Here is a 226126-nt window from a genome sequence, read left to right as displayed (position 1 = left end):
GGGTGTGGGCGCGATTCTTACGGCGTCGGCCACCGCCTTCTATGCGATCAAATGGTTCGGCGTGGCGTACCTGGTTTATCTCGCGATCAAACAATGGCGCGCGCTGCCCAGCGACATGAGCGATGACGCGGCGATCCGGCAGATTGGCAAGCCGATGGCCCTGGTGTTCCGCGGTTTTCTGGTGAACATCAGTAACCCCAAGGCGTTGGTATTCATGCTGGCGGTGTTGCCGCAGTTCATCGATCCGCACGCGCCGCTGCTGATCCAGTACGTGATCATCGGGGTCACCATGGTCTGCGTGGACTTGATCGTCATGGCCGGCTACACCGGGCTGGCGTCCAAGGTGCTGCGCCTGTTGCGCACACCCAAGCAGCAGAAACGCATGAACCGTACCTTTGCCGGGCTGTTCATCGGCGCGGCGGCGTTCATGGCGACACTGCGCAAAGCCGCGGTTTAAACCACCAGGCACAGAAAAGGCGACCTATAAGGTCGCCTTTTTTCATTTAAGCCCTGGTGCGCAATTCACAACAAAGCTTGAGTGAAACTGATTGGGAGTGAACAATATGTTACTTCGTATTTCCAATTGAGATTCGTTCATGATTGCCCCGTCCCGTTTCCTGGCCTGGCTGATAGCGCCGGTGCTCGCCCTGTGCAGTTTCAATCTGCTGGCCGACACGGTGGAAGGCGCACCGCAAGCGTTGCATTTGCTCGATTACATTGGCGCGGACTACCCGCAAGCGGTGCAGGCAGGCAAGGCCGTCAACGAATCCGAATACCGCGAGCAGCTTGAGTTCGTCCAGGCGGTGCAAGGCTTGATTGCCGCCATGCCGGCCAAACCGGAAAAGGCCAGTCTGGAACAGGGCATCAGTAAACTGCGCGAGGCGATCACTGCACGCCAGGATGGCGCCGACGTCGCCCGTCAGGCCCGGCAACTGGGGGCGAAACTGGCGGTGGCCTATGAAGTCAGCCAGGCTCCGATCATTACCCCGGACCCCACTCGCGGCGCCTCCCTGTACGCCCAGCATTGCTCGGTGTGTCATGGCGATACCGGGGCTGGCGATGGTCCGGCAGGTGTCGGCCTGACTCCGCCGCCGGCCAACTTGCGCGATAACGCCCGCCTGGATCACCTGAGCCTCTACGCCATCTACAACACCGTGGGCCTGGGGGTCGAAGGCACCGATATGCCGGCTTTTGGCGATCAGCTCGATGATCGTCAGCGTTGGGACCTGGCCACTTACATCGCCAGCTTCAGTGCCGATCCGGCGCCCGCCAGCGGCGACAAGACCTATGACATTGCCGAGCTGGCCCGCCAGACCCCGGCCGAAGTGTTGGCCGCCGCCGGTCCACAGGCCGCCGCGACGTTCCGCGCCCAACGGGCGCAGCCGCCGCAGGCCAAGCGGGGTCCGGCGCAATTGCTTGACTACACTGCCGTCACCCTGGACAAGAGCGTGGCGGCCTACCGTGCCGGCGATCACGATCAGGCCTATGACTTGTCCGTGGCGGCGTATCTGGAAGGCTTCGAACTGGTCGAAAGCTCCTTGGACAACGTCGATGCCAACGTGCGCAAAGACACGGAAAAGTCGCTGATGGCTTACCGTCAGTCGTTGCAGGATGGCCTGCCGGTGGAGCAGGTGGAGCAGCGCCTGGAAGCGGCCAAGGCCAAGTTGAAGGCATCTGCCGGGTTGTTGGGCAGTGACGGCTTGAGCTGGTCCCTGAGCTTCATTTCCGGTTTGCTGATCCTGTTGCGCGAAGGTCTGGAAGCCATCCTGGTGCTGGCGGCGATTCTCGCCTTCCTGCGCAACACCGGCCAACAGTCGGCGGTACGCAGTGTGAACGTCGGTTGGGGCCTGGCGCTGTTGGCCGGCCTGGGTACCTGGGCGCTTGCGGCTTATGTGATTGATGTCAGCGGCTCGCAGCGTGAGCTGCTGGAAGGTGCGACGGCGCTTTTCGCCAGCGTCATGGTGCTGTGGCTCGGCGTATGGATGCACGACCGTCGTCATGCCGCGGCCTGGCAGGATTACATCAAGAGCAGCCTGGTGGGCGGTGGTGGACGTTTTGGATTCGCGATCCTGGCGTTCTTCTCGGTGTATCGCGAACTGTTCGAAGTGATCCTGTTCTACGAGACCCTGTGGTTGCAGGCCGGTCCCGCTGGCCATGACGCGGTGCTGGCCGGTGGTGCAACGGCCCTGGTGTTGTTGGTCGGCCTGGCCTGGGTGATCCTGCGCGGCTCGGCGAAACTGCCGCTGGCATTATTCTTCAGCATCAACGCCGGTCTGCTCTGTGCATTGTCGGTGGTGTTCGCCGGACATGGTGTGAAGGCGTTGCAGGAAGCCGGGATCTTCGGCACGCGACCGGTACCGTTCTTTGAGTTCGATTGGCTGGGGATTCATGCGGATGCGTATTCGCTGAGCGCTCAGGCTGTTGCCTTGATCGCGATCATCGTGCTGTACAGCCGTAGTCGCATGGCCGAGAAGCGGCGGGTGACGGCTTAACAGCCTTCGCTACGCTCATAATCGCGAGCAGGCTCGCTCCCACAAGGTTTAAGCTGATCCTGTGGGAGTGAGCCTGCTCGCGATGCTTTTCAATAGAGGAAAACATGATGCGCGTATGGATCGATGCCGACGCCTGCCCTCGAGCGGCCAAGGATCTGGTGGTCAAGTTCGCCCTCAAGCGCCGGTTTGAAGTAGTGCTGGTAGCGGGGCAGCCGCAGATCAAGCCGGGCCTGGCCCTGGTCAAGTTGATCGTGGTGCCCAGCGGACCGGATGCGGCGGATGATTACCTGGTGGAACACGCGGTGCCCGGAGAGCTGGTGATCTGCAGCGACGTGCCGCTGGCCGACCGTCTCGTGAAGAAAGGCGTTGCGGCGCTGGACCCGCGGGGCAAGGAGTTCGACCTGCAGAACATGGGTGATCGCCTGGCCGTGCGCAACCTGTTTACCGACTTGCGTGAACAGGGACAGATGAGCGGTGGGCCGGCACCGTTTGGCGAGCGGGAGAAGCAGGCGTTTGCCAATGCGCTGGACCGGATTTTGACGCGGTTATCGCGCCAGTCTTGAGCGCCGCGCGATCCCCTGTAATTGAATGGACTCGCCCTCGCTGTCGTTGGCTGTTTAGACTGCCACCGTGGCGCATTGACGCCTCGGCGTGGGCGAGTCCATTCAATTACGGATTGCGTTGTGGCTTAAGCTTGCCACTATCAGTTCTGATAGTAGCCAGCCTCGCCCGAATACCCCACAGTGAAACCCTGAACCAAGGATCTTCAGGGAGCCCGGCCCATGCGGTCCAACCGTGAAACTCTGCTCTGCCGCTATTTCTACGATCCGCTGGATCGGCTGACCGCTTGTACGCCTTCAAAGGAGGCAAGCACGCAGCGCTTCTACTTCAAGGATCGCCTCGCCACCGAGGTGCAAGGCGCGGTGCAGCGCTCGATCGTTCAGCATGAAGATCATCTACTGGCGCAACAAACACGCCAGAGCGGTAAAGCTGAAACCGCCATGCTCGCCACCGATCAGCAACGCTCGGTGTTGAACGTACTCGCGACAGTACGCCCTAATCCTCTTGCCTACACACCTTATGGTCATCGCCCTCTGGAAAACGGCTTGCTCAGCCTGCTCGGCTTCAACGGCGAACGTCCGGATCCGGTGACGGGGTGTTATTTGTTGGGCAATGGTTATCGGGCGTTTAATCCGGTATTGATGCGGTTTAACAGTCCGGACAGTTGGAGCCCGTTTGGGAAGGGTGGGTTGAATGCGTATGCATATTGTATGGGGGACCCGGTGAATCAGTCCGATACGACGGGACACTTTTCAGGCTGGGTAATTGTTCGAAATAATATCTCTCGCATAGCAAAAATGGGGACCGCCTCCAAGCTGCATAAACCATCTTGGGGGAGTGCCCTGCCAGGCACAGCGAAAAGAGTTAGCCCAACGCTCAAGCCACGGACTACTCTCAATGATATGCCCAACGAAATGCTTGCTGGGGTATTCGGCCATCTTGAAGGCAAAGATCTCGTTAATGTTTCCCTCACTTCAAAAAGAATGAAGGGAGTTGTAAGCGAGTTATCTGAAATCAATATGAAAAAATTTTTGAACGCTGCTCCACCAGATAGCCGATTGCCGAGAATCGACAGCGTCGGGTTTGGAGAAGTTCGCGGAATTGCCCCTTCAGCGACCGTAAATACGGGCGCAACGCTTGCACAAGTGCAGCGAGAATTTCCTTATCCAATGACTCGACTGGTTGGCCATAACAGCAGACGTTTGAATTACGGACCCCGGCCAGACCTGTTACCCCAAAACGCTCCTTTAAATGATGTTGCTGCACAAATTAGAGCCATCAACGGTGATATATTTGGACTGCCGTAGCCGAGCAATAAACAAGGGCGACTCCTGCCGCCCTTATTGAGCTTCCATCCCTTACGCCGCACTAAACAACTTCGCGGCAGCATCCACTGCACCTGGGTCTTCAGTCACGTACAGGCTAGAGATACCGATTTTGCCCGCCACACGCACCACGCCCATCAGCAAGTTGAGCACAATGGCCGGTGCTTCGTATTCCGCGTGGAACTGGCGCAGTGGCAGGAAAGCCTCGCCAACCTGACCGACGCCCTGACCGAGCAACCGGTGCCGGAGCACGTGTGGCAAGGTATTAATGCGCGGATAGAACCGCAAGTGCTGCACATACCCGAGAAACGTCCGTTCTGGAATTGGTTGCGGGTGACGGCGGCGATAGGTTCGCTGGTGGTCGCAGTGGCCTTGGGCGTGATCTACAACCGCGACAGTGCGCGTTACAGCGCCACGCTGCTCAACGCCGACGCACAGCCGGCACTGAAGGTCGAAGCGCACGAGGATTATTTGAAAGTCGAAGCACTGTCGCTGGCAGCGGTTGATCAGGGACGCAGTCTGGAGTTGTGGGCCATTCCGGCGGACGGCAAACCGATTGCGTTGGCGGTCAGTCTTGAACCCAAGGGGGGATCGCCAACCGGGCAACCGACAGGACCGGTGTTGTACCAAGGGGCGTTGGCAGCCCTGTAATCAATTTTAGCCAGGGAACAAAAACCACCCTTTGTAGGAGCTGGCTTGCCAGCGATAGCGATCGAATATTCAACACATGCGTTGAAGGATATGACGCCTTCGCTGGCAAGCCAGCTCCTACGGTAAATGGTGTCAGGCGTCGTTTTCGTGGGTCAGTTCGAGCACCCGGTCGACCAGTTTGTTGATGCCCGAAGCCGCTTCGCTGATCGATTGCGCCAACATGTAGGCCGGCGTCGTCACCAGTTTGCGCGCCTTGTCTTCGACGATATCGCTCACGGCGCAGTCCTTGTGGGTGGCGCCCATCTTGTTCAGGGCGGCTGCCGTCTCGGCGTCGTTGCCGATGGTGCAGGTCACGCCCGGCCCATAGATTTTCGCGGCCAGGGCGGGCGAGATGCAGATCAGGCCGACCGGTTTGCCGGCCTCGGCAAAGGCTTCGGTCAAGGCCAGGACGTCCGGTTGAACGGTGCAACCGGTGCCTTCGATGGCGAAGTTGGACAGATTCTTGGCCGAACCGAAACCGCCGGGAATGATCAGCGCATCGAAGTCTTCGGCATCTGCTTCGCGAATGTCCTTGATCTCGCCACGGGCAATGCGCGCCGACTCCACCAGCACATTGCGCGACTCGGGCATTTCTTCACCGGTCAGGTGATTGATTACATGCAGCTGCGCGATATTCGGTGCAAAACACTGCACCTGCGCGCCACGCTGGTCCAGGCGCAGCAGGGTCACTACGCTTTCGTAAATTTCGGCGCCGTCGTACACGCCACAGCCGGAAAGGATCACTGCAACTTTTTTGCTCATGGGCTTTTCTCCAGATTCATGGCGTTAAATGTCCACTAATTTGTCACTCGTTGCCATAGGGATAATTCGGGGCTACACATAGGATCTGTCCTCAAGATACCGATCAGGGCGCGTCATGGACTTCATTCTGTATGCGGTGCCGTTTTTCTTTGTGCTGATTGCTGTCGAGCTGTTGGCCGACCGTTGGCGCGGGGTCAGCAACTATCGGCTGGCGGACGCGATCAACAGCATCAGTACCGGCGTGCTGTCGACCACCACGGGCCTGCTGACCAAAGGTGTGGGGCTTGTGACTTACGCGTTTGCCCTCAAGCATCTGGCGCTGTTCGAGCTCTCGGTCGACAGCGTCTGGGTGTGGATCTTCGCCTTCGTCTTTTATGACTTCTGCTACTACTGGCTGCACCGCATGGGCCACGAGCGCAACATTCTCTGGGCCGCGCACTCGGTGCATCACCAGAGCGAGGACTACAACCTCTCCACCGCCCTGCGCCAGACCAGCACCGGGTTCCTGCTGAGCTGGATCTTCTACCTGCCCATGGCCGTCGTCGGCGTGCCATTGCTGGTGTTCGTCAGCGTCGCGGCGCTCAACCTGCTGTACCAGTTCTGGGTGCATACCCGGCATATTCCCAAGCTTGGCTGGTTCGAGTGGTTTTTCGTCACGCCATCCAATCATCGGGCTCACCATGCACAGAACGCTCTCTACATGGATCGCAACTACGGTGGGGTGTTCATTATTTGGGACCGTCTATTCGGCTCGTTTCAGGAAGAGGACGATAATGAGCCTGTGATTTTCGGCGTGACCACACCGCTGGCAAGCTGGAACCCGGTGTGGGCCAACGTGCAGTTCTACGCGCAGTTGTGGGCGGATGCGCGGCGTGCCGAAAGCACCTGGGACAAGCTGCGGATCTGGTTCATGCGCACCGGCTGGCGGCCGGCGGACGTCGCAGCCAGGTACCCGATGAACAAGCCGGACCTGAGCCAGTTCCGCAAATTCGAAGTGCCGCTGGACGGGCGTCAGCAGCTTTACGTCGCGTTGCAGTTCTGCGTCTACATTGCGCTGGGCAGCTATTTGATGAACCTGGAACCCGGTCTATCGACGGCGGCGCTGGTGTTGGGCTGGGGAGCGGTGGCGCTGGGCCTGTTCGTCCTGGGCGTGGCCCTGGAGAATCGCCCGTGGGCGCTGAAGCTGGAGTTGCTGCGGCTGGCATCCAATGTGCCGCTGATCTGGCTGGCACCGTTGGTGGGGCTGTGGCCGGCCAGCGCGGTGGGCTGGGTCGGCCTGCTCAGTTACAGTCTGATCAGCGGTATCGGCCTTTACTGCTGCCGAAACCGCCTTACTCGGCTGGCGTCTTAGGACCGCCGGTAGTGTGCTGACTGGCTTTCAGGGCTTGCTCGTCGGCATAGACCTGCCGGGCCAGGCGCGCATTCTTGAACCGCCGGCGCAGCCACAGGCCCAGGCCGAGGATGAGCAGGGCGCCGAGCACCCACAGCTCGTACTTCTTGATGCTGCCGAGCATCCCTTCCAGTACCGCGCCAAAGTGATAGGCCGCCGCCGCCAGTGCGGTGGCCCAGATCGCCGCGCCAATCCCGTTGAGCAGCAGATAGCGACCCGGTGGATAGCCCGACAGGCCGATCGCCACCGGCATCACGGTGCGCAGGCCGTAGACGAAGCGGAAACTCAGGACCCAGATGTCCGGGTGTCTGCGAATATGTTCCAGCGCCCGATCACCCATCATTTGCCAGCGCGGTTTGCGCGCCAGCAATTTGCGCCCGTGCTTGCGCCCCATGAAGTACCACAGCTGATCGCCGGCGTAGCTGCCAAAGAACGCCACGACCACCACCAGGTTGATGTCCATGTATCCACGGAACGCGAGGAAGCCCGCGAGCACCAGGATGGTTTCGCCTTCGAAGAATGTGCCAAGAAACAGGGCAAAGTAGCCGAAGTCATGCAGAAATTGTTGGAGCATTGTCTGGGTGCTGGCGAAATGAACGCGCAGCCTAACCCTTCGTACACATTCAGGAAAGTGTCCAAATGTGTCTCGACGTGAACATTTCCTACAAGGACAATGGAATGCGGCTACCTGTCACAGGGTGCACACAACTGTAATACGTTCGTCATAATGGCCGCTTATAACTGTCACGCTCGCACGCCTGCGGGCTCAGGAGTCTGCCGTGAGCTTCACCCCAGCCAACCGTTTGTTCCCCGCAACCCGCCTGCGCCGTAATCGTCGCGATGACTTCTCGCGTCGTCTGGTCCGTGAAAACGTGTTGACCGTCGATGACCTGATCCTGCCGGTATTTGTACTGGACGGTGAAAACCGTCGCGAAGCGGTGGCCTCGATGCCGGGCGTCGAGCGCCTGACCATCGATCTGTTGCTGGAAGAAGCGGCAAAATGGGTCGAGCTGGGGATTCCGGCGCTGGCGCTGTTCCCGGTGACCCCGGCAGAACTCAAGTCGCTGGATGCCGCCGAAGCCTGGAACCCGGACGGTATTGCCCAGCGCGCCACCCGTGCCCTGCGTGCGCAGTTCCCTGAACTGGGGGTGATCACCGATGTCGCGCTGGATCCGTTCACCACCCATGGCCAGGACGGTATTCTCGACGAAGAAGGCTATGTGCAGAACGACATCACCGTCGACGCCCTGGTCCGCCAAGCCCTGTCCCATGCCGAAGCCGGCGCCCAGGTCGTCGCGCCGTCGGACATGATGGACGGTCGCATCCAGGCGATCCGCGAGGCTCTCGAAGTGGCCGGTCACGTCAATGTGCGGATCATGGCCTATTCGGCGAAGTACGCCAGCGCCTATTACGGCCCGTTCCGCGACGCGGTTGGTTCGGCGCTGAATCTGGGCAAGGCCAACAAGGCCTCCTATCAGATGGACCCGGCCAACAGCAACGAAGCCCTGCACGAAGTGGCGGCTGACTTGTCAGAAGGCGCAGACATGGTCATGGTCAAGCCTGGCATGCCGTATCTGGACATCCTCTGCCGGGTCAAAGAAGAATTCAAAGTGCCGACTTTTGTTTATCAAGTCAGCGGCGAATACGCCATGCACATGGCCGCGATCCAGAATGGCTGGTTGAGCGAAGGGGTTATCCTCGAATCCCTGACCGCTTTTAAACGCGCAGGCGCTGATGGCATCCTCACGTATTTTGCCGTTCGTGCCGCTCAATTGTTACGAGAGCAAAAATAGCCCTCCCAGGAACATTCGATGAATACCGAAGTACTCACTGAAGTGGCCGTAAAAGACGCTCAACCTGTGGTGGAGCAAGTCGACGAGACCCCGCCGGAGCTTGAGCCCGCTCCACCCGCGGCGGTCGTCGAGCCTGTTGTGGCAGCGCCAGCGATTGCCATTCCCGGCCTGGATGACAGCAGCCTGTACATCCACCGTGAGCTGTCGCAACTGCAGTTCAACATCCGCGTGCTGGAGCAGGCGCTGGACGAATCCTATCCGTTGCTGGAGCGGCTGAAGTTCCTGCTGATCTTCTCCAGCAATCTGGACGAGTTCTTCGAGATTCGCGTTGCCGGCCTGAAGAAGCAGATCACCTTCGCCCGTGAACAGGCGGGCGCCGACGGCCTGCAACCGCACCAGGCCCTGGCCCGCATCAGCGAGCTGGTGCACGGTCACGTTGATCGCCAATACGCGATCCTCAACGACATTCTGCTGCCGGAACTGGAAAAGCATCAGGTCCGCTTCATCCGTCGCCGCAACTGGACGACCAAGCTCAAGACCTGGGTACGCCGCTATTTCCGCGACGAAATCGCCCCGATCATCACCCCGATCGGCCTCGACCCGACGCACCCGTTCCCGTTGCTGGTGAACAAGAGCCTGAACTTCATCGTCGAGCTCGAAGGCATCGACGCCTTCGGTCGCGACTCTGGCCTGGCGATCATCCCGGCCCCGCGCCTGCTGCCGCGCATCATCAAGGTGCCGGAAGAAGTCGGCGGCGCCGGTGACAACTATGTGTTCCTGTCGTCGATGATCCATGCCCACGCCGATGACCTCTTCCAGGGCATGAAGGTCAAGGGTTGCTACCAGTTCCGCCTGACCCGGAACGCCGACCTGGCGCTGGACTCCGAAGACGTCGAAGACCTGGCGCGGGCCCTGCGCGGCGAGTTGTTCTCCCGTCGTTACGGCGACGCGGTGCGACTGGAAGTCGCCGACACCTGCCCGAAACACCTGTCCGACTACTTGCTCAAGCAGTTCAACCTGAGCGAGACCGAGCTGTATCAAGTCAACGGCCCGGTGAACCTGACGCGTCTGTTCAGCATCACCGGCCTGGACAGCCAGCGCGAGCTGCAGTACTTGCCGTTCACCCCGCAGATCCCGAAACTGTTGCAAAACAGCGAGAACATTTTCAGCGTGGTCAGCAAGCAGGATATTCTGCTGCTGCACCCGTTCGAGTCGTTCACCCCGGTGGTCGACCTGCTGCGCCAAGCGGCAAAAGACCCGCACGTTCTGGCTGTACGCCAGACCCTGTACCGCTCCGGCGCCAACTCGGAAATCGTCGATGCGTTGGTGGACGCGGCGCGTAACGGCAAGGAGGTCACCGCGGTGATCGAATTGCGCGCGCGCTTCGATGAGGAATCCAACCTGCAACTGGCCAGCCGTCTGCAAGCGGCCGGTGCGGTGGTGATCTACGGCGTGGTCGGCTTCAAGACCCACGCCAAGATGATGCTGATCCTGCGTCGCGAAGCGGGCGAGATCGTGCGTTATGCCCACCTGGGCACGGGTAACTACCATGCCGGTAACGCCCGCCTGTACACCGACTACAGCCTGCTGACCTCCGACGACGCCCTGTGCGAAGACGTCGGCAAACTGTTCAGCCAGTTGATCGGCATGGGCAAGACGCTGCGCATGAAGAAGCTGCTGCACGCGCCGTTCACCCTGAAAAAGGGCATGCTCGACATGATTGCCCGGGAAACCCAGTTCGCCCTCGAGGGCAAACCGGCGCACATCATCGCCAAGTTCAACTCGCTGACCGATCCGAAGATCATCCGCGCGCTGTACAAGGCCAGCCAGTCGGGCGTGCGCATCGATCTGGTGGTGCGTGGCATGTGCTGCCTGCGGCCAGGTATCGCCGGGGTCTCGCACAACATCCATGTTCGCTCGATCATCGGGCGCTTCCTGGAGCACACCCGGGTCTTCTACTTCCTCAATGGCGGCGATGAACAGATGTTCCTGTCCAGTGCCGACTGGATGGAGCGCAACCTCGACAAGCGCGTCGAGACTTGCTTCCCGGTGGAAGGCAAGAAGCTGATCATGCGGGTCAAGAAAGAGCTGGAGCTGTATCTGACCGATAACACCCACAGCTGGAGCCTGCAGTCGGACGGCCGTTACATCCGCAATACGCCGACCGGCAACCAGAACCCGCGCAGCGCCCAGGCTACGTTGCTGGAGCGGTTGGGTAGCCCGATCCTGGCAGTGCGTTAACGCCGGAGGGCAATAAAAAATGGCGATCCCGAGGGATCGCCATTTTTGTTTCCACCCAAATTCTGTAGGAGCTGGCTTGTCGGGTCGCTGCGATGCGGCGACCCGACAAGCCGGCTCCTACAGGGACCGTTTTGCGGCGATAGGTTGTTTATCGCGCGGTTAGGACGATATCCACCCGCGTCAGCCATTGCGCTTCGATTTCGAAGTCGGCCTGGGTCAGCTGGTTTTCATCCAGCCAGTTCTCCGGGAACACCACTTCGAGGCTATTGCCATGGGCGTTCAGCTCCACCTGGGGCATTTGCTGGGTGCCACGAATGTGGTGGAACAGGATCGCAAAGCGCAGCAGCACGCACAGGCGAATCAGCTTGATGCCGTCATCGCCGAAATCGGCGAACTTGTCCTTGGGAATGTTACGACGATGACCGCGCACAAGCAGCGCGAGCATCAGTTGGTCCTCGCGGGAGAAGCCGGCCAGGTCCGAGTGTTCGATCAGGTAGGCGCCGTGCTTGTGGTACTGGTAGTGAGCGATGTCCAGGCCCACTTCATGCACCTTGGCCGCCCAACCGAGCAATTCTCGCCAGACGCCGTCTTCCAGGTCCCAGTCCTTGGCTACCTGATCGAAGGCATGCAAGGCCTTGCGTTCGACGCGCACTGCCTGCTCCAGGTCGACGTGATAACGCTCCATCAGCGAGGTCAGGGTGCGTTCACGCACGTCTTCGTGATGATGGCGACCCAGCAGGTCGTAGAGCACACCTTCGCGCAGTGCGCCTTCACAGTGGTCCATGCGCTGCAATTCAAGGGAGTCGAAAATAGCTTCGAGGATGGCCAGGCCAGCCGGGAATATCGCCCGTCGGTCCGGCTTGATGCCTTCGAAGTCGATCTTGTCGACGTCGCCCAGCTTGATCAGCTTGCGCTTGAGCCAGGCCAGGCCCTGGGCGTTGACCTCGCCGCTGCCGTGGCCGCCGGCCTTCAGCGCCAGGCCGATGGCGCGGATGGTGCCCGAGGAGCCGATGGCTTCATCCCAGGTCAGGCGGTGCAGGGCATGTTCGATGCTCATGATCTCCAGCCGCGCCGCAGTGTAGGCCTGGGCGTAGCGGGCCGGGGTGATCTTGCCGTCCTTGAAATAGCGCTGGGTGTAGCTGACGCAACCCATCTGCAGGCTTTCGCGCAGCAGTGGTTCGAAGCGCTGGCCGATGATGAATTCGGTACTGCCACCGCCGATGTCGGCCACCAGGCGTTTGCCCGGGGTGTCGGCGAGGGTGTGGGACACGCCCAGATAGATCAGTCGCGCTTCTTCACGGCCGGAGATGACTTCCACCGGGTGGCCGAGGATTTCTTCGGCGCGGTGGATGAATTCGTTGCGGTTGCGGGCTTCACGCAGGGCGTTGGTGCCGACGATCCGTACGGCACCGGTGGGCATGCCGTTGATCAGTTGGGCGAAGCGCTTGAGGCAATCGAGCCCGCGTTGCATGGATTCTTCGCTGAGCTTGCGCTCCTCATCGATACCGGCGGCCAGCTGAACCTTCTCCCCGAGACGCTCGAGAATACGGATTTCACCGTTCTGGGCCTTGGCCACGACCATGTGAAAGCTGTTGGAGCCCAGGTCGATAGCGGCGATCAGGGACAGATTCTTGGCTTGGGATTGCGGCATGGTCAGGGTCTCGGTCGATAACCTCGACATCGTGCCACGATCAAAGGCTGGCGCCAACGCGTAGGCGTTGCGGCGATGCAAATGGCCTCTTCGCGGGCAAGCCTGCTCCCACGGTTTTTTGCGTCGAACACACCACTGTGCTCCGGCAGAGAACCCTGTGGAAGCGGGCTTGCTCGCGATTGCGGCCTCACCGGCACTAAATTTCCATCAGACTGCCGCTTCCACCGTGCCAATGAAATTCGCCAGCTCCACAGTCTGCGGATTGGCAAACAACTCCTTCGGATCACCCACCTCATGCACCAGCCCCTGATGCATGAACACCAACTTGTCCCCAACCTCCCGGGCAAATCGCATCTCGTGGGTCACCATGATCAAGGTCATGCCTTCCTTGGCCAGCTGGCGAACCACGCTGAGCACTTCATTGACCAACTCCGGGTCCAGCGCCGAGGTGATTTCGTCGCACAGCAACACCTTGGGCGACATAGCCAACGCGCGGGCGATCGCCACTCGCTGTTGCTGTCCGCCGGACAACCGATCCGGGAAGGCGTCGAATTTCTCCCCGAGGCCCACGCGTTCCAGCATCTCCCGCGCCAGTTCGGCGGCCTTGGCTTTCGGGACTTTCTGCACCACCTGTGGCGCGAGCATCACGTTCTCGCCGACCGTCAGGTGTGGGAACAGGTTGAACTGCTGGAACACCATCCCGACTTTCTGCCGCAGGCTGCGCAGGTCGGCACGGGCGGCGTCAAGGTATTCGCCGTCGACTTCGATGACGCCGTCGTTGATCGATTCCAGGCCGTTGAGGGTGCGCAGCAAGGTCGACTTGCCCGACCCGCTGCGGCCGATGATCGCCACCACCTGGCCTTGCTCGACACTCAGGTCGATGCCTTTGAGCACGTGGTGGTCGCCATAGTATTTATGCAGGGCGGAAATTCTAAGCAGAGGCATGCAGTCTCCTTTCCAGGTAGCGCGCACTGAGGGACAAGGGGTAGCAGAGCAGGAAGTAGCCGAGGGCGACGAGGCCGTAGACCATGAAAGGCTCGAAGGTGGCATTGGCCAACATGCCGCCGGTCTTGGTCAGTTCAGTGAAGCCGATGATCGAGGTCACGGCGGTGCCCTTTACCACTTGCACCGAGAAACCCACGGTCGGCGCCACGGCGATGCGCAATGCTTGCGGCAGGATCACGTGGCGCAGTTGCTCCAGCGGGTTCAGCGCCAGGCTCGACGAGGCTTCCCACTGGCCGTGGGGAATCGACTCGACGCAACCCCGCCAGATCTCCGCCAGATAGGCGCTGGTGAACAACGTCAAGGCTATTGCTGCCGCGGCCCACGGCGAAATCTCCACCCCGGCCAGCGCGACGCCGAAGAACACCAGGAACAGCTGCATCAGCAGCGGCGTGCCCTGAAACAATTCGATGTAGGTACGGGCAAAGCTGCGCGGCAAGGGTTTGTTCGAAATGCGCATCACCATGACCAGCAAGCCGATCAGTCCACCGCCGACAAACGCCACCAGCGACAGCGCCAGCGTCCATTGCAGGCCGGTAAGCAGGTTGCGCACGATGTCCCAGAAAGTGAAATCGCTCATCGAGTGCTCCTTGCAATAAATCGCTGGCCGATCCAGTTCAGCAACTGGCGGATCAACAAGGCCATGCACAGGTAGAGCAGCGTGGTCAGGGCATAGGTTTCAAAGGCGCGGAAGTTGCGCGACTGGATAAAGTTGGCGGCGAAGCTCAGCTCTTCGGTGGCGATCTGCGAGCAGACTGCCGAGCCGAGCATGACGATGATGATCTGGCTGCTCAGGGCCGGCCAGACCTTGCCCAGCGCCGGTAGCAGCACCACGTGGCGGAACGCTTCGAAGCGCGTCATGGCCAGCGCTGCTGCGGCCTCCAGCTGGCCGCGCGGGATCGCCTGGATACCGGCACGGATGATCTCGGTCGAGTAGGCACCCAGATTGATCACCATCGCCAGCACGGCGGCCTGCCACTCGGAAATCTGCACGCCAAGCGACGGCAGGCCGAAGAAGATGAAGAACAACTGCACCAGGAACGGCGTATTGCGGATCAACTCGACGTAGACCGCGAAAATCCCGGCGAAAGGGCGGATGTTCCACGCCCGCACCAGCGCCCCAATGATGCCAAGGCCCACCCCCAGCACCGCGCCGATGGCCGTCAGCTCAAGGGTGAACAGCGCACCACGCAGCAGCAGGTCGGTGTTGTGGACCACCGGCAAGAAATCGAACTGATAAGCCATAGCGTGTCTCCTGCGCGCCGGATCAGAGGTCGGCCGGCAGCGGTTCTTTCAGCCAGGTCAGGGCGTTTTTTTCCAGCGCGCCGTCGGTTTTTGCGGTGACGAGGATCTGGTTGACCTTGTCCAGCAGCGCCGGCTCGTTCTTGTTCACGCCGACGTAGACTGGCGAGTCCTTGAGCTTCACTTTCAACGCTGGCACGCGCTTCGGGCTCTTCTCGCTGATGGCGACCATCACCACGTTGCCGCTGGCGATCAGGTCGACTTGCCCGGCCAGATACGCGGCGATGGTCGAGTTGTTGTCTTCGAAGCGCTTGATGGTCACGCCCTCGGGGGCGACCTTGGTCAGCTCGATGTCTTCGATAGCGCCACGGGTGACGCTGATGGTCTTGCCCTTGAGGTCGTCCAGGCTTTTGATGTCGGCGTCTGGAGGACCGAACACCGCGAGGTAGAAGGGTGCATAGGCGCGGGAGAAATCGATGACCTTTTCGCGCTCGGGGTTTTTACCGAGGCTGGAGATCACCAGGTCGACCTTGCCGGTGGTCAGGAACGGAATGCGGTTGGTGCTGTTGACCGGGGTCAGTTCGAGTTTGACCTTGAGCTGGTCGGCCAGCAGTTTGGCGGTGTCGATGTCCAGGCCGCGGGGTTTCATGTCCGGGCCGACCGAGCCGAAAGGCGGGAAGTCCTGCGGTACGGCGACCTTGAGGACGCCGCGCTGGACCACATCCTCCAGAGCATCGGCATGAGCGGGAGCCTGGCTCAGTACGAAACTGGCGAACAAGGCTGCGAGGAGGGCGCTGTAACGCTGGGTCATGGCAAGTCTCCGGATCTTCGGGAAGTGATTTCTGCGGATCGACAGAGCATGGGCCATGCCAACATGGCGTTTACGGGGCGCCAGGCCGCGGTTTTGCTGGCGTCGCACGGTCTTACTGGTCTGAACAGTCAGGTGGCGTTTCGCACCCTGATGGCGCAGCCAGGAAAGTGACCGAACCCCCATGGGGCACGACTTGCCGGGCGCCCCGAATAGCTTTACAACTGATCGCACATTGGCCTGGTTCTAGTGGAAAACCATGAATTCGATCTCCCGCGCCGTACCTGAAGTGGCGCTGCAAGCCATCCGCAAGCTGATCACCGAACGGGGTTTCGGGCCCGGGGATGCCTTGCCTTCGCAGCGGGACCTGGCGGTGCAATTGGGCGTCAGTCGGGCGTCGTTGCGCGAGGCGTTGTCATCGCTCAGTGCGCTGGGTGTCATCAGCATACAGCCGGGTAAAGGCGTGTTCGTGCAGTCGCCGGTGGAGCTGCCGCGAGGCGAGGCTGCGCCCGGTTGGCCGTTCGCGGCACAGGCTTCGCCTCTGGATATCTTCCAGCTGCGTTATGCGCTGGAGGGGTTTGCGGCGGGGCTGGCGGCCGTGACCTTGAGTACCGATGAACTCGATGCGCTGGAAGATAACGTCGCCGCCATGCGCAACAAACTGAAATCTGGCGACTTTGAAGCGGCGGCGCGGCTGGACTTTGAGTTTCATCGACGCATTCTGCTGGCCAGCGGCAATCAGGCGATGCTGAGCATCCTGACGGCCAGCGCCGACATCTTCCTGGAGAGCCAGAAGCTACCGTTCATCCGGGCCGAGCGAGCCATGGAAACCTGGCAGGAGCACCGCAAGATCCTTCGCGCGCTGGCGCGCCGGGCCTCGGGGGCTGCACAAAAGGCCATGCACGAACACGTGCGCAACGCGGCGATGCGCACCGGGATCGCGTTCGTCGCTCCCGCCACCGCCTGACCTGAGCTATACCCAAACTCATGCAACACCATAGCGAGACTCAATCATCTGCACCTTCCTGAACAGGGGAAGGGCGGCTATGATGGGCCACGTTTTTTTGCTTACAACCCTGGAGAATTCCATGAGCAGCGATCTTATCAAACACGTTAGCGACGCTAGCTTCGAGGCCGACGTACTCAAGGCTGAAGGCGCTGTACTGGTCGACTACTGGGCTGAGTGGTGCGGCCCTTGCAAAATGATCGCTCCTGTCCTGGACGAAATTGCCGAGACCTACAAAGGCAAGCTGACCGTTGCCAAGCTGAACATCGACGAAAACCAGGAAACCCCCGCCAAGCACGGCGTGCGCGGTATCCCGACACTGATGCTGTTCAAGAACGGCAACGTTGAAGCGACCAAGGTCGGCGCACTGTCGAAGTCGCAACTGGCGGCTTTCCTCGACGCCAACATCTAAACGTCGTAGCAGCGTGTCAGAGAAAAGCCCCGCAAATAGCGGGGCTTTTTTCGTAGTGGAGGGCTAGACGCTCCGAAACTCAGGTGTTACATTCGGCCCCGCGCTGGTTTCTCCAGTGCCCCCTGCTAGCCGTCGCCGACGCTCTCCTTTTCGAATAAGTACGCGATCCTGTCGCCTTCTCCGCGGCGCGGCCTCATTAAGCCAAAAGCTTAATTTCCCCCCTCCATAAATGATTACGTCATTCCTATATGAATCTGACTGAACTCAAGCAAAAGCCGATTACCGAACTGCTCGAATTGGCCGAACAGATGGGCATAGAAAATATGGCCCGTTCGCGCAAGCAGGACGTGATTTTCTCCCTGCTCAAAAAGCACGCGAAAAGCGGCGAGGAAATCTCCGGTGATGGCGTGCTGGAGATTCTCCAGGACGGCTTCGGCTTCCTCCGCTCTGCAGACGCCTCCTATCTCGCCGGCCCTGACGATATCTACGTCTCGCCGAGCCAGATCCGTCGCTTCAACTTGCGCACCGGTGACACCATCGTTGGCAAGATCCGCCCTCCGAAGGAAGGCGAGCGTTATTTCGCGCTGCTCAAGGTCGACACGATCAACTTCGACCGTCCGGAAAACGCGAAAAACAAGATTCTCTTCGAGAACCTGACCCCGCTGTTCCCGACAGTGCGCATGAAGATGGAAGCCGGTAACGGTTCCACCGAAGACTTGACCGGTCGAGTCATCGACCTGTGCGCCCCGATCGGTAAAGGCCAGCGTGGTCTGATCGTTGCACCGCCGAAAGCCGGTAAGACGATCATGCTGCAGAACATTGCCGCGAACATCGCTCGTAACAATCCTGAAGTTCATCTGATCGTGCTGCTGATCGACGAACGTCCGGAAGAAGTGACCGAAATGCAGCGCACCGTGCGCGGCGAAGTGGTTGCCTCGACGTTCGACGAGCCGCCAACCCGCCACGTGCAGGTTGCCGAGATGGTGATCGAGAAGGCCAAGCGCCTGGTCGAACACAAGAAGGACGTGGTAATCCTGCTCGACTCCATCACCCGTCTGGCCCGTGCCTACAACACCGTGATCCCGAGCTCCGGCAAGGTACTGACCGGTGGTGTCGATGCCCACGCCCTGGAGAAACCCAAGCGTTTCTTCGGCGCCGCACGGAACATCGAAGAAGGCGGCTCGCTGACCATCATCGCCACCGCGCTGGTTGAAACCGGCTCGAAGATGGACGAAGTGATCTACGAGGAATTCAAAGGCACCGGCAACATGGAACTGCCTCTGGACCGTCGCATTGCTGAAAAACGCGTGTTCCCGGCCATCAACATCAACCGTTCCGGTACTCGCCGCGAAGAGTTGCTGACCGCCGACGACGAGTTGCAGCGCATGTGGATCCTGCGCAAGCTGCTGCATCCGATGGATGAAGTCGCTGCCATCGAGTTCCTGGTCGACAAGCTGAAAACGACCAAGACCAACGATGAGTTCTTCCTGTCGATGAAGCGCAAGTAAGTCGAACAGGTCAAAAAGCCGGGGCAACCCGGCTTTTTGCTATCTGATTTTTGATGAACCGGCAGTTCATGGTTCTGAATAGAGGGGTTCGGCGCTAAACTGCCTGCCCCGAACGCCACGGCCAACACGAGGCTCACGCATGCAGTATCGCGACTTGCGCGACTTTATCAGCGGCCTGGAACAGCGCGGCGAACTCAAGCGCATCCAGGTTCCGGTGTCCCCAGTGCTCGAAATGACCGAGGTGTGCGATCGCACCTTGCGCGCCAAGGGCCCGGCCCTGCTCTTCGAAAAACCTACCGGTTTTGACATTCCCGTGCTCGGCAACCTGTTCGGTACCCCCGAGCGCGTCGCGTTGGGCATGGGCGCCGAAGCGGTCAGCGAGCTGCGTGAAATCGGCAAATTGCTGGCGTTCCTCAAGGAGCCCGAGCCGCCGAAGGGGCTGAAAGACGCCTGGTCCAAGCTGCCGATCTTCCGCAAGATCATCTCCATGGCGCCCAAGGTCGTCAAAGACGCGATCTGCCAGGAAGTGGTGATCGAAGGCGACGACGTCGACCTTTCGACCTTGCCCGTGCAGACCTGCTGGCCAGGCGATGTCGCCCCGCTGATCACCTGGGGCCTGACGGTCACCAAGGGGCCGAACAAGGACCGGCAGAACCTCGGTATCTACCGTCAGCAAGTGATCGGCCGCAACAAGGTCATCATGCGCTGGCTGAGTCACCGCGGCGGCGCGCTGGATTACCGTGAATGGTGCGAGAAACACCCTGGCCAGCCGTTCCCGGTGGCCGTGGCGCTGGGTGCTGACCCGGCGACCATCCTCGGTGCCGTGACCCCGGTGCCAGACAGTCTTTCCGAGTACGCCTTTGCCGGCTTGCTGCGCGGTAACCGGACCGAACTGGTCAAGTGCCGTGGCAACGACCTGCAAGTGCCGGCCACCGCCGAAATCATCCTCGAAGGGGTGATTCATCCGGGCGAGATGGCCGATGAAGGGCCGTACGGCGACCACACCGGTTACTACAACGAAGTCGACAGCTTCCCGGTGTTCACCGTCGAGCGCATCACCCACCGGATCAAGCCGATCTACCACAGCACCTACACCGGCCGTCCACCGGATGAGCCGGCAATCCTCGGTGTGGCACTGAACGAAGTGTTTGTGCCGATCCTGCAGAAGCAGTTCCCCGAAATCACCGACTTCTACCTGCCACCCGAAGGCTGTTCCTATCGGATGGCCGTGGTGACCATGAAGAAGTCGTACCCAGGCCATGCCAAGCGGGTAATGCTCGGCGTCTGGTCGTTTTTGCGACAGTTCATGTACACCAAGTTCGTTATCGTCACCGACGACGATATCAACGCGCGGGACTGGAACGACGTGATCTGGGCCATCACCACGCGCATGGACCCCAAGCGCGACACGGTGATGATCGAGAACACACCGATCGACTACCTGGACTTCGCCTCGCCGGTTTCCGGCCTGGGTTCGAAGATGGGGCTCGATGCCACGCATAAATGGCCGGGTGAAACCACGCGCGAGTGGGGCCGTGTAATCGTCAAGGACGACGCCGTGACCCAACGGATCGATGCCATCTGGAATCAGTTAGGAATAGATTGATGCGTGTAACCTTGCAGCCCTCTGGAGCAGTCCTGGATATCTTGCCCGGCGAGCGGATTCTCGATGGCGCACGTCGCCTGGGCTATGAATGCCCGCAAAGCTGCCGCAACGGTAACTGCCATGTATGCGCCGCGCTGCTGGTGGAAGGGCGCGTCGAGCAGGCAGGCCTCGTGCGTGACCATGGCGAGTTCTACACTTGCATAGCGGAGCCGCTGGAAGACTGCATCGTGCTGTGGGATGGCGTGCTCGCGCTCGGAGAGTTGCCGGTGCGCAGTCTGTCGTGTCAGGTCACCAGTTGCACCGAGGTCGGTGGCGATACCTGGCGGGTGCGGCTGCGGGCGCCTGCCGGCAAGTCGCCGCGTTATCACGCGGGCCAGTACCTGATGATCCATCGCGACAATGGCGAGAAGTCATCCTTCTCCCTGGCCTCGGCACCCTCTGGCGGGCGGGATCTGGAAATCCACGTGTTGGCGCGCGAAGCCAGTGCGCTGAACCTGATCGAGCAACTGCAACGCAACATGATGGTGCGTATCGACATGCCGTTTGGAGATACGCACCTGGCGGAGTTGCCGGACGGTCCGTTGGTGCTGATCGCCGCTGGCACGGGCATGGGCCAGGTCCATGGCCTGATCGAGCATTGCCGTGCGCTAGGCTTCAAGCATCCCGTGCACCTGTATTGGGGGGTGCGTCGCCCTGAAGACTTTTATGAAGTCGAACATTGGGATGAGTGGCTGAAACTGCCCAACCTGTTCCTGCATAAAGTCGTCAGCGACCAATGCGGCTGGCAGGGGCGTTGCGGCATGTTGCATGAAGCGGTCTGCGAAGACTTTCCCGATCTCAAGGCCTTGCATGTCTATGCCAGCGGCTCGCCGGCCATGGTCTACGGCACCCTGGATGCGTTGGTCGAGGCGGGGATGGACGCCCACCAGATGCGCGCCGACGTATTTGCGTACGCGCCGCGATCTTGATCCGCGATCTTGATCCATGATCTTGATGTTGCCCTACGGTTTTATCCTTATATCTCTCTATATAGCTTATCGGTATTTATAAAATCATATAAATACCGGTAGGTTATAATTTGTTCAGGTAATTAATTAACAACGGTGCCATGGCACTTGAATTGCTTTGAAAAACATATGTGCCTTATTGTTGCAGCGGTGCGTTCTATTAAGTAACTCTTTACTCGCGGGGAGCTGAACGCTATTCGCCATGAGCGCCATTGAATCGTCAATCTTGAATCTGGCTTACCCTCCGCGGCTCGATCTGGGGCCGCAACTCACTCACGAACAATTGCTCAGCTCGATGCAATCGACCATGGCGCGCCACAAGGGCGGCCCGGTATGGCTGTTCGCCTACGGGTCGCTGATCTGGCGGCCGGAGTGCACGGCGGTCGAACGGGTTCGCGGACGCGTACATGGCTACCATCGCGGTTTGTACCTGTGGTCCCACGAACATCGCGGCACGCCGGAAATGCCTGGCCTCGTCTTTGGCCTGGATCGCGGCGGCTCTTGCAGCGGGTTTGCCTACCGCTTGCCGGAAGAGCAACTGGACGCTTCGCTGTATGCACTGTGGAAAAGAGAAATGCCATTCCCGTCCTATCGTCCACACTGGCTCAATTGCCGACTCGAGGACGGCAATCAGGTTCAGGCATTGGGATTCGTCCTGGAGCGGCACCTGCCCAGCTACGCTGGCAACCTGCCGGATCACGTGCTGAGCCACGTGTTCGAAAACGCTTGCGGGCGTTACGGCACCACTCGCGACTATGTCGAGCAGACCGTACACGCCCTGCGTAGCCACGCCATGCCAGACCGGAATCTGGAGGCGCGGCTCAAGCGCTGCAAATCAAAGGATGATCAAGCGAGTGCTTCGCGGCCCTGACTGGCGACCTGCTTGTGCCACAGCGTCGGCGCAAGGAAAGCCATCGCCAGCAGGCAGGCACCGATCAGCAAGACGAAACCGCCGTCCCAGCCGAAATGGTCCACGGTATAGCCCATCGCTGCACTGGCCGCGACCGATCCGCCCAGGTAGCCGAACAGGCCGGTGAAGCCCGCAGCCGTGCCGGCGGCTTTTTTCGGTGCCAGTTCCAACGCCTGTAGACCGATCAGCATCACCGGCCCGTAGATCAGGAAGCCGATGGAGATCAGCGCAATCATGTCGACCGTCGGGTTACCGGCCGGGTTGAGCCAGTACACCAGCGTCGCCACGGTCACCAGCGCCATGAACACCATGCCGGTCAGGCCGCGGTTGCCACGGAAGATCTTGTCCGACATCCAGCCGCACAACAGCGTGCCCGGAATACCGGCCCACTCGTAGAAGAAGTACGCCCAAGACGTCTTGTCCACGGTGAAACCCTTGGCTTCCTTGAGGTAGGTCGGCGCCCAGTCCAGCACGCCGTAGCGCAGCAGGTAGACGAAGACGTTGGCCAGGGCGATGTACCAGAGCATTTTGTTGCGCAGCACGTATTTGACGAAGATTTCCTTGGCGCTGAATTCTTCTTCGTGGCTGGCGTCGTAGCCTTCCGGGTAATCGTTCTTGTACTTCTCGATCGGCGGCAGGCCGACCGATTGCGGGGTGTCGCGCATGGTGATGAAGGCAAACACGGCCACGGCCATGGCCACCGCCGCTGGCACATAAAACGCCGCGTGCCAGTCGTTGAACAGGCCCATGCCGATCAGGAACAGCGGGCCGATCAAACCGCCACCGACGTTGTGCGCCACGTTCCACAGGGACACCACGCCACCGCGTTCCTTCTGCGACCACCAGTGCACCATGGTCCGCCCGCTTGGCGGCCAGCCCATGCCCTGCGCCCAGCCATTGATGAACAGCAGGACGAACATGATAGTCACGCTGGATGTCGCCCAATGGGCAAAACCGAACGTGAACATCACCGCCGCCGAGACCACGAGGCCAAACGGAAGGAAGAAGCGCGGGTTGGAACGGTCGGACACGATGCCCATCAGGAACTTGGACAAGCCGTAGGCGATGGCAATCGCCGACAGCGCCACCCCCAGCTCCCCTCGGGTGTAGCCCTCTTCGATCAGATAAGGCATGGCCAGGGAGAAGTTTTTGCGCAGCAGGTAGTAACCGGCGTAACCGATGAAGATACCGGCGAAGATCTGCCAACGCAGGCGTCGGTAGGTGCTGTCTATTTTTTCTTCAGGCAAGGGAGCCTGATGCGTGGCAGGACGAAAGAAAGCAAACATTCAAGAGCTCCAAATTTCTTGTTTTGACTGCGGATACGAATATTACAGTTTCGTTACCGAAAATAGCACCGGTTCGCATCGGCAAAACAGCGAAAATGTTGGAATTCGAGTGTTCCTTTATGAACATGTCGCTCAGGTATAAATGAAGTGCGTTGTAGGAATTATTACAGCGTTCCTGTTTGATGCGGCGGGTGAAGGCAGGCCTTTGGGAAATGTCCTGCGCCTTTACCGGAAGCCGCGACCTTCAGCTTGAGGCCGTCGGTCTGTAGCCTTTTTGTTGCGGCCAGGACCTGGCATTTGCATCAAGAGGGAGGAGGTATGCGTTGGTTTGTGTTGCTGTTGATCCTGGTGGTATTGGGTGAAATCCGGGCTGGAGAGTTTTTTCTGATACCGGAGAACAATCCCAAGCCGATCTATCCACTGGCACTGCAGAGGGCCGGGGTGGTCGGTACTGTCCGGGTCGGGTTCACGGTCAAGGCCGATGGTTCAATCAGCAAGGTGAAGATTGTACAAAGCGATCACCCGGACCTGGCTGAAGCGACCCGGGTGGCGATAGCGCAGTGGCGGTTCAAGCCCTGGACCGTCGATGGCGATAAACCTGCCGAACAGGACATGGTTGCGCCGATGGTGTTTGGCTACGATTGGGATATGACGATCGATACCAACAAGTGGCTCAACGAACTGCGATGTCGCGATCTCAATAACGCGCTTGTCGATACACCCGAGCACAGATGGACGGATTCCGCGGCGTTCTACTACACCCGCGCTTATCTGACGAAAGCGTTTTCAAAAGACATGTTATCGAACGAGCGGCGCCTTGAACTGATAACCCAGTTGAATCGCAAGGTGCCAATCATAGTCAGTGAGTGCCGCAGTAACCCTGTTTCCAGGTACGTGCGGTATTTGCCGCAGGGTATTCGAAAGTTGCTTTAACAACGAGCGCGCGGTTATCTGGCCGCGCTCCTTTTGCGTCTCGTGATTTGTTTTAAACAGGTGCCTTGCGCTACATGCCCCGAAATATGGCATGGGGGGCAGGCAGGAAAGTTTGTCTACAGGAGTTTTCTTACAAATTTTCAGGAATAGTCCTACCTCGACCAAGGATTGTAAGTGTAAGTAACTTCTGAAAATCTCATGAGCTCTTGACGTGTTGTATGTCCTCGAAATAGGTTTGCTGCAGTAACGCTATGCAGTCCGCAAAGTAATGTTTTGCTCGGTCGTGCTCAATAGTTCCCGATACGGAAAGATAGTGGGTGGTTTGACTATGGGTGTTCAAGCGGCGCGCAAACTAGAGATTCTGATTTCTTGCGGGATACAGGCTTTCGAGTTGTTTCGGACAATACTGTTCAGGAGAGCGCATATGATCAGCGTAGACCTTACGTTCAAAGAAAAGGATAGGATTTATCTTCAAGATATTTTGCTAAAACTAAAAAATAATCCCTACAGTAATTACGAGTGCTTCGAAGAAGAAGTTGACGATGTCATAAATAGAGGTGAGGTTCCCGCCGAACTGGTCAGACTCTGCGAAGCCCGAAAAAATATCGATACGTTCGCCAATCCCTACATTTTTATCCATAATTGCCCTATAGACCCTCATTTACCATATTTGGATTTCAAGTCACCGGTTATCGACAAGCGAATAAAGAAACTTTCGTATGTTGCTGAAGGGTTTTTACTGATCTACGCAAAATTGATGTCGCAGGAGCCGATTGGCTACGTTAATGTCAATGACGGTGATGTGTTTCAGGATATCCATCCTATGGAAAGTCTTTGTGAAACTCAGTCACAAAAGGCTCTAAATGATATATATTTTCACAAGGATCTGGCTAATCATTACGTTAGGCCAGACTGGGTGAATATTATAGGATTGCGAGGGTGCGAGGAAAATGAGGTGTACACTTGCTTCGCTTCCAATCAAAAAATTCTTGCGGATTTACCTGAAAATATAAAAGCCTTGCTTAGGGAGTCCGAATTTAATACTCCCTTTGATGACCTGACTACAATCTCGGGGAATCTAAAAATGGGTAGTGCTCCAGATCATCCTGTTCTTGGTGGCGCTACCGATTACGATATTCGTTATTTTGAACGCCGTACAGTTGGTACTACTGAGCGGGCTCGTGGTGCGATTGAAGTTCTCAATAGAACTCTGCATAGCGTAAAAACTCCAATCCACGTCCTTCCGGGAGTTTTCATAGGGTCGGCCAACAATGAATGTATTCACAACAAAGAGGTGAGACTAATCAGTAATCCGCAAGAGTTAAGAAATCGTTGGTTAATGAAAACTGTCAATGTAAACAATTTGGATCAACATGCAAAGCATGTAATTCCAGGTAAAAAGCGTATCATTGCGGGATGAGCCAAAAAAAAGGATGTAAAAATGATTCCTCGCCACAAAAAACTATACGGCGCTCTAAGCCTGACTTTTGATGATATTGCTTATGAGGTTGAAGGAGGCTTATTCAACGACGTCCATCGAGTGATCAGGGCAGATGAATTGTTTTATATAAAATCATTTGCAGATGAAGCAAAAACTGCAGGATTCCCACCTCTGCCAACCACTTCTCTTCAGCGCTATCAAGTTGCTGTTAGTCTACATGAACATGCTCAAGAAATAGTGAGTGGTAACGTTTACGTCCCTCGATTGTTGGCTGCGGATGCCGAAAACAGAGCAATTGCAATGGAGGGTGCCAAGGGGAGTGATTTATATGAGTACCTGTTGAATAAAGAGAATTTTCATTTTGTGGTTGAACAGATTTCACAAGTTTTGACATGGCTAACATCATTGCATGCAACGAGTAAATCCAAGACGCTATCTGTAAGTGCCAACAGTGAAGCTTTTAAGTGTTACAAGGCGACCCTTCAGTACAGGAACCTATTTGAGTTCTTGCCCAATGGCAAGCTTACTGCTGCAAACTTGTTTCTAGATCAGCATTTGAAAAATCAAGAATCTGTATTGCACGGAGATTTGAATAGTCGGAACATTATAATTTGTGCCGACGGGCGTATAGCAATAATTGATTTTGAACAAGCTCAAGTCGGATGTGGGTCGCACGATGCTGCCTATCTAATCTCAGAAGTAGTCATTGCCAGTTTCGTTGTCAATGAATCGGTCGAGGCCCTAATCAACTTGCTTTGGCGCTGCTATGAAACTGACTTGTTCAATATTGAGAAATATACACGCTTCAGACGTCACCTTTGTTTTCAAGTATTGTATCGTTTGAAGGGACCGTCTCGTCACGTTTGGACAGGGCACTTGGATGGTGATATAAGAACCAAAATTGAAGCGTGGTGCGCCGATGAGTTCATACGCTACTTATGAAGCAGTCTATAGGTCTGGTGGTTCTGAGTTATGTCGTTTTTTATTTTCCATCTGGATTATTAAAAAGTTACCTTTCTCAATTTTTGGTTAACTCTGGATTCTCGTATAGTCTAGCTGGCTGGGTCGTCGCCAGCACCTTTGCAATAAAGATTATTGTTAACCCAATAATTATTTTTTATGCTGATCGCGCGCATTCAAAGCATGTTTTCAAAGTTTCATTTTCAATGCTGGCGGTAGTGTGCGTATTTGTAGTGTTATTTAGCCAATACAGAATTTTACTCGGTGTTGGTTTTTGCATTTTAATGATGTCGCGCAATTTTTTTCAAAGTTTATTAGAGAGTGCCGCGAGTACGATTCGAGGGGCTGAGGGTAGCTATGGCCGGGTCCGATTCGCAGGCTCGTTATCGGTCGCCGTGGGGACAGCCACGCTGGCTGGGTTAAGTGCTCTTGATTTGGCTCCCGACCTGATATTTATCTGGGTGTTAACATTCTCTACGCTGTCTTTTAGTGTTGTTATTATATTGATGTCAAAAGAAGAAGTTCATCAAGTAGAGTTTGCCGTATCATCATTAAAGCCGAGTATTCCAAAACGTAGCGCATTTTTTATGTTTGCAGCTACGGCGTTAATCATTGGTGCACAAGGCACCTACTATTCGATAGGCACGCCTTGGCTAGAAAGGATGGGGTTGACCAATTCGCAGATTTTGCTTGCCTGGACCATCGGGTTCATCGCGGAGGCCTTCGTTTTTCGCTACTCAAATGCCTTTGCGTCGAGACGCTACATAATTATCATACCAATTGTGGCAATGTGTTTTGTGATTAGAGCTTTGTTAGTTTGGTACAATCCCGGTGTGACTCAAGCTGTACTGTCATTTGTGCTGCAAGGCGTAACCTTTTCTATTCCACATGTCGCGTTCGTGATGTCGATCCGACGTTTTTTCGCTGAGCGCTATTCCGCGACGGCCATATCTTTATATTTAGCGGTGGCTCACGGCATCGGTATTGCTATTTTTTCTGCTGCATCAGGAATTGTGTTGGAGAAATACGCTGGGCTCGCCTGGTTATTGCCTGCGGTGTCTGGGGTGGTAGGATGTGCTGTTTGGATCGCTTTCTATCAGACATCAGGAGTCAACAGTTCCCAGCTGATATATAACCCGTCTCGCGAACTCAAACTACATTAAGATGCGCCGCACATCGCATATAATGGCGTATTTTGGTTATATCCACATTGTCCGACTGGCCAGAACAACTACAGAGTTGTTCTGGCCTTTTTGCCATTGGAAATCAGCGAACCTGCACCACCACCTTCCCGACAGCCTTGCGCTGGCCAAGATCATTGATGGCCTGCGCCGCATTGCTCAACGGATACACCTGCGACACCAGCGGCTTCAACTTGCCCTCGGCAAACCAGTCAAACAGCTGCTGGAAGTTGGCGGCGTTATCCTGCGGCTGGCGTTGGGCGAACGAGCCCCAGAACACGCCGAGCACCGCCGCACCTTTGAGCAGTGCCAGGTTCACCGGCAGTTCGGGGATGCGTCCGCTGGCAAAGCCGACCACCAGCAGGCGGCCGTTCCAGGCGATGGCGCGGATGGCCTGGTCGAACAGGTCGCCACCCACAGGGTCGTAGATCACGTCGGCACCCTGGCCGTCGGTCAGGCGTTTGATTTCGTCCTTGAGGCTGGTTTCGCTGTAGTTGATCAGTTCATCGGCACCCGCGGCCTTGGCCACGGCGAGTTTTTCCGCGCTGCTGGCCGCGGCGATCACCCGGGCGCCCATGGCCTTGCCGATCTCTACTGCCGCCAGGCCGACACCGCCGGAGGCGCCCAATACCAGCAGGGTTTCGCCGGGTTGCAGGTTGCCGCGTTGCTTGAGGGCGTGCATCGAGGTGCCATAGGTCATGCTGAAGGCGGCGGCGGTGTTGAAGTCCATGGAGGGCGGGATCGGCAACACGTTGTAACCGGGTACCGCGACCTGTTCGGCAAAACTGCCCCAGCCGGTCAGGGCCATGACCCGATCGCCAACCTTCAGGTGGCTGACTTTTTCGCCCACTTCGCTGACGACGCCAGCGGCTTCACCGCCCGGGGAAAAAGGGAAGGGCGGTTTGAACTGGTACTTGCCCTCGATGATCAGCGTGTCGGGGAAGTTCACCCCGGCGGCATGCACCTCCAGCAGGATTTCGTTCTTCTTCGCGACAGGACTGGCGACGTCTTCCAGTACCAGCGATTCGGCAGGACCGAAGGCTTTGCACAGCACGGCTTTCATCAGGGCTATTCCTTTTGGAGTGATGGCCGATAAGTGTAGGTGTGTGAGTCGACGGGTCAACGAGCATGCCCGACCCTGATAGTCAGCCATAAGCTTGTGTTGGCGTGGCGGGTGGTTATGCTGGGCCGCAAACCGGATAAGGAGCGAATTGTGAAAGCGTGGATCATGTTGTTGCTGGCCCTGTCCCTGCCTGTGGCGGCGGTGGCCGAGGAAGCCAAGGAAGAGGTGGCGCCAAAGGTCAATTATGTCACCTTGAGCCCGCCGTTCGTGGGCAACTACGGACTGGATGGCACGCCCAAGCTCAAGGTCTACAAGGCCGATGTGGCCTTGCGTGTGACCGGCGACGAGGCCGCCAAGGCGGTCAAGGCCAACGAGCCGCTGATTCGCAATCAACTGGTGGCGTTGTTTGCCCAGCAGTCCACCGAGACGATGAACAATGTCGAGGCCAAGGAAAAGCTGCGTCAGGAAGCGTTGAAGCAGACCCAGCAGATCATGAATGATGAAACGGGCAAGCCGGTGGTTGAGGATCTGTTGTTCAACAACCTGATCATCCAATAAGCTTTTTGCTGTCCTGGCGGGCCTCGTTGCGAGAGTGGCTCTTTACTCGTTCATCAGGACGCCAGGCTCTTGCGAAACCGCATCAGCGCAATGGTAAAGAACAGCAGGCCGATGCCGCTTAATGCCAGCAAGTCCGGCCAGACGACATCGATGCCGGCGTCGCGAAAAAGAATCGCGGCGCTGAGGCTGACGAAGTGCGTCGATGGCGAGCCCTGCATCACCCATTGCAGCCATTGCGGCATGCTGTCGAGGGGCGTGCTGCCGCCGGAAAGCAGCAGCATGGGGATGATCACCGGAATTGCCAATAAGCCGAACTGCGGTGTCGAGCGGGCCAGGGTCGCGAGGAATATTCCCAGCGCCGTGCTGGCGAACAGATAAACCGCCGTTACCAGCAGGAAAAAGCTCATGGAGCCCGCCAGTGGCACGCCCAGGGCGCCTTTGACGATGACTTCCAGCGATACCCAGGTGCAGAGCACCACCACCAGCATGTTGCTCCAGACTTTTGCCAGCATGATTTCCAGTGCCGTCAGTGGCAGCACCAGCAAATGATCCAGGGTGCCATGCTCGCGTTCACGCAGCAGTGCTGTGCCCGTCAGGATGATGGCCAGGATCGTGATGTTGTTGACGATCTGGATGACCGCCAGGAACCAGCCACCCTCCAGGTTGGCATTGAACAGCGCTCGTGTCGTCAGCAGCACGGGGGCCTGGCTCGCCGCATCGCCCTGGCCACTGTAGTTCAACAGTTCGCGCTGGAAAATCCGCCCGATATAGCCAGCACCCATGAACGCCTGGCTCATGGCGGTGGCATCAACGTTGACCTGCAGTGCTGGCTGGTGACCGCCCAACAGATCGGCCTGAAAATTGGCTGGAACATTGATCACGAAGGTGTACCGCCCACTGTCCAGCACCTCGTCCATTTGGTCATAAGGCAGCGGTACCGGCGGTTGAAATTCCGGCGGCCGCAGGACCTGGGCCAGTTGGCGTGACAGAGGGCTGTGATCTTCATCGACCATGGCCACACTGGCGTTGTGCACACCGATCACTGAGCCTGCGGCCGGCATGTAGATCGCTACCGTGAAGGCGTAGAACAGGAACAGCAGCAATACGTTGTCATGTTGCAGGCTCGAGAGCTCCTTGAGGCCAAGTCGCAGGATGTGCGCAAGCTTGTGCATCAGACCTCCTGCTTTTTCAGCATGGCCAGGCTCAAGCCGGTGAACCCGAGAAAGAATCCGAACAGTGCCAGGCATTGCGGCCACAACTGTCGGATATCCAGCGCCTTGGTAAAGGTGCCGACGGCGATATCGAGAAAATAGCCTGCCGGAAACATCATCCCCATGACCGCGGCCGCACCCTCTAGCGACGACCGCGGCACGATCAAGCCGGAAAACTGGATGGTCGGCAGGCTGGTGATGATCATGGTGCCGAGAATCGCGGCGATCTGGGTTCGGGTGAATGACGAAATCAACAGACCCATGCTGGTGGTTGCCAGCACGTAGAGCAATCCGCCGAAAGCCAGGGTCAGTGCACTGCCCTTGAAAGGGACGCCGAACAGCCAGCGGTTCATGGCGGTCAGCACGGCGAGATTGATCAGGCTGACGGCCAGATACGGGACTTGTTTACCTAACAGGAACTCCAGGCGGGTCAGCGGTGTGGCGTAGAAGTTGGTGATCGAGCCCAGTTCCTTCTCTCGCACGATGCCCAGCGCCGTCAGCATGGCCGGGATGAACGCCAGGATCAGTGCCATCACTCCGGGGCCGATGGCGTTGACGCTGACGACATCCTGGTTGTAGCGGAAACGTGTTTGCAGTTTGGCTGGCGCTTGCCGGGACGGCGCGGGACTGGACTGGTCCGCCAACTGCTCCAGGTTAGCCTGGTGTACCGCTTCCACATAATTGCGGCTGGTTTCGGCGCGAAACGGCATGCCACCCTCGAGCCAGGCCGCCACCGTGGGTTGGCGACCGGCGAACAGATCCCGGCCGAATCCGGGCGGGATCTGCAGCGCCAGTTTGATCTCCGAGCGCTGTAATCGTCGATGCAACTGCGCTGGATCGCCTATCGGGGGCTGCTCGTCGAAGTAACGGGAACCGCGAAAGGCCTCCAGGTAAGCCCGGCTTTGCGGGGTCTGATCCTGGTCGTAGACGGCGAAGGCGAGATTCTCGACGTCCAGGGAGATCCCGTAGCCGAAAATCACCATCATGAACATCGCCCCGAGCAGAGCGAAGGCCAGGCGTACTCTATCGCGCAGCAATTCCTTGCCTTCACGACCCGCCAACGCCCGCAGCCGCCCAATACTGAAGCGGCGCTCAATCATCGATGTGGTGGGCGCCCTCGTGGTGTCGATGGGCGCCGGTGGCGCTGCAGTTTCGACTGGGCTCTGGGCCTGTTCCAGGCAGGTGACGAATGCGGCCTCTAGCGTCTGGCTTTTGAACTGCTGTTGCAGTGCTGCCGGGGTGTCACAGGCCAGTACCTTGCCTGCGTGCATCAATGAGATGCGGTCGCAGCGCTGGGCTTCATTCATGAAGTGGGTGGACAGGAAGATCGTCACGCCTTGTTCGCGGGACAGTTCGAGCAGCAATCGCCAGAAATCGTCCCGCGCCGCCGGGTCGACGCCGGAGGTGGGTTCGTCGAGGATGAGCACTTCCGGGCGATGCAGGACCGCCACGGCCAGGGATAGCCGTTGACGCAGACCCAATGGCATTGCACCGGACGGCTGATGGGCGACGCTGGCAAGGCTGAAGCGCTGGATCAGTTCGTCGATGCGTTGAGTACTGTCGGCTTGGGCCAGATCGAACAGTCTGGCGTGCAATTCCAGGTTCTGCCGCACGCTGAGTTCGCCGTAGAGCGAGAAACTCTGAGACATGAATCCAACGCGCTTGCGGGTGCGCAGATCCTTGGCGTTCACAGGGTTGCCCAGCAGCGTGGCACTGCCCCCGCTGGCCGGGATCAGCCCTGTAAGCACCTTCATGGTGGTGGTTTTGCCACAGCCATTGGAGCCCAGGAACCCGAAGATCTCGCCGCGGCCGATGGCGAAGCTGACCTTGTCCACTGCCGTGAAATCGCCGAAGCGCAGGGTCAGGTCATGGGCCTGGATAGCGATGTCGGCAGTAGCGTTGGTTCGCGCAGGAATCACCAGCGGCTGGTTATCGTGGCCACTGTCGCCCTGAAAGTGGGTGAAGGCTTCATCGAGCTTGCCACTGGGGGTTACCGCCCGCAGGTCACGGCTCAAACCGGCGGCGATCAGCTTGCCGCCATCGAGCATCAGGCAGTGTTCGAACTGTTCGGCCTCTTCCATGTAGGCGGTAGCGACCAGTAGCGTCAATTGCGGGCGTTGGCGCCGAACGTCGTCGATCAACTCCCAGAAATGCCGTCGGGACAAGGGATCGACGCCAGTGGTCGGCTCATCGAGGATCAACAAGTCCGGCTCATGGATCAGTGCGCAACAAAGGCCGAGCTTCTGTTTCATGCCACCCGACAGCTTGCCGGCCGGGCGCTCGGCAAATCGCAGCAGGTCGGTGGCGAGCAGCAGGCTGTGCATGCGCTGATTGCTTTGTGCCCTGGACAGCCCGAACAGTGTGGCGAAGAAGTGAATGTTCTCGCGAATCGACAGATCAGGGTACAGGTTGCCACCCAGTCCTTGAGGCATGAACGCGATACGGGTGTAGAGGCTGTTGCGGTGGTGCCGATCCCGGATCGAGCCACCGAGCACTTCCAGTTGGCCTTGCTGTAGCGTCTTCACACCCGCGATCAGCCCCAGCAAGCTGGATTTACCGGCGGCATCCGGACCAATCAATCCACATCGGGTGCCGGTGGGTAGGCTGAGCGTGATGTCGGTCAGCGCATGACGTTCGCCATAGCGGTGCTGAAGGCGATTGGCATGCAGTGCCAGGCCGGTCATTGCAGGTTGGCCGGCCAGTCGATGGCAGCAGTACGCACGTAGCCATTACCGGGCATTCCCGGTTTGGCCTGGGGGATGGCGCTGGGGTGGGTCAAATGTAGCTTGACCCGAAACACCAGCTTCTGACGTTCGTCGCGGGTCTCGACTTCTTTGGGCGTGAACTGCGACTTGGCTGCCACGAAACTGATTTTTGCCGGCAGCGGTTGGTCGGGCAGGGCGTCCAGCAGGATTCGCGCTTCATCGCCGACCGCCAGGCGTCCGGCGACGGATGCTGCAAGATAGAGGTTCATGTATTGGTCGTTCGGGTCGATCAGCAACAACACTCGCCCTCCGGCGCCGATCACTTCTCCCGGTTCGGCCATGCGAAGCTGAATGATCCCGTCGATGGGGGCCCGCAAACTGCTGTCGTCGATTTCACTGTTCAACTGAGCCACTTGTGCCTGTGCCGCACCAATGGCTGCACCGACGGCGGACACCTGGGCGCGGGCCGCGGTCACAGCCGCGTTGGCTGTGTCGAAGCGAGACTGCTGCTGGTCGATGATCTGGCCGCTGGCGAAACCACGATTGAACAACGCCTGGGAGCGTTTGAGCTCTTGTTGGGCTAGCAGTTGCTCGCTCTGGCGCAGTTTCACATTGGCCTGGGCCGCGGAAAGATTTTCCCGGACGCGTATCACTTCGGCTTCCGCCTGGTTGCGCTGGGCCTCGAGGGTCCGGGTGTCCATGCGGGCCAATAGCTGGCCGCGGGTTACCTTGTCACCCTCGTCCACCAGCACTTCAGCCAATCGACCGGGTGTTTTGCTGGCGATCTGCACTTCAGTGGCTTCAAGTCGACCATTGCCGACATGCAACCCTTCGGGCAGTCGGTTAACGGTCGACCGCCAATAACCCAACCCTGCGGCGGCGACCAGCACGGCCCCCAATAAAAAAACGAAGAACAGCGAAGAGCGGCTGTGCGTTGACATGTCGGCATCCTGCTTCCATAGCGTTCCAGTCTGGCAGGAACGCATTTGAGCACCTTGATGATAGTCAACTGAGGGTCAAGTCGGACCTGTTGCCAAGGTAAGCCAGAATGCCCGGCGGTTATGCATCATTTAGCGTAGATCAAGCACTGCTGCCCACTGCTCGGCAGTCACCGGCATCACCGATAGTCTTGAGCCCTTCTGCACCAGTGGCATCTCGGCCAGCGCCGTTTGCTGTTTTAGATAATCCAGCTTCAACACCTTGGTAAACGTTTCAACATGCGCGACATCGATCGCGCTCCAGGGGTTTTTCTCGGCAGTGGCCTTCGGATCGTAGTAATGGCTCTCTGTTTCCAACGCCGTCGGGTCCGGGTAGGCGGCTTTGACAATCTTGCCAATCCCGGCAATTCCCGGCTCCGGGCAGCTCGAGTGATAGAAAAAGAACTCGTCCCCCACCGCCATGGCACGCAGGAAATTACGCGCCTGATAGTTGCGAACCCCGTCCCAGCGCGCTTTGCCAAGCTTCTCCAAGTCTTTGATCGAGAGTTCGTCGGGCTCGGATTTCATCAGCCAATAGGCCATGGTTCTGGCTCCTTGCGAAGTGGGTGGAAAGGTTGTCGGGCAATTTTATGACAAACCGACAGTCGGTTGACGTCAGCATTTGCGTGCCGGTTCTCGTTGTCGCAAAATGCCGGCCTTTCAAGCTTGACGCTGCTGCACGGCCTACAAACGGAAACCGCTGCTGTCATCGTGTTGATATGCCTTTGGGGGGCAATCGATGAAACGCAAACCGGATTTACTATGGATTTTGGTTATTTTGTTCGGCCTCGGCGTCGTGACCACTGGCTATGCCCAAAGCCTGTGGGGCAACAAGACCGATGCACCGGTTGAAATCTCGTCACTGCAACAACAGTCGACAGCCTTCAAACGCTGATCCGCGCTTTTCGACGCCGCTGATCCCGGTGGCGTCTAGCCTGAGTAATACCAGGCCTTGTCCGTCACCGTTCCCTGCAACGGCACATCCCAGCTCGCTTGAGCCAGTCGTTCGACCTTCTGACATTCATGGGCCAGCCCCAGCAACGTCGGCTTGCGCCAGTCATTGCGGCGCGCCAGGTAGGCCAGGCTTCGATCATAGAAACCGCCGCCCATGCCCAGGCGGCCGCCGACATCGTCAAATCCCACCAAAGGCAGCAGCACCAGATCCAGTGCCCAGACTTTGCGTTGCCGGGCAAGGTTGTGCCTGGGTTCCAGGATGCGGAAGCGATTGGGCTTGAGTTTTTCGCCGGGGCGGATTCGCTGGAACACCATCTTGGTGCGCGGCCAGGCACTGAGTACCGGTAGATAGGTAGCCTTGCCGCGACGTTGAGCCGCGCGCAGCAATAGGCGCGGGTCGATTTCACCGTCGGTGGGCAGATAAAGAGAGATGTGCCTGGCGCGGCGGAACAAAGGTTGCTGGGCCAATTGCTTGTACAGCCCACGAGCCGCCTGGCGTTGCTGACTGGGTGTCAGTGCGCGGCGGGCCTTGCGCAACATGCGTCGAAGTTGCGGGCGAGGGAGCAGCGCAGGTTCGGTCATGGATTCGGGCTTCGGCAATACGGTTACGTAAATCGTATCCGTAAAAACGCCGATGCCGGTATTTAAACCGGCATCGGACTGGAATCAGGCTCCCCGGATGTACCGCTGTCGACTTAGCCCTTGAACCCGAAAGTTCAAGGTGGAAGATGCAGTAGGCTTTCAGGCTTTCCGTCTAGCGGACATGCACACCAGCCCAACGTGCAACCTCCAGGGTATAGCAAATCGGCTCAGGGACATCGCCAACTGGCAAGCACCCCAGGGAGTGATCAGAGTATACCGCAAGCGGTGACGCGAATCAGCCTTTGGTGACATCCGGATCAGTGGCGAGCACCAGATCGACGCGATCGAGCAGGTCGCGCACCTGTTCGCGGGTCGAACCGCTGGCCTGGATGTCCGGTCGCTCTTCCTTGTGCAGCAGGTCGTGGGTGATGTTCAGCGCGGCCATCACGGCGATGCGATCGGCACCAATGACTTTGCCGCTGCTGCGGATTTCGCGCATCTTGCCGTCCAGGTAGCGCGCAGCGCTCACCAGGTTGCTGCGTTCTTCCTGGGGGCAGATGATCGAGTATTCTTTGTCGAGGATCTGCACTGTGACGCTATTGCTTGAACTCATGAGTCTTGCTCCAGGGCCTTGAGGCGCGAAATCATCGATTCGACCTTACGCCGGGCGATTTCGTTTTTTTCAATGAGGTGCGCGCGTTCCTCGCGCCAGGTCTTTTCCTGAGCTAGTAAGAGTCCGTTTTGGCTCTTAAGTTGCTCGACTCGGGTAATCAGCAGTTCGAGTCTGGCCATCAGCGCTTGCAGGTCGGTGTCTTCCATTGTCTTCACTGTCTGATGGGTTGGACTGCAGGACTGGAGGAGTGAGCTTTCTCGCGATGAGGTTGAGAACGCAGCGGGGTGTCAGGTACCCAGCGTTTCGTTGACGACCATCGCGACCAAGCTCGCTCCTACAGGGGTAGTCGATGTAGGATACAAGGCCTTCATTCTAGACATAGCGCCGTCTGGCGCCTAGCTACCCATGACCATTCAGAATTCCCCGTACCAAGCCTTCGCCACCCTGCTGACTTCCAGCGGTCATAACGTCTCGCCTGCCGAACTGCACGGCCTGTTGCTCGGCCGCAGCTGCGCCGGCGCCGGCTTCGAGGTCGAAGGCTGGCTGATCGACGCCGCCGAACTGCTTGAAACAGAGCCTCAGGACAACGTTCGTAACGCCTTGATCGGCCTGCAGGAAATGGTCAAGGGCGAGCTCACCGGCGACGACGTGACCGTGGTCCTGTTGCTGCCGACCGACGATGCCCCGCTCACCGACCGTGCCGCGGCACTGGGCCAATGGTGCCAGGGTTTCCTCAGCGGTTTCGGCTTGAACTGCCGCGACAGCAGCAGCCTGAGCCTGGAGGCCACCGAAGTGTTGCAGGACCTGGCGGCCATTTCCCAGGTACAAGACGCACTGGAAGAGTCCGACGACGGCGAAAGCGACTATATGGAAGTCATGGAGTACGTGCGTATTGCACCGCTGCTGCTGTTCTCCGAAACCAAGAAAGACGTGGCGGCTGCCGCCAAGCCGTCGCTGCACTAATCGTTTGCCAGGGAAAGCCATCTGCCCATGATTCATATCCCTAAATCGGAATACAGCCGTCGCCGCAAGGCCCTGATGGCGCAGATGGAACCCAACAGCATCGCCATCCTGCCCGCTGCCGCGGTGGCCATCCGTAACCGCGATGTCGAGCACGTCTACCGTCAGGACAGCGACTTCCAGTACCTCAGTGGTTTTCCCGAGCCTCAGGCTGTGCTGGTCCTGATTCCGGGGCGTCTGCATGGTGAATACATCCTGTTCTGCCGTGAACGCAACGCCGAACGCGAGTTGTGGGATGGCCTGCGGGCGGGGCAAGAGGGGGCGATTCGCGACTTCGGTGCCGACGACGCTTTCCCGATCACCGATATCGACGACATCCTGCCCGGTCTGATCGAAGGCCGCGACCGGGTGTATTCGGCCATGGGCAGCAACCCGGAATTCGACCGGCACCTGATGGACTGGATCAACGTGATCCGCTCCAAGGCCAACCTCGGCGCCCAGCCGCCGAACGAATATGTTGCCCTGGATCATCTGCTGCACGACATGCGCCTGTATAAATCGGCGGCGGAAGTGAAGGTGATGCGCGAAGCCGCGCGGATTTCCGCCCAGGCGCACGTGCGCGCGATGCAGGCCAGCCGTGTCGGGTTGCATGAGTTCAGCCTTGAAGCCGAGCTCGATTACGAGTTCCGCAAGGGTGGGGCGAAGATGCCGGCCTACGGCTCGATCGTCGCGGCAGGGCGCAACAGCTGCATCCTGCACTACCAGCAGAATGACGCGCTGCTCAAGGACGGCGATCTGGTGCTGATCGACGCCGGGTGCGAAATCGACTGCTACGCCAGCGACATCACTCGCACCTGGCCGGTCAACGGCAAGTATTCCGTGGAACAGAAAGCGATCTACGAGTTGGTGCTGGCTGCCCAGGAAGCGGCGTTTGCCGAGATTGCCCCGAACAAACACTGGAATCAGGCGCACGAAGCCACGGTCCGGGTGATTACCGCCGGTCTGGTCGAGCTTGGGATTTTGCAGGGCGAGGTCTCTGATCTGATCGCCAGCGAAGCCTACAAGGCGTTTTACATGCACCGCGCTGGCCATTGGCTGGGCATGGATGTGCACGACGTTGGCGAGTACAAGGTCGGCGGCGAATGGCGCGTGCTGGAAGTCGGCATGGCGCTGACCGTGGAACCGGGAATCTACATCGCTGCGGACAACCAGAACGTGGCGAAGAAGTGGCGCGGCATTGGCGTGCGCATCGAGGACGACGTCGTGGTCACTAAAACCGGCTGTGAAATCCTCACCAAAGGCGTGCCAAGAACGGTCGCCGAAATCGAGGCCCTGATGGCGCAAGCACGGACACAAGCGGCATGAGTCGAGTCAATCTGGCAATTATTGGCGGCGGCCTGGTCGGCGCCAGTCTGGCGTTGGCCTTGCAGGCCGGTGCCAAGGCCCGTGGCTGGAAGATCGTGTTGATCGAACCCTTTGCCCCCGGTGACGCCTATCAACCCAGTTACGACGCGCGTTCCACAGCGTTGTCCTTCGGTGCCCGGCAGATTTATCAGCGCTTGGGCGTCTGGCAGGAAATCTCCCGTCGCGCCGAGCCGATCAAGCAGATTCACGTCTCTGACCGTGGGCGTTTTTCCACGGCGAGACTGTCAGCGATGGAAGAGGGCGTTCCGGCGCTGGGTTATGTGGTGGAAAACGCCTGGCTCGGCCATTGTCTGTGGCAAGGCCTGGACAAGGACGTAATCAGTTGGCGTTGCCCCGCGGAAGTCACGCGCATGGAACCGCTCACCGACGGCTATCGCCTGACCCTGAATGACGAAACCACGCTCGATTGCGATCTCGCGGTGCTCGCCGATGGTGGTCGTTCCGGCCTGCGCGAGCAGCTGGGCATTGGCATCAGGAAACGCCCGTACAACCAGAGTGCGCTGATCGCCAACATCACCCCGAGTGAAGCCCATGACGGAATGGCGTTCGAACGTTTCACCGACGACGGCCCGATGGCGTTGCTGCCGTTGCCGGACAACCGCTGTGCGCTGGTCTGGACGCGCCAGGGCATGGATGCGCAACGCCTGGCCGCCCTTGATGAGCGCAGTTTCCTGAGCGAGTTGCAGGGCGTGTTCGGTTATCGCCTCGGTACCTTGAAGCAAGTCGGTGTCCGGCACCTGTATCCGCTGGCGCTGGTAGAGGCCGAAGAGCAGGTGCGCTCGCACCTGGTGGTGCTCGGCAATGCTGCCCACAGCCTGCATCCGATTGCCGGCCAGGGGTTCAATCTGTCCCTGCGTGATACCCAGGCGCTGGCCGATGCGTTGCTCGCCAGCGACCAGCTGCCGGGGGACTTCGCCACCTTGCAGGATTACCGCGAGCGCCAGCGCCTGGACCAGAACCTCACCGTGGGCTTCTCCGACCAGGTCACGCGCCTGTTCGGCAGCACGCAGCCCCTGGTGTCACTGGGTCGCAACCTGGGCCTGCTCGGTCTTGATCTGCTGCCGCCGGCCAAGCGCTGGTTCGCCCGGCAGGCCATGGGCCTGGGTACCCGTCCTGATGTTTAAGTGGCTGACCCGCAGGTTTGGCAAGGCCCGCTTGATGTGCTGGTTCATGAACCTCTACCCGCCGTACCTTGGCGCCGGAGTTCGCATTCGGCACATCAGCGATGACTTTCGTGACGTCCAGGTGTCCATGGGCCTGAGTTGGTACAACCGCAATTACGTCGGCACGCAGTTCGGTGGCAGCCTGTACTCGATGGTCGACCCGTTCTTCATGCTGATGCTGATGGAAAACCTCGGTCGCGAGTACATCGTCTGGGACAAGGCCGCCGACATCGATTTCATTGCGCCGGGCAAGGGGCCAGTGTTCGCCCGTTTCAACATCGACGACACCCTGCTCGATGAGATCCGGCGGCAGACGGCGGATGGCAAAAAGTACCTGCCGCAACTGCAGGTCGACATTCATGACGGCGCCGGCAACCTGGTGGCGCGCGTCGGAAAAACCCTTTACGTGCGGCTCAAGCCGCAAGCGAGACAGGCTTAAAGCATGGAAATGCGCGCAGATCTGCTGATTGTCGGGGCCGGAATGGTCGGCAGCGCCCTGGCGCTGGCGTTGCAGGGCAGTGGGCTGCAAGTCCTGCTGCTCGATGGCAGCCCAATGAGCGTCAAACCCTATGACCCGCAGGCGCCATTCGAGCCGCGGGTGAGTGCATTGTCCATTGCCAGCCAGCGAATTCTCGAACGCCTGGGAGTCTGGGACGGCATCGCCAGCCGGCGCAGCAGTCCCTACAGCGAGATGCACGTCTGGGATGGCAGCGGTACCGGGCAAATCCACTTTTCGGCGGCCAGCGTGCATGCTGAAACGCTGGGTCATATCGTCGAGAACCGCGTAGTCCAGGATGCCTTGCTCGACCGTTTGCACGACTGTGACCTGGGCATGCTGGCCAATGCGCGCCTGGAGCAAATGCGTCGCTCCGGCGACGACTGGCTGCTGACCCTGGCCGATGGCCGTACCTTGCGCGCGCCGCTGGTGATCGCGGCGGATGGCGCCAACTCGGCGGTGCGGCGCCTGGCCGGTGTCGCCACGCGGGAGTGGGATTACCTGCACCACGCCATCGTCACCAGTGTGCGCAGCTCCAAACCCCATCAAGCGACCGCCTGGCAGCGGTTTACCGACAATGGTCCGCTGGCGTTCCTGCCGCTCGAGCGTGATGGGCAGCAGGACTGGTGCTCGATCGTCTGGTCGACTACTCCGAGCGAAGCCGAGCGCCTGATGGCGCTGGATGACGAGAGCTTCTGTCGCCAACTGGAACGGGCCTTCGAAGGCCGGCTCGGCAGCGTACTCAGCGCCGACCCGCGTCTGTGCGTGCCGTTGCGTCAGCGCCATGCCAAGCGTTACGTGGCCGAGGGCCTGACCCTGATTGGCGACGCCGCGCACACCATTCACCCGCTGGCCGGGCAGGGTGTGAACCTCGGCTTCCTCGATGCTGCGGTGCTGGCCGAAGTGCTGCTGCAAGCAGCGACCCGGGGCGAGCGCCTGGCGGATGTGAAGGTGTTGAGCCGTTACGAACGTCGGCGCATGCCGCATAACCTGGCGCTGATGGCGGCGATGGAAGGCTTTGAACGGCTGTTCCAGGCGGATCCCTTGCCGGTGCGCTGGTTGCGTAATACCGGGTTGAAGATGGTCGACGCGATGCCCGAGGCCAAGGCGCTGTTCGTGCGTGAGGCGCTGGGTTTGATCGGGGATCTGCCGGCCCTCGCCAAGGCCTGACTTCTTCGTTTTGGCGGCTGGCCTCTTCGCGGGCAAGCCCACTCCTACATTGGAATGCATTTCAAATGTGGGAGCGGGCTTGCTCGCGAAGGCGTCGGCACATCCACCATTAATTTCTAGCCGTGCAACATCTGGTAACTCCTCCGCGAACTGTTCGATTGAGAAGGCAAATGTGAGTCCTTATCATTTGCCCTCACTTTTTCAATCGAGAGACCGCTCCCATGTTGGCACCGAAGCGTCTACTGACCGCACTGGCCCTGACTCTGATCGGCAGCACCGCCCAGGCCGCTGACGAGGTGGTGGTCTACTCCTCGCGCATCGACGAACTGATCAAGCCAGTCTTCGATGCCTACACCGCGAAAACCGGGGTGAAGGTAAAGTTCATCACCGACAAGGAAGCGCCGCTGATGCAGCGGATCAAGGCCGAGGGCGAGAACACGCCCGCCGACCTGCTGCTGACCGTCGATGCCGGTAACCTCTGGCAAGCCGAGCAGATGGGCATCCTCCAGCCCTTCACCTCGAAAACCATCGATGCCAATATTCCGCTGCAATACCGTGCGGCCTCCCATGCCTGGACCGGCTTGAGCCTGCGGGCGCGGACCATTGCCTATTCCACCGACCGGGTGAAACCGGGCGAACTGACCACCTACGAAGCGCTGGCCGACAAGAACTGGGAAGGTCGCCTGTGCCTGCGCACCGCGAAGAAGGTCTACAACCAGTCCCTGACCGCCACCATGATCGAAGTGCACGGCGCTGAGAAAACCGAGCAGATTCTCAAGGGCTGGGTCAACAACCTGTCCACCGACGTGTTCTCCGACGACGTGGCGGTGCTCGAGGCCATCAATGCAGGCCAGTGCGACGTCGGCATCGTCAACACCTACTACTACGGCCGCCTGCACAAGCAGAAGCCGGACCTGCCGGTAAAACTGTTCTGGCCAAACCAGGCGGATCGCGGCGTGCACGTCAACCTGTCGGGCATCGGCCTGATCAAGCACGCACCGCACCCGGACGCGGCCAAGGCCCTGGTGGAATGGATGACCACGCCTGAGGCGCAGAAGATCTTCGCCGACGTGAACCAGGAATTCCCGGCCAACCCGACCGTGCAGCCCTCCGCCGAGGTCGCTGCATGGGGCAAGTTCATCGCCGATACCCTGCCGGTGGAAGTCGCCGGCAAGCGCCAGGCCGAAGCGATTCGCATGATGGACCGGGCTGGCTGGAACTGACGCCATCGTTATACTGCGTCGCCGAAGGGTGACGCAGAGCGTCACAAGGTGTGTGCCCACGCAGAGCGTGGGCACAATCATTTAAACGAGAGCTTTTCCTTGGCCCACCCCGCTCAACGACGCTGGTATCCCCTGGTCTTCGCCATCGCTGCGCTGGTCCTGCTGCCACTCAGCGTATTGCTGCTGTCCTGGCAAACCATCGACCAGCAGATCTGGTCGCATCTCTGGGAAACCCAGATGCCGCGCCTGCTGGGCAATACCCTGACCCTGGTACTCGGTGTCGGCGTTGGTGTGACGGTCCTGGGGGTGAGCCTGGCCTGGCTCACCAGTCTCTGTGAATTCCCTGGTCGGCGTTGGCTGGACTGGGCACTGATGCTGCCCTTTGCAATCCCGGCCTACGTGCTGGCGTTTGTCTTTGTCGGCTTGCTGGATTTTGCCGGCCCCGTGCAGACCCTGTTGCGGGAGTGGTTCGGCAGCGGCCTGCGATTGCCGCGCGTGCGTTCCACGGGCGGGGTGATCCTGGTCCTGGTGCTGGTTTTCTACCCTTACGTTTATCTGCTCGCCCGCACCGCGTTCCTGGCCCAGGGCAAGGGCTTGATGGAAGCTGCGCGGGTGCTCGGTCAATCCCCCTGGCAAGCGTTCTGGCGCGTGGCCATGCCCATGGCGCGTCCCGCCATCGGCGCTGGCGTCGCCTTGGCGCTGATGGAAACCCTGGCGGATTTCGGCGCCGTATCGGTATTCAACTTCGACACCTTCACCACCGCCATCTACAAGACCTGGTACGGGTTTTTCAGCCTCTCCAGCGCCGCACAACTGGCCAGCCTGTTGCTGCTGGTGGTGATGCTCGTGCTGTACGGCGAGCGGCGTGCCCGCGGCGCCAATCGGGCCAGCAACGAACGGCCACGGGTCAAGGCGTTGTACCACCTGCGCGGGCTCAAGGCGCTGTTGGCGACGGGGTGGTGCGCTCTGGTGTTCGCCTGCGCCTTTGTCATTCCGATGCTGCAGCTGGTGGCGTGGTTCTGGCAGCGCGGGCGCCTGGATCTGGACGAGCGTTACACCGCCCTGATCCTCCACACGTTGTACCTGGGGACGATGGCGGCGTTGATTACCGTCAGTGTCGCCCTGGTATTGGCGTTTGCCGGGCGGCTGGCGCCCACCCGGGCGATCCGCGCCGGGGTCAGCCTGGCCAATCTTGGCTACGCTCTGCCCGGTTCAGTGTTGGCGGTGTCGATCATGCTGGCGTTCAGTTACCTGGATCGCGAGCTGGTGATCCCGCTCTCCGGCTGGCTCGGCGGTGCGGGCAAGCCGTTGCTGCTGGGCAGCCTGCTGGCGTTGCTGCTGGCCTATCTGGTGCGCTTCATCGCCGTGGCTTACGGGCCGCTGGAAAGCAGTCTGGCGCGAATACGGCCATCTTTGCCCGAAGCGGCACGTAGCCTGGGCGTCAGTGGGCCGCGACTGTTTTTCAAAGTGTATCTGCCGTTGTTGCTCCCCGGTTCGTTGAGCGCGGCCTTGCTGGTGTTCGTCGATGTGCTCAAGGAAATGCCCGCGACCCTGCTGATGCGGCCGTTTGGCTGGGATACGCTGGCGGTGCGGATCTTCGAAATGACCAGTGAAGGCGAGTGGGCGAGGGCGTCTTTGCCGGCCTTGACCCTGGTTTTGGTCGGGCTGTTACCGGTCATCGGATTGATCCGTCGTTCGGCGCACCGAAACAGCTAGGTGCCAGTCCTACACCTTGCGGCTACAATGCGCGGCATTCGGTGCGGTCCGTCTGACAGACAAGGTAGTGAAAACGGCTGGAGGCCTTTTGTTTCAAGGCTCCAGCAAGCCGTATCACTGGCCCGCACCTTCGCCACGCCCGGAAGGAGAAACCCATGGGACAGCGTACGCCTCTGTATGACCTTCATCTCGCCCTCGGCGCGAAGATGGTCGATTTTGGCGGTTGGGATATGCCTCTGCATTATGGATCCCAGGTCGAGGAGCATCATCAGGTGCGCCGCGACTGCGGTGTTTTTGATGTATCCCACATGACCGTGATCGATGTCGACGGCCCCCAGGCCAAGGCATGGCTTCAGCATTTGCTGACCAACGACGTCGAACGCCTGCACAAACCCGGTTCCGCGTTGTACAGCGCCATGCTCAATGAGCGCGGCGGTATCGTCGACGACATGATCGTCTATCGCCTCGACAGCGGTTACCGCCTGGTGGTCAACGCCTCCACCCGCGATCAGGACCTGGCGTGGATGCAGGCGCATCTCGACGGTTTTGAAGTGCAGCTCAACGAGCGCGCCGAACTGGCCATGCTGGCCATCCAGGGCCCCCATGCCCGGCACAAGATCGCCGAGCTGGTGAACCAGTCGCGCGGTACCCTGATCCAGCAGCTCAAGCCGTTCGAAGGCCGGCCCGACGGGGACTGGTTCATCGCCCGCACCGGCTACACCGGTGAAGACGGCCTGGAAATCATTCTGCCGGCCGACCAGGCGCCGGGATTTTTCAACGATCTGGTGGGCGCGGGCATTTCCCCCATTGGCCTGGGCGCGCGTGACACCCTGCGGGTGGAAGCGGGCATGAACCTGTACGGCCAGGACATCGACCTGGACGTCTCGCCGCTGGCCTCCAACATGGCCTGGAGCATTGCCTGGGAGCCGGCCGCTCGCCAGTTCATCGGCCGCAAGGCGCTGGAAGCCGAACGCAGTGGTGGCGTACAACACAAACTGGTCGGTCTGGTCCTTGAGGAGCGCGGGGTTTTGCGCGCTCATCAAGTGGTCCGCATCGCCGATGTTGGCGAAGGAGAGATCACCAGTGGTAGTTTCTCTCCTACGCTTAGCAAGTCGATTGCACTGGCGCGCGTGCCAATGGCCACGGCCGACCGCGCAGAAGTGGAAATCCGTGGCAAGTGGTACCCGGTCCGAGTGGTCAAGCCGACCTTCGTCCGCCATGGCAAAACCTTGATCTAACCTTTTCCGGCGGAAGTTGACCGCCGATCATTTTCCTGAGGACACAGAACATGAGCGATATCCCTGCCGACCTGCGATTTGCCGAGAGTCACGAATGGGCTCGCCTGGAAGCCGATGGCACCGTTACCGTAGGCATCAGCGATCACGCGCAGGAAGCGCTGGGTGATGTGGTGTTCGTTGAGCTGACCGAAGTGGGCAACGTGTTTGCCGCCGGTGATCAGTCTGGTGTGGTTGAATCGGTTAAAGCCGCTTCCGACATCTATTCCCCGATTGCCGGTGAAGTGATCGCGGTCAACGAAGCACTGAGCGCTGAACCTGAGTTGCTCAACTCCGACCCGTACGGCGCGTGGATCTTCAAGATCAAGCCAAGCAACGCGGCTGACCTGGAAAAGCTGCTCGATGCGGCTGGCTACAAGGCCGCCATCGGCGAATAAGCCTTCAGCGTTACGCCCCAAAGCCCCGACCTGTCGGGGCTTTTTTTTTGTACCTGACGCACCACCAAATGTGGGAGCGGGCTTGCTCGCGAAGACGGTGCGTCAGCCAACATTTTCACAACCTGACACACCGCCTTCGCGAGCAAGCCCGCTCCCACAATGGATTTCGCACATGGCATCGACTGCTATGCTGGTTTGACCGTGTTGCATCGACGCTGAGCGCCAGTCAAGAGAGAGCCCGTCATGTCCCAGTTGCCGTCCCTGAGCCAGTTACGCGACCCTAATGCCTTTCTTCGCCGCCACCTCGGGCCTGATGCCGCCGAGCAACAGGCGATGCTCGACAGCCTCGGCCTCGGCAGCCGGGTCGAGTTGATCGAGCAGACGGTACCGCCGGGAATCCGCCTGAACCGGCCACTCGACCTGCCGCCTGCTCTCGACGAAGAAGCCGCGCTGGCCAAGCTGCGCGGTTATGCCGAGCAGAACCAGGTCTGGACCAGCCTGATCGGCATGGGCTATCACGGGACGCTGACGCCGGCCGTCATACTGCGCAACGTCCTGGAAAATCCCGGCTGGTACACCGCGTATACACCCTACCAACCTGAAATCGCCCAGGGTCGCCTCGAAGCCCTGCTGAATTTCCAGCAGTTGACCATTGACCTCACCGGGCTGGAGCTGGCCAACGCCTCGCTGTTGGATGAAGCCACCGCGGCGGCGGAAGCCATGGCGCTGGCCAAGCGGGTCGCCAAGTCGAAAAGCAACCTGTTCTTTGTCGACGAGAACTGCCATCCACAGACTATCTCCGTGGTGCAAACCCGCGCCGAAGGTTTCGGCTTCGAGCTGATCGTCGACGCTGTGGATAACTTGAAGCAGCACCAAGTGTTCGGTGCGCTGCTGCAGTATCCCGACACCCACGGCGAGATTCGCGACCTGCGGCCGTTGATCGATCATCTGCATGCCCAGCAGGCGCTGGCGTGTGTCGCCACGGATCTGCTGAGCCTGCTGTTGCTGACCCCGCCGGGCGAGTTGGGGGCCGACGTGGTGTTCGGCTCCTCCCAGCGATTCGGCGTGCCCATGGGCTACGGCGGCCCCCACGCGGCGTTTTTTGCCAGCCGTGACGAGTACAAGCGGGCGATTCCCGGACGCATCATCGGCGTGTCGAAGGATGCCCGCAGTAACGTTGCCCTGCGCATGGCGCTGCAAACCCGCGAGCAGCATATCCGTCGTGAAAAGGCCAACTCGAACATCTGTACCGCGCAGGTGCTGCTGGCCAATATCGCCAGTTTCTACGCGGTTTACCACGGCCCGGAAGGGCTGAAACGAATTGCCCAGCGCGTGCACCGGCTGACCTGCATCCTTGCCGCTGGCCTTGAGCGCAAGGGCATTACCCGTCTCAACCAACACTTCTTCGACACGCTGACCCTGGAAGTCGGTGGCACCCAGACCGCGATCGTCGAAAGCGCCCAGGCCGCGCAGATCAACCTGCGCATTCTAGGGCGCGGGCAATTGGCTCTAAGCCTCGACGAAACCTGCGACGAAAGCACCGTGGCGAAGCTGTTCGATGTGTTCCTGGGGGCCGATCATGGGCTCAGCGTTGACGAACTGGACGCTGAAACCCTGGTTGGCGGCATTCCCGAAGCGCTCGGACGAACCTCGCCCTATCTGCGCCATCCGGTGTTCAATGCCCACCACAGCGAAACAGAGATGCTGCGCTACCTCAAGCAGCTGGAAAACAAGGATCTGGCGCTCAATCAATCGATGATCCCGCTGGGCTCTTGCACCATGAAGCTCAATGCCACCAGCGAGATGATCCCGATTACCTGGCCGCAATTCGCCAACCTGCATCCGTTTGCGCCCAAGGAGCAGGCGGTCGGTTACTCGTTGATGATCGAAGAACTGGAGCGCTGGCTCTGCGCGATCACCGGGTTCGATGCGATCTGCATGCAACCCAATTCCGGGGCACAGGGTGAGTACGCCGGGTTGCTGGCGATCCGTAAATACCACGAGAGCCGCCAACAGGGCGGGCGGGATATCTGCCTGATTCCTTCGTCGGCCCATGGCACCAACCCAGCCTCGGCGCAAATGGCCGGGATGCGCGTGGTGATTGTGGAGTGCGACGAGGCGGGTAACGTCGATCTCGATGACCTGAAGGTAAAAGCCGCCCAGGCCGGGGATAAACTCGCCTGCCTGATGGCGACTTATCCGTCGACCCACGGCGTGTACGAGGAAGGCATCAGCGAAATCTGTGAAGTTATCCACAGCCACGGCGGCCAGGTGTACATGGACGGCGCCAACCTCAATGCCCAGGTCGGCCTCGCGCGCCCGGCGGACATTGGTGCCGACGTGTCACACATGAACCTGCACAAAACCTTCTGCATACCCCATGGCGGCGGTGGGCCGGGCATGGGGCCGATTGGCGTGCGCGCGCACCTGGCACCGTTCGTGGCCAACCACCCGGTGGTGCCGATCGATGGGCCGCTGGCGCAGAACGGCGCAGTCAGTGCGGCGCCTTGGGGCAGCGCAAGTATCCTGCCGATCAGTTGGATGTACATCGCCATGATGGGGCCGCAACTGGCCGACGCCAGTGAAGTCGCGATCCTGGCGGCGAATTACCTGGCGCGGCACCTGTCCGGCGCGTTCCCCGTGCTCTACACCGGGCGCAACGAGCGCGTGGCCCACGAGTGCATTCTTGACCTGCGGCCACTCAAGTTGCTGACCGGCATCAGCGAAGAAGACGTTGCCAAGCGCCTGATGGACTATGGCTTCCATGCGCCGACCATGTCGTTCCCAGTGCCAGGGACGTTGATGGTCGAGCCCACTGAAAGTGAATCGAAAGCAGAGCTGGACCGCTTTATCGGCGCGATGCTGAGCATCCGCGCGGAGATTACCGAAGTACAGAACGGCAACTGGCCGGCCGAGGACAACCCGTTGAAACGTGCGCCGCATACGCTGGCGGACATCACTGGCGTGTGGGAAAGGCCCTACAGTATCGAGCAGGCGGTCACACCGGATGCTCATACCAAGGCGCACAAATATTGGCCGGTGGTTAACCGGGTGGACAATGTCTACGGTGACCGGAACCTGTTTTGTGCGTGTGTGCCGCTGGACGAGTACCGCTGAAAAAAAACACACGGATTTTGTGTTGGCAATAAAAAATGCCGCTCATTTGAGCGGCATTTTTCTGTGCGGCAACTGGCTTATTCCGAAGCCACGGCATTCTTCGCCAGGATCGCATTCGCCAGTTCCATGTCCGTAGCCTGCAGCCCCGGGTTGTCGGCGCGGACTTTCTGCATCGCCGCTTCCAGGTACGGGCCGCGGATGCCGCCGTCACTGGCGACAAAACTGCCGGCATCGTCCTGGGCAGCGACGATCAGTTTGTGATCCTTGAACGTCAGGTAGGTCGAACCGGTGGTTGCACCGGAAGAAATGACGTTACGCCAAAAGCTATCGGCCATCGCCGAACCAACAGGCAGGGACAACAAAGCGATGGTAGCGACAGCAAGTTTGAGACGCATGATGGGTGACTCCACTGGATGAACTGCGGCGTTGGATTGCCAATCACCCCGTTGAGTTCCATAGCCGCCTATTCCGCTGCTTCAACCAGTAGGATCGCGCCTTGCTGGCCGACGACCCGCACGCGACTGCCGGGGACCGCGTCGGGTCCCTGGGCCAACCACACCCCGTCGGCGACTTTGATTTTGCCGCGGCCGTCGACAATGGCTTCATGCACCACAAAGGTTTTCCCGATCAGATCCTGGCCGCGCAGATTCAGGTTTGGTTGATCGCTTTGACGCACGGCGTTGCGTTGGCGTTGCCACCAGTACAAGGCGGTGGCGATCGAGAAAAGGCCGAACAGCAGAAACTGTAACTGCCACGACATGTCCGGCACGACAAAGGTCAAGACGCCCACGGCTGCAGCCGCCATGCCGATCCATAGCAGGTAGCCGCCAGCGCCAAACACCTCGAGAATCAACAGCACCGTGCCCAGCGCCAGCCAGTCCCAGAACGATAGATGCTGCACAAATGCCCACATGACGTGCCTCAGGCTTTCTTGTTATCAAAGGTGGCTTTGACGATTTCGCCGATACCGCCGACGGCGCCGATCATCGAGCTGGCCTCCAGCGGCATCAGGATGACCTTGCTGTTATTGGCGGAGGACAGTTTGCCCAAGGCATCGATGTACTTCTGCGCAACGAAATAATTGATCGCCTGAACGTTGCCGCTTGCAATGGCCTCGGAGACCACTTTGGTCGCCTGGGCTTCCGCCTCGGCTTGCCGCTCGCGGGCTTCCGCTTCAAGGAACGCGGCCTGACGACTGCCTTCGGCCTCAAGGATTTGCGCCTGTTTCTTGCCTTCGGCGGTCAGGATCGCGGCGGCACGCAGGCCTTCGGCTTCAAGAATTTGTGCGCGCTTGATCCGCTCTGCTTTCATTTGACCGGACATCGCCGCCATCAGGTCGGCGGGTGGGCTGATGTCCTTGATTTCGATCCGGGTAATCTTGATGCCCCACGGCGCGGTTGCCTCATCGACGGTACGCAGGAGTTTTTCGTTGATGCCGTCGCGCTGGCTGAGCATCGCGTCGAGCTCCATGGAGCCGAGCACGGTGCGGATGTTGGTTTGCAGCAGATTGCGGATGGCGTGTTCGAGGTTGTTCACCTCGTACGCCGCCTGGGGAGTGTTGACCACCTGGAAGAAACACACTGCGTCGATTTGCACCGTGGCGTTGTCGGCAGTGATGACTTCCTGAGGCGGAATATCCAGCACGCTTTCCATCACATTCATCTTGCGACCGATACGGTCCATGATCGGAATGATGATGTTCAGCCCAGGCTTGAGCGTGTTGGTGTAGCGGCCGAAACGTTCGACGGTCCATTCAAAGCCCTGGGGCACGACTTTGAACCCCATGAACAGAATGGCGACTACCAGGCCGATAAAAAGTAAAAGCACACTGCCGATCTGCATAACGATTCCCTGTTGATGTCTAGGTCTTGTGTCGCAGGAGTGTAGCGAGGCTGCCGACGTATAAATACGGCTCATCGCCCTCCTGCATCATCAGGTGACACAAATCGGTTATTTCTGCTCGCTCTGCGGCGTCACCCGCAACACCTCCTCGATCGTGGTCAAACCTGCGGCCACTTTCTGTGCACCCGACAATCGCAAGCTGCGCATGCCTTCCTTGAAAGCCTGGCGTCGCACCGCGAGCAAGTCGGTGTCGGGATTGATCAGCGCCTTGAGGCCGTCGCTCAGTTGCATGATTTCGTACACCCCGGCGCGACCGTGATAGCCGGTGTCGCGGCATTCCAGACAGCCGATGGCACGCTGGGCGTTGCCAGGCAACGGTGCTTGCCAGGGCCGGGTCAGGGTTTGCCAATCTTCTTCGGCCAAGGCTTGCGGGGCCTTGCAGTGTGGGCACAAGGTGCGCACCAGGCGTTGGGCCATCACGCCAAGCACGGTGGCCTTGATCAGGTAATGCGGTACGCCGAGTTCCAGCAGGCGGCTGATGGCACTGGGCGCATCGTTGGTGTGCAGGGTCGACAGCACCAGGTGCCCGGTGAGGGCGGCCTGGATGGCCATCTCGGCGGTTTCCAGGTCGCGGATCTCGCCGATCATGATGATGTCCGGATCTTGCCGCATCAGCGCCCGGACTCCGGCGGCGAAGGTCAGGTCGATGTTGTGCTGGACCTGCATCTGGTTGAACGCTGGCTCGACCATCTCTATCGGGTCTTCGATGGTGCAGAGGTTGACCTCCGGTGTGGCCAGTTTTTTCAATGTGGTGTAGAGCGTGGTGGTCTTGCCCGAGCCGGTGGGGCCGGTGACCAGGATGATGCCATTGGGCTGGCGGGTCATGTCCTGCCAGCGCCGCAGGTCGTCGGCGGAAAAACCCAGCTGATCGAAATCCTTGAGCAGCACCTCCGGGTCAAAGATCCGCATGACCATTTTTTCGCCAAAGGCTGTGGGCAGGGTCGAGAGCCGCAACTCGACTTCGCCGCCCTCCGGCGTCTTGGTTTTCACCCGGCCGTCCTGGGGTTTGCGTTTCTCTGCGACGTTCATTCGCCCGAGGCTTTTCAGGCGACTGACGATGGCCATGGTCACCTGTGGCGGGAATTGATAGACGTTGTGCAGCACGCCGTCGATGCGAAAGCGCACCGTGCCCTGTTCGCGCCGGGGCTCGATGTGGATATCGCTGGCGCGCTGCTGGAAGGCGTACTGGAACAGCCAGTCAACAATATTGACGATGTGCGCGTCGTTGGCATCGGGTTCCTGATCGCTGGCGCCGAGGTTGAGCAACTGTTCGAAGTTGCCCAGGGTGTTGACCGGCTGTTCACCGTTGTTCGCGCCGGTGACCGATTTGGCCAAGCGAAAGAACTCGACGCTGAAACGCTGGATGTCCACCGGGTTGGCCACCACGCGCTTGATTGGCAGCTTCAGCACGTGGGTCAGGTCGGCTTCCCAGGCGGTGACGTAAGGCTGGGCGCTGGCGATCGTCACTGCGTCGCGATCGACCGACACCGCGAGGATCTTGTGGCGTTGGGCGAAGGCGTAGGACATCAGTGGGGTCACGGCCGCGACGTTGATTTTCAGCGGATCGATACGCAGGTAGGGCTGGCCGGCCTGCTGGGACAGCCACAGGGTCAGGCTTTCAAGGTCGAGGTGCTTGCCGGGCCGGCTGAGGTCGTCCAGGTGTTGGCCGGCGATAAACTCCAGCGGGTGCATCTGACCATTGGCGGCGTGACGGCGTCGGGCGTTGAGCGCCTGTTCGGCTGAGTCCTGGCTGACAAAACCCTGGGCGACCAGTTCACGCAGCACATCATTGAGATCCAGCCAGCGGTCCTGAAAGGCGATTTGTACGGACATGCGGGCTCCTTTGAACGACAGTGCGCAAAGGATAGTCGTGACCCTGCAAGCCGTTGGGCCACTACCCGACGAAGCCGTATCGGGTCTTGTCAGCCAGCGGCCTGAGCCGCTTCAACCCATGCCGAATCAGCGGCTTGCAGGTCGACGGAGCACATGCTGATCAAGTTTCGAAGTTTTTCCGCAATCACTTGGGCGCGATGCCAGCTCAATCCGTCGATGACGACATCGATCGCCAGCAAGTCTTGCTGGCGCTGCACGTTCACCTGTTCGGGTGTCAGAAACTGCAAGGCGAACAGGTTGAGCGCGCGGCACAGCAGATCCGGTTCTGCTTCGGCCAGCAGTTGGTAGTGAACGCGACAGTGGGCGTTGTCGGCATTCCAGGCATCAAAGCGGGTGGGTGAGGTCGTTACGGCTTCCAGGTACGGCATGCTCGGTCTCCAGTTCATTGGAGAAATTTTTACATTCGCCGGCGGGTATTTCTTATCTATGATTGGCCGTTTCGCGGCTTTGGCGAATCGTATAATTCACAGAATTATCAGTTGAGGGTTTTTTTATGCACAGCGAACTGGACGGCTACGACCGCAGGATTCTTGCCTTGCTGCAAGAGGATGCTTCGCTCTCCAGCGCGCAGATTGCCGAGCAGGTGGGGCTTTCGCAGTCGCCCTGCTGGCGGCGGATCCAGCGGATGAAGGAGGAGGGGATCATTCGTGGCCAGGTGACCTTGCTCGACCGCAAGAAAATCGGCCTGAACACGCAAATTTTCGCCCAGGTAAAGCTCAACGCCCATGGCCGTTCGAACTTCACCGAATTCACCGAGGCGATTCGCGGGTTTCCCGAGGTGCTGGAGTGTTACGTACTGATGGGGGCAGTGGACTTCATGCTGCGCATCGTGGCGGCGGACATCGAGGCGTATGAGCGGTTTTTCTTTGAGAAGCTGTCGCTGGTGCCGGGGATTCAGGAGGTGAACTCGGTCGTGGCGTTGTCGGAGATCAAGTCGACCACCAGTTTGCCGGTCTAGGATTTTGTCGTGGGTGTGCGGGCCCCATCGCCAGCAAGCCGGCTCCTACAGGATTTGAGTCGATCACAAATTCACTGTAGGAGCTGGCTTGCCAGCGATGGCGGTTTTACAGACGCAGCAGCATCTTCCAGGCACGATTCTGATAAACCGCGATCGCCTGTTGCTTGCGCGCATCCAGGGTTTCATCGGTGATCGGCTCGTTTGCCAGTTGCGCCAGCTTGTTCAGCTCGCCGTACAGCCGATCCATTTCCGGGATCTCCAGCACGTTGCGCGCGTGGTGCAGCCAGACCTGGATGCGTTCGATGCGCGGCAATTGCTCGGCCAGGTCTTCCGGCTGTTGCTGGTAACGCTGCAATTGCAGCGAAGTGGCTTCTTCGCCCAGCAGGCGTGGCAGCCAGCTGCCCAATTGCGCGGCACCTTGGCGATTGCCGCGGGTGTTGCGGTCGGCGGTCCAAGTGCGGGCGAGCAACCAGCGCGAGGTGTTCAGGGAGAACAGGCCCCAACGCGGGTCTTCGAGCTCTTCGAGGAATTGTTCCGGCGCGGCTTTGCGCACGTCTTCATCGTCCAGGCCGGCCTGGACCAGCGGGCGCCAGTCTTCCAGCAAGGCGTCGAGTGCAACACGCAGATCGTGGGTCGATTGACGCGGCGCAGCCTGGCCGAGGCTGCTGATCAGCGCACGCATTTCAGCCAGGTTCTCGACCCAGTCCAGCAACAGGCGCCAGTGACCATTGAAGCGATACTGCTCGGCCAGGCGCTGGCTGCTGCCCAGCAAGTGCCAGCATAGCGCGGCGAAGGCGTCGTCCAGTGGCGTTTCGGCGCTGATCTGCGGCGCCGGCAGGCTCAACGAATAACTGTGGGCGTCGTAGAGGCGATAGCCACGTTCGGCCTTGCTGATATCGCATGGCATCAGGGCCAGTTTCTCGGCCAGTTCGGCGGCCAGTTCCAACAGCGCGGCGGGTTCGCCTTCGCGCAATTCCAGTTCCAGTTCGCAGATTTCTTCTTTCTGCTTGCCGACCACAACATGGCCCAGGTCCAGTGCCGCCTCGATGACGACCTTGGTCTTGCCACGGCCCCAGGCGATTTCTGCGCGCTCGCGGACGAAGTCGGTGGTGAAGATGGCTTTTAGGGTTTTCTTGTCCAGTTCAGCCAGTTCTTCTGGCCAGCACTCACCGTCGAGTTTTTTCAGGTCGAGCTTGGCCTTGGGCAGGTTCCAGTCGTACTCGTTACGTACGGACAGGCCGGCGACACTTTGGCCACGGGTCTTGAGGGTCTGGATCACTTCTTCGCCATCCTTGCGCAGGCGCAGGGCGACTTTGGCCCGGGCCAGGTCACGCTCCGGCGTGTCGAAGTATTGATTCATCAACTCACGGCGTTCCCAGCCACTTTTGTTGCGTTTTTTCAATAACGGGTGCTCGCGCAGGGCGGCGAGGGTTTCGCGGCTGACGCGGAGTTTGATTTCGGTTTCTTTCTGCATGGCCGGAAAATCCAGGATCGGGAGCGCAGCCGGGGGAATGTGTGGCTGCCAAGGTCGTGCAGTGTACAGGACTCACCGCTCCTCCGCGCCGCGGCGGTTTATTCCTGGCGCCAGATGGTTCTATGATGGTCCTCAATTCGGAAGTTGGAGTCAGCGATGCCTTTGCCGTCCATGAAAGATCAGTTCGCTGCACTGATCGCTGCGCCGTCCGTCAGTTGCACTCAAGCGAACCTCGATCAATCCAACCGCCCGGTGATCGACCTGCTGGCCGCGTGGCTCGGCGACCTGGGTTTTGCCTGCGATATCCAGCAAGTCAGCCCCGGAAAATTCAACCTGCTGGCGAGTTTCGGCAGCGGCCCCGGCGGGCTGGTCCTGGCCGGTCACAGTGACACCGTGCCGTTCGATGGCGCGCTGTGGCAGACCGATCCATTGAAGCTGACTGAAGTCGACGGCCGCTGGGTCGGCCTGGGCAGTTGCGACATGAAGGGCTTTTTCGCCCTGGCCATCGAAGCCGTCAGGCCGCTGCTCGACCAACCGTTCAAGCAGCCACTGCTGATCCTTGCCACCTGCGATGAAGAAAGCTCGATGTCCGGTGCCCGGGCGCTGGCTCAGGCAGGAAGGCCGCTGGGGCGTGCGGCAGTGATCGGTGAGCCGACCGGGCTCAAGCCGATCCGCATGCACAAGGGCATCATGATGGAACGCATCGATATCCTCGGGCAGAGCGGCCACTCCTCAGACCCGCGCCTGGGCCACAGCGCGCTCGAAGCCATGCATGATGCCATTGGCGAACTGCGCGGCCTGCGATTGTTGTGGCAGCGCCAATTCCGTAACCCGCAGTTCAGCGTACCGATGCCGACCATGAACTTCGGTTGCATCCATGGTGGCGACAACCCCAATCGCATCTGCGGGCAGTGTTCACTCGAATTCGACCTGCGGCCGTTGCCGGGGATGGATCCCACGGTCCTGCGTGCCGAGATCCTGCAGAAGCTCAAGCCAATTGCCGAACGCCATCAGGTGAAGATCGACTACGCGCCGCTGTTCCCCGCCGTGCCGCCGTTCGAGCAGGCCGAAGATGCCGAACTGGTGCGCATCGCCGAAAAGCTTACCGGGCATGCTGCTGAAGCAGTGGCATTCGGCACCGAAGCGCCTTATCTTCAGCGCCTTGGCTGCGAAACACTGGTGCTCGGCCCGGGCGATATCGCTTGCGCCCACCAACCGGGGGAATTCCTCGAAATGTCACGTTTGCAGCCTACGGTGCATCTATTACGTCAGCTGATTGAACATTACTGCCTGACGACCGTCAGTTGAATGCAATCCATGTGGGAGCGGGCATGCTCGCGAAGGCAGCATGTCAGCTACATCAATTTTGACTGATACACCGCCTTCGCGAGCAAGCCCGCTCCCACAGGGTCTGTGCTTTGGCTGACAAGCCGTATAAATTGCCGGTGTTCCAACCCGTATTCATGAGGAGAGCGCGCGTGTCGCCAAGCCTGTTCCGACGATAACCATCAGCCCGCTGTGCGTTTTGCTGTTTCGCCCTTTTTTCGGCTGCTATTTATTACAGGCCCAGGTTCATGCCCGAATACGTCAATTGGCTTCGTCACGCTTCGCCCTACATCAACGCCCACCGCGACTGCACCTTTGTCGTCATGCTGCCCGGCGATGGCGTTGAACATCCGAACTTCGGCAACATCGTCCACGACCTGGTGCTGTTGCACAGCCTGGGCGTGCGCCTGGTGCTGGTGCACGGTTCCCGCCCGCAAATCGAAGCACGCCTCGAGGCTCGCGGCCTGACCCCGCATTACCACCACGGAATGCGCATCACCGATGCCGCGACGCTGGAGTGCGTGATCGATGCGGTCGGTCAACTGCGCATCGCCATCGAAGCGCGCCTGTCCATGGACATGGCCTCGTCGCCCATGCAGGGCTCGCGCCTGCGGGTGGCCAGCGGCAACCTGGTGACCGCACGGCCGATCGGCGTGCTTGAAGGCGTCGACTATCACCACACCGGCGAAGTGCGTCGGGTCGACCGCAAGGGCATCAATCGCCTGCTGGATGAGCGCTCCATCGTGCTGCTGTCGCCGCTGGGCTACTCGCCGACCGGTGAAATTTTCAACCTCGCTTGTGAAGATGTCGCCACGCGCGCGGCCATCGACCTGAGCGCGGACAAACTGCTGCTGTTTGGTGCCGACCTTGGCCTGATCGATGAAAACGGCCGGCTGGTACGCGAACTGCGTCCACAACAGGTGCCGGCGCATCTGCAGCGCCTGGGCAGCAACTATCAGGCCGAGCTGCTGGATGCCGCCGCTGAAGCCTGCCGAGGTGGCGTAGCCCGCAGTCATATCGTCAGCTACGCCGAAGACGGTGCGCTGCTGACCGAACTATTCACCCGGGACGGTGGCGGCACGCTGGTGGCCCAGGAGCAATTCGAGGTGGTGCGCGAAGCGGCCATCGAAGACGTCGGCGGCTTGCTGGACTTGATCAGCCCGCTGGAAGAGCAGGGCATTCTGGTACGCCGCTCCCGCGAAGTGCTCGAGCGTGAGATCGAGCAGTTCAGCGTGGTTGAACGTGAGGGCATGATCATCGCCTGTGCGGCGCTCTACCAGATCGCCGATTCCGATGCCGGGGAGCTGGCGTGCCTGGCGGTGAATCCGGAGTACCGTCATGGCGGTCGCGGTGATGAATTGCTCGAGCGCATTGAAACCCGTGCTCGGGCCCAGGGCTTGAAAACCTTGTTCGTCCTCACCACTCGTACGGCACACTGGTTCCGCGAGCGCGGCTTCGTGCCAAGTAGCGTTGATCGCCTGCCGTCGGCACGGGCGTCGCTGTACAACTATCAGCGCAATTCGAAGATCTTCGAAAAAGCCCTGTAACTCCGGCCTCAGGATGGATCGTTCCCACGCGGTGCGTGGGAATGATCATCACCGGGGTGTTGCGTTACTCCTGCACGAACTTAGCGCTCACATACGGCGAATAGTCCGGCAGCACCGTTTCTACCTTCCCTTGCTCCTTCAAGAACTTCGCCGTCTCGCCAATCGCCTTGGCCGTGACACCGTCCAGAAGGGCGGAGGTCTGTTGCGCCTGAGCATCCGGGAACGCGGACCCAGCCAGCAGTTCCGGTACATCCGCAGCGTTGGCACCGGTCAGTTTGGCGATTTTTTGCACCGCTACCGAATCGGCGGTCCAGCTGTCCTTATGCGCCGCATAGTCAGCAAATGAGTCCAAAGTGACCTTGGCGAATTTCGCCACGACCTCCGGATGTTTTTCGGCGTAATCCTTGCGTGCCACCCAGACTTCGAAGGTCGGCGCACCCCATTGGCCGACCTCCGCGGCATCGGTCAAGGTCCTGCCGGTCTTGCGAATTTCCCCCAGGGCTGGCGACCAGACGAACGCGCCGTCGATGTCTCCACGCTTCCACGCGGCGGCGATTTCCGCCGGTTGCAGGTTCACCACTTTGACTTTCGAGGCGTCCAGGCCCCAGTGCTTCAGCGCGCCCAACAGGCTGTAGTGGGATGTGGAAACGAACGGCGTGGCGATGGTCTTGCCGATCAGATCTTCCGGTTTCTCGATACCACTGCCATTGCGCACCACCAAGGCTTCGGCGGCGTTGATTTGCGCGGAAACGAGGAACGCGACAATTGGCAGATTGCGCGAGGCAGCGGCGGCCAGGGGGCTGGAGCCGAGGTTGCCGATCTGCACATCTCCCGAAGCAATGGCTGTAACAACCTCCGGGCCACTGTTGAAACGCCGCCAGTCGATTTTCTCGCCAATGGTTTTTTCGTAGAGGCCATCGGCCTGGGGCACTTTGCTGGGATCGATACCGGTCTGGTAACCCACTGTGAGATTCGCCGCATGGGCGGAAAAAGAAACCAGCAACGATACACAAACTGTAACAAATGGCCGGGATAGTGCGCGCTTGTTCGTCATGGCATGGGCCTTTTCGATTAGTTTTGTGGCGGAATTGCTACTAAAACTAATCGATCTAAAAAATGCCTAATAAATACCATTTAGGAATTAGCTTATGAGGCAGACGCTCTGTCCTGAGGGGGGTGAGCAGGGTGAGCTAAATTCCTAAACGGTATGAGAAAAGAATTTGTTCTTTCTTTTCAGGTTTGTGACGAACTCATGACCTGCATGGACCAAAAAAACGGGGATTAGACTATGGTCGTAGACACACAAAGTTACGATTGACTTGTGAGTCACGCTGCGGCGCTAATCGCGCATCTTAGGATCCGGAACATCCGATTTCGGGCCAGGAACACAAGAATTAGAAACGAGAGGAGCTAAAACAATGAACAAGTCCACCTTGGCCCTGGCCGTGGCGGTAGGGGTTTTGGCGCAGCAGGCAGGCGCCGCGGGTTTCATCGAAGACAGCAAGGCTTCGGTCAGTTCGCGAACCTATTACTTCGACGCCGATAACCGTGAAGGCGCCAAAACGCCTGCCAACCGGCAGCGCGAGGCTGCTGAAGGCCTCAAGTTCGATTTCCAGTCCGGCTATACCCCAGGCACTGTCGGTTTCGGCTTTGACGCCCAGGCACTGGTCGGTATCCACCTGGACGGGGGCAAGGGCCATCACCCAGACAACAACTCCTTCAGCCCTAGCGATTCCGATGGGTCGGCAACGGATGAGTGGAGCCGTCTGGCGGGCAACGTCAAGGCACGCATCTCGAAGACCGAGGCCCACCTCGGTGGCGCCCTGCAGCCAAACATGCCGATCCTGATCGCCAACGACAGTCGCGTGCTGCCACAGACCTTCGAAGGTGGCACCATCACCTCGAAGGAAATCGACAACGTGACCTTCAACGTGGGTCAAATGGAGCACGCGACCGGTCGCGCCTCTTCCAACAGCACCGGCCTGGCCGTGGCTGGCGGTACTCAGGAAAGCAACCAGTTCCGCTACGCCGGTGCTGACTGGAAGGTCACCAAAGACCTGTTGCTGCAGTACTACTACGCGAACCTGGAAGACTACTACAAGCAGAATTTCCTCGGCCTGGTGCACGTTTACCCGATCGCCTCCAACCAGTCGTTCAAGACTGATCTTCGTTATTTCGACAGCAGTTCCGATGGCAAGAACGGCGACCCTGGCTACCGCTTCAATAACAACAATGGCTACGCCAAGAATCCGGGAGAAGTGGATAACCAGACCTGGAGCGCCACCTTCACCTATTCCCTGGGTGGCAGCGCGTTCCTGCTTGGCCATCAGCGTATCAGCGATGACGGCGGCTTCGTATTCCTGAACCAGGGTAACGTCGTCGATGGTAACGGTCGTAACGAAGGCGCCGGCGGCGCCAGCTTCTACTCCTTCACCGATGCCACTGTGGGTAGCTTCATCCGTGCCGGTGAAAACACTTCGTACGGCCAGTACTCCTACGACTTCGCCTCGTTGGGTGTGCCCGGTTTAAAAGCTTCGGCAGCCTACTTGTACGGCCAGGACATCAAGGCCACCAACGGCGTGGGCAAAGACCTGAACGAGCGTGAAACCGACCTGCGCGTGGATTACGTGATTCAAACGGGTGCATTGAAAGGGTTTGGTACGACGTTGCGTCACGGCATGTACCGTGGCAACACCAGCACCCTCGACCAGGACCAGACCCGTCTGATCTTCAACTACACCTACGCCTTCAAGTAAGTCGTAGCGGAAGCCTCGTCACTGGACGAGGCTTTTTTTCGCGTCCATTTCTATATTCCATAAACGATGTTTCTGATGATTTTTTATTCTTTTTAGCTTTCTTCTCAAGCGCTTAAAGTAAGGCTATCCGACACGCACCGTAAGCCTCGGATCGAGCTTTCAAATCCCGCAACCCAAAAACTCCAAGAATTGGCCTGTCGCCGATACCTCGGGCCTGCGCTGTCGGGGCATATTCCTAAATGCGATTAAAATTAATTCTGCAATTCTTTTTAGGATTATGAACGGGTATTCTGCGCGGCCCAAAAAAACGACCGCTCAAGACGGTCTGGCGCGAATGGCGCTTGCGGATCCAGGGCATTCGACCCAGGACCAGGAACTAGAAAACGATAGGAGCGAAACAATGAACAAGTCCACCTTGGCCCTGGCTGTGGCTGTAGGGGTTTTGGCGCAGCAGGCAAGCGCCGCCGGTTTCATCGAAGACAGCAAGGCAACGTTGGGGCTGCGCAACTTCTACATCAACACCGACTACCGCGACGGTACCGGTCCGAACAAAAACGAAGAATGGGGCCAAGGCTTCGATCTGCGTTTCACCTCCGGTTATACCCAGGGTCCTGTCGGCTTCGGTATCGATGCGATCGGCCTGCTGGGCGTGAAGCTGGATTCGGGCGGCGGCACCAATGGCGCCACGTCGTCTTCTTACGGCGGCACGGTATTCCCGAGCAAGTCCAACGGCGAAGCGGTTGACGACTTCTCCAGCCTGGGCCTGACTGCCAAAGCCAAGATCTCCCAGACCGAGCTGAAATTGGGCACCCTGCAGCCAAAACTGCCAGTGATCGTGACCAACGATGGTCGTCTGTTGCCACAAACCTGGCAGGGTGGCCAACTCTCCTCGGGTGACATCAAGGACCTGACCCTGATCGGTGGTCAGATCGAGCAGGTCAAAGGTCGTAACTCGAGCAACAACGAGCAATTGTCGATCTCCGGCGCCAACAGCCGTGCCTCAACAGGTCGAGACAGCAACAAGTTCATCTACGCCGGGGGGGACTACAAACTCACCAAGGACCTGACGGCCCAGTACTACTACGGCAACCTCGAAGAGTTCTACAAGCAACACTTCCTGGGCCTGGTGCACAACTGGTCGATCGGTCCTGGTGTGTTGAAGTCGGACTTGCGCTACTTCAACAGCTCCGACGATGGTGCCAACGGTCACGACCCGCTCTACTACACCACGGGCAACTACAACGCGCCGAGCGGTAAAGGCAAGGTCGATAACAACCTGTACAGCGGCCTGTTCCTCTACACCGTTGCCGGTCATACCTTCGGTGGCGGTTACCAGGTCAGCAATGGCAGCAGCGATTTCCCGTGGCTGAACCAGGGCGACGGATCGTCGGCCTACATCATCACCGACTCGCAAATCCAGAAGTTCGCCCGTGCCGGCGAACGCACCTGGCAGGCGCGCTACTCCTATGACTTCGCCAAGCTCGGCGTGCCTGGCCTGACGGCGGGTGTGGTGTACCTGCATGGCGACGACATCGACACCGTTAACGCTGCCGGTCGTGAAGCGGCCAGCGGCGCTTCCGAGTGGGAACGCGACCTGACCGTGGGTTACGTCGTGCAGTCCGGTGCGTTGAAAAACCTCGGCGTGCAGTGGAAGAACGCCACCTGGCGCACCGATCTGCCGAACACGCGTTCCCAGGACGAGAACCGCCTGATCGTCAGCTACTCGATCCCGCTGTTGTAATAGCGCTCGGGTAACCCAGGCAAAAAAAGCCCCACCCGGCATCACGCCGGGCGGGGCTTTTGTGTTTTCGAGGCGGGCTCACCCCCGTAAACCCGCCTTGAAAGTCCCTCTTTTGCAGCAACTCAAGGCCTTCTCGAACCTTGTGGCCGATGTTCGTCGCGATGCGTTCACACGTCCAGTGAAGAGATGTTTAATATTTCCTTTAGTGCTAAATAAATCGATATTTATTCTTTTTAACAGATAAAAAATACAGGCACAGTTGAGCCCATCAAGCACTCACAAGGAACAGCACCATGGGCCTCAGACTCGGCGATATCGCCCCCGATTTCGAACAGAACTCCAGCGCTGGTGCTATCCAGTTCCACCAATGGCTGGGCGATAGCTGGGGTGTGCTGTTCTCCCACCCGGCCGACTTCACGCCGGTGTGCACCACCGAGCTGGGCTTCACCGCCAAGCTGAAAGATGAATTCGCCAAGCGTGGGGTCAAGGCCATCGCCCTGTCTGTCGACCCGGTGGAATCGCACCACCGGTGGATCGAAGACATTAACGAAACCCAGGATACCGTGGTCAATTTCCCGATTCTCGACGATGCCGACCGCAAGGTCTCGGACTTGTACGATCTGATCCATCCCAACGCCAACGACACCCTGACGGTGCGCTCGCTGTTTGTGATCGACCCGAACAAAAAGGTCCGGCTGACCATCACCTACCCGGCGAGCACGGGGCGCAACTTCAATGAAATCCTGCGGGTGATCGATTCGCTGCAACTCACCGACAACTACAAGGTGGCCACCCCGGCCAACTGGCAGGACGGTGATGAGGTGGTGATCGTGCCGTCGCTCAAGGATGAAGATGAAATCAGACAGCGTTTTCCCAAGGGCTATCGCGCGGTGAAACCGTACCTGCGCCTGACGCCGCAGCCGAACAAATGAGTCATTGAGCTTTGTGGTTTGGCACATGCCGCTTTCGCGAGCAAGCCCGCTCCCACAGTGACCGCGTACCCCTGTGGCAGCGGGTTTGCTCGCGAAGACGGCGGGTCAGGCAACGCAGCGTTCAGAGTGAAATGCTTCCATAAAGCAGGGGGATTTCAGGCCGTTTTAACGGCCTGCTTTTTTGCCGGGAAGAAACTGTTTCGTATATCTCTTAAACGAATAACCAAATGAATAAATATGATTTATGGATATATCAATCAGCTGTTAAGGTCACTCCATCAAAGCGAGATCGCAAGCCGCGAATCGCCAACACCGTTTGAGGAAGTCTCCCAATGCTGGTTGTCTCACTGGGCGGAAGTCCCAGCCAGCGCTCCCGTTCCGGGGTGCTGTTGGATCGCTCTCGACGTTGGTTACAAGAGCGGGGCGTGGAGGTTGTGAGTTATCAGGTACGGGACTTCCCGGCCGAAGACTTGCTGCACGCCCGCTTCGACAGCCCGAAGGTCGTCGATCTGCTGCAGCAGATTGAAAACGCCGACGGCCTGTTGATCGCCACGCCGGTGTACAAGGCTTCGTTCTCCGGGGCCCTGAAAACCGTGCTGGATCTGCTGCCCGAGCGTGCCCTGAGCCACAAGGTGGTGTTGCCCATGGCCACGGGTGGCAGCATTGCCCACATGCTGGCGGTGGATTACGCGCTCAAGCCGGTGCTGTCGGCGTTGAAGGCCCAGGAACTGCTGCAGGGGATTTTCGCCGTCGACAGCCAGATCGCCTACGGCGAAGGCAGCGCCCTGGCGCAGTTGGCGCCGGAACTGGAACAACGACTGACTGAGTCGCTGGAGTTGTTTTTCAGCGCCATGGCACGACGGCCCCGGCCGCTCGATCCGAACCTGTTGAATGATCGTTTGTTGAGTGCTCGCTGGAGCATTTAAGCCTCACTTAAGCCACAACCTGAAATTGAAGTACTGGCCTTACTCGCCCGCCAACGGGCAAGCAGGTGCAGCCTAAACCCAACTGCAAAAAGGAGAGCGCCATGCGCCCTGTCATTTTGCGTCGCGGTCTGGTCGCTCTGTTTGCTGCGGCTGTCACCTTCGGCGCCATTACTCAAGCTCAAGCCGAGACACTCCGTATCGGTTATCAGAAATACGGCACCCTGGTGCTGCTCAAAGCCAAAGGCACCCTGGAAAAACGCCTCGCCGCGCAAGGCGTCGACGTGCAATGGACTGAATTCCCCGGTGGCCCGCAATTGCTCGAAGGCCTGAACGTCGGCTCCATCGACTTCGGCGTCACCGGCGAAACCCCGCCAGTGTTCGCCCAGGCCGCAGGTGCCGATCTGCTCTATGTCGCCTACGAACCGCCAGCACCGCACAGTGAAGCGATCCTGGTGCCGAAGGACTCGCCGATCAAATCGGTGAAGGACCTCAAGGGCAAGAAAGTCGTCCTGAACAAAGGCTCCAATGTGCACTACCTGCTGGTGCGCGCCCTGGAAGACGCCGGCCTCAAGTACACCGATATCCAGACTGTTTTCCTGCCGCCGGCCGATGCCCGCGCTGCGTTCGAGCGTGGCAGCGTCGATGCCTGGGTCATCTGGGACCCGTACCAGGCGGCCGCCGAACAGCAGCTGCAAGCGCACACCCTGCGCGATGGCCAGGGCATCGTCGACAACCACCAGTTCTACCTCGCTACCAAGCCCTATGCGCAGAAAAACCCGGAGGTGATCAAGACCCTCGTGGAGGAAGTGCGCGCGGTCGGCGAATGGTCCAAAGCCAATCCTGAAGACGTGACCCAGCAGGTTTCGCCACTGCTCGGCCTGCCGGCCGACATCACCCTGAAGTCGGTGAAGCGCCAGGGCTATGGCGCGCTGTTCCTGACCCCGGACGTGGTCGCCGCCCAGCAGAAAATCGCCGACAGCTTCTATCAGCTCAAGCTGATTCCCAAGCCGCTCCGCATCAAGGACGTGATCTGGACGCCTCCGGCGGCCGTTGCGAAAGCCCAGTAAAAATCCGATTCCCCCAAGGAGACCACTCCATGAGCCTCAATATCTTCTGGTTCCTGCCTACCCACGGCGACGGCCATTACCTTGGCACCGCCGAAGGCGCTCGCGCCGTCGACCACGGTTACCTGCAACAGGTCGCGCAAGCGGCGGATCGCCTGGGTTTCGGCGGAGTGCTTATTCCCACCGGGCGCTCCTGCGAAGACTCGTGGTTGGTGGCGGCGTCGCTGATCCCGGTGACCCAGCGTTTGAAATTCCTCGTCGCCCTGCGCCCCGGGATCATTTCCCCGACGGTGGCGGCACGGCAGGCTGCGACCCTGGATCGCCTGTCCGGCGGCCGTGCGCTGTTCAACCTGGTGACCGGCGGTGATCCGGAAGAGTTGGCCGGTGACGGTCTGTTCCTCAGCCACGAAGAGCGCTACCAGGCCTCGGTGGAATTCACCCGCATCTGGCGTCGGGTGCTGGAAGGCGAAACCGTTGATTACGACGGGCAGCACATCAGCGTGAAGGGCGCCAAGTTGCTCTATCCGCCGATCCAGCAACCGCGTCCGCCGCTGTACTTCGGCGGCTCGTCGGAAGCGGCCCAGGACCTCGCGGCCGAGCAGGTCGAAATGGTCCTGACCTGGGGGGAGCCACCGGCTGCCGTTGCCGAGAAAATCGCCCAGGTGCGCGACAAGGCTGCCAAGCTGGGGCGCACCGTGCGCTTCGGGATTCGTCTGCATGTGATCGTGCGCGAAACCAACGCCGAGGCCTGGCAAGCGGCCGATCGCCTGATTTCGCACCTGGACGACGACACCATCGCTCGCGCCCAGGCTTCGCTGGCGCGCTTCGACTCCGTTGGCCAGCAACGCATGGCTGCGCTGCACGGCGGCAATCGCGACAACCTCGAAGTCAGCCCCAACCTGTGGGCCGGCGTTGGCCTGGTGCGCGGCGGTGCCGGTACGGCGCTGGTGGGTGACGGCCCAACCGTTGCGGCGCGCGTGAAGGAATACGCGGACTTGGGCATCGACACTTTTATCTTCTCCGGTTACCCACACCTGGAAGAGTCGTATCGCGTCGCCGAACTGCTGTTCCCGCACCTGGACATCGAACGTCCGGAGCTGCCGAAAAGCGCGGGTTACGTCAGCCCGTTTGGCGAGATGGTCGCCAACGACATTCTCCCGAAAGCCGCGTCCCAGAGCTGAGGCGCGCCATGAAGAAGATCATTCACAGCCTTGCTCCCTGGGCATTACCGGTCCTGCTGTTGGCGGTGTGGCAGCTGTCGGTGTCGGCGGGCTGGTTGTCGACGCGGATCCTGCCGGCGCCGATTGCCGTGATCGAAGCCGGTGTGGAACTGGTGCGCAGCGGCGAAATCTGGACGCACCTGGCAATCAGCGGCTGGCGCGCGGCGCTGGGTTTCGCCATTGGCGGCGGCATCGGCCTGACCCTGGGTTTTATCACCGGTCTGTCGAAATGGGGTGAGCGCCTGCTCGATAGCTCGGTGCAGATGATCCGCAACGTGCCACACCTGGCGCTGATCCCACTGGTGATCCTGTGGTTCGGCATCGACGAGTCGGCGAAGATTTTCCTGGTGGCCCTGGGCACCTTGTTCCCGATCTATCTCAACACCTATCACGGCATCCGCAACGTCGATCCGGCGTTGGTGGAGATGTCCCGCAGCTATGGGTTGTCCGGCTTCAGCCTGTTCCGCCAGGTGATCCTGCCGGGTGCGCTGCCTTCGATCCTGGTCGGTGTGCGGTTTGCCCTGGGTTTCATGTGGCTGACCCTGATCGTCGCGGAAACCATTTCCGCCAGCTCCGGCATCGGCTACCTGGCAATGAACGCTCGGGAGTTCCTGCAGACCGACGTGGTGGTGCTGGCGATTCTGCTGTACGCGGTGCTCGGCAAACTGGCCGACCTCGCCGCCCGTGGACTCGAGCGTGTGTGGCTGCGCTGGCATCCGGCTTATCAGGTCGTCAAGGGAGGTGCCGCATGACTGCGGAGCAACCTCCACGCCTGCTGCGCGGAATTCCGCTGGCGGTGCGCAAGCTGCAAAAAACCTTCGGCTCGCGGCAGGTGCTGCGTGAGATCGACCTGCACATTCCGGCGGGTCAGTTCGTCGCGGTGGTCGGTCGCAGTGGCTGTGGAAAAAGTACCTTGCTGCGTTTGCTGGCTGGTCTCGATCAACCTACCGGCGGTGAATTGCTGGCCGGTTCCGCGCCGCTGAGTGAGGCGCGGGAAGACACCCGCTTGATGTTCCAGGAAGCGCGTCTGCTGCCGTGGAAAAAGATCATCGACAACGTCGGCCTAGGTCTCAAGGGCAACTGGCGGCCAAAGGCGCTGGAAGCGCTGGAAGCGGTCGGCTTGGCGGATCGCGCCAACGAGTGGCCGGCGGCCCTGTCCGGTGGGCAGAAGCAACGAGTGGCGTTGGCTCGCGCATTGATCCACCAACCGCGCTTGCTGCTGCTCGACGAGCCATTGGGGGCCCTGGAAGCGCTCACTCGAATCGAGATGCAGCAACTGATCGAACGGCTCTGGCAACAGCACGGCTTCACCGTGCTGCTGGTGACCCACGACGTCAGTGAAGCGGTGGCGATTGCCGATCGGGTGATCCTGATCGAAGACGGCGAAGTGGGCCTCGACCTGCACGTGGAACTGCCGCGCCCTCGGGTTCGCGGCTCCCATCGGTTGGCGGCGCTGGAAACCGAAGTGCTCAACCGCGTGCTGTCACTGCCCGGCCAACCGCCGGAGCCGGAACCTGTTTCACCCTTGCCTACGCAGTTGCGTTGGGCTCAATAACTCAAGCCTCAATCAACGACAGGAATCAACATCATGACTATCAAGGCCATCAACGTACGCAACCAGTTCAAAGGCTCCATCAAGGAAATCGTCCTGGGCGATGTGCTGTCGGAAATCGACGTGCAGACCGCGTCCGGGATCGTCACGTCGGTGATCACCACGCGTTCGGTGAAAGAGCTGGAACTGGCGGTGGGCAGCGAAGTGATCGCGTTCGTGAAATCCACCGAGGTGTCGATCGCCAAGTTGTGAGGGCGTGGGCAGTCAGTGAGACCGCGGCGCGGCCTTCGCGAGCAGGCTCGCTCCCACAGGTTTTTGGGTTGGCCACACAATGTGTGTTCAGCACCAGCCCACTGTGGGAGCGAGCCTGCTCGCGATGGGGCCAGTGCGGCGTATAAAGATCAGGCAGGTACAGCGCGCTTGGGCAGGTAAGGCGGTAAATACAGCCCCAGGTACGCATCAAACACCCGCATTCCTTCTTCGGCCATGCGCGGCGTGATCTGCCCGTGCTGCTGCACCGAGCGTGCATACACCCGGTCCCCGAGCTCCATGGCCAGGGCAAACACATCGACATCACCCGGCAGCTTCGGCAGCTCGAAGTGGTGGTCGAAGAGTTTCTGCATCAGGTCGCCCAGTTCGATGTCGTGCTGGCGGTCGGCCTGGGTGACTTCGGTCAGGCCGTGCTGGGCGAGGATCAGTTGGCGGGCGGCGGCGTCTTCGCTGTAGATCTCCAGCATGCGTTGCTCCACCAGCCGCGACAGGTCACGCCAGCCACTCAAGGCGTGATGGTCGATGGGCGCTTGCAGGCAGGCGCGGAAGGCCGCATGGACGTCGGCCGTCAGCGCTTCGAGCAGGGACGGGACGCTGGCGAAGAAGTGGTAGACGGAGGAAGGCGGGATCTGCGCGCGTTCGGCGACGCTGTAGATCGACAGACTGGCCACGCCCTCGGCGGCCAGCAGCGTGCGGGCGGCATCGAGTATCGAATCGATCCGGGCCTGGCTGCGGGCGCGGGGTTTGCGAGCGGTGGCGGTGCGCGTCATTGGAGTCTCCTGCGGGGCAGGGGGCATTGTACGAGCAGGTATCTGTGTTGTCTGCCAGGACGCCTTCGCGAGCAAGCCCGCTCCCACACTTGAACTGTGTACGCAGGACAAATGTGGGAGCGGGCTTGCTCGCGAAGCAGGCGACTCGGTTCTACTGAAATTACCCATAAAAAACGCCGCAGGCTTTTAACAGCCGGCGGCGTTTTTTTACTGCAGCCGCTTAAACGGTATGCAGGTACCAGTTGTACTCAAGGTCGGAGATGGAGTGTTCAAACTCCTCCAGCTCGCTTTCCTTGCAGGCCACGAAGATATCGATGTATTTCGGATCGATGTACTTGGCCATGACTTCGCTGTCGTCCAGCTCGCGCAATGCATCGCGCAGGTTGTTCGGCAGGCTCTGCTCGTTCTGCTCGTAGCTGTTGCCTTCCACCGGCGCATTCGGCTCGATCTTGTTGACCAGGCCGTGGTGCACGCCTGCCAGGACCGAAGCCATCAGCAGGTAAGGGTTGGCATCGGCGCCGGCCACACGGTGTTCGATACGCACGGCATCGGCGGAGCCGGTAGGTACGCGAATTGCCACGGTGCGGTTGTCCAGGCCCCAGCACGGTGAGTTCGGCACATAGAACTGCGCACCGAATCGACGGTAGGAGTTGACGTTCGGGCAGAGGAAAGCCATCTGCGCCGGTAGGGTCTCGAGCACACCGCCGATCGCGTGACGCAGCGCGGCGTTCTGCTCGGGATCCTCACTGGCAAAAATATTCTTGCCGTCCTTGTCGAGAATCGAAATGTGTACGTGCAGCCCGTTGCCCGCCTGGCCCGGGTAAGGCTTGGCCATGAAGGTGGTGTCCATTTCATGGTCGTAGGCGATGTTCTTGATCAGGCGCTTGAGCAGTACCGCGTAGTCGCAGGCCTTGATCGGGTCGGCGACGTGGTGCAGGTTCACTTCGAACTGCGCCGGGGCACTTTCCTTGACGATGGCGTCGGCCGGGATGCCTTGCTCTTTCGCACCTTCCAGAATGTCCTGGAGGCAGTCGACGTATTCGTCGAGGTCGTCGATCAGGTAGACCTGTGTCGAGTGCGGACGTTTGCCGGAGATCGGCGAGCGCGGCGGTTGCGGACGACCGTTCACGTTCTCCTGGTCGATCAGGTAGAACTCCAGTTCGAACGCGGCGCAGATGGTCAGGCCCAGTTCATCGAACTTGGTCACGACTTGTCGCAGGACTTCGCGTGGGTCGGCGAAGAAAGGATCACCTTCGAGTTCGTGCATGGTCATCAACAGTTGCGCGGTGGGGCGCTTCTGCCATGGCTCGTTGCACAGGGTATCGGGGATTGGATAGCAGATTCGATCGGCGTCGCCGATGTCCAGGCCCAGGCCGGTGCTTTCCACCGTGGAGCCATTGATATCCAGAGCAAATAGAGAGGCCGGCAGGTTGATGCCTTTCTCGTAAACCTTGTGGAGGCTGGTGCGTTCGATGCGCTTGCCGCGCACCACACCATTCATATCCGCAATCAGAAGGTCAACGTACAGAACCTCAGGATGTTCCTTAAGGAACGCGTTCGCTTCGTTAAGCTGAACGGCACGCGGGGGTACCGACATGATGCAACACCTTTGTTGTTAAAAATATCAATCATTGATCTTTTCGGATTCCAGTCAACCCGAACGGCTTGCCGAAGTCAAGCGAGGCCTTTTTTGCCCTAAAAAAGCGCTCGCGTGGCTTTTTTGAGGCTCTTTGGGGCGTTTTTATAGCCCTTGGCCGTTTGACGCCCGCAGGCTTGAGCGGGCCGTGTTGTATTTTTTACGGGGGTGTTGTGTAAAAAAATGAACAAGGCTAAGCTCGAATCAAACCCATAACAGCAATAATACCGGGGTGTTTCATGTATCGCCTGCCGATCATCGGCGTCACCGCCTGCTCTTCGCAGATCGGTCTGCATGCTCATCACATCAGTGGCGACATCTGCGTCAGCGCCGTGGCCGCAGCGGCTTCGGGCCTGTCGGCGATCCTCCCGTCCCTGGCGAATCAGCCGTCTCTGTCCGATATTCTGGACGGCGTCGACGGCACACCCATTACGGTTACTCCATTCAATATAGAACCGATTCACAATAGCGGCTCGGCCATCGTGCAGGTCACCGCTCGCGATTCTGCACGCCTGTCATGCGCAGAAGTACACACAAGCACGATAGCCTGGCGCAAACTTGCATTTCAACGCGACGCCGATGCGTCAACTATCGCCTGACTCTGAAGAGCCAGGAAACTCAAAGCCTAGAGGCATTTATGAGTAACAACCTCGACCAGCTCACCGATTGGTTGAAAGACCACAAGATCACAGAAGTCGAATGCATGATCGCCGACTTGACCGGGATCACCCGGGGCAAGATCTCGCCGACCAACAAATTCATCGCCGAAAAGGGCATGCGCCTGCCTGAGAGCGTTCTGTTGCAGACCGTGACCGGCGATTACGTCGAAGACGACATCTATTACGAACTGCTCGACCCGGCCGACATCGACATGATCTGCCGCCCCGACCACAACGCGGTGTACCTGGTGCCTTGGGCCGTCGAACCGACCGCCCAGGTGATCCACGACACCTACGACAAGCAGGGCAACCCGATCGAGCTGTCACCGCGCAACGTGCTCAAGAAAGTCCTCAAGCTCTATGCCGACAGGGGCTGGCAGCCCATCGTGGCGCCGGAGATGGAGTTCTACCTGACCAAGCGCAGTGACGACCCGGATTATCCGCTGCAGCCACCGATCGGCCGTTCCGGTCGCCCGGAAATCGGTCGCCAGTCGTTCTCCATCGAGGCGGCGAATGAGTTCGACCCGCTGTTCGAGGACGTTTATGACTGGTGCGAATTGCAGGAACTGGACCTCGACACGCTGATCCACGAGGACGGCACGGCGCAGATGGAGATCAACTTCCGTCACGGCGATGCCTTGTCCCTGGCGGACCAGATCCTGGTGTTCAAGCGCACCATGCGCGAGGCTGCGCTCAAGCACAACGTGGCCGCGACCTTCATGGCCAAGCCGATGACCGGCGAGCCTGGCAGCGCCATGCACCTGCACCAGAGCATCATCGACATCGAGACCGGCAAGAACATCTTCTCCAATGAAGACGGGACCATGAGCCAGCTGTTCCTGAACCACATCGGTGGTTTGCAGAAGCTGATTCCCGAGCTATTGCCGCTGTTTGCCCCCAACGTCAACTCGTTCCGCCGCTTCCTGCCGGACACCTCGGCGCCGGTGAACGTGGAGTGGGGCGAAGAGAACCGCACCGTGGGCCTGCGGGTACCGGATGCAGGGCCACAGAACCGTCGCGTGGAAAACCGCCTGCCGGGTGCCGATGCCAACCCGTACCTGGCCATTGCCGCGAGCCTGCTGTGCGGCTACATCGGCATGGTCGAAGGCTTGAACCCGAGCGCACCGGTGGTGGGCCGTGGTTACGAGCGCCGCAACCTGCGCCTGCCACTGACCATCGAGGACGCGCTCGAGCGCATGGAAAACAGCGCCACCATCGAGCGCTACCTGGGCAAGACTTTCATCACTGGCTACGTCGCGGTCAAGCGGGCCGAGCATGAAAACTTCAAGCGCGTCATCAGTTCGTGGGAACGGGAATTCCTGCTTTTTGCCGTCTGATGCGCCGGGCGCCACCGTTGTCGGGTGGCGCTCTCACCTGGATTTTTTAGGAGATTGGTATGACCAGCAACAATCCGCAAACCCGTGAATGGCAAACCCTGAGCAATGATCACCACCTGGCTCCGTTCAGCGACTTCAAGCAGCTGAAAGAGAAAGGCCCGCGGATCATCACCAACGCCAAGGGTGTCTACCTGTGGGACAGCGAAGGCAACAAGATCCTCGACGGCATGGCCGGGCTGTGGTGCGTGGCCATCGGTTATGGCCGCGACGAACTGGCCGATGCCGCCAGCAAGCAGATGCGTGAGTTGCCGTATTACAACCTGTTCTTCCAGACCGCCCACCCGCCGGTACTGGAGTTGGCGAAGGCCATCGCCGATGTCGCGCCAGAAGGCATGAACCACGTGTTCTTCACCGGTTCCGGCTCTGAAGGCAACGACACCATGTTGCGCATGGTTCGTCACTATTGGGCGATCAAGGGCCAGCCGAACAAGAAGGTCATCATCAGCCGCAAGAACGGCTATCACGGTTCCACCGTGGCCGGCGCGAGCCTGGGCGGCATGACCTACATGCACGAACAGGGCGACCTGCCGATTCCGGGCATCGTCCACATCGCCCAGCCGTACTGGTTCGCCGAAGGCGGCGACATGACCCCTGAAGAGTTCGGGATCTGGGCGGCCAATCAGCTGGAAGAGAAGATCCTCGAAGTCGGCGTAGACAACGTGGGGGCCTTTATTGCCGAGCCAATCCAGGGCGCTGGCGGCGTGATCATTCCGCCAGACAGCTACTGGCCGCGCATCAAGGAAATCCTCGCCAAGTACGACATCCTGTTCGTGGCCGACGAAGTGATCTGCGGTTTCGGCCGCACCGGCGAATGGTTCGGCAGTGATTTCTACGACCTCAAGCCGGACATGATGACCATCGCCAAGGGCCTGACCTCCGGCTACATCCCCATGGGTGGCCTGATCGTGCGCGACGAAGTGGTGGACGTGCTCAACGAGGGCGGCGATTTCAACCACGGCTTCACCTATTCCGGGCACCCGGTGGCCGCTGCGGTGGCGCTGGAAAACATCCGCATCATGCGCGATGAAAAAATTATCGAGCGCGTGCACGCTGAAACGGCACCGTATTTGCAAAAACGTTTGCGCGAACTGAACGATCATCCCCTGGTTGGGGAAGTTCGTGGGGTCGGTCTGCTGGGGGCGATCGAACTGGTTCAGGACAAGGCCACTCGCAAGCGCTATGAAGGCAAGGGCGTCGGCATGATCTGCCGACAGTTCTGCTTCGATAACGGGCTGATCATGCGTGCCGTGGGCGACACCATGATCATCGCGCCACCGCTGGTGATCACACCGGCGGAAATCGATGAGTTGGTGACCAAGGCGCGCAAGTGCCTGGACCTGACCCTGAGTGCGTTGCAGGCCTAAGTGCTAGGCTCTGAGCGGCAGTCATGAAACTTTCGCTCAGGGCCGTTAGAAAGCTTGGCCTTTCCTTGAAAGACCGCCTCGGATCTTGCCAGACTAGCCGCAGTTCCAGTTGTCCGGGTTCGGCCGCTGAACAAAGTGGTTCAAAAAAGAAAAATTTGGAGCATTACGCATGAAGGCATTAGGAAAAAAGCTTGCTGGCAAGACACTTCTCGCTTTGTCCGTAGCGGGCATGATGGCGGGTGCGGTTCACGCGGACGACAAAGTACTGCACGTCTATAACTGGTCCGACTACATCGCTCCGGACACCATCGCCAACTTCGAGAAAGAGTCCGGGATCAAGGTCGTCTACGACGTATTCGACAGCAACGAAACCCTGGAAGCCAAATTGCTGGCAGGCAAGTCCGGCTACGACGTGGTCGTGCCGTCGAACAACTTCCTGGCCAAGCAGATCAAAGCAGGCGTTTATCAGGAACTGGACCAGTCCAAGCTGCCTAACTGGAAGAACCTGAACCAGGACCTGCTCAAGGCCGTGTCGATCAGCGACCCGGGCAACAAGCACGCTTTCCCGTACATGTGGGGCTCGATCGGCATCGGTTACAACCCGGAGAAGGTCAAGGCTGCGCTGGGCGTCGACACCATCGACTCCTGGGACGTACTGCTCAAGCCGGAAAATATCGCCAAGCTCAAGGGCTGCGGTGTGAGCTTCCTCGATTCGCCGACCGAAATGCTCCCGGTCGCGCTGCACTACCTGGGCCTGCCTACCGACACCCAGAAAAAAGAAGACATCAAGAAAGCCGAAGATCTGTTCCTCAAGATTCGTCCTTCGATCACCTATTTCCACTCCTCCAAGTACATCTCGGACCTGGCAAACGGCAACATCTGCGTAGCAGTCGGCTACTCGGGTGACGTGCAGCAGGCCAAGTCCCGTGCCGCCGAGGCCGGTGACAAGGTCAAAGTCAGCTACGCCATTCCGAAGGAAGGCGCTGGCAGCTTCTTCGACATGGTCGCCATCCCTAAAGATGCCGAAAACGTTGAAGGCGCCTACAAGTTCATGACCTTCCTGCAGAAGCCTGAAGTCATGGCCGGCATCACCAACGCCGTACGTTTCCCGAACGGTAACGCCGCTGCAACAGCTCTGGTAGAGAAAGACATCACCAGCGATCCAGGCATCTACCCGCCAGCTGACGTGCAGGCCAAGCTGTATGCCATCGCCGATCTGCCAGCGGCCACCCAGCGTGATATGACTCGCAGCTGGACCAAGATCAAATCCGGTAAATAAGCCGGTTTGATGCAACATCCTGTGGTCGCCACCTGGGCGGCGGCGACTGCAGGATTAATTAAATGACAGAAAGTTTTGCTGGAACGGTTTTTCGAGGGTAAGTTGCGCGCCGGTTTTGTTGCCAGGCAGCCAACGCTGCCATGTAACGCGGGCAACTTGAGCCCAACTCATTTTAGAGGACCTCCACTTGCCTATTTTTTCTCTGTTGCGCAATGCCATGTTGTTCGGCGCCGGACTGACACTCGCTGCCAGTGTCCAGGCTGCCGGTACCGTGCATATTTATAACTGGTCGGATTACATCGGCGAGACCACCCTGGCCGACTTCCAGAAAGAGACCGGGATCAAACCGGTTTATGACGTATTCGATTCCAACGAAACCCTGGAAGGCAAGTTGCTGGCCGGGCGCACCGGTTACGACGTGGTAGTGCCGTCCAACCATTTCCTTGGCAAGCAGATCAAGGCCGGGGCTTTCCAGAAGCTCGACAAGTCGAAGTTGCCGAACTATTCCAACCTCGACCCGGTGCTGCTCAAGCGCCTGGAGCAAAACGATCCGGGTAACCTGTACGCCGTGCCATACCTGTGGGGCACCAACGGCATTGGCTACAACCCCGAAAAGATCAAGGCTGCGCTGGGCGTCGACAAGATCGACTCCTGGGCCGCGGTCTTCGAGCCGGAGAACATCAAGAAGCTGCAAAGCTGCGGCGTGGCGTTCCTCGATTCCGCCGATGAAATGATGCCCACGGTCCTCAACTACCTGGGCCTGGACCCCAACAGCACCAACCCCGAAGACTACAAAAAGGCTGAGGCCAAGTTACTGGCCGTGCGGCCTTACGTGACTTACTTCCACTCCTCCAAATACATCGCGGACCTGGCCAACGGCGACATCTGTGTTGCAATCGGCTTCTCCGGCGACATGTTCCAGGCCCGCAACCGTGCGGCTGAAGCCAAGAAAGGCGTGGACATCGTCTATTCGATTCCCAAGGAAGGCGGCGCGCTGTGGTTCGACATGCTGGCGATTCCCAAGGACGCCGCCAACGTCAAGGAAGCCCACGCGTTCATCAACTATCTGTTGAAACCCGAGGTGATCGCGCAAGTCAGTGACTATGTCGGCTACGCCAACCCTAATCCGGCGTCGGACAAACTGATGGAACAGTCGATTCGCACCGACGAATCGGTTTATCCACCGCAATCGGTACTCGACAAGACCTACGTGTCCATCGAACTACCGCCAAACATTCAACGTTTGATGACCCGCAGCTGGACCAAGGTCAAGTCGGGTAAATAGCTTCAAGGCTCAAACTATCCAAGGTTGGCTCACCTTGAGCGAACTGCACTCTTTTTTTCTGGGAGTTTCGTAAATGGCAGTTGCCTCCGGCGCCTATAAGAAAGCCCTCGAGGGCGACCAGTCACCTAAACAGGTGCTGGTCAAAATCGACCGGGTCACGAAGAAGTTCGACGAGACGATTGCCGTGGACGACGTGTCCCTGGAAATCAAGAAAGGCGAGATTTTCGCCTTGCTCGGCGGTTCGGGATCGGGCAAATCCACCTTGCTGCGCATGCTGGCCGGCTTCGAACGACCGACCGAGGGGCGAATCTTCCTCGATGGCGTAGACATCACCGACATGCCGCCCTACGAGCGGCCGATCAACATGATGTTCCAGTCGTACGCCCTGTTCCCGCACATGACCGTGGCGCAGAACATCGCCTTTGGCCTCAAGCAGGACAAACTGCCGGCCGCCGAAATCGATGCCCGCGTGGCCGACATGCTCAAGCTGGTGCAGATGAGCCAGTACGCCAAGCGCAAACCGCATCAGTTGTCCGGCGGCCAGCGCCAGCGTGTGGCCCTGGCTCGTTCGCTGGCCAAGCGTCCGAAGCTGCTGCTGCTCGACGAACCGATGGGCGCGCTGGATAAAAAACTGCGTTCGCAAATGCAGCTGGAGCTGGTGGAGATCATCGAGCGCGTCGGTGTGACCTGCGTCATGGTGACCCACGACCAGGAAGAGGCCATGACCATGGCCGAGCGCATCGCGATCATGCACCTGGGTTGGATCGCCCAGATCGGTAGCCCGATCGACATCTACGAAACCCCGACCAGCCGCCTGGTCTGCGAGTTCATCGGCAACGTCAACATCTTCGACGGAGAAGTGATCGACGATGCCGAGGGCCACGCGATCATCACCTGCAAGGACCTTGACCGCAAGATCTATGTCGGCCACGGCATCAGCACTTCGGTGCAGGACAAGTCCGTGACCTACGCGATCCGTCCGGAGAAACTGCTCGTCACCCCGACCATGCCGACCTGCGAATACAACTGGTCCAGCGGCAAGGTCCATGACATCGCCTACCTGGGTGGTCACTCGGTGTTCTACGTCGAATTGCCGAGCGGCAAGATCGTCCAGTCGTTCGTCGCCAACGCCGAGCGCCGTGGCCAGCGGCCGACCTGGGGTGACCAGGTCTACGTGTATTGGGAAGACGATAGCGGCGTGGTACTTCGCTCATGAACATGCGCAAATTCAAACGCCGCCTCAATCGAATAATTCCCGGTGGCCGCCAGCTGGTCATCGGGGTTCCTTTCATCTGGCTGTTCCTGTTCTTCATGCTGCCGTTCTTCATCGTCCTGAAGATCAGCTTCGCCGAAGCCGACGTGGCCATTCCGCCGTACACCGAGATCTACAGCTACGCCGAACAGAAGCTGCAGCTGTTGCTGAACCTTGGCAACTACGCGATGCTCGGCGACGACGAGCTGTACATCGCCGCCTACCTCGGCTCGTTGAAGATGGCGCTGATCAGCACCATCCTCTGCCTGGTGATCGGCTACCCGATGGCCTACGCCATTGCCAGTGCCCGCAAAGAGATGCAAACGGTGCTGGTGCTGCTGATCATGATGCCGACCTGGACCGCGATCCTGATCCGCGTCTATGCGTGGATGGGCATCCTCAGCAACAACGGCCTGCTCAACGGTTTCCTGATGACCATGGGCTGGATCGACGAGCCGCTGCAGATCCTCAACACCAACCTCGCGGTCTACATCGGTGTCGTCTACTCCTATCTGCCGTTCATGATCCTGCCGCTGTACGCCAACCTGGTGAAGCACGACAACAGTCTGCTGGAAGCCGCGTCCGACTTGGGTTCGAGCACCTTCAACAGCTTCTGGAAGATCACCATTCCGCTGTCCAAGAACGGCATCATCGCCGGCTGCATGCTGGTGTTCATCCCGGTCGTGGGTGAGTTCGTGATCCCGGAACTGCTCGGCGGTCCGGAGACCCTGATGATCGGTAAAGTGCTCTGGCAAGAATTCTTCAACAACCGTGACTGGCCGGTGGCATCCGCCCTGGCGGTGGTGATGCTGGCGATCCTGATCGTGCCGATCATCCTGTTCAACCGTAGCCAGGCCAAAGAGATGGAGGGCAAGGAATGAAGCGCTTCCGTTTCTCGAGTTTCATGCTGGTCGCGGGATTGCTGTTCATCTACGCGCCGATGCTGATCCTGGTGATCTACTCGTTCAACGCCTCGAAACTGGTGACGGTGTGGGGCGGCTGGTCGATCAAGTGGTACGTCGGCCTGATGGACAACACCCAACTGATGGGTTCGGTGGTGCGCTCGCTGGAAATCGCCTGCTACACGGCGATTGCCGCGGTGGCGCTGGGTACGCTGGCGGCGTTCGTGCTGACCCGGATCACCCACTTCAAGGGTCGCACCCTGTTCGGTGGCCTGGTGACAGCGCCACTGGTAATGCCTGAGGTGATCACCGGTCTGTCGCTGTTGCTGCTGTTCGTGGCCATGGCGCAGATGATCGGCTGGCCACAAGAGCGTGGCGTCGTCACCATCTGGATCGCCCACACCACGTTCTGTGCGGCGTATGTGGCGGTGGTGGTGTCGGCGCGCTTGCGTGAACTGGACCTGTCCATCGAAGAAGCGGCCATGGACCTGGGTGCGCGGCCGTGGAAGGTGTTCTTCCTGATCACCATCCCGATGATCGCACCCTCCCTGGGCGCCGGCGGCATGATGTCGTTTGCCCTGTCGCTGGATGACCTGGTACTGGCGAGCTTCGTCTCGGGCCCGGGTTCCACCACCTTGCCGATGGAAGTGTTCTCGGCGGTGCGCCTGGGCGTGAAACCGGAAATCAACGCCGTGGCCAGTCTGATCCTGCTGGCGGTATCGCTGATGACCTTCCTGGTCTGGTTCTTCAGCCGTCGCGCCGAAGAAGCGCGCAAGCGTGCGATCCAGCAAGCCATCGAAGAAAGCGCAGCCGATTCGTGGAAGCAACCGGACGTGCGTCGCGCGCAGCCGGAAGCAGCGTAAGTCTCGACCGGTTGGCCGCAGAATCATGGTCAACCGGGATCTCATGTGGGAGCGGGCTTGCTCGCGAAAGCGGTGTGTCAGTCGACATCTCTATTGACTGACGCGACCCCTTCGCGAGCAAGCCCGCTCCCACAGGTTTTTTTGGCGTTCACGCCACCCAAGGCGATTTGCGGATGACCTCGACAAAGTTCATCGGCTTGAACCCCGGCTCCTGATCCATCAATACATCGGTCTTCACATTGCCGAACGTGGTCTGCGGACGATGGCGCAAGCCGTCGGCAAAGGCGCAGATGATGCACTCCTTGAACCCTTCGCCCCGTGGATGCGCATGCACCACCGCCTCACGCTGCACGGTGGAAAACGCCGCGTAGTCCATACCCAACACGTCCATTTCAACACCTGCGGTCACCAGCGCCACGGTCGGCCGCAGGTGTTGCGGCACGCCCGGCGTAGTGTGCAGCGCGATCGACAGCCAGACCTGCTCGATGTCGTCATCGCTCAACCCGTAAGGCTTGAGAAACGCCGCTGCCGCGTTGGCGCCGTCGACTTCGAAACGTTCGTTGTCGCTGCGATAACCTTCCATCAGGCCCAGGTCATGGAACATCGCGCCTACATACAGTAGCTCCGGGTTGTAGGCCAGTTGCTTGCGCTCGCCGCTCAGCGCGCCGAACAGAAACACCCGGCGCGAGTGGTGATAGAGCAGGTCGGATTCGATGTCGCGGATGTATTCGGTGGTTGCTTTGGCCAAGGCGCTGTCGGGGATCTTGATGCCGGCGATGGTGGTGCTCATGGGCTTTTCCTCAAGGTAAGCGCCGGGGCGGCGCTGAGGGTTAAAGTCTGTTCGCGGCCCGCAAACGGAACAATCGATCCATGGCTGCGATCCTTGCCAATGAGCATGCATATCGTGCCAACCTCGCTTGTTGGACGTCGTTTGGATAGGGTGGCGAGTGATCTCTTTCAATGTTGAAGGTGTATTTGAGCCATGCAGAAAACCGTCGCCATCGTGGTCTTCACCGGCGTCCAATCGCTGGATGTCACCGGCCCCATGGATGTGTTTTCCGAAGCCAACCGCTTCCTCGCCCCCGAGCATCACTACCGGCTCGAGGTCATTGGCGTGGAGCGCGGGGTGATGACGTGCTCCAATGGTTTGGCGCTGAACGCCCACCGGCATTTCAGCGAAGCGCTGGAGCCTTATGACTTGCTACTGGTGGCCGGTGGACCGCAATTGCCCTTCATGGCCTTCGGCGCTGCGTTTGATGCCTGGCTGCGCGATGCCAGCGCGCGGGCGCAGCGTTTTGGTTCGATCTGCAATGGCGCGTTCATGCTCGCCCGGGCAGGATTGCTGGAAGGGCGAACCGTGACCACCCATTGGGGCGATGCCACTGCATTGGCTGAGCTGTGTCCGGCAACCCAAGTGGAGGCCGATCGGCTTTACGTTCAGGACGGCGAGCTGTTCACCTCGGCGGGAGTAACGGCCGGGATCGATCTGTCGCTGTATCTGCTGGGGCGCGATCACGGGCCGGACGTGGCCTTGAGCGTGGCAAAACGACTGGTGGTGTTCACCCAGCGCTCGGGCGGGCAGTCACAGTTCAGCCCGTTTCTAACGCCTCACGCGGAACCCACCTCTGCCGTGGCAATGGTTCAGCATTACGTGTTGGCGAACTTGACCGGCGACCTGACCATCGCCGACCTGGCCAATGCCGCCAACATGAGTGCACGCAACTTTTCCCGCGTGTTTGCCAGGGAAGCGAAAATCACCCCGGCCGAGTTTGTCGAGCGGGCGCGGGTGGATGCGGCGCGGGTGCTGCTGGAAAGCACCCTGGCGCCCCTCAAGACCGTGGCCTATCAGTGCGGATTCCGCGATGCCCAGCACATGCGCAGCGTGTTCAACCGCAGGCTGGGGGTGACGCCGCAGCAGTTCAGGCAGCATTTTGCGGCGGTGGTTTGAGCTGTCATTGATGTTGCCTGTGAGGGCCTCTTCGCGAGCAAGCCCGCTCCCACATCTGAAATGCATTCCAATGTGGGAGCGGGCTTGCTCGCGAAGGCGTCAGCCCGGACAACAAAAATCTATTGAGCACTACGCGCCGGCAGAAGCTTCAAGGTACTGCGCGTATTGGCCGTCACCTCTTCATCATTGAGATGCGCCTGGAAATAAATCCCCTCGATATACGCCTCGGCCTGATCGTCAAAGTGCTTGTCGAACAGCACGCCGCTCTGGCCGACCGGGTTGACCGTCAGGCTGTGGGCGGGATCGGCGAAGTCGATCAGGCGCCGGGTCGATGGGCCATACGTGACCGGCCACGGTGCCGGGCCGATCCTGGAGGTCAGGTTGTTCGGCACTTCATGTGCGCCAGGGGCCGCGAAGGGGCCGACATTGAAGAGCCGGTCCAGCGGCTTTTGCTGCCCCAGCGGGTGGCCGTGGGTCAGGGTGTGCGCCTTGCCCCATTGCCATTGCGAGGCATCGGCACCCAACGTGGCCTTGAGGTGGGCGATGCTGGCCTGCCACGCAGCCTTGACGGTATCGGCGCGGGTTTCCTTGCCGGGGGTATTGCGGTTGTCCCACCAGGGCGAATCCGCCGTCGCCGCCAGGCGCGGCAGTGCGGCATCGATCACACGGGTCGAGAGCATCGTTTCGAAGAAGTCATTGTCCAGTTCATCGTGCATCGCCGCCTCGGCCAGGTTAAACAGCAACTGGTTGAACAGGGTGGCGCTGGTGGAGTCGAGCGGGTAGTCGCCCTTCCACTGGGACAACTGCTCCACCAGCTTGAGCTCTGCAGGATCGCTGACCACTTCGCGCAACGTCGGTAGCAGTGGCGCCAACAGACGCGTGCCATAGGCGGTAGTGGTGCCCAGTTGCAGCCCTTGGCTGCTTTCCAGGTCCCACTTGATGTTCTTGTCGCTGAGCTGTCGATCGAGTTGCTGGCCGCGATCGGCGAGGTTGTAGTAACCGGGGATCTCCATCCCCGTCGGCGACAATGGCTGGAAGTTGGCCGAGACGATATAGCCCCGCGCCGGATTCTCTTCCTGGGGGTTGGCGCTGAACGGGTAGAAACCGTCCTTGTCGGCGTCGCTGGTGCTGCCATCCAGAATGAACCACGGGCGCACCCCGGCAGGGCGCTTGGGCAGTTGCGCCGCGGCCCACCAGCCGATGTCGCCTTTGGCGTTGGCCCAGACGATGTTCAGGCCGGGCGCCTGGACCTTGGCGGCGGCGCTACGGGCCTTGGCCAGGGTGTCGGCCCGGTTGAGCTGGTAGAAGCCTTCGATAATCGGATTCTGGCTTTCGAGAAACCCCCACCACATGGCGATCGGCGTCTTGCCGCCGACGTTGCCCAGCGCATCATTGACGATCGGACCGTGGGGTGACTGGCGCAGCGTCAGTGTCACCGGCGCCTGGCCCTTGACCGCGATCTGCTGTTCGCTGCTGATCATGTCCACCCACTGGCCGCGGTACCAGACCTGGTTGGGATTATCCGGATTGAGCTTTGCGGCGATCAGGTCGAGGTCGTCGTTCTGGAACATGGTGATGCTCCAGCCGAAGTCACCGTTCATGCCCAGGGACGCGAACGGCATCAAGGCCTGGTAGTGGCCATAGAGCTCGAAACCCGGCGCCGAGAGCTGCGCTTCGTACCACACCGACGGCGCGGAAAAACGGATGTGCGGGTCACCGGCCAGCAGCGGCTTGCCGCTTTTGGTGCGGTTGCCGGCCACCACCCAGGCATTGCTGCCCTCGAACTGTGGCAGGCCATTGTCGGCCAGGGCCTGCTCGCTCAGGCGGGCGAGGGCGTTGAGGTCTTTCCAGTCGGCGCTGGCGAGGGGGGGCGGGGCATTATTGTTACGGTTTGCCAGCACGCCCTTGGGCTGCCAGTCGAGATCGAAGACGTTCAGGTAGTTGGCACCCAATTGATCGCGCACGTAGGTCAGCAACGGTTCGGTGCGAAACGCCATGGCAAAACTGTAGGCCATGTAACCGGCGATGCTGACGGTGTCCTGCGCCGTGAACGGGCGTTTGTTGATGCCCAGCACATCGAACTCTACCGGTTTGGCGTGGCTGTCCTGGTACTGGTTGATACCGTCCAGGTAGGCCTGCAGGGCGACGAAGGCAGGCGATTGCTTGTCCAGGTTCGCCACGTAGGATTCGGCACGTTCGCGAATGCGCAGGCTGCGCATCAGCTTGTCGGTGTCGAGCAGTTTCGGCCCGAGCACCTCGGCCAGTTCGCCACGGGCGAGGCGACGCAGCACCTCCATCTGGAACAACCGGTCCTGGGCGTGGACATAACCGAGGGCGCGGTACAGGTCGGTTTCGTTGTCGGCACGGATATGCGGGATGCCGCGCTCGTCATAACGCACGGTGACCGAACCTTGCAGGTGCTGCAGTTCCACCATGCCCTGGCGTGACGGCTGCTTGCTGTAGACATACCAGCCGGCTCCTGCGGCGAGCGCGACGATCAGCAAACCGAGCGCAGTCAGGCTACGTTTCATGGTGACTCCTTATTGTTATCGGTGACAGCAATTCCCTGGCGAGACTGTTTAACACGACAAGCCCGGTTTGGCCCATCGCCCGTAGGAGGGATTCTCGTCTGCTGTCTGCGTTACTTCGTAGGGGCGACAGGCCAAGGGCAGTAACACCCCACGGCCAGTGTGTGGGTGGCACTGACTTCACGGCCTTCGTTCAGCGCTTGCAGGATCGGCTCGATAAAGCTGTTGCTGGAATTGCAGGTCAGGCCTTCGCTGTAGGGCCCGAAGTACGCGAGTTTGCCGGCGCGATCCCAAATTGCCACGGCGGGGCTGGCGGGGATCTGTTCGGAGCCGGGCAGGACGTCGATGGGTTTCAACCTGTTCAGGTTGCCTGGCAACTGACCGTGGCTGCCCGGCTTTTGCACGGCAAAAAACTCCACGCCCTGGGGCTCATACAGCTCAACCAGTTCGCTGAGGTGTTGCTGGTTGCCGACGTTGCACGGGCAGGCCGGGTCCCAAAAGTGCACGAGACGGACGGCGCCAGGACCGGCCACGTTGTCGGGCAGGCGCAGCGGATCGCCGGAGAACATGGCCGTGTGCTCGCTGAATGCCCGCAGATAGCGCCCCTGAAACCAATCGTAGGCGGCCCACAGCACTGCGGCGCACACGAGGGCAAGCAGGCTGGCGAGCAGGGCTGCGCGATAGGGCGATCGCATGGGTTCACTCCTTGAGGATCGGCTAGCTTGCCATGCTTGCCGCGACAGATGAATATCGCAGGTCCATAAAGTCCGTTTCGTGCTCTGGAATGCCCATGTCAGTGACCTTCGACCCCGATCATCTGCGTGCCAGCCTGCGGCCGCTGGCGCAGGGGCTGCCCTTGTCAGCGGAGGCGCAGGCCTACCAGCAGTTTTATGGGCTGGATTTCTCGACGCGCAATGTACGCAGCCGCCTGGGATGTTTTCAGGTCGATGGTTATGAGGTGGTCAGCCAGGTCTGGTGGCCAGAGCAGGTAAAAGCGACGCTGTTTGTCTTTCACGGGTTTTACGACCACACCGGTCTCTACCGGCATGTGATCGGGTGGGCGCTGGAGCAAGGTTTTGCCGTGATTGCCTGCGACTTGCCGGGTCATGGGCTGTCGAGCGGCGAGCGGGCAAGCATCAAGGACTTCGCCGAGTATCAGGACACGCTGCAAGGGTTGTTTGCCGAAGCATTGTCCCTCGATCTGCCGCAGCCGTGGCACCTGTGCGGGCAAAGCACGGGGGGCGCGATCGTGGTCGATCATGTGCTCAATGCCGGGGCGAGCAGTCCGGCCCAGGGCCAGGTGATCCTGTTGGCGCCGCTGGTGCGGCCGCGGGCATGGGGTTGGTCGCAAATGAGTTATTACCTGCTCAGGCCTTTTGTCAAAGCCATTGCCCGGCGCTTCAGCGAAAACTCCGGCGACCCGGCCTTTCTGCCGTTTCTGCAAGCTGACCCCTTGCAGCCACTACGCCTGCCGACGGCTTGGGTGGGAGCATTGGCGCGCTGGATCAAGCGGGTAGAAGCGGCGCCGGCAAGCGCGCGCCGACCACTCATCGTGCAGGGGCAGGCAGACATGACCGTGGACTGGCAGCACAACCTTGAGGTCCTGCGGGGCAAGTTCGATCGGCCGCAGATATTGATGCTGCCCGAGGCGCGGCATCATCTGGCGAATGAGACGTTGGTGTTGCGCGGGGAGTATTTCGGGTTCTTGAGCAAGCGGATCAAGGGACGGAATCTCTAGCGACAGTTCCGGCCTCTTCGCGGGCAAACACGCTCCCACAAGGTTTGCGGTGATCACAAAGTTGCAGGTATATGCCGATCACTGTGGGAGCGGGCTTGCCCGCGAAGGCGTCCGTTCAGACGCCGAGGATTATTGGGTCAGGTTCGAAGTACTCTGCCCGACCGCCAACCCCGCCCGAATCGCCGCCAGCGCCGCCTGGTAGTAAGCCTTGCCTTCGGCTGACTCGGCAAAGGTGGCGAACTCTTCCAGTTCCTCATCCGACAGATCGCGATAGACGTACAGCAGCGTGTTGTTCAGGTCGCTGCCGATTTGCTCCATCAGGCGCTGGCGCTGCCCGTTCAACATGCCTTGGGCTTGTCCTGCACCGAGCAGCCCCGGAATCATCGAGCTGAGGCTGTCGGCCGCGACACCGGCAATCGCCAGGCTGACTTCGGCGCCGGCCTCGCGCGCCGGCAGGGCCTGGGCCAGGTGGCCGATGATCAGCAGGCGGCTGTCGCTGGCCTGCATCTTCGGCAAACCCTTGGCATTTTTCGCCAGTTGATCGCGGCGGGTGGCGAGCAATTCAGCGGCGACGATCTTCTTGCCCAGCGGCGATTGAAAGAACGTCAGCGCCGGTTTCGGGTCGGCGAGGTTCTTGCGCAACTGCGCTTCGGCACGTTGGTCCACGGCATTGGGCGCGAAACGTTGATTGCTGTTGTCGACCAGCGCCTGGAACACCGCGGGGGGCAGGCTGCTTTGGTAGCGCTGTTGGGCGGCAGAGAGGGCGTCGTTGAAATGCGCGCGTTGTTCCGGCCAGCCGGCGACCTTGTACAGTTGGTCGTGGCCGTCTGCCCAGGCGGGCATAACACAGAGCATCAGCAGGGAGAAAAGCAAACGGCGCATAGGGACTCCTGTCGGCAGGCGACTATTCTCCGTGTGGCATACCGTCTTGTCGAGAATTCGTATCAACCCGCTGCGTGGCTCTGTCGGATTTCCAGGCGCAGGAATACTATGCGCGCCATGCAAATACCTTCTGATCACCCGCTGCTGTTACGAATCGTCGATGACCTGGCCGCCAGCGGTTGGTCGCAGCAGAATATTTTCCTGTCTCAGGATCTGACCCGAGCACTGGCTGCCGAGTGCCGTAAACGTGCGGCCGAGGGTGAACTGGCCCCGGCCGCCGTGGGACGAGGGCCGACGTCGGAGATCCGCGAGGGGATTCGGGGCGATCATATCCAGTGGATCGAGCCCGGCCAGGCCGAGGTCTGCGACAGCTATCTTGGATTGATGGACAGCCTGCGCGAGGCGTTGAACCGTGGCCTGTTCCTGGGGCTGGAGGATTTCGAGAGCCATTTCGCGATGTACCCGCCCGGGGCTTTTTACCTCAAGCACGTCGACCGTTTTCGTGACGACGACCGGCGCATGGTGTCGGCTGTGGTTTACCTCAATGAGTCCTGGCTGCCTGAACATGGCGGTCAGTTGCGTATGTACCTGGACGAAGACGCGCAATACGATGTGGACCCCGTCGGTGGATGCCTGGTGGTGTTCCTGTCGGGGGAGGTCCCCCATGAAGTCCTGCCTGCGAACCGTGAGCGCCTGTCGTTGACCGGCTGGTTTCGGCGTCGCGGCAACGAGCCGTTCTAAACATGCAGAAAATACTGGTAAGCCGCTGCCTGCTGGGGCACCGCGTACGTTATGACGGTGGGGCCAGTGGGCCGTTCGATCTATTGCAGCAGTGGTTCGACGAAGGTCGGGTCGTGCCGTTGTGCCCGGAAGTCGCCGGTGGCCTGCCAACGCCGCGGGCAGCAGCGGAAATTCCGGGTGGGCAGGGTGGTGAAGTGCTGGACGGGCAGGCGTCGGTGATCACCACCGAGGGCGAGGATGTCAGCGCGCAGTTTCTGTCCGGGGCTTGTCAGGCGCTGGAGCTGGTGCAACGGCACGGCATTCGCGTAGCCGTGCTCAAGGCCAACAGCCCATCCTGCGGCAATCTGCTGACCTATGACGGGACCTTCAGTGGGGTGAAGGTCAGTGGCGAGGGTGTGACGGCGGCGCTGCTCAAGCGCCATGGCGTCCAGGTCTTCAGCGAGCTGGAACTGGCCGAAGCTGCTGAATCCTTGGCAGCACTCGACTAACTACCAACACAGGACCAATGTGGGAGCGGGCTTGCTCGCGAAGGCGTAGTGTCAGCCGACAATCATATGGCCTGACACACCGCTTTCGCGAGTAAGCCCGCTCCCACAGGGTTATTGCGCGAATTCAGGGCTTGGGTGTCGCCCCCGATTCCGCCCCAAACCATTTCTGCTCCAGCGCCTGCAGGCGGCCATCGTCCTTGATCCGCTGCAACGCGCTTTCCAGGCTGGCGTGAAACGCCGGGTTACCCTTCTGAAACGGAATCGCCAGGTTGACGACCGGGTTGGCTTTCGGCTTTTGTTCCGTCAGCGACTGCACCAGCAGGATTGATTGCGGCTCGTCTTTCTGCGCGATCAATTGCGCTTTGGTTTGCAGGTAAGTTTCGCTGAAGTCGAAACGTTCCTTTAGCGCCGGGGTCTGTGCAATGTGGTTGATGGCGACGTCGTACTTGCCGCTTTCCACGCCGGCTAGCAGATCACTGGCGTCCGTGACGACAAAGTCGGCACGCACTTCCAGTTCGTTGGCCAGCATTTGTCCCAATTCGACTTCGAAGCCGGTAAGGCTGTCGTCTTTCTTGAAGTTGAACGGCGGTGTATTAGCCTCAAGGGCAATGCGCAATTCACCGCGGTCGTTCACGTCATCAATCAGTTCGGCATGAGCCAATGGGCTCAAAAGGGGTAGCAGGCAGATCAGGCCAGGCAGAAAACGCATGGTCACTCCTTTGAAATCATTATCGCGACGCTCTGGATCAGGCTCGCTTTGCTATGGTTGTCGAGTGCCTTCGACAACGATTGACCATGAAGTTGTGATGGTCACGTGAATTTTACGGAAAAACTGGAGAAGAGAATGAAAACCTTTATGTCACGTGCTGCTTTCGCTGGCCTGCTGATGGGCGTTTCAGTGCTGGCCAGTGCTGCAACGCCAGCGCCCAAGGGCGCTGAAGTGTCCATCGTTTCTCCGGCAGACGGTGCAACGGTACCGCAGACTGTCGTGGTCAAGTTCGCCGTCAAGGATATTTCGCTGGCGCCAGCGGGTGATGTCACCAAGAACACCGGTCACCACCACCTGTTGATCGATGTCGATGAACTGCCGGCAGCCGGCCAGCCGATCCCCAACGATGCCAACCACCTGCACTTCGGCAAGGCGCAGACCCAGGCTGAAGTAACACTGACACCGGGCAAGCATACCTTGCAGCTGGAGCTGGGCGACAGCGGCCACATGCCCTTCGATCCGCCAATCGTATCGGAGAAGATTACCGTCAACGTGAAATAAAAAAAGGGAGCCCCTTGGCAGGGGCTCCCTTTTTCAATGCTGCCAGCTGTTCTTAGAACAGCACACGGCTACGGATGGTGCCGTTGACGTGTTGCAGTTTCTGTTGCGCCAGGTCCGAGTACTCGGCGTCTACGTCGATGACCACGTAGCCGACTTTCTCGTTGGTCTGCAGGAACTGACCGGAGATGTTGATGCCGTTTTCGGCGAAGACCTTGTTGATCTCGCTCATCACACCCGGGATGTTCTCGTGGATGTGCAGCAAGCGGTGCTTGCCAGGGTGAGCCGGCAGGGCCACTTCCGGGAAGTTCACCGACGATACCGAGGTACCGTTGTCGCTGTACTTGACCAGCTTCTCAGCCACTTCCAGGCCGATGTTGGCCTGCGCCTCGGCGGTGGAACCACCGATGTGCGGGGTCAGGATAACGTTGTCCAGGCCACGCAGCGGGCTTTCGAACTCTTCGTCGTTGGAGCGTGGCTCCACCGGGAACACGTCGATGGCCGCGCCGATCAGGTGCTTGTCCTTGATCGCGTCCGCCAGGGCGTCCAGTTCGACCACGGTGCCGCGTGCGGCGTTGATCAGGATGCCGCCCTTCTTGATGGCACGGATTTCCTTCTCGCCGATCATCCACTGGGTAGCAGCGGTTTCCGGTACGTGCAGGGTCACGATGTCGGACATGCCCAGCAGTTCGTGCAGGTTGCCGACCTGGGTGGCGTTACCCAGTGGCAGCTTGGTCACGGTGTCATAGAAGTACACCTGCATGCCCAGGCCTTCGGCCAGGACCGACAGTTGGGTGCCGATCGAGCCGTAGCCGACGATGCCCAGCTTCTTGCCGCGGATCTCGAAGGAGTTGGCCGCGCTCTTGATCCAGCCGCCACGGTGGCAGGAGGCGTTCTTCTCAGGGATACCGCGCAGCAACAGGATCGCTTCGGCCAGCACCAGCTCGGCAACGGAGCGGGTGTTGGAGTACGGCGCGTTGAACACGGCGATACCGCGCTCGCGGGCAGCGCTCAGGTCGACCTGGTTGGTGCCGATGCAGAAACAGCCGACAGCCACCAGCTTCTTCGCGTGATCGAAGATCTCTTCGGTCAGTTGAGTGCGCGAGCGAATGCCGATGAAGTGAGCATCAGCGATCTTTTCCTTGAGCTGGGCTTCCGGCAGAGAACCTGTGAGGTACTCGATGCTGGTGTAGCCCGCCGCCTTGAGGACGTCGACAGCCGATTGGTGGACGCCTTCGAGAAGAAGGAACTTGATCTTGCTCTTATCGAGAGAAGTCTTGCTCATCTGCGTAAACCTGTATCCCGGAGAAAAATGGCAGGAAAGGGAGCAGCCCGGAGCTGACCCGCACGGCAGGAAAGCCGTCACCGCAGAACAGCCCTTGGGCACTATGCTGCGGGGTCGGTATGCTAGCATATGCACCCCGCTAAACACTCATTCCTGCGACGTGAAGCGTTCTCAGGATGACCATGAATTGTTCGAGAGTTCTGTCGATGACCAATCCTGCCCTGATTGAAGAGCTGAAGACCCTGGTTGAGCCTGGCAAGGTGCTGACCGATGCCGACTCCCTGAATGCCTACGGTAAGGATTGGACCAAGCATTTCGCTCCGGCCCCGACCGCCATCGTGTTCCCCAAGACCACCGAACAGGTCCAGGCCATTGTCCTGTGGGCCAATAAACACAAGGTGGCGCTGGTGCCTTCCGGTGGTCGCACCGGCCTTTCCGCCGCTGCGGTAGCGGCCAATGGCGAAGTGGTCGTGTCCTTCGACTACATGAACCAGATCCTCGACGTGAACCTGACCGACCGAACTGCCGTTTGCCAGCCGGGCGTGGTCACCGAGCACCTGCAGAACGTGGCCGAAGAAAAGGGCCTGTACTACCCGGTGGACTTCGCTTCGGCAGGTTCGAGCCAGATTGGCGGCAATATCGGCACCAATGCCGGCGGAATCAAGGTCATTCGCTACGGCATGACCCGTAACTGGGTGGCCGGCATGAAAGTCGTCACGGGCAAGGGCGACGTGCTGGAGCTGAACCGCGACTTGATCAAGAACGCCACCGGCTACGACATGCGTCAGCTGTTCATCGGTGCTGAAGGTACCCTCGGCTTTGTGGTCGAAGCGACCATGCGCCTGGATCGCGCGCCGAAAAACCTGACGGCGATGGTCCTGGGTACCACCGATTTCGACTCGATCATGCCAGTGCTGCACGCCTTCCAAAGCAAGCTCGACCTGACCGCCTTCGAATTCTTCTCCGACAAGGCCCTGGCCAAGGTCATGGGCCGTGGCGACGTACCGGCGCCGTTCGAAACCGACTGCCCGTTCTACGCGCTGCTGGAATTCGAAGCCACCACCGAAGAAGTGGCCAACCACGCCCTGGAAACCTTCGAGCACTGCGTGGAGCAGGGCTGGGTGCTGGACGGCGTGATGAGCCAGAGCGAAACCCAGCTGCAGAACCTGTGGAAGTTGCGCGAATACATTTCCGAAACCATTTCCCACTGGACGCCGTACAAGAACGACATTTCGGTCACCGTGTCGAAAGTCCCGGCATTCCTCAAGGAAATCGACGCGATCGTCGGCGAACACTACCCTGACTTCGAAATCGTCTGGTTTGGCCACATCGGCGACGGCAACCTGCACTTGAACATCCTCAAGCCGGATAACCTGAGCAAGGACGATTTCTTCGCCAAGTGCGCCACCGTCAACAAGTGGGTGTTCGAAACCGTCGAGAAGTACAACGGTTCGATCTCCGCCGAACACGGTGTGGGCATGACCAAGCGGGATTATTTGACCTACAGCCGTTCGCCGGTTGAGATCGAGTACATGAAAGCCGTCAAGGCAGTGTTCGACCCGAACGGCATCATGAACCCGGGCAAGATTTTCGCTGTTTGAATTGAGTAAACAGGAGTCGGTAATGAGCTATCAGCACCAGTATGTGGACGGTACGCGTATTCACTTCCCGTTGGGGAAAGTGGTGTGCATCGGCCGTAACTACGCCGAACACGCCAAGGAACTGGACAATCCGGTGCCGACTGAGCCGCTGTTGTTCATCAAGCCGGGCAGTTGTGTGGTGCCGCTGGAAGGCGGTTTCAGCATTCCGACCGAGCGTGGCTCGGTGCATTACGAAGCGGAAATCGCGGTATTGATCGGCAAGCCTTTGTCGACCAAACCCAGCGTTGAAGAAGTGCTCGACGCCATCTCCGGTTTCGCCCCGGCCCTGGACCTGACCCTGCGCGACAAGCAGGCCGAGCTGAAATCCAAGGGCCTGCCCTGGGAAATCGCCAAGTCCTTCGACGGCGCGGCGGTGATTGCACCGTTCGTTTCCGGCGGCACCTTCGCCGACCTGACTGATATCGGTATTCGCCTGACCATCAATGGCGAAGTTCGCCAGGATGGCAACAGCAGTGCGATGCTCAACCCGATCGTGCCGATGATCCAGCACATGGCCGGCTGCTTCTCGCTGCAAGCCGGAGACGTGATCCTTACCGGCACGCCAGTGGGCGTCGGCCCGCTGAATGTCGGCGACGAGATCGTCCTGGAGTTGCCCGGCGCCAGCCGCTTCACCAGCAGCGTTCGCTAAGCCACACAAAACCCTTGTAGGAGCTGGCTTGCCAGCGAAGGGGCCCAGACATTCAACATCCTCGTTGACTGTTACGCCGCCTTCGCTGGCAAGCCAGCTCCTACAGGGGTTGCGGTTGTGCTATTACCCCAAGCCTGAATCTCTGGAACGCATGCCCTGATGGCTACTCAACCGCTTTCTTCGCTTAAACCTGCCCGCCGTTCGCGCTTTGCCCTGCGCTGGTATTCCTGGCTGTTGCTGTTGGTCGCCGTCGCCTATGGCCTGGCGTTTGCCATGCATTGGGATGACCGTGGCGTGCTTTGGGTGCAAGAGCGTTTTGAAAGCCCTGCCGAGCGCCAGGGCAGTGTCTGGCTGCCGGACTACCGTGCTGTGATCGACGCCAAGCCACTGCCGGGCATGGAAAAGGACGAAGCGTCGGACGTCACCTACGATGCCCAGACCAAGACCCTGTTTTCAGTGATGGGCAAAAACCCGTTCCTGGTCGAGTTGTCGCTGCAAGGCGATGTACTGCGCAAAATGCCGTTGGTGGGCTGGAGCAATCCTGAAGGGGTGACAGCGCTGGGCAACGGGATGCTGGCCATTGTTGATGAGCGTGACCACCAGGTGATCCTCGTCAAGGTTGATGCAAACACTCGCGAGCTGAACATCGCTGATTATCCGAAGTACGACCTCGGACCTTCGAAAGACCAGAACAAGGCCTTCGAGGCCGTCACCTGGGATGCGCGCAATCAGCAATTATTGCTCGGCGAAGAGCGTCCGCCCGCGCTGTTCACCTGGAAAGTCGACGGCAAGGTGCTCACCGGTGACAAGCAAAAGCTTGCCAGTGATGAGCTGGACATCCGCAACCTGTCCGCCCTGGCCATCGATCCACGGACCGGCCACACCCTGGTGTTGTCCGCTGACTCCCACCTGTTGCTGGAGCTGGACGAGAAAGGCGAGCAGGTCAGCTTCATGACCTTGCTGGGTGGCTTCAACGGCCTGAAAAAGACCATCCCGCGGGCCGAAGGCGTGACCATGGACGAGGCCGGTACGCTGTACATGGTGAGCGAGCCGAACCTGTTCTACCGCTTCGAAAAACAGAAATAACCCCGCGATTGTCCTTTGCGGCCAATGGCCATTAAGCTTCAGTTCATGCAGGCGTGATATCTCATCCGCCTGTTTTGAATTTGAGCCCGCCTGAATGCGTCGATTAGCCCGCCCCAAACCCCTGCTTGTGCTCCTGTCGGTGATTGCCCTGAGCGTATTGATTGCGTTCGGTCAGTATCTGCGCCTGTTCGAGCGCGCCTGGTTCAACCTGCACACGCTCTGGCAGCCGATGAACAGCCAGTCCATCGGCCTGGACCAGTATCGGGTGGTGTTGGAGGGGCAGGTCATCGAAGGGCTGGACGACGATGTTTCAGCCTTGACCTACGACCCGGTGCGTAAAAGCCTGTTCACCGTCACCAATCAAAACTCCGAATTGATCGAGCTGTCCCTCGACGGCAGGATCCTGCGCCGCATTGCGCTGGTCGGTTTTGGTGATCCGGAGGCTGTTGAATTCATCAGTGCCGACACCTATGTGATCACGGACGAGCGCCAGCAACGGCTGATCAAGATTCATCTGGAGGATGACACCACCTTCCTCGATTCGGCGGATGCGGAACAGATGACCCTCGGGGTGCACATGCGCGGCAACAAGGGTTTCGAGGGCCTGGCCTATGATTCGGTGGGCAAGCGGCTGTTCGTGGCCAAGGAGCGCGACCCGATGCTGATCTACGAAGTGCACGGCTTCCCGCATTTCAATCCGGAAAAATCCTACGCCGTACATGTGATCAACAACCCCAAGCGCGACGCCGGGATGTTCGTGCGGGACCTGTCGAGCCTGCAATACGACGAGCGCAGCGGGCACTTGCTGGCGTTGTCCGACGAGTCGCGGCTGATTCTGGAACTGGATGTGGATGGTCGACCGCTGAGCACCATGTCGTTGAACAAGGGGCGTCAGGGTTTGCAAAAGACTGTTCCGCAAGCGGAAGGGATCGCCATGGACGACGACGGTACGATGTACCTGGTGAGTGAGCCGAATCTGTTTTACGTGTTCAAAAAGCCAACACCACCCTAACCAACACCACGAACCTGTAGGAGCTGGCTTGCCAGCGATAGCGGCAGATCATTCAACATCAATGTTGGATTTGATGGCCTCTTCGCTGGCAAGCCAGCTCCTACAAGGGTATTGCGTATTATTGGGCGCGCAGGGTTTTTACGCCTTCACTGGTGCCCAGCAACAGCAGATCCGCCGGGCGCGCCGCAAACAAGCCGTTGGTGACCACGCCGACGATCGCATTGATCTGCGATTCCAGCTCAACCGGGTTGGTGATCTCCAGGTTGAACACGTCGAGGATGATGTTGCCGTTGTCGGTCAGCACGCCTTCACGGTAGACCGGGTCGCCGCCCAGTTTCACCAGCTGGCGGGCCACGTGGCTGCGGGCCATCGGGATCACCTCCACGGGCAGCGGGAATGCGCCGAGCACGGGCACCAGTTTGCTGGCGTCGGCGATGCAGATGAAGGTCTTGGCCACGGCCGCGACGATTTTCTCGCGGGTCAGGGCCGCTCCGCCGCCCTTGATCAGGTTCAAGTGCTCGTCGCTCTCGTCGGCGCCGTCGACGTAGAACTCCAGGTCGCTGACCGTATTGAGCTCGTACACCGGAATGCCGTGGCCCTTGAGGCGTGCCGCGGTGGCTTCAGAGCTGGCGACCGCGCCATCGAAGGCGCCCTTGTGCTGGGCCAGGGCATCGATGAAGCAGTTGGCGGTGGAGCCGGTGCCGACCCCGACGATGCTCTTGTCATCGAGTTTCGGGAGGATGAAGTCGACGGCGGCCTGGGCTACGGCCTGTTTGAGTTGATCCTGGGTCATGCGGGCTCCGGAAGCGGGCAAGGTAAGAACGCAAAGGCAGGCATTATAGCCCCATGGCGAGGCAAAACCTCTTGATTCGTGTGGTCGTGCGGCCAAAAGCCGGGTTAGACTCCTTGATCCTGCCCAACCCGCTCAGTGATGCTTTCCGATGCTTGAACAGTACGTCAAAAAGATCCTCACCTCGCGCGTTTATGACGTTGCCGTAGAAACCCCATTGCAGACTGCCCGTCAGCTCTCCGAGCGGCTGGGCAACGAGATTTTGCTCAAGCGTGAAGACTTGCAGCCGGTGTTCTCGTTCAAGATTCGCGGTGCCTACAACAAGCTGACCCAACTGAGCGACGAAGAACGCGCCCGCGGCGTGGTCACCGCTTCCGCCGGCAACCATGCCCAAGGCCTGGCCCTGGCCGCCAAGGTCCTGGGCGTAAAAGCCACCATCGTCATGCCCAAGACCACGCCCGAGATCAAGGTCGAAGGCGTGCGCTCGCGTGGTGGCAAAGTGGTGCTGCACGGCGATTCGTTTCCGGAGGCCTTGGCCTACTCGCTGAAACTGGTCGACGAAAAAGGCTACGTCTACATTCACCCCTACGACGATCCTCACACCATTGCCGGGCAGGGCACGGTGGCCATGGAGATTTTGCGTCAGCACCCGGCGCCTCTGGATGCGATCTTCGTGCCGGTGGGCGGTGGCGGCCTGATCGCCGGTATTGCGGCGTACGTGAAGTACCTGCGGCCAGACATCAAGATCATCGGCGTCGAGCCGGATGACTCCAATTGCCTGCAAGCTGCCATGGCGGCGGGTGAGCGCGTGGTGTTGCCGACCGTGGGCATCTTCGCCGATGGCGTCGCGGTGGCTCAGATCGGCCAATACACCTTTGAGATCTGCAAAGACTACGTCGACGAAGTCATCACCGTCAGCACCGATGAAATCTGTGCGGCGATCAAGGACATCTACGACGATACCCGTTCGATCACCGAACCTGCCGGCGCCCTGGGCGTGGCCGGGATCAAGAAGTATGTCGAGTCCCGCGGCGTTACCGGCCAGACCTTCGTGGCCATCGACTCCGGCGCCAACGTCAATTTCGACCGTCTGCGCCATGTCGCCGAGCGCGCCGAACTGGGCGAGGGTCGTGAAGCCATCATCGCCGTGACCATCCCCGAGAAGCCGGGGAGCTTCAAGGCGTTCTGCGAAGCCATTGGCAAGCGCCAGATCACCGAATTCAACTACCGCTACAACACCGGCAGCGAAGCGCACATCTTCGTCGGCGTGCAGACCCATCCGGACACCGACCCTCGCCGTGCGTTGATCGCCAGCCTGGGCGAGCAGGGCTTCCCGGTCGTCGACCTGACCGACAACGAACTGGCCAAGTTGCACATCCGTCACATGGTCGGCGGTCGTGCGGCGCATGTGGTCGATGAAGTGATCCTGCGCTTCGAATTTCCGGAGCGTCCGGGCGCGCTGTTCAACTTCCTCAACAAGCTCGGCGGGCGCTGGAACATCTCGATGTTTCACTATCGTAATCATGGCGCGGCCGATGGCCGTGTGGTCGCGGGCCTGCAGGTGCCTCACGAGGAACGTCACCTGGTGCCGGCTGCGCTGGAAGAAATCGGCTACCCGTATTGGGATGAAAGCGACAACCCGGCCTATCAGCTGTTTCTGGGCTGAGCGGCTACGCTGATGGGCAGGTCATAAGGAATACCGACGATGGAAACGTTAACGGCCCTGAAAGCGGCGCACATGGTGGCGACGGTGGTGTTGCTGCTGGGCGCGCTGAGCCTGGGGATCTGGGTCTGGCGCGCGCGGCGTAACGGCGACGCGACGGCGGGCAGCCGCACCCTGCAACGACCACGAGTGTTCATCTGGTTGTTGATGGGGCTGGCGCTGTTGAGCATGCCGTTTACCGGCTGGGGGATGGTCCACCTGGTGGGTTGGCCGCTGGGGCAGACGTGGTTGCTGGCGTCCAGTGTGCTGTACACCGTGGCGGCGTTGGCGTGGTTCTGGTTGTTGGTGCGGCTGAACAAGCTGCGCAAGACGCCGAGTGGCGTGGGCAGGTTTACCTTTGCCTTGGCGTTGTTCAGTTTTGTCTGTTTTGTGGCGATTGCCGGCTTGATGGGTGCCAAGCCTGTGTAAGGCTTGAGACCCAGTCGCCACCTTCGCGAGCAAGCCCGCTCCCACATTAGAATGTGGGAGCGGGCTTGCTCGCGAAAGCAATGTCAATCGCGCAACGAAATCACCGGCCAGCCACGTTTCTCGGCCTCAGCCCGCAAATTCGAATCCGGATCAACCGCCACCGGATTCGCCACCTGCTCCAGCAACGCCAGGTCATTCATCGAGTCGCTATAAAAGTAGCTGTCCTCGAGGTTGTGCCCGGTTTCTTCCAGCCAACGATTCAGCCTTGTCACCTTGCCTTCACGGAAGCACGGTACATCGGTACTGCGCCCGGTGTAGCGGCCATCCTGCATTTCGCATTCGGTGGCGATCAAGGTCTCGACGCCCAGGCGCGTGGCGATGGGGCCGGTCACGAAGCGGTTGGTGGCGGTAATGATCACCAGTTTGTCGCCGGCATCGCGGTGCTGGGCCAGCAACTCGATCGCCTTGGGCAGCACGATCGGTTCGATGCAGTCGCGCATGTAGTCGCTGTGCCATAGATCCAGGGTGGCCATTTCGGTACGGCCGAGCACTTCCAGGCAGAAATTCAGGTAGGCGGCGTTATCCAGCTTGCCAGCCAGGTAGTCCTGGTAAAACTCGTCGTTGCGTGTCTTGTAGGCGACGGCGTCGAGGAAGCCGCGCTCACACAGGTAATCGCCCCAGGCGTGGTCGCTGTCGCCGCCCAGAAGCGTGTTGTCCAAGTCGAATAAAGCCAGCCGCATTGCAGTTACTCGCTGAAAAGTCTGTAGAAAGGTGTCCAGAATACGGACTTTTCACAAGAGTGCACATAACGTAGACCGGTGCGTTGCTGCCTTCACAACCTTTGTGGAACAATGCGAGGACATGCGTTTGCGAGGTTGTTGCCGTGATCGACCCCGATGGTTTCCGTCCTAATGTCGGGATCATTCTCACGAATGATGCCGGCCAGGTGCTATGGGCTCGCCGAATCAATCAAGATGCCTGGCAGTTTCCTCAAGGTGGGATCAATCCCCAGGAGACGCCGGAAGACGCCTTGTACCGCGAGCTGAACGAAGAAGTGGGCCTGGAGCGCGAAGATGTTGAAATACTCGCCTGCACCCGGGGCTGGTTGCGCTATCGTTTGCCGCAACGCCTGGTCAGGACGCACAGCCAGCCGCTGTGCATCGGCCAGAAACAGAAATGGTTTCTCCTGCGCCTGATCTCCAACGAGCAGCGGGTGCGGATGGATTTGACCGGTAAACCGGAATTCGATGGCTGGCGCTGGGTCAGCTATTGGTATCCGTTGGGCCAGGTGGTGACATTCAAGCGCGAGGTGTATCGACGCGCCCTCAAAGAGCTTGCCCCGCGCCTTTTAGCGCGCGACTGACGACGGAGTTCGACCCCGAGCCATGCTCAATACGCTGCGCAAGATCGTCCAGGAAGTTAACTCCGCCAAGGATCTCAAGGCGGCGTTGGGGATTATTGTGTTGCGCGTCAAAGAGGCCATGGGCAGCCAGGTCTGCTCGGTCTACCTGCTTGACCCGGAGACCAACCGGTTCGTGCTGATGGCCACCGAGGGCTTGAACAAGCGCTCGATCGGCAAGGTCAGCATGGCACCCAATGAAGGTCTGGTCGGCCTGGTCGGCACGCGTGAAGAACCCCTGAACCTTGAAAACGCCGCGGATCACCCGCGGTACCGCTACTTCGCCGAAACCGGTGAAGAGCGCTACGCCTCGTTCCTCGGGGCGCCGATCATTCACCACCGTCGCGTCGTCGGCGTGTTGGTCATCCAGCAAAAGGAACGCCGCCAGTTCGACGAGGGTGAAGAAGCCTTCCTCGTGACCATGAGCGCGCAGCTCGCCGGGGTAATTGCCCACGCCGAGGCCACCGGCTCGATCCGTGGTTTGGGGCGGCAGGGCAAGGGTATCCAGGAAGCCAAGTTCGTCGGTGTGCCGGGCTCGCCTGGCGCGGCGGTGGGCACGGCGGTGGTCATGCTGCCACCGGCCGATCTGGACGTGGTGCCCGACAAGACCATTACCGACATCGACGCGGAACTCGGGCTGTTCAAGACCGCCATCGAAGGTGTGCGGGCCGACATGCGCACCTTGTCGGCCAAGCTCGCCACCCAATTGCGCCCGGAAGAACGGGCCCTGTTCGACGTCTACCTGATGATGCTCGACGACGCGGCGCTGGGCAACGAAGTGACCACCGTGATCAAGACCGGCCAGTGGGCCCAGGGCGCGTTGCGTCAAGTGGTCACCGATCACGTCAACCGTTTCGAACTGATGGACGATGCCTACCTGCGTGAGCGCGCCTCGGACGTCAAGGACCTGGGTCGGCGCCTGCTCGCCTACTTGCAGGAAGAGCGCCAGCAAACCCTGGTCTACCCCGACAATACCATCCTGGTCAGCGAGGAACTGACGCCGGCCATGCTCGGCGAGGTGCCGGAAAACAAGCTGGTGGGCCTGGTATCGGTACTCGGTTCGGGTAACTCCCATGTCGCGATTCTGGCCCGGGCCATGGGCATTCCGACGGTGATGGGCCTGGTCGACCTGCCGTATTCCAAGGTCGATGGCATTGGCATGATCGTCGACGGTCATCGCGGCGAGGTTTATACCAACCCCAGCGACGTGCTGCGCAAGCAGTTCGCCGAGATGGTGGAAGAAGAGAAACAACTGGCCCTGGGCCTTGATGCGCTGCGTGACCTGCCGTGTGTCACGGTCGATGGCCACCGCATGCCGCTGTGGGTCAACACCGGCCTGTTGGCGGATGTGGCGCGAGCACAGAAACGCGGCGCCGAAGGCGTCGGGCTGTATCGCACCGAAGTGCCGTTCATGATCAACCAGCGGTTCCCCAGCGAAAAGGAACAACTGGCGATCTACCGCGAGCAACTCGCCGCCTTCCACCCGCAACCGGTGACCATGCGCAGCCTGGACATCGGCGGTGACAAATCGCTGTCGTACTTCCCGATCAAGGAAGACAACCCGTTCCTCGGCTGGCGCGGCATTCGGGTCACCCTCGACCACCCGGAAATCTTCCTGGTGCAGACCCGTGCCATGCTCAAGGCCAGCGAAGGCTTGAACAACCTGCGGATCCTGCTGCCGATGATCTCCGGCACGCATGAGCTGGAAGAAGCCCTGCACCTGATTCACCGTGCCTGGGGTGAGGTTCGCGACGAAGGGTGCGACGTCCCCATGCCGCCGGTTGGCGTGATGATCGAAATTCCGGCCGCGGTTTATCAGACCAGGGAATTGGCACGGCAAGTGGACTTCCTTTCGGTCGGTTCCAACGACCTGACCCAGTACCTGCTGGCCGTGGATCGCAACAACCCGCGGGTAGCCGACCTCTATGACTACTTGCATCCGGCGGTGCTCCAGGCCCTGCAGAACGTGGTGCGTGATGCCCATGCCGAAGGCAAGCCGGTGAGTATCTGTGGCGAAATGGCCGGTGATCCGGCTGCGGCGGTGCTGCTGATGGCGATGGGCTTCGACAGCCTGTCGATGAACGCCACTAACCTGCCGAAGGTGAAGTGGATGCTGCGCCAGATCAACCTGAGCAAGGCCAGGGAATTGCTGGCCGAGTTGATGACCATCGACAACCCGCAGGTTATCCACAGCTCGCTGCAATTGGCGCTGAAGAACCTCGGGTTGGCGCGGATGATCAATCCGGCGGCGATCAAGGCCCTCTAAACCTGCGGCGCCCCCTTCGCGAGCAAGCCCGCTCCCACATTCCCCTGTGGGAGCGAGCCTGCTCGCGATTGGGACAGCGCAACTAAATGCTGATCTCTACTTCCCCAAGATGCCCGCCATACGGCCCGAAACTCCGTTCGACCAACCGCCGCGAGCCATCCGCCTGCACGATCAACGCCGTACTCGCCCGCGTTCCATAACTCTGGCTGGCAATGAACACACTCGACAGCAATGTCTCAGTCGCCAGCCCCACCCCGGTATCCGGCAACTCGGCAAACGGTGCGGTTTGCGGATCGTTCAACAACTTCAGCAGCGCCTGGGGTTGCGGATCATCCAGCACTTCACTCAACGCCGCCCTGGCCTTGAGCAGTTTCGGCCACGGCGTATCCAGCCCGGCATTCGACAAGCCGTAGACCCCCGGTTGCAGCATCACCGCTTCCGATTCCCGGGCATTGAAGTGCCACAACTCGTTGGCGTTGCCGATCAGCAGGTTAAACCCGCCATATTCCGGCGAGCGCGCGACAACCTCGACTAAATAGTCATCAATCGGCAGGTCTTCGGTAAGAAACCTCGCCACCAATTCACCGCGGGACCGGCGCCCCGGCGGTCGATGCGGATCGCGGATGTTGGTCAGCGCGGCAAAACGCCCGTTGGCGCCGACACCCAGCCAGGTGCCCCCCGCCTCCAGGTCACGCCCGGCGTGCACGTGCGGTGCTTTGGGCCATTGCGCCAGCGGCAGGCTGGGGCGGGCATAGAATTCGTCGCGGTTGGCCGCCACGATCAGCGGTTGGGCGTGGCCCGGTCGCCAAGCGAAAACAATCAGGCACATAAGGTGATCCTTGTGTGTTTTTTGCCCACTCTACGCAGTCATCGTGCGGGTATCCATCGCCATCCAGTGGAGCCCGAGGCCATGCATCCGTTACCATGCCGCTCCGGTTTTGGGGTTGGGTGGGGAAACAGCATGGAATTTCTGCTCTATCTGGCGCTCGGCGCCTGTGCCGGAGTGCTGGCCGGGCTGTTCGGCGTAGGGGGCGGAATCATCATCGTCCCGGTGCTGGTATTCAGCTTTAAAGCGCAGGGATTTGATCCGTCGATCCTCACGCACCTGGCCGTGGGCACCTCGCTGGCGACGATCATCTTTACCTCGGTCAACGCCATTCGTGAGCATCACCGCCGCGGGGCGGTGCGCTGGCCAATTTTTGCGTGGATGACCCTGGGCATCCTGATCGGTGCGGGTTTTGGTGCACTGACCGCCGAAGCGATCTCCGGGCCCAACCTCCAGAAGATCATCGGCGTGTTCGCCCTGGTCATCGCCGCGCAGCTGGCGTTGGACCTAAGGCCAAAGGCCAGCCGAACGGTGCCGGGGAAAGTCGGTCTGACCGTCGCCGGCGGCGTGATTGGCTGGGCTTCGGCGATTTTCGGCATTGGCGGCGGTTCGCTGACGGTGCCGTTCCTGACCTGGCGCAGTGTGCCGATGCAGCAGGCGGTGGCGACCTCATCGGCCTGCGGCCTGCCGATTGCATTGTCCAGTGCATTATTTTTCATGATTCTGGGCTGGCACGATCCGTTACTGCCAGCCCATAGTCTCGGTTTCATTTATCTGCCGGCGTTATTGGGCATAGCCCTGACCAGCATGGTCTTCGCCCGTTTCGGCGCGCGACTGGCGCACAATCTGTCGCCAAGGTTGCTGAAAAGACTGTTTGCGGCTTTGCTGTTCTGCGTCGGTCTGAACTTTCTAGTCTGAAGCATCTGCTCTGACGGGCAGCGCAATACTGGCTTAATCCTGAGGTGGCAGCGTCGCCCGGGAATTGATATGAACTCATGAGGAGTCGCAATGCTGCCTTACCCGCAGATCGACCCGGTGGCCCTGGCCATCGGTCCGCTGAAAATCCACTGGTACGGGTTGATGTACCTGATCGGCATCGGCGGCGCCTGGCTGCTGGCCTCGCGCCGGTTGAACCGCTTCGACCCGACCTGGAACAAGGAGAAGCTCTCCGACATGGTGTTCTGGATGTCGATGGGGGTGATTGTCGGTGGTCGCCTGGGCTACGTATTGTTCTACGATCTGAGTGCCTATATCGCCAACCCGCTGTTGATCTTTGAAGTGTGGAAGGGCGGCATGTCGTTCCACGGCGGCTTCATCGGCGTGATGCTGGCAGCCTTGTGGTTCGGCAAAAAGAACAACAAGTCGTTTTTCCAGCTGATGGATTTCGTCGCGCCGATGGTGCCGATCGGCCTCGGCGCCGGACGGATCGGCAACTTCATCAACGCCGAGTTGTGGGGTAAGGCCACCGATGTGCCGTGGGCGATGGTCTTCCCGACCGATCCGGCGCAACTGGCGCGTCACCCCTCGCAGCTGTATCAGTTTGCGCTTGAAGGCGTGGCGCTGTTCCTGATCCTCTGGCTGTTCTCGCGCAAGCCGCGCCCGACCATGGCGGTATCGGGGATGTTCGCGCTGTTCTACGGCATCTTCCGTTTCATCGTCGAATTTGTCCGCGTACCGGATGCGCAACTGGGCTATCTGGCCTGGAACTGGCTGACCATGGGTCAGGTGCTGTGCGTGCCGATGATCGTCGGCGGGTTGTTCCTGATCTGGCTGGCGTATCACCGCGCCCCGGCGACTCCAGCGGCAGCCGTATAAAATTCGAACCCCGTAGCGATGGCTGCGGGTTCAAGGACACAGGTAACTCATGAAGCAATATCTCGAACTGGTCGCCCACGTCATCAAGAACGGCACCAAACAGGCGAACCGCACGGGCGTGAACACCATCAGCTTTCCGGGCGCGATGCTGCGCTACGACCTGAAGGAAGGTTTCCCGGCGATCACCACGCGCAAGATGGCCTTCAAATCGGCCATCGGCGAGATGTGCGGGTTTTTGCGTGGTGTGAACAATGCCGCCCAATTCCGTGCGTTGGGCTGCAAGGTCTGGGACCAGAACGCCAACGAAAACGCCCAGTGGCTGGCCAATCCGTTCCGCCAGGGTGAAGACGACCTCGGTGAGATCTATGGCGTGCAATGGCGCAAATGGCCGGCGTACAAGCAGATCCCGCTCAGTAACCCGGCCGCCATCGAGCAAACCCTGAAGCAAGGCTACCGCCAGATCGCAGAAGGCGAAGAAAATGGCCAGGCCTACGTGGTGCTGTACAAGGCCATCGACCAGGTTCGCCAGTGCATCGACACCATCATCAAGGACCCGGGCAGCCGGCGTATCCTGTTCCACGGCTGGAACGTCGCCCAGCTCGATGAAATGGCGTTGCCGCCGTGTCACCTGCTGTACCAGTTTCACCCGAACGTCGAGACCAAGGAGATTTCCCTGACCCTCTACATCCGTTCGAACGACCTGGGCCTGGGCACGCCGTTCAACCTCACCGAAGGCGCCGCGCTGCTGAGCCTGATCGGCCGCCTGACCGGCTACACGCCGCGCTGGTTCACCTATTTCATCGGCGATGCCCACGTCTACGAAAACCACTTGGACATGCTCAACGAACAGCTCAAGCGCGAGCCGTTCCCGATGCCGAAACTGGTGATCAGCGACCGTGTGCCGGAGTTTGCCAAGACCGGTGTTTATCAGCCGGAGTGGCTGGAACTGGTGGAGCCGGGCGATTTCTCGCTGGAAGGTTACGAACATCACGCACCGATGACCGCGCCAATGGCCGTCTGAGTCTGGCACCGCTCCTACAGATTCACCGAAACCCTGTAGGAGCTGGCTTGCCAGCGAAGAGGCCCTCAATGCCCATGACTTCTCCCGACATGTGAATGCTCCACCTCCGTCGCCACCACCCCGCCACTGACCTCCAGCCGCTGCAAAATCCCGCACTGATCGACGTCCGGCCCTTCACCACAACGTTGGCGCAGGTCGAGCAGTTGCGTCTGCAGGGCCAGCAGCCCATCGATTCGCGCCTTGACGTGGTGGATGTGCTCGTCGATCAGCGCATTCACGCTTTCGCACTGATCCTGCGGACTGTCGCGAAACGCCAGCAGGCTGCGGATTTCTTCGAGGGTCATGTCGAGGGTGCGGCAGTTGCGGATGAAGGTCAGGCGTTCGGCATGGGCCTGGGTATAGACGCGGTAGTTGCCGTCGCTGCGGGCCGGTTCCGGCAGCAGGCTCTCGCGTTCGTAGTAACGGATGGTTTCCACGGCGCAATCGGTAAGTTTGGCCAGCTCTCCAATCTTCATGACGGCAATCTCCAAATGGGTGCTTGACCCTATAGTGGCTACAGGGTCTTTACTTGGCAACAGGCACCTTTATGGATGAACCCGATGAGCGATTCCCAGCACACGCATAAACCTGATGCCGCAGACGATTGCTGCAGCAGCAAACTCAAGCCTGTGATTAAGCATGTACATGGCAGCCATGGTGATTCCTGCTGTTCTTCGAAAGCCACGGCCCCCTCGCTGATCAAGCTGAGCGAAACGCCGACGGCCGGCGCGCGGTTGAGCAGTTTCCGCATCGAGGCCATGGATTGCCCGACCGAGCAGACGCTGATACAGAACAAGCTCGGCAAGCTGGCGGGTGTGCAGCAGCTGGAATTCAACCTGATCAACCGTGTACTTGGCGTCACCCATGACCTGCCGAGCACCGCGCCGATCATCGACGCGATCAAGTCCCTCGGCATGCAGGCCGAGCCGATAGAGAAGGGCGCTGAAGCGCCCGCGCCGGTTCCAGAGAAAAAACCCTGGTGGCCCCTGGCGCTGTCGGGTATTGGCGCGCTGGCCGCCGAAGTGATCCATTTCAGCAATGCTGCGCCGAACTGGGTGGTAGCGATCATTGCGCTGATCTCGATCCTCAGCGGCGGCCTCGGTACCTATAAAAAAGGCTGGATCGCCCTTAAAAACTTCAACCTCAACATCAACGCACTGATGAGCATCGCCGTGACCGGTGCGATCCTCATCGGCCAGTGGCCGGAAGCGGCGATGGTGATGTTCCTGTTCACCGTGGCCGAATTGATCGAGGCCAAATCCCTGGACCGGGCGCGCAACGCCATCAGCGGCCTGATGCAAATGACCCCGGAGCAGGCCACGGTGTTGCAGGCCGATGGCAGCTGGATTGCTCAAGATGTCAAAACCATCGAGCTCGGCGCGCGGGTGCGGGTGCGTCCTGGCGAACGTATCGGTCTGGACGGTGAAGTGGTGTCGGGCAGTTCGACCATCAATCAGGCGCCGATCACCGGTGAAAGCCTGCCGGTGGATAAAACGGTTGGCGACAAGGTGTTCGCCGGCACCATCAATCAGGCCGGCTCCCTGGAATATGTGGTGACCGCTGAAGCGAACCACTCGACGCTGGCGCGGATCATTCATGCCGTCGAACAGGCTCAAGGCGCGCGCGCACCGACCCAGCGATTCGTTGACCAGTTTTCGAGAATCTACACGCCGGCCGTGTTCATTTTCGCCCTCGCGGTGGCGGTGATTCCGCCGCTGTTCATGAGCGCGTTGTGGTTTGACTGGATTTATCGCGCATTGGTGTTGCTGGTGGTCGCATGCCCCTGTGCACTGGTGATTTCCACCCCGGTGACCATCGTCAGCGGCCTCGCCGCCGCCGCGCGCAAAGGCATCCTGGTCAAGGGTGGTGTGTATCTGGAAAGGGGCTACAAGCTCGACTACCTGGCGCTGGATAAAACCGGAACCCTCACCCATGGCAAACCGGTGCAGACCGATTATCTGTCGCTTGACCCGACAGCCAACGAGTCTGCGCCAGCGATTGCCGCAGCGCTGGCCGGTCGTTCGGATCACCCGGTGTCGCTGGCCATCGCCAATGTGGCTGTGAATGAACAATCCGCGTCGCTGATGGTGGATAACTTCGAGGCGTTGGCCGGGCGCGGAGTGCGCGGGGACATCAATGGCCGGACCTATCACCTGGGCAACCATCGGCTGGTGGAAGAGCTGAACCTGTGCTCGCCTGAGCTGGAAGAGCAGCTGTTCGCGCTGGAAAAACAGGGTAAATCCGTCGTGCTGCTGCTCGACCCATCCGGCCCATTGGCGCTGTTCGCCGTGGCCGACACGGTGAAGGAATCCAGCCGCGAAGCGATCCAGCAGCTACATGACTTGGGCATCAAGACCCTGATGCTCACAGGCGACAACGTCCACACCGCCCAGGCGATTGCCGCCCAGGTCGGCATCGACGAGGCCAAGGGCGATTTGTTGCCCAGCGACAAGTTGCAGGCGATCGAAGCGCTGTATGCCAAGGGGCATAACGTCGGCATGGTGGGGGACGGCATCAACGATGCGCCGGCCCTGGCCCGTTCCGAGATTGGTTTCGCCATGGCGGCCGCGGGTACCGACACGGCCATCGAAACCGCCGATGTCGCCCTGATGGACGACGATCTGCGCAAGATTCCGGCATTCATTCGTTTGTCGCGCCAGACATCGAGCATCCTCAAGCAGAACATCGCCCTGGCTTTGGTGATCAAGGCGATCTTTCTTGGGGTAACCTTCGCCGGGCTCGCTACCATGTGGATGGCAGTGTTCGCCGACATGGGCGTGAGCCTGTTGGTGGTGTTCAATGGACTGCGCCTGTTGCGCAAATAGAGGATGGGAGAAGGTTGTGCTGAGTGCCGAGCTGAAGGCGTTTTACATGGTTGCCCGCCTGGGCAGCATCACCCTGGCAGCGAAAAAGCTCGGCTTGAGCCAACCCACGGTGACCACGCAGATTCGCAACCTGGAAAGCCAGTACTCGGTTGAGTTGTTCTACCGGGGCGGTCGCCGTCTCAGCGTCAGCGATGAGGGGGCGCGGCTGTTGCCGATGGTCAAGACGCTGCTGCAGCAGGAAGCCGACATCGAGTTTTTCCTGCGCAACAGCGGGCAGGTCCAGGGCACGTTGCGCATTGCCGCCACGGCGCCGTATTACATCCTCGACCTGGTCAAGACCTTCCGCGAGCGCCTGCCGCAGGTGGAAGTGTCGGTGGAGATCGGCAACTCCCAGCAAGTGCTGGAAGCGCTCGAGGACTATCGGGTCGATGTCGCGGCGTCCTCGCAGTTGCTGGAGGATGCGCGGCTGATTCGGCGGGTGCTCGGCAGTGATCCGCTGGTGCTGGCGGTGCATCGCAATCATCCGCTGGCGGTTCACGATCACGTGTCGCTGGGTGCCTTGGCGGGACATACCTTGTTGATGCGCGAACCGGGTTCGACCACCCGTCGTTTGACCGAAGAGTTGCTTGCCAGCGCCGGTGTGTGTTTCGGGCCGCTGCTGGAGATCGGCAGCCGCGAATCGATCCGCGAGGCGGTGTTGCGCAACATCGGCATCAGCATCATCGCCCGCCAGGAAGTGCCCCACGATCCGCAATTACGGGTGCTGACGATCGAGAATGCACCGCAGATTCCGGAGTATTTGTATTGCCTCAAGGAACGCAAGAACGCGCGGCTGCCAGCGGCGTTTCTGGGGTTGGCGCAGGAAATGGCCCCTGTCTGAATCTCTGGTGTCCCTGCCGGCCTCTTCGCGAGCAGGCTCGCTCCCACAGGGGAGTGCGGTCAACTGTGGGAGCGAGCCTGCTCGCGAAGAGGTCAGTCCGGGCAACCAAAATCCTTGAATACCACTATCGGCGGTTTTTGCCTTACTGCCACATGACGGACGCATTACAACCCTAGGATGGCCCCATCTGCCAGATGAGGTCCGTCCATGAACAACTCGATCGCAACTGCCCTGAGCAACCCCGGTGCCCCAATGAAGGTGCGCGGCGTACAGAAACGCTTTGGCGCGTTTACCGCGCTGGACAACGTTTCCCTCGACGTGGCGGCCGGTGAACTGGTGTGCCTGTTGGGCCCTTCGGGCTGTGGCAAAACCACCTTGCTGCGTTGCATCGCCGGCCTGGAGAAGCAGGACAGCGGCGAGCTGTACCTGGGCGATCGCGACGTTTCCCACCTGGCGCCCCAGGCGCGGGACTACGGCATCCTGTTTCAGTCCTACGCGTTGTTCCCCAATCTCACCGTTGAAGCGAACATTGCCTACGGTCTGGCCGGCAGTGGTCGCGACCAGGTGCGTCAGCGCGTCGGTCAGATGCTGGAACTGGTCGGCTTGAGCGGTAGCGAGAAAAAGTACCCCGGCCAGTTGTCCGGCGGCCAGCAGCAACGCGTGGCGCTGGCTCGCGCCTTGGCTCCGGCACCTTCGCTATTGCTGCTGGACGAACCGATGTCGGCCCTCGATGCCCGTGTGCGCGAGCATTTGTGCACCGAACTGCGCCAGCTGCAACGCAACCTCGGCATCACTACCCTGATGGTCACCCACAATCAGGACGAGGCCATGCTGATGGCCGACCGCATTGCCGTGATGAACAACGGCCGGGTCGAGCAATACGCCACGCCGCAGGAAATCTACAACCGTCCGGCCACGCCGTTCGTGGCCGAGTTCGTCGGCCAGGGCAACTGGTTGCCGTTCCAGCGCAGCAGCGATAGCCACGCCCAGGTCGGCGGGATGAGCATGCGTCTGGCCGATGGTGGCGCCAAGACCGCGTCGGGCCGGTTGTTCTGCCGCCCTGAAGCGATCAACGTCAACCCACTGGTGCATGAGGAAAACCTGTTCCCGGCCAAGGTTCGTGAAATCACCTTCCTCGGTAACCGCTGCCGTATGAGTTTCGAGCTCGATCAATTGCCGGGCCATGCGCTCCTGGCGGAGCTGGCACCGGAAGCCATGCCGCGTCTTGGGGCCCAGCAGATCATGGTCGCCTTGCCTCCACGCAGCCTGCAGGTGTTTGCCTGATGAGCGCGAACATCGCGCTGCCGCTGCCGCACAAGCAAGTGCGACAGGTTTCCCGCGCCGAGATCGGTGACCGGCTGTTCGTGGTCGGCGGCAAAGTTCTTCTGCTGCTGTTGTTGAGCATCGCCGTCTTGATGCCGTTGCTGGCGATCTTCTGGCGTGGTTTCAGCGCTGAGGCCGGGCAGGGCGGTGGTTGGGTCGCTGCCAGGGAACTGGTGACCAGCGAAAATTTCCACTGGTTGCTTGGCAACAGTCTGAAGGTTTCCCTCAGCGTCGCAGCCATTGTCGTGCCACTGGCCTATCTGTTTGCCTACGCACTGCAACGCACCTTGATCCCCGGCAAAGGTATCTGGCGTGGCATTTCGCTGCTGCCCTTGATGGCGCCGTCGATGCTGCCCGGCATCGCGCTGGTTTACCTGTTTGGCAACCAGGGCATGCTGCGTAGCCTGTTCTCGGACAACATCTACGGTTTCTGGGGCATCGTTCTGGGTGAAGTCATCTACACCTTCCCGCATGCCTTGATGATCCTGCTGTCGGCCCTGTCCCTGGCGGATGCGCGTCTATTCGATGCCGCCTCCAGCATGGGCGCAAGTCCCGCCAAAGCTTTTCGCAGCATCACCTGGCCGGCGACCCGTCAGGCAGTGTTCGCTGCGTTCTGCCTGGTGTTCACCCTGACCATCACTGACTTCGGTGTACCCGTAGTGGTCGGTGGCGACTATCAAGTGTTGGCGCTGGAAGCCTACAAGGCGGTGGTCGGCCAACAACAGTTCGGACGAGGCGCATTGATCGGCATGGTGCTGTTGCTGCCGGCGCTGTTCAGCTTCGGAGTCGATGCCTGGTTGCGTCGGCGCCACGGCGATTCCATGAGCGGTCGTGCCCAGGTGTTCAAACCTGCACCCTCGACACTGCGCGACGGCTGCTACCTGGCGGTGGTCCTGCTGATCTGCAGCGCTTTGCTGCTGGTGTTCGGCATGGCGGTGTTCTCGTCGCTGGTGAAGTTCTGGCCGTACAACCTGTCGCTGTCGCTCAACCACTACCAGTTCAACGACACCGCGGGTGGCGGCTGGCTGGCCTATGGCAACAGCGTGAAGATGGCGTTGTGCACGTCGCTGATCGGCAGCGTGCTGATCTTCACCGGCGCGTACCTGATGGAAAAAACCAGGAGCCAGCGCGGGCTGAACCTGGCATTGCGCATGCTCAGTTTCGTGCCGATGGCGGTGCCGGGCCTGGTGCTGGGCCTGGGCTACGTCTTCTTCTTCAACCTCGCCGGCAACCCGCTGCACGTGCTCTACGGGACCATGGCCCTGCTGGTGGTCTGCACCATTGCTCACTATTTGACCACCGCGCAAATGACCGCCACCACCGCGCTGCGCCAACTCGATGCCGAGTTCGAAGCCGCCGCGCTGTCGCTCAAGGCGCCGCTGTATCGGCACTACCTGCGGGTCACCGTGCCGATCTGTCTGCCCGCGCTGCTGGACATCGTGCGCTACCTGTTCGTCTCGGCCATGACCACCGTCTCGGCGGCGATCTTCCTCTACAGCCCCGACACCATCCTCGCGGCGGTGGCGGTGCTGAACATGGACGACGCCGGCAACGTTGGCGGTGCGGCGGCGATGTCGACCCTGATTCTGTTCACCTCGGCGGGCGTGTCCCTGCTGCTGGCCTGGGCTTCAAGCGGTTTGCTGCGCCGCTCACAAGCCTGGCGGCAGACCGCGCCTGGTCACTGATTCATGCCCTCAACTCAACTACAGGAAAAGATCATGTTCAAGCCTATGGCCCTGGCCGCCGCTGTCCTCACCGCTTTCAGCCTGAACGCCTTTGCGGCGAAAACCGAGTTGACGGTGTACACCGCTCTTGAAGCCGAACAACTGAAGACCTACAAGCAAGCGTTCGAAAAGGCCAACCCGGACGTCGAAATCAAATGGGTGCGTGATTCCACCGGGATCATCACCGCCAAACTGCTGGCTGAAAAAGCCCGTCCGCAGGCGGACGCCGTGTGGGGCCTGGCCGCATCGAGCCTGGCGATCCTCGACCAGCAAGGCATGCTGCAAAGCTACGCGCCAAAAGACCTCGGCAAGATCGGCGGCAACTACCGCGACGCCGCCAACCCGCCAGCCTGGGTCGGCATGGACGTGTGGGCCGCGACCATTTGCTTCAACACCGTCGAAGCCCAAAAGCAGGGCCTGAGCAAGCCCGTCAGCTGGCAAGACCTGACCAAGCCTGAATACAAGGGCAAGATCGTCATGCCTAACCCGGCGTCGTCCGGCACCGGTTTCCTCGATGTCAGCGCCTGGTTGCAAACGTTCGGCGAGAAGCAGGGCTGGGCCTATATGGACGGTCTGCACCAGAACATCGGCCAGTACGTTCACTCCGGTTCCAAGCCTTGCAAACTGGCGGCGGCTGGGGAGTTCCCGATCGGCATTTCCTTTGAATACCCGGCTGTGCAGCTGAAACGCCAAGGCGCGCCGCTGGACATCATCCTGCCGAAGGAAGGCCTGGGCTGGGAGATCGAAGCGACTGCCGTGATCAAGGGCACTCCACATGAAGAAGCGGCGAAGAAACTGGCTGATTTCTCTGCCAGCGTCGAAGCGATGGATCTGTACAAGGAGAACTTCGCCGTACTCGCGCAGCCGGGCATTGCCAAGCCGCAAACTGAATTGCCAGCCGACTACGAGCAGCGCCTGATCAAGAACGACTTCGCCTGGGCTTCGAAAAACCGCGACGAGATCCTGGCCGAATGGCGCAAGCGTTATGACGGCAAGTCTGAGAAAGTGGCGGCCAAGTAAGCTCTTCATCGGCTGACAGGGCCTCTTCGCTGGCAAGCCAGCTCCTACAGGAGATCGTATACCCCTGTAGGAGCTGGCTGACTTCAGGACAATGCCGAGCAGGTGGTCGAACGCTGGCAAGGTGTCTATGGTTCACGGGGGCCGGACCGTTTTAGTTCCTGCGTCCGCAAAAGGGCTTGAGCGTCGGGCCGGCCATGGCCGAACGAAACATCGCCATCAGTTGGGAGAAATCTGATGCAATGCAACGAGCAAGTGATCGCCAAAGTGTTCGCTTTGTACGAGCAGTTCGGTAGCAGCGACTACATCGGCGAGCCGGTGTCGCAGATCGAGCACATGTCCCAGGCCGCGCAACTGGCGATGGCCGAAGGCTTTGATGATGAAGTCGTGTTGGCGGCGTTCTTTCACGACATCGGGCATATCTGCGGGGAAAGCGCCGAGAACATGGGCGGCTACGGCATCGTGAGTCATGAGCGGCTGGGCGCTGATTATCTGCGCCGTGCAGGTTTCAGCGAACGCATGGCGCGGTTGGTGGAGTATCACGTTCAAGCCAAACGTTATCTGACACGCAGAGAGCCGGGGTACTACGAGCGCCTGAGCGAAGCCAGTCGTCGGACCCTGGAATATCAGGGTGGCGTGATGTCCGAGGCCGAGGCCGATGCATTCGAGCAGGACCCTTTGTGCGCAGTCAGTCTACGCATGCGCCAGTGGGATGAGCTGGCCAAGGAGAAGCATGTGCCGGTGCTTGATCTTGCGGTGTTGAAACGCAAAGCCACGACGGTCTTGTCTGGCGTGGCGTGCTGAGTTGTCTTACAGACCAAAGGGAAACGGCGTATGGAGTGCCTTGGGATAACGGGGCAGTCTAGGTTTTTCCCCAAGGAAGCGCACGGATGCGTTATTTAAAAGTGATTGCACAGGATCGTCATGGAAATGGCCGGGCGGATCTGGTTTTACTCGAATTTTATCAAGCGCTTGGTCCGAGCATGGAAGGTGTCCTGGTCAACGAGGCGTTCGCCGTTGATTTCGACACCGACGGTCGAGTCGACTACAAGAAAGGCGACGTAAATCAGAACGGGAAGGAAAACTCGATAGACCAACGGTTGCTGGAAATTTTCGCAAATTCGTATCTCAAGATGAACTGGTTCAACGACGGAGAAAACGGTGATCGGTACATGAAGATTTTCGCCGAGGATCTTCACTCCGATGGCACGCCCAACGTCGTGAAGTTGCACCTGCATCACGCCAACCGAGGTCGAGAGCCTGAGCGCCTGGAGTCCTGGCACGGGGTCTTTGATGGCAACAACGACGGCGTGCTGGAGTGCGTCGTCAATGGCGATGCCAATCACGATGGCGTTATCGAGCAAGTCGACGGTGTAATCGTCCAATCGCTGGCCAATGTGTTTCTCATGTTCAGGTGGAAATAACAGGCCCTACAGATCGGCGACTTTCCCGGCCAACGCTTCGATTTCTTCCTGTCGTTCCGCCTGACTCAATTTTGGCTGCGGGTTTAGCGACGACCACTGCGGATGCGCGCGAGCCTTGTTCAATGCCTCGGGCAGTTTGCCTTCGCGCCAGGTTTTGTCCTGTGGCGTCGCCACCTGAATGCTGTCCATCGCCGCATGCCCACGGGCATTGAGCGCCTGCAGCAGTTGCCGCTGACGCAACGCCAAAAGCCGTAGCACGCTGTCATCGACCGTCAGTTCGCGCTGGCCCTTGATCTTGCCCAGCAAGCGGCTGCCATAACTGCGCGCGGTTTGCAGGGCGCCGCCGGCGATCGCCCCGGCCAGTGCGGCAGCACCCAGCGTCAGGCCGCCAACCAGCAAGTCGACGCCGGCCCCTGCGGCGGCACCGGCAGCGATACCGCCACCCACCCGCACCCCCAGTTGCTTGAGGGTTTCAGGGTTGAACAAGTCATCGCCCCAACGCCCATCGAGCAGCGGCAGATCACTGGCCGCGGCGTCCTGCGGGCGAAACGCGTAGAGCTTGAGCAGCGCTTCGACGCAACGCTGCTCGCGTTGGCGCACGGCTTTGCGCAGCTCATCGATCGCCTGCTGTTCCTGTTGCGCATCGCTGACCACGCTGCGCCGGCATGCGGCACAATCGATCAATAATTCGGCAATCAACCGCGCCGCACTGCGCTCACGGGCCAGGCGTTGGACCTGCTGGTCGGCGATCAGGCGTTCCAGTTGCGGGCGGGCATTTTCCAGCAGCAGCGCGAGGCTTTCATAGAGCCGGCGTTCGCCGTCCTCTGGCGGTGCGACGCTGTCGAAGCGCACCAGCGCATGCAAACCCAGGCGCGCCAGTGCCTCGCGCCACGCCGGCTCGCGGTGGTTGGTGCTGGTGACAAAATTCAACACCGGCAACAACGGTTTGCCGCAGCTGGCCAGCACTTCCAGCTCGTCGCGATATTTGGCAAGGACCGGTTCCCGCGCGTCGATCACATAGAGCCCGGCGTCCGACGCCAACAACTGGCGCAGGACCTTGGCCTCCTGTTCGAAGCGCTGTCGGGCTTCGCTGCCTTCGAGGAATCGCGCCAACCGGGCCGGACCGTCCAGTCGTTCGCCGGGACGCTCCAGGCGTTCGAGGTAGTCGAGCAGGGCGATGGCGTCTTCCAGGCCAGGGGTGTCGTAGAGATCCAGCAAGGGCTCACCGTCCACCGACAACCGCGCGCCTTCGACATGCCGCGTGGTACTGGGGCGGTGGGACACTTCGCCGAAACCGACGTCGCGGGTCAGGGTGCGCAGCAACGAGGTTTTGCCGACGTTGGTGTGGCCGACCACGGCGAGTTTCAGGGGCTGCTTGCTGGCGTCAGTCATGACCCGTCTCCAGCCAGTTCATCGGCGCGCAATCAGCGAACGGCAGCTCCAGTTGTTGCAGCGCCACATGCCAGTCGCCCAGGCGTTCGGCGTCCAGCGCTTCCCCGGGCGGCGCCTGCAACAACCACACCCGAGTGGCGCTGGCGCTGCGAGCCAGTTCGGCGATCAGCGCCAGGCTGCCGCGATCCGGCGAGCGCCGTGGATCGCACGCAATCGCCAGGCGCGCAGGAGGAAAGCGGCTCAGTTGCTCGAGGAGTTTGTTGCGCGATTCGCGGCTGTCGAGGATCCCGGCGTTGCTGACATTCTTCGCCAGTTGGGGCGGCCACGGGCGGTCGTCGTCCAGCTCGATGGCGACCAACAGTGCGCCATTGCTGTGTTGTTCGCTGACGCCACTCTCCACGCGATGCAGTTGTGCCGGCGCGGCATCGCTGACTCCCAGGCGTTCGCTGGTGGGCATCAGCCGTTCGCGCAGTGGGGCATAACCGGGCAAATTCAGATCGAGCTGCAAGGTTGTCCGGCCGGACTTCCAGCGCCACAGACAAAACAGCGCCAGTAACAGGCGCGGCATCACGCCATAGACCAGCAACACACCTACGAGCCACGCCGCCCAGGCCTGGCGGGCACTTTCGATGTTCAGTGCGGCATCGCCACTGGCGCGGATCATTACCTCGGTGGGCACGCTGAAACCGAGCAAGGCCGGAAGCGCGCCGAGGGCCTGGGTCACGGCAATAAAGGTATCGGCGCTGAGGATCGTGGTTTCCCAGACGAAGCCGTAGCGGCGGGTCGCCATCAACGTCAGCAGAATCACCAGGGCACTGAGCATCGCCAACAACCACAGGCCATTGACCAACACGCCGATGGCCCAGCGATTGAGTTTCTGGCGTTGCAACAACAGCAGCAGGGCCGGTGCCAGTTGCGCCGCCTTCGCGTCCCGGGCCAATTTTTCGCTGAGCCACAGCCACAGGCGCCCGAGGCTGGCGCCGTGTTCGCCGGCAAATACCAGGCCCAGGGCCCAGCTCAATAACAGGATCAGATTGAGCCCGAGCAGACTGCCCAGCGCCCAGAACACATTCACCGGGTGCAGGCCGTCGCCCATGGCGGCAAAGGCCAGGCCGGCGCCGCTGACCACGGCCAGCACCGCCAATACGATCAGCGCGAGTCGCGCGCCTTGCAGCCAGTGTTTGAGTGCATCGCCCAAGCCATCGCGCTCGGCCAGCCACAGGGCGCGGCGTTGAATGCGGGTCGGCAAATCGCCGCCGGCGCTGCGCGCCAATCGGTTGGCTTCCAGATCTTCCAGGGGACCTGCGTGTTCTTCGCGCAGTCGGATGGTTTCTGTCAGCCAGAGAGTATTCAGTTCAGTCACGCGGCATCCCGTCGCTTAATTGAACTGTGAGCATAACCGCTGTAGCGCTTATCGGGGAAAGCGAGGCTCTGGTATCCTCGCCGGCATGACTAAATCACTCCCCCTCAGCCTGATCGCAGCCCTCGGTGAAAACCGCGTGATCGGCGTCGACAACAGCATGCCCTGGCACCTGCCGGGGGACTTCAAATACTTCAAGGCCACCACCTTGGGCAAGCCGATCATCATGGGCCGCAAGACCTGGGATTCCCTCGGCCGTCCGTTGCCGGGCCGCTTGAACATTGTGGTCAGCCGTCAGGCGGATCTGGTGCTTGACGGCGCGGAAGTTTATCCGTCGCTGGAAGCCGCGGTGGTTCGCGCCGAGGAGTGGGCGAAGGAGCAGGGCGTCGATGAGCTGATGCTGATTGGCGGGGCGCAGTTGTATGCGCAGGGGCTGGCGCAGGCCGATCGCTTGTACCTGACCCGTGTGGCGTTGAGCCCGCAAGGGGATGCCTGGTTTCCGGAGTTTGATTTGACCCAGTGGAAGCTGGTGTCGAATGTGCCGAATCCGGCGGAAGGCGACAAACCGGCGTACAGTTTTGAGGTTTGGGAAAAAGCTTAAAAGCTTCGCGAGCAGGCTCGCTCCCACAATGGGTTTGCGGTGAATCACAAATGCTGTGAACACCACCGCTCACTGTGGGAGCGAGCCTGCTCGCGAATAGGCCCGCTCAGGCAATGAAAGACTTAAGCGTGCGCCAACGCCGAATGCTCATCCGCATCCAGCAGCGCTTTATCCGTCTGCTGCATTACCTGGCTGGTAATCGCCCCGGCCGTCATCGAACCACTGACGTTCAATGCCGTGCGCCCCATATCAATCAGCGGCTCGACCGAAATCAGCAACGCCACCAGTGACACCGGCAACCCCATCGCCGGCAACACGATCAACGCGGCAAAGGTCGCGCCCCCGCCAACGCCCGCCACACCCGCCGAACTCAGCGTGACAATCGCCACCAGCGTCGCGATCCACAACGGGTCCAGCGGGTTGATGCCCACGGTCGGCGCCACCATCACCGCCAGCATCGCTGGATACAGGCCGGCACAACCGTTCTGGCCAATGGTCGCGCCGAACGAAGCGGCGAAGCTGGCGATGGATTGCGGGATGCCCAGGCGGCTGGTCTGCGCTTCGATGCTCAGCGGTATGGTCGCGGCGCTCGAACGGCTGGTAAAGGCAAACGTCAGTACCGGCCAGATCTTGCGGAAGAAGCGCAGCGGGTTGATACCGGCGGCGGACACCAGCAGTCCATGCACGACAAACATCAGGCCCAGGCCGATGTAGGACACCACCACGAAACTGCCGAGCTTGATGATGTCCTGCAGGTTGGAGCCAGCGACCACCTTGGTCATCAGCGCCAGGACGCCGTACGGGGTCAGCTTCATCACCAGGCGTACCAGGCGCATCACCCAGGCTTGCAGGGTGTCGATGGCGTTGATCACTTTCTGACCTTTTTCCACGTCATCCTTCAGAAGTTGCAGCGCTGCAACCCCGAGGAACGCCGCAAAGACCACCACGCTGATGATCGACGTCGGCTTGGCCCGCGCCAGGTCGGCGATCGGGTTTTGCGGAATGAACGACAGCAGCAACTGCGGCACATTGAGGTCAGCGACCTTGCCGGCATAGTCGCTCTGGATGGTTTGCAGGCGCGCCATTTCCTGGGTGCCGGCCACCAGGCCCTCGGCTGTCAGGCCGAACAGGTTGGTCAGGCCGATGCCGATCAATGCCGCGATGGCGGTGGTGAACAGCAGCGTGCCAATGGTCAGGAAACTGATCTTGCCCAGCGACGAGGCGTTGTGCAGACGGGCCACGGCGCTGAGGATCGAGGCGAATACCAAGGGGATCACGATCATTTGCAGCAATTGCACATAACCGTTGCCCACCAGGTCGAACCAGCCAATCGAGGCTTTCAGCACCGGATTACCGGCACCGTAGACGGTGTGCAGCGCCACACCAAACGCCACGCCCAGCACCAGGGCGAGCAGGACTTTTTTCGCCAGGCTAAATGTAGTGTGGCGGGTTTGTGCGAGACCAAAAAGTAACGCGAGGAACACCAGCAGATTGAGAATCAGCGGCAGATTCATAAGAACTCCGAAAGTGACTTGTGCCAGCCACCTTCCGGGGCAGCTGCGAACCGGCAAGCCTAACAGCTTGATTTCCAATGAATTAATATCAAAAACGTCTGGCAGCTGTCGTTTTTGGAATAAGCGGGTGTCGCTCTCGGGGATGCAACTGACGCGATAGGCACGTTGGCGGTCGCTGACAGGCGAGGACTGTCACACTTATTTGTTAGCGTCGATGTCTTTCACTCAGGGAGAAACGCAGATGAAGTTCGCACCGAAATTTCTGGTCGCCGCACTTTGCCTGGGCCTCGCCGGCCAGGTACTCGCCACGGATCTGAAGCACTGGCCCGCCGATCAGGCCAAGGCGCTCGACGCGATGATCGCGGCCAACGCCAATAAGGGTAACTACGCGGTGTTCGACATGGACAACACCAGCTACCGCTACGACCTCGAAGAGTCGTTGCTGCCGTTCATGGAAAACAAGGGCCTGATCACCCGCGACAAACTCGACCCCTCCCTGAAACTGATGCCGTTCAAGGACACCGCCGACCACAAGGAAAGCCTGTTCAGCTACTACTACCGTCTCTGCGAGCTCGACGACATGGTGTGTTACCCATGGGTCGCGCAAGTGTTCTCCGGCTTCACGCTGCAGGAACTCAAGGGCTACGTCGACGAGATGATGGCGTCCGGCAAACCGGTGCCGGCCACTTACTACGAAGGCGACGTGGTCAAGAAACTCGACGTCAACCCGCCGAAAATCTTCACCGGCCAGCAAGAGCTGTACAACAAACTGATGGAGAACGGCATCGAGGTCTATGTCATGACCGCCGCCTCCGAAGAACTGGTGCGCATGGTCGCGGCCGATCCGAAGTACGGCTACAACGTCAAACCGCAGAACGTGATCGGTGTGTCGTTGCTGCTCAAGGACACCAAGACCGGTGAACTGACTACCGCGCGCAAGCAGATCACCGCTGGCAAATATGACGAGAAGGCCAACCTCGGCCTCGAACTGACTCCGTACCTGTGGACCCCGGCGACCTGGATGGCCGGCAAGCACGCAGCGATCCTGACCTACATCGACGAGTGGAAAAAACCGGTCCTGGTCGGCGGCGATACGCCCACCAGCGACGGCTACATGCTGTTCCACGGCGTCGACGTGGCCAAGGGCGGCATCCACCTGTGGGTCAACCGCAAGGACAAATACATGACCCAGATCCAGGGCATGATGGCCAAGAACGCCGCGGCCCAGGCCAAGGAAGGATTGCCGGTGACGGCGGATAAGAACTGGGTGGTCGTCACCCCGCAAGAAATTCAGTAAGACTGCGGCGCCTCCATCGCGAGCAAGCTCGCTCCCACAATAATCTCGGGTGAAACACAGATTGTGTGAACACCGAAGATCCACTGTGGGAGCGAGCTTGCTCGCGATGGGGCCAGTCGAGGCAATGAAAGCCTCTGCTTGATCAACTTCTTCCTACAGTCGCAACCTGCACGTTCTTGCGTAAGGGACTACGACTACTTCAGAATCCGCCGACTTGTGCGCCTGTTTGGCGGGTTCTATCTTCTGCGTATCGCTGGCCATCAGCGATCGGGTTTGGTAGCCCGGATTTTCCAGGCGCATGACTACACCTTCGGCAGGTTTTTTCGTCTCTGCTTCTATGGTGGTCATGCGTGGGGCGCTTTCGAGCGCGCCGGCTCCCTGGACCGGTCTACCAACCTGCGTATGGCTGCCACCTTTCGTTTGGTAGCGAAGGTGATAGCTCCTTACATCCAGGAGAATCATCAATGCTGAAAATTACCCCTGATCCACCGGACACCGACAACCTGTCCACCCAAATCAACACCATCCCGCGCAAACCCAGCCGAACCTTCATCATCGCCCCCGGCCTCGACACCGAAACCCTCCTGGCCCACGCCTGCGAATCCCTCGCCTCGGCCAATGTCATGGCCAGCGATTTCGCCGCACTGCTGGAAGGCTCTCAACGCAACACGATGCTGGGGATTGCCCAGGTCATCATGCTGGGCGAGCTGGCGGTGAACCAGGCGCTGGATAACCTCGACCCGCAGGATTAAGGCAGAGGGTCGTCCGAAGACGATGCTCACTGTAGGAGCGAGCTTGCTCGCGATAAACTCAAAGACTCCGTTGGGTGTCAGGTTTCCAGCGTTATCGTTGACGACCATCGCGAGCAAGCTTGCTCCTACAGGAGATCGGCGAACAAAAAAATACCCCGCACATGGCGGGGTATTTTTTTGTTCAACGCTTAAGCCTTACAGCCCATCAAGCATCGCCTTGTTACGCACAGCACCCTTGTCAGCACTGGTCGCCAGCAAAGCGTAGGCCTTCAACGCGGTGGTCACTTTACGTGGACGTACTTCCACCGGTTTCCAGCCTTTCTTGTCCTGCTCGACGCGGCGCGCTGCCAGTTCTTCGTCGCTGACCAACAGGTTGATCGAGCGGTTCGGAATGTCGATCAGCACTTTGTCGCCGTCCTGCACCAAACCAATCGCGCCGCCGGCAGCGGCCTCTGGCGAAGCGTGGCCGATGGACAGGCCCGAGGTGCCGCCGGAGAAGCGGCCGTCGGTGAGCAGGGCGCAGGCTTTGCCCAGGCCTTTGGATTTCAGGTACGAAGTCGGGTAGAGCATTTCCTGCATGCCCGGGCCGCCTTTCGGGCCTTCGTAGCGAATGATGACGATGTCGCCTTCCTTCACTTCATCGGCGAGGATGCCGCGTACGGCGCTGTCCTGGCTTTCGAAGATCTTCGCATTGCCTTCGAACACGTGGATCGACTCGTCGACGCCGGCGGTTTTCACCACGCAGCCGTCCAGGGCGATGTTTCCGTACAGTACGGCCAGGCCGCCTTCTTGCGAGTAAGCGTGCTCGACGCTGCGGATGCAGCCGTTTTCACGGTCGTCGTCCAGGGTGTCCCAACGGGTCGACTGGCTGAACGCGGTTTGCGTCGGGATGCCCGCAGGCCCGGCCTTGAAGAAGTGGTGCACGGCTTCGTCGGTGGTCTGGGTGATGTCCCACTTGGCAATGGCTTCTTCCATGCTGCGGCTGTGCACGGTCGGCAGCTGGGTGTGCAGCAATCCGCCACGGGCCAGCGAGCCGAGGATGCTGAAGATCCCGCCGGCACGGTGCACGTCTTCCATGTGGTATTTCTGGATGTTCGGCGCGACCTTGCACAGTTGCGGCACGTGACGGGACAGGCGGTCGATGTCGCGCAGGTCGAAATCGATCTCGGCTTCCTGGGCAGCGGCCAGCAAGTGCAGGATGGTGTTGGTGGAACCGCCCATGGCGATGTCCAGGGTCATGGCGTTTTCGAACGCCTGGAAGTTGGCAATGTTGCGTGGCAACACCGACTCGTCGTTCTCACCGTAGTAACGCTTGCACAGCTCGACGATGGTGCGCCCGGCCTGCAGGAACAGCTGCTCGCGGTCGCTGTGGGTGGCCAGAGTCGAACCGTTGCCCGGCAATGCCAGGCCCAGTGCCTCGACCAGGCAATTCATCGAGTTGGCGGTGAACATGCCGGAGCACGAACCGCAGGTCGGGCAGGCGCTACGCTCGTACTCAGCGACTTTCTCGTCAGAAGCGCTGGAGTCGGCGGCGATCACCATGGCGTCGACCAGGTCAAGACCGTGGCTGGCCAGTTTGGTCTTGCCGGCTTCCATAGGGCCGCCGGACACGAAGATCACCGGGATGTTCAGGCGCAAAGACGCCATCAGCATGCCAGGGGTGATCTTGTCGCAGTTGGAGATGCAGACGATGGCGTCGGCGCAGTGGGCATTGACCATGTACTCGACGGAGTCGGCGATGATCTCGCGGCTTGGCAGCGAATACAGCATGCCGTCGTGGCCCATGGCGATGCCGTCATCGACGGCGATGGTGTTGAATTCTTTTGCAACGCCGCCAGCGCGTTCGATCTCGCGGGCGACCAGTTGGCCCAGGTCTTTCAGGTGCACGTGGCCCGGTACGAACTGGGTGAAGGAGTTGGCAATGGCGATGATCGGCTTCTTGAAGTCGTCATCTTTCATCCCCGTTGCGCGCCACAGTGCGCGGGCGCCGGCCATGTTGCGGCCATGGGTGGATGTTTTCGAGCGGTAATCAGGCATGAAGCACTCCGGGCGGCTAATCAGGTATCAAAAGGGAAGTGAGCTTCTATTGACGTCTGGAACACTCAGAAATGGCCGTGTGTCCGGAAGTTGCCGATAACTTTGCGGGATCGCCGCGCGCTTCAGCTTGAGCTCATAAACCCGCCGGGGATGACTGGCGATGAATGTTCGCGATTCTACACGGCTGGCGGCTGGAGGGAATGCCTGCACGCGTGCAGGCAGCATCCACATGACGTGCGGACGGCCACTTGTAGGAGCGAGCCTGCTCGCGAAAAACCTGAGAGCGCCGCGGGGTGTCAGGCTTCCAGCGTTATCGTTGACGACCATCGCGAGCAATCGAGCGTCGACCGGCTGCTCCTACAGGGAGGCGTGTTTCATAGCCAGATGGCGTCCCATAGCGGGTAGTCGGCTATATGAGTTACAAGCCCGGCTCGCAAAGGGTTGGCGATGATGTATCGGGCTGCTGCTTTCAGATCTTCCTCTCGACGCAGGGCTCGGTCGAAATAGCCCTTCTGCCATACAGGGCTACAATGGCCTCGCTTCTGATTAATGAGTCGTGTGCAGCGGGATTTGGTGCTTTGCATCACTTTAGGTAAGTCACCGTTATGCAATTCAACTAGCCAGTGGAAGTGATCCGGCATGACTACCCAGGCGATAGACGTTACATAGCCGGCTTCCTGAGCCTTTCTAAATTCGTGCACCAACAAGCGGCCAGTGCACCAATCCTGGAAGACAGGCTGTCGTTCATGGGTGACGGCGCTCAGGTGATAGATGCGGCCGGATTGTGGGTGACGGCCTTTGCGTAATCGATGGGCTTTGGGCGTATCGGACATTCCATTGTCCTCTTCGATGATGTGAAGAGAAAACGGTAGGCGAGGGGTGAGCGGTTGTCGTTTCGACAGTGGATCAGGATGTGTCCTGCACCTCTAGGAGCGAGCCTGCTCGCGATGAGCTCGAGAACGCCGTGGGGCATCAGGTTCCCCGCGTTATCGTTGACGGCCATCGCGAACGAGCTGGCTCCTACAGGTGGTCCGGCGGTTGATCAATGCATTCAGGGTAAGAGCGGTGGTACTCAGCAGCAGGAAAGCCAGTGCCAATGTCGTTTGCAGATCGCTCCCGCTCAAGTTGATGAGGGCGCTGGCCAGGCCGCCGAAGATAAATACCAAGGTATTTCCGGCTGATGCGGAAGTGCCTGCGTTGGCAGGGAACACATCCATGGCTTTGGATGTGGCGATGGGACGGGCGATAGTCGTGCCAGCGGTGCAGATGATCATCGGGACCAAAACCGTCAGGGTCGAAAGCCCCAGCAAACCCGAGAGCAAAAGCATCACCAGCCCTGAAGCGAAAATCAGGCTCAGGCCGACGATAATTTGCGTATTCGCGGGTATCCGGCGGGCAAGTATCTGGGCGACAACGCCACCTATGATGTAAGCAGCACCATAAAGTAGAAGAGTCAGGGAGAACTCATAGGCCGACATGTGCAACTGATCCATAAAGATCAGCGGCGAGACGACAATGAAGGAAAAGTGGCAGGTGAAGGTGATTGCCGCGATCAACCAAAAGCCTATGAAGCCCGCATCAGCACACACCCGTCTGTATGAGTGAATGATGTTCTGGCGTGAGAATGCGACGGGACGTTCATTTTCCAGAAAGAAACACGCCTTCAGAAACACGGTGGCAGCCAATGCAATAAACAGGAAGAAGCTGCCGGGCCAGTCCAGAGCCTGTTGCAGCACGCTGCCCAATAATGGCGAGACGGAAATGAAAATCCCGCTGGCAGTGACCATTAGAATCCGCAGCTGATCCCGCTCCTGGCCCTCGAACAAGTCCTGGACTAGGGCCTGTGAGAGCACGAAGCAGCCGCAGCCGAGTGCCTGGACTACCCGGAACATCAAAAACCAGGTGTATTCGGTCGACAGGACGCATCCTGTTGCGCCAATGATTGAAACCGCCATTCCAGCAAGCAGCAAGCCCTTGCGCCCTATTGCATCCGAAAGAGGTCCGATCAGTAGTTGAGATATTGAGATACCGATAGCAAACACGCTGATAGAAAACGCAATGTCGGCCGGTGAGGTCTGGAAGTATTTTGCCAAGGCCGGGAACGATGGTAGCAGGACATCGAGAGGGAAGACTCCGAGCAACACCATCGTCATCAAAAGAACGACCGCTGCCCAGCGTTTTTTTGCGCTTGCGTCATATTTTTCATTATTCATCGAAAAGTCCTGCCGTGGAGAAAACTTGCAGATTGGCAGGCAGATCGAAGAGTCCTGCCTTTTTCAATGCTTGCAGGGTCGCACCTGCACCTGACCGAACGCGGAGAAGAAGTGCGTTATCACTTGTCACATCGGATAATATTTCCGCGACAGTCAATTCATCCAGGCAAACACCCCGTAGGCTTTCGCCAAGCCAGTACTCATCAACTTCAAAGAAAATAAACAGTATTTCCAAGAGCAACTTGGTGGCGATAGTACGTTGTTCGCAGCTCAGGTGTACCCATAGATAATGGAACGCCTCGCAAAAGTAGCGACTGTGTAGCGCCTCGTCGGCGAGATGGTCTCTGAGCATTTCCTGAACGCTGCACACTAAGGTGTGGCGGCATACATCCAGCAGTTCCTTGGCGATGATCGTCTCCGACACAAAGCCAACGAGAAACCACGTCAGTGCTTTGTGCTTGTCCGGTGTACGGTCGATCAGGGCGTTCAGTCGTGTTATTCGCTTGGGCATTACTGGCCGATCAGTCATTCCATAAAAGTCAGAAATTTGCTCGGCGAGATCATTGGAGAACAGCGCGTGATAACCCTCATCGGTATAGAGCTGCAGCGCGGCCGTTTTCATTCGTTTTGGAATGGAGATACCGAGTTCGTTGTGGACGATGGTTTCGACTGATCGGTTGACGATGCGGTGTTCAATCAGAGTGGTATAATCAAGGAAATACACCAAATGGTTTGCAGATAAACGATGAGTAAGAGCTATACCTGCTGCTTTGATCGCCGAGTGATTCAGGTAAGGGAGAAATGCCGGCGGAAACCAGCATCGGGTTTCTAGTTGTTTTTCTATGTCCGAAGGCAATAGATAGCAGTGCTCGCTGGTTCGTACCGAAGCTCGGGTGTTCCAGTCGCCTAGGGTGAAGCGCTGGGAACACAAGGGGGAGTCGGAGGACGGTTTTATAAAGGAGGTAGTCATTAATCTTGCCCCCCCCCCACCCAGCAATAATTTCAATTCCGCGCACATCACTTGCCCGTCGCTCTTGCCGCATCCAACAAAGAACAATGGTTGCTCTGGATTCTCTTCAAGTCCCAACAACGCGTCGACCTGATCGTCCGTCAATGCACCGGTCAACCAAGTTTTCAGTCCCAGAGAAGTTGCAACCAATTGGAAGGTCTGTGAAATGTGACCTGCTTCGACGTAGGCCATTCGGTAGGCTCGGGAGTGCTCATATTTCCACCATAGTTTGTCGAATCGACAGGTGATGAATAGTCCGACTGGCAAGTTATTTATGAAATGTTGCCCGCATAGTAGGTGCCCTAAACGCTGAGAAGGTAAGGACCTGACGAAACTCAGCGCGTGCTCTTTGGGGTGATAGGCGTAGAGGCCGGGTTTCAATCCGGCAACGTGTTGAACCTGAAGAAAGCCTTCACAAGCGTTTAGCCCGCCGCCGGATGGGCTACTTCGTCGAGCTTGGAGGCCTTCGGCAACAATTTCGTCAATGTCGTTCGTGCGTTCATGCAAATAGCCGAGTGACAGGTAAAGCAGCGTACTGACCGCCGCCAGGGAAATGGCTTCACCGGTGAAGATGCGGCAGGTTTTTCGGTCGATCAGGACGTTTGCGAGGGAGGCTACTGGCAGGGACGGCTTCGGAAGGGCAATCAGTTCGCGCGCCACGCATTCCGAGAATCTGTCTCGAGGGGTGGGGGTGTTGAGTACCGTTGTACAATGGTCGAGATATTGTCTTGACCATTGATGAATATCTTGGGGGACGTGATCGCAAGGGATGTTTTTAGTGCCAATATGAAATATTTTTGATAGTTCATCCCAGCCCCATTCAATGTGTTCGGGTGTGGAATTTGTAAGGATTCCCGCGCTAAGAAGCTGAGTGTCAATGGTATTTAAAGTGTCAAATTTTTTTGGGTTGTTAATTAACTCGGAAAGTCTGGTTGAGTACTCAAGATTTAGTTCAAACTGTTTGTGATTTTTGTAATCCCAAACTATCTGACAGGGTGCGCGGGGAATTATGAACAAATGAGGATTAATCTGCATTTTGGTGGTTCTCTGGAAAGGAACTCAAAGAACGCTGGGTAGCCGGCACTCCCCAGCGCCTCATTTACTTAACGGGCTTTTGAGGAAACCAAAAAAGCCAGGTTGGCGATGGTGGAAGCTTCCAGAGTAATTGATTTCATGTTGAAACTCCTTTTTATTTTTAAGTAAGTGTCACTTCGTAGTGACAACTTAATCATAGATATTAGTTTGATTTTTTCAATGAAATATTATGTAAGGATTTTCTGGTAATCATGTCGGAGTAGTCCTACAGTTAGGTGGCATTTCTAAATACTGTAAAAAATGCACAAGAATTTAGAGGTGCCCGTTTCACTAGGACTGATGGATTAGGAGAGTTGAGGGGAACTAAAAAAAGAAGGGAGCCGATGGGCTCCCTTTTTATGCGGGTCTAATCAACTGTTCGGCAGCAACCGGCAGGTAATGCTCTTGATGTAACGCGTCTCGGCAATCGCCGGATGCACCGGATGATCCGGCCCCTGGCCGCCACGTTCCAGCATCTGGATATTGCGGTCCAGGTGGCGGGCGCTGGTCAGCAGGATGTTCTGCAGGTCGTCTTCCGGCAGGTGCATCGAGCACGATGCACTGACCAGGATGCCGTCCTTGGTGAGCAGGCGCATGGCTTGCTCGTTCAGGCGGCGGTAGGCGCCTTCGCCGTTTTTCATGTCTTTCTTGCGTTTGATGAACGCTGGCGGGTCGGCCACGATCACGTCGAAGCGTTCTTCGCTGGCTTTCAGTTCTTTCAGGGCTTCGAAGACGTCGCCTTCGATGCAGGTCATTTTCTCGGCGAAACCGTTCAGCGCGGCGTTGCGCTCGACGCCGTCGAGGGCGAAGGCCGAGGCGTCGACGCAGAACACTTCACTGGCGCCGAACGCGGCCGCTTGCACGCCCCAGCCGCCGATGTAGCTGTACAGGTCGAGTACGCGCTTGCCCTTGGCGTAGGGCGCCAGGCGTGCGCGGTTCATGCGGTGGTCGTAGAACCAGCCGGTTTTCTGGCCCTGGATGACCGGCGCTTCGAATTTCACGCCGTTCTCTTCCAGCGCGACCCACTCCGGCACCAGGCCGAAGACGGTTTCGACATAGCGAGTAAGGCCTTCGGCGTCACGGGCGGCGGAGTCGTTCTTGAACAGGATTCCGCTTGGCTTGAGCACCTGGGTCAGTGCCGCGATCACGTCGTCTTTATGGGCTTCCATGGTCGCCGAGGCGATCTGCACCACCAGGATGTCGCCGAAACGGTCGACCACCAGGCCTGGCAGCAGGTCGGAATCGCCGTAGACCAGGCGATAGAACGGCTTGTCGAACAGGCGCTCGCGCAGCGACAGGGCCACGTTAAGGCGATGCACCAGCAGCGACTTGTCGAGCGGCAGCTTGATGTCACGCGACAGCAGGCGCGCGCAGATCAGGTTGTTCGGGCTCATGGCGACGATGCCCAGCGGCTTGCCGCCGGCGGCTTCGAGGATCGCCTGGTCGCCGGCCTTGAAGCCGTGCAATGGGGTGGCAGCCACATCGATTTCGTTGCTGTAGACCCACAGGTGACCGTTGCGCAGGCGACGGTCGGCGTTGGCTTTTAGGCGCAGGCTAGGCAGGGACATGACGTCGCTCCGGAAAAAAGAGCGGGAGTATAGCGTGTTGAGGGTCGTGGCGGGTTCGAAGGGCGATGAAACGCTGCTGGCCCTATCGTCGGAACGCCGCCGGAGCCGGCTCGCTCCCACTGGGGGAGCGCATTCCAGTGTGGGAGCGAGCCTGCTCGCGAAGGCGGTTTCGGGTACTACGCCGACAACAACTGAATCAACTCACGGTTGAACGCTGGAATGTCATCCGGCTGGCGGCTGCTGATCAGTGTTCCGTCGGTGACCACTTCCTTGTCGACCCAATGGGCGCCGGCATTCACCAGGTCGTCCTTTAGCGTCTTGTAGCTGGTCATGGTCTTGCCGTTGACCAATCCAGCCGAAACCAACAGCCAGCCGCCATGACAGATGACCGCAATTGGCTTGCCGGCCGAGGTGCCCATCTTGACCAGGTGTTGGGCATCCTGGTCGATGCGGATGGTGTCGGAGTTCTGCACACCGCCAGGCAGGACCACTGCATCGTATTCTTCGATACTGGCCGAGCGGAATGTCCGGTCAACCTTGAAGTCGTCCGCCGGTTTATCGTGGTTCCAGCCTTTGACCTGACCTTCCTTCGCTGAAAGTATGTCGACCTGGGCACCCGCCTGCTCCAGCGCTTCTTTCGGTCCGGTCAGCTCAACCTGCTCGAAACCATGGGTCACCAGTATCGCGACGCGCTTGCCATTCAGGGAATTGGACATGAAAAAGCTCCTGACTTGAGAGAGTGATTTGCCCGTGAGCGTTACAAACTCCGAAGCCAGGTCGTGAATGAAAGTTCCTGCGATGTGCTCGCTGGTATGTCGGATCCAATGTCATAAAGGTTAGAATCTGCGCCTGTCCCAGAGTGTGTACTTATGTCCCAAGAGCTGACGCCCGAACAAATCCAGCAATCCCTGCAAGGCATCAGTGTGCCGGCCCAGCCGCAGATCATGGTGGATCTGCAGATGGAGCAGTACATGCCCGACCCGGATCTGGACGTGATCGCGAAGCTCATTTCCCAGGACCCGGGGCTCTCTGGCTCCCTGCTGAAAATCGTCAACTCGCCGTATTACGGCCTGAGCAACAAGATCGCCTCGATCCAGCGCGCGGTGAACCTGCTGGGCAGCCGTTCGATCATCAACCTGATCAACGCGCAGTCGATCAAGGGCGAGATGAACGACGACACTATCGTCACCCTGAACCGGTTCTGGGACACCGCCCAGGACGTGGCGATGACCTGCCTGACCCTGGCCAAGCGCATTGGCGCCCAGGCCGGCGATGAAGCCTATGCCCTTGGGCTGTTCCACGACTGCGGCGTGCCGCTGATGTTGCAGCGGTTCCCCAACTACATGAGCGTGCTGGAACAGGCCTATGCCAACGCCGGTCCCGATTGCCGGGTGGTGGATACCGAGAACCAGACGTTCAACACCAACCACGCCGTGGTCGGCTACTACACGGCCAAGTCCTGGCGCCTGCCGGATCACGTATCTGCCGCGATCGCCAATCATCACAATGCCCTGGCGATATTCAGTGACGAGTCGTCGCGCAACAGCGCCCTGAAGAATCTTTTGGCGATCCTGAAAATGGCCGAGCATATTTGTGCGTCCTACCGGGTGTTGGGCAACCAGGCCGAAGACCACGAGTGGGACAGCATCGGGCATTTGGTGCTCGATTACGTCGGTCTCTCGGATTACGATTTCGAAACCCTCAAGCAGACGATTCGCGATCTCGGCACCCACCGCTGAGGGATGAATCTCTTCTCACCGAGCGCCTGATTCGAGAACCCCATGCCTGAACTGCCAGAAGTCGAAACCACCCGCCGCGGGATTGCGCCGCACCTGGAAGGCCAGCGCGTCAGCCGGGTGATCGTGCGTGATCGCCGTTTGCGCTGGCCGATCCCCGAAGACCTCGATGTGCGTTTGTCCGGCCAGCGCATCGTGCTGGTGGAACGGCGCGCCAAATACCTGTTGATCAATGCCGAGGTCGGCACCTTGATCAGCCATTTGGGCATGTCGGGGAATTTGCGCCTGGTGGAAGTCGGCCTGCCGGCGGCCAAGCATGAGCATGTGGATATCGAACTGGAGTCGGGCCTGGCCTTGCGCTACACCGACCCGCGGCGGTTCGGTGCGATGCTGTGGAGCCTCGATCCGCTCAATCATGAGTTGCTGATTCGCCTGGGGCCTGAGCCGTTGACCGACCTGTTCGACGGCGAGCGGCTGTTCCAGCAGTCGAGGGGGCGTTCGATGGCGGTCAAGCCGTTCATCATGGATAACGCGGTGGTGGTTGGGGTCGGCAATATCTATGCGACCGAAGCCTTGTTCGCCGCCGGTATCGACCCGCGTCGCGAAGCCGGGAGCATTTCCCGGGCGCGGTACCTGAAGCTGGCGATCGAGATCAAGCGCATCCTGGCGGCCGCCATCGAGCGCGGCGGTACCACCTTGCGCGACTTTATCGGCGGGGACGGGCAGCCGGGCTACTTCCAGCAGGAGCTGTTCGTGTATGGCCGTGGGGCCGAGCCCTGCAAGGTTTGTGGTACGCAACTGCGTGAAACAAAACTCGGGCAGCGCGCCAGCGTTTTTTGCCCGCGCTGTCAGCGCTGAAGACCCGACGGTCTATAGTCAAAGTTCCCATTGACTCGCGAAGGACCGCGCCATGAACCTGATTCGAACCTTTGTCGTCACCCTGCTGCTGAGCATCGGCACCCCTGCCGTCGCCAGCAGCGGCAGCGGTGATCCGTTGTATAGCATCCAGAATCCTCCTGCCTACGCGATGATCGGCGACCTGCTGATTGCCCGGCCTTTGTTGGTCGTGGCGACCGTAATCGGCACCGGGGCGTTCGTCGTTTCGTTGCCGTTCACTGCGTTCAGTGGTGGCGTAGGCGATGCAGGTCAGGCGCTGGTGGTCGACCCGGCAAAAGCGGCGTTCGCACGGTGCCTGGGGTGTATCGGGGAGGGGTTTGAGCGGCAGGAGTGATTCAAGAGCAAAAGATCGCAGCCTGCGGTAGCTCCAACAGCAGGTGGCGATCTTTATGGGACTTACGCCTTGCCGGTAATCTTGCGGTACTTCTCCATCAACTGCTCTTCAGTCTCTGGGTGCGCTTCGTCCAGGGGAATGCAATCCACCGGGCAAACCTGCTGGCACTGCGGTTCGTCGTAGTGGCCGACGCACTGGGTGCACAGGTTAGGGTCGATCACGTAGATTTCTTCGCCCTGGGAAATAGCGGCGTTGGGGCACTCGGGTTCGCAGACGTCGCAGTTGATGCAATCGTCGGTGATGATCAGGGACATGCTAGCTCCAGCCGGGGCGGCAGGCCCGGGCGCAATAAATCAATGCGCGTAATTGTGCCGCATTGGCGCCCGTATTGCACCCGGGCGCGACGTTCTGCAGGAGCCGGCTTGCTGGCGATCAAGACAGCGCGGTGCACCTGACACACCGCCATCACCAGCAAGCCGGCTCCTGCAGTCCGGGTATTATTTCTTGAAGCGTTGTGTCAGGGCGTCCGCCACCACCGGGTGCACGAACTTGGTGATATCACCGCCCAAGGCCGCAATTTCACGCACCAGCGTCGAGGAAATGAACGAGTAACGCTCAGACGGGGTTAGAAACAGGCTTTCCACATCCGGGGCCAGCTGGCGGTTCATGTTGGCCAGCTGGAATTCGTATTCGAAGTCCGACACTGCGCGCAAGCCACGCAGGAACACGTTGGCATTCTTCTCTTTGGCAAAGTGCGCCAACAGGGTCGAGAAACCGACGACTTCTACGTTCGGCAGATGTTTGGTGACCTCGCGGGCCAGCTCCACACGCTGTTCCAGGGGAAACAGCGGGTTTTTCTTCGGGCTGGCGGCGACAGCAATGATCACGTGATCGAACAGGCGCGAGGCGCGTTCGACCAGATCGCCGTGGCCCTTGGTAATAGGGTCGAAGGTACCTGGGTACAACACTCGGTTCATCGCGTCGTCCTGGCGGGAGTGCGTTAGGGACTCGGATGGTATCGCAGCCTAACCGGTCGGCCAAGTCGCCTGTTGGGTAAGAAAGCACTATAGACGACCAGGATAATCGTCTTTTTCATGGGTTTTTTAAACGATCGGCCAGTGAAGTCGCCAGTTGCGCCGTCAGCCCATAGACCGACAACTGCGGGTTTGCGCCAATGCTGGTGGGGAACAGCGAGCCGTCGTGAATCGACAGATTGGCCAATTGATGATGCCGGCCGAGGCTGTCGGTGACGGCATTTTTCGGGTCTTCGCCCATTGCACATCCGCCCATCACGTGGGCACTGCCCAGCCGCGTGCGATACAACTCCAGGCTCAAGCTGTCGATCAAGGTGCGTGCTTCGGCGAGGGTGTTCACATAACGCGCGTCGGCATGCATCGGCATCACGGCCCTGGCGCCGCCAGCGAACTGGATCTCGGCCATGCTGTGGAAGGCCCGGCGCAAACCGTCCCAGGCATAGGCAGACACCTGATAATCGAGCACGGGTGTGTCGTCGCCACGTAACTGGACGCTGCCGCCCTGGCTGTCGGGGTGAAAACCGTCGCGCAGCAGCGCGAGCATGGCATGGGTATGCGGCAAGTTGGCCATATGCTGCCCATTTTCCTGGCCGAAACCACCGAGCAGCGTCGACGCCAGCGCCGGGTGCAGCGGTGGAACCTCCAGTTTGTAGGCCATTTTGCCGGTGGTGCCGTCCTGCCATTGGAAATGGTCGGAATAGATCGATTGCGGCGCCCCGTAGAAGGGGTTGACCACCTCGTCGAACAACGCGGCGGACATGTTCACCGGATGCAGGAAGGTGCGCTTGCCCACGCGTTGGTGCGGGTCGGGCGCCCCGGAGCGCATCAGCAATGCCGGGCTGTTGATCCCGCCGCCCGCCAGCACGTAATGCCGCGCCTTGACCGTGATCTTGCGGCCGGTGGGCTCGACGCAACGCTCATCCATCGCCACGCATTGCAGGCCGGTGACCTTGTCGCCGCCGATCAATAGTTTCTCGGCGCGGGCCAGATAAAGCAGCTCGCCGCCGTTTTCCAGGGTGGCCGGAATGGTCGTCACCATCATCGATTGCTTGGCATTGGTCGGGCAGCCCATGCCGCAGTAGCCAAGGTTCCAGCAGCCGCGCACATTGCGCGGGATGACATGCCAGCTGTAACCGAGCTTTTCGCAGCCCTTGCGGATCACATCGTTGTTGGCATTGGGCGGCACCATCCATGGAGCGACGCCCAGGCGCTGCTCCATTTTTTCGAACCAGGGCGCCATCTCGGCAGGGGAGTGGCCTTTCACGTTGTGCTCCCTGGCCCAGTGTTCGAGCGTCGGCTCTGGCGTTCGAAAGCTCGACGTCCAGTTGATCAGCGTCGTGCCGCCCACCGCCCGACCCTGGAGGATGGTGATCGCGCCGTCCTTGCTCATGCGGCCGATGCCTTCCTGATAGAGGCTGGCGTAGGCCTGGTCTTCGAGCAACTTGAAGTCGCTGCTGGTCTTGAGCGGACCTTCCTCGATCAGCAGCACCTTGTAACCGGCCGCGCTGAGGATTTCGGCCGTGGTTCCGCCGCCGGCACCGCTGCCGATGATCGCCACATCCGCTTCGAGGGTCAGATCCTGGGTCAGTTGCGAGCCGTTGTGGGTTTTCCAGCCACGGGCCATGCCTTCGCGGAACGGGTCGGGTACGGGCATCTTGAGGTTCTCTTTTTATTATCGGAAGGCACGGTCAAATGTGGGAGCGAGCCTGCTTGCGAAGGGGGCGACGCGGTCTCAAACCGTCGGCGGCCCCGGATACCCGCAATGGGCCCACGATTCCTTGCGGCCATACCAGGCCATCATCACCAGTTGCACCAATGAGCTGTGGCCCATGCGCAGCAGGCTCAACGAGCTGTTTTCCCAGCGATCGAGGAAGTGCCGGATATCCTCGGCAGCGGCGTTTTCCCAGCTGCCCCAGATCCCGGTCAACGGTCCGCGGGTGACGGCCATGCCGAGCACGTCGAACAATTGTCGGGTGAGCTTGAGCATTTCCGGCGACAGGTGATCGAGGTTGTAATCCAGGCTTTTCAGGGTGCCCTCGACAGCGTCGGGCCTCTGCTGGGCAGTCACGGCGCCCTCAAGCAGCACCGGGACAAGGGCGCGCAGAAATGCCAGGTCGCCGCTGCGCAACGCGGTGAACCCACTGGCAGGCGCGCCCGATGAGCAACCGGTCAGACTGGCCCCTAACCCGGCAGTGGCAAGAAAGGCGCTTGCGCCGAGGCTGAATTTGAGCAGGCCGCGCCGTGACAGCGCGGGTGTATCGGACAGGCTGGGGTGCATTATTGTTATTACCCGAGGGTGATCATCGTTAGCGGATAAACAGCTTCTGGATCAGTTTCTGAATGGATTTGCCGTAGGGCGGGTAGATCAGCTTCGCCGCGTTGAATCGCTGCTTGATCAGCACCCCCTTGGCCTTGCTGAAAGTCAGGAAGCCTTCGTGGCCGTGGTAGTGGCCCATACCTGAAGCGCCGATGCCGCCGAACGGCATGTCATCCTGAGCAACGTGCAACAGGGTGTCGTTGAGGCAGACACCGCCGGAATGGGTCTCGTTGAGCACGCGCTTCTGTTCGCGCTTGTCGTAGCCGAAGTAGTACAGAGCCAGTGGGCGAGGGCGTTGGTTGATGTAGGCAAACGCCTGGTCCAGATGCTTGTACGGCACGATCGGCAGCAACGGGCCGAAGATTTCGTCCTGCATCACCGTCATGTCGTCGCTGACGTTGAGCAGCAGGCTATGGCCCATGCGGCGGCCCTGGCACTGATCGAACAGGGGAATCATCTGTGCACCCTTGCTGGTAGCGTCGCTGATGTAGCCGTTCAGTCGCGCCAGTTGTCGGTCATTGATGATCGCGGTGTAGTCCGGGTTGTCGGCGAGGGTCGGATAAAAACCGCGAACTGCCTGCCGATAGGCTTCCACAAAAGCGTCGACGCGCTCTTCGGGCACCAGCACGTAATCCGGGGCCACGCAGGTCTGGCCGGCATTAAGGGTCTTGCCGAAAGCGATGCGTTCGGCGGCATCCTTGAGCGGTACGTCCTTGGAAACAATGGCCGGGGACTTGCCGCCCAGTTCCAGCGTGACTGGCGTCAGGTTTTCCGCCGCGGCGCGCATCACGTGTTTGCCGATGCTGGTCGCGCCAGTGAACAGCAGGTGGTCGAAGGGCAGGCGCGAAAACGCCACGCCGATATCGGCTTCGCCCAGCACCACGCAGACCAGGTCTTCGGGGAAGATCCGTGCGAACAATGCCTTGAGCAACAAACCGGTGGCTGGGGTCGATTCACTGAGCTTGAGCATCACCCGGTTACCCGCCGACAACGCGCCGACCAAAGGCCCGATGGCCAGGTACAAAGGATAGTTCCACGGCACGATCACCCCGACCACGCCCAATGGTTGGTAGACCACTTTCGCCGAGGCCGGCTGGAAGGCAACACCGACCTTGCGTCGCGACGCGCGCATCCAGTTCTTGAGGTGGCGACTGGCGTAGTGAATGCCGTGCAGGCTGGGCATCAGTTCGGCGAGCAGGGTTTCATCGGCACTGCGGTGGCTGAAATCCTGGCTGATCGCATCGATCAGGGCCTGACGTTCGTTGTTCAGCAAATCCCGCAATGACTTGAGCCATTGCTGGCGCTGGGCTTCGGGTGGCATCGGGTTGGCGGCATAGGCCGCGCGCTGGACGTCGAACAGGGCCTGGAGCTCTTCCAAAGGCTGCTGAATGTTTTGCAGGTAGGAAATGTCAGCAGTCATGGTGGGCTCCGGATTTATTGTAATGCGGTCATTTTTAGAGTCTATACTCTAAAAAGTCAAATGCCATCCTCGGCATCGCTTTGTTTTATCCGCTGGCGGTAGGTCGTAAGATGCCTCTCAACGCACTCTGAATTTAAGCTCAAGCCATGGCCCCAAGGATCAAAACCAGCGAGCGCATCGTGCAGAACAGCCTGGAGCTGTTCAACCAGCAGGGCGAGCGCAGCATCAGCACCAACCACATCGCCGCCCATATGGAGATCTCTCCGGGCAACCTGTACTACCACTTCCCTAACAAGCAGGCGATCATCGCCGTGCTGTTCAGTGAGTATGAGAGCCTGGTGGACAGTTTCCTGCGTCCGCCACAGGGGCGCGAAGCCACGGTGGAGGACAAGCGTTTCTACCTCAAGGAGCTGTTGTCAGCCATGTGGCGCTACCGGTTCCTGCACCGGGATCTGGAGCACTTGCTCGACAGTGACCCGGAGCTGGCGGCTCGCTACCGGCGCTTTTCCCAGCGTTGCGTGATTCAGGGCGCTGCCATCTACGAAGGTTTTGTCGCTGCTGGCATCCTGAAGATGGATCGGGTGCAGATCGAGTCCCTGACGATCAATGCCTGGATCATCCTCACCTCCTGGGTACGTTTTTTGTGCACCACGCGGGAAAACTCCAGCCACCTCAGCGAGCAGGCCATCAAGCGCGGCGTCTACCAGGTGCTGGTGCTGGAGGCGGGTTTCGTCACGGATCAATCTCGTGATGCGGTCGCTGCGCTGTTTGAAGAGTTTTACGTGCCGCTGGCCCAGGCGCTGGAAGACGTATGAGATAAAGCCTGCCGCAGGATCGAAAATCGCCCATCACAGGAGCCCGTTATGCCCATTGCGCAACTGATCAGCCCACAAGCACTGGACCTGAAAAAGGATCAGCCGGGGTTGGTGATTCTTGATTGTCGTTTTGCCCTCGAAGACCCGGATTATGGCCAGCGCAGCTATGCACAAGGGCACATTGGCGGGTCGGCATTTGCCGATCTTGAGCGTGATCTGAGTGGAAAAGTGGTCAAGGGCGTAACCGGGCGTCATCCATTGCCGGAGCCGGCGGACCTGATCGAGCGCCTGCAAGCCTGGGGCATCAATGCCGACAGCGAAGTGGTTTTGTACGATGACGGTCCGGGTGCCTTTGCGGCGCGGGCCTGGTGGCTGCTGGCCTGGCTGGGCAAGCGTGACGGGGTGTTCATCCTCGATGGCGGGCTCAAGGCCTGGCACGCGGCAGGGCTGCCCCTGAGTCTTGATCCTCCGGCGATCGGCCGTGGCACATTTACTGGTACGCCTGATGTTTCGTTGTTGCTCAGCGCAGAGCAGTTGCAGAAACGTCTCGGACAACCATCGCTGACCCTGCTCGATGCACGTGCCTTAGCGCGATTCAAGGGCGAAGTCGAACCGATAGACCCGATTGCCGGGCATATCCCCGGTGCGCAATGTGCCGCCTTCACCGACAACCTGGGCAGCGACGGGCGGTTCCTGCCAGCCGATCAGCTCAAGCAGCGTTTTGCCGAGAAACTGGGCGATCGCTCACCTACCGAACTGGTGGCGTACTGCGGTTCCGGCGTGACGGCGTGCCATAACCTGTTCGCGTTGTGCCTGGCGGGTTATCCGTTGGGGGCGCTGTATGCGGGGTCGTGGAGCGAGTGGATCAATGATCCTGCGCGGGGCGTTGCCACCGGCGAATAAACCCCACAGGGGCAACTGGCTGTTTTTGAGATTTAAAACAATCGGGCATTGCGATACGCCCCGGGCCCGACCCCATACACCTGCTTGAATTGCCGACTCAGATGACTCTGGTCGGCAAACCCCAACTGCGTCGCGACCTCCAGCGGCAAACAACCCCCCTGCAACAACACCCGCGCCCGGGCGATGCGCTGTTGCATCAGCCAGGTGTGTGGCGGCATCCCGGTGGCGCGGCGGAACACCCGGGCGAAGTGAAAAGGCGACAGGTTCACCGCCGCTGCAAGTTCTTCCAGCGAGGGGGGCGCCGCCAATTGCGCGTGCAGCAGGTCCTTGGCCAATGTCACCGCTCGGTGTTCCTTGCCCGGTTTGCCGGCGGCAGGAACCGCCGCATGGCGCTGCAGCAGTGAGAGCATCAGTTCTCGCCAGGCAGTCTGTTGTTGCAATGCCGTGGCTGGACTTTCCAGCAAACGATGCAATTGGCAGAAGCCGCTCACCAGATCCGGGTCGCGATACAACGTGGCGCCGAACGCCGGCAAGTGGTGGGTGGGCAATTCGAGTTCGGCCAGCAGCGACAGCATCTGCCCGCTGTCGGGATAAAACGCCCGGTACAACCAGCCGTCCTCCGTGCCCTTGTGGCCGGTGTGCAGTTCATCGGGGTTGATCAGCACCAGTGTGCCGCTGCCTGCCAGGTGTTCGGCGCCGCGATAACGATAACGCTGGGCGCCGGCCATGATCATGCCGATCACGTAGCCGTCATGCACATGGGGGGCGAAACGCTGCTCGATGTAGCGCGCCGACAACAGCTCGATCCCGGCCAACGGCGCCGTTTGCCAGAAGTGGATGGACTCGCCCTGTGCAATGCCCATGGCCTACTCGCGCCCCATACTGGCCAGCCACTGCGGGATACGCCGTTCCAGGTAATAGCCCGGTTGGCGGAACGAGCCATCGACGAATCCGACATGCCCGCCCCGGGCCTGCAATTCGAATTGCGTACAGGCCGACAACTCGTCGGCATGCGGCAGGCTGTGGGGGAAGACGAAGGGGTCATCGGCGGCCTGAATGATCAGGGTTGGCGTACAGATCTCGCCGAGGAAATAGCGGCTAGAGGCGCGGCGATAATAGTCATGGGCATCGGTGAACCCGTTGAGCGGAGCCGTCACCCGGCCATCGAAATCCCAGAACGTGCGCATGTTTTCCAGGGAACCCAGCGCGGCGAGCGCCGCGAGACCGTCCTCGCGCCCGTCGTGCTGAAATTGCCGTTGCTTATTCTTGATGTACGCCAGCATCTCGCGCATGAAATGCGCCTGGTAGACCTTGGAGAAACCCTGTCCGATGCGGTCGGCGCACTGGTCCAGGCGAAACGGCACCGACACCGCCACCGCACCGAGCACGCCGCTGGCACTGCCGGTTTCACCCAGATGCTTGAGCAGCACATTGCCGCCCAGGGAATAACCGACGGCATACAACGGTGCGAGAGGGCGCTTTGCCCGCAGATGCCGGATGGTTTCGGCCAGGTCTTCGCTGGCGCCAGAGTGGTAGCTGCGCGGCAATAGATTGGGTTCGCCAGAGCAGCCGCGCCAGTTCAGCGCGACACTGGCCCAACCCTGGTCACCCAGCGCTTTTTGTATGCCGGCAACGTAAGGTGAATTCGACGAGCCGGTCAGCCCGTGCAACACCAAAACCAACGGCGCATCGGCGCTGTGCGGGCCATGCCAGTCGAGGTCGAGGAAGTCTCCATCCTCGAGCCACAGGCGTTCACGCTCACGTTCGAGGTGCGTGGTTTTACGCCACAGCGGTCCCCACAAGGTCTGCAAGTGCGGGTTGCCGAGGCCGAAGGCCGGTCTGAAGGCGGGCAGTTCAGTGATCGTGTGGCGCGGTTGCACATCGGTTCTCGGTAAAGGTCTTCGTGAAGCCGCACAATGACGCGGCCGGCCTGCGCCGCGACCGCGTCGTCATGGGAAATCTAACTTGCCACAATCTCGTCGGTTGCGCGACATATGGCATTGGCCTCGCTTTCAAGGGGCGCAGGCAACGGTTGCTGGTCGGTCTTGGGCCCCAGGATGACAGCGCTCCATCGTTCGGTGTCGAGGTGTCGGTTGAGTGCGTTCTTGACCGATTCGAGGTTCAATTCCAAAGCTGTCTGAGTGGAATAGTCGAGTTCCAATGGCAAGTCGTAGACACCGATGTCGCGCAGCTGACTCACGATCTGTGCATTGGTGGTGCTGTTCAATGGTGCGCTGCCGGCCAGTCGCGCTTTGGTGTCATCGAGCTCTTTCTGTGTGGGGCCATGGGTGAGGAAGTCGCGGTACATCTCCTTGATTTTTGCCAGTACTCCATCGGCAAGCTCCGGTCGAGTCTGCAGTTCGACTGCCAGGATTCCTTGCGCTTGACGGACAGAGAGCCCGGCTCGAACGTCATAGGTGAGTCCTCGACGTTCCCGAAGTTCATGCATCAGCCGGGTGGTGAAAATCTGGTTCGCCATCTGCAATGCCACAAAGTCCGGACTGTTGCGCAGGACGCCGGGCTGGGCGAGGCGCACGTAAGCCTGGGTCGACGGTCTTTGCAGTTGCAGAAAACCTGGAGAGGCGGGGTTGTCCGGGGATTTGATCGTGGCGACGGCTGGCCCCAGAGGCAATGCATTGGAAATCTGTACGCCAATGCGCTGGGCTTCGTCCTCCGTAAGGTCGCCGACCAGCGTTATCATCGCGTTGCCTGCCGCATACGCCTTGCGATGGAAATCCTGCACCTGATCGCGGGTGATGGCGGCAAGCCCGACCCTGGTTCCATAAACGGACTGTTCATAGCCATGTCCGGGGGACAGTAGTCTGTAAAGGGCTTGATCGGCCTGGTAGCCGTGGGACTGTTCCTCATTGTCGAGAAAGTGCAGGAGTTGGGATTTCGCCACGGGTAGCGACTGTTGCGGCAATGAAGGTTTGCCAAGCATCTGGGCAAACAGCTCCAGCGCTGGAGCTCGCCGGGCTTCATCGCTCAGGCTGCGCAACGAAAAGCGGGCTTGATCCTGAGTGATCCCCATGCCCAGTCTCGCTCCCAGTTGGTCGAAGCTCTCCAGAATGGCGTTGAGGTCCTTGCCGTCCACCCCTTCATTCAAGAGGCTGAAGGTTAGCGCTGCCAGTCCGGGTTGATGGCTTGTGTGGGCGCTGCCAGCGGCAAAGCTGACATGGACGTCGAACATGGGCAGGCCCGGGGTGCGAATGAACAGGATCTTGGTTCCGGAAAGGGTTTTGTATCCCTTGATGGGCAGTGACCGATGAGCTGACTCGACCTGGGGTTCATTCAGCGATTGCAGCGCGGCTGTTTGTGACGCAGCCATCGTGGCGGCGGATGCGGTAAAGGCTTGTCCACTCAACACCACGCCGGCCAGTGCCAGCCACGCTCCCTTCATGCCGGTTCTGAACTTATCCATTGTTTTTCTCCGGCAAGATCTGGGCGATGCTCATGCGTTCGCGTGTCAGGTAAGTCACGGCAACGTTTTGAATATCCAGGGGAGTAATTTTGTTCAGCTCATCCGTGTCCTGATCCGCCAACTGCCAGTCGAGGCCAATGCTTTCCAGCAGGCCCAGTGTGTTGGCCTGTCCTTCCAGATCGTCCTGCGCATAAACCGTGTTGGCGATCAGGATGGTTTTGGCCCGATCCAGTTCTGCCTTTTCCGGTGCCTTGTTTTTCAATTCATCAATCGCTCGCCACAGGCGCGCAAGTGCCTGGTCGGTGCTTGTGACCTTGTCGAGGTTGAGTTGAGCGGTGATGGTCAGCAACGAATCGCCGCGAGTGAAGGCGTTGTACTCTGACTGGACTTCGGAAAATATCTCGTCACCAAACTGCAGTTGCTGTTTGAGTCGTGCGCTGTTGGAGCCTGCCAACAGGATTTCGAGCAGGCGCAGCATATGAGCGGTCCGGCGCTCTTGCGCAGTGGCCAGGCTGGGGGTGTTGAAACTCATGATGAGTCGCGGAGCTGATATCGGGGCGTGCAGGATCAATGACCTTTCGCCGGGTGAGGGTAATTCGACGGGCGCGTGGGCAGTTGGCGTCGCGCGTCGATCCAGGTGACCGAAGTAGCGCTGCGCCAGCGCTTGAGCGCTGTCAGGCGTTACATTGCCAACGACCACCAGCGTCGCATTGTTCGGCGCATACCAGGCCTGATACCACTGCTGCAGTTGAAGGGTATTAATCCGTTGCAGGTCGTGCATCCAGCCTATGACCGGCGTGCGATAGGCACTGCTCAGGTAGGCGAGGCTTTCCAGCCGCTCGATGCTCAGTGCCGATACATGATCGTCGATACTATCGCGACGCTCCTGCGCAATGACCTTCAGCTCCGTGGAGAAGTCTTGCTCACGCAACTTGGCCGTACTCATCAGGTCGGCCATGATTTCGAACGCGACGCCCAGCCGGCCGGGGGCAAGTGTCTGGTGATAGACGGTGTAGTCCTTGCCGGTGAAGGCGTTTTCGCTGGCGCCGAGTTTCTCCAGTATTGCGGAAAACTCTCCGGCGCAGGCCTTGCTGCTGCCTTTGTAGACCATGTGCTCGAGGGCATGGGACAGGCCGGACTGACCCGGCGGTTCGTAGCTTGAGCCGACTTTCACCCAGAGTTGGGCGGTTACGGCTGCTGAACGATGATCTTCGCGCACGACAACCTTAAGCCCGTTGTCCAGGGTGAAGGCTTGCGTCGAAGGGGGTGATGTGGCGACAGCCAAGAGCGGCAGCCATCCGATAAAGAGCAACAGACATGTGCTGCGGGAGATGTTCATCCGTGTACATCCTCAGTGGTTTGCAGGTATTTGCGCAAACCACTGTGGATTATCTGGACGAGCGTCTGGCGGTAACTATGTAGGGCGTCCGCGAGGCGATTGCGGGATAGTCATCCAGCCAGCACCTCAGGCGCTGCGTTGCCACAACGAGTAGTAGACACGCCCGGACTTCTGCTCCCGGTGCAGGCGCCAGTTCTCCGGCAGGCCGAGGGTCGACGGCGCGCTTTCGCTTTCGGTGTACACCCAGGCGTCTTCGGCCAGCCACTGGCGCTCTTCGAGCAAGGAGCAAACGGCGGGCAGCAGGTTCTGGTTGAACGGCGGGTCGAGGAACACCAGGTCGTAGGCCACCGCTGGCTGGGTCTCCAGATAGCGCAGGGCGTCGGCGGTCTGGACCTGGCCGGTGGTGCAACGCAGCGTACCCAGATGCTCCTTGAGGCTGGACACCGCAAGGCTGCTGGCGTCCAGTGCCTGGCCCATGGCGGCGCCACGGGACAGGGCTTCGAGAAACAGCGCGCCGCTGCCGGTGAACGGATCGAGCACCTTGGCGCCCGGGACGTAGGGGGCGAGCCAGTTGAACAGGGTTTCCCGCACCCGGTCCGGCGTCGGGCGCAGGCCCGGAGCGTCAGGGAAGCTCAGCTTGCGACTGCGCCATTCGCCGCCAATGATGCGCAGCTGGTTCACGCCGTTATGCACGTTGTGGACAGGTTTTTTCGGACGAGTAGCCATTAATGCTCCGGAACCCCGAGCGGTTGCTCGGCAGGTTTATCAGTAGGGGCCGGCAACGGCTTTTGCGGCACGGTCGGGCCAGCGCTGACGATGACCAGTTTGTTTGTGCTCAGGTGTTTGTTCATGGCCGCCTTGACCTGCTCGACGGTCAGGTTCTGCGACTGTTGCATGAAGTCTTCCAGGTGACTGAGCGGCAAGTTGTAGAAACCGATCGCACCCAGTTGGCCGACGATATCGGCGTTGCTGGCGGTGGACAGCGGGAAGCTGCCGGCGAGTTCGCGCTTGGCGTCGTCGAGTTCTTTTTCGGTCGGGCCGGTCTTGAGGTAGTCGGCAAGCACATCCTGCACCAGTTTCAGGGTGCCTTCGCTCATTTCGGCGCGGGTCTGCAGGTTGATCATGAACGGACCGCGTGCCTGCATCGGGCTGAAACCCGAGTACACACCATATGCCAGGCCACGTTTCTCGCGCACTTCACTCATCAGTCGGGTACCGAAGCCGCCACCGCCGAGGATCTGGTTGCCCATGGACAGTGCCGCGTAATCCGGATCGTCACGGTCGATGCCCAGTTGCGCGAGCATCAGGTTGGTCTGCTTGGAAGGGAACTCGATGTGGCCGATGCTGGCCTTCGGTTCGGCGGGTTGCTCAATCTTCGGCAGGGCCGGGCCTTTGGGCAAGGCGGCGCTGACTTGCGCGGCAATGGCTTCGGCTTCGGCGCGGGACAGGTCGCCCACCAGTGCGATCACCACGTTGCCTGCTGCATAGGCTTTCTGTTGGAACGCACGCAGTTGCGCGAGGGTGACGGCCGGAACGGTTTGCGCCGTGCCATCGCTGGCGTGCGCGTAGGGGTGATCGCCGTACAAACGGTTCATCAACTCAAGGCTGGCGAGTTTGCCGGGGTTCTGTTTCTGGTATTCGAAGCCGGCGAGCATCTGGTTCTTGATGCGGGTGAACGAGTCGGCGGGGAAGGACGGTTTGCCGACGACTTCGGCGAACAGCTTCAATGCCGGTTCACGCTTGTCCGCGGCGCTGAGGCTGCGCAGGGAGGCAATCGCCATGTCCTTGAAGGCGCCGTTGCCGAAATCGGCTCCCAGCCCTTCAAAGCCCTGGGCGATAACGCTGACATCCTTGCCGGCCACGCCTTCGTTGAGCATGGCGTTGGTCAGCAGCGCCAGGCCTGGCGCGTCGCCGTCCTGGCTGCTGCCAGCGGCAAAGATCAGGCGCATGTCGAACATCGGCAGCTCACGGGCTTCGACGAACAGCACCTTGGCGCCTTCGGCGGTGTTCCAGGTCTGCACGTCGAGCTTGCGGTGGCTCGGCGCCTTGCCGTTGAGCTCGGTCAGTGATTGCAGCTTCTGGCTGGCCTTGGCCTTGTCCAGCGCTTCGCTGGCGTTGGTCTGGTCAGTCTTGGAAAAATAGAATGTGGCAGACCCGACCAGTGCGACGGCGATCAGGCCGAACAGGGCCAGGCGCGGTTTTTTACGCTCACTCATGAGTCGTCTCCTCCGGCAGTACATGGGCGACGCTGAGACGTTCGCGGGTGAAATACAGCTTGGCGGCGTTCTGGACATCTTGCGGTGTCACGCTTTCCAGGTCGGCGAGCTCGCTGTCCATCAGCTTCCACGACAGGCCGACGGTTTCCAGTTGGCCGATGGCCGTGGCCTGACTGGTGATCGAATCGCGCTCGTAGACCAGTCCGGCGATGACCTGTGCCCGTACGCGTTCCAGCTCTTCGCTGGTCGGCGCGGTGGTCTTCAGCTGTTCGAGCAGTTTCCACAAGCCGGCTTCGGCCTGGGCGATGGTCTTGTTTTTCTGGCTGTTGGGGGTTGCCGACAGGGTGAACAGGCTGTCGCCGCGGGTATAGGCGTCATAGCTCGACGAACCGCCGGACAGCAGTTCTTCGCCGCGCTCCAATTGCGTCGGGATACGTCCACTGTAACCGCCATCGAGCAGGGCCGAGATCAGTCGCAAGGCGTTGACCAGGCGTTTGTCCTCGGCGGTAGCGATGCTCGGCACGTTGAAGGCGAGCATCAGGCTGGGCAGTTGGGTCTTCACGTGCAGGGTGATCTGGCGTTCGCCGGGCTCGGCCAGCTCCAGCGGAACCTTCGCCGCCGGTACTTCACGTTTGGCGATCGGGCCGAAGTAGCGCTGGGCCAGGGTCTTGACCTCGTCCGGCGTCACGTCGCCGACCACCACCAGCGTGGCGTTGTTCGGCACATACCAGGACTGGTACCAGTGACGCAGCTCTTCGACTTTCATCCGGTCCAGGTCGGCCATCCAGCCAATGGTCGGCGTGTGATAGCCGCTGGCCGGGTAAGCCATGGCCTTGAATCGCTCGTAGGCCTTGGACATGGGTTTGTCGTCGGTGCGCAGGCGCCGTTCTTCCTTAATGACTTCGATTTCGCGGGCGAACTCGTCAGGCGGCAGGCGCAGGCTGGCCATGCGGTCGGCTTCCAGTTCGAAGGCCACGCCCAGGCGGTCGCGGGCCAAGACCTGGTAATAAGCAGTGAAGTCGTCGCTGGTGAAGGCGTTCTCTTCGGCACCGAGGTCGCGCAGGATCAACGACGCTTCGCCGGGGCCGACTTTCTCGCTGCCCTTGAACATCATGTGTTCCAAGGCATGGGACAGGCCGGTCTGGCCTGGCGTCTCATAGCTGGAGCCGACCTTGTACCAGACCTGGGAAACCACCACCGGCGCGCGATGGTCTTCGCGCACGACGACCTTCAAGCCGTTGTCGAGGGTGAATTCGTGAGTCGGTTGCGGGTCGGCCGCGAGGGCCGAAAGGGGCAGGCAAACTGTGCTGAGCAGCAGGCCTGCAGCGCGGCGGGCTAGAGCATTCATTCGTTTTTAAACCTTTGGGGCTGCCCGCGTGGTCTTAGCGTCAGCGGGCGAGAGGGTGCTAGGATACTGATCCGTTTTACTGGCGGCCACGCCTATCAGGCCTTTGCGTTTGATCAGGTTGTTTGGGTTTGCGGCAAAAGGCTGTGGTTTATCAACTAGACTCTGCTTTTTCGCCGATTTTTCCGCATCAGTCCTTAGTGAAATCGTTTTTGTAAGGTGCCGTTCGCACCTCGACAAAATGTTGCGCGTGAACAAGCTGGGTCAATCGCAGTCTGTTCTGCATCGAATATTCATTTGCCGGGGCGCCTGTTGGCGCGCCGCTACCGTGAGATAGCCGTCCTCCATGTTTGGTTCCAACGACGACAAGAAGACCCCAGCTGCGGCTGGCGAAAAGAAAAGCCTGTTCGGATGGCTGCGCAAAAAGCCGCAGGAACCCGTCGTCGAACAGCCACAACCACTTCCAGAGCCAACGCCCGCGCCGGTACTGAGTGCCGAACCTGCGCCGGTTGTGTTGCCCATCACCGAGCCGGTGCTGCAACCGGTTGCCGAGACTGCACCTGAAATCGTTGCCGAACAGCCGCTGACGCCGGTCGCCGAGCCTTGGTTGACCTTGCCGGTGGCGGAAGAGCCGGTGGCGTTGGTCGAAGATGAGCTGGCGCCACACGTGACGCCGCCGATTCCTGCGCCGGCTGCGTGGACGCCGGAGCCGGTACAGGCGCCAGTGATCGCGCCGGTGGTTGCGCCCGTTGTTGAGGCTGCGCCAATACCTGAAGCCGCTGCATTTGTTCCACCGGTTGCGCCGGTTGTCCAAGCGCCAGAGCCTGCACCTGCACCTGTTATTACGCCTGTCGCCGCCGCACCCGTCGAACTGCCAGTGGAAGTGCCCGTCGAGCCGGTACGCACCGAAGAAACCAAGGCCGGTTTCTTCGCCCGCCTCAAGCAAGGCCTGTCCAAGACCAGCGCCAGCATCGGCGAAGGCATGGCCAGCCTGTTCCTGGGCCGCAAGGCCATTGATGACGAGCTGCTCGATGACCTCGAAACCCGCCTGCTGACCGCCGACGTCGGTGTGGAGGCCACTTCGGTGATCATCCAGCGCCTGACCCAGAAGGTCGCGCGCAAGGAACTGGCCGATGCAGACGCCTTGTACAAATCCTTGCAGGCCGAGCTGGCAGCCATGCTCAAGCCCGTCGAACAGCCGCTGAAAATCACCTCGCAGAACAAACCGTTCGTGATCCTGGTGGTGGGTGTCAACGGTGCGGGTAAAACCACCACGATTGGCAAGCTGGCGAAAAAGCTGCAGCTGGAGGGCAAGAAAGTCATGCTCGCCGCCGGCGACACCTTCCGCGCCGCTGCGGTCGAGCAATTGCAGGTCTGGGGCGAGCGCAACAAAATTCCGGTTATCGCCCAGCACACGGGCGCCGATTCGGCTTCGGTGATCTTCGACGCCGTGCAGGCCGCCAAGGCCCGTGGCATCGATGTGCTGATTGCCGATACCGCGGGTCGCCTACATACCAAAGACAACCTGATGGAAGAACTGAAAAAGGTTCGCCGGGTGATCAGCAAGCTCGATGCCGAGGCACCGCACGAGGTGTTGCTGGTACTCGATGCCGGCACCGGCCAGAACGCCATCAACCAGGCCAAGCAATTCAACCAGACCGTCGAACTGACCGGCCTGGCGCTGACCAAGCTGGACGGTACCGCCAAGGGCGGGGTGATTTTTGCCCTGGCCAAGCAGTTTGGCCTGCCGATCCGCTATATCGGCGTCGGTGAAGGCATCGACGATTTGCGCACTTTTGAAGCTGAGCCCTTTGTCCAGGCGCTGTTTGCCGAGCGGGAGCGTTCATGATTCGTTTCGAGCAGGTCGGTAAACGCTACCCGAACGGTCACGTCGGCTTGCATGAGCTGAGCTTTCGAGTCCGTCGGGGCGAGTTTTTGTTTGTCACTGGCCATTCCGGTGCCGGCAAGAGCACCTTGTTGCGGCTGCTGCTGGCCATGGAACGTCCGACCAGCGGTAAGCTGCTGCTGGCCGGGCAAGACCTGAGCACCATCAGCAACGCACAGATTCCTTTCTTGCGGCGGCAGATCGGCGTGGTGTTCCAGAACCACCAATTGCTGTTCGATCGCACGGTGTTCAACAACGTCGCGCTGCCGTTGCAGATCCTCGGTTTGTCCAAGGCCGAAATCGCCAAGCGCGTGGACTCGGCACTGGAGCGCGTAGCACTGTCGGACAAGACCGATCTGTATCCCGGCGACCTGTCCACCGGTCAACAACAGCGCGTCGGCATTGCCCGCGCCATCGTGCACCGCCCGGCCCTGCTGCTGGCGGACGAACCGACCGGTAACCTCGACCCACGCCTGGCGGCGGAAATCATGGGTGTGTTCGAAGACATCAATCGCCTGGGCACCAGTGTGCTGATCGCCAGTCACGACCTGGCACTGATCGCGCGCATGCGCCACCGAATGCTCACGTTGCAACGCGGCCGATTGATCGGCGATGGGGAGGCCGGCGAATGAGTGCCACTCGCAGTCCAAAGGTTTCCGAGCGCGTAGCCCCCAAGGCCGCCGACCCGCAACCGCAGAAGAAAAAACACGACGACGATGACGGCCCGGACTTTGGCACGCTCTTGCGCGCCTGGATCGAAAGTCATCGTGCCAGCCTGCTGGACAGTTTGCGTCGCCTGGGCAAACAGCCCATCGGCAGCTTTTTCACCTGCATGGTGATGGCGGTTGCCCTGAGTTTGCCCATGGGCCTGTCACTTTTGCTAAGTAACGTCGAGCGGCTGGGCGGTTCCTGGCAGCGCGCGGCGCAAATTTCCCTGTACCTGCAACTCGAAGCCAGTCCGACTGAGGGCGAGGCACTGCGCGAACAGATCAAGGGTATGCCTGGGGTGGCCGATGCCGAGTACGTCGGCCGTGACCAAGCGCTGGAAGAGTTCCAACAGCAGTCGGGCCTGGGCGAAGCGCTCAAGGAACTGCCGGAGAACCCGTTGCCTGGCGTGGTCCTGGTGACGCCGACCGAGGTCGACAAGCCAGCCCTTGAAGCATTAAGACAAAAACTTTCCGAATTGCCCAGGGTACAACAGGCACAGCTTGATCTAGTCTGGGTCGAGCGTCTGGCAGCCATCCTCAAGCTGGGCGACCGATTTGTCTTCGGTCTCACCGTGCTCCTGGTTTCTGCATTACTTTTGGTGATAGGCAATACCATTCGTCTTCATATTGAAAACCGCCGCACAGAGATAGAAGTGATTAAACTCGTAGGCGGCACCGACAGCTATGTGCGCAGACCCTTTCTCTACATGGGGGCACTGTATGGTTTCGGTGCGGGGATTCTTTCCTGGGGCGTGTTGGCGTTCGGCCTGAACTGGCTGAACGATGCGGTAGTCGGCCTGGCCGGGTTGTATGGCAGTGATTTCGCACTGGCCGGCGTACCGGTTGCCGACGGTCTGTCTCTCTTGCTTGGCGCGGTGCTGTTGGGTTATATCGGTGCATGGATTGCAGTCGCACGTCATCTCAGGGAGCTGGCGCCGAAGTAGAATCTTTTTTGCGCGTGATTGACCTTGCAGTTTTTAGGGGAACTTGTCTTTCGGTTTCCGGTCAATTTTCGCAGTGCCAATGGCACGAGTATGTAAGTGGGAGGTTTTTTCGTATGACCAATTCTTTGCAGCCTGCATATGCTCTGGTCCCGGGTGCGAACCTGGAGGCCTATGTGCACACCGTCAACAGCATTCCATTGCTGACGCCGGAGCAGGAGCGTGAACTGGCCGAGAGTCTCTATTATGAGCAGGATCTTGAGGCGGCTCGGCAGATGGTGCTCGCCCACCTGCGTTTTGTCGTACATATCGCCCGTAGCTATTCCGGCTACGGCCTGGCCCAGGCTGACCTGATCCAGGAAGGCAACGTCGGCCTGATGAAGGCCGTGAAGCGCTTCAACCCGGAAATGGGCGTGCGCCTGGTGTCCTTTGCCGTGCACTGGATCAAGGCGGAAATCCACGAATTCATCCTGCGTAACTGGCGCATCGTGAAGGTCGCGACCACCAAGGCCCAGCGCAAGCTGTTCTTCAACCTGCGCAGCCAGAAAAAACGCCTGGCCTGGCTGAACAACGAGGAAGTCCACCGTGTGGCGGAAAGCCTCGGCGTCGAGCCGCGGGAAGTGCGCGAGATGGAAAGTCGCCTGACCGGTCACGACATGGCCTTCGATCCGGCGGCTGAAGCCGACGACGACAGCGCCTTCCAGTCACCGGCCAACTATCTGGAAGACCATCGGTACGACCCGGCCCGTCAACTGGAAGATGCCGACTGGAGCGACAACTCCAACCACAACCTGCACGAAGCGCTCGAAGTGCTGGACGACCGTAGCCGCGACATCCTCTACCAGCGCTGGCTGGCGGAAGAAAAGTCCACGCTGCACGACCTGGCGCAGAAGTACAACGTGTCGGCCGAGCGTATTCGTCAGCTCGAAAAGAGCGCGATGAACAAGCTCAAACTGTCGATCGCGGCGTAAGCTGCACCAAGGCAATAAAAAATGCCCCGATCACTGATCGGGGCATTTTTGTTTGGGCTCAACACAAAACCAATGTGGGAGCGGGCTTGCTCGCGAAAGCGCTGTGTCGTTCAGTATTGAAGTCGTCTGACACGACGCCTTCGCGAGCAAGCCCGCTCCCACAGGGGATTTTCGGTGTTATTGGGACCACGGCGCCCGGCGCGAATCGTTGAGGCCAACCAGATAGCTGTCCCCACCCAGTTGACTCATCTGCTGCCGAATCCAGCCAGCGCGCCGCGCCACGTAATTGGTCGGGTGGCTCGCGCTCCACACCCGCGGGTTCGGTAGTACAGCGGCCAGCAGGCTCGATTGCTGGCGGCTGAGATTTTTTGCGCTGGTCCCGAAGTGATGCCGTGCAGCCGCCTCCGCCCCAAACACCCCGTCATCCCACTCAACGCTGTTGAGGTACACCTCAAGAATCCGCTGCTTGGGCCAGAATACTTCTATCAACCCGGTAAACCAGGCTTCCAGGCCTTTGCGCAACCAGCTGCGGCCGGACCACAGGAACAGGTTCTTCGACACTTGTTGGCTCAGGGTGCTGGCACCGCGGATGGTGCCGCCGAGCTCGTTGTGGGCCAGTGCTTTCTGGATCGCACCGAAGTCAAAGCCCCAATGCTCGGGAAATTTCTGGTCTTCACCGGCAATCACCGCGACTTTCAGGTCGTCGGAAATTTCATCCCAGGGTTTCCAGGTGCGTTGCAGATCGATGGGCTCACCATCGAACCAGGATTCGACTTTGCGCTCGACCATCAGCGTTGTCCCGGGCGGCGGCACCACGCGGAATATCAGCACCAGCACGACGCTAGCGCTCATGAACCAGAGCACGGCCTTGGTGAAACGACGGAAATAGATACGCAGCATAGAGATGGCTTGGCCGAACCCGTTGAGCGGGCCATTATACAGACCCTGTTGATCGAGACTGACTGGAGTTCTTCATGCTGCGTGGCTTTTTGATGCTGGCCGCTTTTTTCGGCTTCACTGGAGTCGGTCTCGGGGCGTTCGCCGCCCACGGCCTGAAAAACCGCCTGAGTGCCGAATACCTGGCGATTTTCCATACCGGCGTCACCTATCAGCTGGTGCACACCCTGGCCTTGCTGGGCGTGGCGTTGCTGGCTACGCAGATTCCCGGTCGCTTGGTCGCTTGGGCCGGCGCTTGCTTTGCCATTGGCATTCTTCTGTTCTCTGGCAGCCTGTACGTGCTGACGCTGACGGGTGTCAGCAAGCTCGGCATCGTCACTCCGTTCGGTGGCCTGGCGTTCCTGGCGGGCTGGCTCTGCCTGGGCCTTGCCGCCTGGCGCTTGCCGCTGACCGCTTGACGCTTGTTGCTGACCTTTAGGTCACGATCGGGCTAGAATGCCAGCCCTTTAAAATGATGGCGGCATTCGGCATGCGCATTCAGTTGAACGGCGAATCCTTTGAACTGCCCGACGGTGAAACCGTTGCGGCCCTGCTGACCCGTCTGGACTTGACCGGGCGCCGGGTAGCGGTCGAACTCAACCTGGATATCGTCCCGCGCAGTCAGCACGCAGACACCACGTTGAACGACGGCGACAACGTCGAAGTGGTGCACGCCATCGGCGGCGGCTAGCCACGTGGCCCAAAGGCCGACAGAATTCTGCAAGACCCTCACCCCTACAGAGGATTCCCCATGAGCATCGTTCGTAGCGACAAGCCTTTCGTCCTGGCCGGTCGTACTTACCAGTCGCGTTTGCTGGTCGGTACCGGCAAGTACCGTGACATGGAAGAAACCCGCCTGGCCATCGAGGCCTCGGGTGCTGAAATCGTTACTTTCGCCGTGCGCCGTACCAACCTCGGCCAGAACGCGGGCGAACCGAACCTGCTGGACTTCCTCTCGCCGGATCGCTACACCTTCCTGCCCAACACTGCCGGTTGCTACGACGCTATCGAGGCCGTGCGCACCTGCCGCCTGGCCCGTGAGCTGCTCGATGGCCACAATCTGGTGAAGCTGGAAGTACTGGCCGACCAGAAAACCCTGTTCCCCAACGTGATCGAAACCCTCAAGGCCGCTGAATCGCTGGTCAAGGAAGGTTTCGACGTGATGGTCTACACCAGTGATGACCCGATCATTGCCCGTCAATTGGCGGAAATCGGCTGCATCGCAGTGATGCCGCTGGCCGGTCTGATCGGTTCGGGCCTGGGGATCTGCAACCCGTACAACCTGCAGATCATCCTCGAAGAAGCGAAAATCCCGGTGCTGGTGGATGCCGGTGTCGGTACCGCGTCCGACGCTACCATCGCCATGGAGCTGGGCTGTGATGCTGTGCTGATGAACTCGGCGATCGCCCACGCCCAGCAGCCGATCATGATGGCCGAAGCCATGAAACACGCGATCGTCGCAGGCCGCCTGGCCTACCTCGCCGGTCGCATGCCGAAAAAACTCTATGCCAGCGCCTCTTCGCCGCTGGATGGTCTGATCAAGTAAGAGCCATTGATGACTGAATCGAACGACACGCCAATCCAGACGGAAGAAGGCGACGAGCGCCAACACCGCCGCATCAAGAGTTTCGTGATGCGCGCCGGGCGCATGACCGAAGGCCAGCAACGGGGTCTGGAACAGGGTGCGCCGCTTTTCGTGCTGCCCCTGGCCGACGCCCCGGTGGATTTCGACCAGGTGTTCGGTCGCTCGGCCCCGCGTTCGCTGGAGATCGGCTTCGGCATGGGCCATTCGCTGCTGGAAATGGCTGCGGCATCGCCGGAGCAGGACTTCATCGGCGTCGAGGTTCACCGTCCGGGTGTGGGTGCGCTGCTCAATGGCGTGTTGACCCAGGGCCTGACCAACCTGCGGGTTTACGATTGCGATGCCATCGAGGTGCTCAACCGTTGCGTGGCCGATAACAGCCTCGATCGCCTGATGCTGTTTTTCCCGGACCCATGGCACAAGAGCCGTCACCACAAGCGTCGTATCGTCCAGGCGTCATTCGCCGAGCTGGTGCGCAGCAAGCTGAAAGTCGGCGGTATCCTGCACATGGCCACCGATTGGGAGCCGTACGCCGAGTACATGCTGGAAGTGATGAACGTGGCCCCGGGTTACCGCAACCTCGCTGAAGACGGTAAGTGCGTACCTCGCCCGGCCGAGCGCCCGATCACCAAGTTCGAACGCCGAGGCGAACGTCTTGGGCATGGCGTTTGGGACCTGAAGTTCGAGAAGCAGTCCTAAGCCAGTCGCAATACCCAATGTGGGAGCGGGCTTGCTCGCGAAGGCGTCGTGTCAGTCGACATTAATGTTGTCTGATACACCGCTTTCGCGAGCAAGCCCGCTCCCACAGTTGTTTTAGGGTGTGGCTGAAATCAGCGGCGGTCCGCGACTACCCCAATCAACACCAGCACCACCAACAACACCGGCGCCAGGCTGTAGTTGTTGAACTGGCTCAAACCCTTGACGATCCACGGCGTGGCATAGATCAGTGCCGCACCGCTGCCGATCATGCACAGCAGGGACATCAGCGGTACGCGCAAGGCGCCGGCGATGCTGCCCAGGCGTTGCTCGACCCAGCCTTTGAAATCCGCGCCGAACAACACCAGCAGGCAACCTACCAGGGCGAGGGCGATTTCCGAGAGGTTGCTGCGGCTCCAGCGAGACGCGGTGGCGAGCAGGTCGAGTACCAAATCCATTCGATTTCCTTATGTCAGAAATTTCTGCAGCAAGTCGTTGAGGAAGAGTTGTCCGCGCTCGGTAGCCGCCAGACGTGACGGTTCGACCTGCAGCAGGCCGCTTTGTTCGGCTTCGCGACGGCTTTCGGCGAGGCTTTCCAAGGTCATCCCGGTGCGTTCCGGGTACAGTTGCGCCTCAACCCCGGCCGTCAGGCGCAGGGCGTTCATCAGGAATTCGAACGGCATCTCGTCATTGGTCAGCGCTTTCTCGCCAGCCTGGAAACTTTTCGCCGGATTCAGGTAGTCCTTCGGCAGGCGGGTCTTCCAGGTACGCACGATGCGCCCGTCCGGATGGCTGAGCTTGCCGTGGGCACCGGCACCGATGCCGATGAAGTCGCCAAAACTCCAGTAATTGAGGTTATGCCGCGCCGGGCGCCCGGGCTGCGCGTAGGCCGAGACTTCGTACTGCGCGTAACCGTGTTCGGCCAGCAGCGCCTGCCCGGCTTCCTGGATATCCCACAGGGTGTCGTCCTCCGGCAGTGTCGGCGGCTGGTTCCAGAAGACGGTGTTCGGCTCCAGGGTCAGCTGATACCAGGACAGGTGGGTCGGTTTCAGGGCGATGGCCTGGCGCAAGTCGCTCAGGGCGTCGTCCAGGGATTGATCGGGCAAGCCGTGCATCAAGTCCAGGTTGAAGTTATCAAAACCGGCCTGACGGGCCATGCCGGCGGCGCGCACCGCTTCGTCACCGTTGTGAATACGCCCCAGGGCCTCGAGCTTTTCTTGTTGAAAGCTCTGGATGCCAATGGACAGGCGATTGATGCCCAGCGCGCGGTAGGCGACGAACTTCTCTTGTTCAAAGGTCCCCGGATTGGCTTCCAGGGTGATTTCGATGTCGCTGGCAAAGGCTATGCGCTGCTCCACCCCCTTGAGCAGGCGCCCCAGGGCCCGGGCGCTGAACAGGCTTGGCGTGCCGCCACCGAAGAAGATCGAACTCAGCTCACGGCCATAGACCGCGTGCAGGTCCTGGTCGAGGTCAGCCAGCAAGGCGTCGACATACTCCTCTTCCGGCAGCACGGGGCTGGCGGTGTGGGAGTTGAAGTCGCAATACGGGCATTTGCGTACGCACCACGGGATGTGGATGTACAGCGCCAGGGGCGGTAGCACAGGCAGGGCGGCCCTGGGCGAGTGGGCGGCGCCGCCGAAGATCAGCGGCGACGCGGAAGATTCACGGGTCATTTCAAGCCCAGACGCTGGCGCAGCAGATCCATTGCACGGGCGCGGTGGCTGATCTGGTTCTTGTCGGCCGGGCTCAACTCGGCGCTGGAGCAATCGCGCTCCGGCACCCAGAACAACGGATCGTAGCCAAAACCGTGTTCACCGCTGGCCTGGGTCAGGATGCGCCCGTGCCACAGGCCTTCGCAGAGGATCGGCAGCGGATCGTCGGCGTGCCGCACCAGTGCCAGCACGCAGACGAACTGCGCACCGCGCTCGGTTTCAGGCACGTCCTTCAATACGTCGAGCAGCTTGGCGTTGTTCGCCGCATCGCCCTTGCCATCGGCATAGCGCGCCGAGTAGATACCCGGCGCACCGCCGAGGAAATCCACCGCCAGCCCGGAGTCGTCGGCCAAGGCCGGCAGGCCGGAAATGCGCGCGGCATTGCGGGCCTTGAGGATGGCATTCTCGACGAACGACAGGCCGGTTTCTTCAGGCTCCACGCTGCTGAACTCGCCGATCGAGCGCAGTTGCACCGACTCGCCGAGCATGGCCTGGAGTTCCTTGAGTTTGCCGGCGTTGTGGCTGGCCAGTACGAGTTGCGTGAAGTTGATCATTCGCCGGGGAAGAGCTCTTGGTTGAAGTTGATGGTGTTGATTTTGTCGCCGGTCTGCACCTTGATATCGAAGGTGCGGGTTTCCTGCTGATCCACCGGGAACTGGGCGATGTAGTAGATCGCGCCTTGTTCGGTGATCTGGCGGAAGTTCAGGTTCACACTCTGGCTGGTCAGGTCTTTGACCGTACCGCTGACTTGGGCCATCTGCGGCTTGCCGTCCTTGAGCACGGAAATGTTGATCACGCCCTGGTTCTTGCTGCGGGTGAGTTCCGCGGCCTTGGCGATGTCCGGCGTCAGGAAGGTGGAGTTGAAGGTGTTGTAGTGCACCGTTACGTCGCCGAATTTTTCCTGGCGTTCGCCCTTGATCGCGTCGGCGGCCACGGCCGTGACGCTCAGGCAGGCGGTGAACAGAAGCAGCGCTAGACGACCCATGATCATTCTCCTCGAAATGTGCTGATTCAGACCGCGACCTTGTGGTCGGAAAGGCCCGGGCTGCTGACACGGTAAATACCGATCTCACCTAACAGATTAGGCCATAGCTTACTGGCCCACCCGTGCCGATGCTGTTGATCCACGGCAAGCCGATCAATGACCTTGGCTTCACGTTCGCGACACAAGGCTTCAAAGTCCGCGAAGGTGCAGAAGTGAATGTTCGGCGTGTTGTACCAGGTATAGGGCAGGAATTCGGAAACCGGCATCCGGCCCTTGCTCGCCAGGTACCAGCGGCAGCGCCAGTGGCCGAAATTGGGGAAGGTGATGATGCACTGGCGGCCGACCCGCAGCATTTCGTCGAGGATCTTGTCCGGGTAATGCACGGCTTGCAGCGCCTGGGTCATGACCACGATGTCGAAACTGTTGCTGGCAAAGTTGCCCAGGCCCTTGTCCAGGTCCTGCTCGATGACGTTGATGCCCTTGGCCACGCACTCGGCAATGTTGTCCGCGTCGTTTTCCAGGCCATAGCCGGTGACCTGCTTGTTGTCGCGCAGCCAGGTCAGCAGCTCGCCATCGCCGCAACCGAGGTCGAGGACGCGGCTACCGGCGGGGATCCATTCCTGGATGATTTCCAGATCAGCTCTCATGGCTATCTCACAACGTAATGCGGTTCATGTAATTGCCGAACGCCTGCAGGTAGCGCGGGATCGGAATCAGGAAGGCGTCGTGGCCCTGCGGCGCGTCGATTTCCAGGTAGCAGACGTCCTTGCGCGCGGCCATCAGCGCGTCCACCAGTTCCCGCGAGCGGGCAGGGGAGAAGCGCCAGTCGGTGGTGAACGACATCACGCAGAACTTGGCGGTGGCGCCGGCGAAGGTTTTCGCCAGGTCATCGTCGAAATTGGCCGCCGGGTCGAAGTAGTCCAGGGCCTTGGTCATCAGCAGGTAAGTGTTGGCATCGAAACGTCCGGAGAACTCTTCACCCTGATAACGCAGGTAACTTTCGACCTGGAATTCGACGCTGTGGAAGTCGTAGTTGAGCTTCTCGCTTTTCAGGCCGCGACCGAATTTCTCACCCATGGAATCGTCGGACAGGTAAGTGATATGCCCGACCATCCGCGCCAGCATCAGCCCGCGCTTGGGGATCACGCCGTGTTCCTGGAACGAACCGCCATGGAATTCGGGGTCGGTGAGGATCGCCTGGCGCGCCACTTCGTTGAAGGCGATGTTCTGCGCCGACAGCTTGGGCGCCGAGGCGATGGCCAGGCAATGGCGGATGCGCTCAGGGTACGTGATGCTCCATTGCATCGCCTGCATGCCACCGAGACTGCCGCCGATCACGGCTGCAAACTGGGCGATGCCGAGCCGATCGGCCAGGCGCGCCTGGCTGTGCACCCAGTCTTCCACGGTCAGTACTGGGAAGTCGGCGCCAAACGGCTTGCCGGTCTCCGGGTTGATGCTGCTCGGGCCGGTAGAGCCGTTGCAGCCGCCGAGGTTGTTCAGGCTGACCACGAAGAACTTGCTGGTGTCGATGGGCTTGCCGGGACCAATGCAGCTGTCCCACCAACCCGGTTTGCGGTCGTCGGGGCTGTGATAGCCGGCGGCATGGTGGTGACCGGACAAGGCGTGGCAGATCAGCACGGCGTTGCTCGCCGTGGCGTTCAGGGTGCCGTAGGTCTCGTAGATCAGGTCATAGGCTGGGAGCGAGCGGCCGCAGGCCAACGCCAGGGCTTCGCTGAAGTGCGCCACTTGCGGCGTCACCAGACCAACAGAATCGGGGGGAAAGGCAGCTGGCATCGACCCTGCTCTCGTTGAAATGAGGCGTAAGTCTAAAGACCGGTGGAGTTAGCGGCAAGCAAAGGCCGGGCCTGATTTCATTCAGTTGTACCGAGGCGCTTCATTCGCGAGCAAGCCCGCTCCCACAGGGGGAACGCATTCCAATGTGGGGGCGGGCTTGCTCGCGAAGAACGATGACGCGGTTTAGATCAGGCCAAACAATTCCTTCGGCATCAGCGCGAAGTACGCCAGGCGCGGAATCAGCCAGCTCTGCAGCAATTGCAGTGCGATGAAGGCGAAGATCGGCGAGATGTCGAGGCCACCCAGGTTCGGAATGATCCGGCGGAACGGCGCGAGTACAGGCTCCGTGATCTGCTGGACCAGTTCTGCACCCGGGTTGTGGCTGCCCGGAGCGACCCAGGACAGGATCACACTGATGATCATCGCCCAGAACAGGATCTTCAAAAACAGCGCGAAGATGCCGATCAGCGCCCAAGGCGCCAGGAGCAGCACGTCAACCGAGTAACCACTGAGCAGCAGGATGACCGCGAACAGGGCCATTTGCACGATCAGGGCCAGCACGAGCGAAGACATGTCCAGGCCGAACATGCTCGGGATAACCCGGCGCAGCGGCTTGAGCAGTGGTTGCGTGGCCTTGACGGCGAATTGGCAGAGCGGGTTGTAGAAGTTCGCCCGCACCAGTTGCAGGATGAAACGCAGCAACACGATCAAAAGATACAGGCTGCCCAGGGTCTGGATCACAAAAATGGCAGCGTCATTGAGTCCGAGCATTGTTGATTCCTTATTAAGTGCTGATTAGCGACCGAGTTGCTCAGCCATCTCGGCCGAGCGGTGCGCGGCGGCGCCCAGGGCTTTTTCCACCAGTGCTTCGAAGCCATTGGCCTGGAACGATTTGATCGCGGCTTCCGTGGTGCCTGCAGGCGAAGTGACGCGGCGACGCAACTCGGCGGCGTCGACGTCACTCGACACTGCCATGTGGGCGGCGCCCAGGGCGGTCTGCAAGGTCAGTTGGGCGGCGATGTCTGCCGGCAGGCCGAGTTTGACGCCAGCGGCGGTCATGGCTTCGATCAGCAGGAAAAAGTACGCAGGGCCTGAACCGGAAACGGCGGTGACCGCATCCAGTTGCTGCTCCTCGTCCAGCCACAGGGCAACGCCGACGGCTGACAGCAGTTCCTGGGCTTGCTGGCGCTGCTCGGCGCTCACTTGGGCAGTGGCGAACAAGCCGCTCACGCCCTGACGCAACAGCGCCGGGGTGTTGGGCATGCAGCGCACGATCGGCTGGGCACCGAGCCAGTTATTCATGCTGGCGCAGGTGATGCCGGCGGCAATCGACACCACCAGTTGCCCGGGTTTCAGGCTTGGGCGAATGGCTTCGCAGACAGTCTTCATCGCCTGGGGCTTGACTGCCAGCACGACCACATCGGCGCCGTCGATGGCCTGGGCGTTGTCGGCGAACACTTCGATGCCATGTTCGGCGCTCACGCGGGCGCGGGTTTCTTCGCCCGGATCGCTGGCGCGGATCTGCGCCGCTTCCAGGCCTTTGGCCCGCAGGCCGCCGATGAGGCTGGCGGCCATGTTGCCGGCACCGATAAAGGCAATACGTGTCTTGCTCATGTCAGGTCCTTATAAATGGAGGTCATGGTTGACCGTAATCTCTGGCGCCAAACAGGGCCGTACCGATACGGACCCAAGTGGCGCCTTGGGCGATGGCGGACTCAAGGTCATGGCTCATGCCCATGGAAAGTGTGTCGAGTGGCAGGTTCAGGCTGGCCTGCAGGTTTTGCACGGCAGCGAAAGCGGCATCCTGGGCGGCGCGATCTTCAGTCGGCTCGGGAATCGCCATCAGCCCGCGCAACTTCAGGCGCGGCAAGGCGCTGATGGCGTTGGCCAGGGCCGGCAAGTCTGCCGGCGTGCAGCCGGATTTGCTCGCTTCGCCACTGACGTTGACCTGGATGCAGATGTTCAGCGGAGGCAATTCGGCGGGCCGTTGTTCCGACAGGCGTTGTGCGATTTTCAGGCGATCCACCGAATGCACCCAGGCGAAGTGCTCGGCGATTGCACGAGTCTTGTTCGATTGAATGGGGCCGATGAAGTGCCAGATCAAGGGCAGGTCGCTCAGTTCAAGCTGCTTGCCCAGGGCTTCCTGCAGGTAGTTCTCGCCAAAGTCGCGCAGGCCCGCGGCATGGGCTTCACGCAGCGCCTGGGCGGGTTTGGTCTTGCTCACGGCCAACAACTGGACGCTGTTTTCATCGCGGTGGGCGGCGAGGGCGGCGGCACGGATGCGTGAACCAACCCGTTCAATGTTGTCTGCTATCGTGGACATTCAAGAGGCGCCAGCGGTCTGAGGTTGGCGGCATTCTACTGGAATTGAGGGGTGCTATGGATATCACTGAGTTGCTGGCGTTCAGCGCCAAACAAAGCGCATCCGACCTGCATTTGTCGGCAGGCCTGCCGCCGATGATCCGCGTCGATGGCGATGTGCGGCGCATCAACCTGCCGCCCCTGGAACACAAGGAGGTGCAGGCGCTGATCTACGACATCATGAACGACGCGCAACGGGTGGCGTTCGAAAAGCACCTGGAAACCGACTTTTCCTTTGAGGTGCCTGGCGTTGCGCGATTTCGGGTCAATGCCTTCAACCAGAGTCGCGGCGCCGGAGCGGTGTTTCGCACGATCCCCTCCAGGGTCCAGAGCATGGAAGAGCTGGGCATGGGCGAAGTGTTTCGCAAGATGACCGATGCACCCCGCGGCCTGGTGCTGGTGACCGGCCCGACGGGGTCCGGCAAGTCCACCACCCTCGCCGCGATGATCGATTACCTGAACAGCCACCGTCATCACCACATCCTCACTATCGAAGACCCTATCGAGTTCGTCCACGAGTCGCGCAAATGCCTGATCAATCAGCGTGAAGTTCATCGCGATACCCACAGTTTCGCCACAGCCTTGCGTTCGGCCCTGCGCGAAGACCCGGACGTGATCCTGGTGGGGGAGATGCGTGATCTGGAGACCATCCGCCTGGCGTTGACCGCCGCCGAGACCGGCCACCTGGTGTTCGGCACGTTGCACACGACCTCGGCGGCGAAAACCATCGACCGGATCATCGACGTGTTTCCCGGGGACGAGAAGTCGATGGTGCGTTCGATGCTGTCCGAATCGTTGCTGGCGGTGGTGTCCCAGACCCTGGTCAAGAAGATTGGTGGCGGGCGGGTGGCGGCCCACGAGATCCTGCTCGGGACGTCGGCGATCCGTAACCTGATCCGAGAAGACAAAGTGGCGCAGATGTACTCGATGATTCAGGCAGGCGGGTCGCTGGGTATGCAGACGCTGGACATGGGTTTGAAGGACCTGGTGACCAAGGGCTTGGTCAGTCGCGATCAGGCGCGGGAGAAAGCGCGCTCGCCGGATAATTTTTGAGGCGACGGTGTGGCGCTTTCAAAGACGCCTTCGCGAGCAAGCCCGCTCCCACAGGGGAATGCATTCCAATGTGGCAGCGGGCTTGCTCGCGAAGAGGCCATTACATCCGAAGTAGATTTCAGCAGCTGTAATCAGCGTTGCACAACCCGCATCGCATTCTGTTCTTTCGGCAGAACCCGCTTGGCCACTACGTAGTGTTTTTCCCAGTACGGTTTCTTCAAGGTGTCGATGCTCACCGACTTGCCACGGCGTGGTGCGTGGATAAAGCGGTCGTTGCCCAGGTAGATGGCAACATGATTGACTCGACGGCTCTTGATGTTGAAGAAAATCAAGTCGCCCGGTTTCAAATCGTCGCGATCGACTTTCTCGCCGTGACCGCTGGCCATGGCATTGGAGGTACGTGGCAGGTCAAACGTGGCGTCGTTAAACGCGTATTTCACCAGGCCGCTGCAGTCGAAGCCTTTGCTCGGGCTGCTGCCGCCCCAGCGGTACGGCGTACCGAGGACGTTGACGGCGCGGCTCAGCACGTTGCTGCTTTCCCGGGTCGCCATCGGCGGCACCAGGCTGCTTTTGCTGACCAGTTGCGGAGCTGTTTTGACCGATTTCTTGCTTTTACTCGAAGGAGCGGAAGCATGGGATTTTGGGGTGTAACCATTAACGTTCGGAAGACGTTGCTCACGATTGGTGGCGTGGGCGGCCAGAGGCAATAATAGGCAAATGGTTAGCCATGTCTTGAAAAATGGACGCATTAGGCAGGGCTCGTATGTGTTAGCGCGCAACTTTATAACAGCTTTTTTGTCTATTCCGGGGCCGTTGGTCGATAAACCTGGGGGGCAACGGAACCAAATAAGCGGTAAATGGACGCTATTGTCGGACAGAAGCCCGATGCTATAAGGGTTTGGCGCGAGAGAAGGTAACATTTGCCATACGTCGGCTGCTCGTAAAAAAGTCACAAAGATTTAAAGAATATTTATCTATCGTGTGAATCGAGGTCATCCATGAACACCTATCAAGCGCCCGTCCCGCACCAAGACACCCACAGCAAAGTGATCGGTTACCTGTTGTGGATTTTCGGCTTTCTCGGCTCTCATCGCTTTTATTACGGCAAGCCGGTGACCGGGACGATCTGGTTTTTCACCTTCGGTTTGCTGGGTATTGGCTGGCTGATCGACCTGTTCCTGATTCCGACCATGGACCGTGAAGCGGACCTGCGGTTTACCGCTGGGCCAATCGAATACAACGTGGCGTGGATCCTTCTGACGTTTCTCGGGGTATTCGGTGTGCACCGGATGTATCAGGGGAAGTGGATCAGCGGGTTGCTGTACCTGGTGACGGGCGGGTTGTTCTTTCTGGGGGTGTTGTATGACTTCTGGACACTGAATGATCAGGTTTCCGTGCGTAACGCCCAGAATCGCGGCGCTTTTTAGTCAGTCTTCGCGAGCAAACCCGCTCCCACAATGTGTGGGAGCGAGCCTGCTCGCGAATGCAGGCGACGCGGTTTTAAGCCTGGTGGCTGATCCGTCCGTCCACCAGGGTGTAGCGCACCACGCCCGGCAGGCTATGACCCAGGAACGGGCAATTCTCGCCCTTGGACAACCAGGTCTCGCCGGCCACGGTCGAGGCCGCAGGGTCGAACAGCACGATATCCGCCGCGCCACCCACCGCCAGCTTGCCCGCCGGCAGGCGCAGCGCCTCGGCAGGGCCGGTGCTGAGGCGCGCCAGCAGCGTCGGCAGGTCGAGCAAGCCGTCTTCTACCAGTGTCATCGCCAGCGGCAGCAGCAGTTCAACACTGCTGATGCCTGGCTCGGTGGCGCCGAACGGCGCCAGCTTGGCGTCGCGCTCGTGAGGCTGGTGGTGGCTGGAGATGGCCGAGACCACGCCTGACTTCACTGCTGCACGCAAACCATCACGGTCGGCACGGGTGCGCAGCGGTGGCTGGACGTGATAGAGGCTGCTGAAGTCGATCAGTGCTTCGTCGGTCAGTATCAACTGGTACAGCGCGACATCCGCCGTGACCTTCAGGCCGCGCTGCTGGGCCTGGGCGATCAGGGCTACACCCCGAGCGCTGGTGAGCTGGCTGAAGTGCGCACGCACGCCGGTTTGTTCAACCAGCAGCAGATCCCGGGCCAGGGCCACGGTTTCGGCGGTTTCCGGAATACCTGGCAGGCCGAGGAAGCTCGCGGTCGGGCCTTCATGGGCCAGTCCGCCTTCTGCCAAGTCGTGGTCCTGGGAGTTGAAGATCACCGTGAGGTCGAAGGTGGCCGCGTAATCCAGCGCCCGGCACAGGGTGCGGGTATTGCGGAAACTCTCCAGGCCGTTGCCGAAGGCCACGCAGCCGGCATCGCGCAAGGCAACCAGTTCGGCCAGTTGCTCGCCGTCCAGGCCTTTGCTCAGGGCGCCGATAGGGAAGACTTTGGTGTTGCCAGCCTCGCGGGCGCGGTCGAGGATCAGTTCGGCGACGGCCGAGGTGTCCAGTACCGGTTTGGTTTTGGGTGGGCAGCACAGGCTGGTGACGCCGCCGGCAGCGGCCGCGCGGGTTTCGCTGGCGATCGAGCCTTTGCGGCTGTAGCCCGGTTCGCGCAGGGCGACGTTGAGGTCGACCAGGCCGGGGGCGGCCACCAAGCCTTTGGCGTCGAGGGTGTCGACGGCGACAAAGCCGGCTGGCGCGGCGCCAATGGCGACGATCTTGCAGGCTTCAATATGGATATCGGTAACTTGATCCAGGCCGGTGGCCGGATCGATGACGCGGGCGCCGAGAATGCTGAGCTTCACTGGGCGTTCTCCTGTTCGAATTGGCGCTGCGCAGTCTGCCCGCTCATGGCCATGGACAGCACGGCCATACGAATCGCGATGCCGTAGGTCACTTGGTTGAGGATTACCGAGTGCGGGCCGTCGGCGACCGCCGACTCGATTTCCACACCACGGTTGATCGGCCCCGGGTGCATGACGATGGCATCGGGCTTGGCGCCGGCCAGGCGCGCGGTGGTCAGGCCGAACAGGCGGTAGAACTCGCCTTCGCTCGGCAGCAGGCCGCCGGTCATGCGCTCACGCTGCAGGCGCAGCATGATCACCACGTCTACGTCTTTCAGGCCTTCGGTCATGTCGGTGTAGACCTTCACGCCGTACTGCTCGATGCCGATCGGCAGCAGGGTCTTCGGCGCAATCACGCGGATGTCCGGGCAACCCAGGGTTTTCAGGGCCAGCATGTTCGAGCGCGCAACCCGCGAGTGCAGGATGTCGCCGACGATGGCCACCGACAGGTTTTCGAAGCCGCCCTTGTGCCGACGGATGGTGAGCATGTCGAGCATGCCCTGGGTCGGGTGGGCATGACGGCCGTCGCCACCGTTGATGATCGCCACTTGCGGGCAAACATGTTCGGCGATGAAGTGCGCGGCGCCTGAATCACCGTGGCGCACGACGAACATGTCGGCGGCCATGGCTTCCAGGTTGCGCAGTGTGTCGAGCAGGGTTTCCCCCTTGCTCGCCGACGATGTCGACACGTTCAGGGTGATCACGTCTGCCGACAGGCGCTGGGCCGCCAGTTCGAAGGTGGTGCGGGTACGGGTCGAGTTTTCGAAGAACACGTTGCACACGGTCTTGCCGCGCAGCAGCGGGACTTTCTTCACGGCTCGCGCGCCGACTTCGAGGAAAGAGTCGGCGGTGTCGAGGATTTCCGTCAGCAACTCGCGGCGCAAACCGTCGAGCGAAAGGAAATGGCGCAGCTGGCCCTGATCATTGAGCTGCAGCGGGCGCTTGGTATCTAAAGGCGTCATCGCGAGGGGGACTCTCAATAGGGCGAATTAAAGGGCGAGGTCTTGCAGTTCGAGCTGGAGTTCCGGGCCCGACAGCTTCACCCGCTCGTGGGCTGCCAGGGACAGGGTCGCGCCTACTACGTTCGGGCGGATCGGCAGTTCCCCGGCGTCCAGGTCCAGCAGGCACACCAGTGTCACGCTGGCCGGGCGACCGTAGTCGAAGAGTTCATTCAAGGCGGCGCGTATGGTGCGCCCGCTCATCAGCACGTCGTCGATCAGCACCAGGTGCTGGCCTTCGATCTCGAACGGCAGGGCCGACGGGCGTACTTGCGGGTGCAGGCCGTTCTGGCTGAAGTCGTCGCGGTAGAAGGAAACGTCGAGTGTGCCAAGCGGTTCAGCGCTGCCCAGTTCTTTGAGCAGGGCCTGGGCAACCCACACGCCACCGGTACGAATGCCGATGTAGCGCGGTTCGCTGATGCCACGGTGTTCCAGGTGTGCCTTGAGACGGATCGCCATCTGGCTGATCAGCTCGGCGGGATTGGGCAGGCTCATGGTTGCTCCTTCTTGGGCCCGAGCCGGGTCGTTGCCTGGGTGGCTCGGGTTGTAGCTAAAAGAGACGGGTGACGGCTCTTCAGGATTGGGATTGGAACAATGCGCTGTTCTCGTCGAGCCAGCCTTGCAGCAGCAGTGCGGCGGCTATGGCATCGACTGGATTGTCGCGGTAACTGCCTTTCTGCCCACCCCGGGCCAGGCGTTCGCCCTTGGCCTCGAAGGTGGTCAAGCGTTCATCGTGGGTGTAGAAGGGCAGGTTGAAGCGACCGTTCAGGCGCCGGGCGAATTTTTCCGCGCGGGCGCACATGTCGCTGGGCGTGCCGTCCATGTTCAGTGGCAGGCCGACCACCACGGCGTCGGGTTTCCACTCCTTGATCAGCGCTTCGACCTGATCCCAGTCGGGAATGCCGTTTTGTGCCTTCAAGGTGCACAGCTCGCGGGCCTGGCCGGTAATCACCTGGCCAACCGCAACGCCGATCTGTTTGGTGCCGTAGTCAAATCCCAGAATCAACCGCAGGGCCATCAGGCGTGCCCCGCCTGGCTAGTGAGCAGGCTGAGGTTGACGCCCAGGTGTTTGGCCGCCGCTTCCAGGCGCTGCTCGCTGCTGGTGTTGAACAGGATGTCGGCATTGTACGGGCAGGTCAGCCAGGCGTTTTGCGCCAGTTCGGCCTCCAGTTGCCCGGCTTCCCAACCGGCGTAACCCAGGGTGATGACGCTTTTCGCCGGGCCGACACCGTCGGCGATGGCGAAGAGCACGTCCTGGGATGTCGACAGGGACAGATCGCCTTCCAGATCAACGGTCGCTTGAAAACTCTGGCCCGAGGGGTGCAGGACAAAACCGCGATCGGTCTGCACCGGCCCGCCGATGAAGATCGGCACGTGTTGGCACAGCGCTGGCGGTTCGATATCCGGCCGCAACTGCTCGAGGATATCGGCCAGGTTCAGGTCCTGCGGACGGTTGACCACCAGCCCCATGGCACCATTGGCCGTGTGCTCGACGATGTAGGTCAAGGTGTGCGCAAAGTTCGGGTCGGCCATGTGAGGCATGGCGATCAGGAAGTGATGCTTGAGGTAGCTGGGGCTGACGTTTTTCATGAGCGCTAGTGTGGCGTTGGAGGGGCGAACTGACAAGCTGGGGATGCACAGGAAATGCCGCAAATCCCAAGAACGGCACAGATACATGTGGGAGCGGGCTTGCTCGCGAAAGTGGTGTGTCATCCAAGATTAATCTCGACTGGCACGACGCCTTCGCGAGCAAGCCCCTCCCACAGAGGGATTTTTGCTGGTCAGTTGCTGGAGAGGCGGTCGCCGCGGGCAAATTTCCAGGTGCGGATGATTTCCAGGCGATCGATGTCCGACAGGTCCCCGGTAAACGGTGCAAACGGCGCCGCCAGGCGCACGATGCGCTGGGCCGCCTGATCCAGCAGCGGTTGCCCGGACGACTCCAGCACCAGCACTTCATACAGCGAGCCGTCCCGATTGATCGAAACCATCAGGCGCAAATTGCCGTAGATTTGCTTGCGCCGGGCTTCGTCAGGGTAATTGAGGTTGCCGATGCGCTCGACTTTCTTGCGCCATTCGTCCTTGTACCAGGCGCCCTTGTCGCGCATGGTCGAGGCGGCGCTCAGGCGGTGGATGCGCGGGCGCTTGGCGTACAACTGTTGTTCGTTGGCCAGTTCGGCTTCGAGGCTGGCGATGTCGCTGGACAGTTGTTCACTGTCGAACGTCGGTGCGGCTACCGCAGGCTTGGTGACGGGCTTGGGTTCTTCGGTTTTCGCCGAGGCTTTCTTCGGTTTGGGCGCGACGGTGGTCACGGCAGCCTTGGGCGGGGCTTCCTGCTGTTCCGGCTTGGCCGCCGGCGGTGGCGTGACTTTCTGTACCTTGTTGTCCTGGAAAGGGGCTATCTCGGTGGTCTTGGGGATCGCCTTCTTGTCCAGGGTGCCGCTGCCTTGCTGATTTTCCTGGGCGAGGAAATCGGCCTTGTCCGGCTTTTTTTCGCTCTTGAAGGTGGCGAGGGTGATTTCCAGGGTTTTGCTGATCTGCTTGGGCTCGACCATCGTGAAACCGACGCCCAACAGCAATGCCAGGTGGATCAGTGCCGCCAGGAACAGGGTAAAACCGAGGCGATCGGCCGGGCGCACGCCGTAATGGGCGAGTTCGGGAGGCAGATCGGACGGAAGGGTCATGACAAGGAAACCAACATCGCGTTTTCACAGGCCGCGCATGATAACGCAATGTTGGTTTGGCTTTTCAACGGGCCTTGAGCTTCTGATCGATGGCATCCATCAGCATGCCGCCAATATCGGTGCCGAAGGCATTGTCGATTTCGCGGATGCAGGTCGGGCTGGTGACGTTGATTTCGGTCAGGTGCTCGCCGATCACATCGAGGCCGACGAACAACAGGCCTTTTTCACGCAGGGTCGGGCCGACTTGCGCCGCGATCCAGCGATCCTTCTCGGTCAATGGGCGAGCTTCACCGCGGCCACCGGCGGCGAGGTTGCCACGGGTTTCGCCAGCGGCGGGAATGCGCGCCAGGCAGTAGTCCACCGGTTCGCCGTCGATCATCAAAATGCGTTTGTCGCCATCGACGATGGCCGGCAGGTAGCCCTGGATCATGATTTGCTGCTGGCCGTGCAGGGTCAGGGTTTCGAGGATCACCGAGAGGTTCGGGTGGCCGGCGGTGTGACGGAAGATCGACGACCCGCCCATGCCGTCCAGCGGCTTGAGAATCACATCGCCATGATGGTCGGCGAATTCGCGCAGTACGTCCGGACGACGGCTGACGACGGTCGGTGGCGTGCACTGCGGGAACAGCGTGGCGAACAGCTTTTCGTTGCAGTCGCGCAGGCTCTGCGGCTTGTTGACCACCAGCACGCCCGCACTTTCGGCCTGTTCCAGCAGATAGGTGGAATAGACGAATTCCATGTCGAAGGGCGGATCCTTGCGCATCAGGATCACGTCCAGATCGCTCAGCAGGGCGTCCTGCTCGGCCTCCAGCTCGAACCATTTTTCCGGGTTGGCGAACACTTTCAGCGGACGCATCCGCGCCCGAGCCTGGCCTTCGGCCTGGTACAGGTCGCGCTGTTCCATGTAGAACAGTTCCCAACCGCGCTTTTGTGCGGCCAGCAGCATGGCCAGCGAGCTATCCTTTTTATAGGAGATGCTGGCGATAGGATCCATGACAATCCCGACACGAACGCTCATGGGTGTTTCCTCAAGATTTGGGGCTGATGTCGACCTGTAGGAGCCAGCTTGCTCCTACAGAAGATCAGGCCGAAGGACCATATAAAAGTGGCGTCAGAGTGGCGCTGAGTGTGTTCCCGGTCAAGGAAAAACCACTGCCAGGGCCGGCCGATAGATTGGATTAGGAGACTGTGCTAAAAAGGCTCCCATGTCGTGCCGGCCCTTGAACATCAAGGGTTTCGAGTCCTCGATGGCCCGCAAATGGACAAATAGATTCTTAAAGGCGACGGTAGAGCCACTATGGAACAGCAACCCAGCGCCTTGAAGGTCATGGTGATCGACGACTCGAAGACGATTCGTCGCACCGCCGAAACACTGCTCAAGAACGTGGGTTGTGAGGTCATCACGGCCATCGATGGCTTCGATGCCCTGGCCAAGATCGCCGATCACCACCCCGGCATCATCTTTGTCGACATCATGATGCCGCGCCTGGATGGCTATCAGACCTGCGCTTTAATCAAGAACAACAGTGCCTTCAAGTCCACGCCAGTGATTATGCTGTCGTCCAAGGACGGACTGTTCGACAAGGCCAAGGGGCGCATCGTCGGCTCTGACCAGTTCCTGACCAAACCTTTCAGCAAGGAAGAACTGCTGAACGCGATACAGGCCCATGTTCCGGGGTTTGCCGCTGTTTTGCCGCAGTAAGACACCTACAGAGACGCTCGGCCATTGGGCCCTGCGCCGACAAGAATGGGGAAGACCATGGCACGTATCCTGATCGTCGATGATTCGCTGACTGAAATGTACAAACTGACCGGCATGCTGGAAAAGCACGGTCATGAAGTATTGAAAGCCGAAAACGGCGCAGACGGCGTGGCCCTGGCCCGCCAGGAAAAACCCGACGCAGTGCTGATGGATATCGTCATGCCCGGACTCAACGGCTTCCAGGCGACCCGCCAGTTGACCAAGGATCCGGACACCGGGCATATCCCGGTGATCATCATCACCACCAAGGATCAGGAAACCGACAAGGTCTGGGGCACTCGCCAAGGAGCAAGGGACTACCTGACCAAGCCGGTCGACGAAGATACCTTGATCAAGACCCTCAATGGCGTGTTGGCCGGTTGATCGTACGGCCATGAACGAATCACTGACCGCCTTCGAACTGCTGCTGCAGATCGACCGGCGCTGTCGCTTGCTGGCGGCGGACTTGCCGTCCCAGCCGACCCGACAGGACAGCTGGAGCGGCATTGGTTTTCGCCTGGGCGAACAGGGGTACGTCGCACCCATGGGCGAAGTCGGTGAAGTGTTGCACGAGCCGCGTTTTACCCAGGTGCCGGGGGTCAAGCCCTGGGTCAAGGGCGTGGCCAATCTGCGTGGGCGCTTGTTGCCGATCATGGACCTGGCAGGCTTCTTCGGCCATGAAGTCTCGACGCCGCGCAAGCAGCGGCGGGTGTTGGTGGTGGAGCACGACGAGGTGTTTGCCGGGCTGTTGGTCGATGAAGTCTTCGGCTTGCAGCATTTTGCCCGGGACAGCCTGCAGCCGACAGATCACTCGAACGGGCCGATTTCGGCATTTATCGAAGGCCGGTTTCAACGTGGACAGACCTGGCAGGTGTTCAGCCTGTTTGCGCTGGCGCGGTCGCAAGGATTCATGAACGTAGCCGTTTAATTGGGGCGACACAGATCCCCTGTGGGAGCGGGCTTGCTCGCGAAAGCGCCAGTCCATTCAACATTGATATTGACTGATCCACCGCTTTCGCGAGCAAGCCCGCTCCCACAGGGGATTCTGGCAGGCCCAGAAGTGGGTTAACAGGCGAAGACCGATGATAAAAGCAAAAGCAGGCAAGCCAATGGAAGGGTCGCGGAGTCGGTCGCAGATCATCGTGCTGTTCATCGCACTGATTATCTTCATCATGCTGTTGTTCGCCAATTTCGCGTACCTCAATACCCAGGCCACTTACGACAAACAGTACATTGGCCACGCCGGTGAGCTGCGCGTGTTGTCCCAGCGCATTGCCAAGAATGCCACCGAAGCGGCCGCCGGCAAGGCCGCTGCGTTCAAGTTGCTGAGCGATGCGCGCAACGATTTTGCCCGGCGCTGGAGCTATCTGAAGAAAGGCGACCCCGCTACCGGCCTGCCACCGGCGCCGGCCAGCGTGCGCCCGGAAATGCGCGCCGTGCAACTGGACTGGGAACGCCTGCTGAAAAACACCGACGCCATCCTGTCCAGCGAACAGACGGTGTTGTCGCTGCACCAGGTCGCCGCGACCCTGGCCGAAACCGTGCCGCAATTGCAGGTCGAATACGAAAAAGTGGTGGAAACCCTGCTGCAACGCGGAGCGCCGGCTGCGCAGGTGGCGATGGCCCAGCGTCAATCACTGTTGGCCGAACGTATTCTAGGGGCGGTCAATACCGTGCTGTCCGGCGACGAGAACTCGCAACAGGCCGCCGATGCGTTCGGCCGCGATGCGGCGCGTTTCGGCCAGGTGCTCAACGGCATGCTCCAGGGCAATGCAGCCCTGCGGGTCAGCCAGGTCGAGGATCACGACGCGCGCGCGCGGCTGATGGAGATTTCCGAGTTGTTCGAGTTTGTTTCCGGCTCTGTGGACGAAATCCTCGAAACCTCACCGGAGCTGTTCAAGGTCCGTGAGTCGGCCACCAATATCTTCAGCCTGTCGCAAACCCTGCTCGACGAAGCGTCCCAGCTGGCCAGCGGCTTCGAGAACCTCGCCGGGGGACGTGACACCGACACCATCGGCGGCTATGTCCTGGGCCTGGCGGCGTTGATGTCGATCATCCTCATCGGCCTGGTAATGGTGCGCGAAACCAATCGCCAGCTGCGCGAAACCGCCGAGAAGAACGAACGTAACCAGAACGCGATCCTGCGCCTGCTCGACGAAATCGAAGACCTGGCCGACGGCGACCTGACTGTGACCGCCACGGTCACCGAAGACTTCACCGGGACCATTGCCGATTCGATCAACTATTCCGTGGACCAACTGCGCGATCTGGTGGCGACGATCAACCTGACCGCCGGCCAGGTCGCTGCCGCCGTGCAGGAAACCCAGGCCACTGCGATGCACCTGGCGCAGGCCTCGGAACACCAGGCCCAACAGATCTCCGAGGCCTCTACCGCGATCAACGACATGGCTGAGTCCATCGACCAGGTGTCGGCCAACGCCGCCGAATCCTCGGCGGTGGCCGAGCGTTCGGTGGAAATCGCCAACAAGGGCAACGAGGTGGTGCACAACACCATCCATGGCATGGACAACATCCGCGAGCAGATCCAGGACACCGCCAAGCGAATCAAGCGCCTTGGCGAGTCTTCCCAGGAAATCGGCGACATTGTCAGCTTGATCGATGACATTGCCGATCAGACCAATATCCTCGCCCTCAACGCGGCGATCCAGGCGTCCATGGCCGGTGATGCCGGGCGTGGTTTCGCGGTAGTCGCCGACGAGGTGCAGCGCCTGGCGGAACGCTCGTCGGCCGCGACGCGGCAGATCGAGACCCTGGTGCGGGCGATCCAGGCCGACACCAACGAAGCGGTCATTTCCATGGAGCAGACCACCACCGAAGTGGTGCGCGGCGCGCGTCTGGCGCAGGATGCCGGTGTGGCCCTGGAAGAAATCGAAGGGGTATCCAAGACCCTGGCGGCGCTGATCCAGAGCATTTCCAACGCTGCACAACAACAGACGTCGTCTGCCGGTCAGATTTCCCTGACGATGAACGTGATCCAGCAAATCACCACGCAGACCTCGTCCGGCTCTACCGCCACCGCCGAGAGCATCGGCAACCTGGCGAAAATGGCCAGCCAGTTGCGGCGTTCGGTGTCCGGATTCACCTTGCCGGCCACCCAGGCGCAGGTCGCGGACAAAGCTTGAACCGCCCCCGGGCATGGCTATCTTGATTGAAGTGGGGATTGGAGTGGTTATGGGTGATCGGCACGACTATGTGGCCCTCGAATGGGTCAAGGGCGAAATTGCCGAAACGCTGAAGCAGGCTCATCACGCGATCGAAACCAAGCTTGATGACCCGCAGGCGACGCACGCCCTGAGCGAATGCCTGGCGTGCATCCATCAGGTTCACGGCAGCCTGCAGATGGTCGAGTTCTACGGTGCGGCCTTGCTCGCCGAAGAAATGGAGCAACTGGTCAGCGCCTTGCAACATAATCGCGTCAATCATCGCGACGAAGCGTTGCACCTCATGCTGCAAGCGCTGGGACAATTGCCGATTTACCTTGATCGCGTGCAAGGCGCCCGCCGCGATTTACCTCTGGTGGTATTGCCACTGATCAACGACCTGCGCAGCGCCCGAGGCGAAAGCCTGTTGTCGGAAACCAGCCTCTTCAGTCCGCAGCTGCCCGGCCTGGCTCCACTGGACGAAGCGTCCCTGGCGAGTCTGGCGCCTGCGGAACTGCCGAATGTACTGCGCAAATTGCGGCAGATGTTGCAGATGGCCCTGGTCGGTTTGCTGCGTGAACAGGACGACGACACTCATCTCGGGTATCTGGCCAAGGTTTTTACGCGTTTGGAAAGTTTGTGCGATTCAGCGCCCCTGAGCCCGCTGTGGCAGGTCGCTTCGGCGCTGGTCGAAGGCATGCGTGCCGGCGCCATCGCCAACAGCCCGGCCTTGCGCAGCCTCTTCAAGGAGGCCGACAAGGAACTCAAGCGCTTACTCGAAGAGGGCATGCAGGGTATCAATCATCCGCCGCCACCCGAGTTGCTCAAGAGTTTGCTGTTCTATATTGCCAAGGCCGAACATCCCACCGGGCAGATGCTGACCATGAAAGATCGCTACGCACTGGATGATGCATTGCCTGACAGCGCGATGGTCGACGAAGAGCGCGCACGGCTGGCTGGTCCCGACCGGGACGCCATGCGCTCGGTATTGTCGGCATTGTGTGAAGAACTGGTGCGGGTCAAGGAGCGCCTGGACCTGTTCGTGCGCAGCGACCGGCAGCATGCCTCGGACCTCGACAGTCTGCTCGCGCCCCTGCGGCAAATCGCCGACACCCTGGCGGTGCTGGGCTTCGGCCAGCCTCGCAAGGTGATCATCGATCAACTGGCCGTGGTGCTGAGCCTGGCCCAAGGCCAGCGCGCACCCGATGACGCGATCCTCATGGACGTGGCCGGCGCCTTGCTTTACGTCGAAGCGACGCTGGCCGGCATGGTCGGCACCGTGGAGCCGGAAAGCCAGGAAGACAGCCGCCTGCCCACCACCGACCTGACGCAGATCCACCAGATCGTCATCAAGGAGGCGCGCATCTGCCTGCAGCAGGCCAAGGACATGATCGTTGACTACATCGATGCCGATTGGGACCGTCAGCACCTGCAGGCACTGCCGGCTTTGTTGACCCAGGTGCGCGGTGCGCTGGCGATGATTCCGCTGAGCCGTGCGGCGAGCCTGATCGAAACCTGTAATCAGTTCATCCGCGAGCACCTGCTGCTCGAGCCGGGCCAGCCTGGCTGGCAGGCGCTGGACAGTCTGGCCGACGCCATCACCAGCATCGAGTATTACCTGGAGCGCCTGAGCGACGACCCCGCAGCCCCCGGTGAACAACTGCTCGACGTGGCGCAACGCAGCCTGGCTGCGCTCGGGGTTTTCCCCAGTGAACAACAGGTGCCGGTGCTTGCCGATATCTTGAGCCCTGGCGAAGCACAATCCCTGCGCCAACAGCAGGAACAGGACGCGCCGGCAATCGTCCAGAGCCTGGCCGATGTGCTGGCCAACCCGGTCTCGGCCTTGAACCCGCCCGCGCTCGATACGCCGGGCAGCCTGTTGCCGCCGCCGTCAGGCGAAGCGCCGGTGGACGAGGAATTGCGCGAAGTGTTCCTCGAGGAAACCGAGGAAGTGCTGGAGATCCTTGGTGAGTATTTGCCACGCTGGACGGCGAACCCCGCCAACCGATCGGCCCTGAGTGAACTGCGCCGCGCCTTCCATACCCTCAAGGGCAGTGGCCGGATGGTGCGCGCCCTGGTGCTTGGCGAACTGGCCTGGGCCATGGAAAACCTGCTCAACCGCATCCTCGAACAGAGCGTGCAGCCTGGCGCCAGCGTGTACCAGCTGCTCGATGAGGTGCTCGATCTACTCCCGGAACTGATGGCCGAATACGCCGCCGATGCCCAGCGCCAACGTGACGATGTCGATCGGTTGGCGGCCCGTGCCCATGCCTTGGCCAAGGGCGAAGCCACGGCAGCGGACGAGGACACCCTGGACGTCGCGGCCCTCGACCCGCTGTTGCTGGAAATCTTCCGCAAGGAAGCCGAGACCCACCTGAATAGCCTCAACCGTTTTCTCGACCAGGCCGCCGAACACCTCCCGCTGGCGGCCAGCGATGAGTTGCAGCGCGCCTTGCACACGCTCAAGGGCAGTGCGTCGGTAGCCGGGGTCCTGCCGATTGCCGAGCTGGCGACGCCGCTGGACGAACTGGCCCGGGAATATAAAGCCCACCTTATCGCACTCGACCTGGACGAAGTTGAAGTGCTGCTGGAGGCCGAAGGTTTGTTTCGTCTTGGGTTGCGCCAGCTCAAGAGCGATCCGCTGGCTGAAATCCCCGGTTCCCGGGCCTTGATCGAGCGTGCCAGGACGCTGCTCGCCGAGCGCCTGAAAACCCTCTCGAACACGCCTAGCAGCGGCCTGCGGATCAAGCGTGACCCGCAGCTGATCAACAACTTCCTGGCCCAGGGCATGGACATCCTGCTGGACGCCGAAAGCCTGTTGCGACGTTGGCAGCAGCATCCGGGCGAGCGCCAGGAGCTCAGTGCATTGCTGGACGAATTGACCACCCTCGGCGAAGGTGCGCACCTGGCTGACCTGCAGCCGGTGGACGAGCTCTGTGAAGCCTTGCTCGACCTCTATGGTGCGGTGGAAGAGAGCAGCCTGGCGGTCAGCGAAGCGTTTTTCCATGAGGCGCAAGGCGCCCACGAAGCGCTGATCAACATGCTCGATGAGTTGGCGGCCGGCCAGGAAGTCAGCCCGCGCCCGGAAAAAGTTCGGGCCTTGCACGGCTTGCTCGATCAAAGCCTCGACCCATCCGCCATGGGCCTGATTCGCAGTGACGGCAGTCGCACCTTGAGCATCCGCGAGCTGGGCGACGCCACCGCAGAACTTGAGCGCGCGCTACCCCCTGTGGGAGCGAGCCTGCTCGCGATGGACCCACAGGCGCAGCGGTCATCCAATGACAACGCGTCATCGTTAACGTCCATCGCCAGCAAGCCGGCTCCTACAGGGGGCCGCGCTACCGGCCTGGACAACGACATCGTGTCGATTTTCCTCGAGGAGGCCGAGGATATCCTCGAAAGCGCCAACCATTCCCTGCAACGCTGGATTGGCGATCCGCAAAATGCCGCACCCTTGTCGTCGTTGCAGCGCGATCTGCACACCCTCAAGGGGGGCGCGCGGATGGCCGAGGTCGAACCGGTCGGTGATCTGGCCCACGAACTGGAAAGTCTTTATGAAGGGCTGGTGGACCGCCGTTACAGCCACAGCGCAGGGCTCGCGCAGTTGCTGCAACAGAGCCATGACCGTCTGGCGCAGTTGCTTGAACAGCTGAAAAATCATCAAGTCCTGGGCGACCCCGAGAACCTGATCGAAGCGATTCGTGCGTTCAGGCAAGGTCACGCGAGCAACGTCGAAGTGATCGAGGCGCCAGCCGGCAACGACTCGGCCCATCATGATGGCGAGTTGCTGGACATCTTTCTTGAAGAAGGCTTCGACATCATCGAAAGCTCCGGCGCGGCGCTGTTGCGCTGGCAGGCCGAGCCGTCGAACCGCCAGGAATTGGAAACCCTGTTGCGCGACCTGCACACCCTCAAGGGCGGTGCGCGCATGGTGGAAATCGCTCCGATCGGCGATTTGGCCCATGAGCTGGAGTTTCTCTACGAAGGTCTGTCCACCGGCGCGCTGCAACCCACCGCGGCGTTGTTCGAACTGCTGCAGCGCAGCCATGACCGCCTGGCACAGATGCTCGACGCGGCGCGTGCCGGTGAGCCATTGCCGCCGGCCGACCGGCTGATCAACGCCATCCAGAACTTCAGTCACCCGGTACTGGCTGAAACCCCGGCGCCGCTCACCGTGGCGGCAAAAGCCGAGCCGCCACAGCTGCAACCCGAAGCCGGGGCAGACATGGTCAAGGTCTCGGCGGAGCTGCTCGACGACCTGGTCAACCTGGCTGCTGAAACGTCGATCTTTCGCGGTCGCATCGAGCAGCAGGTGAGCGACGCGCAGGTGGCGCTCAACGAAATGGAAACCACCATCGAGCGCATGCGCGACCAGTTGCGCCGACTCGATACCGAAACCCAGGGCCGGATCCTCAGCCGTCAACAGGTCGACGCCGAGCGCCTGGGCTACGAAGAATTCGACCCGCTGGAAATGGATCGCCACTCGCAATTGCAGCAACTGTCGCGTGCCCTGTTTGAATCCGCCTCTGACTTGCTCGACCTCAAGGAAACCCTCGACCGGCGCAACCAGGACGCGGAAAACCTGTTGCAACAGCAGGGCCGCATCAACACCGAATTGCAGGAAGGCCTGATGCGCACGCGCATGGTGCCGTTCGAACGGATGCTGCCGCGCCTCAAGCGCATTGTCCGCCAGGTGGCCAGTGAGCTGGGCAAGGACGTCGAGTTCATCGTCGGTAACGCCGAGGGCGAAATGGATCGCAATGTGCTCGAGCGCATGGCCGCGCCGCTGGAGCATATGCTCCGCAACGCCGTCGACCATGGCCTTGAACCCGCAGATGTGCGAGTGGCGGCGGGCAAACCGGCGCAAGGGCGGATCACCCTGGACCTGTTGCGTGAAGGGGGTGACATCATTTTCGATATTCGCGACGACGGTGCCGGCGTGCCACTGGAGATGGTGCGACGCAAGGCGATCAAGCGCGGCCTGCTCGAGCCTGGCAGCGTCATCAGCGACCACGACGTGTTGCAATTCATCCTGCAGCCGGGGTTTTCCACAGCCGAGAAAATCACCCAGATCTCCGGGCGTGGTGTCGGCATGGACGTGGTGCACGAAGAAGTGCGGCAGCTGGGCGGTACCATGAGTATCGACTCGGTGCCGGGGCAGGGCGTGCATTTTCGCATTCGCCTGCCGTTCACCGTGTCGGTCAACCGGGCCCTGATGGTGCAATGCGCGGAGGACCAATACGCGATCCCGCTGAACACCATCGATGGCATCGTCCGCGTATTGCCCAACGAGCTTGAAGGGCATTTCCGTCTTGATCCGCCGACCTATGAATACGCCGGGCAGCGCTATGAATTGTGTTACCTGGGCGAGCTGCTGAAAACCAGCCCGCGTCCACGTCTGTCGGGCCAGAGCCTGCCGTTGCCGGTGCTGTTGGTGCAATGCAACGAGCGGCATATTGCAGTGCAGGTCGATGCCATGGCGGGCACGCGCGAGATCGTGGTGAAAAGTCTCGGCCCACAGTTTGCGGCGGTGCAAGGGGTGTCCGGGGCAACGATTCTGGGGGATGGCCGGGTGGTGCTGATTCTGGATCTGCTGGCGCCGGTTCGCGCCATGCAAGCCCGTACGCCGCAACATGCGGCGAGTCACGAAGTCGAGGTCGAGCCACAGCGGCCATTGCTGGTGATGGTGGTCGACGACTCGGTCACCGTGCGCAAGGTCACCAGCCGTTTGCTCGAGCGCCACGGCATGAACGTGCTGACCGCCAAGGACGGTGTCGACGCCATGCTGCTGCTTGAAGAACACAGCCCGGATCTGATGCTGCTGGACATCGAAATGCCGCGCATGGATGGCTTCGAAGTCGCGACCCAGGTGCGCAACGATGAGCGTCTGCGGCATCTGCCGATCATCATGATCACCTCACGCACCGGCCAGAAACACCGCGACCGGGCCATGGCCATCGGCGTCAACGACTACCTTGGCAAGCCTTACCAGGAATCGGTATTGCTCGAAAGCATCGCCCTGTGGAGCAAGCCCCATGCATGAGCGTCGCCACGACTCGCGCGACAGCCAGCTCACCGGCCTGCTGCTGCCCCTGGCCGACCGCAACCTGATCCTGCCCAACGTCGCAGTCGCCGAGCTGATCGATTACCAGTCCGCGGCCTTCAACCTGGACTCACCGCCCTGGTACCTGGGACGGGTAGCGTGGCGAGACCGGCAGATTCCTTTGCTCAGCTTCGAATCGGCGTGCGGGCAGAAAATCGTCATCGGTGAACGCGCGCGAATCGTCATTCTCAATGCGCTCGGCGGTCGCCCCGAGCTGAAATTCATCGCGCTGCTGGTGCAGGGAATTCCGCGCTCGTACAAGCTCGACAGTCAGTTGAGCTACGTGGATGTGCCGTTGTGCTCGTTGGAGAAAGCGGCGGTTCAGGTGGCGGATCAAGTGGCCAAGGTGCCGGATTTGCTGGCGCTGGAGGAGTTGTTGGTGAGCGCCGGGCTCGCCTGAAGTGCCCCTTCGCGAGCAAGCCCGCTCCCACATTTGGATCGAGTTGCGCACAAACTCTGTGTTCACCGCGGTCCAATGTGGGAGCGGGCTTGCTCGCGAAGGCGTCAACCCTGACGACGTGACTTTCCCGGTTCATTAACCTGAGCGTAACAATCCGCCACTCTGCTTGATTGATGCCCCCACCCAACGCTCCTACTGTGACCCCCACGACAGCGAACCCGTGGAGTGGTCATGACAACAACAATATCCCCCGACTCGCGATGGACGCGGCGGCGTAGCGAAAAGCAGCGGCGTCTTGCGCAGGTGCGAGACCTGGCTGACGGTGTGGTGTTGCCCACCGACAAGATCGTGGCGGCACTGGAGGCGTTGATCCTGCCTGGCGACCGCGTGGTGCTGGAGGGCAACAACCAGAAGCAGGCGGATTTTCTTTCACGTTCCCTGGCCAAGGCCGACCCCGCGAAGCTGCATGACCTGCACATGATCATGCCCAGCGTCGGGCGCTCCGAGCACCTGGACCTGTTTGAACGCGGCATCGCCCGCAAGCTCGACTTCTCCTTCGCCGGTACCCAGAGCCTGCGCATCAGCCAGTTGCTCGAAGACGGCCTGCTGGAGATCGGCGCGATCCACACCTACATCGAGCTCTATGCGCGACTGGTGGTCGACCTGATCCCCAACGTGGTGCTCAGCGCCGGTTTCATGGCCGACCGCGCCGGCAACATCTACACCGGGCCCAGCACCGAAGACACCCCGGCGCTGATCGAGCCGGCGGCCTTCAGCGACGGCATCGTCATCGTCCAGGTCAACCAGTTGGTGGACGACGTCAGCGACTTGCCGCGGGTCGACATTCCCGCTTCCTGGGTCGACTTCGTGGTGGTGGCGGACAAGCCGTTCTACATCGAGCCGCTGTTCACTCGTGACCCCCGGCACATCAAGCCGGTGCATGTGCTGATGGCGATGATGGCGATTCGCGGGATCTACGAAAAACACAACGTGCAGTCGCTCAACCATGGGATCGGCTTCAACACCGCGGCCATCGAGCTGATCCTGCCGACCTACGGTGAATCCCTCGGCCTCAAGGGCAAGATCTGCCGCAACTGGACGCTCAATCCCCACCCAACCCTGATCCCGGCGATTGAAAGTGGCTGGGTCGAAAGTGTGCATTGCTTCGGCACCGAACTGGGCATGGAAAACTACATCGCCGCCCGGCCGGACGTGTTCTTCACCGGGCGCGATGGCTCCCTGCGCTCCAACCGGATGTACAGCCAACTGGCCGGGCAATACGCGGTGGACCTGTTCATCGGCGCCACCCTGCAAGTCGACGGCGACGGCCATTCTTCCACCGTGACCCGCGGTCGCCTGGCCGGTTTCGGTGGCGCGCCGAACATGGGCCACGACCCGCGCGGTCGCCGCCACGGCACACCAGCCTGGCTCGACATGCGCCACGCCGATGCGGCCGAGCCGATGCTCGAACGCGGCAAGAAACTGGTGGTGCAAATGGTCGAGACCTTCCAGGAAGGCGGCAAACCGACCTTCGTCGAAACCCTCGACGCGGTGGAGGTGGCGAAGAAAAGCGGCATGCCGCTGGCGCCGATCATGATCTACGGCGACGACGTCACCCACCTGCTGACCGAAGAAGGCATCGCCTATCTGTACAAGGCCCGTTCGCTGGAAGAGCGCCGGGCCATGATCGCCGCCGTGGCCGGGGTGACCGCCATCGGCCTGCGCCACGACCCCAAGGACACCGCGCGCATGCGCCGCGAAGGCTTGATCGCCTTGCCCGAAGACCTTGGCATCCGCCGCACCGACGCCACCCGCGAATTGCTCGCCGCGAAGAGCGTGGCCGACCTGGTGGAGTGGTCCGGTGGCCTCTACAACCCGCCCGCCAAATTCAGGAGCTGGTAATGCACGCACTCAACCTGCAACCGAAAACCCTGAGCCTGGCCGAACGCCTGGCAGACCTGGCGGTGGACGCGTTGATCGACGAGGCGGACCTGTCGCCGAAGCCGGCGCTGGTCGACCGCCGCGGCAATGGTGCCCATACCGATCTGCACCTGGGGCTGATGCACGCCTCGGCGCTGGCCTTGTGGCCGGCGTTCAAGGAAATGGCGCAAATCGCTATCGAGATCGGCGAGGTCGGATTGCCGCTGCGCGAGGCCATTGGCCTGATCGGTCGTGAAGGCGAACAGGCGATGCTTGCCACCACCAACGGCGTGAATACCCATCGCGGGGCGATCTGGGCGCTGGGCCTGTTGGTCGCCGCGGTTGCGCTTGAGCCGCAATCCAGCGCCGCCGGCTCTGTCGCCTTGCGCGCCGCACGCCTGGCCTTGCTCGATGATCGTTACGCACCGAGTCCGCTGAGCCATGGCGCCCAGGTCGCTCAACGCTACGGCGCACGGGGTGCCCGTGAGGAAGCGCAGCTCGGTTTCCCGGCAGTGACCCAACGCGCGCTGCCGCAACTCAAGTGCAGCCGCGCGGCCGGCCATGGCGAACAGAACGCGCGGCTCGATGCGCTGCTGGCGATCATGACCAACCTGGCCGACACCTGCGTGCTGTATCGCGCCGGGGAAGTGGGCCTGCACACCATGCAACTGGGCGCCCAGGCCGTGCTCGACGCGGGCGGCAGTGCCAGCCTCGCCGGGCGTCGTCGGCTGCACGTGCTGGACCAACAATTAATCGCATTGAATGCCTCGCCCGGTGGCGCTGCCGACCTGCTCGCAGCCTGCCTGTTCATCGATCGTATCGAGTCTGGCGATGGCATTACTCAGGGGGCGTTTTGATGGAAACCTTATCCTTTGAATTCCCCGCCGGTCAGCCGCCACGCGGTCGCACGCTGGTGGGTTGTGTAGGCTCGGGCGATCTGGAAGTACTGATCGAACCGGGTCAGGCCGGCAAGCTGACCATCACCGTGCAGACCTCGGTCAACGGCAGCGAACAACGCTGGCAGCACCTGTTCGCGCGGATGTTCGACGGCCAGACCCCGCCGGCCATGGACATCGATATCCACGATTTCGGCGCCACCCCCGGCGTGGTCCGCCTGCGCCTGGAGCAGGGCTTCGAGGAGATCGGTCATGACTGACAGTACAGCACTTCTCCATAAGCACAGCTTCGTCGAACTGGGTGCGCGGCAACGGGCCAAAGCCTTGCTCGATGCCGGCACCTTCCGCGAATTGCTCGACCCGTTCCAGCGGGTCATGTCGCCGTGGCTGTCGCGCCAGGGTGTTGTGCCACAGGCCGATGACGGCGTGGTCATCGCCAAGGGCAGCCTCGAGGGTTTGCCGGTGGTGATCGCGGCCATCGAAGGGGCCTTCCAGGGCGGCAGCCTCGGTGAAGTCGGCGGGGCGAAAATTGCCGGGGCGCTGGAACTGGCTGCCGAGGACAACCGCAAGGGCATCCCCACCCGCGCCGTACTGCTGCTGGAAACCGGTGGCGTGCGTTTGCAGGAAGCCAACCTCGGGTTGGCGGCGATTGCCGATATTCATGCGGCGATTGTCGATCTGCGCCAGTACCAGCCGGTGGTTGGCGTGGTGGCGGGAAGCGTCGGTTGTTTCGGCGGCATGTCGATTGCCGCCGGGCTGTGCAGCTACCTGCTGGTGACCCGGGAAGCGCGTCTGGGCCTGAACGGCCCACAGGTGATCGAACAGGAGGCGGGGCTCGAGGAATATGACTCGCGGGATCGTCCTTTCATCTGGAGTCTCACCGGCGGCGAGCAACGGTTTGCCACGGGGCTGGTGGATCGCTACACCGGTGACGACGTCGCGCAGATTCGCCAGCAGGTCGGTGAACTGCTCAAGCAAGGGTTGCCCGCGCAGCCACGCAGTACTCAGGCCGAGCTGTTTCTGCAACGGCTGGCGCGCCTGGACGCCGAACCGCAAATCGAACCGGCGACGGTTCGCGATCTGTATCAAGGAGAGCGCCCATGAGTGCCTATTCCCTCAGAGGCTTGAACTGGTTCAATGCCTTGGCTGCCGCTGCCAAGCCGGTCGACGGTGTGCCGGCCTCGCTGAAAGTGGCGGATGGGTTTCTAGGTGAACAAGCCGTGCGGTTTATCGCCGTGGTGGCCGACCCTGGCAACCGTTTCGTCCGCGCTCGTCATGGCGAAGTCGGTCTGCTCGAAGGCTGGGGCCTGGCCAAGGCGGTGGACGAGGTGATCGCCGCCGATCACGGCAAGCCGCAAAAACGCGCCTTGATCGCCATCGTCGACGTGCCCAGCCAGGCCTATGGTCGCCGTGAAGAAGCCCTCGGCATTCATCAGGCGCTGGCCGCTGCGGCGGACAGCTATGCCCGCGCCCGTCTGGCCGGGCATGCCGTCATCGGTCTGCTGGTGGGCAAGGCCATGTCCGGGGCGTTTCTCGCCCATGGCTATCAGGCCAACCGGCTGATTGCCCTGCGTGATCCGGGTGTGATGGTGCACGCCATGGGCAAGGCCTCGGCGGCGCGGGTGACCTTGCGCAGTGTCGAAGAATTGGAAACCCTGGCCGCCAGCGTGCCGCCGATGGCCTATGACATCGACAGCTATGCCAGCCTCGGCCTGCTCTGGGAAACCCTGGCGGTGCAGCAGATCGAACAGCCTACCGCGGCGGATCTGGCGCGGGTGAGCGAATGCCTGGTCCAGGCGATCGACGATGTCGCGCACAAGGGCACGGATCTCAGCGGTCGACTCGGCGCGGCCAATCGCGCGGCCTCAAGCAAGGTTCGCCAATTGCTGAGGGAGCAGTGGTGAGCCGTTACCTGGCCCACGACCTGCTGTGGGGCATGACCCCGCAGCAGTTGCCCGTGGATGCGCCTGCCTGGGCGATTGAGTCGATCGAAGCCGGCCAGCCCGTGGTGGTGCGCCGCGCGCCTTCGACGGCGGAGCGGATTGCGGTCGGCGTGCGTGGCCGTTTGCGTGAGCAGCGTTATGGGACCTCGATGGCGATCGCAGCGATCACCCGTCGGGTCAGTCCGGAACAGCTGTGTCATGTCCATACTCACCGCGACCTGCCCGCGCTTGAGGCCTTGGCTCAATTGCGCCCCGTACTCGATGCCTGCGGTTGGGCCTGGGGTGTCAGCGGCAGCGCCGGGTTTGAATTGGCCAGCGGCTTTGCAGCGCTGCATGAGGCCAGCGATCTGGACCTGATTCTGCGCACGCCACAAGCGCTGACCCGTGATCAGGCTCGGGAGTTGCTGGCATTGCTCGATGCGGCGCCCTGTGGGGTGGACATGCAGTTGCAGACTTCGTCTGGCGCTGTCGCCTTGCGTGAATGGGCGAGCGCTTCCACTCGGGTCCTGCTCAAGAATGCCACGGCAGCCTGCCTGGTGATCGACCCATGGAACCCCCGGGAGCAGGCAGCGTGAGCAGCTTGCTGGTGTTCCCGGGTCAGGGTGCGCAGCGGCCGGGCATGCTTCAGGGTTTGCCTGGGGAAACCCTGAGTGAAGCCTGCGATGTGTTGGGTGAAGACGTACGACTGCTTGATTCTGCCGAGGCATTGCGATCGACGAGGGCGGTGCAACTCTGCCTGCTGATCGCCGGTGTGGCGGCCGCACGGCAGTTGTCATTGCCGGCGGATTACGTCGCCGGGCTGTCCATTGGTGCCTACCCGGCCGCGGTGGTCGCCGGTGCCCTGGAGTTCAGCGATGCGCTGCACCTGGTCAGCCTGCGCGGTGAGTTGATGCAGCAGGCGTATCCACAGGGCTACGGGATGACCGCGATCATCGGCCTGGAACTGGCGGTGGTGGAGAGTTTGCTGGCCCAGGTCCACCGCGTCGATACGCCGGTTTACCTGGCCAATATCAATGCCGAAAACCAGGTGGTGATTGCCGGCAGTGACGCCGGGATGAAGGCGCTGGCCGAACTGGCAAAAGCACGCGGGGCGGGGCTGGCCAAGCGTCTGGCGGTGAGTGTGCCGTCGCACTGCCCGCTGCTGGATGCGCCGGCGCAAACCCTGGCCGAAGCGTTCGCCAATGTGAAGCTGCAAACGCCGAAGATTGGCTACCTGAGCGGCAGTCGTGCGCGCCCGGTGATCAAGGTCGAGGCCTTGCGCGACGACCTGGCCTACAACATGTGCCGCGTGGTGGATTGGCGCGGCACGGTGCAAAGCGCCTACGAGCGTGGCGTACGCCTGCAGATCGAACTGCCGCCCGGTGCGGTGTTGACCGGGCTGGCGCGCCGGGTATTCGAACAGGGCACCGTGATCGCTTTCGACGGTGCCCGGCTCGATACCCTGCAGGCGCTGTTGCGTGAGGAGGGACGTCGCCACCCCTAGACACCCTGAGGCTTCGAACAACAAGAACAACATTCGACGATGCACTTTGAGGACGACAACAATGATTATTTACGGTGTGGCGCTGCTGGCGATCTGTACGCTGGCAGGGGTGATCATGGGCGACATGCTCGGTGTCTTGCTGGGCGTCAAATCCAACGTCGGCGGGGTCGGGATCGCGATGATCCTGTTGATCTGCGCGCGGTTGTGGATGCACAAACGCGGCGGCATGACCAAGGACTGCGAAATGGGCGTCGGGTTCTGGGGTGCCATGTACATTCCGGTGGTGGTGGCGATGGCAGCGCAACAAAATGTGGTCACGGCCTTGCACGGCGGGCCGGTGGCGGTGCTGGCGGCGATCGGCTCGGTGGTGGTCTGCGGCTGCACCATTGCCCTGATCAGCCGGACCCACAAGGGCGAGCCCTTGCCCGATGAGCCCACGGAAATGACCCCCGTCGGCACGCCAGTAGGAGGTCGCTGATATGTGGGATCTCATCGAGAAAGGCCTGGAACACAACGGCCTGGTCACGGCATTTGCCTTCGTCGGCGTGATCATGTGGGTATCTGTCATCCTCTCCAAGCGCCTGACGTTCGGGCGCATCCATGGCTCGGCGATTGCGATCGTCATCGGCCTGGTCCTGGCCTGGGTCGGCGGCACCATGACCGGCGGGCAAAAAGGCTTGGCGGACCTGACCCTGTTCTCCGGCATCGGCCTGATGGGCGGCGCCATGCTGCGCGATTTCGCCATTGTCGCCACGGCGTTCGAAGTGCAGGCCACCGAAGCGAAAAAGGCCGGGTTGATCGGCGTGATCGCGTTGCTGCTGGGTACGGTGCTGCCGTTCATTGTCGGCGCGTGCATGGCCTGGGTGTTTGGTTATCGCGATGCGGTGAGCATGACCACGATTGGCGCGGGGGCGGTGACTTACATCGTCGGGCCAGTGACCGGTGCGGCGATTGGCGCGACCTCGGACGTAATGGCGCTGTCGATTGCCACAGGGCTGATCAAGGCGATCCTGGTGATGGTCGGCACGCCGATGGCGGCACGCTGGATGGGCCTGGATAACCCGCGCTCGGCGATGGTGTTCGGCGGCCTGGCGGGTACGGTGAGCGGGGTGACGGCGGGGCTGGCGGCGACGGATCGGCGGTTGGTGCCTTATGGCGCGTTGACGGCGACTTTCCACACCGGGCTTGGGTGCTTGCTGGGGCCTTCGTTGTTGTTCTTCATTGTTCGCGGGATTGTTGGCTAGGATTTTGTCTCGCTTGCCATGACGCCTTCGCGAGCAGGCTCGCTCCCACAAGGGATTGCATTCCAATGTGGGAGCGAGCCTGCTCGCGAAGGGCGCGACGCGGTCTCAAGCCTGGCGATTGGCATACATCCGACACTCCGCCAGCAACGCCAGCAAATTCGGGTCACGCTCCTTGGCCTTCAGGAACACCACGCCAATGTGCTGTTGCAACCGATACTTCTCCTGCAACGCAATCAGCTTCACCCGGTTTTCGTAGACCGCCGCAATCCTGCCCGGCAGCAACGCATACCCGACGCCCGAGCTGACCATGCTCAGGAGGGTGAAGATGTCGTTGACCTGCATCGCTACCTTCGGCTCGAACCCCGCCTGCTCGAATACCCGCTTGCCGTCCTGATGCGTGGCGAAGCCCTGGGTCAGGGTAATAAAGGTTTCGTCGCGGACTTCGGCCAGGTCGACTTCGGTACGCTGGGCGAACCTGGAATCGGCGGGGGTGGCGAGGAAGATGTCGTCAGAGAACAGCGGGATCTGCTCGCAATCGGGGTCGTTGATACTGTCGTCCAGGGACACCAGGATCGCGTCGACTTCCATGTTCTTGAGCTTGTACAGCAAGTCGAAGTTCGAGCCCAGGATCAGGTCGATGTTAAGTTCGCTGCGGCGGATCTTCAGGCCCATGATCAGTTGCGGCACGGTCTTGACCGTCAGTGAATACAGCGAGCCCAATTTGAAACGCTCGGCGGAGAACCCGGCAGCTTCGCGGGTCAGGCGCACGGTTTCGACCACATCCTGAATCAACTTCTGCGCCCGTTCTTCGAGGACGTAGGCGCTTTCCAGTGGCGTCAGGTTGCGCCCCTCGTGCTTGAACAACGGGCAGCGCAGGGCGCTTTCCAGGGAGTGGATGGCCCGATGTACGCTAACGTTACTGGTCTGCAATTCGGCAGCGGCGCGGGCCAGGTTGCCGGTGCGCATGAAAGCCAGGAACACCTCGAGTTTTTTCAGGGTCAACTCTTCATCGATCAGCATGGGGTGGGCTCTTATTGGGATAACCCGATTGTGCACGCATGCGGGTTGGATCGCGCCATATTGTGCTTTATCGATTTTCGAGGTGGGGTAAACGATGTATCACGGGGAAAGATTGAACGCCTGGACGCATCTGGTCGGGGCCGTGGCGGCGTTTGTCGGCGGAGTGTGGTTGATCGTGGTTGCCAGCCTTGACGGCAGTCCTTGGAAGATCGTCAGCATGGCGATCTACGCCTTTACCTTGCTGGTGTTGTACAGCGCATCGACCGTGTACCACAGCGTGCGCGGACGCAAGAAAGCGATCATGCAGAAAGTCGATCACTTCTCGATCTACCTGTTGATCGCGGGCAGCTACACGCCGTTCTGCCTGGTGACCCTGCGCGGGCCCTGGGGTTGGACTTTGTTCGGGATTGTCTGGGGGCTGGCGCTGATCGGCATCCTGCAGGAAATCAAGCCGAGGTCGGAAGCGCGCATCCTGTCGATCGTGATCTACGCGGTGATGGGCTGGATTGTGCTGGTGGCGGTCAAGCCGTTGCTGGCGGCGCTAGGCACTGCCGGGTTTGCGTGGCTGGCGTCGGGGGGGATTTTTTATACGGTGGGCATCATCTTTTTTGCCCTGGACCATCGCCTGCGGCATGCCCATGGGGTCTGGCACCTGTTCGTAATCGCCGGGAGTTTGCTGCATTTTGTGGCGATTTTCTTTTACGTCTTGTAGGCGAAGCGACCTTCATCAGGGACAGGCGAGGCGATCCAATTGCTCCTGGGCTCGACGGCTGAACACCTGCAATAAGTCGTTCAAAGTGTGGGGCGGTGGTTCGGCGGCGCGGGTCACTGCGTACAGGGTAATGGGCAGTGGCGGCGCCAGAGGGCGAATGGTTGTGGTGTCGGGAGACGCGCCGAGGGCGGTGAACGGATCGATCACCGCCACGCCCGCGCCAGACTCCACCATCGCCCGTGCCAGGGAGTAGGTCTGCACGGCGATGCGCACCCGGGGTGGCGGTTCAACGGCTTCCAGGTAACTGTCGAGCCGTGCTGCCAGCGGATCGGCACTGGATAAACCAATCAGCGGCGCATTCGCCAGGGCCATCAGCGGCAATGGTTTTCCCGTCTCTTCCTGTGGCCAGTAATCCCTCGGCGCCAGCGCCACCAGCACGCCGCACGCCAGGGCCTGGGCCTTGAGCCCCGGGTGATCCGGGCGTTGCAGGGTCAGGGCGACATCCACTTCACGCATCAACAGGTTCTGCACCAGTTCGCGACTGTGGGCGCTGGACAATTCGCAGACGATGTCCGGGTAGTGCATGGTCCACTCGTGAATGGCCGGCGGCAGCAATGACAGAGCCAGTGCCGGGGTGGCGCCGATGCGCAGGCTGTGACCCGGCTCGCGACGCAGGCTCTGGGCCAGGCGTCGCACGCCTTGCAGGCTTTCGCTGACCTTGTCCACTTCGCGCTCCAGCTCCAGCGCTTCCGGCGTCGCCTGCAACTTGCCGCGCACCCTCAGGAACAACGGGAAGCCCAATTGTTGCTCGGCGTGCTGCAACACCTTGCTCACCGCCGGCTGCGAGACATGCAGCAACTGCGCGGCAGCACTGATCGAGCCGGTCTGGCGGATGGCCTGGAAAATCTCGATATGGCGAAGGCGCATGGCAAGTCCATAACCTTTGTTTATATGTTTAACATGTTTATGCATTGTTCAACGTCTGTCACCTGGTTCTAACCTCGACCACGTTTTCACAACGGTTTTAAGGACGGACATGGCTCAGCGTGTGTGCATCATCGGCGGCGGTGTGATTGGCCTGGCTACGGCCTATGCGCTGGTGCGCGACGGTTTCGAGGTAACGCTGGTCGAGGCACGGGACTCGTTGGGCAGCGAAACCAGCTTCGCCAACGGCGGCCAGTTGTCCTATCGCTATGTCGCGCCCCTGGCCGACGCCGGTGTGCCGTTGCAGGCCATCGGCTGGATGCTGCGCGGCGACTCACCGCTGAAACTGCGCCCGCGCTTTGACCCGGCCCAGTGGCGTTGGATGGCGTCGTTCCTCGGCGCCTGCCGTCGCTCGGTCAACCGCGCGAACGCCGCGCACTTGCTGCGCCTGGCGCTATTGAGCCAAGCCACCTTGAAGTCCTGGCGCGAGGACGATGGACTGGCGGGTTTCCAGTGGCGGCGCAATGGCAAACTGGTGACTTTTCGTCAGAACAGCAGTTTCGAACATGCGCGCCAAGGTCTGGCCGACCCGCAACAACAGCAAGTGTTGTCGCCGGCCGAATGTGCACAGCTGGAACCGGCGCTGATCGATGCGCCCTTTGTCGGCGCGATCTACACCCCGGAGGAAGAGGTCGGCGATTGCCACGCTTTCTGCCAGCAACTGGCCGCGCGGCTGCAAGCGTCCGGCCGTTGCGAATTTCTCCTCGGGCAAGCAGTGACCGGGATTCGCCATGGCAACGGCAGCGTCAAGGCCATCGAACTGGGCGACCAGGTGCTGCCGGTCGAGCAACTGGTGATCGCCGCCGGACACCGCAGTCCGCTGTTGGCGCTGCCCGGGCTGCAACTGCCGCTTTACCCGCTCAAGGGCTACAGCCTGACCGTGCCCATCGGCGTCGGTCACCGGGCGCCGGACGTGAGCATCACCGACTATGACCGCAAGATCGTCTATGCCCGCATCGGCGAGCAATTGCGCGTGGCGGCGATGGTCGACATCGTCGGCTTCGACCCTGCGCTGGACCCCAAGCGCCTGGCACTGATCAAGCGTCAGGCCCATGACACCTTCCCGGATGCCGGTGCATATGACCAAGCCGTCGAGTGGGCCGGCATGCGCCCGGCCACCCCCAGCGGCGTACCGTTGCTGGGGGCGACGGCGTATCGCAACCTGTGGCTCAACCTCGGCCATGGTGCGCTGGGTTTCACCCTGGCGTGCGGCAGCGGGCGCGTGCTCAGCGAACTGATCGGCGAGCGCCGACCTTCCATCGACCTGCAGGGTTTCAACCACCGGGCTGCCTGAAAAAACATCACCCACAACGGAGAATAACAATGCAAAAAATCACGTTGCTCGCTTGCACCCTCAGCTTGTTGCTAGGCAGTCAGGCGCAGGCCAATGAAACGCCGCTGACGGGCACCCTGGGCAAGATCGCCGGTGCCAACAGCATTACCCTGGGCTATCGCGATGCTTCGGTGCCCTTTTCCTACGTGGGTGATCACAGCGGCAAGCCAATGGGGTACTCGGTGGATCTGGCGGGCAAGATCGTCGAACGCATCCAGCAGCAACTGGGGCGGCCTGACCTGAAGGTGAAGTACAACCTGGTGACCTCGCAGACCCGCATTCCATTGGTGCAGAACGGCACCGTGGACCTGGAGTGCGGTTCCACCGGCGTCACGGCCGAACGGCAAAAACAGGTGGCGTTCTCCTATGGCTTCATCTACGTCAAAGGCCAGCTGCTCACCGCGAAGGACAGCGGGATCAAGCGCTTTGCCGACCTGCGCGGCAAGAATGTGGTGACCACGGCCGGCACCACCAACGAGCGCTTCCTGAAAAGCTACAACGTCGATCACAAGATCGGCATGTTCGTGATCAGCGGCAAAGACCACGGCGAAGCCTTCCAGATGCTGCAATCGGGTCGGGCGGCGGCGTTCTACATGGACGACGCGCTGCTCTACGGCGAGCGGGCCAAGGCCAATGATCCGCACAAGTGGGTGGTGGTCGGGGAGGAGCAATCGCGGGAGATCTACAGCTGCATGGTGCGCAAGGACGATCCGCAGTTCCTCGCCCTGGTCAACGGCGTGTTGGCGGACCTGTATAGCTCGGGCGAGATCAATGGCATTTACCAGCGCTGGTTCGAGCAGCCGATCCCGCCGAAGGGTTTGAACCTTGAGTTCCCGATGACCAGCGAACTCAAGGCGATCATTGCCAAGCCGGTAAGCGATCCGGTGCAGTAGCTTTAGAAATCACCCCAGAGTTGCTGGGCCACTGCCAATGCCACAACCGGCGCGGTTTCGGTGCGCAGCACTCGCGGGCCGAGGCGGGCGGCATGGAAGCCGTTGGCCTTGGCCTGATCGACTTCGGCGTCGGACAAACCGCCTTCCGGGCCGATCAGGAACGCCAGGGACGCAGGCTTGGCATGGCTGACCAATGGCTCGGCCACCGGATGCAGCACGAGTTTCAATTCGGCTTCAGTCTGCTTGAGCCAGTCAGCCAACAGCACCGGCGGATGAATCACCGGCACCCGTGAGCGCCCGCATTGCTCGCAGGCGCTGATTGCTACCTGGCGCCAGTGCAGCAGGCGTTTGTCGGCGCGTTCATCCTTCAAGCGGACTTCACAACGCTCGCTGAAAATCGGCGTGATTTGCGTGACGCCCAGTTCGGTGGCTTTCTGGATCGCCCAGTCCATGCGCTCGCCTCTGGACAAGCCTTGGCCGAGGTGGATCTGCAGCGGCGATTCGACCTGGCCGGCGAATTGTTCGTTTATCTGTACCACTACGCGTTTTTTGCCGACTTCCACCAGCGTGCCGCGAAATTCATGGCCGGAACCGTCGAACAGTTGCAACGCATCGCCCTCGGCCATGCGCAGCACGCGCCCGATGTAATGGGCCTGGGCCTCGGGCAGCTCGTGCTCGCCAGTGCTCAAGGGAGCGTCGATGAAGAAGCGGGACAGTCTCATGCGTGGTCTCTGTAATTCAAATGTAGGTCTTGCTGACGCCTTCGCGGGCAAGCCCGCTCCCACAGGGTAATGCGGTTAACTGTGGGAGCGGGCTTGCCCGCGAAGGCGTCAGCCCTTGCACCACAGAAACCAGGGTGAAACCAATCAGCCCGGATCGCGGAACCCCGGATGGAAATCCTTCGGCACCGCCACGCTGACGCTCTCGCGGGTGGCAATGTCGATCCCTTCGCTGGCGACTTCGGCGAGGAAATCGATCTGCTCCGGGGTGATCACGTACGGCGGCAGGAAATACACCACGCTGCCCAACGGGCGAAGCAAGGCGCCGCGCTCCAGCGCATGCTGGAACACCTTCAGGCCGCGGCGTTCCTGCCACGGATAAGCCTCTTTACTGGCTTTGTCCTTGACCATCTCGATAGCCAGCACCATGCCAGTCTGGCGCACTTCACTGACGTTCGGATGATCGGCCAGGTGAGCGGTGGACGAGGCCATGCGCTGGGCCAGGGCCTTGTTGTTCTCGATGACGTGGTCTTCTTCGAAGATATCCAGCGTCGCCAGGGCCGCCGCGCACGCCAGCGGGTTGCCGGTGTAGCTGTGGGAGTGGAGGAAGGCGCGCAGGGTCGGGTAATCGTCGTAGAAGGCGCTGTAGACGTCGTCGGTGGTCAGGCACGCCGCCAGCGGCAGGTAGCCGCCGGTCAAGGCCTTGGACAGGCACAGGAAATCCGGGCGGATGCCGGCCTGCTCGCAGGCGAACATCGTCCCGGTGCGGCCGAAGCCGACAGCGATTTCATCGTGGATCAGGTGCACGCCGTAACGATCACAGGCTTCGCGCAGCAGCTTGAGGTACACCGGGTGGTACATGCGCATGCCGCCGGCGCCCTGGATCAGCGGCTCGACGATCACCGCCGCGACGCTATCGTGGTTCTCGGCCAACGTCTGCTCCATGGCGGCGAACATGTTGCGCGAGTGCTCTTCCCAGCTCATGCCCTCAGGGCGCAGGTAGCAATCGGGGCTCGGCACCTTGATGGTGTCGAGCAGCAGCGCCTTGTAGGTTTCGGTGAACAGTGGCACGTCGCCCACCGACATCGCCGCCATGGTCTCGCCGTGGTAGCTGTTAGTCAGGGTGACGAAGCGCTTCTTGTCAGGCGCGCCGCGGTTGAGCCAGTAGTGAAAGCTCATTTTCAGCGCGACTTCGATGCAGGATGAGCCGTTATCGGCGTAGAAGCACCGGGTCAGGCCTTCCGGCGTCATCTTCACCAGGCGCTCGGACAGCTCGATCACCGGCTGATGGCTGAAGCCAGCGAGGATCACGTGCTCCAGCTGATCAACCTGGTCCTTGATGCGCTGGTTGATGCGCGGGTTGGCATGACCGAACACGTTCACCCACCAGGAGCTCACCGCGTCGAGGTAGCGCTTGCCTTCGAAATCTTCCAGCCACACGCCTTCACCGCGCTTGATCGGGATCAGCGGCAGTTGTTCGTGATCTTTCATCTGGGTGCAGGGATGCCACAACACCGCGAGATCGCGTTGCATCCACTGATTATTAAGGCCCATGTTCAGTCTCCTCGAGGCGTTCCGTGACATGCGCGGACTTACAATCGCGCAAGCCTATGCAATGCGTGCCTCGGGAACAACCCATTGTGTCGATTGAGCTACTTTGTATAGGGCGGTAGACGTTGCTGGCGGGCGTCTGACGGCTGACGTATCCTTCGCGGTTCTTGGGCCGCCTGGCTCGCAAAACCGCTATTTTTTCCTGAATTTCCGGAGTTCGCTGAATGTCTGTCGGTTGGCTGCGCGCCTGTGCGCTGGTGATGTTGGGGCTGTTCAGCGTGTCTGCGCTGGCAAAGGATAAAACCGCGATCGTGATCGGCGGCGGGGTTTCGGGCCTCACGGCTGCCTATGAGCTGCAGAAAAAAGGCTGGCAGGTCACGCTGCTGGAAGCCAAGCCGAGCCTGGGCGGTCGTTCCGGCATGGCCACCAGCGAGTGGATCGGCAACGACAAGACCCAGCCGGTACTGAACAAGTACGTATCGGAATTCAAGCTGAGCACTACGCCAGCCCCTGAATTCGTGCGCACACCGAGCTACCTGATCGACGGCGTGTATTACACCGCCGCCGACCTGGCCACCAAGGATCCAACCACGGCCGAAGCGCTCAAGCGTTACGAAAAGACCGTGGACGACCTGGCGCGCTCGATTGAAGACCCGCAAAACCCGTCGGCCAACAACACGCTGCACGCCCTGGACCAGATCAACGTGTCCAACTGGCTGGATCGCCTGAGTCTGCCGGCCACGGCCCGTCAGTTGGTGAACCAGCAGATCCGTACCCGTTACGACGAACCTTCGCGTATCTCACTGCTGTACTTCGCCCAGCAGAGCCGCGTTTACCGTGGCGTTTCCGACCGTGACCTGCGTGCTTCGCGCCTGGTCGGCGGCAGCCCGGTGCTGGCCCAAGCCTTCGTCAAGCAGCTGAAAACCATCAAGACCAGCTCCCCGGTCTCGTCCATCAGCCAGGACAAGGACGGCGTCACCGTCAAGGTCGGCAGCGTTGGCTATCAGGCTGACTACGTGGTACTGGCCGTGCCGCTGCGCGCGCTGAACAAGATCCAGATGACCCCGGCGCTGGACGCCCAGCACCTGGCGGCGATCAAGGGCACCAACTATGGCTGGCGCGACCAGATCATGCTGAAGTTCAAGACGCCGGTGTGGGAGCCTAAAGCGCGCATGTCCGGCGAGATTTTCAGCAACACTGGCCTGGGCATGTTGTGGATCGAGCCGGCCTTGAAGGGCGGCGCCAACGTGGTGATCAACCTTTCCGGCGATAACGCACGGGTGATGCAGGCGTTCGGCGACAAGCAGATGGTCGATCAGGTGCTGATCCGCCTCCACGCGTTTTATCCACAGGCGCGCGGTTCGTTCACCGGTTATGAAATCCGTCGCTACAGCACCGACCCTTCGATGGGCGGCGCCTACCTGGCCTTCGGCCCAGGTCAGATCAGCAAGTTCTGGCGCCTGTGGGAACGCCCGATCCAGCGCGTAGCCTTTGCCGGCGAGCACACCGACACCCTGTACCCGGGTACCCTGGAAGGCGCGTTGCGCACCGGCCAGCGGGCGGCCAGTCAGGTGGAAGACCTGGCGGCGGGCAAGTCGTTTGAACCGAAGGCCGCTCCAGTCGCCGCCGCAGCGGCAGCCGGCGCGGTAGCGGCGAAGAAGGGTAACTTCTTCACCAACCTGTTCGGCGGCTCGGACGACGAGAAGAAGCCAGAGCCGGTTAAAGCGCCAGAACCCGTAGCCCCGGCGCCTGCACCCGCCCCGGCACCGACCCCTGCACCTGCTCCGGTCGAACCACCGAAGCCTGCGGCACCGGTGAAAGCGGAGCCTGCGAAGAAGGCCCCGGCCAAAGCGCCCGTGAAGAAGACCGAGACTAAAAAAGCCCCGGCCAAGGCACCGGCGAAAAAGACTGAGCAAGCGAAGAAGCCAGCGGCGACCACGGTTACCAAGGCGCAGTAACGTTCAGGCGTAAAAAAAGCGCGGCCCGAGGGTCGCGCTTTTTTTTGCCATCAAACATGAGGCATCTCGGCGTTGACGGCCAGTCCTACACGCCTCAGCGATATATCAGAGACTTCCCACAAGCGAATCGGAAGGGAATGATGAGTAGCGCTTGACCTTGGACTCTATGCTCTTCAGAAACGGGAGAGCCTATGAAAGAACTGACAGTAATCATCGTATTGATAGCCCTTGCCGGTTGTGCAAATGCCGAGCTTTTTACTGAGGGATACAATCGGAGATACGGCCATGGACTGGCCTACAAATGCGATATGAATCCGTACGATCCTGACTGTCTACAGCCACCTCCCGTGTACCACAATTAGGCAAGGCAAAGACCACTGAGACCAGGGCTCGATAACGTTCAAGCGCAAAAAAGCGCGGCTCAAGGCTGCGTTTTTTTACGCCTGAAAAAAACCGAGGAGAGGAATCGAATAAAACTTTTGATACAGGTGTTCTCTGGTTTGTATTCACTTCTTTTCACAATTTCGACTTTAATCTTTCCTTAACCCGCGTGATTCAGGCTCTTGATCGTATTTCTCGATATTTCAAAGCGAAATTTTCCGCTTTAATTCGATAGGTAAATCGATAGTCTTGGGGCCAGCACTTACAGGGATCTAGGCAATGCAGCTACGAAACTCTACTTCCCGCTACGGCTGGGTCAGCATTTTCATGCACTGGGGTGTGGCGCTGGCGGTCTTCGGGCTGTTCGCGTTGGGGCTGTGGATGGTCGGGCTCGACTACTACAGCACCTGGCGCAAAGACGCGCCGGACCTGCACAAGAGCATTGGCTTGGTGTTGCTGGGCGTGATGGTGCTGCGGGTATTGTGGCGCTTCATCAGTCCGCCGCCACCGACCTTGACCAGCTACAGCCGCATGACGCGCCTGGGCGCCAAGTTTGGCCATGGCTTTCTGTATCTCAGTCTGTTTGCTGTGATGATTGCCGGTTACCTGATTTCCACCGCCGAAGGTGTCGGTATCCCGGTGTTTGGTTTGTTTGAAGTGCCTGCACTGGTGTCCGGGCTACCGGACCAGGCAGATACCGCTGGCGTGATTCACCTCTACCTGGCGTGGGTGCTGGTAATTTTTTCCGGCCTCCATGCGTTGGCAGCATTGAAGCACCACTTTATCGACCGTGATGTGACCCTCAAGCGCATGCTGGGTCGCAAAGCCTGAAGTTCAACCTCGACTCCAAAGGAAAACAAAGTATGTTGAAAAAGACTCTGGCCGCTCTGGCAATCGGTTCCGCCCTGTTGTCCGCCGGTAGCGTAATGGCCGCTGACTACGTGGTCGACAAAGAAGGCCAGCACGCCTTCGTTGACTTCAAGATCAGCCACTTGGGCTACAGCTTCATCACCGGTACCTTCAAGGACATCGACGGCAAGTTCAGCTTTGACGCTGCCAAGCCTGAAGACAGCAAGATCGAATTCAACGTGAACACCGCCAGCGTGTTCACCAACAATGCCGAGCGTGACAAGCACATCTCCAGCAAAGACTTCCTGAACGGCAGCAAAGCCACGTTCGTTTCCACCAGCGTCAAGCCTACCGGCAAGAACGCCGCTGGCAAGGACACTGCTGACGTGGCTGGCGACCTGACTATCCTCGGTGTGACCAAGCCAATCGTGGTCAAGGCCACTTTCCTGGGTGAAGGCAAGGATCCATGGGGCGGCTACCGTGCAGGCTTCGAGGGTACCTTCAGCCTCAAGCGTTCCGATTTCGGCAAGCAGAAGGACCTGGGTCCATCGTCCGATGCAGTTGAAATGTACGTGACCTTTGAAGGTGTCAAAGCGAAGTAATTTTCGCGCCTGACAAAAAAACGCCCGCTGCTCTCCCGAGTACGGGCGTTTTTTATTGCCCTACACAACCCCCCTGTAGGAGCTGGCTTGCCAGCGAAGGCGTCCCTGAGGTCTGCGCAGAATTCGAGGGCCCCTTCGCCGGCAAGCCGGCTCCTGCAGGTTTTGTGTTTGCGCATAAAAAATGCCCCGGATCGCGAGATCAGGGGCATTTTTCATGGCAGCGACAAATCAGCGATTGCGGGTCAGCAACGCCGGTTTTTCACCACGAGGACGGCTTGGCAGTTGATCCAGCTGCTCAGGTGTCGGGAAGCGATCGGCCTTCGACTCCTTGTGCATGATCTTCGGCGCTGGACCGCGAGGGTTCTGCACGGCCGGTTCCGAACGTGGTTGCTCGTCACGGGCCGGGCGGCGGTTGCGCGAGTCTTCGCGACGGGCCTGGCCATCACGTGGCGCGCCGCTGCGTGGACCGCTGCGCTTGGCTGGCGGGGTGCCGGTGCTGGCGCCATCGCTGTTGCGCGGACCGCTCTGGCGACCGCCCTGTGGCTTGCCGCCACGGGGAGCGCCGGAACCGGCAGCTGTGCCTTGTGCCGGGGCACCCGGACGACGGCCGCGGCCCTGGGCAGGTTTCTGCTGTGGCACGTAGTCGACGCGGTTACCGAAGTTATCGATATCGTCGTCGAGGAATTCGTCCGGCGCACGATCGGCCGCGGCGCGCGGCGGCTGGCTTGGCTGTCGCTGTTCGCGGGCCGGGGTGCCTTCGCGCGGCTTTTGCTGGCGGGCTGGACGCTCACCGCGCTCAGCCGCCGGCTTTTCCTTGCCCTTGTCCTTGCCTTTGTCCTTACGACCGCCACCACCGCCACCGCCGTTCGGACCATCGCCGCGTGGGCCACGTGGATTGCGCGGGTTGCGCATGTCCGGACGCTCGCGTGCTTCGGGTTTCTCGGCTTCCACGGCGCTGATATCGAAGCCCATCAGGTCGCCGTCGGCGATTTTCTGCTTGGTCATGCGTTCGATGCTTTTCAGCAGCTTCTCTTCGTCCGGAGCCACCAGCGAGATCGCCTCGCCCGAGCGACCGGCACGGCCCGTACGGCCGATGCGGTGCACGTAGTCTTCATCGACGTTCGGCAGTTCGAAGTTGACCACGTGTGGCAACTGGTCGATGTCCAGGCCGCGGGCGGCGATGTCGGTGGCGACCAGGATGCGCACGGTGCCGGCCTTGAAGTCGGCCAGGGCTTTGGTGCGCGCGTTCTGGCTCTTGTTGCCGTGGATAGCAACGGCGCTCAGGCCGTGTTTGTCCAGGTACTCGGCCAGGCGGTTGGCGCCGTGCTTGGTGCGGGTGAACACCAGGACCTGTTCCCAGGCGCCAGCGGTGATCAGGTGCGCCAGCAGCGAACGCTTGTGGTTGGCCGGCAGGCGGAATACGCGTTGCTCGATGCGCTCGACCGTGGTGTTCGGCGGCGTGACTTCGATGCGTTCCGGGTTGTGCAGCAATTTGCCGGCGAGGTCGGTGATGTCCTTGGAGAAGGTCGCCGAGAACAACAGGTTCTGGCGTTTGGCCGGCAGGCGGGCCAGGACCTTCTTCACGTCATGGACGAAGCCCATGTCGAGCATGCGGTCGGCTTCGTCCAGCACGAGGATTTCCACGTGGGACAGGTCGACGCTGCCTTGGCCGGCGAGGTCGAGCAGACGGCCAGGGCAGGCCACCAGCACGTCGACACCGCGGGACATGGCCTGGACCTGCGGGTTCATGCCGACGCCACCGAAGATGCAGGCGCTGACGAACTTCAGGTCACGGGCGTAGACCTTGAAGCTTTCGTGCACTTGCGCGGCGAGTTCGCGAGTAGGGGTCAGGACCAGTACGCGCGGTTGGCGCGGGCCGTGACGCTGGGATTTGTCCGGGTGACCGTTGGGGAACAACCGCTCCAGGATCGGAAGGGCGAAACCGCCGGTTTTACCAGTACCTGTCTGTGCCGCGACCATCAGGTCGCGACCTTGCAACACGGCGGGAATGGCCCGCTGTTGCACCGGAGTAGGCTCGGTATAGCCCGCTGCCTCGATGGCGCGGACTAAAGCCTCGGAGAGACCGAGGGAAGCAAAGGACATGAGTAATCCTGTTCTAAGTTAGGGCTTGGCCCAATGGGAGTCTTGCCTGGCGCGAATGGCGTTTATGGGGAACGCAATCCCGTCCGGTCCTGCTTCGGTCACGAAGGCTCGTCTGGAGCGCTCGCGCGGGCTGGAAAGCTGCGCTGTAGCGGGGTCGAGATGCCTTGAACGGTTCCGAGCGTCCGGGCGTGAGCCTGGCGGGAAGGCCGGAGTATAACAGAGCAATCACTGCGCGCCGCTTTCCTGCTGCTCAACGGTTTTTTCTGTGTTGGCCGTGGTTCGTGCGGGGTTGACGGTAATAGCCGGGGCGGCGCCGTAGCGCGCGCTGAGTTCGGCGTAGGCCGGTTCGCGCTTGAAACGTTTGAGTTCGGCGCCGAAGCGCTGCACCAGCAGGTCCATGCCGGCATTGCGGCGCACCGCCAGAAACTGGCTCTGCTGACTGATGACTGTGGGGTTTTCGGTGATCTTGTTGCGGATATTCAGTTCGTCGAGCAGGTGCTGGCCCACCCTGCGGTCGGTGATCAGCAGGTCGATTCGCCCGCGCACCAGTTTGCCGAAGTTTGCTTCATGGCTGGGTGCCGGTTCCCGGGTGAACAGGGTCGAGTCCCGAAAGTCCTGGCTGTACAGGTAGCCGGGAGAGATGCCGATGGTCAGGCCGCGCAGTTCGTCGAGGGTACGAAACGGGTGGGGCCGGGCGTTGGCGTAGAACATCACGAACTGGACTTCCGAGAGCGGTTCGCTGGGGTAGAGCAGGGTCGCATCACGTTCTTCGCTGTGGAAAATGTCCAGCGCGCCATCCGCCTGGCCGGTTTCGAGCATCGACAGGCAGCGTTTCCAAGGCAGGAACTGCCATTCCACTTCGATGCCCAGGCGCTTGAAGACGATGGCGGTGGTTTCGTAGTCCAGGCCCAGGGCTTTGCCGTTTTCCTCGTACACGTAAGGTGCCCAGGGTTCGGTGACAATGCGCAATTTCTCGCCCCGAGCGGCGAAGCTCAGGCAAGTGAATACAAGCAGGGTGATGAACTGCGTGATCAAAGGCATGGGCTTGAGATTACGACGAGAAACGCGAAAGAGCCAGAAACTGGTAGCAGATGCTCTAACTCCGTGGATTGCCGCACAATAAAAGTGCCTGAAAGCAAAAGATCGCCGCCTGCGACAGCTCCTACAGGGATTACACATTTCCCCTGTAGGAGCTGTCGCAGGCGGCGATCTTTTGATCTTGCCTTGATGCTTAACGCGGCAACTTCAGGTTGTTCCACACCGCCAGGCTCGCTTCAGCCTGGTTCAGCGTGTAGAAGTGCAGCCCTGGCGCACCGCCCTGGAGCAGGCGTTCGCACATCTCGGTGATGACTTGCTCGCCGAAACGCTGAATGCTCTGGGTATCGTCGCCGTAGGCTTCCAGTTGCTTGCGGATCCAGCGCGGGATCTCCGCACCGCAGGCATCGGAGAAGCGTGCCAGCTTGCTGTAGTTGGTGATCGGCATGATCCCCGGCACGATCGGAATGTTCACACCCTTGGCCCGCACGCGCTCGACGAAATAGAAGTAGCTGTCGGCGTTGAAGAAGTACTGGGTGATCGCACTGTCGGCGCCAGCGTTGGCTTTGCGTACGAAGTTGTTGATATCGTCTTCGAAGTTGCGGGCCTGCGGATGCATTTCCGGGTAGGCGGCGACTTCGATGTGGAAATGATCGCCGGTCTCTTCACGGATGAATTCAACCAGGTCGTTGGCGTGGCGCATTTCGCCGCTGGCCATGCCCATGCCCGAAGGCAGGTCACCGCGCAACGCGACGATGCGCTGGATGCCGGCGGCCTTGTACTGGCTCAGCAGGCCGCGCAGGTCGGCCTTGCTGTCGCCGACGCAGGATAAGTGCGGTGCGGCCGGGACTTTGACTTCACTCTCGAGCTGCAACACGGTGTTGAGGGTGCGATCACGGGTCGAACCACCGGCACCGTAGGTGCAGGAGAAGAAATCGGGGTTGTACGTGGCCAGCTGACGGGCAGTGGCGAGCAGCTTTTCATGCCCAGCGTCGGTCTTGGTAGGGAAGAACTCGAAGCTGTAGCGACGATCTTGGGACATGGTCATATCCTTGGAAACACGTAAGCCTGGAAGACGTGCACATCCCTATGTGGGAGCGGGCTTGCTCGCGAAAGCGGTGGGTCAGACAACATTTATGTCGAATGATGATCCGCCTTCGCGAGCAAGCCCGCTCCCACAAGGGAGAGCAGGCTGCAGATCCGATCAGTAGCGGTAAGCGTGCGGCTTGAACGGACCTTCGACGGTCACGCCGATGTAGTCGGCCTGGGTCTTGGTCAGCTGAGTCACGACGCCGCCGAAACCGCGGACCATTTCCAGGGCCACTTCTTCGTCGAGTTTCTTCGGCAGTACTTCAACGGTCAGGCGCTCGGCTTTCTGGGCTGGCGACAGGTCGGCGTACTTCTGGCCGAAGAGGAAGATCTGCGCCAGTACCTGGTTGGCGAACGAACCGTCCATGATGCGGCTTGGGTGGCCAGTGGCGTTGCCCAGGTTAACCAGGCGGCCTTCAGCCAGCAGGATCAGGTAGTCGTCGTTCTGCGGGTCGAAAGCGCCAGCGCCGGTGCGGTGGATCTTGTGAACCTGCGGCTTCACTTCTTCCCATGCCCAGTTCTTGCGCATGAAAGCAGTGTCGATTTCGTTGTCGAAGTGGCCGATGTTGCAGACAACAGCGCGTTTCTTCAGGGCCTTGAGCATGTTCGCGTCGCAAACATTGACGTTGCCGGTGGTGGTCACGATCAGGTCGATCTTGCCCAGCAGTGCTTTGTCGATGCTCTCTTCGGTACCGGTGTTGATACCGTCGATGAACGGCGAAACCAGTTCGAAACCGTCCATGCAGGCTTGCATGGCGCAGATCGGGTCGACTTCGGACACCTTGACGATCATGCCTTCCTGACGCAGGGACTGGGCCGAACCCTTGCCCACGTCACCGTAACCGATGACCAGCGCTTGCTTGCCGGACAGCAGGTGGTCGGTGCCGCGCTTGATCGCATCGTTCAGGCTGTGACGGCAGCCGTACTTGTTGTCGTTCTTGCTCTTGGTCACCGAGTCGTTGACGTTGATGGCCGGGATTTTCAGCTCGCCCTTGGCCAGCATGTCCAGCAGGCGGTGTACGCCGGTGGTGGTTTCTTCGGTCACGCCGTGAACGCGGTCCAGTACCTGTGGGTACTTCTTGTGCAGCAGTTCGGTCAGGTCACCGCCGTCGTCGAGGATCATGTTGGCGTCCCATGGCTGGCCATCCTTGAGGATGGTCTGCTCCAGGCACCACTCGTACTCTTGCTCGGTTTCACCTTTCCAGGCGAAAACCGGGATGCCGGCAGCGGCGATGGACGCAGCGGCCTGGTCTTGAGTCGAGAAAATGTTGCAGGACGACCAGCGTACTTCGGCACCCAGGGCAACCAGGGTTTCGATCAGCACGGCGGTCTGGATGGTCATGTGGATGCAGCCGAGGATCTTCGCGCCCTTGAGCGGTTGCTCTTCAGAGTACTTGCGACGCAGACCCATCAGGGCCGGCATTTCGGACTCGGCGATGATGGTTTCGCGACGGCCCCAGGCAGCCAGGGACATGTCGGCGACTTTGTAATCGGTAAAATCTGCAGGCGTGATAACAGCGCTCATGAAGAGCCTCCATTCGTAATGTATGCGAATGGGCGCCGTTGTGCGTTTAGTGTCTGGCCGGTGATGACCAAGCAACGCCCCATCCGAGCCTGACAGGTCTAGCCTGCTGCAGCGCCCCTCGGACAGGTGGCGGGAAAACGGTAGCAAGTGAAGATTACCGTTTTGAAACGGGGGCGATTATAGCGGGCTATGCTGATCTTCCAAAGGGTTTCTGTTGGTCAATGTCCGAACGGTAATCGAGACCATAGTCGATGCTCAATAGAGCTCTGGCCCGGGGTCTGCCAAGATAGCGCCCTCATTCGGCAAGACGCTCAGGAGTGAACATGAATTTCCACACCCGCAAATGGGTTAAACCCGAAGACCTCAACCCCAATGGCACGCTGTTCGGCGGCAGCCTGCTGCGTTGGCTCGACGAAGAAGCGGCGATCTACGCGATCGTCCAGCTGGGCAACCAGCGTGTGGTCACCAAGTACATTTCCGAAATCAATTTCGTCAGCGCTTCGCGCCAGGGTGACATCATCGAGCTGGGTATCACCGCCACCGAATTCGGTCGCACCTCGATCACCCTCAAGTGCGAGGTGCGTAACAAGATCACCCGCAAAAGCATCCTGACGGTGGAGAAGATCGTTTTCGTCAACCTGGGTGAAGACGGGCTGCCCGCGCCCCATGGCCGTACCGAGATCAAATACGTCAAAGACCAGTTCAAGGATGAAGGCGCTGTCGAATAATTTGAGGATGACGAACGGAATCTGAACCGCGCGGGTCGTAACTACATCGCACGCCAGCGGTTCAGGAGTTCCATGGACACTAAAAAAGACGGCAAGACCCCCGACCTCTCGGCAAAAGAGCAGCATGAGGTCGAAAAAAACCAGCCGCCACGCGCGGCGGTCCTGCACGAAATCATCCGCACCCAGGGCGATCAGGAACTGGAGCGCAGTGTTGCCGCGCTGTGGTGGTCGGCGCTGGCCGCAGGCTTGACCATGGGCCTGTCGCTGATGGGGATGGGCCTGCTCAACTCGCGCCTGCCGGACGGCGAGGGCTTCAAGGTGATCGCCAGTTTCGGCTACTGCGCCGGTTTTCTCGCGGTGATCCTCGCCCGCCAGCAACTGTTCACCGAAAACACCCTGACTGCCGTGCTGCCGATCATGAGCAAGCCCACGCTCGGTAACTTCGGCCGATTGCTGCGGCTGTGGTCGGTGGTGCTGGTGGGCAACCTCTGCGGCACCTTGCTGGTGGCCTACGTCATGCTGGAACTGCCGATTTTCGACGGCAAGACCGACGTGGCCTTCCTCGACATCGGCCGCAAGGTCATGGAAAACGACGTCAGCCAGATGTTCGCCAAGGGCATCATCTCGGGCTGGATGATCGCCACCATGGTCTGGATGATCCCGTCCATGGAGAGTGCCAAGATGTGGATTATCATCCTCATCACCTACCTCATGGCGCTGGGGGATTTCACGCACATCGTGGTCGGTTCGCTGGAGGTCGGTTATCTGGTGTTTGCCGGCGAACTGCCGTGGAAGGATTTCTGGCTGGTGTTCGCCGGGCCGACGCTGGTGGGCAATATCGTGGGGGGCAGCTTCATCTTCGCGTTGATCAGCCATGCGCAGATTCGCAGCGAGAGCGGGCCGCCCAAAAGCGCAGCGGATCAGGCTGAAGAGCCCGATCCACAGAAGATCAAAAAGTGATCAACCCGGCACATTCACTACGGTGCCAGCGCGGCGTTGCAGGTAGATGAAATACAGCGCGGCCAGCACGGTCAGGCCACTGACCGCTGCGCCGGTCCACGGCAGGTCCGCGAGGTCGGCACCGCTGGCGACCACCAGCCCGCCGATCCAGGCACCGGCCGCGTTACCGAGGTTAAAAGCACTCTGGTTGAGCGTCGAGCCAAGGTTGGGCGCTTCATGGGCCTGATCGATGATCAGCAGTTGCAGGATCGGGCACAGGGCGAAGGCGAAAATGCCCCACAACACCAGGGTGATTGCCGCTGGAATCACCGAATGGCTGGTCTGGCTGAACGCGGCCAGGACCACCACCACGGCCAGTGCCATGCCGACCAGCGAAGGCAGCAGGCGGCTGTCCGCCAGGCGCCCGCCGAGCATGCTGCCCGCCGTCAAGCCCACGCCGAACAGCAACAGCATGATGGTCACGCCATGGGGGCTGACGCCGGTGATGTCCTGCAGGATCGGCGCGATGTAGGTGAAGACGCTGAACAGGCTGGTCGAGGCCAGTACGCTCATGCCCAGTGCCAGCAACACGTTGGCCTTGCCCAGTACCTTGAACTCGCGGGCCAGGTCGGCGTTGTCCATCGCGATATGCTTCGGCAGCCAGACCCACTGCGCAATGGCCGCGATCACACCGATCACCGACACAGCCCAGAACGTCGAGCGCCAGCCGGCGTACTGCCCAAGCGCGGTGCCCAATGGCACCCCAAGCACGTTGGCCAGGGTCAGGCCGGTGAACATCATGGCAATCGCCTGGGCCCGTTTGTTCGGCGCCACCAGGCCGGCAGCAACCACCGAACCGATACCGAAGAACGCACCGTGACACAGCGCGGTGATCACTCGCGCGGCCATCAGCGTGGCGTAATTGGGGGCCAGTGCGCAGAGCATGTTGCCGAGGATGAACATCAGCGTCATGCCCAGCAGCGTCGCCTTTCGCGGCATGTTGGCGGTGCCGACCGCGAGGATCGGTGCACCGAACACCACACCCAGGGCATAACCGGTGATCAGCAGTCCGGCGTCGGGAATGCTCACCGCGAGGTCGCGGGCAACATCGGGCAGCAAGCCCATGATGACGAATTCTGTGGTGCCGATGCCGAACGCGGCAACAGCAAGGGCAAGCAAGGCGAGTGGCATGCGCAAGGTCTCTGTCGGTAGTCTTGACGCTCTGATCAGGCATACGCATGCCAAAGACCGATCTCGATGAGAGCGGGCGAGGGCATTTTTATTGGAATTAGTCTGTGCGCAACTGAGTGCGGCGTGGTCGGTTGCAGTATAAACAGCTGCTGACATATGGCGAATCAATTAAAAGGAGTAGGCCGTGCTTGCGACGGCGTTGGTGTTGGTGGCGGCGTTGCTGCATGCGGCGTGGAATACCCTGATCAAGTTCAGTGCCGAGCGTTTGCTGGTGGTGGCCTGCATGGACAGCGTGGCGTTGCTTTTCGTCGCGCTCATGCTGCCGTTTGTGGAGCTGCCACCACTGGAAATCTGGCCGTGGATTCTCGCTTCGGCAGCGTTCGAGTTGCTCTACCGCTATTTGCTGATCCAGGCTTATCGGGTCGGCGACCTCGGGCTGGTCTATCCACTGATGCGGGGTCTGTCGCCGCTGGTGGTGTTGGCGCTGACGCTGATTTTTGCCGGGGAAGTGCTGACCTATCAGCAGATATTCGGGATCCTGCTGATCCCGCTCGGCATGCTTTGCCTGCTCTGGCAGGGGGGCGGCGGTGCGCGCTTGCCGTGGTCGATGCTGCCGGTGGTGGCGCTGATCGGCCTGTGCATCGGTTGCTACACGTTCATCGACGGCCAGGCCTTGCGACGCTGGTCACACCCACTGGATTACTTGGTCTGGGTGACGTTGCTCAGTGCCTGGCCGTTTCCTTTGCTGGCCTGGGTTCGCAAGCGGCCGGCCTTCAAGTTGTTCTGGCGCGAGCAATGGCGGCTGGGCCTGGCGGTCGGATTCTGCGTGTTGTTCAGCTACGCTCTGGTGCTGTGGGCCATGCAGCTGGGCTCGATTGCTGAAGCGGCTGCCTTGCGCGAGATCAGCGTGATATTGGTGGTGCTGTTCGGCATGCGTTACCTGAAAGAACCTTTCGGCGGGCCACGGCTCTTAGCCTGTGGGCTGGTGCTGGTTGGCATGCTGGTGATGAAATTCTGATTGTTCTGAAACGTGAAGAAGGGAATGCTTTATGACGGTTGCTCTGTGGTGCATTTTGATCGCGATTATTCTGCCTTATGTCTGTACAGGCATCGCCAAGGCCAGTGGCGGGTTTCGTCTGAGTGACAATCATGATCCCCGTGACTTTCTCGAGTCGCTCAATGGTTTGGCCAGGCGCGCGCATGCGGCGCAACTGAACAGTTTTGAAGTGACCCCGGCGTTCGCGGCCGCCGTGATCGTGGCGCACCTGGCTGGCAATGCGGAGCTGGTGACGCTCAATGTGCTGTCGGTGTTGTTCATCACCAGTCGACTGCTCTACATCATTTTCTATCTGGCCGACCTGGCGATTTTGCGATCGCTGGCGTGGTTTGTGGGGATGGGGTTGATCGTCAGCTTTTTTGTCGTCTCTGCCTGAAAGAAGTTCGGCGTTTTTACTGGCCTCATCGCGAGCAGGCTCGCTCCCACACTGATCCCTGTAGGAGCGAGCCTGCTCGCGATAGCTATCGATCAGTCACAGCGAATATCAAGGCTTGGTGTTGGCCGTATCCGCCACCTGCGGCACCTGTGGCAGCGCCGCGCCTTTGGGCCATAGCATCCAGATCTGCCCTTGCTGCTTCATGTCCCCCGCCAGTTGCCCGGCCGCCTCGCCGGTGCCCCAGAACAGATCCGCACGAACCTCGCCGGCAATCGCGCCGCCGGTATCCTGTGCCGCCACCGGGCGTACCAGGGCGGTACCGTCGGGTTTGGTGGTGGACAGCCACAACAAACTGCCCAGCGGAATGACCTTGCGATCCACTGCCGCGCTGTAACCCGCCGTCAGCGGCACGTTCAGCGAGCCGCGCGGCCCTTCGTTGCTATCCGGGTTACGGGTAAAAAACACATAGCTCGGGTTGCTGCCGAGCAGTTCTGGAATGCGCGAAGGGTTGGCCTTGGCCCAGTTGCTGATGGCGCCCATGGTCACGTCTTCTTTTTTCAGCTCGCCTTGCTCCACCAGCCAACGTCCTATGGGTCGGTAGGGGTGACCATTCTGGTCGGCGTAGGCAATGCGCAATTGCCGGCCGCTGTCGAGCTGGATGCGACCCGAACCCTGGATCTGCAGGAATTGCAGGTTCATCGGGTCGGTCAACCAGGCCACCACGGGTGCCTTGACCCCGTTGCTCTCGATGGTTGCGGCATCGTCATACGGCTTGAGCACGCGGCCTTCAAGTCGACCGCGCAGGCGTTTGCCCTTGAGTTCCGGGTAGATGCTGTCCAGTGAGACGATGATCATGTCTTCCGGCACGCCATACACCGGGATGTTCGCCGCTGCGGTTTGGGTCAGGCTGCCAGGGTAGACCGGTTCGTAGTAGCCAGTGATCAGGCCGTTGGGATTGTCATTGGCGGCGCGCAGGCCGTAGACATCCAGGTTCTGCTTGAGGAAACCGCGAATGTCATTGGCGCTCTGCGGCACGTTGGCCGCCGCTGCGCAGGTGCCGCCCCAGACCGGGTCGGCCTTGAGCCGGGTGCAGGCGCTGCGCCAGGAGCCGAAACCGGCGACGAGGTCGCTGTCGGAGACTGCCGGCAACGCTTCCCAGGTGGCGCTGGAGTAGGTGGCCAGGGCGTGGGTCTTCGGTTGTTTGTCTTCGCCGCCGGTGCAGCCTGCGAGCACGGCCACGATCGGAAGCGTCCAGGCCAGGGGGTGACACCAGGCCTTGATACGGCTGTTCATGAAGTAATTCCTTTGCCGGTTGCCTGAGTGTCGTGCGCGCTCATGCAACCCGTATTGATAATAGGGGTATTGGTGTTTGCCGGTGACGCGAGGATACTGGCCGACGTTTTCCGCGACCTGAAGCCACCATGACTCTTAAAAGACTTTCTGTTGTATTGCTGGCCTGCCTGACGCTGTCCGCCTGTGGCGGCGTCGATCCCAACTCGCCCCTCGGTCAGCGCAAGGCCATCTTCAAACAGATGCTCAAGACCGGTGAAGACCTGGGCGGCATGCTGCGTGGCCGTATTGCATTCGATGGCCCCAAGTTCGCCGAGGGCGCGGTGAAACTCGATGCGCTGTCCCATGAGCCGTGGAAACATTTCCCGCAGGTGCGTGAAGAAGACCATACCAGCGCCAAGAGTGACGTCTGGGAGAAGCAGGCACGCTTTGAGCAGATGGCTCGCAACCTCGAGGCCGCCACCGGCGAGCTGGTGATCGCCAGCCAGGTTCAACCCTACAAGGCCAGTAACCTGGGGCCGGCGGTACAGAAGGTCGAAGATGCCTGCAGTGCGTGCCATAAGGAATTTCGCGATCATTGACCTTTAGGGGCCTTGAGGGCGCTAAAAGCTTCGCTGGCAAGCCAGCTCTTACCTGTCCAGCTCGTCCACGGCTTCCTGCAACTCCTTGCGGGACTCGGCGAGTTTGTCCTTGCGCTTGTTGATCTTCTCGGCGTCGCCTTGCTTCATGGCTTTGTCGAGGTCGGCCTGACGCTTGCTGACTTCGTGCTTGGCGTCGAGCACCTTGTTTTCCCGTTCTTTCTTCAGCGAGGCATCAGTGCAATTGGCGCTGACCTCGCTCAAGGCTTTCTCCAGTCCGGCCTGTTGGTCGGCATTGCCGTGGGATTTGGCCAGTTCGATCTGATTCATGATGCCTTGTTTCTTGGCTGCGCAACCGGTCAGGCCCGGGGCGTCTTCAACTGCCATCAATGGAGTGGCGATTACGCTGCAAAGGGTCAACAGGACCAGCGGTGGAAGAAATTTCATAAAAGCTCCAGGTGAAAAAGGCATCCGTATCGATGCAGCGATGGCATGTTTGAGCCCATCGGGACTATTGGGTTCCCGGGCGCGCGGCACCACCGGGGCTAAAATTGAAATCCATCCATGGCGGCCAGTCGCAGTGTTTCACTCAGGGCCAGGACCTGCGGGTCGCGAAAAAATGCGCTCAATTGCGCCGCGCGCCCTGGTCCGATGTCAGGTTGGGCTTGCCATTGTTCGATATCCCGTTGCGCCAGCTCCCGCCATGAATCGCCGAGATGCGCCTTACCGGTCGGCGGCATGCCCAGGGCTTTGAGCCAGCGGTCGAATGGGCGTTGCCGGGCACTGTCGAAACTACTGGCCAGCCGGGCAGCGCCGCGCTCGCCGAAACCGTCAATGTTAGCAAGCTCTTGGGCATCGAGGGTCAACCAATCCAACAGGCTGTTCAGGCGACCTGTTTCAAGAAGTTTTTCCCAGGTGCCGGGGCCTACATGGGGCAGGGCCAATCCGTGCTTGCCGCTGAGCCAGGTCAGGCGCGCGAGAAACTGGCTTTTGCATCCCGGGGTCGGCTGCCAACAGCTCAAGGGATGGAAGTCGGCCGCCAGCGGCACGTGCATTTCCGCGCGTTCGGTACTGCGCAGCACCACGCCATCGAGCCTGGGAATGGTCAGCCCGGCCAGGCTGATGGCCACCTGGTCGCCCGGACGAATATCCAGTGTTTGCCAACGGTGCAGGGAGCTCACGCTGACGCGCTTGATCTGCTGGTCATCAAGGGTCACCGGCGTCAACTCCAGCACGGGGGTGATCCTTCCCGTGCGGCCAATCTGGAAGTGAACCTTGCGCACCTCGGCCAGTGTCTGGGCGAACGGATACTTCCAGGCAACGATCCAATACGGTGCTTTTGCCTGCCAGCGCTCGGCAGGCGGGCGCTGCTCCTGGCGCAGGACAATTCCGTCGCTGGCAAATGGCAGGGGCGAGCGGTACCAGTGATCACGCCAACGTTCGACGTCGGCCAGCGAAGTGATGGCCTGGGTGTACTGCGCGGTACCGGTGAACCCAAGTTTTTCCAGTTCCGCGATACGGGCTGGCAAGCTCGTCGGTCCGTGCGGCCATTCCCAGGCAAACAGGCCGATTCCCTCGGCCTGCTCGATGCTCAACGTCTTGCGCGCCATCAAGCCGGCAACCGTGCCGCGGGCGTTGAGGCTGCCGGCGCTGGCTTGCACATGGTCAGTCAGGCGCCAGTAGAGTTCGCCCTGAACCACCAGGTCCTGTAGCTCCGACAGACGTTGGGGAATGGCGGCGATCTGGCGCGCCGAGGTGGTCCAGTCCTGGCCCTGCACGCCGTCGCCGCGACTGATCGCCTGCACCAGCAGACCTTTGCGGTACACGAGGGTCACGGCCACGCCGTCGACCTTGGGCTGCGCCCAGACATCCGTGCGATCACGCAGCCATGTGTCAACGGCGCGAGCGTCCCGCAGCTTTTCCAGTCCGGTATGCGGCACCGGGTGGGCCAGCGGGCCGGTCGCGCTGCGCAGTGGGTCGGCGGCGGCACCCAGGCTGAAACATTGCCGCCATTGGGTCAGGCGTGCCAAGGATTGATCGTAGAGTTCGTCGGCGATCAGTGAGCGGCCTTCACGGTGATAGCTGTCATCCCATTGGTCGATCTGCTTTTGCAGTGCGGCGATTTCCTGCGCGGCACGGGCGGACGGCCAGGTGGGGCATTCGCCAGCAGCAGTGCCCAGGCACAGGAAGGTGAGGAGTAAACCGGTCAGCAGGCGGGGCAGCATTGTGAGCTTCCTTGCTCAATGGAGGTGCCTGAAGGTTAGCCAGTGGTGGGCGGCTGGGTTGGTGGCTGTTTTTCGGCTTGTTTCCAGGCATGAAAAAACCCCGCACGGCGAACCGTGCGGGGTTTCGGGTACCACTGGGAAGACTTACAGACCGGCGGCGGTGCGCAGGTGCTCGGCGCGGTCGGTTTTTTCCCAGGTGAAGGTGGTGAAGGTGTCTTCGCCAACCGTCTTGGTGGCCGGGGTGCGACCGAAGTGGCCGTACGCAGCGGTTTCCTGGTACATCGGGTGCAGCAGGTCAAGCATGGTGGTGATCGCGTATGGACGCAGGTCGAACACTTCACGGACCAGTTTGACGATCTTGTCATCGCTGATCTTGCCGGTGCCGAACGTGTTCAGCGAGATCGAGGTCGGCTGGGCGACGCCAATGGCGTAGGACACCTGGATTTCGCAACGCTCGGCCAGGCCGGCAGCGACGATGTTCTTGGCCACGTAACGACCGGCGTAGGCGGCCGAACGGTCAACCTTGGATGGATCCTTGCCGGAGAACGCGCCGCCGCCGTGGCGGGCCATGCCGCCGTAGCTGTCGACGATGATCTTGCGGCCGGTCAGGCCGCAGTCACCTACCGGGCCACCGATGATGAACTGGCCGGTCGGGTTGATGTGGAACTGCGTGTCCTTGCTCAGCAGTTCGGCAGGCAGGACGTGCTTGACGATCAGCTCCATCACGGCTTCGCGCAGATCTTTGTACGACACGTCCGGGTTGTGCTGGGTCGACAGGACAACCGCGTCGATACCCACGACCTTGCCGCCTTCGTAACGGCAGGTGACCTGGGACTTGGCGTCCGGACGCAGCCACGGCAGCAGGCCCGACTTGCGGGCTTCGGCTTGCCTTTGTACAAGCTGGTGCGAGAACGTGATCGGCGCGGGCATCAGCACGTCGGTTTCGTTGCTGGCGTAGCCGAACATCAGGCCCTGGTCGCCGGCACCCTGATCTTCAGGCTTGGCGCGGTCGACACCCTGGTTGATGTCAGGGGACTGCTTGCCGATGATGTTCATCACACCGCAGGTCGCGCCGTCGAAGCCGACGTCGGAACTGGTGTAGCCGATGTCGGTGATGACGTCACGTACGATCTGCTCCAGGTCAACCCAGGCCGAGGTGGTGACTTCGCCAGCGATGATCGCTACGCCGGTTTTCACCAGAGTCTCGCACGCCACGCGGGCGAACTTGTCTTCAGCGATGATGGCGTCCAGCACCGCATCAGAAATCTGGTCGGCGATTTTGTCCGGATGCCCTTCAGACACGGACTCGGAGGTGAAAAGGGAGTATTCGCTCATCTCGATGTTTTCCTGAAATTACCGATGGTGAGTGTCGCCAGCCGACCGCTGAAAATGGCGGACCTGGATCTGGAAACCATTACGTAAGCCTACATAGAGGCTTTCTCCGGGGACGAGCCCCGCAGCGGTGGCCCAACGGGCCAGATCGTCCTGTTCAAACCCCAGCCAGAGATCACCGCAGGCCTCCTTGGCCCAACTCTGGTTGTGGCTGCATAACTCTGTTACCAACAGGCTGCCGCCTGGGTGCAACAAATTGGCCATGTGCTTGAGCGCATCGGCCGGCGCGGCAAAGTGATGCAGCACCATGTTCAGTACAACGCAATCGGCCTTCAGACTGACGCCGTTCAGGGCATCGGCCAGTTGCAGGTTAACGTTAGTCAGCGAATCGCGTTCGCACACCTGGCGCGCCAGTTCGAGCATGGCCTGGCTATTGTCCAGTGCCGTGACCTGGGTGAAGCGCCGCGCCAGTTCCGGCAGGAAGGCACCGTCGCCGGGGCCGACCTCGATTGCCGTGGCAGCGCTGCCAAAGCTCAGTTTGTCGAGCAGGGCCACCACGCTTTCGCGGTACTGCGCCAGGCCGGCGATCAAGTCCTGCTGTGCGCGAAATTTCTCGGCGACCCGTGAGAAAAAGTCCTGGCTGGCGGCCTCGCGTTGCTTGTGTACCTGAGTGATCCGCATCTGCACGTCGGCAGGCAGGGTCAGGTTGTCGACTTCTTCGAGCAGGGCCGCGTGCAGTTTGCCCCCCGGCAACTCGGTGTGGGGCAGGGCGCGACGGTAGAAAATCGCATTGCCTTCACGGCGGGTGGCGACCAGATCGGCCTGGGCCAGCACCTTGAGGTGATGACTCATGCCTGATTGGCCTATGCCGAAGATCTGCGCCAGTTCCAATACGCCGAACGAATCGTTGGTCAGTGCGCGCAAGACATTCAGACGCAAGGGATCGCCGCCGGCCTTGCACAAGGCTGCCAGCTCATCACAATCGTCCTGGCGAATGGAGGGCGCACGTAAATTCATAGGCCGGCAGTCTAGTCACGCGCCGGAAGCATCGCAAGATCAATATCAAAAAGTTTTGATATTGATCGATAGATGGCACTTCTCACGAACTGGTTAACTCTACAAACCAAGAGCGGAAAGGTTTCACCCGTCTATTCCGTCAACAAGCATGGGAAAAACGCCTCCAGATGACTTTCTGTCATTGCCCCGAGGCGTCCGTGTGAGGGAAAATGCTCGCCTTTTTTCCGTTTCATTTTTATCACTCTCGATTCAGAACCCGCAGGAGAACAGCGATGCCTAGCCGTCGTGAGCGTGCCAACGCCATTCGTGCCCTCAGCATGGATGCCGTGCAAAAAGCCAACAGCGGCCATCCCGGTGCCCCTATGGGTATGGCGGATATCGCCGAGGTGCTTTGGCGCGACTACCTCAAGCACAACCCGAGCAATCCATCGTTCGCCGACCGTGACCGCTTCGTGCTGTCCAATGGTCACGGCTCGATGCTGATCTACTCGTTGCTGCACCTGACCGGCTACGACCTGTCGATCGATGACCTGAAACAGTTCCGCCAACTGCACAGCCGTACCCCGGGTCACCCGGAATTCGGCTATACCCCAGGCGTCGAGACCACCACCGGTCCACTGGGCCAGGGCCTGGCCAATGCCGTGGGCTTCGCCCTGGCTGAAAAAGTCATGGCGGCGCAGTTCAACCGTCCCGGCCACAACATCGTCGACCACCACACCTACGTATTCCTGGGTGATGGCTGCATGATGGAAGGCATCTCCCACGAAGTCAGCTCCCTGGCCGGTACCCTGGGCCTGGGCAAACTGATCGCCTTCTACGATGACAACGGCATCTCCATCGACGGTGAAGTCGAAGGCTGGTTCACCGATGACACGCCAAAGCGCTTCGAATCCTACAACTGGCAAGTGATCCGCAACGTCGACGGTCATGACCCGGAAGAGATCAAGATCGCGATCGAGACCGCGCGCAAGAGCCCGCAGCCGACCCTGATCTGCTGCAAGACCACCATCGGCTTCGGTTCGCCGAACAAACAAGGCAAGGAAGACTGCCACGGCGCTCCGCTGGGAGACGCGGAAATCGCCCTGACCCGTGCGGCGCTGAAGTGGAATCACGGCCCGTTCGAAATCCCGGCCGACATCTACGCCGAGTGGGACGCCAAAGAAGCCGGTCGCGCGGTCGAAGCCGAATGGGACCAGCGTTTTGCCGCCTACTCCGCTGCCTTCCCGACCGAAGCCAACGAACTGATCCGTCGTCTTAGCGGTGAACTGCCGGCTGACTTCAGCGAAAAAGCCGCGGCCTACATCGCCGAAGTGGCCGCCAAGGGCGAAACCATTGCCAGCCGTAAAGCCAGCCAGAACGCCCTGAACGCGTTCGGCCCGCTGTTGCCTGAGTTCCTCGGCGGTTCGGCTGACCTGGCCGGTTCCAACCTGACCCTGTGGAAAGGTTGCAAAGGCGTCACCGCCGACGATGCCAGCGGCAACTACATGTACTACGGCGTGCGCGAGTTCGGCATGACCGCGATCATGAACGGCGTTGCCCTGCACGGCGGCCTGGTGCCTTACGGCGCGACCTTCCTGATGTTCATGGAATACGCGCGCAACGCGGTACGCATGTCGGCCCTGATGAAGCAGCGCGTGATCCACGTCTACACCCACGACTCCATCGGTCTGGGCGAAGACGGCCCGACTCACCAGCCAATCGAGCAACTGGCCAGCCTGCGCTGCACGCCGAACCTCGACACCTGGCGTCCGGCCGATGCCGTTGAATCGGCGGTGTGCTGGAAGTATGCGCTGGAGCGTAAAGACGGTCCTTCCGCACTGATCTTCTCGCGTCAGAACCTGCAGCACCAAACCCGTGATGCCGGGCAGATTGCCGACATCAGCCGCGGTGGCTACGTGCTCAAGGACTGTGCAGGCGAGCCTGAGCTGATCCTGATCGCCACCGGTTCCGAAGTGGGTCTGGCCGTCCAGGCCTTCGACAAACTGACCGAGCAGGGCCGCAAGGTGCGTGTGGTTTCCATGCCGTGCACCAGCGTGTTCGATGCTCAGGATGCCGGCTACAAGCAATCGGTCCTGCCGTTGCAGGTCAGCGCCCGTATCGCCATCGAGGCGTCCATCGCCGACTACTGGTACAAGTACGTGGGCCTGGAAGGTCGCGTAATCGGCATGACCACCTACGGCGAGTCGGCGCCTGCGCCTGCCTTGTTCGAAGAATTCGGTTTCACCCTGGAAAACATCCTGGGTCAGGCTGAAGAGCTGCTGGAAGACTAAGCAAAACGCGGCGGTTTCAACACCGCCGCCGTCCCCTGTAGGAGCTGGCTAGCCAGCGAAGGCGTCTTTTCAGTCGACAGCATCGTTGAATCTGAGGGCCCATTCGCTGGCAAGCCAGCTCCTACAGTGGGCGAATTGCACATAAGAATTTCGTCTGACTGCGTCTATCGAGAACCCCATGCCTCAACCGCGTCCCTACAAAGTTGCACTCAACGGCTACGGCCGGATTGGTCGTTGCGTCTTGCGTGCGTTGTTCGAGCGACGCGAAAAGGCCGGGTTTGAAATTGTCGCGATCAACGACCTGGCCGACATGGCCAGTATCGAATACCTGACACGCTTCGACTCCACCCACGGGCGTTTTCCCGGTGAAGTGAAGGTCGATGGCGATTGTCTGCATATTAATGGCGATTGCGTGAAGGTCCTGCGCAGTGCCACTCCCGAAGGCATCGATTGGGCGTCGTTGGGCGTCGATCTGGTGCTGGAATGCTCCGGCGCCTACCACACTCGCGAAGACGGCCAACGGTTCCTCGACGCCGGCGCGCCGCGGGTGCTGTTTTCCCAGCCGATGGCCAGCGAGGCGGATGTCGACGCCACCATCGTCTACGGCGTGAACCAGGGTTGCCTGACCGGCGAGGAGCTGCTGGTGTCCAACGCCTCCTGCACCACCAACTGCGGCGTGCCGCTGTTGCGACTGCTGGACCAGGCCATCGGTCTTGAGTACGTGTCGATCACCACCATCCATTCGGCCATGAACGACCAGCCGGTGATCGATGCCTACCATCACGAAGACCTGCGCCGCACCCGTTCGGCGTTTCAGTCGGTGATTCCGGTGTCCACTGGTCTGGCGCGTGGCATTGAACGCCTGCTGCCGGAACTTGCCGGGCGAATTCAGGCCAAAGCCGTACGTGTGCCGACGGTTAACGTGTCTTGCCTCGACATCACGATGCAGACCGTGAGCGATACCGACGCCGCCGAGGTCAACCGGATCCTGCGCGAGGCGGCTACCAGCGGCCCGCTCAAAGGTCTGTTGGCCTACACCGAGCTTCCCCATGCAAGCTGTGATTTCAACCACGACCCACATTCGGCGATCGTCGATGCCAGTCAGACTCGAGTTTCCGGCCCAAGGCTGGTGAACATCCTGGCCTGGTTCGATAACGAATGGGGTTTTGCCAACCGAATGCTGGATGTTGCGGAACACTATCTGCATACAGCCTCTACAAAACCTGCTCTCTAAGAACAGCTACTCAGGAAATGCGACCAATGACCGTGTTGAAGATGTCCGACCTCGATCTGCAAGGTAAGCGCGTACTGATTCGCGAAGACCTCAACGTCCCAGTCAAGGACGGTGTTGTCACTAGCGATGCGCGAATCCTGGCTTCGCTGCCGACCATCAAGCTGGCCCTGGAAAAAGGCGCGGCCGTGATGGTCTGCTCGCACCTTGGCCGTCCGACCGAAGGCGAGTTCTCGGCCGAGAACAGCCTCAAGCCTGTCGCCGACTACCTGAGCAAGGCTCTGGGTCGCGAAGTGCCGCTGGTGGCTGATTACCTGGGCGGTGTTGACGTGAAAGCCGGCGACATCGTGCTGTTCGAAAACGTTCGCTTCAACAAAGGCGAGAAGAAGAATGCCGACGACCTGGCCAAGCAATATGCGGCCCTGTGTGACGTGTTCGTGATGGACGCCTTCGGCACCGCGCACCGTGCCGAAGGATCGACCCATGGCGTGGCCAAGTTCGCCAAGGTTGCTGCTGCAGGCCCGCTGCTGGCTGCCGAACTGGACGCGCTGGGCAAGGCGCTCGGCGCCCCGGCCCAGCCGATGGCTGCCATCGTGGCCGGCTCCAAGGTCTCGACCAAGCTTGATGTGCTCAACAGCCTGAGCCAGATCTGCGACCAGTTGATCGTCGGCGGCGGTATCGCCAACACCTTCCTGGCGGCTGCAGGTCACCCGGTCGGCAAATCCCTGTACGAGCCGGACCTGCTGGACACCGCTCGTGCCATTGCCGCCAAAGTCAGCGTGCCGCTGCCAGTGGACGTGGTGGTCGCCAAGGAATTCGCGGAAAGCGCGACGGCCACTGTGAAGTTGATCGCCGATGTAGCCGCTGACGACATGATTCTGGACATTGGTCCACAGACCGCGGCTAACTTTGCCGACCTGCTGAAATCGTCGAAGACCATCCTGTGGAACGGCCCGGTCGGGGTGTTTGAGTTCGACCAGTTCGGTAACGGCACCAAAGTGCTGGCCCAGGCCATCGCGGACAGCGCGGCTTTCTCCATTGCTGGCGGCGGCGACACCCTGGCGGCCATCGATAAATATGGCGTTGCCGAGCAAATCTCCTACATTTCTACCGGCGGCGGCGCGTTCCTGGAGTTCGTCGAAGGCAAGGTGTTGCCAGCCGTTGAAGTCCTGGAAAGCCGGGCGAAGGCCTGAGGGTCGCCCGTTTGACCAGGCAAGGGAGTGTTCAAATGGTCAAGACCTTAGCGCTGTTGATCGTCGCGGGATTGCTGGCGGCTTGCGGGAGTAATCCCAAAGCCACGCCGGACCCCGCACCGTCGGCGCCAAAGAACGGTTGCTACCAGGCCGACTGGCAGGCGGAAACCAACCCGGTGCTCAACAAGCGTTCCGGACCTGATGGCCTGGACAAATACGAGACACAGGCCCCCACCAAGGAACATGGTTGTCCTTGACGGGTCTGACTCTTTACTCAGGGCTGGCGGCGTTTGCCGTCAGTCGAGGGACACGGATGAAAGGTTTTATCGCCATCACGGCGCTGGCAGTGCTGGGCGGGTGCGCCAACTGGAACCCGTTCCAGTCGTCCACCCCGGCGGATGACTGGACCACCTGGGTCTGCGACAGCCAGGCCAAAGTGGTCTGGCGCTACACCGACGACAGCCGCAACGAGGTCGACGTGCGCCTGGGCGGGGCCGATCAGGTCCATCGCCTGAAGCAGGAACCGGGCGCGTCGGGTTCGCTGTACAGCGACAACATGCTGGCGTTTCACATAAAAGGTGAGGAAGGCCTGGTCTACTGGGTCGCCACCAATGATTTGATTGGCCGTGGCTGTAAGGCGCTGTAACTGACATACCACGGACCTGATGTGGGAGCGGGCTTGCTCGCGAAAGCGGTGGTTCAGCTTGCATTGATGCTGGATGTTAAATCGCATTCGCGAGCAAGCCCGCTCCCACAGGGTTCTCTGTAGTTCTTGAGATTTTGCTCCACCGAATTCGCAGCCCGGACCAACCCCCGATCTGCAATAACTTGAATAGCCGCCGCCGCTACGGCAGGCTGGCACGATTAACGACCCAAACCGGGAGAGAAACACACAATGGCACTTATCAGCATGCGCCAGATGTTGGACCACGCAGCCGAGTTCGGCTACGGCGTTCCAGCCTTCAACGTCAACAACCTTGAGCAGATGCGCGCCATCATGGAAGCCGCTGACAAGACTGACTCCCCGGTGATCGTCCAGGCTTCGGCCGGTGCTCGCAAATACGCTGGCGCACCGTTCCTGCGTCACCTGATCCTGGCGGCAATCGAAGAATTCCCGCATATCCCGGTGTGCATGCACCAGGACCACGGCACCAGCCCTGACGTCTGCCAGCGTTCCATCCAGCTGGGCTTCAGCTCGGTAATGATGGACGGTTCCCTGGGCGAAGACGGCAAGACCCCGACCGACTACGACTACAACGTACGCGTCACCCAACAAACCGTGGCCATGGCTCACGCCTGCGGCGTATCGGTGGAAGGCGAATTGGGCTGCCTGGGTTCGCTGGAAACCGGCATGGCCGGTGAAGAAGACGGCATCGGCGCCGAAGGCGTCCTGGATCACAGCCAGATGCTGACCGACCCTGAAGAAGCCGCTGACTTCGTCAAGCGCACTCAAGTGGATGCCCTGGCCATCGCCATCGGCACCAGCCACGGCGCCTACAAGTTCACCAAGCCGCCTACCGGCGACGTGTTGGCGATCGACCGTATCAAAGAGATCCACAAGCGCATTCCGAACACTCATCTGGTCATGCACGGTTCGTCTTCGGTTCCGCAAGAGTGGCTGGCGATCATCAACCAGTACGGCGGCGACATTAAAGAAACCTACGGCGTACCGGTTGAAGAAATCGTCGAGGGCATCAAGCACGGCGTGCGCAAGGTCAACATCGACACCGACCTGCGTCTGGCATCCACCGGCGCCATGCGTCGCCTGATGGCCACCAACCCGAGCGAATTCGACCCACGTAAATTCTTCGGCGCCACCGTGACTGCCATGCGCGACGTGTGCATTGCCCGTTACGAAGCCTTCGGTACCGCAGGCAACGCTTCGAAGATCAAGCCGATCTCCCTGGAAGCGATGTTCCAGCGCTACCTCAAAGGTGAGTTGAACGCCAAGGTCAACTAAGCCTCAGGTGCTTGATAAAAAACCCGCCATTAGGCGGGTTTTTTTATTGAAGAGCGGTATTTCTGAAAAATTCTATATCGACTACGTAGAGCGCCTGAGTATGAGGATCGCTATAGACGCGTTTTCCCTTGAGTGACTCATAACGTCGATTAATGGCTTCGAGAATAAAGTAACCAGAGCGTGCGTTATGGTCACGGGTGTTTGACCCGGCAAAGTAGATGTCGGTTTGAACGCCGTTCGCATTTCTGAACCGATAGTCCCCGACCAATACGTAGTCAATAACGCCAATACGTAACGTACCTGTCATGGCGCCACTTCTGTCGATGCTGGAAGTGATATTCAATTCGTAAGAAGTTCCGGCTTTATCAGTGGCGCTATACGCGGCAGTGATATATCCCAGCATGTTGATCTCTTCCTTAGCACTCATGGAGTCTTATTCCTTTGCTTTGATCTGGCGTCAAGGGAGAGCTATGTGTTGGGTTGCCGATGAAGAGTAAATTCGGCGTGGCGAATATTCACCTGTCATAAATGACAGTTGTTTATTCGATATTGTTATGTGGGTAACAATGATGGGTAATAAGCATTTGTCGTTTTGAATTATATGAAAAACCCGCCTGGCGGCGGGTTTTTGTGGGGCAGGGACCCGGATAGGGATCACTATTTATCGTGATCAATATCCAGCTTGCTGAATGTCACTTGTCCGCCCTCACTGGTGTATCCGGTGTTGTCCTGAACGTACGCCCCTGCCTTGAAATACAGCGGTTTGTCGCGCCAGGTGGCACTGATGGTGGTATCCCACTGGTAACCCGCGGCGCTGACGCCCAGTGCGCCGCCGGGGCTCAAATGAATGAGGTAGTTGAACTCATTATTGAGCTTGATCCCGGTGGCGAGGGTGATGATCCGGCTTTCAGAGTCGTCGGGGTGCATGCGCACTTTGATGACGAGGTTGCCGGTCTCGGTTTTGGTTTTGTATTGGTATTCGAGTTTGACCATCGGCTTCTGGCTGTTATAGGCGTGGATCTGCCCGATCACGATCTTGCCCGAGCTTGGGACCTGGTTCACCGCCAGGGTGGCGTGGAGCAAGTTGTCGGCGTCCGGGTAGAACCAGTTTTTCAGCGTGCCGTTGCTGTAGGTTTCACGCAGCTCGGTGCGCGGATAAATCGCGTTTTCAGTGCGCGAGCCGGTCACTGGCGACCAGAAAAACAGAACGCCCGTGTCGGAATGGAAGTATTGATCCTTGAAACCGTCTACCAGTTTTGAGGTTTCAACAGTGTATGGCGGGCTGCCGACAGGAACACTGAGATTCCAGGTTGCGAGGTCAATCATAGTCAAAGCTTCCGCGAATGAATGCTGCACGAACGTGCCAATCGCTCTAGCACGTGCCTTTGGGGCGGTCTTTATAAGCGTAGTGAACTATTTTGTTAACGCCCGCCGGGCAGTTAATTGGCGCCAACATCCTGTCGAAGTGCCATCCTGCCCGATTTTAGCGGGCTGCGTGGCCGACCGTTAGTCGGCAAATGACGCTTCGGTCGAGTGATGGCGCACTGACACCTTCTGCTTTCACTGATCCCGGTCTAGAGTGAAGGCACAATATCTGTCCGGTTTTCACCCGAAGTCGACCTGACATCCAGACCTAGAGAAGCAGCATGGAATGCGCGCACCCAATGCCAGCTGAAGGCCATTCAACCCTGTTGATCGTCGATGATTACCCTGAAAACCTGGTCAGCATGCGTGCATTGCTGCAGCGCCAGGATTGGCAGGTCATCACCGCTGCCTCCGGTTTCGAGGCGCTCGGGTTGTTGCTTGAATACGATGTCGACCTGGTGCTGCTTGATGTGCAAATGCCGGGCATGGACGGTTTTGAAGTGGCGCGCTTGATGCGTGGCAGCCAGCGTACGCACCTGACACCGATCATTTTCCTGACCGCCAACGAACAGTCCCAGGATGCCGTGATCAAGGGGTATGCCAGTGGCGCGGTGGATTATCTGTTCAAACCCTTCGACCCACAGATCCTCAAGCCCAAGGTCCAGGCGCTGCTCGAGCACCAGCGCAATCGCCGGGCATTGCAGCGCCTGAGTCATGACCTGGAGGTCGCTCGCGCGTTCAATGCCTCGGTGCTGGAAAACGCCGCCGAGGGCATCCTGGTGGTCGGTGAGGACGGTCTGGTGCGCTTTGCCAACCCGGCAATGTCGCGACTGCTCAATGCCACGGTGCAGGAGCTGCAGGGCAAGGAGTTCCTGGATTTCCTGCAAAAACCGCACATTCCGGTCTGGGCCGATTCTGACCTGTTGAACGGGTACAAACGCGGCGAGACCTTGCGCCTGCACGACGCATTGCTGCGTACCGCCCCGGGGCAACAGGTGCCCGTGGCGCTGTCCTGCGCCCCACTGCCTATGGAACAACATGCGATGGTGGTGACGGTGCTGGACATGTCGGTGGTGCGCCACCTGCATCAGCAACTCGAATTCCAGGCGGTCACCGATCCGCTGACCGGGTTGCTGAACCGCCGTGGCTTTTACCAGACTGTGGAAAACCTCCTGTTGCGAGGCGAACGTTCGGACAGTGCCTGGGTCCTGTTGTACCTCGACCTGGATGGCTTCAAGCGGGTCAACGATTCACTCGGTCACGATGCCGGCGATCGCGTATTGCGTTGGGTGTCCGAACAGTTGAAGGCCTGCCTGCGTCCATTTGACATCCTGGCACGCATGGGGGGAGATGAATTCACGGCCTTACTGGACCTGGAGTTTCCCGAGCAGGCGGCGAAGATTGCGGAAAAACTCATCGAACGGGTGTCGGTCTGCCAGCAAATCGACGGTCTGGATATCGCCCTCGGCGCCAGCATCGGCATTGCCACGTTCCCCGA

212 protein-coding genes, 1 other RNA gene, 6 pseudogenes and 1 riboswitch (2 of these 220 only partly in view) are annotated in these 226126 nt (G+C 60.4%); of the genes and pseudogenes, 125 read left to right on the top strand and 94 right to left on the bottom strand.

Features of this window, described 5'->3' with window-relative positions; translation table 11 throughout:
- From rhtB to BKX96_RS33250, 4 genes are all read left to right on the top strand, one after another.
- A protein-coding gene (rhtB, locus tag BKX96_RS17075; protein ID WP_046818468.1) for a homoserine/homoserine lactone efflux protein crosses the window boundary here: on the top strand, window positions 1–457 show its 3' portion. Its footprint begins 176 nt before the window's first position; 457 of the gene's 633 nt are visible here — the last part of the coding sequence; its start codon lies beyond the left edge, outside the window; its stop codon occupies window positions 455–457.
- 139 nt (window positions 458–596) lie between these two features.
- Window positions 597–2492, top strand: coding sequence for an FTR1 family protein (locus BKX96_RS17070; RefSeq protein ID WP_077184856.1), 1896 nt, complete (start codon window positions 597–599; stop codon window positions 2490–2492).
- 107 nt (window positions 2493–2599) lie between these two features.
- Window positions 2600–3055 (top strand): YaiI/YqxD family protein, encoded by a 456-nt coding sequence (locus BKX96_RS17065; RefSeq protein ID WP_046818727.1) that lies wholly within the window; start codon window positions 2600–2602, stop codon window positions 3053–3055.
- Between the two features lie 219 nt (window positions 3056–3274).
- Window positions 3275–4360, top strand: a complete 1086-nt coding sequence (locus BKX96_RS33250) for an RHS repeat-associated core domain-containing protein (RefSeq protein WP_082240497.1) — start codon at window positions 3275–3277, stop codon at window positions 4358–4360.
- A 69-nt stretch (window positions 4361–4429) separates the two neighbouring features.
- Here BKX96_RS33250 and BKX96_RS32405 read toward each other — a convergent pair.
- A pseudogene (locus BKX96_RS32405) lies at window positions 4430–4555 on the bottom strand (formaldehyde dehydrogenase, glutathione-independent); the annotation flags it as partial.
- Between BKX96_RS32405 and BKX96_RS17055 the strand changes: the two are divergent.
- Window positions 4553–5029: pseudogene (locus tag BKX96_RS17055) on the top strand (anti-sigma factor); the annotation flags it as partial. The pseudogenes BKX96_RS32405 and BKX96_RS17055 sit on opposite strands and share 3 nt — an antisense overlap.
- 132 nt (window positions 5030–5161) lie before the next feature.
- On the opposite strand, the gene elbB reads toward BKX96_RS17055, so the two are convergent.
- Window positions 5162–5830, bottom strand: coding sequence for an isoprenoid biosynthesis glyoxalase ElbB (gene elbB / locus BKX96_RS17050; RefSeq protein ID WP_046818466.1), 669 nt, complete (start codon window positions 5828–5830; stop codon window positions 5162–5164).
- Between the two features lie 115 nt (window positions 5831–5945).
- On the opposite strand from elbB, the gene BKX96_RS17045 reads away from it, so the two are divergent.
- Window positions 5946–7181, top strand: a complete 1236-nt coding sequence (locus BKX96_RS17045; protein ID WP_077184853.1) for a sterol desaturase family protein — start codon at window positions 5946–5948, stop codon at window positions 7179–7181.
- On the opposite strand, the gene BKX96_RS17040 is transcribed toward BKX96_RS17045, so the two are convergent.
- Window positions 7162–7794 (bottom strand): DedA family protein, encoded by a 633-nt coding sequence (locus BKX96_RS17040; protein ID WP_046818464.1) that lies wholly within the window; start codon window positions 7792–7794, stop codon window positions 7162–7164. The two genes, BKX96_RS17045 and BKX96_RS17040, sit on opposite strands and share 20 nt — an antisense overlap.
- A 205-nt stretch (window positions 7795–7999) precedes the next feature.
- On the opposite strand from BKX96_RS17040, the gene hemB reads away from it, so the two are divergent.
- Entirely contained in the window at window positions 8000–9013 is a 1014-nt protein-coding gene (gene hemB, locus BKX96_RS17035; RefSeq protein WP_046818463.1) for a porphobilinogen synthase, read from the top strand.
- A gap of 18 nt (window positions 9014–9031) precedes the next feature.
- The gene (ppk1, locus tag BKX96_RS17030; RefSeq protein ID WP_046818462.1) at window positions 9032–11254 is read left to right on the top strand and encodes a polyphosphate kinase 1; all 2223 of its coding nucleotides are present in this window, start codon (window positions 9032–9034) and stop codon (window positions 11252–11254) included.
- A 148-nt stretch (window positions 11255–11402) separates the two neighbouring features.
- On the opposite strand, the gene ppx is transcribed toward ppk1, so the two are convergent.
- The 5 genes from ppx to BKX96_RS17005 all read right to left on the bottom strand — a co-directional run bounded on the left by ppx (window position 11403) and on the right by BKX96_RS17005 (window position 15960).
- A complete protein-coding gene (ppx, locus tag BKX96_RS17025; RefSeq protein WP_046818725.1) occupies window positions 11403–12905 on the bottom strand; it encodes an exopolyphosphatase in 1503 nt (500 codons plus the stop codon).
- Between the two features lie 207 nt (window positions 12906–13112).
- Complete coding sequence (locus BKX96_RS17020; RefSeq protein WP_077184850.1) at window positions 13113–13850, bottom strand: amino acid ABC transporter ATP-binding protein; 738 nt, start codon at window positions 13848–13850, stop codon at window positions 13113–13115.
- Window positions 13837–14487, bottom strand: coding sequence for an amino acid ABC transporter permease (locus tag BKX96_RS17015; protein ID WP_077184847.1), 651 nt, complete (start codon window positions 14485–14487; stop codon window positions 13837–13839). Before BKX96_RS17015 ends, BKX96_RS17020 begins: the two co-directional genes overlap by 14 nt.
- Window positions 14484–15152 (bottom strand): amino acid ABC transporter permease, encoded by a 669-nt coding sequence (locus tag BKX96_RS17010; protein WP_046818459.1) that lies wholly within the window; start codon window positions 15150–15152, stop codon window positions 14484–14486. Before BKX96_RS17010 ends, BKX96_RS17015 begins: the two co-directional genes overlap by 4 nt.
- Before the next feature lie 22 nt (window positions 15153–15174).
- Window positions 15175–15960 (bottom strand): transporter substrate-binding domain-containing protein, encoded by a 786-nt coding sequence (locus tag BKX96_RS17005; RefSeq protein ID WP_046818458.1) that lies wholly within the window; start codon window positions 15958–15960, stop codon window positions 15175–15177.
- 256 nt (window positions 15961–16216) lie between these two features.
- Here BKX96_RS17005 and BKX96_RS17000 point away from each other — a divergent pair, with 256 nt between their 5' ends.
- The 6 genes from BKX96_RS17000 (at window position 16217) to BKX96_RS16975 (ending at window position 22367) form a co-directional block, all read left to right on the top strand.
- Window positions 16217–16924: a FadR/GntR family transcriptional regulator gene (locus BKX96_RS17000; protein WP_077184844.1), complete on the top strand. Its 708-nt coding sequence runs from the start codon at window positions 16217–16219 to the stop codon at window positions 16922–16924.
- 121 nt (window positions 16925–17045) lie between these two features.
- On the top strand, window positions 17046–17375 hold the full coding sequence (gene trxA / locus BKX96_RS16995) for a thioredoxin TrxA (RefSeq protein WP_003206727.1): 330 nt from the start codon (window positions 17046–17048) through the stop codon (window positions 17373–17375).
- 248 nt (window positions 17376–17623) lie between these two features.
- A complete protein-coding gene (gene rho / locus BKX96_RS16990; protein ID WP_003206716.1) occupies window positions 17624–18883 on the top strand; it encodes a transcription termination factor Rho in 1260 nt (419 codons plus the stop codon).
- A gap of 139 nt (window positions 18884–19022) precedes the next feature.
- A complete protein-coding gene (ubiD, locus tag BKX96_RS16985; protein WP_020797260.1) occupies window positions 19023–20489 on the top strand; it encodes a 4-hydroxy-3-polyprenylbenzoate decarboxylase in 1467 nt (488 codons plus the stop codon).
- Window positions 20489–21457, top strand: coding sequence for a CDP-6-deoxy-delta-3,4-glucoseen reductase (locus BKX96_RS16980; protein ID WP_046818456.1), 969 nt, complete (start codon window positions 20489–20491; stop codon window positions 21455–21457). Before ubiD ends, BKX96_RS16980 begins: the two co-directional genes overlap by 1 nt.
- Window positions 21458–21698: 241 nt before the next feature.
- A complete protein-coding gene (locus BKX96_RS16975) occupies window positions 21699–22367 on the top strand; it encodes a gamma-glutamylcyclotransferase (protein WP_046818455.1) in 669 nt (222 codons plus the stop codon).
- Here BKX96_RS16975 and glpT read toward each other — a convergent pair.
- A complete protein-coding gene (gene glpT, locus BKX96_RS16970) occupies window positions 22343–23692 on the bottom strand; it encodes a glycerol-3-phosphate transporter (RefSeq protein ID WP_046818454.1) in 1350 nt (449 codons plus the stop codon). The genes BKX96_RS16975 and glpT overlap by 25 nt on opposite strands.
- A gap of 318 nt (window positions 23693–24010) precedes the next feature.
- On the opposite strand from glpT, the gene BKX96_RS16965 reads away from it, so the two are divergent.
- From BKX96_RS16965 to BKX96_RS16950, 4 genes are all read left to right on the top strand, one after another.
- Window positions 24011–24625 carry an energy transducer TonB gene (locus tag BKX96_RS16965; RefSeq protein ID WP_077184840.1) on the top strand — a complete coding sequence of 205 codons (615 nt, stop codon included), beginning with the start codon at window positions 24011–24013 and terminating at the stop codon, window positions 24623–24625.
- Window positions 24626–25049: 424 nt separating this feature from the next.
- A complete protein-coding gene (locus tag BKX96_RS16960) occupies window positions 25050–26045 on the top strand; it encodes a hypothetical protein (RefSeq protein ID WP_077184837.1) in 996 nt (331 codons plus the stop codon).
- 21 nt (window positions 26046–26066) lie between these two features.
- Window positions 26067–27008 (top strand): phosphotransferase, encoded by a 942-nt coding sequence (locus BKX96_RS16955; protein ID WP_077184833.1) that lies wholly within the window; start codon window positions 26067–26069, stop codon window positions 27006–27008.
- Entirely contained in the window at window positions 27005–28189 is a 1185-nt protein-coding gene (locus BKX96_RS16950; RefSeq protein ID WP_077184830.1) for an MFS transporter, read from the top strand. Before BKX96_RS16955 ends, BKX96_RS16950 begins: the two co-directional genes overlap by 4 nt.
- A 103-nt stretch (window positions 28190–28292) precedes the next feature.
- Here BKX96_RS16950 and BKX96_RS16945 read toward each other — a convergent pair whose 3' ends face one another.
- A complete protein-coding gene (locus tag BKX96_RS16945; protein WP_046818449.1) occupies window positions 28293–29270 on the bottom strand; it encodes an NADPH:quinone oxidoreductase family protein in 978 nt (325 codons plus the stop codon).
- A gap of 150 nt (window positions 29271–29420) precedes the next feature.
- On the opposite strand from BKX96_RS16945, the gene BKX96_RS16940 reads away from it, so the two are divergent.
- Entirely contained in the window at window positions 29421–29828 is a 408-nt protein-coding gene (locus BKX96_RS16940; protein WP_046818724.1) for a flagellar basal body-associated protein FliL, read from the top strand.
- A 53-nt stretch (window positions 29829–29881) separates the two neighbouring features.
- Here the strand turns inward: BKX96_RS16940 and BKX96_RS16935 are convergent, their stop codons facing one another.
- The 4 genes from BKX96_RS16935 to BKX96_RS16920 form a co-directional block, all read right to left on the bottom strand.
- The gene (locus tag BKX96_RS16935; RefSeq protein ID WP_046818448.1) at window positions 29882–31000 is read right to left on the bottom strand and encodes an ABC transporter permease; all 1119 of its coding nucleotides are present in this window, start codon (window positions 30998–31000) and stop codon (window positions 29882–29884) included.
- Window positions 31000–33723, bottom strand: a complete 2724-nt coding sequence (rbbA, locus tag BKX96_RS16930; RefSeq protein ID WP_077184828.1) for a ribosome-associated ATPase/putative transporter RbbA — start codon at window positions 33721–33723, stop codon at window positions 31000–31002. Before rbbA ends, BKX96_RS16935 begins: the two co-directional genes overlap by 1 nt.
- Window positions 33720–34685: an HlyD family secretion protein gene (locus BKX96_RS16925; RefSeq protein ID WP_077184825.1), complete on the bottom strand. Its 966-nt coding sequence runs from the start codon at window positions 34683–34685 to the stop codon at window positions 33720–33722. Before BKX96_RS16925 ends, rbbA begins: the two co-directional genes overlap by 4 nt.
- A gap of 129 nt (window positions 34686–34814) precedes the next feature.
- Entirely contained in the window at window positions 34815–35264 is a 450-nt protein-coding gene (locus tag BKX96_RS16920) for an EVE domain-containing protein (protein WP_077184822.1), read from the bottom strand.
- Between the two features lie 196 nt (window positions 35265–35460).
- Here BKX96_RS16920 and BKX96_RS32870 point away from each other — a divergent pair, with 196 nt between their 5' ends.
- Window positions 35461–35616: a hypothetical protein gene (locus tag BKX96_RS32870; protein WP_162837840.1), complete on the top strand. Its 156-nt coding sequence runs from the start codon at window positions 35461–35463 to the stop codon at window positions 35614–35616.
- A gap of 35 nt (window positions 35617–35651) precedes the next feature.
- On the opposite strand, the gene BKX96_RS16915 is transcribed toward BKX96_RS32870, so the two are convergent.
- The 4 genes from BKX96_RS16915 to BKX96_RS16900 form a co-directional block, all read right to left on the bottom strand.
- Complete coding sequence (locus BKX96_RS16915; RefSeq protein WP_046818444.1) at window positions 35652–36257, bottom strand: 5-formyltetrahydrofolate cyclo-ligase; 606 nt, start codon at window positions 36255–36257, stop codon at window positions 35652–35654.
- A gap of 86 nt (window positions 36258–36343) precedes the next feature.
- Window positions 36344–36522: non-coding RNA, 6S RNA (gene ssrS, locus BKX96_RS16910), on the bottom strand.
- Window positions 36523–36552: 30 nt separating this feature from the next.
- On the bottom strand, window positions 36553–36870 hold the full coding sequence (locus BKX96_RS16905) for a cell division protein ZapA (protein WP_008055229.1): 318 nt from the start codon (window positions 36868–36870) through the stop codon (window positions 36553–36555).
- Entirely contained in the window at window positions 36867–37076 is a 210-nt protein-coding gene (locus BKX96_RS16900) for a TIGR02449 family protein (RefSeq protein WP_007982902.1), read from the bottom strand. Before BKX96_RS16900 ends, BKX96_RS16905 begins: the two co-directional genes overlap by 4 nt.
- Before the next feature lie 199 nt (window positions 37077–37275).
- Here BKX96_RS16900 and BKX96_RS16895 point away from each other — a divergent pair, with 199 nt between their 5' ends.
- From BKX96_RS16895 to gcvP, 10 genes are all read left to right on the top strand, one after another.
- On the top strand, window positions 37276–37833 hold the full coding sequence (locus tag BKX96_RS16895) for a YecA/YgfB family protein (protein WP_046818443.1): 558 nt from the start codon (window positions 37276–37278) through the stop codon (window positions 37831–37833).
- Window positions 37834–37860: 27 nt separating this feature from the next.
- Window positions 37861–39195, top strand: a complete 1335-nt coding sequence (gene pepP / locus BKX96_RS16890) for a Xaa-Pro aminopeptidase (RefSeq protein WP_046818442.1) — start codon at window positions 37861–37863, stop codon at window positions 39193–39195.
- Window positions 39192–40379 carry a 2-octaprenyl-6-methoxyphenyl hydroxylase gene (gene ubiH / locus BKX96_RS16885; RefSeq protein WP_077184819.1) on the top strand — a complete coding sequence of 396 codons (1188 nt, stop codon included), beginning with the start codon at window positions 39192–39194 and terminating at the stop codon, window positions 40377–40379. The genes pepP and ubiH overlap by 4 nt, the downstream gene beginning before the upstream one ends.
- A complete protein-coding gene (locus BKX96_RS16880) occupies window positions 40372–40857 on the top strand; it encodes a DUF4442 domain-containing protein (protein ID WP_077184816.1) in 486 nt (161 codons plus the stop codon). The genes ubiH and BKX96_RS16880 overlap by 8 nt, the downstream gene beginning before the upstream one ends.
- A gap of 9 nt (window positions 40858–40866) precedes the next feature.
- Entirely contained in the window at window positions 40867–42084 is a 1218-nt protein-coding gene (locus tag BKX96_RS16875) for a 2-octaprenyl-3-methyl-6-methoxy-1,4-benzoquinol hydroxylase (RefSeq protein ID WP_179092160.1), read from the top strand.
- Between the two features lie 221 nt (window positions 42085–42305).
- Window positions 42306–43307 carry an extracellular solute-binding protein gene (locus BKX96_RS16870; protein WP_077184810.1) on the top strand — a complete coding sequence of 334 codons (1002 nt, stop codon included), beginning with the start codon at window positions 42306–42308 and terminating at the stop codon, window positions 43305–43307.
- A gap of 99 nt (window positions 43308–43406) precedes the next feature.
- Window positions 43407–45023 carry an ABC transporter permease gene (locus tag BKX96_RS16865; protein ID WP_046818437.1) on the top strand — a complete coding sequence of 539 codons (1617 nt, stop codon included), beginning with the start codon at window positions 43407–43409 and terminating at the stop codon, window positions 45021–45023.
- A 155-nt stretch (window positions 45024–45178) separates the two neighbouring features.
- On the top strand, window positions 45179–46261 hold the full coding sequence (gene gcvT, locus BKX96_RS16860) for a glycine cleavage system aminomethyltransferase GcvT (protein WP_046818436.1): 1083 nt from the start codon (window positions 45179–45181) through the stop codon (window positions 46259–46261).
- 50 nt (window positions 46262–46311) lie between these two features.
- Entirely contained in the window at window positions 46312–46695 is a 384-nt protein-coding gene (gene gcvH, locus BKX96_RS16855; protein ID WP_046818435.1) for a glycine cleavage system protein GcvH, read from the top strand.
- 243 nt (window positions 46696–46938) lie between these two features.
- On the top strand, window positions 46939–49812 hold the full coding sequence (gene gcvP / locus BKX96_RS16850) for an aminomethyl-transferring glycine dehydrogenase (RefSeq protein WP_077184808.1): 2874 nt from the start codon (window positions 46939–46941) through the stop codon (window positions 49810–49812).
- A gap of 77 nt (window positions 49813–49889) precedes the next feature.
- On the opposite strand, the gene BKX96_RS16845 is transcribed toward gcvP, so the two are convergent.
- The 5 genes from BKX96_RS16845 to BKX96_RS16825 form a co-directional block, all read right to left on the bottom strand.
- Window positions 49890–50210: a DUF2388 domain-containing protein gene (locus tag BKX96_RS16845; RefSeq protein ID WP_169857239.1), complete on the bottom strand. Its 321-nt coding sequence runs from the start codon at window positions 50208–50210 to the stop codon at window positions 49890–49892.
- A gap of 65 nt (window positions 50211–50275) precedes the next feature.
- On the bottom strand, window positions 50276–50725 hold the full coding sequence (locus BKX96_RS16840) for an NfeD family protein (protein ID WP_046818433.1): 450 nt from the start codon (window positions 50723–50725) through the stop codon (window positions 50276–50278).
- A gap of 8 nt (window positions 50726–50733) precedes the next feature.
- Window positions 50734–51654: an SPFH domain-containing protein gene (locus tag BKX96_RS16835; protein WP_046818432.1), complete on the bottom strand. Its 921-nt coding sequence runs from the start codon at window positions 51652–51654 to the stop codon at window positions 50734–50736.
- 108 nt (window positions 51655–51762) lie between these two features.
- Complete coding sequence (gene tfpB, locus BKX96_RS16830; RefSeq protein WP_077184806.1) at window positions 51763–53547, bottom strand: type IV pilus assembly ATPase TfpB; 1785 nt, start codon at window positions 53545–53547, stop codon at window positions 51763–51765.
- A gap of 89 nt (window positions 53548–53636) precedes the next feature.
- Entirely contained in the window at window positions 53637–53975 is a 339-nt protein-coding gene (locus tag BKX96_RS16825; RefSeq protein ID WP_046818430.1) for an ACT-like domain-containing protein, read from the bottom strand.
- 125 nt (window positions 53976–54100) lie between these two features.
- Here BKX96_RS16825 and BKX96_RS16820 point away from each other — a divergent pair, with 125 nt between their 5' ends.
- Window positions 54101–54565 (top strand): Lrp/AsnC family transcriptional regulator, encoded by a 465-nt coding sequence (locus tag BKX96_RS16820; protein WP_077184803.1) that lies wholly within the window; start codon window positions 54101–54103, stop codon window positions 54563–54565.
- Between the two features lie 106 nt (window positions 54566–54671).
- Here the strand turns inward: BKX96_RS16820 and BKX96_RS16815 are convergent, their stop codons facing one another.
- On the bottom strand, window positions 54672–56039 hold the full coding sequence (locus tag BKX96_RS16815; protein WP_046818428.1) for a CYTH domain-containing protein: 1368 nt from the start codon (window positions 56037–56039) through the stop codon (window positions 54672–54674).
- Between the two features lie 156 nt (window positions 56040–56195).
- Between BKX96_RS16815 and argE the strand changes: the two genes are divergently transcribed.
- The gene (gene argE / locus BKX96_RS16810; protein ID WP_046818427.1) at window positions 56196–57347 is read left to right on the top strand and encodes an acetylornithine deacetylase; all 1152 of its coding nucleotides are present in this window, start codon (window positions 56196–56198) and stop codon (window positions 57345–57347) included.
- A 266-nt stretch (window positions 57348–57613) separates the two neighbouring features.
- Window positions 57614–58912 carry an amino-acid N-acetyltransferase gene (gene argA, locus BKX96_RS16805; RefSeq protein ID WP_046818426.1) on the top strand — a complete coding sequence of 433 codons (1299 nt, stop codon included), beginning with the start codon at window positions 57614–57616 and terminating at the stop codon, window positions 58910–58912.
- Between the two features lie 64 nt (window positions 58913–58976).
- Here the strand turns inward: argA and tauA are convergent, their stop codons facing one another.
- Window positions 58977–59966: a taurine ABC transporter substrate-binding protein gene (gene tauA / locus BKX96_RS16800; RefSeq protein WP_077184800.1), complete on the bottom strand. Its 990-nt coding sequence runs from the start codon at window positions 59964–59966 to the stop codon at window positions 58977–58979.
- A gap of 364 nt (window positions 59967–60330) precedes the next feature.
- Between tauA and BKX96_RS16795 the strand changes: the two genes are divergently transcribed.
- From BKX96_RS16795 to BKX96_RS16755, 9 genes are all read left to right on the top strand, one after another.
- On the top strand, window positions 60331–61668 hold the full coding sequence (locus BKX96_RS16795) for an OprD family outer membrane porin (RefSeq protein WP_077184798.1): 1338 nt from the start codon (window positions 60331–60333) through the stop codon (window positions 61666–61668).
- Window positions 61669–62068: 400 nt separating this feature from the next.
- On the top strand, window positions 62069–63409 hold the full coding sequence (locus BKX96_RS16790) for an OprD family porin (RefSeq protein WP_077184796.1): 1341 nt from the start codon (window positions 62069–62071) through the stop codon (window positions 63407–63409).
- A gap of 293 nt (window positions 63410–63702) precedes the next feature.
- Complete coding sequence (locus BKX96_RS16785; protein WP_077184794.1) at window positions 63703–64341, top strand: peroxiredoxin; 639 nt, start codon at window positions 63703–63705, stop codon at window positions 64339–64341.
- Between the two features lie 332 nt (window positions 64342–64673).
- Window positions 64674–65267, top strand: a complete 594-nt coding sequence (ssuE, locus tag BKX96_RS16780; RefSeq protein WP_046818421.1) for an NADPH-dependent FMN reductase — start codon at window positions 64674–64676, stop codon at window positions 65265–65267.
- Between the two features lie 101 nt (window positions 65268–65368).
- Entirely contained in the window at window positions 65369–66334 is a 966-nt protein-coding gene (locus BKX96_RS16775) for a sulfonate ABC transporter substrate-binding protein (RefSeq protein ID WP_077184793.1), read from the top strand.
- A gap of 29 nt (window positions 66335–66363) precedes the next feature.
- Window positions 66364–67512, top strand: coding sequence for an FMNH2-dependent alkanesulfonate monooxygenase (ssuD, locus tag BKX96_RS16770; protein ID WP_046818419.1), 1149 nt, complete (start codon window positions 66364–66366; stop codon window positions 67510–67512).
- Window positions 67513–67520: 8 nt separating this feature from the next.
- Window positions 67521–68303 (top strand): aliphatic sulfonate ABC transporter permease SsuC, encoded by a 783-nt coding sequence (gene ssuC / locus BKX96_RS16765; RefSeq protein WP_046818418.1) that lies wholly within the window; start codon window positions 67521–67523, stop codon window positions 68301–68303.
- Window positions 68300–69106: an aliphatic sulfonates ABC transporter ATP-binding protein gene (gene ssuB / locus BKX96_RS16760; protein ID WP_077184789.1), complete on the top strand. Its 807-nt coding sequence runs from the start codon at window positions 68300–68302 to the stop codon at window positions 69104–69106. Before ssuC ends, ssuB begins: the two co-directional genes overlap by 4 nt.
- A 33-nt stretch (window positions 69107–69139) precedes the next feature.
- A complete protein-coding gene (locus tag BKX96_RS16755; RefSeq protein ID WP_007967989.1) occupies window positions 69140–69355 on the top strand; it encodes a TOBE domain-containing protein in 216 nt (71 codons plus the stop codon).
- A 149-nt stretch (window positions 69356–69504) separates the two neighbouring features.
- Here the strand turns inward: BKX96_RS16755 and BKX96_RS16750 are convergent, their stop codons facing one another.
- Both BKX96_RS16750 and BKX96_RS16745 read right to left on the bottom strand, forming a co-directional pair.
- On the bottom strand, window positions 69505–70143 hold the full coding sequence (locus BKX96_RS16750) for a TetR/AcrR family transcriptional regulator (RefSeq protein ID WP_077184787.1): 639 nt from the start codon (window positions 70141–70143) through the stop codon (window positions 69505–69507).
- A 220-nt stretch (window positions 70144–70363) separates the two neighbouring features.
- Window positions 70364–71740, bottom strand: coding sequence for a glutamine synthetase family protein (locus BKX96_RS16745; RefSeq protein ID WP_046818414.1), 1377 nt, complete (start codon window positions 71738–71740; stop codon window positions 70364–70366).
- A 278-nt stretch (window positions 71741–72018) separates the two neighbouring features.
- On the opposite strand from BKX96_RS16745, the pseudogene BKX96_RS16740 reads away from it, so the two are divergent.
- From BKX96_RS16740 to BKX96_RS16705, 8 genes and pseudogenes are all read left to right on the top strand, one after another.
- Window positions 72019–72291, top strand: a pseudogene (locus BKX96_RS16740) (gamma-glutamyl-gamma-aminobutyrate hydrolase family protein); the annotation flags it as partial.
- A 125-nt stretch (window positions 72292–72416) separates the two neighbouring features.
- The gene (locus BKX96_RS16735) at window positions 72417–73775 is read left to right on the top strand and encodes a glutamine synthetase family protein (protein ID WP_046818412.1); all 1359 of its coding nucleotides are present in this window, start codon (window positions 72417–72419) and stop codon (window positions 73773–73775) included.
- Between the two features lie 59 nt (window positions 73776–73834).
- Window positions 73835–75199 (top strand): aspartate aminotransferase family protein, encoded by a 1365-nt coding sequence (locus tag BKX96_RS16730; RefSeq protein WP_077184783.1) that lies wholly within the window; start codon window positions 73835–73837, stop codon window positions 75197–75199.
- Window positions 75200–75368: 169 nt separating this feature from the next.
- Window positions 75369–76478, top strand: coding sequence for a polyamine ABC transporter substrate-binding protein (locus tag BKX96_RS16725; RefSeq protein ID WP_046818410.1), 1110 nt, complete (start codon window positions 75369–75371; stop codon window positions 76476–76478).
- 187 nt (window positions 76479–76665) lie between these two features.
- Entirely contained in the window at window positions 76666–77763 is a 1098-nt protein-coding gene (locus tag BKX96_RS16720; protein ID WP_046818409.1) for a polyamine ABC transporter substrate-binding protein, read from the top strand.
- A 73-nt stretch (window positions 77764–77836) separates the two neighbouring features.
- On the top strand, window positions 77837–78979 hold the full coding sequence (locus BKX96_RS16715; protein WP_046818408.1) for an ABC transporter ATP-binding protein: 1143 nt from the start codon (window positions 77837–77839) through the stop codon (window positions 78977–78979).
- A complete protein-coding gene (locus BKX96_RS16710; protein WP_046818407.1) occupies window positions 78976–79896 on the top strand; it encodes an ABC transporter permease subunit in 921 nt (306 codons plus the stop codon). The genes BKX96_RS16715 and BKX96_RS16710 overlap by 4 nt, the downstream gene beginning before the upstream one ends.
- Window positions 79893–80780 (top strand): ABC transporter permease subunit, encoded by an 888-nt coding sequence (locus BKX96_RS16705; protein ID WP_046818406.1) that lies wholly within the window; start codon window positions 79893–79895, stop codon window positions 80778–80780. Before BKX96_RS16710 ends, BKX96_RS16705 begins: the two co-directional genes overlap by 4 nt.
- 148 nt (window positions 80781–80928) lie before the next feature.
- On the opposite strand, the gene BKX96_RS16700 is transcribed toward BKX96_RS16705, so the two are convergent.
- Complete coding sequence (locus BKX96_RS16700; RefSeq protein ID WP_046818405.1) at window positions 80929–81570, bottom strand: HD domain-containing protein; 642 nt, start codon at window positions 81568–81570, stop codon at window positions 80929–80931.
- A gap of 192 nt (window positions 81571–81762) precedes the next feature.
- Between BKX96_RS16700 and BKX96_RS16695 the strand changes: the two genes are divergently transcribed.
- Entirely contained in the window at window positions 81763–82728 is a 966-nt protein-coding gene (locus BKX96_RS16695) for a GlxA family transcriptional regulator (RefSeq protein ID WP_077184780.1), read from the top strand.
- A 119-nt stretch (window positions 82729–82847) separates the two neighbouring features.
- Here BKX96_RS16695 and BKX96_RS16690 read toward each other — a convergent pair whose 3' ends face one another.
- Window positions 82848–85259: a penicillin acylase family protein gene (locus BKX96_RS16690; RefSeq protein ID WP_077184778.1), complete on the bottom strand. Its 2412-nt coding sequence runs from the start codon at window positions 85257–85259 to the stop codon at window positions 82848–82850.
- A 110-nt stretch (window positions 85260–85369) separates the two neighbouring features.
- Window positions 85370–85951 carry a DUF6436 domain-containing protein gene (locus BKX96_RS16685; RefSeq protein WP_046818402.1) on the bottom strand — a complete coding sequence of 194 codons (582 nt, stop codon included), beginning with the start codon at window positions 85949–85951 and terminating at the stop codon, window positions 85370–85372.
- A 95-nt stretch (window positions 85952–86046) separates the two neighbouring features.
- On the opposite strand from BKX96_RS16685, the gene bipL reads away from it, so the two are divergent.
- Window positions 86047–86994, top strand: a complete 948-nt coding sequence (gene bipL / locus BKX96_RS16680) for a phospholipase BipL (protein ID WP_077184775.1) — start codon at window positions 86047–86049, stop codon at window positions 86992–86994.
- 129 nt (window positions 86995–87123) lie between these two features.
- Here the strand turns inward: bipL and BKX96_RS16675 are convergent, their stop codons facing one another.
- Window positions 87124–87876 (bottom strand): DUF2059 domain-containing protein, encoded by a 753-nt coding sequence (locus BKX96_RS16675; protein ID WP_046818400.1) that lies wholly within the window; start codon window positions 87874–87876, stop codon window positions 87124–87126.
- Between the two features lie 108 nt (window positions 87877–87984).
- Between BKX96_RS16675 and BKX96_RS16670 the strand changes: the two genes are divergently transcribed.
- Window positions 87985–88617, top strand: coding sequence for a 2OG-Fe(II) oxygenase (locus tag BKX96_RS16670; RefSeq protein ID WP_046818399.1), 633 nt, complete (start codon window positions 87985–87987; stop codon window positions 88615–88617).
- Between the two features lie 2 nt (window positions 88618–88619).
- A complete protein-coding gene (locus tag BKX96_RS16665; RefSeq protein ID WP_077184773.1) occupies window positions 88620–89105 on the top strand; it encodes a 2-thiouracil desulfurase family protein in 486 nt (161 codons plus the stop codon).
- 124 nt (window positions 89106–89229) lie between these two features.
- Here the strand turns inward: BKX96_RS16665 and BKX96_RS16660 are convergent, their stop codons facing one another.
- Window positions 89230–89814 carry a transporter substrate-binding domain-containing protein gene (locus tag BKX96_RS16660; RefSeq protein ID WP_077184771.1) on the bottom strand — a complete coding sequence of 195 codons (585 nt, stop codon included), beginning with the start codon at window positions 89812–89814 and terminating at the stop codon, window positions 89230–89232.
- Between the two features lie 135 nt (window positions 89815–89949).
- On the opposite strand from BKX96_RS16660, the gene BKX96_RS16655 reads away from it, so the two are divergent.
- The gene (locus tag BKX96_RS16655) at window positions 89950–90375 is read left to right on the top strand and encodes a DUF4399 domain-containing protein (protein ID WP_077184769.1); all 426 of its coding nucleotides are present in this window, start codon (window positions 89950–89952) and stop codon (window positions 90373–90375) included.
- Window positions 90376–90427: 52 nt separating this feature from the next.
- Here the strand turns inward: BKX96_RS16655 and serA are convergent, their stop codons facing one another.
- Window positions 90428–91657, bottom strand: coding sequence for a phosphoglycerate dehydrogenase (serA, locus tag BKX96_RS16650; RefSeq protein WP_020797315.1), 1230 nt, complete (start codon window positions 91655–91657; stop codon window positions 90428–90430).
- Between the two features lie 206 nt (window positions 91658–91863).
- Between serA and BKX96_RS16640 the strand changes: the two genes are divergently transcribed.
- The 4 genes from BKX96_RS16640 (at window position 91864) to BKX96_RS16625 (ending at window position 96044) form a co-directional block, all read left to right on the top strand.
- Complete coding sequence (locus BKX96_RS16640) at window positions 91864–93258, top strand: D-2-hydroxyglutarate dehydrogenase (protein WP_046818395.1); 1395 nt, start codon at window positions 91864–91866, stop codon at window positions 93256–93258.
- A 22-nt stretch (window positions 93259–93280) separates the two neighbouring features.
- Window positions 93281–93946 (top strand): fumarylacetoacetate hydrolase family protein, encoded by a 666-nt coding sequence (locus BKX96_RS16635; protein ID WP_046818394.1) that lies wholly within the window; start codon window positions 93281–93283, stop codon window positions 93944–93946.
- A gap of 159 nt (window positions 93947–94105) precedes the next feature.
- A complete protein-coding gene (locus tag BKX96_RS16630; RefSeq protein WP_077184765.1) occupies window positions 94106–95032 on the top strand; it encodes an SdiA-regulated domain-containing protein in 927 nt (308 codons plus the stop codon).
- Between the two features lie 94 nt (window positions 95033–95126).
- Complete coding sequence (locus tag BKX96_RS16625) at window positions 95127–96044, top strand: SdiA-regulated domain-containing protein (RefSeq protein WP_077184763.1); 918 nt, start codon at window positions 95127–95129, stop codon at window positions 96042–96044.
- 118 nt (window positions 96045–96162) lie between these two features.
- Here BKX96_RS16625 and rpiA read toward each other — a convergent pair whose 3' ends face one another.
- Window positions 96163–96837, bottom strand: a complete 675-nt coding sequence (gene rpiA / locus BKX96_RS16620; protein ID WP_046818391.1) for a ribose-5-phosphate isomerase RpiA — start codon at window positions 96835–96837, stop codon at window positions 96163–96165.
- A 148-nt stretch (window positions 96838–96985) separates the two neighbouring features.
- Here rpiA and ilvA point away from each other — a divergent pair, with 148 nt between their 5' ends.
- Window positions 96986–98500, top strand: a complete 1515-nt coding sequence (gene ilvA, locus BKX96_RS16615; RefSeq protein WP_046818390.1) for a threonine ammonia-lyase, biosynthetic — start codon at window positions 96986–96988, stop codon at window positions 98498–98500.
- A 39-nt stretch (window positions 98501–98539) separates the two neighbouring features.
- Window positions 98540–98965, top strand: a complete 426-nt coding sequence (locus BKX96_RS16610; protein WP_046818389.1) for a DUF2269 domain-containing protein — start codon at window positions 98540–98542, stop codon at window positions 98963–98965.
- Between the two features lie 83 nt (window positions 98966–99048).
- Here BKX96_RS16610 and BKX96_RS16605 read toward each other — a convergent pair whose 3' ends face one another.
- The gene (locus tag BKX96_RS16605) at window positions 99049–99705 is read right to left on the bottom strand and encodes a histidinol-phosphatase (protein WP_046818388.1); all 657 of its coding nucleotides are present in this window, start codon (window positions 99703–99705) and stop codon (window positions 99049–99051) included.
- A 143-nt stretch (window positions 99706–99848) separates the two neighbouring features.
- Here BKX96_RS16605 and BKX96_RS16600 point away from each other — a divergent pair, with 143 nt between their 5' ends.
- Together BKX96_RS16600 and ptsP are read left to right on the top strand one after the other, a co-directional pair.
- Entirely contained in the window at window positions 99849–100328 is a 480-nt protein-coding gene (locus BKX96_RS16600; RefSeq protein WP_007897732.1) for an RNA pyrophosphohydrolase, read from the top strand.
- Between the two features lie 22 nt (window positions 100329–100350).
- Window positions 100351–102630, top strand: coding sequence for a phosphoenolpyruvate--protein phosphotransferase (gene ptsP / locus BKX96_RS16595; RefSeq protein WP_077184761.1), 2280 nt, complete (start codon window positions 100351–100353; stop codon window positions 102628–102630).
- Between the two features lie 82 nt (window positions 102631–102712).
- Here ptsP and BKX96_RS16590 read toward each other — a convergent pair whose 3' ends face one another.
- Window positions 102713–103459, bottom strand: a complete 747-nt coding sequence (locus BKX96_RS16590) for an NRDE family protein (RefSeq protein WP_077184758.1) — start codon at window positions 103457–103459, stop codon at window positions 102713–102715.
- 132 nt (window positions 103460–103591) lie between these two features.
- Between BKX96_RS16590 and BKX96_RS16585 the strand changes: the two genes are divergently transcribed.
- From BKX96_RS16585 to BKX96_RS16575, 3 genes are all read left to right on the top strand, one after another.
- Window positions 103592–104374 carry a sulfite exporter TauE/SafE family protein gene (locus tag BKX96_RS16585; RefSeq protein ID WP_077184756.1) on the top strand — a complete coding sequence of 261 codons (783 nt, stop codon included), beginning with the start codon at window positions 103592–103594 and terminating at the stop codon, window positions 104372–104374.
- Window positions 104375–104464: 90 nt separating this feature from the next.
- Window positions 104465–105271, top strand: a complete 807-nt coding sequence (gene lgt / locus BKX96_RS16580; protein WP_033041945.1) for a prolipoprotein diacylglyceryl transferase — start codon at window positions 104465–104467, stop codon at window positions 105269–105271.
- A gap of 49 nt (window positions 105272–105320) precedes the next feature.
- Entirely contained in the window at window positions 105321–106292 is a 972-nt protein-coding gene (locus tag BKX96_RS16575; protein WP_046818384.1) for a thymidylate synthase, read from the top strand.
- Between the two features lie 65 nt (window positions 106293–106357).
- On the opposite strand, the gene cadR is transcribed toward BKX96_RS16575, so the two are convergent.
- A complete protein-coding gene (gene cadR, locus BKX96_RS16570; protein ID WP_077184754.1) occupies window positions 106358–106807 on the bottom strand; it encodes a Cd(II)/Pb(II)-responsive transcriptional regulator in 450 nt (149 codons plus the stop codon).
- An 84-nt stretch (window positions 106808–106891) separates the two neighbouring features.
- Between cadR and BKX96_RS16565 the strand changes: the two genes are divergently transcribed.
- The 8 genes and pseudogenes from BKX96_RS16565 to BKX96_RS16535 all read left to right on the top strand — a co-directional run bounded on the left by BKX96_RS16565 (window position 106892) and on the right by BKX96_RS16535 (window position 115524).
- Window positions 106892–109156 (top strand): heavy metal translocating P-type ATPase, encoded by a 2265-nt coding sequence (locus BKX96_RS16565; protein ID WP_077184752.1) that lies wholly within the window; start codon window positions 106892–106894, stop codon window positions 109154–109156.
- A gap of 16 nt (window positions 109157–109172) precedes the next feature.
- Window positions 109173–110036, top strand: a complete 864-nt coding sequence (locus BKX96_RS16560) for a LysR family transcriptional regulator (RefSeq protein WP_077184750.1) — start codon at window positions 109173–109175, stop codon at window positions 110034–110036.
- 207 nt (window positions 110037–110243) lie between these two features.
- Entirely contained in the window at window positions 110244–111320 is a 1077-nt protein-coding gene (locus tag BKX96_RS16555) for a putative 2-aminoethylphosphonate ABC transporter ATP-binding protein (protein ID WP_077184748.1), read from the top strand.
- Window positions 111320–113044: a putative 2-aminoethylphosphonate ABC transporter permease subunit gene (locus BKX96_RS16550; RefSeq protein WP_077184747.1), complete on the top strand. Its 1725-nt coding sequence runs from the start codon at window positions 111320–111322 to the stop codon at window positions 113042–113044. Before BKX96_RS16555 ends, BKX96_RS16550 begins: the two co-directional genes overlap by 1 nt.
- 33 nt (window positions 113045–113077) lie before the next feature.
- A complete protein-coding gene (locus BKX96_RS16545; RefSeq protein WP_077184745.1) occupies window positions 113078–114103 on the top strand; it encodes a putative 2-aminoethylphosphonate ABC transporter substrate-binding protein in 1026 nt (341 codons plus the stop codon).
- Between the two features lie 99 nt (window positions 114104–114202).
- A pseudogene (locus BKX96_RS32390) lies at window positions 114203–114396 on the top strand (hypothetical protein); the annotation flags it as partial.
- Window positions 114338–114904, top strand: coding sequence for a phosphonate degradation HD-domain oxygenase (locus BKX96_RS16540; RefSeq protein ID WP_077184743.1), 567 nt, complete (start codon window positions 114338–114340; stop codon window positions 114902–114904). The pseudogene BKX96_RS32390 and the gene BKX96_RS16540, both read left to right, overlap by 59 nt.
- A gap of 86 nt (window positions 114905–114990) precedes the next feature.
- Window positions 114991–115524 carry a hypothetical protein gene (locus tag BKX96_RS16535; protein WP_046818376.1) on the top strand — a complete coding sequence of 178 codons (534 nt, stop codon included), beginning with the start codon at window positions 114991–114993 and terminating at the stop codon, window positions 115522–115524.
- Window positions 115525–115530: 6 nt separating this feature from the next.
- On the opposite strand, the gene BKX96_RS16530 is transcribed toward BKX96_RS16535, so the two are convergent.
- Window positions 115531–116916, bottom strand: coding sequence for a GTPase/DUF3482 domain-containing protein (locus BKX96_RS16530; RefSeq protein ID WP_077184741.1), 1386 nt, complete (start codon window positions 116914–116916; stop codon window positions 115531–115533).
- A complete protein-coding gene (locus BKX96_RS16525; protein WP_077184739.1) occupies window positions 116909–118279 on the bottom strand; it encodes a DUF2868 domain-containing protein in 1371 nt (456 codons plus the stop codon). The genes BKX96_RS16530 and BKX96_RS16525 overlap by 8 nt, the downstream gene beginning before the upstream one ends.
- A gap of 85 nt (window positions 118280–118364) precedes the next feature.
- Here BKX96_RS16525 and BKX96_RS16520 point away from each other — a divergent pair, with 85 nt between their 5' ends.
- A complete protein-coding gene (locus BKX96_RS16520; protein ID WP_077184737.1) occupies window positions 118365–118877 on the top strand; it encodes a dihydrofolate reductase in 513 nt (170 codons plus the stop codon).
- 122 nt (window positions 118878–118999) lie between these two features.
- On the opposite strand, the gene BKX96_RS16515 is transcribed toward BKX96_RS16520, so the two are convergent.
- Window positions 119000–120391 carry an L-cystine transporter gene (locus BKX96_RS16515; RefSeq protein ID WP_077184735.1) on the bottom strand — a complete coding sequence of 464 codons (1392 nt, stop codon included), beginning with the start codon at window positions 120389–120391 and terminating at the stop codon, window positions 119000–119002.
- Window positions 120392–120632: 241 nt separating this feature from the next.
- Between BKX96_RS16515 and BKX96_RS16510 the strand changes: the two genes are divergently transcribed.
- Window positions 120633–121688 (top strand): HAD family hydrolase, encoded by a 1056-nt coding sequence (locus BKX96_RS16510; protein ID WP_077184733.1) that lies wholly within the window; start codon window positions 120633–120635, stop codon window positions 121686–121688.
- Window positions 121689–122152: 464 nt separating this feature from the next.
- Complete coding sequence (locus BKX96_RS16500) at window positions 122153–122440, top strand: DUF6124 family protein (RefSeq protein WP_077184729.1); 288 nt, start codon at window positions 122153–122155, stop codon at window positions 122438–122440.
- Between the two features lie 195 nt (window positions 122441–122635).
- Here the strand turns inward: BKX96_RS16500 and ilvD are convergent, their stop codons facing one another.
- From ilvD to BKX96_RS16460, 8 genes and pseudogenes are all read right to left on the bottom strand, one after another.
- Window positions 122636–124477, bottom strand: coding sequence for a dihydroxy-acid dehydratase (gene ilvD, locus BKX96_RS16495; RefSeq protein ID WP_046818369.1), 1842 nt, complete (start codon window positions 124475–124477; stop codon window positions 122636–122638).
- Between the two features lie 249 nt (window positions 124478–124726).
- Window positions 124727–124804: pseudogene (locus tag BKX96_RS33420) on the bottom strand (outer membrane lipoprotein carrier protein LolA); the annotation flags it as partial.
- A gap of 47 nt (window positions 124805–124851) precedes the next feature.
- On the bottom strand, window positions 124852–125310 hold the full coding sequence (locus BKX96_RS16485) for an REP-associated tyrosine transposase (RefSeq protein ID WP_077184725.1): 459 nt from the start codon (window positions 125308–125310) through the stop codon (window positions 124852–124854).
- 153 nt (window positions 125311–125463) lie between these two features.
- Entirely contained in the window at window positions 125464–126690 is a 1227-nt protein-coding gene (locus tag BKX96_RS16480; protein WP_077184723.1) for an MFS transporter, read from the bottom strand.
- Window positions 126683–127660 (bottom strand): diiron oxygenase, encoded by a 978-nt coding sequence (locus BKX96_RS16475; RefSeq protein ID WP_077185146.1) that lies wholly within the window; start codon window positions 127658–127660, stop codon window positions 126683–126685. The genes BKX96_RS16480 and BKX96_RS16475 overlap by 8 nt, the downstream gene beginning before the upstream one ends.
- Window positions 127661–127681: 21 nt before the next feature.
- A pseudogene (locus tag BKX96_RS16470) lies at window positions 127682–128734 on the bottom strand (SagB family peptide dehydrogenase); the annotation flags it as partial.
- Between the two features lie 410 nt (window positions 128735–129144).
- Window positions 129145–130341 carry a class I SAM-dependent rRNA methyltransferase gene (locus BKX96_RS16465; RefSeq protein ID WP_077184721.1) on the bottom strand — a complete coding sequence of 399 codons (1197 nt, stop codon included), beginning with the start codon at window positions 130339–130341 and terminating at the stop codon, window positions 129145–129147.
- A gap of 176 nt (window positions 130342–130517) precedes the next feature.
- The gene (locus tag BKX96_RS16460; protein ID WP_077184720.1) at window positions 130518–131057 is read right to left on the bottom strand and encodes a type 1 glutamine amidotransferase domain-containing protein; all 540 of its coding nucleotides are present in this window, start codon (window positions 131055–131057) and stop codon (window positions 130518–130520) included.
- A gap of 207 nt (window positions 131058–131264) precedes the next feature.
- Here BKX96_RS16460 and BKX96_RS16455 point away from each other — a divergent pair, with 207 nt between their 5' ends.
- Genes BKX96_RS16455 through BKX96_RS16445 form a run of 3 tightly spaced genes read left to right on the top strand, consistent with a single transcriptional unit; the run spans window position 131265 to window position 133308 of the window.
- Complete coding sequence (locus BKX96_RS16455) at window positions 131265–132080, top strand: HDOD domain-containing protein (protein ID WP_179092158.1); 816 nt, start codon at window positions 131265–131267, stop codon at window positions 132078–132080.
- A gap of 42 nt (window positions 132081–132122) precedes the next feature.
- Window positions 132123–132935, top strand: coding sequence for a bifunctional DNA-formamidopyrimidine glycosylase/DNA-(apurinic or apyrimidinic site) lyase (gene mutM / locus BKX96_RS16450; RefSeq protein WP_077184718.1), 813 nt, complete (start codon window positions 132123–132125; stop codon window positions 132933–132935).
- Window positions 132936–132987: 52 nt separating this feature from the next.
- Window positions 132988–133308 carry a hypothetical protein gene (locus BKX96_RS16445; RefSeq protein WP_046818362.1) on the top strand — a complete coding sequence of 107 codons (321 nt, stop codon included), beginning with the start codon at window positions 132988–132990 and terminating at the stop codon, window positions 133306–133308.
- A 62-nt stretch (window positions 133309–133370) separates the two neighbouring features.
- Here BKX96_RS16445 and BKX96_RS16440 read toward each other — a convergent pair whose 3' ends face one another.
- The 5 genes from BKX96_RS16440 to BKX96_RS16420 form a co-directional block, all read right to left on the bottom strand.
- A complete protein-coding gene (locus BKX96_RS16440) occupies window positions 133371–133622 on the bottom strand; it encodes a YfhL family 4Fe-4S dicluster ferredoxin (RefSeq protein WP_003195146.1) in 252 nt (83 codons plus the stop codon).
- A 183-nt stretch (window positions 133623–133805) separates the two neighbouring features.
- Complete coding sequence (coaD, locus tag BKX96_RS16435; RefSeq protein WP_046818361.1) at window positions 133806–134285, bottom strand: pantetheine-phosphate adenylyltransferase; 480 nt, start codon at window positions 134283–134285, stop codon at window positions 133806–133808.
- Between the two features lie 115 nt (window positions 134286–134400).
- Window positions 134401–135996 carry a GMC family oxidoreductase gene (locus tag BKX96_RS16430; protein WP_046818360.1) on the bottom strand — a complete coding sequence of 532 codons (1596 nt, stop codon included), beginning with the start codon at window positions 135994–135996 and terminating at the stop codon, window positions 134401–134403.
- A 78-nt stretch (window positions 135997–136074) separates the two neighbouring features.
- Complete coding sequence (locus BKX96_RS16425) at window positions 136075–136620, bottom strand: hypothetical protein (RefSeq protein WP_046818359.1); 546 nt, start codon at window positions 136618–136620, stop codon at window positions 136075–136077.
- Window positions 136621–136648: 28 nt separating this feature from the next.
- Window positions 136649–138079, bottom strand: a complete 1431-nt coding sequence (locus BKX96_RS16420; RefSeq protein ID WP_077184716.1) for a coniferyl aldehyde dehydrogenase — start codon at window positions 138077–138079, stop codon at window positions 136649–136651.
- Between the two features lie 146 nt (window positions 138080–138225).
- Between BKX96_RS16420 and BKX96_RS16415 the strand changes: the two genes are divergently transcribed.
- Window positions 138226–138894 (top strand): TetR/AcrR family transcriptional regulator, encoded by a 669-nt coding sequence (locus tag BKX96_RS16415; RefSeq protein WP_046818357.1) that lies wholly within the window; start codon window positions 138226–138228, stop codon window positions 138892–138894.
- 48 nt (window positions 138895–138942) lie between these two features.
- Window positions 138943–139797, top strand: a complete 855-nt coding sequence (locus BKX96_RS16410; RefSeq protein ID WP_046818356.1) for a sulfurtransferase — start codon at window positions 138943–138945, stop codon at window positions 139795–139797.
- 32 nt (window positions 139798–139829) lie between these two features.
- Here BKX96_RS16410 and BKX96_RS16405 read toward each other — a convergent pair whose 3' ends face one another.
- From BKX96_RS16405 to BKX96_RS16375, 7 genes are all read right to left on the bottom strand, one after another.
- On the bottom strand, window positions 139830–140660 hold the full coding sequence (locus BKX96_RS16405; RefSeq protein WP_046818355.1) for an AraC family transcriptional regulator: 831 nt from the start codon (window positions 140658–140660) through the stop codon (window positions 139830–139832).
- Window positions 140661–140663: 3 nt separating this feature from the next.
- Window positions 140664–141659 (bottom strand): hydrolase, encoded by a 996-nt coding sequence (locus BKX96_RS16400; protein WP_046818723.1) that lies wholly within the window; start codon window positions 141657–141659, stop codon window positions 140664–140666.
- A gap of 98 nt (window positions 141660–141757) precedes the next feature.
- Window positions 141758–143218 (bottom strand): M16 family metallopeptidase, encoded by a 1461-nt coding sequence (locus BKX96_RS16395; protein ID WP_077184714.1) that lies wholly within the window; start codon window positions 143216–143218, stop codon window positions 141758–141760.
- Window positions 143211–144557: a M16 family metallopeptidase gene (locus BKX96_RS16390; RefSeq protein WP_077184712.1), complete on the bottom strand. Its 1347-nt coding sequence runs from the start codon at window positions 144555–144557 to the stop codon at window positions 143211–143213. The genes BKX96_RS16395 and BKX96_RS16390 overlap by 8 nt, the downstream gene beginning before the upstream one ends.
- 126 nt (window positions 144558–144683) lie before the next feature.
- The gene (gene rsmD, locus BKX96_RS16385) at window positions 144684–145283 is read right to left on the bottom strand and encodes a 16S rRNA (guanine(966)-N(2))-methyltransferase RsmD (RefSeq protein ID WP_046818352.1); all 600 of its coding nucleotides are present in this window, start codon (window positions 145281–145283) and stop codon (window positions 144684–144686) included.
- Window positions 145283–146773 (bottom strand): M16 family metallopeptidase, encoded by a 1491-nt coding sequence (locus BKX96_RS16380; RefSeq protein ID WP_077184710.1) that lies wholly within the window; start codon window positions 146771–146773, stop codon window positions 145283–145285. Before BKX96_RS16380 ends, rsmD begins: the two co-directional genes overlap by 1 nt.
- Complete coding sequence (locus BKX96_RS16375; protein ID WP_046818350.1) at window positions 146766–148121, bottom strand: M16 family metallopeptidase; 1356 nt, start codon at window positions 148119–148121, stop codon at window positions 146766–146768. The genes BKX96_RS16380 and BKX96_RS16375 overlap by 8 nt, the downstream gene beginning before the upstream one ends.
- 343 nt (window positions 148122–148464) lie before the next feature.
- Here BKX96_RS16375 and ftsY point away from each other — a divergent pair, with 343 nt between their 5' ends.
- From ftsY to rpoH, 4 genes are all read left to right on the top strand, one after another.
- Entirely contained in the window at window positions 148465–149967 is a 1503-nt protein-coding gene (ftsY, locus tag BKX96_RS16370) for a signal recognition particle-docking protein FtsY (protein ID WP_077184709.1), read from the top strand.
- On the top strand, window positions 149964–150635 hold the full coding sequence (ftsE, locus tag BKX96_RS16365; protein ID WP_008065082.1) for a cell division ATP-binding protein FtsE: 672 nt from the start codon (window positions 149964–149966) through the stop codon (window positions 150633–150635). The genes ftsY and ftsE overlap by 4 nt, the downstream gene beginning before the upstream one ends.
- Complete coding sequence (gene ftsX / locus BKX96_RS16360) at window positions 150632–151654, top strand: permease-like cell division protein FtsX (RefSeq protein WP_077184707.1); 1023 nt, start codon at window positions 150632–150634, stop codon at window positions 151652–151654. The genes ftsE and ftsX overlap by 4 nt, the downstream gene beginning before the upstream one ends.
- Window positions 151655–151767: 113 nt before the next feature.
- Window positions 151768–152622: an RNA polymerase sigma factor RpoH gene (rpoH, locus tag BKX96_RS16355; protein WP_008065085.1), complete on the top strand. Its 855-nt coding sequence runs from the start codon at window positions 151768–151770 to the stop codon at window positions 152620–152622.
- 177 nt (window positions 152623–152799) lie between these two features.
- Here the strand turns inward: rpoH and mtgA are convergent, their stop codons facing one another.
- Window positions 152800–153522 carry a monofunctional biosynthetic peptidoglycan transglycosylase gene (gene mtgA / locus BKX96_RS16350; protein WP_077184705.1) on the bottom strand — a complete coding sequence of 241 codons (723 nt, stop codon included), beginning with the start codon at window positions 153520–153522 and terminating at the stop codon, window positions 152800–152802.
- 74 nt (window positions 153523–153596) lie between these two features.
- Between mtgA and BKX96_RS16345 the strand changes: the two genes are divergently transcribed.
- The 4 genes from BKX96_RS16345 to trmB all read left to right on the top strand — a co-directional run bounded on the left by BKX96_RS16345 (window position 153597) and on the right by trmB (window position 155839).
- Window positions 153597–153977, top strand: coding sequence for a DUF423 domain-containing protein (locus tag BKX96_RS16345; RefSeq protein WP_077184703.1), 381 nt, complete (start codon window positions 153597–153599; stop codon window positions 153975–153977).
- Between the two features lie 71 nt (window positions 153978–154048).
- A complete protein-coding gene (gene thiS, locus BKX96_RS16340; RefSeq protein ID WP_007953386.1) occupies window positions 154049–154249 on the top strand; it encodes a sulfur carrier protein ThiS in 201 nt (66 codons plus the stop codon).
- A 60-nt stretch (window positions 154250–154309) separates the two neighbouring features.
- Window positions 154310–155104, top strand: a complete 795-nt coding sequence (locus BKX96_RS16335) for a thiazole synthase (protein ID WP_046818345.1) — start codon at window positions 154310–154312, stop codon at window positions 155102–155104.
- Window positions 155105–155113: 9 nt separating this feature from the next.
- Window positions 155114–155839 carry a tRNA (guanosine(46)-N7)-methyltransferase TrmB gene (gene trmB, locus BKX96_RS16330; RefSeq protein WP_020797367.1) on the top strand — a complete coding sequence of 242 codons (726 nt, stop codon included), beginning with the start codon at window positions 155114–155116 and terminating at the stop codon, window positions 155837–155839.
- A gap of 131 nt (window positions 155840–155970) precedes the next feature.
- On the opposite strand, the gene BKX96_RS16325 is transcribed toward trmB, so the two are convergent.
- From BKX96_RS16325 to BKX96_RS16285, 9 genes are all read right to left on the bottom strand, one after another.
- On the bottom strand, window positions 155971–156294 hold the full coding sequence (locus BKX96_RS16325; protein WP_008063519.1) for a DUF3392 domain-containing protein: 324 nt from the start codon (window positions 156292–156294) through the stop codon (window positions 155971–155973).
- Window positions 156295–156303: 9 nt separating this feature from the next.
- Entirely contained in the window at window positions 156304–157509 is a 1206-nt protein-coding gene (hemW, locus tag BKX96_RS16320) for a radical SAM family heme chaperone HemW (protein WP_077184701.1), read from the bottom strand.
- The gene (rdgB, locus tag BKX96_RS16315) at window positions 157506–158102 is read right to left on the bottom strand and encodes an RdgB/HAM1 family non-canonical purine NTP pyrophosphatase (protein WP_046818343.1); all 597 of its coding nucleotides are present in this window, start codon (window positions 158100–158102) and stop codon (window positions 157506–157508) included. The genes hemW and rdgB overlap by 4 nt, the downstream gene beginning before the upstream one ends.
- The gene (locus tag BKX96_RS16310; RefSeq protein WP_046818342.1) at window positions 158099–158533 is read right to left on the bottom strand and encodes a DUF4426 domain-containing protein; all 435 of its coding nucleotides are present in this window, start codon (window positions 158531–158533) and stop codon (window positions 158099–158101) included. The genes rdgB and BKX96_RS16310 overlap by 4 nt, the downstream gene beginning before the upstream one ends.
- A 26-nt stretch (window positions 158534–158559) precedes the next feature.
- On the bottom strand, window positions 158560–159180 hold the full coding sequence (gene metW / locus BKX96_RS16305) for a methionine biosynthesis protein MetW (RefSeq protein ID WP_007987819.1): 621 nt from the start codon (window positions 159178–159180) through the stop codon (window positions 158560–158562).
- Between the two features lie 7 nt (window positions 159181–159187).
- Complete coding sequence (gene metX / locus BKX96_RS16300; protein WP_046818341.1) at window positions 159188–160327, bottom strand: homoserine O-succinyltransferase MetX; 1140 nt, start codon at window positions 160325–160327, stop codon at window positions 159188–159190.
- 183 nt (window positions 160328–160510) lie between these two features.
- Complete coding sequence (locus tag BKX96_RS16295) at window positions 160511–161098, bottom strand: YggT family protein (protein ID WP_046818340.1); 588 nt, start codon at window positions 161096–161098, stop codon at window positions 160511–160513.
- A 24-nt stretch (window positions 161099–161122) separates the two neighbouring features.
- Window positions 161123–161941: a pyrroline-5-carboxylate reductase gene (proC, locus tag BKX96_RS16290; protein ID WP_046818339.1), complete on the bottom strand. Its 819-nt coding sequence runs from the start codon at window positions 161939–161941 to the stop codon at window positions 161123–161125.
- A 22-nt stretch (window positions 161942–161963) separates the two neighbouring features.
- Window positions 161964–162650, bottom strand: coding sequence for a YggS family pyridoxal phosphate-dependent enzyme (locus BKX96_RS16285; RefSeq protein WP_046818338.1), 687 nt, complete (start codon window positions 162648–162650; stop codon window positions 161964–161966).
- A gap of 56 nt (window positions 162651–162706) precedes the next feature.
- On the opposite strand from BKX96_RS16285, the gene BKX96_RS16280 reads away from it, so the two are divergent.
- On the top strand, window positions 162707–163741 hold the full coding sequence (locus BKX96_RS16280) for a type IV pilus twitching motility protein PilT (protein ID WP_046818337.1): 1035 nt from the start codon (window positions 162707–162709) through the stop codon (window positions 163739–163741).
- 131 nt (window positions 163742–163872) lie between these two features.
- Here the strand turns inward: BKX96_RS16280 and BKX96_RS16275 are convergent, their stop codons facing one another.
- Window positions 163873–164490 (bottom strand): C40 family peptidase, encoded by a 618-nt coding sequence (locus tag BKX96_RS16275; RefSeq protein ID WP_046818336.1) that lies wholly within the window; start codon window positions 164488–164490, stop codon window positions 163873–163875.
- Window positions 164491–164739: 249 nt separating this feature from the next.
- On the opposite strand from BKX96_RS16275, the gene BKX96_RS16270 reads away from it, so the two are divergent.
- The gene (locus BKX96_RS16270) at window positions 164740–165168 is read left to right on the top strand and encodes an NINE protein (protein ID WP_046818335.1); all 429 of its coding nucleotides are present in this window, start codon (window positions 164740–164742) and stop codon (window positions 165166–165168) included.
- A gap of 73 nt (window positions 165169–165241) precedes the next feature.
- Here BKX96_RS16270 and BKX96_RS16265 read toward each other — a convergent pair whose 3' ends face one another.
- From BKX96_RS16265 to gshB, 7 genes are all read right to left on the bottom strand, one after another.
- Window positions 165242–166513 (bottom strand): dihydroorotase, encoded by a 1272-nt coding sequence (locus BKX96_RS16265; protein WP_077184700.1) that lies wholly within the window; start codon window positions 166511–166513, stop codon window positions 165242–165244.
- Window positions 166510–167514, bottom strand: a complete 1005-nt coding sequence (locus BKX96_RS16260; protein WP_046818333.1) for an aspartate carbamoyltransferase catalytic subunit — start codon at window positions 167512–167514, stop codon at window positions 166510–166512. The genes BKX96_RS16265 and BKX96_RS16260 overlap by 4 nt, the downstream gene beginning before the upstream one ends.
- A gap of 27 nt (window positions 167515–167541) precedes the next feature.
- On the bottom strand, window positions 167542–168045 hold the full coding sequence (pyrR, locus tag BKX96_RS16255; protein ID WP_046818332.1) for a bifunctional pyr operon transcriptional regulator/uracil phosphoribosyltransferase PyrR: 504 nt from the start codon (window positions 168043–168045) through the stop codon (window positions 167542–167544).
- Window positions 168046–168124: 79 nt separating this feature from the next.
- The gene (gene ruvX / locus BKX96_RS16250; protein WP_046818331.1) at window positions 168125–168568 is read right to left on the bottom strand and encodes a Holliday junction resolvase RuvX; all 444 of its coding nucleotides are present in this window, start codon (window positions 168566–168568) and stop codon (window positions 168125–168127) included.
- Window positions 168568–169140 carry a YqgE/AlgH family protein gene (locus BKX96_RS16245; RefSeq protein WP_077184699.1) on the bottom strand — a complete coding sequence of 191 codons (573 nt, stop codon included), beginning with the start codon at window positions 169138–169140 and terminating at the stop codon, window positions 168568–168570. Before BKX96_RS16245 ends, ruvX begins: the two co-directional genes overlap by 1 nt.
- A 191-nt stretch (window positions 169141–169331) precedes the next feature.
- Window positions 169332–170231, bottom strand: coding sequence for an energy transducer TonB (locus tag BKX96_RS16240; RefSeq protein ID WP_046818329.1), 900 nt, complete (start codon window positions 170229–170231; stop codon window positions 169332–169334).
- 64 nt (window positions 170232–170295) lie between these two features.
- Window positions 170296–171249, bottom strand: a complete 954-nt coding sequence (gshB, locus tag BKX96_RS16235) for a glutathione synthase (protein ID WP_046818328.1) — start codon at window positions 171247–171249, stop codon at window positions 170296–170298.
- A 279-nt stretch (window positions 171250–171528) separates the two neighbouring features.
- Here gshB and pilG point away from each other — a divergent pair, with 279 nt between their 5' ends.
- The 15 genes from pilG to madM all read left to right on the top strand — a co-directional run bounded on the left by pilG (window position 171529) and on the right by madM (window position 189122).
- The gene (gene pilG, locus BKX96_RS16230; RefSeq protein ID WP_046818327.1) at window positions 171529–171933 is read left to right on the top strand and encodes a twitching motility response regulator PilG; all 405 of its coding nucleotides are present in this window, start codon (window positions 171529–171531) and stop codon (window positions 171931–171933) included.
- Window positions 171934–171990: 57 nt separating this feature from the next.
- Window positions 171991–172356, top strand: coding sequence for a twitching motility response regulator PilH (gene pilH / locus BKX96_RS16225; protein WP_077184698.1), 366 nt, complete (start codon window positions 171991–171993; stop codon window positions 172354–172356).
- Between the two features lie 10 nt (window positions 172357–172366).
- On the top strand, window positions 172367–172900 hold the full coding sequence (locus tag BKX96_RS16220; RefSeq protein WP_046818325.1) for a chemotaxis protein CheW: 534 nt from the start codon (window positions 172367–172369) through the stop codon (window positions 172898–172900).
- Between the two features lie 154 nt (window positions 172901–173054).
- Window positions 173055–175115, top strand: a complete 2061-nt coding sequence (locus tag BKX96_RS16215) for a methyl-accepting chemotaxis protein (protein ID WP_046818324.1) — start codon at window positions 173055–173057, stop codon at window positions 175113–175115.
- Between the two features lie 49 nt (window positions 175116–175164).
- Window positions 175165–181176, top strand: a complete 6012-nt coding sequence (locus BKX96_RS16210) for an Hpt domain-containing protein (protein ID WP_077184697.1) — start codon at window positions 175165–175167, stop codon at window positions 181174–181176.
- On the top strand, window positions 181169–181636 hold the full coding sequence (locus BKX96_RS16205) for a chemotaxis protein CheW (protein WP_046818322.1): 468 nt from the start codon (window positions 181169–181171) through the stop codon (window positions 181634–181636). The genes BKX96_RS16210 and BKX96_RS16205 overlap by 8 nt, the downstream gene beginning before the upstream one ends.
- 231 nt (window positions 181637–181867) lie before the next feature.
- Window positions 181868–183538: a malonate decarboxylase subunit alpha gene (mdcA, locus tag BKX96_RS16200; RefSeq protein ID WP_046818321.1), complete on the top strand. Its 1671-nt coding sequence runs from the start codon at window positions 181868–181870 to the stop codon at window positions 183536–183538.
- Window positions 183538–184413 (top strand): triphosphoribosyl-dephospho-CoA synthase, encoded by an 876-nt coding sequence (locus BKX96_RS16195; protein ID WP_077184696.1) that lies wholly within the window; start codon window positions 183538–183540, stop codon window positions 184411–184413. The genes mdcA and BKX96_RS16195 overlap by 1 nt, the downstream gene beginning before the upstream one ends.
- On the top strand, window positions 184413–184712 hold the full coding sequence (locus BKX96_RS16190; protein WP_034147532.1) for a malonate decarboxylase subunit delta: 300 nt from the start codon (window positions 184413–184415) through the stop codon (window positions 184710–184712). The genes BKX96_RS16195 and BKX96_RS16190 overlap by 1 nt, the downstream gene beginning before the upstream one ends.
- A complete protein-coding gene (locus tag BKX96_RS16185) occupies window positions 184705–185556 on the top strand; it encodes a biotin-independent malonate decarboxylase subunit beta (protein ID WP_077184695.1) in 852 nt (283 codons plus the stop codon). Before BKX96_RS16190 ends, BKX96_RS16185 begins: the two co-directional genes overlap by 8 nt.
- Window positions 185553–186356 (top strand): biotin-independent malonate decarboxylase subunit gamma, encoded by an 804-nt coding sequence (mdcE, locus tag BKX96_RS16180; RefSeq protein ID WP_077184694.1) that lies wholly within the window; start codon window positions 185553–185555, stop codon window positions 186354–186356. The genes BKX96_RS16185 and mdcE overlap by 4 nt, the downstream gene beginning before the upstream one ends.
- Entirely contained in the window at window positions 186350–186970 is a 621-nt protein-coding gene (locus BKX96_RS16175) for a malonate decarboxylase holo-ACP synthase (RefSeq protein WP_077184693.1), read from the top strand. The genes mdcE and BKX96_RS16175 overlap by 7 nt, the downstream gene beginning before the upstream one ends.
- Window positions 186967–187878 (top strand): malonate decarboxylase subunit epsilon, encoded by a 912-nt coding sequence (gene mdcH, locus BKX96_RS16170; RefSeq protein WP_077184692.1) that lies wholly within the window; start codon window positions 186967–186969, stop codon window positions 187876–187878. The genes BKX96_RS16175 and mdcH overlap by 4 nt, the downstream gene beginning before the upstream one ends.
- 61 nt (window positions 187879–187939) lie before the next feature.
- The gene (gene madL / locus BKX96_RS16165) at window positions 187940–188356 is read left to right on the top strand and encodes a malonate transporter subunit MadL (RefSeq protein ID WP_046818314.1); all 417 of its coding nucleotides are present in this window, start codon (window positions 187940–187942) and stop codon (window positions 188354–188356) included.
- A 1-nt stretch (window position 188357) separates the two neighbouring features.
- A complete protein-coding gene (gene madM / locus BKX96_RS16160; RefSeq protein ID WP_077184688.1) occupies window positions 188358–189122 on the top strand; it encodes a malonate transporter subunit MadM in 765 nt (254 codons plus the stop codon).
- 105 nt (window positions 189123–189227) lie between these two features.
- Here the strand turns inward: madM and BKX96_RS16155 are convergent, their stop codons facing one another.
- Window positions 189228–190142: a LysR family transcriptional regulator gene (locus tag BKX96_RS16155; protein ID WP_046818312.1), complete on the bottom strand. Its 915-nt coding sequence runs from the start codon at window positions 190140–190142 to the stop codon at window positions 189228–189230.
- Between the two features lie 94 nt (window positions 190143–190236).
- Here BKX96_RS16155 and trhA point away from each other — a divergent pair, with 94 nt between their 5' ends.
- On the top strand, window positions 190237–190854 hold the full coding sequence (gene trhA, locus BKX96_RS16150) for a PAQR family membrane homeostasis protein TrhA (protein WP_046818311.1): 618 nt from the start codon (window positions 190237–190239) through the stop codon (window positions 190852–190854).
- A 15-nt stretch (window positions 190855–190869) separates the two neighbouring features.
- On the opposite strand, the gene BKX96_RS16145 is transcribed toward trhA, so the two are convergent.
- Window positions 190870–191781: a LysR family transcriptional regulator gene (locus BKX96_RS16145; RefSeq protein WP_077184686.1), complete on the bottom strand. Its 912-nt coding sequence runs from the start codon at window positions 191779–191781 to the stop codon at window positions 190870–190872.
- A gap of 109 nt (window positions 191782–191890) precedes the next feature.
- Here BKX96_RS16145 and BKX96_RS16140 point away from each other — a divergent pair, with 109 nt between their 5' ends.
- Together BKX96_RS16140 and BKX96_RS16135 are read left to right on the top strand one after the other, a co-directional pair.
- On the top strand, window positions 191891–193132 hold the full coding sequence (locus tag BKX96_RS16140; RefSeq protein WP_077184683.1) for a D-amino acid dehydrogenase: 1242 nt from the start codon (window positions 191891–191893) through the stop codon (window positions 193130–193132).
- A gap of 29 nt (window positions 193133–193161) precedes the next feature.
- Window positions 193162–194064 (top strand): transporter substrate-binding domain-containing protein, encoded by a 903-nt coding sequence (locus BKX96_RS16135; protein ID WP_077184681.1) that lies wholly within the window; start codon window positions 193162–193164, stop codon window positions 194062–194064.
- A 2-nt stretch (window positions 194065–194066) separates the two neighbouring features.
- Here BKX96_RS16135 and BKX96_RS16130 read toward each other — a convergent pair whose 3' ends face one another.
- A complete protein-coding gene (locus BKX96_RS16130) occupies window positions 194067–194786 on the bottom strand; it encodes a 16S rRNA (uracil(1498)-N(3))-methyltransferase (protein WP_077184679.1) in 720 nt (239 codons plus the stop codon).
- Window positions 194787–194930: 144 nt separating this feature from the next.
- Window positions 194931–196337, bottom strand: a complete 1407-nt coding sequence (locus BKX96_RS16125) for an adenosylmethionine--8-amino-7-oxononanoate transaminase (protein WP_046818306.1) — start codon at window positions 196335–196337, stop codon at window positions 194931–194933.
- 221 nt (window positions 196338–196558) lie between these two features.
- On the opposite strand from BKX96_RS16125, the gene BKX96_RS16120 reads away from it, so the two are divergent.
- The 3 genes from BKX96_RS16120 (at window position 196559) to BKX96_RS16110 (ending at window position 200124) form a co-directional block, all read left to right on the top strand.
- A complete protein-coding gene (locus BKX96_RS16120) occupies window positions 196559–198292 on the top strand; it encodes a flavin monoamine oxidase family protein (RefSeq protein ID WP_046818305.1) in 1734 nt (577 codons plus the stop codon).
- A gap of 660 nt (window positions 198293–198952) precedes the next feature.
- Window positions 198953–199504: a cytochrome b gene (locus BKX96_RS16115; protein WP_046818304.1), complete on the top strand. Its 552-nt coding sequence runs from the start codon at window positions 198953–198955 to the stop codon at window positions 199502–199504.
- A 32-nt stretch (window positions 199505–199536) separates the two neighbouring features.
- The gene (locus BKX96_RS16110; protein ID WP_046818303.1) at window positions 199537–200124 is read left to right on the top strand and encodes a YceI family protein; all 588 of its coding nucleotides are present in this window, start codon (window positions 199537–199539) and stop codon (window positions 200122–200124) included.
- Window positions 200125–200352: 228 nt separating this feature from the next.
- Here the strand turns inward: BKX96_RS16110 and rhlE2 are convergent, their stop codons facing one another.
- The 4 genes from rhlE2 to ahcY form a co-directional block, all read right to left on the bottom strand.
- Window positions 200353–202227 (bottom strand): RNA helicase RhlE2, encoded by a 1875-nt coding sequence (gene rhlE2 / locus BKX96_RS16105; protein ID WP_046818302.1) that lies wholly within the window; start codon window positions 202225–202227, stop codon window positions 200353–200355.
- Between the two features lie 225 nt (window positions 202228–202452).
- Complete coding sequence (locus tag BKX96_RS16100) at window positions 202453–203268, bottom strand: substrate-binding periplasmic protein (protein ID WP_046818301.1); 816 nt, start codon at window positions 203266–203268, stop codon at window positions 202453–202455.
- A 190-nt stretch (window positions 203269–203458) separates the two neighbouring features.
- Window positions 203459–204304 (bottom strand): methylenetetrahydrofolate reductase [NAD(P)H], encoded by an 846-nt coding sequence (metF, locus tag BKX96_RS16095; RefSeq protein WP_008057037.1) that lies wholly within the window; start codon window positions 204302–204304, stop codon window positions 203459–203461.
- A 162-nt stretch (window positions 204305–204466) separates the two neighbouring features.
- Window positions 204467–205876 carry an adenosylhomocysteinase gene (gene ahcY, locus BKX96_RS16085; RefSeq protein WP_046818300.1) on the bottom strand — a complete coding sequence of 470 codons (1410 nt, stop codon included), beginning with the start codon at window positions 205874–205876 and terminating at the stop codon, window positions 204467–204469.
- A gap of 23 nt (window positions 205877–205899) precedes the next feature.
- Window positions 205900–206002, bottom strand: a riboswitch (S-adenosyl-L-homocysteine riboswitch).
- 197 nt (window positions 206003–206199) lie between these two features.
- On the opposite strand from ahcY, the gene BKX96_RS16080 reads away from it, so the two are divergent.
- Both BKX96_RS16080 and BKX96_RS16075 read left to right on the top strand, forming a co-directional pair.
- Window positions 206200–206604, top strand: a complete 405-nt coding sequence (locus BKX96_RS16080; RefSeq protein ID WP_008057039.1) for an acyl-CoA thioesterase — start codon at window positions 206200–206202, stop codon at window positions 206602–206604.
- Between the two features lie 72 nt (window positions 206605–206676).
- Window positions 206677–207564 carry a formate/nitrite transporter family protein gene (locus tag BKX96_RS16075; RefSeq protein WP_046818299.1) on the top strand — a complete coding sequence of 296 codons (888 nt, stop codon included), beginning with the start codon at window positions 206677–206679 and terminating at the stop codon, window positions 207562–207564.
- On the opposite strand, the gene BKX96_RS16070 is transcribed toward BKX96_RS16075, so the two are convergent.
- Window positions 207565–208734: an MFS transporter gene (locus BKX96_RS16070; protein WP_077184675.1), complete on the bottom strand. Its 1170-nt coding sequence runs from the start codon at window positions 208732–208734 to the stop codon at window positions 207565–207567.
- 184 nt (window positions 208735–208918) lie between these two features.
- On the opposite strand from BKX96_RS16070, the gene BKX96_RS16065 reads away from it, so the two are divergent.
- Both BKX96_RS16065 and BKX96_RS16060 read left to right on the top strand, forming a co-directional pair.
- A complete protein-coding gene (locus BKX96_RS16065) occupies window positions 208919–209752 on the top strand; it encodes an EamA family transporter (protein WP_046818297.1) in 834 nt (277 codons plus the stop codon).
- Between the two features lie 31 nt (window positions 209753–209783).
- Window positions 209784–210167, top strand: a complete 384-nt coding sequence (locus BKX96_RS16060) for an MAPEG family protein (protein WP_046818296.1) — start codon at window positions 209784–209786, stop codon at window positions 210165–210167.
- Between the two features lie 108 nt (window positions 210168–210275).
- Here BKX96_RS16060 and mltA read toward each other — a convergent pair whose 3' ends face one another.
- A complete protein-coding gene (gene mltA, locus BKX96_RS16055) occupies window positions 210276–211460 on the bottom strand; it encodes a murein transglycosylase A (RefSeq protein WP_046818295.1) in 1185 nt (394 codons plus the stop codon).
- A gap of 128 nt (window positions 211461–211588) precedes the next feature.
- Here mltA and BKX96_RS16050 point away from each other — a divergent pair, with 128 nt between their 5' ends.
- Entirely contained in the window at window positions 211589–212038 is a 450-nt protein-coding gene (locus BKX96_RS16050; RefSeq protein ID WP_046818294.1) for a c-type cytochrome, read from the top strand.
- A gap of 48 nt (window positions 212039–212086) precedes the next feature.
- Here the strand turns inward: BKX96_RS16050 and BKX96_RS16045 are convergent, their stop codons facing one another.
- The 4 genes from BKX96_RS16045 to BKX96_RS16030 all read right to left on the bottom strand — a co-directional run bounded on the left by BKX96_RS16045 (window position 212087) and on the right by BKX96_RS16030 (window position 216609).
- Window positions 212087–212482 (bottom strand): DUF1090 domain-containing protein, encoded by a 396-nt coding sequence (locus tag BKX96_RS16045; RefSeq protein WP_046818293.1) that lies wholly within the window; start codon window positions 212480–212482, stop codon window positions 212087–212089.
- 98 nt (window positions 212483–212580) lie between these two features.
- Window positions 212581–214260 (bottom strand): NAD-dependent DNA ligase LigB, encoded by a 1680-nt coding sequence (ligB, locus tag BKX96_RS16040; RefSeq protein WP_077184672.1) that lies wholly within the window; start codon window positions 214258–214260, stop codon window positions 212581–212583.
- Between the two features lie 144 nt (window positions 214261–214404).
- Window positions 214405–215595, bottom strand: a complete 1191-nt coding sequence (metK, locus tag BKX96_RS16035; protein WP_046818291.1) for a methionine adenosyltransferase — start codon at window positions 215593–215595, stop codon at window positions 214405–214407.
- An 18-nt stretch (window positions 215596–215613) separates the two neighbouring features.
- A complete protein-coding gene (locus tag BKX96_RS16030; RefSeq protein WP_077184669.1) occupies window positions 215614–216609 on the bottom strand; it encodes an ArsR/SmtB family transcription factor in 996 nt (331 codons plus the stop codon).
- 272 nt (window positions 216610–216881) lie between these two features.
- Between BKX96_RS16030 and tkt the strand changes: the two genes are divergently transcribed.
- The 6 genes from tkt (at window position 216882) to fba (ending at window position 223263) form a co-directional block, all read left to right on the top strand.
- Window positions 216882–218879 carry a transketolase gene (gene tkt, locus BKX96_RS16025; RefSeq protein ID WP_046818289.1) on the top strand — a complete coding sequence of 666 codons (1998 nt, stop codon included), beginning with the start codon at window positions 216882–216884 and terminating at the stop codon, window positions 218877–218879.
- 178 nt (window positions 218880–219057) lie between these two features.
- Window positions 219058–220113 carry an erythrose-4-phosphate dehydrogenase gene (epd, locus tag BKX96_RS16020; protein ID WP_077184667.1) on the top strand — a complete coding sequence of 352 codons (1056 nt, stop codon included), beginning with the start codon at window positions 219058–219060 and terminating at the stop codon, window positions 220111–220113.
- Between the two features lie 26 nt (window positions 220114–220139).
- Complete coding sequence (locus tag BKX96_RS16015) at window positions 220140–221303, top strand: phosphoglycerate kinase (RefSeq protein ID WP_046818287.1); 1164 nt, start codon at window positions 220140–220142, stop codon at window positions 221301–221303.
- Window positions 221304–221338: 35 nt separating this feature from the next.
- Complete coding sequence (locus tag BKX96_RS16010; RefSeq protein ID WP_046818286.1) at window positions 221339–221560, top strand: hypothetical protein; 222 nt, start codon at window positions 221339–221341, stop codon at window positions 221558–221560.
- Window positions 221561–221616: 56 nt separating this feature from the next.
- Window positions 221617–221949, top strand: a complete 333-nt coding sequence (locus tag BKX96_RS16005) for an MliC family protein (protein ID WP_077184664.1) — start codon at window positions 221617–221619, stop codon at window positions 221947–221949.
- Between the two features lie 249 nt (window positions 221950–222198).
- Window positions 222199–223263: a class II fructose-bisphosphate aldolase gene (gene fba, locus BKX96_RS16000; RefSeq protein WP_019694035.1), complete on the top strand. Its 1065-nt coding sequence runs from the start codon at window positions 222199–222201 to the stop codon at window positions 223261–223263.
- Window positions 223264–223306: 43 nt separating this feature from the next.
- Here fba and BKX96_RS15995 read toward each other — a convergent pair whose 3' ends face one another.
- On the bottom strand, window positions 223307–223690 hold the full coding sequence (locus BKX96_RS15995) for a hypothetical protein (RefSeq protein ID WP_046818284.1): 384 nt from the start codon (window positions 223688–223690) through the stop codon (window positions 223307–223309).
- A gap of 230 nt (window positions 223691–223920) precedes the next feature.
- Window positions 223921–224589, bottom strand: coding sequence for a polysaccharide lyase family 7 protein (locus tag BKX96_RS15990; RefSeq protein ID WP_046818283.1), 669 nt, complete (start codon window positions 224587–224589; stop codon window positions 223921–223923).
- Window positions 224590–224909: 320 nt separating this feature from the next.
- Between BKX96_RS15990 and BKX96_RS15985 the strand changes: the two genes are divergently transcribed.
- Window positions 224910–226126: the 5' portion of a putative bifunctional diguanylate cyclase/phosphodiesterase gene (locus BKX96_RS15985; protein ID WP_077184662.1), read on the top strand. The gene runs 907 nt beyond the window's last position; 1217 of the gene's 2124 nt are visible here — the first part of the coding sequence; the start codon lies at window positions 224910–224912; its stop codon lies off the right edge, out of view.

The organism is Pseudomonas putida (genome assembly GCF_001976065.1).
GTDB classification, from domain to species: Bacteria; Pseudomonadota; Gammaproteobacteria; order Pseudomonadales; family Pseudomonadaceae; genus Aquipseudomonas; species Aquipseudomonas serbica.
Note: the sequence above shows the minus strand (reverse complement) of the source record. Positions and strands in the feature narration are given on the sequence as shown.

Excerpts from the sequence above, each read along its gene's own strand:
- BKX96_RS17070 (WP_077184856.1), top strand. The coding sequence starts at position 597 with ATGATTGCCCCGTCCCGTTTCCTGGCCTGGCTGATAGCGCCGGTGCTC.
- BKX96_RS17065 (WP_046818727.1), top strand. The coding sequence starts at position 2,600 with ATGCGCGTATGGATCGATGCCGACGCCTGCCCTCGAGCGGCCAAGGAT.
- BKX96_RS33250 (WP_082240497.1), top strand. The coding sequence starts at position 3,275 with ATGCGGTCCAACCGTGAAACTCTGCTCTGCCGCTATTTCTACGATCCG.
- elbB (WP_046818466.1), bottom strand. The coding sequence starts at position 5,830 with ATGAGCAAAAAAGTTGCAGTGATCCTTTCCGGCTGTGGCGTGTACGAC.
- BKX96_RS17045 (WP_077184853.1), top strand. The coding sequence starts at position 5,946 with ATGGACTTCATTCTGTATGCGGTGCCGTTTTTCTTTGTGCTGATTGCT.
- BKX96_RS17040 (WP_046818464.1), bottom strand. The coding sequence starts at position 7,794 with ATGCTCCAACAATTTCTGCATGACTTCGGCTACTTTGCCCTGTTTCTT.
- ppk1 (WP_046818462.1), top strand. The coding sequence starts at position 9,032 with ATGAATACCGAAGTACTCACTGAAGTGGCCGTAAAAGACGCTCAACCT.
- ppx (WP_046818725.1), bottom strand. The coding sequence starts at position 12,905 with ATGCCGCAATCCCAAGCCAAGAATCTGTCCCTGATCGCCGCTATCGAC.
- BKX96_RS17020 (WP_077184850.1), bottom strand. The coding sequence starts at position 13,850 with ATGCCTCTGCTTAGAATTTCCGCCCTGCATAAATACTATGGCGACCAC.
- BKX96_RS17015 (WP_077184847.1), bottom strand. The coding sequence starts at position 14,487 with ATGAGCGATTTCACTTTCTGGGACATCGTGCGCAACCTGCTTACCGGC.
- BKX96_RS17010 (WP_046818459.1), bottom strand. The coding sequence starts at position 15,152 with ATGGCTTATCAGTTCGATTTCTTGCCGGTGGTCCACAACACCGACCTG.
- BKX96_RS17005 (WP_046818458.1), bottom strand. The coding sequence starts at position 15,960 with ATGACCCAGCGTTACAGCGCCCTCCTCGCAGCCTTGTTCGCCAGTTTC.
- BKX96_RS17000 (WP_077184844.1), top strand. The coding sequence starts at position 16,217 with ATGAATTCGATCTCCCGCGCCGTACCTGAAGTGGCGCTGCAAGCCATC.
- trxA (WP_003206727.1), top strand. The coding sequence starts at position 17,046 with ATGAGCAGCGATCTTATCAAACACGTTAGCGACGCTAGCTTCGAGGCC.
- rho (WP_003206716.1), top strand. The coding sequence starts at position 17,624 with ATGAATCTGACTGAACTCAAGCAAAAGCCGATTACCGAACTGCTCGAA.
- ubiD (WP_020797260.1), top strand. The coding sequence starts at position 19,023 with ATGCAGTATCGCGACTTGCGCGACTTTATCAGCGGCCTGGAACAGCGC.
- BKX96_RS16980 (WP_046818456.1), top strand. The coding sequence starts at position 20,489 with ATGCGTGTAACCTTGCAGCCCTCTGGAGCAGTCCTGGATATCTTGCCC.
- BKX96_RS16975 (WP_046818455.1), top strand. The coding sequence starts at position 21,699 with ATGAGCGCCATTGAATCGTCAATCTTGAATCTGGCTTACCCTCCGCGG.
- glpT (WP_046818454.1), bottom strand. The coding sequence starts at position 23,692 with ATGTTTGCTTTCTTTCGTCCTGCCACGCATCAGGCTCCCTTGCCTGAA.
- BKX96_RS16965 (WP_077184840.1), top strand. The coding sequence starts at position 24,011 with ATGCGTTGGTTTGTGTTGCTGTTGATCCTGGTGGTATTGGGTGAAATC.
- BKX96_RS16960 (WP_077184837.1), top strand. The coding sequence starts at position 25,050 with ATGATCAGCGTAGACCTTACGTTCAAAGAAAAGGATAGGATTTATCTT.
- BKX96_RS16955 (WP_077184833.1), top strand. The coding sequence starts at position 26,067 with ATGATTCCTCGCCACAAAAAACTATACGGCGCTCTAAGCCTGACTTTT.
- BKX96_RS16950 (WP_077184830.1), top strand. The coding sequence starts at position 27,005 with ATGAAGCAGTCTATAGGTCTGGTGGTTCTGAGTTATGTCGTTTTTTAT.
- BKX96_RS16945 (WP_046818449.1), bottom strand. The coding sequence starts at position 29,270 with ATGAAAGCCGTGCTGTGCAAAGCCTTCGGTCCTGCCGAATCGCTGGTA.
- BKX96_RS16935 (WP_046818448.1), bottom strand. The coding sequence starts at position 31,000 with ATGCACAAGCTTGCGCACATCCTGCGACTTGGCCTCAAGGAGCTCTCG.
- rbbA (WP_077184828.1), bottom strand. The coding sequence starts at position 33,723 with ATGACCGGCCTGGCACTGCATGCCAATCGCCTTCAGCACCGCTATGGC.
- BKX96_RS16925 (WP_077184825.1), bottom strand. The coding sequence starts at position 34,685 with ATGTCAACGCACAGCCGCTCTTCGCTGTTCTTCGTTTTTTTATTGGGG.
- BKX96_RS16920 (WP_077184822.1), bottom strand. The coding sequence starts at position 35,264 with ATGGCCTATTGGCTGATGAAATCCGAGCCCGACGAACTCTCGATCAAA.
- BKX96_RS32870 (WP_162837840.1), top strand. The coding sequence starts at position 35,461 with ATGAAACGCAAACCGGATTTACTATGGATTTTGGTTATTTTGTTCGGC.
- BKX96_RS16915 (WP_046818444.1), bottom strand. The coding sequence starts at position 36,257 with ATGACCGAACCTGCGCTGCTCCCTCGCCCGCAACTTCGACGCATGTTG.
- BKX96_RS16905 (WP_008055229.1), bottom strand. The coding sequence starts at position 36,870 with ATGAGTTCAAGCAATAGCGTCACAGTGCAGATCCTCGACAAAGAATAC.
- BKX96_RS16900 (WP_007982902.1), bottom strand. The coding sequence starts at position 37,076 with ATGGAAGACACCGACCTGCAAGCGCTGATGGCCAGACTCGAACTGCTG.
- BKX96_RS16895 (WP_046818443.1), top strand. The coding sequence starts at position 37,276 with ATGACCATTCAGAATTCCCCGTACCAAGCCTTCGCCACCCTGCTGACT.
- pepP (WP_046818442.1), top strand. The coding sequence starts at position 37,861 with ATGATTCATATCCCTAAATCGGAATACAGCCGTCGCCGCAAGGCCCTG.
- ubiH (WP_077184819.1), top strand. The coding sequence starts at position 39,192 with ATGAGTCGAGTCAATCTGGCAATTATTGGCGGCGGCCTGGTCGGCGCC.
- BKX96_RS16880 (WP_077184816.1), top strand. The coding sequence starts at position 40,372 with ATGTTTAAGTGGCTGACCCGCAGGTTTGGCAAGGCCCGCTTGATGTGC.
- BKX96_RS16875 (WP_179092160.1), top strand. The coding sequence starts at position 40,867 with ATGCGCGCAGATCTGCTGATTGTCGGGGCCGGAATGGTCGGCAGCGCC.
- BKX96_RS16870 (WP_077184810.1), top strand. The coding sequence starts at position 42,306 with ATGTTGGCACCGAAGCGTCTACTGACCGCACTGGCCCTGACTCTGATC.
- gcvT (WP_046818436.1), top strand. The coding sequence starts at position 45,179 with ATGGGACAGCGTACGCCTCTGTATGACCTTCATCTCGCCCTCGGCGCG.
- gcvH (WP_046818435.1), top strand. The coding sequence starts at position 46,312 with ATGAGCGATATCCCTGCCGACCTGCGATTTGCCGAGAGTCACGAATGG.
- gcvP (WP_077184808.1), top strand. The coding sequence starts at position 46,939 with ATGTCCCAGTTGCCGTCCCTGAGCCAGTTACGCGACCCTAATGCCTTT.
- BKX96_RS16840 (WP_046818433.1), bottom strand. The coding sequence starts at position 50,725 with ATGTGGGCATTTGTGCAGCATCTATCGTTCTGGGACTGGCTGGCGCTG.
- BKX96_RS16835 (WP_046818432.1), bottom strand. The coding sequence starts at position 51,654 with ATGCAGATCGGCAGTGTGCTTTTACTTTTTATCGGCCTGGTAGTCGCC.
- tfpB (WP_077184806.1), bottom strand. The coding sequence starts at position 53,547 with ATGTCCGTACAAATCGCCTTTCAGGACCGCTGGCTGGATCTCAATGAT.
- BKX96_RS16825 (WP_046818430.1), bottom strand. The coding sequence starts at position 53,975 with ATGCCGTACCTGGAAGCCGTAACGACCTCACCCACCCGCTTTGATGCC.
- BKX96_RS16820 (WP_077184803.1), top strand. The coding sequence starts at position 54,101 with ATGCACAGCGAACTGGACGGCTACGACCGCAGGATTCTTGCCTTGCTG.
- BKX96_RS16815 (WP_046818428.1), bottom strand. The coding sequence starts at position 56,039 with ATGCAGAAAGAAACCGAAATCAAACTCCGCGTCAGCCGCGAAACCCTC.
- argE (WP_046818427.1), top strand. The coding sequence starts at position 56,196 with ATGCCTTTGCCGTCCATGAAAGATCAGTTCGCTGCACTGATCGCTGCG.
- argA (WP_046818426.1), top strand. The coding sequence starts at position 57,614 with ATGCCCGAATACGTCAATTGGCTTCGTCACGCTTCGCCCTACATCAAC.
- tauA (WP_077184800.1), bottom strand. The coding sequence starts at position 59,966 with ATGACGAACAAGCGCGCACTATCCCGGCCATTTGTTACAGTTTGTGTA.
- BKX96_RS16795 (WP_077184798.1), top strand. The coding sequence starts at position 60,331 with ATGAACAAGTCCACCTTGGCCCTGGCCGTGGCGGTAGGGGTTTTGGCG.
- BKX96_RS16790 (WP_077184796.1), top strand. The coding sequence starts at position 62,069 with ATGAACAAGTCCACCTTGGCCCTGGCTGTGGCTGTAGGGGTTTTGGCG.
- BKX96_RS16785 (WP_077184794.1), top strand. The coding sequence starts at position 63,703 with ATGGGCCTCAGACTCGGCGATATCGCCCCCGATTTCGAACAGAACTCC.
- ssuE (WP_046818421.1), top strand. The coding sequence starts at position 64,674 with ATGCTGGTTGTCTCACTGGGCGGAAGTCCCAGCCAGCGCTCCCGTTCC.
- BKX96_RS16775 (WP_077184793.1), top strand. The coding sequence starts at position 65,369 with ATGCGCCCTGTCATTTTGCGTCGCGGTCTGGTCGCTCTGTTTGCTGCG.
- ssuD (WP_046818419.1), top strand. The coding sequence starts at position 66,364 with ATGAGCCTCAATATCTTCTGGTTCCTGCCTACCCACGGCGACGGCCAT.
- ssuC (WP_046818418.1), top strand. The coding sequence starts at position 67,521 with ATGAAGAAGATCATTCACAGCCTTGCTCCCTGGGCATTACCGGTCCTG.
- ssuB (WP_077184789.1), top strand. The coding sequence starts at position 68,300 with ATGACTGCGGAGCAACCTCCACGCCTGCTGCGCGGAATTCCGCTGGCG.
- BKX96_RS16755 (WP_007967989.1), top strand. The coding sequence starts at position 69,140 with ATGACTATCAAGGCCATCAACGTACGCAACCAGTTCAAAGGCTCCATC.
- BKX96_RS16750 (WP_077184787.1), bottom strand. The coding sequence starts at position 70,143 with ATGACGCGCACCGCCACCGCTCGCAAACCCCGCGCCCGCAGCCAGGCC.
- BKX96_RS16745 (WP_046818414.1), bottom strand. The coding sequence starts at position 71,740 with ATGTCGGTACCCCCGCGTGCCGTTCAGCTTAACGAAGCGAACGCGTTC.
- BKX96_RS16735 (WP_046818412.1), top strand. The coding sequence starts at position 72,417 with ATGAGTAACAACCTCGACCAGCTCACCGATTGGTTGAAAGACCACAAG.
- BKX96_RS16730 (WP_077184783.1), top strand. The coding sequence starts at position 73,835 with ATGACCAGCAACAATCCGCAAACCCGTGAATGGCAAACCCTGAGCAAT.
- BKX96_RS16725 (WP_046818410.1), top strand. The coding sequence starts at position 75,369 with ATGAAGGCATTAGGAAAAAAGCTTGCTGGCAAGACACTTCTCGCTTTG.
- BKX96_RS16715 (WP_046818408.1), top strand. The coding sequence starts at position 77,837 with ATGGCAGTTGCCTCCGGCGCCTATAAGAAAGCCCTCGAGGGCGACCAG.
- BKX96_RS16710 (WP_046818407.1), top strand. The coding sequence starts at position 78,976 with ATGAACATGCGCAAATTCAAACGCCGCCTCAATCGAATAATTCCCGGT.
- BKX96_RS16705 (WP_046818406.1), top strand. The coding sequence starts at position 79,893 with ATGAAGCGCTTCCGTTTCTCGAGTTTCATGCTGGTCGCGGGATTGCTG.
- BKX96_RS16700 (WP_046818405.1), bottom strand. The coding sequence starts at position 81,570 with ATGAGCACCACCATCGCCGGCATCAAGATCCCCGACAGCGCCTTGGCC.
- BKX96_RS16695 (WP_077184780.1), top strand. The coding sequence starts at position 81,763 with ATGCAGAAAACCGTCGCCATCGTGGTCTTCACCGGCGTCCAATCGCTG.
- BKX96_RS16690 (WP_077184778.1), bottom strand. The coding sequence starts at position 85,259 with ATGAAACGTAGCCTGACTGCGCTCGGTTTGCTGATCGTCGCGCTCGCC.
- BKX96_RS16685 (WP_046818402.1), bottom strand. The coding sequence starts at position 85,951 with ATGCGATCGCCCTATCGCGCAGCCCTGCTCGCCAGCCTGCTTGCCCTC.
- bipL (WP_077184775.1), top strand. The coding sequence starts at position 86,047 with ATGTCAGTGACCTTCGACCCCGATCATCTGCGTGCCAGCCTGCGGCCG.
- BKX96_RS16675 (WP_046818400.1), bottom strand. The coding sequence starts at position 87,876 with ATGCGCCGTTTGCTTTTCTCCCTGCTGATGCTCTGTGTTATGCCCGCC.
- BKX96_RS16670 (WP_046818399.1), top strand. The coding sequence starts at position 87,985 with ATGCGCGCCATGCAAATACCTTCTGATCACCCGCTGCTGTTACGAATC.
- BKX96_RS16665 (WP_077184773.1), top strand. The coding sequence starts at position 88,620 with ATGCAGAAAATACTGGTAAGCCGCTGCCTGCTGGGGCACCGCGTACGT.
- BKX96_RS16660 (WP_077184771.1), bottom strand. The coding sequence starts at position 89,814 with ATGCGTTTTCTGCCTGGCCTGATCTGCCTGCTACCCCTTTTGAGCCCA.
- BKX96_RS16655 (WP_077184769.1), top strand. The coding sequence starts at position 89,950 with ATGAAAACCTTTATGTCACGTGCTGCTTTCGCTGGCCTGCTGATGGGC.
- serA (WP_020797315.1), bottom strand. The coding sequence starts at position 91,657 with ATGAGCAAGACTTCTCTCGATAAGAGCAAGATCAAGTTCCTTCTTCTC.
- BKX96_RS16640 (WP_046818395.1), top strand. The coding sequence starts at position 91,864 with ATGACCAATCCTGCCCTGATTGAAGAGCTGAAGACCCTGGTTGAGCCT.
- BKX96_RS16635 (WP_046818394.1), top strand. The coding sequence starts at position 93,281 with ATGAGCTATCAGCACCAGTATGTGGACGGTACGCGTATTCACTTCCCG.
- BKX96_RS16630 (WP_077184765.1), top strand. The coding sequence starts at position 94,106 with ATGGCTACTCAACCGCTTTCTTCGCTTAAACCTGCCCGCCGTTCGCGC.
- BKX96_RS16625 (WP_077184763.1), top strand. The coding sequence starts at position 95,127 with ATGCGTCGATTAGCCCGCCCCAAACCCCTGCTTGTGCTCCTGTCGGTG.
- rpiA (WP_046818391.1), bottom strand. The coding sequence starts at position 96,837 with ATGACCCAGGATCAACTCAAACAGGCCGTAGCCCAGGCCGCCGTCGAC.
- ilvA (WP_046818390.1), top strand. The coding sequence starts at position 96,986 with ATGCTTGAACAGTACGTCAAAAAGATCCTCACCTCGCGCGTTTATGAC.
- BKX96_RS16610 (WP_046818389.1), top strand. The coding sequence starts at position 98,540 with ATGGAAACGTTAACGGCCCTGAAAGCGGCGCACATGGTGGCGACGGTG.
- BKX96_RS16605 (WP_046818388.1), bottom strand. The coding sequence starts at position 99,705 with ATGCGGCTGGCTTTATTCGACTTGGACAACACGCTTCTGGGCGGCGAC.
- ptsP (WP_077184761.1), top strand. The coding sequence starts at position 100,351 with ATGCTCAATACGCTGCGCAAGATCGTCCAGGAAGTTAACTCCGCCAAG.
- BKX96_RS16590 (WP_077184758.1), bottom strand. The coding sequence starts at position 103,459 with ATGTGCCTGATTGTTTTCGCTTGGCGACCGGGCCACGCCCAACCGCTG.
- BKX96_RS16585 (WP_077184756.1), top strand. The coding sequence starts at position 103,592 with ATGGAATTTCTGCTCTATCTGGCGCTCGGCGCCTGTGCCGGAGTGCTG.
- lgt (WP_033041945.1), top strand. The coding sequence starts at position 104,465 with ATGCTGCCTTACCCGCAGATCGACCCGGTGGCCCTGGCCATCGGTCCG.
- BKX96_RS16575 (WP_046818384.1), top strand. The coding sequence starts at position 105,321 with ATGAAGCAATATCTCGAACTGGTCGCCCACGTCATCAAGAACGGCACC.
- cadR (WP_077184754.1), bottom strand. The coding sequence starts at position 106,807 with ATGAAGATTGGAGAGCTGGCCAAACTTACCGATTGCGCCGTGGAAACC.
- BKX96_RS16565 (WP_077184752.1), top strand. The coding sequence starts at position 106,892 with ATGAGCGATTCCCAGCACACGCATAAACCTGATGCCGCAGACGATTGC.
- BKX96_RS16555 (WP_077184748.1), top strand. The coding sequence starts at position 110,244 with ATGAACAACTCGATCGCAACTGCCCTGAGCAACCCCGGTGCCCCAATG.
- BKX96_RS16550 (WP_077184747.1), top strand. The coding sequence starts at position 111,320 with ATGAGCGCGAACATCGCGCTGCCGCTGCCGCACAAGCAAGTGCGACAG.
- BKX96_RS16545 (WP_077184745.1), top strand. The coding sequence starts at position 113,078 with ATGTTCAAGCCTATGGCCCTGGCCGCCGCTGTCCTCACCGCTTTCAGC.
- BKX96_RS16540 (WP_077184743.1), top strand. The coding sequence starts at position 114,338 with ATGCAATGCAACGAGCAAGTGATCGCCAAAGTGTTCGCTTTGTACGAG.
- BKX96_RS16535 (WP_046818376.1), top strand. The coding sequence starts at position 114,991 with ATGCGTTATTTAAAAGTGATTGCACAGGATCGTCATGGAAATGGCCGG.
- BKX96_RS16530 (WP_077184741.1), bottom strand. The coding sequence starts at position 116,916 with ATGACTGACGCCAGCAAGCAGCCCCTGAAACTCGCCGTGGTCGGCCAC.
- BKX96_RS16520 (WP_077184737.1), top strand. The coding sequence starts at position 118,365 with ATGACTAAATCACTCCCCCTCAGCCTGATCGCAGCCCTCGGTGAAAAC.
- BKX96_RS16515 (WP_077184735.1), bottom strand. The coding sequence starts at position 120,391 with ATGAATCTGCCGCTGATTCTCAATCTGCTGGTGTTCCTCGCGTTACTT.
- BKX96_RS16510 (WP_077184733.1), top strand. The coding sequence starts at position 120,633 with ATGAAGTTCGCACCGAAATTTCTGGTCGCCGCACTTTGCCTGGGCCTC.
- BKX96_RS16500 (WP_077184729.1), top strand. The coding sequence starts at position 122,153 with ATGCTGAAAATTACCCCTGATCCACCGGACACCGACAACCTGTCCACC.
- ilvD (WP_046818369.1), bottom strand. The coding sequence starts at position 124,477 with ATGCCTGATTACCGCTCGAAAACATCCACCCATGGCCGCAACATGGCC.
- BKX96_RS16485 (WP_077184725.1), bottom strand. The coding sequence starts at position 125,310 with ATGTCCGATACGCCCAAAGCCCATCGATTACGCAAAGGCCGTCACCCA.
- BKX96_RS16480 (WP_077184723.1), bottom strand. The coding sequence starts at position 126,690 with ATGAATAATGAAAAATATGACGCAAGCGCAAAAAAACGCTGGGCAGCG.
- BKX96_RS16475 (WP_077185146.1), bottom strand. The coding sequence starts at position 127,660 with ATGACTACCTCCTTTATAAAACCGTCCTCCGACTCCCCCTTGTGTTCC.
- BKX96_RS16465 (WP_077184721.1), bottom strand. The coding sequence starts at position 130,341 with ATGTCCCTGCCTAGCCTGCGCCTAAAAGCCAACGCCGACCGTCGCCTG.
- BKX96_RS16460 (WP_077184720.1), bottom strand. The coding sequence starts at position 131,057 with ATGTCCAATTCCCTGAATGGCAAGCGCGTCGCGATACTGGTGACCCAT.
- mutM (WP_077184718.1), top strand. The coding sequence starts at position 132,123 with ATGCCTGAACTGCCAGAAGTCGAAACCACCCGCCGCGGGATTGCGCCG.
- BKX96_RS16445 (WP_046818362.1), top strand. The coding sequence starts at position 132,988 with ATGAACCTGATTCGAACCTTTGTCGTCACCCTGCTGCTGAGCATCGGC.
- BKX96_RS16440 (WP_003195146.1), bottom strand. The coding sequence starts at position 133,622 with ATGTCCCTGATCATCACCGACGATTGCATCAACTGCGACGTCTGCGAA.
- coaD (WP_046818361.1), bottom strand. The coding sequence starts at position 134,285 with ATGAACCGAGTGTTGTACCCAGGTACCTTCGACCCTATTACCAAGGGC.
- BKX96_RS16430 (WP_046818360.1), bottom strand. The coding sequence starts at position 135,996 with ATGCCCGTACCCGACCCGTTCCGCGAAGGCATGGCCCGTGGCTGGAAA.
- BKX96_RS16425 (WP_046818359.1), bottom strand. The coding sequence starts at position 136,620 with ATGCACCCCAGCCTGTCCGATACACCCGCGCTGTCACGGCGCGGCCTG.
- BKX96_RS16420 (WP_077184716.1), bottom strand. The coding sequence starts at position 138,079 with ATGACTGCTGACATTTCCTACCTGCAAAACATTCAGCAGCCTTTGGAA.
- BKX96_RS16415 (WP_046818357.1), top strand. The coding sequence starts at position 138,226 with ATGGCCCCAAGGATCAAAACCAGCGAGCGCATCGTGCAGAACAGCCTG.
- BKX96_RS16410 (WP_046818356.1), top strand. The coding sequence starts at position 138,943 with ATGCCCATTGCGCAACTGATCAGCCCACAAGCACTGGACCTGAAAAAG.
- BKX96_RS16405 (WP_046818355.1), bottom strand. The coding sequence starts at position 140,660 with ATGGGCATTGCACAGGGCGAGTCCATCCACTTCTGGCAAACGGCGCCG.
- BKX96_RS16395 (WP_077184714.1), bottom strand. The coding sequence starts at position 143,218 with ATGGATAAGTTCAGAACCGGCATGAAGGGAGCGTGGCTGGCACTGGCC.
- BKX96_RS16390 (WP_077184712.1), bottom strand. The coding sequence starts at position 144,557 with ATGAACATCTCCCGCAGCACATGTCTGTTGCTCTTTATCGGATGGCTG.
- rsmD (WP_046818352.1), bottom strand. The coding sequence starts at position 145,283 with ATGGCTACTCGTCCGAAAAAACCTGTCCACAACGTGCATAACGGCGTG.
- BKX96_RS16380 (WP_077184710.1), bottom strand. The coding sequence starts at position 146,773 with ATGAGTGAGCGTAAAAAACCGCGCCTGGCCCTGTTCGGCCTGATCGCC.
- BKX96_RS16375 (WP_046818350.1), bottom strand. The coding sequence starts at position 148,121 with ATGAATGCTCTAGCCCGCCGCGCTGCAGGCCTGCTGCTCAGCACAGTT.
- ftsY (WP_077184709.1), top strand. The coding sequence starts at position 148,465 with ATGTTTGGTTCCAACGACGACAAGAAGACCCCAGCTGCGGCTGGCGAA.
- ftsE (WP_008065082.1), top strand. The coding sequence starts at position 149,964 with ATGATTCGTTTCGAGCAGGTCGGTAAACGCTACCCGAACGGTCACGTC.
- ftsX (WP_077184707.1), top strand. The coding sequence starts at position 150,632 with ATGAGTGCCACTCGCAGTCCAAAGGTTTCCGAGCGCGTAGCCCCCAAG.
- rpoH (WP_008065085.1), top strand. The coding sequence starts at position 151,768 with ATGACCAATTCTTTGCAGCCTGCATATGCTCTGGTCCCGGGTGCGAAC.
- mtgA (WP_077184705.1), bottom strand. The coding sequence starts at position 153,522 with ATGCTGCGTATCTATTTCCGTCGTTTCACCAAGGCCGTGCTCTGGTTC.
- BKX96_RS16345 (WP_077184703.1), top strand. The coding sequence starts at position 153,597 with ATGCTGCGTGGCTTTTTGATGCTGGCCGCTTTTTTCGGCTTCACTGGA.
- thiS (WP_007953386.1), top strand. The coding sequence starts at position 154,049 with ATGCGCATTCAGTTGAACGGCGAATCCTTTGAACTGCCCGACGGTGAA.
- BKX96_RS16335 (WP_046818345.1), top strand. The coding sequence starts at position 154,310 with ATGAGCATCGTTCGTAGCGACAAGCCTTTCGTCCTGGCCGGTCGTACT.
- trmB (WP_020797367.1), top strand. The coding sequence starts at position 155,114 with ATGACTGAATCGAACGACACGCCAATCCAGACGGAAGAAGGCGACGAG.
- BKX96_RS16325 (WP_008063519.1), bottom strand. The coding sequence starts at position 156,294 with ATGGATTTGGTACTCGACCTGCTCGCCACCGCGTCTCGCTGGAGCCGC.
- hemW (WP_077184701.1), bottom strand. The coding sequence starts at position 157,509 with ATGACCCGTGAATCTTCCGCGTCGCCGCTGATCTTCGGCGGCGCCGCC.
- rdgB (WP_046818343.1), bottom strand. The coding sequence starts at position 158,102 with ATGATCAACTTCACGCAACTCGTACTGGCCAGCCACAACGCCGGCAAA.
- BKX96_RS16310 (WP_046818342.1), bottom strand. The coding sequence starts at position 158,533 with ATGGGTCGTCTAGCGCTGCTTCTGTTCACCGCCTGCCTGAGCGTCACG.
- metW (WP_007987819.1), bottom strand. The coding sequence starts at position 159,180 with ATGAGAGCTGATCTGGAAATCATCCAGGAATGGATCCCCGCCGGTAGC.
- metX (WP_046818341.1), bottom strand. The coding sequence starts at position 160,327 with ATGCCAGCTGCCTTTCCCCCCGATTCTGTTGGTCTGGTGACGCCGCAA.
- BKX96_RS16295 (WP_046818340.1), bottom strand. The coding sequence starts at position 161,098 with ATGCTCGGACTCAATGACGCTGCCATTTTTGTGATCCAGACCCTGGGC.
- proC (WP_046818339.1), bottom strand. The coding sequence starts at position 161,941 with ATGAGCAAGACACGTATTGCCTTTATCGGTGCCGGCAACATGGCCGCC.
- BKX96_RS16285 (WP_046818338.1), bottom strand. The coding sequence starts at position 162,650 with ATGTCCACGATAGCAGACAACATTGAACGGGTTGGTTCACGCATCCGT.
- BKX96_RS16280 (WP_046818337.1), top strand. The coding sequence starts at position 162,707 with ATGGATATCACTGAGTTGCTGGCGTTCAGCGCCAAACAAAGCGCATCC.
- BKX96_RS16275 (WP_046818336.1), bottom strand. The coding sequence starts at position 164,490 with ATGCGTCCATTTTTCAAGACATGGCTAACCATTTGCCTATTATTGCCT.
- BKX96_RS16270 (WP_046818335.1), top strand. The coding sequence starts at position 164,740 with ATGAACACCTATCAAGCGCCCGTCCCGCACCAAGACACCCACAGCAAA.
- BKX96_RS16260 (WP_046818333.1), bottom strand. The coding sequence starts at position 167,514 with ATGACGCCTTTAGATACCAAGCGCCCGCTGCAGCTCAATGATCAGGGC.
- pyrR (WP_046818332.1), bottom strand. The coding sequence starts at position 168,045 with ATGAGCCTGCCCAATCCCGCCGAGCTGATCAGCCAGATGGCGATCCGT.
- ruvX (WP_046818331.1), bottom strand. The coding sequence starts at position 168,568 with ATGGCCCTGCGGTTGATTCTGGGATTTGACTACGGCACCAAACAGATC.
- BKX96_RS16245 (WP_077184699.1), bottom strand. The coding sequence starts at position 169,140 with ATGAAAAACGTCAGCCCCAGCTACCTCAAGCATCACTTCCTGATCGCC.
- BKX96_RS16240 (WP_046818329.1), bottom strand. The coding sequence starts at position 170,231 with ATGACCCTTCCGTCCGATCTGCCTCCCGAACTCGCCCATTACGGCGTG.
- gshB (WP_046818328.1), bottom strand. The coding sequence starts at position 171,249 with ATGAGCGTTCGTGTCGGGATTGTCATGGATCCTATCGCCAGCATCTCC.
- pilG (WP_046818327.1), top strand. The coding sequence starts at position 171,529 with ATGGAACAGCAACCCAGCGCCTTGAAGGTCATGGTGATCGACGACTCG.
- pilH (WP_077184698.1), top strand. The coding sequence starts at position 171,991 with ATGGCACGTATCCTGATCGTCGATGATTCGCTGACTGAAATGTACAAA.
- BKX96_RS16220 (WP_046818325.1), top strand. The coding sequence starts at position 172,367 with ATGAACGAATCACTGACCGCCTTCGAACTGCTGCTGCAGATCGACCGG.
- BKX96_RS16215 (WP_046818324.1), top strand. The coding sequence starts at position 173,055 with ATGATAAAAGCAAAAGCAGGCAAGCCAATGGAAGGGTCGCGGAGTCGG.
- BKX96_RS16210 (WP_077184697.1), top strand. The coding sequence starts at position 175,165 with ATGGGTGATCGGCACGACTATGTGGCCCTCGAATGGGTCAAGGGCGAA.
- BKX96_RS16205 (WP_046818322.1), top strand. The coding sequence starts at position 181,169 with ATGCATGAGCGTCGCCACGACTCGCGCGACAGCCAGCTCACCGGCCTG.
- mdcA (WP_046818321.1), top strand. The coding sequence starts at position 181,868 with ATGACAACAACAATATCCCCCGACTCGCGATGGACGCGGCGGCGTAGC.
- BKX96_RS16195 (WP_077184696.1), top strand. The coding sequence starts at position 183,538 with ATGCACGCACTCAACCTGCAACCGAAAACCCTGAGCCTGGCCGAACGC.
- BKX96_RS16190 (WP_034147532.1), top strand. The coding sequence starts at position 184,413 with ATGGAAACCTTATCCTTTGAATTCCCCGCCGGTCAGCCGCCACGCGGT.
- BKX96_RS16185 (WP_077184695.1), top strand. The coding sequence starts at position 184,705 with ATGACTGACAGTACAGCACTTCTCCATAAGCACAGCTTCGTCGAACTG.
- mdcE (WP_077184694.1), top strand. The coding sequence starts at position 185,553 with ATGAGTGCCTATTCCCTCAGAGGCTTGAACTGGTTCAATGCCTTGGCT.
- madL (WP_046818314.1), top strand. The coding sequence starts at position 187,940 with ATGATTATTTACGGTGTGGCGCTGCTGGCGATCTGTACGCTGGCAGGG.
- madM (WP_077184688.1), top strand. The coding sequence starts at position 188,358 with ATGTGGGATCTCATCGAGAAAGGCCTGGAACACAACGGCCTGGTCACG.
- BKX96_RS16155 (WP_046818312.1), bottom strand. The coding sequence starts at position 190,142 with ATGCTGATCGATGAAGAGTTGACCCTGAAAAAACTCGAGGTGTTCCTG.
- trhA (WP_046818311.1), top strand. The coding sequence starts at position 190,237 with ATGTATCACGGGGAAAGATTGAACGCCTGGACGCATCTGGTCGGGGCC.
- BKX96_RS16145 (WP_077184686.1), bottom strand. The coding sequence starts at position 191,781 with ATGCGCCTTCGCCATATCGAGATTTTCCAGGCCATCCGCCAGACCGGC.
- BKX96_RS16140 (WP_077184683.1), top strand. The coding sequence starts at position 191,891 with ATGGCTCAGCGTGTGTGCATCATCGGCGGCGGTGTGATTGGCCTGGCT.
- BKX96_RS16135 (WP_077184681.1), top strand. The coding sequence starts at position 193,162 with ATGCAAAAAATCACGTTGCTCGCTTGCACCCTCAGCTTGTTGCTAGGC.
- BKX96_RS16130 (WP_077184679.1), bottom strand. The coding sequence starts at position 194,786 with ATGAGACTGTCCCGCTTCTTCATCGACGCTCCCTTGAGCACTGGCGAG.
- BKX96_RS16125 (WP_046818306.1), bottom strand. The coding sequence starts at position 196,337 with ATGGGCCTTAATAATCAGTGGATGCAACGCGATCTCGCGGTGTTGTGG.
- BKX96_RS16120 (WP_046818305.1), top strand. The coding sequence starts at position 196,559 with ATGTCTGTCGGTTGGCTGCGCGCCTGTGCGCTGGTGATGTTGGGGCTG.
- BKX96_RS16115 (WP_046818304.1), top strand. The coding sequence starts at position 198,953 with ATGCAGCTACGAAACTCTACTTCCCGCTACGGCTGGGTCAGCATTTTC.
- BKX96_RS16110 (WP_046818303.1), top strand. The coding sequence starts at position 199,537 with ATGTTGAAAAAGACTCTGGCCGCTCTGGCAATCGGTTCCGCCCTGTTG.
- rhlE2 (WP_046818302.1), bottom strand. The coding sequence starts at position 202,227 with ATGTCCTTTGCTTCCCTCGGTCTCTCCGAGGCTTTAGTCCGCGCCATC.
- BKX96_RS16100 (WP_046818301.1), bottom strand. The coding sequence starts at position 203,268 with ATGCCTTTGATCACGCAGTTCATCACCCTGCTTGTATTCACTTGCCTG.
- metF (WP_008057037.1), bottom strand. The coding sequence starts at position 204,304 with ATGTCCCAAGATCGTCGCTACAGCTTCGAGTTCTTCCCTACCAAGACC.
- ahcY (WP_046818300.1), bottom strand. The coding sequence starts at position 205,876 with ATGAGCGCTGTTATCACGCCTGCAGATTTTACCGATTACAAAGTCGCC.
- BKX96_RS16080 (WP_008057039.1), top strand. The coding sequence starts at position 206,200 with ATGAATTTCCACACCCGCAAATGGGTTAAACCCGAAGACCTCAACCCC.
- BKX96_RS16075 (WP_046818299.1), top strand. The coding sequence starts at position 206,677 with ATGGACACTAAAAAAGACGGCAAGACCCCCGACCTCTCGGCAAAAGAG.
- BKX96_RS16070 (WP_077184675.1), bottom strand. The coding sequence starts at position 208,734 with ATGCCACTCGCCTTGCTTGCCCTTGCTGTTGCCGCGTTCGGCATCGGC.
- BKX96_RS16060 (WP_046818296.1), top strand. The coding sequence starts at position 209,784 with ATGACGGTTGCTCTGTGGTGCATTTTGATCGCGATTATTCTGCCTTAT.
- mltA (WP_046818295.1), bottom strand. The coding sequence starts at position 211,460 with ATGAACAGCCGTATCAAGGCCTGGTGTCACCCCCTGGCCTGGACGCTT.
- BKX96_RS16050 (WP_046818294.1), top strand. The coding sequence starts at position 211,589 with ATGACTCTTAAAAGACTTTCTGTTGTATTGCTGGCCTGCCTGACGCTG.
- BKX96_RS16045 (WP_046818293.1), bottom strand. The coding sequence starts at position 212,482 with ATGAAATTTCTTCCACCGCTGGTCCTGTTGACCCTTTGCAGCGTAATC.
- ligB (WP_077184672.1), bottom strand. The coding sequence starts at position 214,260 with ATGCTGCCCCGCCTGCTGACCGGTTTACTCCTCACCTTCCTGTGCCTG.
- metK (WP_046818291.1), bottom strand. The coding sequence starts at position 215,595 with ATGAGCGAATACTCCCTTTTCACCTCCGAGTCCGTGTCTGAAGGGCAT.
- BKX96_RS16030 (WP_077184669.1), bottom strand. The coding sequence starts at position 216,609 with ATGAATTTACGTGCGCCCTCCATTCGCCAGGACGATTGTGATGAGCTG.
- tkt (WP_046818289.1), top strand. The coding sequence starts at position 216,882 with ATGCCTAGCCGTCGTGAGCGTGCCAACGCCATTCGTGCCCTCAGCATG.
- epd (WP_077184667.1), top strand. The coding sequence starts at position 219,058 with ATGCCTCAACCGCGTCCCTACAAAGTTGCACTCAACGGCTACGGCCGG.
- BKX96_RS16015 (WP_046818287.1), top strand. The coding sequence starts at position 220,140 with ATGACCGTGTTGAAGATGTCCGACCTCGATCTGCAAGGTAAGCGCGTA.
- BKX96_RS16010 (WP_046818286.1), top strand. The coding sequence starts at position 221,339 with ATGGTCAAGACCTTAGCGCTGTTGATCGTCGCGGGATTGCTGGCGGCT.
- BKX96_RS16005 (WP_077184664.1), top strand. The coding sequence starts at position 221,617 with ATGAAAGGTTTTATCGCCATCACGGCGCTGGCAGTGCTGGGCGGGTGC.
- fba (WP_019694035.1), top strand. The coding sequence starts at position 222,199 with ATGGCACTTATCAGCATGCGCCAGATGTTGGACCACGCAGCCGAGTTC.
- BKX96_RS15995 (WP_046818284.1), bottom strand. The coding sequence starts at position 223,690 with ATGAGTGCTAAGGAAGAGATCAACATGCTGGGATATATCACTGCCGCG.
- BKX96_RS15990 (WP_046818283.1), bottom strand. The coding sequence starts at position 224,589 with ATGATTGACCTCGCAACCTGGAATCTCAGTGTTCCTGTCGGCAGCCCG.